General features: G+C 60.1%; 210 protein-coding genes, 1 tRNA gene, 8 pseudogenes and 1 riboswitch (1 of these 220 running past the window's edge). Of the genes and pseudogenes, 84 read left to right on the forward strand and 135 right to left on the reverse strand.

Annotated features, from left to right (window positions below; translation table 11 throughout):
• Window positions 1–662, reverse strand: the beginning of a protein-coding gene (locus P3T40_RS00265) for an FAD-dependent oxidoreductase (RefSeq protein ID WP_429265680.1). It extends 745 nt beyond the left edge of the window; 662 of the gene's 1,407 nt are visible here — the first part of the coding sequence; the start codon lies at window positions 660–662; the stop codon falls past the left edge of the window.
• Between the two features lie 311 nt (window positions 663–973).
• On the opposite strand from P3T40_RS00265, the gene P3T40_RS00270 reads away from it, so the two are divergent.
• Window positions 974–1,750 carry a hypothetical protein gene (locus P3T40_RS00270; RefSeq protein WP_429265681.1) on the forward strand — a complete coding sequence of 259 codons (777 nt, stop codon included), beginning with the start codon at window positions 974–976 and terminating at the stop codon, window positions 1,748–1,750.
• Between the two features lie 38 nt (window positions 1,751–1,788).
• Here P3T40_RS00270 and P3T40_RS00275 read toward each other — a convergent pair whose 3' ends face one another.
• Window positions 1,789–2,559 (reverse strand): IclR family transcriptional regulator domain-containing protein, encoded by a 771-nt coding sequence (locus tag P3T40_RS00275; protein WP_429265682.1) that lies wholly within the window; start codon window positions 2,557–2,559, stop codon window positions 1,789–1,791.
• A gap of 137 nt (window positions 2,560–2,696) precedes the next feature.
• On the opposite strand from P3T40_RS00275, the gene P3T40_RS00280 reads away from it, so the two are divergent.
• The 3 genes from P3T40_RS00280 to P3T40_RS00290 all read left to right on the forward strand — a co-directional run bounded on the left by P3T40_RS00280 (window position 2,697) and on the right by P3T40_RS00290 (window position 6,032).
• Window positions 2,697–3,584, forward strand: a complete 888-nt coding sequence (locus P3T40_RS00280) for a shikimate dehydrogenase family protein (protein ID WP_429265683.1) — start codon at window positions 2,697–2,699, stop codon at window positions 3,582–3,584.
• 204 nt (window positions 3,585–3,788) lie between these two features.
• Window positions 3,789–5,096, forward strand: coding sequence for a shikimate transporter (gene shiA, locus P3T40_RS00285; RefSeq protein WP_429265684.1), 1,308 nt, complete (start codon window positions 3,789–3,791; stop codon window positions 5,094–5,096).
• A 105-nt stretch (window positions 5,097–5,201) separates the two neighbouring features.
• Window positions 5,202–6,032, forward strand: coding sequence for a 3-keto-5-aminohexanoate cleavage protein (locus P3T40_RS00290; protein WP_429265685.1), 831 nt, complete (start codon window positions 5,202–5,204; stop codon window positions 6,030–6,032).
• Window positions 6,033–6,100: 68 nt separating this feature from the next.
• On the opposite strand, the gene P3T40_RS00295 is transcribed toward P3T40_RS00290, so the two are convergent.
• Entirely contained in the window at window positions 6,101–7,276 is a 1,176-nt protein-coding gene (locus P3T40_RS00295) for a porin (RefSeq protein ID WP_429265686.1), read from the reverse strand.
• Window positions 7,277–7,681: 405 nt separating this feature from the next.
• Between P3T40_RS00295 and P3T40_RS00300 the strand changes: the two genes are divergently transcribed.
• Window positions 7,682–8,053, forward strand: coding sequence for a hypothetical protein (locus P3T40_RS00300; RefSeq protein WP_429265687.1), 372 nt, complete (start codon window positions 7,682–7,684; stop codon window positions 8,051–8,053).
• 67 nt (window positions 8,054–8,120) lie between these two features.
• Here P3T40_RS00300 and P3T40_RS00305 read toward each other — a convergent pair whose 3' ends face one another.
• Window positions 8,121–9,140 (reverse strand): aliphatic sulfonate ABC transporter substrate-binding protein, encoded by a 1,020-nt coding sequence (locus P3T40_RS00305; protein WP_429265688.1) that lies wholly within the window; start codon window positions 9,138–9,140, stop codon window positions 8,121–8,123.
• A gap of 237 nt (window positions 9,141–9,377) precedes the next feature.
• Between P3T40_RS00305 and P3T40_RS00310 the strand changes: the two genes are divergently transcribed.
• Window positions 9,378–10,262, forward strand: coding sequence for a LysR substrate-binding domain-containing protein (locus tag P3T40_RS00310; protein WP_429265689.1), 885 nt, complete (start codon window positions 9,378–9,380; stop codon window positions 10,260–10,262).
• 42 nt (window positions 10,263–10,304) lie between these two features.
• On the opposite strand, the gene P3T40_RS00315 is transcribed toward P3T40_RS00310, so the two are convergent.
• On the reverse strand, window positions 10,305–10,565 hold the full coding sequence (locus P3T40_RS00315; protein WP_429265690.1) for a hypothetical protein: 261 nt from the start codon (window positions 10,563–10,565) through the stop codon (window positions 10,305–10,307).
• A gap of 291 nt (window positions 10,566–10,856) precedes the next feature.
• Between P3T40_RS00315 and P3T40_RS00320 the strand changes: the two genes are divergently transcribed.
• Window positions 10,857–11,366 carry a beta-class carbonic anhydrase gene (locus tag P3T40_RS00320; RefSeq protein WP_429265691.1) on the forward strand — a complete coding sequence of 170 codons (510 nt, stop codon included), beginning with the start codon at window positions 10,857–10,859 and terminating at the stop codon, window positions 11,364–11,366.
• A 164-nt stretch (window positions 11,367–11,530) separates the two neighbouring features.
• Here P3T40_RS00320 and P3T40_RS00325 read toward each other — a convergent pair whose 3' ends face one another.
• Window positions 11,531–12,172 (reverse strand): DsbA family oxidoreductase, encoded by a 642-nt coding sequence (locus tag P3T40_RS00325; protein WP_429266109.1) that lies wholly within the window; start codon window positions 12,170–12,172, stop codon window positions 11,531–11,533.
• 228 nt (window positions 12,173–12,400) lie between these two features.
• Window positions 12,401–12,661: a hypothetical protein gene (locus P3T40_RS00330; RefSeq protein WP_429265692.1), complete on the reverse strand. Its 261-nt coding sequence runs from the start codon at window positions 12,659–12,661 to the stop codon at window positions 12,401–12,403.
• 207 nt (window positions 12,662–12,868) lie between these two features.
• Between P3T40_RS00330 and P3T40_RS00335 the strand changes: the two genes are divergently transcribed.
• The gene (locus tag P3T40_RS00335) at window positions 12,869–13,906 is read left to right on the forward strand and encodes a LacI family DNA-binding transcriptional regulator (RefSeq protein ID WP_429265693.1); all 1,038 of its coding nucleotides are present in this window, start codon (window positions 12,869–12,871) and stop codon (window positions 13,904–13,906) included.
• Window positions 13,907–13,956: 50 nt separating this feature from the next.
• Here the strand turns inward: P3T40_RS00335 and P3T40_RS00340 are convergent, their stop codons facing one another.
• A complete protein-coding gene (locus P3T40_RS00340) occupies window positions 13,957–15,360 on the reverse strand; it encodes an amidohydrolase family protein (protein WP_429265694.1) in 1,404 nt (467 codons plus the stop codon).
• 12 nt (window positions 15,361–15,372) lie between these two features.
• The gene (locus P3T40_RS00345) at window positions 15,373–16,728 is read right to left on the reverse strand and encodes an amidohydrolase family protein (RefSeq protein ID WP_429265695.1); all 1,356 of its coding nucleotides are present in this window, start codon (window positions 16,726–16,728) and stop codon (window positions 15,373–15,375) included.
• Window positions 16,729–17,081: 353 nt separating this feature from the next.
• Here P3T40_RS00345 and P3T40_RS00350 point away from each other — a divergent pair, with 353 nt between their 5' ends.
• The 7 genes from P3T40_RS00350 (at window position 17,082) to P3T40_RS00380 (ending at window position 22,930) form a co-directional block, all read left to right on the forward strand.
• Complete coding sequence (locus tag P3T40_RS00350; RefSeq protein WP_429265696.1) at window positions 17,082–17,987, forward strand: dioxygenase; 906 nt, start codon at window positions 17,082–17,084, stop codon at window positions 17,985–17,987.
• 23 nt (window positions 17,988–18,010) lie between these two features.
• Window positions 18,011–18,757: an SDR family NAD(P)-dependent oxidoreductase gene (locus tag P3T40_RS00355; protein WP_429265697.1), complete on the forward strand. Its 747-nt coding sequence runs from the start codon at window positions 18,011–18,013 to the stop codon at window positions 18,755–18,757.
• A 92-nt stretch (window positions 18,758–18,849) separates the two neighbouring features.
• Window positions 18,850–19,728 (forward strand): 3-keto-5-aminohexanoate cleavage protein, encoded by an 879-nt coding sequence (locus P3T40_RS00360; RefSeq protein ID WP_429265698.1) that lies wholly within the window; start codon window positions 18,850–18,852, stop codon window positions 19,726–19,728.
• Window positions 19,729–19,730: 2 nt separating this feature from the next.
• Entirely contained in the window at window positions 19,731–20,276 is a 546-nt protein-coding gene (locus P3T40_RS00365; RefSeq protein WP_429265699.1) for a gamma carbonic anhydrase family protein, read from the forward strand.
• A 1-nt stretch (window position 20,277) separates the two neighbouring features.
• Window positions 20,278–21,255: a quinone oxidoreductase family protein gene (locus P3T40_RS00370; protein WP_429265700.1), complete on the forward strand. Its 978-nt coding sequence runs from the start codon at window positions 20,278–20,280 to the stop codon at window positions 21,253–21,255.
• The gene (locus tag P3T40_RS00375) at window positions 21,252–21,587 is read left to right on the forward strand and encodes a cupin domain-containing protein (RefSeq protein WP_429265701.1); all 336 of its coding nucleotides are present in this window, start codon (window positions 21,252–21,254) and stop codon (window positions 21,585–21,587) included. Before P3T40_RS00370 ends, P3T40_RS00375 begins: the two co-directional genes overlap by 4 nt.
• A 131-nt stretch (window positions 21,588–21,718) precedes the next feature.
• A complete protein-coding gene (locus P3T40_RS00380; RefSeq protein WP_429265702.1) occupies window positions 21,719–22,930 on the forward strand; it encodes an MFS transporter in 1,212 nt (403 codons plus the stop codon).
• Between the two features lie 37 nt (window positions 22,931–22,967).
• Here the strand turns inward: P3T40_RS00380 and P3T40_RS00385 are convergent, their stop codons facing one another.
• From P3T40_RS00385 to P3T40_RS00415, 7 genes are all read right to left on the reverse strand, one after another.
• Complete coding sequence (locus P3T40_RS00385; RefSeq protein WP_429265703.1) at window positions 22,968–24,278, reverse strand: Nramp family divalent metal transporter; 1,311 nt, start codon at window positions 24,276–24,278, stop codon at window positions 22,968–22,970.
• A gap of 61 nt (window positions 24,279–24,339) precedes the next feature.
• On the reverse strand, window positions 24,340–25,536 hold the full coding sequence (locus tag P3T40_RS00390; RefSeq protein ID WP_429266110.1) for a DesA family fatty acid desaturase: 1,197 nt from the start codon (window positions 25,534–25,536) through the stop codon (window positions 24,340–24,342).
• A gap of 286 nt (window positions 25,537–25,822) precedes the next feature.
• Window positions 25,823–25,945, reverse strand: coding sequence for an H-NS family nucleoid-associated regulatory protein (locus tag P3T40_RS00395; protein ID WP_429266111.1), 123 nt, complete (start codon window positions 25,943–25,945; stop codon window positions 25,823–25,825).
• 161 nt (window positions 25,946–26,106) lie between these two features.
• Window positions 26,107–27,558: a catalase gene (locus tag P3T40_RS00400; protein ID WP_429265704.1), complete on the reverse strand. Its 1,452-nt coding sequence runs from the start codon at window positions 27,556–27,558 to the stop codon at window positions 26,107–26,109.
• Between the two features lie 270 nt (window positions 27,559–27,828).
• A complete protein-coding gene (locus P3T40_RS00405; RefSeq protein WP_429265705.1) occupies window positions 27,829–28,467 on the reverse strand; it encodes a c-type cytochrome in 639 nt (212 codons plus the stop codon).
• A gap of 116 nt (window positions 28,468–28,583) precedes the next feature.
• On the reverse strand, window positions 28,584–28,910 hold the full coding sequence (locus tag P3T40_RS00410; RefSeq protein ID WP_429265706.1) for a hypothetical protein: 327 nt from the start codon (window positions 28,908–28,910) through the stop codon (window positions 28,584–28,586).
• A 308-nt stretch (window positions 28,911–29,218) separates the two neighbouring features.
• Window positions 29,219–30,505, reverse strand: a complete 1,287-nt coding sequence (locus P3T40_RS00415) for a sigma-54 interaction domain-containing protein (protein WP_429265707.1) — start codon at window positions 30,503–30,505, stop codon at window positions 29,219–29,221.
• 379 nt (window positions 30,506–30,884) lie between these two features.
• Between P3T40_RS00415 and P3T40_RS00420 the strand changes: the two genes are divergently transcribed.
• Window positions 30,885–31,769 (forward strand): MBL fold metallo-hydrolase, encoded by an 885-nt coding sequence (locus P3T40_RS00420; protein ID WP_429265708.1) that lies wholly within the window; start codon window positions 30,885–30,887, stop codon window positions 31,767–31,769.
• A 62-nt stretch (window positions 31,770–31,831) separates the two neighbouring features.
• Window positions 31,832–33,061: pseudogene (locus P3T40_RS00425) on the forward strand (NAD(P)/FAD-dependent oxidoreductase); the annotation flags it as partial.
• 70 nt (window positions 33,062–33,131) lie between these two features.
• Here the strand turns inward: P3T40_RS00425 and P3T40_RS00430 are convergent.
• The 9 genes from P3T40_RS00430 to P3T40_RS00470 all read right to left on the reverse strand — a co-directional run bounded on the left by P3T40_RS00430 (window position 33,132) and on the right by P3T40_RS00470 (window position 44,737).
• Window positions 33,132–33,578, reverse strand: a complete 447-nt coding sequence (locus P3T40_RS00430; protein ID WP_429265709.1) for a hypothetical protein — start codon at window positions 33,576–33,578, stop codon at window positions 33,132–33,134.
• A 176-nt stretch (window positions 33,579–33,754) separates the two neighbouring features.
• Complete coding sequence (locus P3T40_RS00435; RefSeq protein ID WP_429265710.1) at window positions 33,755–34,849, reverse strand: GlxA family transcriptional regulator; 1,095 nt, start codon at window positions 34,847–34,849, stop codon at window positions 33,755–33,757.
• 179 nt (window positions 34,850–35,028) lie between these two features.
• Entirely contained in the window at window positions 35,029–35,238 is a 210-nt protein-coding gene (locus P3T40_RS00440; RefSeq protein ID WP_429265711.1) for a hypothetical protein, read from the reverse strand.
• A gap of 107 nt (window positions 35,239–35,345) precedes the next feature.
• A complete protein-coding gene (locus tag P3T40_RS00445) occupies window positions 35,346–35,735 on the reverse strand; it encodes a DUF3331 domain-containing protein (protein WP_429265712.1) in 390 nt (129 codons plus the stop codon).
• Window positions 35,736–35,964: 229 nt separating this feature from the next.
• Window positions 35,965–36,093: a hypothetical protein gene (locus tag P3T40_RS00450; RefSeq protein WP_429265713.1), complete on the reverse strand. Its 129-nt coding sequence runs from the start codon at window positions 36,091–36,093 to the stop codon at window positions 35,965–35,967.
• 266 nt (window positions 36,094–36,359) lie between these two features.
• Entirely contained in the window at window positions 36,360–37,040 is a 681-nt protein-coding gene (locus P3T40_RS00455) for a response regulator transcription factor (RefSeq protein WP_429266112.1), read from the reverse strand.
• Between the two features lie 49 nt (window positions 37,041–37,089).
• Window positions 37,090–42,714: a trifunctional serine/threonine-protein kinase/ATP-binding protein/sensor histidine kinase gene (locus P3T40_RS00460; protein ID WP_429265714.1), complete on the reverse strand. Its 5,625-nt coding sequence runs from the start codon at window positions 42,712–42,714 to the stop codon at window positions 37,090–37,092.
• 307 nt (window positions 42,715–43,021) lie between these two features.
• Window positions 43,022–44,137 (reverse strand): alkene reductase, encoded by a 1,116-nt coding sequence (locus P3T40_RS00465; protein ID WP_429265715.1) that lies wholly within the window; start codon window positions 44,135–44,137, stop codon window positions 43,022–43,024.
• A 27-nt stretch (window positions 44,138–44,164) separates the two neighbouring features.
• A complete protein-coding gene (locus P3T40_RS00470) occupies window positions 44,165–44,737 on the reverse strand; it encodes a carboxymuconolactone decarboxylase family protein (protein ID WP_429265716.1) in 573 nt (190 codons plus the stop codon).
• Between the two features lie 318 nt (window positions 44,738–45,055).
• Between P3T40_RS00470 and P3T40_RS00475 the strand changes: the two genes are divergently transcribed.
• Window positions 45,056–45,745 (forward strand): oxidoreductase, encoded by a 690-nt coding sequence (locus P3T40_RS00475; protein WP_429265717.1) that lies wholly within the window; start codon window positions 45,056–45,058, stop codon window positions 45,743–45,745.
• A 20-nt stretch (window positions 45,746–45,765) separates the two neighbouring features.
• Here P3T40_RS00475 and P3T40_RS00480 read toward each other — a convergent pair.
• From P3T40_RS00480 to P3T40_RS00495, 4 genes and pseudogenes are all read right to left on the reverse strand, one after another.
• Window positions 45,766–45,873 (reverse strand): annotated as a pseudogene (locus P3T40_RS00480) (SDR family NAD(P)-dependent oxidoreductase); the annotation flags it as partial.
• A complete protein-coding gene (locus tag P3T40_RS00485; protein ID WP_429265718.1) occupies window positions 45,867–46,070 on the reverse strand; it encodes a hypothetical protein in 204 nt (67 codons plus the stop codon). The gene P3T40_RS00485 and the pseudogene P3T40_RS00480, both read right to left, overlap by 7 nt.
• Window positions 46,071–46,643: 573 nt before the next feature.
• Window positions 46,644–47,381: a BON domain-containing protein gene (locus tag P3T40_RS00490; protein ID WP_429265719.1), complete on the reverse strand. Its 738-nt coding sequence runs from the start codon at window positions 47,379–47,381 to the stop codon at window positions 46,644–46,646.
• 81 nt (window positions 47,382–47,462) lie between these two features.
• Window positions 47,463–47,948, reverse strand: a complete 486-nt coding sequence (locus tag P3T40_RS00495) for an aminoacyl-tRNA deacylase (protein WP_429265720.1) — start codon at window positions 47,946–47,948, stop codon at window positions 47,463–47,465.
• A 204-nt stretch (window positions 47,949–48,152) separates the two neighbouring features.
• On the opposite strand from P3T40_RS00495, the gene fusA reads away from it, so the two are divergent.
• Complete coding sequence (fusA, locus tag P3T40_RS00500; protein ID WP_429265721.1) at window positions 48,153–50,204, forward strand: elongation factor G; 2,052 nt, start codon at window positions 48,153–48,155, stop codon at window positions 50,202–50,204.
• 17 nt (window positions 50,205–50,221) lie between these two features.
• On the opposite strand, the gene P3T40_RS00505 is transcribed toward fusA, so the two are convergent.
• From P3T40_RS00505 to P3T40_RS00525, 5 genes are all read right to left on the reverse strand, one after another.
• Complete coding sequence (locus tag P3T40_RS00505) at window positions 50,222–50,530, reverse strand: hypothetical protein (RefSeq protein ID WP_429265722.1); 309 nt, start codon at window positions 50,528–50,530, stop codon at window positions 50,222–50,224.
• A gap of 184 nt (window positions 50,531–50,714) precedes the next feature.
• Window positions 50,715–51,080 carry a response regulator gene (locus P3T40_RS00510; RefSeq protein ID WP_429265723.1) on the reverse strand — a complete coding sequence of 122 codons (366 nt, stop codon included), beginning with the start codon at window positions 51,078–51,080 and terminating at the stop codon, window positions 50,715–50,717.
• A 106-nt stretch (window positions 51,081–51,186) separates the two neighbouring features.
• Window positions 51,187–51,726 carry a hypothetical protein gene (locus P3T40_RS00515; protein WP_429265724.1) on the reverse strand — a complete coding sequence of 180 codons (540 nt, stop codon included), beginning with the start codon at window positions 51,724–51,726 and terminating at the stop codon, window positions 51,187–51,189.
• Window positions 51,723–52,457 (reverse strand): methyl-accepting chemotaxis protein, encoded by a 735-nt coding sequence (locus P3T40_RS00520; RefSeq protein ID WP_429265725.1) that lies wholly within the window; start codon window positions 52,455–52,457, stop codon window positions 51,723–51,725. Before P3T40_RS00520 ends, P3T40_RS00515 begins: the two co-directional genes overlap by 4 nt.
• Before the next feature lie 18 nt (window positions 52,458–52,475).
• Complete coding sequence (locus P3T40_RS00525; RefSeq protein WP_429265726.1) at window positions 52,476–54,872, reverse strand: Tar ligand binding domain-containing protein; 2,397 nt, start codon at window positions 54,870–54,872, stop codon at window positions 52,476–52,478.
• A gap of 360 nt (window positions 54,873–55,232) precedes the next feature.
• Between P3T40_RS00525 and P3T40_RS00530 the strand changes: the two genes are divergently transcribed.
• A complete protein-coding gene (locus P3T40_RS00530; protein WP_429265727.1) occupies window positions 55,233–57,089 on the forward strand; it encodes a beta-galactosidase in 1,857 nt (618 codons plus the stop codon).
• Between the two features lie 47 nt (window positions 57,090–57,136).
• On the opposite strand, the gene P3T40_RS00535 is transcribed toward P3T40_RS00530, so the two are convergent.
• The 23 genes from P3T40_RS00535 to glnT all read right to left on the reverse strand — a co-directional run bounded on the left by P3T40_RS00535 (window position 57,137) and on the right by glnT (window position 82,929).
• Complete coding sequence (locus P3T40_RS00535; protein ID WP_429265728.1) at window positions 57,137–59,098, reverse strand: enterotoxin; 1,962 nt, start codon at window positions 59,096–59,098, stop codon at window positions 57,137–57,139.
• A gap of 59 nt (window positions 59,099–59,157) precedes the next feature.
• Window positions 59,158–59,997 (reverse strand): tetratricopeptide repeat protein, encoded by an 840-nt coding sequence (locus P3T40_RS00540; RefSeq protein WP_429265729.1) that lies wholly within the window; start codon window positions 59,995–59,997, stop codon window positions 59,158–59,160.
• On the reverse strand, window positions 59,994–60,905 hold the full coding sequence (locus P3T40_RS00545; protein WP_429265730.1) for a Ku protein: 912 nt from the start codon (window positions 60,903–60,905) through the stop codon (window positions 59,994–59,996). The genes P3T40_RS00540 and P3T40_RS00545 overlap by 4 nt, the downstream gene beginning before the upstream one ends.
• Window positions 60,906–61,104: 199 nt before the next feature.
• Window positions 61,105–61,380, reverse strand: coding sequence for a GlsB/YeaQ/YmgE family stress response membrane protein (locus P3T40_RS00550; protein WP_429265731.1), 276 nt, complete (start codon window positions 61,378–61,380; stop codon window positions 61,105–61,107).
• 257 nt (window positions 61,381–61,637) lie between these two features.
• Window positions 61,638–63,554, reverse strand: a complete 1,917-nt coding sequence (locus tag P3T40_RS00555) for an AAA family ATPase (RefSeq protein WP_429265732.1) — start codon at window positions 63,552–63,554, stop codon at window positions 61,638–61,640.
• Between the two features lie 414 nt (window positions 63,555–63,968).
• Complete coding sequence (locus P3T40_RS00560) at window positions 63,969–64,682, reverse strand: GntR family transcriptional regulator (protein WP_429265733.1); 714 nt, start codon at window positions 64,680–64,682, stop codon at window positions 63,969–63,971.
• 17 nt (window positions 64,683–64,699) lie between these two features.
• On the reverse strand, window positions 64,700–65,791 hold the full coding sequence (locus P3T40_RS00565; RefSeq protein WP_429265734.1) for an ABC transporter ATP-binding protein: 1,092 nt from the start codon (window positions 65,789–65,791) through the stop codon (window positions 64,700–64,702).
• 16 nt (window positions 65,792–65,807) lie between these two features.
• Window positions 65,808–66,602, reverse strand: a complete 795-nt coding sequence (locus P3T40_RS00570; protein WP_429265735.1) for an ABC transporter permease — start codon at window positions 66,600–66,602, stop codon at window positions 65,808–65,810.
• Between the two features lies 1 nt (window position 66,603).
• Entirely contained in the window at window positions 66,604–67,479 is an 876-nt protein-coding gene (locus P3T40_RS00575) for an ABC transporter permease (protein ID WP_429265736.1), read from the reverse strand.
• Window positions 67,480–67,529: 50 nt separating this feature from the next.
• Complete coding sequence (locus tag P3T40_RS00580; RefSeq protein WP_429265737.1) at window positions 67,530–68,561, reverse strand: ABC transporter substrate-binding protein; 1,032 nt, start codon at window positions 68,559–68,561, stop codon at window positions 67,530–67,532.
• A gap of 65 nt (window positions 68,562–68,626) precedes the next feature.
• Window positions 68,627–68,941 (reverse strand): NIPSNAP family protein, encoded by a 315-nt coding sequence (locus tag P3T40_RS00585; RefSeq protein WP_429265738.1) that lies wholly within the window; start codon window positions 68,939–68,941, stop codon window positions 68,627–68,629.
• A gap of 58 nt (window positions 68,942–68,999) precedes the next feature.
• On the reverse strand, window positions 69,000–70,472 hold the full coding sequence (locus P3T40_RS00590) for an aldehyde dehydrogenase (RefSeq protein ID WP_429265739.1): 1,473 nt from the start codon (window positions 70,470–70,472) through the stop codon (window positions 69,000–69,002).
• Between the two features lie 66 nt (window positions 70,473–70,538).
• Window positions 70,539–71,582: an LLM class flavin-dependent oxidoreductase gene (locus tag P3T40_RS00595; protein WP_429265740.1), complete on the reverse strand. Its 1,044-nt coding sequence runs from the start codon at window positions 71,580–71,582 to the stop codon at window positions 70,539–70,541.
• 79 nt (window positions 71,583–71,661) lie between these two features.
• The gene (locus P3T40_RS00600) at window positions 71,662–72,618 is read right to left on the reverse strand and encodes a flavin reductase (protein WP_429265741.1); all 957 of its coding nucleotides are present in this window, start codon (window positions 72,616–72,618) and stop codon (window positions 71,662–71,664) included.
• On the reverse strand, window positions 72,611–73,489 hold the full coding sequence (locus P3T40_RS00605; RefSeq protein WP_429265742.1) for an alpha/beta fold hydrolase: 879 nt from the start codon (window positions 73,487–73,489) through the stop codon (window positions 72,611–72,613). The genes P3T40_RS00600 and P3T40_RS00605 overlap by 8 nt, the downstream gene beginning before the upstream one ends.
• Window positions 73,479–74,066, reverse strand: a complete 588-nt coding sequence (locus tag P3T40_RS00610; RefSeq protein ID WP_429265743.1) for an amino acid synthesis family protein — start codon at window positions 74,064–74,066, stop codon at window positions 73,479–73,481. Before P3T40_RS00610 ends, P3T40_RS00605 begins: the two co-directional genes overlap by 11 nt.
• Before the next feature lie 283 nt (window positions 74,067–74,349).
• Entirely contained in the window at window positions 74,350–75,036 is a 687-nt protein-coding gene (locus P3T40_RS00615) for a GntR family transcriptional regulator (protein WP_429265744.1), read from the reverse strand.
• Between the two features lie 179 nt (window positions 75,037–75,215).
• Window positions 75,216–77,039 (reverse strand): bifunctional protein-serine/threonine kinase/phosphatase, encoded by a 1,824-nt coding sequence (locus P3T40_RS00620; RefSeq protein ID WP_429265745.1) that lies wholly within the window; start codon window positions 77,037–77,039, stop codon window positions 75,216–75,218.
• Entirely contained in the window at window positions 77,040–78,476 is a 1,437-nt protein-coding gene (locus P3T40_RS00625; protein WP_429265746.1) for an APC family permease, read from the reverse strand.
• 80 nt (window positions 78,477–78,556) lie between these two features.
• The gene (locus P3T40_RS00630; RefSeq protein WP_429265747.1) at window positions 78,557–79,918 is read right to left on the reverse strand and encodes an FMN-binding glutamate synthase family protein; all 1,362 of its coding nucleotides are present in this window, start codon (window positions 79,916–79,918) and stop codon (window positions 78,557–78,559) included.
• Window positions 79,919–79,943: 25 nt separating this feature from the next.
• A complete protein-coding gene (locus P3T40_RS00635) occupies window positions 79,944–80,633 on the reverse strand; it encodes a protein glxC (RefSeq protein ID WP_074268611.1) in 690 nt (229 codons plus the stop codon).
• On the reverse strand, window positions 80,621–81,529 hold the full coding sequence (locus tag P3T40_RS00640; RefSeq protein WP_429265748.1) for a class II glutamine amidotransferase: 909 nt from the start codon (window positions 81,527–81,529) through the stop codon (window positions 80,621–80,623). The genes P3T40_RS00635 and P3T40_RS00640 overlap by 13 nt, the downstream gene beginning before the upstream one ends.
• Window positions 81,530–81,540: 11 nt before the next feature.
• Window positions 81,541–82,929: a type III glutamate--ammonia ligase gene (gene glnT / locus P3T40_RS00645; protein WP_429265749.1), complete on the reverse strand. Its 1,389-nt coding sequence runs from the start codon at window positions 82,927–82,929 to the stop codon at window positions 81,541–81,543.
• Window positions 82,930–83,154: 225 nt separating this feature from the next.
• Here glnT and P3T40_RS00650 point away from each other — a divergent pair, with 225 nt between their 5' ends.
• Complete coding sequence (locus P3T40_RS00650) at window positions 83,155–83,757, forward strand: helix-turn-helix domain-containing protein (RefSeq protein WP_429265750.1); 603 nt, start codon at window positions 83,155–83,157, stop codon at window positions 83,755–83,757.
• 257 nt (window positions 83,758–84,014) lie between these two features.
• On the opposite strand, the gene P3T40_RS00655 is transcribed toward P3T40_RS00650, so the two are convergent.
• Window positions 84,015–84,980, reverse strand: a complete 966-nt coding sequence (locus P3T40_RS00655) for a LysR family transcriptional regulator (RefSeq protein ID WP_429265751.1) — start codon at window positions 84,978–84,980, stop codon at window positions 84,015–84,017.
• 186 nt (window positions 84,981–85,166) lie between these two features.
• Here P3T40_RS00655 and P3T40_RS00660 point away from each other — a divergent pair, with 186 nt between their 5' ends.
• Complete coding sequence (locus P3T40_RS00660; protein ID WP_429265752.1) at window positions 85,167–86,354, forward strand: NAD(P)/FAD-dependent oxidoreductase; 1,188 nt, start codon at window positions 85,167–85,169, stop codon at window positions 86,352–86,354.
• 43 nt (window positions 86,355–86,397) lie between these two features.
• Here P3T40_RS00660 and P3T40_RS00665 read toward each other — a convergent pair whose 3' ends face one another.
• Window positions 86,398–87,018, reverse strand: a complete 621-nt coding sequence (locus P3T40_RS00665) for a dihydrofolate reductase family protein (RefSeq protein WP_429265753.1) — start codon at window positions 87,016–87,018, stop codon at window positions 86,398–86,400.
• A gap of 153 nt (window positions 87,019–87,171) precedes the next feature.
• Window positions 87,172–88,824, reverse strand: a complete 1,653-nt coding sequence (locus P3T40_RS00670) for an FAD-dependent oxidoreductase (RefSeq protein WP_429265754.1) — start codon at window positions 88,822–88,824, stop codon at window positions 87,172–87,174.
• A 373-nt stretch (window positions 88,825–89,197) separates the two neighbouring features.
• Between P3T40_RS00670 and ald the strand changes: the two genes are divergently transcribed.
• A complete protein-coding gene (ald, locus tag P3T40_RS00675; RefSeq protein ID WP_429265755.1) occupies window positions 89,198–90,316 on the forward strand; it encodes an alanine dehydrogenase in 1,119 nt (372 codons plus the stop codon).
• Between the two features lie 101 nt (window positions 90,317–90,417).
• On the opposite strand, the gene P3T40_RS00680 is transcribed toward ald, so the two are convergent.
• From P3T40_RS00680 to P3T40_RS00700, 5 genes are all read right to left on the reverse strand, one after another.
• Window positions 90,418–90,780 carry a cupin domain-containing protein gene (locus P3T40_RS00680; RefSeq protein ID WP_429265756.1) on the reverse strand — a complete coding sequence of 121 codons (363 nt, stop codon included), beginning with the start codon at window positions 90,778–90,780 and terminating at the stop codon, window positions 90,418–90,420.
• Between the two features lie 112 nt (window positions 90,781–90,892).
• Complete coding sequence (locus tag P3T40_RS00685; protein ID WP_429265757.1) at window positions 90,893–91,384, reverse strand: NUDIX domain-containing protein; 492 nt, start codon at window positions 91,382–91,384, stop codon at window positions 90,893–90,895.
• Between the two features lie 499 nt (window positions 91,385–91,883).
• A complete protein-coding gene (locus P3T40_RS00690; RefSeq protein WP_429265758.1) occupies window positions 91,884–92,192 on the reverse strand; it encodes a hypothetical protein in 309 nt (102 codons plus the stop codon).
• A 99-nt stretch (window positions 92,193–92,291) separates the two neighbouring features.
• Window positions 92,292–93,041: a class I SAM-dependent methyltransferase gene (locus tag P3T40_RS00695; RefSeq protein WP_429265759.1), complete on the reverse strand. Its 750-nt coding sequence runs from the start codon at window positions 93,039–93,041 to the stop codon at window positions 92,292–92,294.
• Window positions 93,042–93,282: 241 nt separating this feature from the next.
• Window positions 93,283–93,576, reverse strand: a complete 294-nt coding sequence (locus P3T40_RS00700) for a hypothetical protein (protein ID WP_429265760.1) — start codon at window positions 93,574–93,576, stop codon at window positions 93,283–93,285.
• Between the two features lie 804 nt (window positions 93,577–94,380).
• On the opposite strand from P3T40_RS00700, the gene P3T40_RS00705 reads away from it, so the two are divergent.
• Window positions 94,381–94,722 carry a DUF4148 domain-containing protein gene (locus P3T40_RS00705; RefSeq protein WP_429265761.1) on the forward strand — a complete coding sequence of 114 codons (342 nt, stop codon included), beginning with the start codon at window positions 94,381–94,383 and terminating at the stop codon, window positions 94,720–94,722.
• Between the two features lie 74 nt (window positions 94,723–94,796).
• Here P3T40_RS00705 and gfa read toward each other — a convergent pair whose 3' ends face one another.
• From gfa to P3T40_RS00730, 5 genes are all read right to left on the reverse strand, one after another.
• On the reverse strand, window positions 94,797–95,372 hold the full coding sequence (gene gfa, locus P3T40_RS00710) for an S-(hydroxymethyl)glutathione synthase (protein WP_429265762.1): 576 nt from the start codon (window positions 95,370–95,372) through the stop codon (window positions 94,797–94,799).
• 352 nt (window positions 95,373–95,724) lie between these two features.
• On the reverse strand, window positions 95,725–97,074 hold the full coding sequence (locus P3T40_RS00715) for an aldehyde dehydrogenase family protein (protein ID WP_429265763.1): 1,350 nt from the start codon (window positions 97,072–97,074) through the stop codon (window positions 95,725–95,727).
• A gap of 98 nt (window positions 97,075–97,172) precedes the next feature.
• Window positions 97,173–98,051 (reverse strand): PhzF family phenazine biosynthesis protein, encoded by an 879-nt coding sequence (locus P3T40_RS00720; protein ID WP_429265764.1) that lies wholly within the window; start codon window positions 98,049–98,051, stop codon window positions 97,173–97,175.
• Window positions 98,052–98,086: 35 nt separating this feature from the next.
• Window positions 98,087–98,803 (reverse strand): transporter substrate-binding domain-containing protein, encoded by a 717-nt coding sequence (locus tag P3T40_RS00725; protein WP_429265765.1) that lies wholly within the window; start codon window positions 98,801–98,803, stop codon window positions 98,087–98,089.
• Between the two features lie 34 nt (window positions 98,804–98,837).
• On the reverse strand, window positions 98,838–100,037 hold the full coding sequence (locus P3T40_RS00730) for a pyridoxal phosphate-dependent aminotransferase (RefSeq protein ID WP_429265766.1): 1,200 nt from the start codon (window positions 100,035–100,037) through the stop codon (window positions 98,838–98,840).
• 156 nt (window positions 100,038–100,193) lie between these two features.
• Between P3T40_RS00730 and P3T40_RS00735 the strand changes: the two genes are divergently transcribed.
• From P3T40_RS00735 to hisN, 4 genes are all read left to right on the forward strand, one after another.
• A complete protein-coding gene (locus P3T40_RS00735; RefSeq protein ID WP_429265767.1) occupies window positions 100,194–101,648 on the forward strand; it encodes a PLP-dependent aminotransferase family protein in 1,455 nt (484 codons plus the stop codon).
• Between the two features lie 459 nt (window positions 101,649–102,107).
• Complete coding sequence (gene treS / locus P3T40_RS00740; protein WP_429265768.1) at window positions 102,108–104,198, forward strand: maltose alpha-D-glucosyltransferase; 2,091 nt, start codon at window positions 102,108–102,110, stop codon at window positions 104,196–104,198.
• A 164-nt stretch (window positions 104,199–104,362) separates the two neighbouring features.
• Complete coding sequence (locus tag P3T40_RS00745; RefSeq protein ID WP_429265769.1) at window positions 104,363–104,746, forward strand: VOC family protein; 384 nt, start codon at window positions 104,363–104,365, stop codon at window positions 104,744–104,746.
• A 16-nt stretch (window positions 104,747–104,762) separates the two neighbouring features.
• On the forward strand, window positions 104,763–105,554 hold the full coding sequence (hisN, locus tag P3T40_RS00750; protein WP_429265770.1) for a histidinol-phosphatase: 792 nt from the start codon (window positions 104,763–104,765) through the stop codon (window positions 105,552–105,554).
• Window positions 105,555–105,662: 108 nt separating this feature from the next.
• Here hisN and hisD read toward each other — a convergent pair whose 3' ends face one another.
• The 7 genes from hisD to P3T40_RS00785 all read right to left on the reverse strand — a co-directional run bounded on the left by hisD (window position 105,663) and on the right by P3T40_RS00785 (window position 115,902).
• Window positions 105,663–106,991 carry a histidinol dehydrogenase gene (hisD, locus tag P3T40_RS00755; RefSeq protein ID WP_429265771.1) on the reverse strand — a complete coding sequence of 443 codons (1,329 nt, stop codon included), beginning with the start codon at window positions 106,989–106,991 and terminating at the stop codon, window positions 105,663–105,665.
• A 349-nt stretch (window positions 106,992–107,340) separates the two neighbouring features.
• On the reverse strand, window positions 107,341–109,128 hold the full coding sequence (locus P3T40_RS00760) for a thiamine pyrophosphate-binding protein (RefSeq protein WP_429265772.1): 1,788 nt from the start codon (window positions 109,126–109,128) through the stop codon (window positions 107,341–107,343).
• Between the two features lie 98 nt (window positions 109,129–109,226).
• Complete coding sequence (locus tag P3T40_RS00765; RefSeq protein WP_429265773.1) at window positions 109,227–110,102, reverse strand: carbohydrate ABC transporter permease; 876 nt, start codon at window positions 110,100–110,102, stop codon at window positions 109,227–109,229.
• A gap of 11 nt (window positions 110,103–110,113) precedes the next feature.
• Complete coding sequence (locus P3T40_RS00770) at window positions 110,114–111,040, reverse strand: carbohydrate ABC transporter permease (protein ID WP_429265774.1); 927 nt, start codon at window positions 111,038–111,040, stop codon at window positions 110,114–110,116.
• 62 nt (window positions 111,041–111,102) lie between these two features.
• Window positions 111,103–112,473, reverse strand: a complete 1,371-nt coding sequence (locus tag P3T40_RS00775; RefSeq protein WP_429265775.1) for an extracellular solute-binding protein — start codon at window positions 112,471–112,473, stop codon at window positions 111,103–111,105.
• A 52-nt stretch (window positions 112,474–112,525) separates the two neighbouring features.
• Window positions 112,526–113,626 carry an ABC transporter ATP-binding protein gene (locus tag P3T40_RS00780; RefSeq protein ID WP_429265776.1) on the reverse strand — a complete coding sequence of 367 codons (1,101 nt, stop codon included), beginning with the start codon at window positions 113,624–113,626 and terminating at the stop codon, window positions 112,526–112,528.
• A 572-nt stretch (window positions 113,627–114,198) separates the two neighbouring features.
• Entirely contained in the window at window positions 114,199–115,902 is a 1,704-nt protein-coding gene (locus tag P3T40_RS00785; RefSeq protein WP_429265777.1) for a GMC family oxidoreductase, read from the reverse strand.
• 411 nt (window positions 115,903–116,313) lie between these two features.
• On the opposite strand from P3T40_RS00785, the gene P3T40_RS00790 reads away from it, so the two are divergent.
• The 7 genes from P3T40_RS00790 (at window position 116,314) to P3T40_RS00820 (ending at window position 125,889) form a co-directional block, all read left to right on the forward strand.
• The gene (locus P3T40_RS00790) at window positions 116,314–117,441 is read left to right on the forward strand and encodes a porin (protein WP_429265778.1); all 1,128 of its coding nucleotides are present in this window, start codon (window positions 116,314–116,316) and stop codon (window positions 117,439–117,441) included.
• A gap of 70 nt (window positions 117,442–117,511) precedes the next feature.
• A complete protein-coding gene (locus tag P3T40_RS00795) occupies window positions 117,512–118,690 on the forward strand; it encodes an MFS transporter (RefSeq protein ID WP_429265779.1) in 1,179 nt (392 codons plus the stop codon).
• A gap of 197 nt (window positions 118,691–118,887) precedes the next feature.
• Window positions 118,888–120,414, forward strand: a complete 1,527-nt coding sequence (locus P3T40_RS00800) for a GMC family oxidoreductase (RefSeq protein WP_429265780.1) — start codon at window positions 118,888–118,890, stop codon at window positions 120,412–120,414.
• Between the two features lie 143 nt (window positions 120,415–120,557).
• Window positions 120,558–122,363, forward strand: a complete 1,806-nt coding sequence (locus tag P3T40_RS00805) for a thiamine pyrophosphate-binding protein (protein WP_429265781.1) — start codon at window positions 120,558–120,560, stop codon at window positions 122,361–122,363.
• A 125-nt stretch (window positions 122,364–122,488) separates the two neighbouring features.
• The gene (locus tag P3T40_RS00810; RefSeq protein WP_429265782.1) at window positions 122,489–123,634 is read left to right on the forward strand and encodes a Gfo/Idh/MocA family protein; all 1,146 of its coding nucleotides are present in this window, start codon (window positions 122,489–122,491) and stop codon (window positions 123,632–123,634) included.
• Between the two features lie 191 nt (window positions 123,635–123,825).
• Complete coding sequence (locus tag P3T40_RS00815; protein WP_429265783.1) at window positions 123,826–124,611, forward strand: XRE family transcriptional regulator; 786 nt, start codon at window positions 123,826–123,828, stop codon at window positions 124,609–124,611.
• A gap of 411 nt (window positions 124,612–125,022) precedes the next feature.
• A complete protein-coding gene (locus P3T40_RS00820; protein ID WP_429265784.1) occupies window positions 125,023–125,889 on the forward strand; it encodes a sugar phosphate isomerase/epimerase family protein in 867 nt (288 codons plus the stop codon).
• Window positions 125,890–125,994: 105 nt separating this feature from the next.
• Here the strand turns inward: P3T40_RS00820 and P3T40_RS00825 are convergent, their stop codons facing one another.
• The 6 genes from P3T40_RS00825 to cyoA form a co-directional block, all read right to left on the reverse strand.
• Window positions 125,995–126,879 carry a sugar phosphate isomerase/epimerase family protein gene (locus P3T40_RS00825; protein WP_429265785.1) on the reverse strand — a complete coding sequence of 295 codons (885 nt, stop codon included), beginning with the start codon at window positions 126,877–126,879 and terminating at the stop codon, window positions 125,995–125,997.
• A gap of 57 nt (window positions 126,880–126,936) precedes the next feature.
• Complete coding sequence (locus P3T40_RS00830; protein ID WP_429265786.1) at window positions 126,937–128,586, reverse strand: GMC family oxidoreductase; 1,650 nt, start codon at window positions 128,584–128,586, stop codon at window positions 126,937–126,939.
• 149 nt (window positions 128,587–128,735) lie between these two features.
• A complete protein-coding gene (gene cyoD, locus P3T40_RS00835) occupies window positions 128,736–129,119 on the reverse strand; it encodes a cytochrome o ubiquinol oxidase subunit IV (RefSeq protein WP_429265787.1) in 384 nt (127 codons plus the stop codon).
• Window positions 129,116–129,733: a cytochrome o ubiquinol oxidase subunit III gene (gene cyoC / locus P3T40_RS00840; RefSeq protein ID WP_429265788.1), complete on the reverse strand. Its 618-nt coding sequence runs from the start codon at window positions 129,731–129,733 to the stop codon at window positions 129,116–129,118. The genes cyoD and cyoC overlap by 4 nt, the downstream gene beginning before the upstream one ends.
• A 2-nt stretch (window positions 129,734–129,735) precedes the next feature.
• Window positions 129,736–131,712 (reverse strand): cytochrome o ubiquinol oxidase subunit I, encoded by a 1,977-nt coding sequence (gene cyoB / locus P3T40_RS00845; RefSeq protein ID WP_429265789.1) that lies wholly within the window; start codon window positions 131,710–131,712, stop codon window positions 129,736–129,738.
• A 5-nt stretch (window positions 131,713–131,717) separates the two neighbouring features.
• Window positions 131,718–132,719, reverse strand: a complete 1,002-nt coding sequence (gene cyoA, locus P3T40_RS00850; RefSeq protein WP_429265790.1) for a ubiquinol oxidase subunit II — start codon at window positions 132,717–132,719, stop codon at window positions 131,718–131,720.
• Between the two features lie 205 nt (window positions 132,720–132,924).
• Here cyoA and P3T40_RS00855 point away from each other — a divergent pair, with 205 nt between their 5' ends.
• On the forward strand, window positions 132,925–134,319 hold the full coding sequence (locus P3T40_RS00855; protein ID WP_429265791.1) for a PLP-dependent aminotransferase family protein: 1,395 nt from the start codon (window positions 132,925–132,927) through the stop codon (window positions 134,317–134,319).
• Window positions 134,320–134,400: 81 nt separating this feature from the next.
• On the opposite strand, the gene P3T40_RS00860 is transcribed toward P3T40_RS00855, so the two are convergent.
• Both P3T40_RS00860 and P3T40_RS00865 read right to left on the reverse strand, forming a co-directional pair.
• Window positions 134,401–134,718, reverse strand: coding sequence for a hypothetical protein (locus P3T40_RS00860; RefSeq protein ID WP_429265792.1), 318 nt, complete (start codon window positions 134,716–134,718; stop codon window positions 134,401–134,403).
• A gap of 648 nt (window positions 134,719–135,366) precedes the next feature.
• Complete coding sequence (locus P3T40_RS00865; protein WP_429265793.1) at window positions 135,367–135,828, reverse strand: DoxX family protein; 462 nt, start codon at window positions 135,826–135,828, stop codon at window positions 135,367–135,369.
• 478 nt (window positions 135,829–136,306) lie between these two features.
• Between P3T40_RS00865 and P3T40_RS00870 the strand changes: the two genes are divergently transcribed.
• Window positions 136,307–136,828 (forward strand): PH domain-containing protein, encoded by a 522-nt coding sequence (locus tag P3T40_RS00870; RefSeq protein ID WP_429265794.1) that lies wholly within the window; start codon window positions 136,307–136,309, stop codon window positions 136,826–136,828.
• A 96-nt stretch (window positions 136,829–136,924) separates the two neighbouring features.
• On the opposite strand, the gene P3T40_RS00875 is transcribed toward P3T40_RS00870, so the two are convergent.
• The 7 genes from P3T40_RS00875 to P3T40_RS00905 form a co-directional block, all read right to left on the reverse strand.
• Window positions 136,925–138,535 carry an AMP-binding protein gene (locus tag P3T40_RS00875; protein ID WP_429265795.1) on the reverse strand — a complete coding sequence of 537 codons (1,611 nt, stop codon included), beginning with the start codon at window positions 138,533–138,535 and terminating at the stop codon, window positions 136,925–136,927.
• A gap of 243 nt (window positions 138,536–138,778) precedes the next feature.
• The gene (locus P3T40_RS00880; protein ID WP_429265796.1) at window positions 138,779–139,615 is read right to left on the reverse strand and encodes a substrate-binding domain-containing protein; all 837 of its coding nucleotides are present in this window, start codon (window positions 139,613–139,615) and stop codon (window positions 138,779–138,781) included.
• Window positions 139,616–139,907: 292 nt separating this feature from the next.
• Entirely contained in the window at window positions 139,908–140,192 is a 285-nt protein-coding gene (locus P3T40_RS00885; protein ID WP_429265797.1) for a hypothetical protein, read from the reverse strand.
• A gap of 143 nt (window positions 140,193–140,335) precedes the next feature.
• Entirely contained in the window at window positions 140,336–140,839 is a 504-nt protein-coding gene (locus P3T40_RS00890) for an anti-sigma factor family protein (RefSeq protein WP_429265798.1), read from the reverse strand.
• A 431-nt stretch (window positions 140,840–141,270) separates the two neighbouring features.
• The gene (gene mntP / locus P3T40_RS00895; protein ID WP_429265799.1) at window positions 141,271–141,840 is read right to left on the reverse strand and encodes a manganese efflux pump MntP; all 570 of its coding nucleotides are present in this window, start codon (window positions 141,838–141,840) and stop codon (window positions 141,271–141,273) included.
• A 10-nt stretch (window positions 141,841–141,850) separates the two neighbouring features.
• A riboswitch (yybP-ykoY riboswitch) is annotated at window positions 141,851–142,017 on the reverse strand.
• Between the two features lie 252 nt (window positions 142,018–142,269).
• Window positions 142,270–143,673, reverse strand: a complete 1,404-nt coding sequence (locus P3T40_RS00900; RefSeq protein WP_429265800.1) for a lyase family protein — start codon at window positions 143,671–143,673, stop codon at window positions 142,270–142,272.
• 28 nt (window positions 143,674–143,701) lie between these two features.
• Window positions 143,702–145,066: an MFS transporter gene (locus P3T40_RS00905; RefSeq protein ID WP_429265801.1), complete on the reverse strand. Its 1,365-nt coding sequence runs from the start codon at window positions 145,064–145,066 to the stop codon at window positions 143,702–143,704.
• 179 nt (window positions 145,067–145,245) lie between these two features.
• On the opposite strand from P3T40_RS00905, the gene P3T40_RS00910 reads away from it, so the two are divergent.
• The 3 genes from P3T40_RS00910 (at window position 145,246) to P3T40_RS00920 (ending at window position 149,065) form a co-directional block, all read left to right on the forward strand.
• On the forward strand, window positions 145,246–146,220 hold the full coding sequence (locus P3T40_RS00910) for a LysR family transcriptional regulator (protein ID WP_429265802.1): 975 nt from the start codon (window positions 145,246–145,248) through the stop codon (window positions 146,218–146,220).
• A 264-nt stretch (window positions 146,221–146,484) separates the two neighbouring features.
• Window positions 146,485–147,282 (forward strand): HpcH/HpaI aldolase family protein, encoded by a 798-nt coding sequence (locus P3T40_RS00915; protein WP_429265803.1) that lies wholly within the window; start codon window positions 146,485–146,487, stop codon window positions 147,280–147,282.
• 1,252 nt (window positions 147,283–148,534) lie between these two features.
• Window positions 148,535–149,065 carry an RNA polymerase sigma factor gene (locus P3T40_RS00920; protein WP_429266113.1) on the forward strand — a complete coding sequence of 177 codons (531 nt, stop codon included), beginning with the start codon at window positions 148,535–148,537 and terminating at the stop codon, window positions 149,063–149,065.
• 47 nt (window positions 149,066–149,112) lie between these two features.
• Here P3T40_RS00920 and P3T40_RS00925 read toward each other — a convergent pair whose 3' ends face one another.
• A complete protein-coding gene (locus P3T40_RS00925) occupies window positions 149,113–149,361 on the reverse strand; it encodes a hypothetical protein (protein ID WP_429265804.1) in 249 nt (82 codons plus the stop codon).
• Window positions 149,362–149,646: 285 nt separating this feature from the next.
• Here P3T40_RS00925 and P3T40_RS00930 point away from each other — a divergent pair, with 285 nt between their 5' ends.
• The 4 genes from P3T40_RS00930 to P3T40_RS00945 all read left to right on the forward strand — a co-directional run bounded on the left by P3T40_RS00930 (window position 149,647) and on the right by P3T40_RS00945 (window position 152,936).
• Window positions 149,647–150,465, forward strand: coding sequence for a class I SAM-dependent methyltransferase (locus P3T40_RS00930; protein WP_429265805.1), 819 nt, complete (start codon window positions 149,647–149,649; stop codon window positions 150,463–150,465).
• A gap of 87 nt (window positions 150,466–150,552) precedes the next feature.
• On the forward strand, window positions 150,553–151,410 hold the full coding sequence (locus P3T40_RS00935) for a carotenoid biosynthesis protein (RefSeq protein ID WP_429265806.1): 858 nt from the start codon (window positions 150,553–150,555) through the stop codon (window positions 151,408–151,410).
• Between the two features lie 40 nt (window positions 151,411–151,450).
• Window positions 151,451–152,167, forward strand: a complete 717-nt coding sequence (locus P3T40_RS00940) for a response regulator transcription factor (protein ID WP_429265807.1) — start codon at window positions 151,451–151,453, stop codon at window positions 152,165–152,167.
• Between the two features lie 19 nt (window positions 152,168–152,186).
• Window positions 152,187–152,936, forward strand: a complete 750-nt coding sequence (locus tag P3T40_RS00945) for an SDR family NAD(P)-dependent oxidoreductase (RefSeq protein ID WP_429265808.1) — start codon at window positions 152,187–152,189, stop codon at window positions 152,934–152,936.
• 118 nt (window positions 152,937–153,054) lie between these two features.
• Here the strand turns inward: P3T40_RS00945 and P3T40_RS00950 are convergent, their stop codons facing one another.
• From P3T40_RS00950 to P3T40_RS00960, 3 genes are all read right to left on the reverse strand, one after another.
• Entirely contained in the window at window positions 153,055–153,846 is a 792-nt protein-coding gene (locus tag P3T40_RS00950) for an SDR family NAD(P)-dependent oxidoreductase (protein WP_429265809.1), read from the reverse strand.
• A gap of 65 nt (window positions 153,847–153,911) precedes the next feature.
• Complete coding sequence (locus P3T40_RS00955; protein ID WP_429265810.1) at window positions 153,912–154,496, reverse strand: TetR/AcrR family transcriptional regulator; 585 nt, start codon at window positions 154,494–154,496, stop codon at window positions 153,912–153,914.
• Between the two features lie 130 nt (window positions 154,497–154,626).
• Window positions 154,627–155,133: a hypothetical protein gene (locus tag P3T40_RS00960; protein WP_429266114.1), complete on the reverse strand. Its 507-nt coding sequence runs from the start codon at window positions 155,131–155,133 to the stop codon at window positions 154,627–154,629.
• 56 nt (window positions 155,134–155,189) lie between these two features.
• Between P3T40_RS00960 and P3T40_RS00965 the strand changes: the two are divergent.
• The 7 genes and pseudogenes from P3T40_RS00965 to P3T40_RS00995 all read left to right on the forward strand — a co-directional run.
• Window positions 155,190–155,285: pseudogene (locus P3T40_RS00965) on the forward strand (glutathione binding-like protein); the annotation flags it as partial.
• Window positions 155,286–155,432 (forward strand): hypothetical protein, encoded by a 147-nt coding sequence (locus P3T40_RS00970; RefSeq protein ID WP_429266129.1) that lies wholly within the window; start codon window positions 155,286–155,288, stop codon window positions 155,430–155,432. It abuts the pseudogene before it with no gap.
• Between the two features lie 159 nt (window positions 155,433–155,591).
• Window positions 155,592–156,947 carry a glutathione-disulfide reductase gene (gene gorA, locus P3T40_RS00975; RefSeq protein ID WP_429265811.1) on the forward strand — a complete coding sequence of 452 codons (1,356 nt, stop codon included), beginning with the start codon at window positions 155,592–155,594 and terminating at the stop codon, window positions 156,945–156,947.
• A 78-nt stretch (window positions 156,948–157,025) separates the two neighbouring features.
• Window positions 157,026–157,463 (forward strand): tautomerase family protein, encoded by a 438-nt coding sequence (locus P3T40_RS00980; protein ID WP_429265812.1) that lies wholly within the window; start codon window positions 157,026–157,028, stop codon window positions 157,461–157,463.
• A 49-nt stretch (window positions 157,464–157,512) separates the two neighbouring features.
• Entirely contained in the window at window positions 157,513–158,199 is a 687-nt protein-coding gene (locus P3T40_RS00985; protein WP_429265813.1) for a hypothetical protein, read from the forward strand.
• Window positions 158,200–158,838: 639 nt separating this feature from the next.
• The gene (locus tag P3T40_RS00990) at window positions 158,839–160,932 is read left to right on the forward strand and encodes a phosphocholine-specific phospholipase C (protein WP_429265814.1); all 2,094 of its coding nucleotides are present in this window, start codon (window positions 158,839–158,841) and stop codon (window positions 160,930–160,932) included.
• A gap of 286 nt (window positions 160,933–161,218) precedes the next feature.
• A complete protein-coding gene (locus P3T40_RS00995) occupies window positions 161,219–161,482 on the forward strand; it encodes a hypothetical protein (protein WP_429265815.1) in 264 nt (87 codons plus the stop codon).
• A gap of 472 nt (window positions 161,483–161,954) precedes the next feature.
• Here the strand turns inward: P3T40_RS00995 and P3T40_RS01000 are convergent, their stop codons facing one another.
• Entirely contained in the window at window positions 161,955–162,875 is a 921-nt protein-coding gene (locus tag P3T40_RS01000) for a LysR family transcriptional regulator (protein ID WP_429265816.1), read from the reverse strand.
• A gap of 146 nt (window positions 162,876–163,021) precedes the next feature.
• Here P3T40_RS01000 and P3T40_RS01005 point away from each other — a divergent pair, with 146 nt between their 5' ends.
• The 8 genes from P3T40_RS01005 (at window position 163,022) to P3T40_RS01040 (ending at window position 171,109) form a co-directional block, all read left to right on the forward strand.
• Window positions 163,022–163,675 (forward strand): hydrolase, encoded by a 654-nt coding sequence (locus P3T40_RS01005; protein WP_429265817.1) that lies wholly within the window; start codon window positions 163,022–163,024, stop codon window positions 163,673–163,675.
• 111 nt (window positions 163,676–163,786) lie between these two features.
• On the forward strand, window positions 163,787–164,077 hold the full coding sequence (locus tag P3T40_RS01010) for a XapX domain-containing protein (protein ID WP_429265818.1): 291 nt from the start codon (window positions 163,787–163,789) through the stop codon (window positions 164,075–164,077).
• Window positions 164,074–165,975 (forward strand): amidohydrolase, encoded by a 1,902-nt coding sequence (locus tag P3T40_RS01015; protein WP_429265819.1) that lies wholly within the window; start codon window positions 164,074–164,076, stop codon window positions 165,973–165,975. Before P3T40_RS01010 ends, P3T40_RS01015 begins: the two co-directional genes overlap by 4 nt.
• Before the next feature lies 1 nt (window position 165,976).
• Window positions 165,977–166,432 (forward strand): DoxX family protein, encoded by a 456-nt coding sequence (locus P3T40_RS01020; RefSeq protein WP_429265820.1) that lies wholly within the window; start codon window positions 165,977–165,979, stop codon window positions 166,430–166,432.
• A 21-nt stretch (window positions 166,433–166,453) separates the two neighbouring features.
• A complete protein-coding gene (locus tag P3T40_RS01025; protein ID WP_429266115.1) occupies window positions 166,454–167,380 on the forward strand; it encodes a glyoxalase in 927 nt (308 codons plus the stop codon).
• 34 nt (window positions 167,381–167,414) lie between these two features.
• Window positions 167,415–168,122: a YoaK family protein gene (locus P3T40_RS01030; protein ID WP_429265821.1), complete on the forward strand. Its 708-nt coding sequence runs from the start codon at window positions 167,415–167,417 to the stop codon at window positions 168,120–168,122.
• Between the two features lie 59 nt (window positions 168,123–168,181).
• Window positions 168,182–169,618, forward strand: a complete 1,437-nt coding sequence (locus P3T40_RS01035; RefSeq protein ID WP_429265822.1) for an alginate export family protein — start codon at window positions 168,182–168,184, stop codon at window positions 169,616–169,618.
• 183 nt (window positions 169,619–169,801) lie between these two features.
• Window positions 169,802–171,109: an MFS transporter gene (locus P3T40_RS01040; RefSeq protein ID WP_429265823.1), complete on the forward strand. Its 1,308-nt coding sequence runs from the start codon at window positions 169,802–169,804 to the stop codon at window positions 171,107–171,109.
• Window positions 171,110–171,171: 62 nt separating this feature from the next.
• Here P3T40_RS01040 and P3T40_RS01045 read toward each other — a convergent pair whose 3' ends face one another.
• Window positions 171,172–172,392 carry a YeeE/YedE family protein gene (locus P3T40_RS01045; RefSeq protein ID WP_429265824.1) on the reverse strand — a complete coding sequence of 407 codons (1,221 nt, stop codon included), beginning with the start codon at window positions 172,390–172,392 and terminating at the stop codon, window positions 171,172–171,174.
• A gap of 394 nt (window positions 172,393–172,786) precedes the next feature.
• Here P3T40_RS01045 and P3T40_RS01050 point away from each other — a divergent pair, with 394 nt between their 5' ends.
• On the forward strand, window positions 172,787–173,125 hold the full coding sequence (locus tag P3T40_RS01050) for a DUF4148 domain-containing protein (protein WP_429265825.1): 339 nt from the start codon (window positions 172,787–172,789) through the stop codon (window positions 173,123–173,125).
• A gap of 463 nt (window positions 173,126–173,588) precedes the next feature.
• Here the strand turns inward: P3T40_RS01050 and P3T40_RS01055 are convergent, their stop codons facing one another.
• Window positions 173,589–173,876, reverse strand: coding sequence for a hypothetical protein (locus P3T40_RS01055; RefSeq protein ID WP_429265826.1), 288 nt, complete (start codon window positions 173,874–173,876; stop codon window positions 173,589–173,591).
• Between the two features lie 307 nt (window positions 173,877–174,183).
• On the opposite strand from P3T40_RS01055, the gene P3T40_RS01060 reads away from it, so the two are divergent.
• Both P3T40_RS01060 and P3T40_RS01065 read left to right on the forward strand, forming a co-directional pair.
• The gene (locus tag P3T40_RS01060) at window positions 174,184–174,615 is read left to right on the forward strand and encodes an ACT domain-containing protein (protein ID WP_429265827.1); all 432 of its coding nucleotides are present in this window, start codon (window positions 174,184–174,186) and stop codon (window positions 174,613–174,615) included.
• Between the two features lie 94 nt (window positions 174,616–174,709).
• Complete coding sequence (locus P3T40_RS01065; RefSeq protein WP_429265828.1) at window positions 174,710–175,471, forward strand: hypothetical protein; 762 nt, start codon at window positions 174,710–174,712, stop codon at window positions 175,469–175,471.
• A 147-nt stretch (window positions 175,472–175,618) separates the two neighbouring features.
• Here P3T40_RS01065 and P3T40_RS01070 read toward each other — a convergent pair whose 3' ends face one another.
• Complete coding sequence (locus P3T40_RS01070; RefSeq protein ID WP_429265829.1) at window positions 175,619–177,823, reverse strand: OsmC domain/YcaO domain-containing protein; 2,205 nt, start codon at window positions 177,821–177,823, stop codon at window positions 175,619–175,621.
• A 302-nt stretch (window positions 177,824–178,125) separates the two neighbouring features.
• Here P3T40_RS01070 and P3T40_RS01075 point away from each other — a divergent pair.
• A pseudogene (locus P3T40_RS01075) lies at window positions 178,126–178,242 on the forward strand (winged helix-turn-helix domain-containing protein); the annotation flags it as partial.
• A gap of 115 nt (window positions 178,243–178,357) precedes the next feature.
• Here P3T40_RS01075 and P3T40_RS01080 read toward each other — a convergent pair.
• The 8 genes from P3T40_RS01080 to fdnG all read right to left on the reverse strand — a co-directional run bounded on the left by P3T40_RS01080 (window position 178,358) and on the right by fdnG (window position 188,703).
• Window positions 178,358–178,618 carry an HU family DNA-binding protein gene (locus P3T40_RS01080; protein WP_429265830.1) on the reverse strand — a complete coding sequence of 87 codons (261 nt, stop codon included), beginning with the start codon at window positions 178,616–178,618 and terminating at the stop codon, window positions 178,358–178,360.
• Window positions 178,619–178,658: 40 nt separating this feature from the next.
• Window positions 178,659–178,751: transfer RNA gene (locus P3T40_RS01085), tRNA-Sec, on the reverse strand.
• Between the two features lie 31 nt (window positions 178,752–178,782).
• Window positions 178,783–180,705 (reverse strand): selenocysteine-specific translation elongation factor, encoded by a 1,923-nt coding sequence (gene selB, locus P3T40_RS01090; RefSeq protein ID WP_429265831.1) that lies wholly within the window; start codon window positions 180,703–180,705, stop codon window positions 178,783–178,785.
• Window positions 180,702–182,312, reverse strand: a complete 1,611-nt coding sequence (gene selA, locus P3T40_RS01095) for an L-seryl-tRNA(Sec) selenium transferase (RefSeq protein WP_429265832.1) — start codon at window positions 182,310–182,312, stop codon at window positions 180,702–180,704. Before selA ends, selB begins: the two co-directional genes overlap by 4 nt.
• 16 nt (window positions 182,313–182,328) lie before the next feature.
• Window positions 182,329–183,261 carry a formate dehydrogenase accessory protein FdhE gene (fdhE, locus tag P3T40_RS01100; protein ID WP_429266116.1) on the reverse strand — a complete coding sequence of 311 codons (933 nt, stop codon included), beginning with the start codon at window positions 183,259–183,261 and terminating at the stop codon, window positions 182,329–182,331.
• Between the two features lie 812 nt (window positions 183,262–184,073).
• Window positions 184,074–184,700, reverse strand: coding sequence for a formate dehydrogenase subunit gamma (locus tag P3T40_RS01105; protein ID WP_429265833.1), 627 nt, complete (start codon window positions 184,698–184,700; stop codon window positions 184,074–184,076).
• Window positions 184,687–185,622, reverse strand: a complete 936-nt coding sequence (gene fdxH, locus P3T40_RS01110; protein ID WP_429265834.1) for a formate dehydrogenase subunit beta — start codon at window positions 185,620–185,622, stop codon at window positions 184,687–184,689. The genes P3T40_RS01105 and fdxH overlap by 14 nt, the downstream gene beginning before the upstream one ends.
• 9 nt (window positions 185,623–185,631) lie before the next feature.
• Window positions 185,632–188,703: a formate dehydrogenase-N subunit alpha gene (fdnG, locus tag P3T40_RS01115; RefSeq protein ID WP_429265835.1), complete on the reverse strand. Its 3,072-nt coding sequence runs from the start codon at window positions 188,701–188,703 to the stop codon at window positions 185,632–185,634.
• A 220-nt stretch (window positions 188,704–188,923) separates the two neighbouring features.
• Here fdnG and P3T40_RS01120 point away from each other — a divergent pair, with 220 nt between their 5' ends.
• Window positions 188,924–190,273 carry a YhjD/YihY/BrkB family envelope integrity protein gene (locus P3T40_RS01120; protein WP_429265836.1) on the forward strand — a complete coding sequence of 450 codons (1,350 nt, stop codon included), beginning with the start codon at window positions 188,924–188,926 and terminating at the stop codon, window positions 190,271–190,273.
• Between the two features lie 385 nt (window positions 190,274–190,658).
• The gene (locus tag P3T40_RS01125; protein WP_429265837.1) at window positions 190,659–191,837 is read left to right on the forward strand and encodes a porin; all 1,179 of its coding nucleotides are present in this window, start codon (window positions 190,659–190,661) and stop codon (window positions 191,835–191,837) included.
• A gap of 153 nt (window positions 191,838–191,990) precedes the next feature.
• Here the strand turns inward: P3T40_RS01125 and ccmI are convergent, their stop codons facing one another.
• From ccmI to P3T40_RS01200, 15 genes and pseudogenes are all read right to left on the reverse strand, one after another.
• Window positions 191,991–192,953: a c-type cytochrome biogenesis protein CcmI gene (gene ccmI / locus P3T40_RS01130; RefSeq protein ID WP_429265838.1), complete on the reverse strand. Its 963-nt coding sequence runs from the start codon at window positions 192,951–192,953 to the stop codon at window positions 191,991–191,993.
• On the reverse strand, window positions 192,950–193,450 hold the full coding sequence (locus tag P3T40_RS01135; protein WP_429265839.1) for a cytochrome c-type biogenesis protein: 501 nt from the start codon (window positions 193,448–193,450) through the stop codon (window positions 192,950–192,952). Before P3T40_RS01135 ends, ccmI begins: the two co-directional genes overlap by 4 nt.
• Window positions 193,443–193,982 (reverse strand): DsbE family thiol:disulfide interchange protein, encoded by a 540-nt coding sequence (locus tag P3T40_RS01140; RefSeq protein ID WP_429265840.1) that lies wholly within the window; start codon window positions 193,980–193,982, stop codon window positions 193,443–193,445. The genes P3T40_RS01135 and P3T40_RS01140 overlap by 8 nt, the downstream gene beginning before the upstream one ends.
• Window positions 193,979–195,979 carry a heme lyase CcmF/NrfE family subunit gene (locus P3T40_RS01145; RefSeq protein WP_429265841.1) on the reverse strand — a complete coding sequence of 667 codons (2,001 nt, stop codon included), beginning with the start codon at window positions 195,977–195,979 and terminating at the stop codon, window positions 193,979–193,981. The genes P3T40_RS01140 and P3T40_RS01145 overlap by 4 nt, the downstream gene beginning before the upstream one ends.
• Entirely contained in the window at window positions 195,976–196,467 is a 492-nt protein-coding gene (gene ccmE / locus P3T40_RS01150) for a cytochrome c maturation protein CcmE (protein ID WP_429265842.1), read from the reverse strand. The genes P3T40_RS01145 and ccmE overlap by 4 nt, the downstream gene beginning before the upstream one ends.
• Window positions 196,457–196,663, reverse strand: coding sequence for a hypothetical protein (locus P3T40_RS01155; protein WP_429265843.1), 207 nt, complete (start codon window positions 196,661–196,663; stop codon window positions 196,457–196,459). Before P3T40_RS01155 ends, ccmE begins: the two co-directional genes overlap by 11 nt.
• Window positions 196,660–197,403, reverse strand: a complete 744-nt coding sequence (gene ccmC / locus P3T40_RS01160) for a heme ABC transporter permease CcmC (protein ID WP_429265844.1) — start codon at window positions 197,401–197,403, stop codon at window positions 196,660–196,662. Before ccmC ends, P3T40_RS01155 begins: the two co-directional genes overlap by 4 nt.
• A gap of 5 nt (window positions 197,404–197,408) precedes the next feature.
• Complete coding sequence (gene ccmB / locus P3T40_RS01165; protein WP_429265845.1) at window positions 197,409–198,077, reverse strand: heme exporter protein CcmB; 669 nt, start codon at window positions 198,075–198,077, stop codon at window positions 197,409–197,411.
• Complete coding sequence (ccmA, locus tag P3T40_RS01170; protein WP_429265846.1) at window positions 198,065–198,733, reverse strand: heme ABC exporter ATP-binding protein CcmA; 669 nt, start codon at window positions 198,731–198,733, stop codon at window positions 198,065–198,067. Before ccmA ends, ccmB begins: the two co-directional genes overlap by 13 nt.
• Before the next feature lie 57 nt (window positions 198,734–198,790).
• Entirely contained in the window at window positions 198,791–199,405 is a 615-nt protein-coding gene (locus P3T40_RS01175; protein WP_429265847.1) for a NapC/NirT family cytochrome c, read from the reverse strand.
• Window positions 199,406–199,415: 10 nt separating this feature from the next.
• Complete coding sequence (locus tag P3T40_RS01180) at window positions 199,416–199,895, reverse strand: nitrate reductase cytochrome c-type subunit (protein ID WP_429265848.1); 480 nt, start codon at window positions 199,893–199,895, stop codon at window positions 199,416–199,418.
• A 9-nt stretch (window positions 199,896–199,904) separates the two neighbouring features.
• Window positions 199,905–202,388: pseudogene (napA, locus tag P3T40_RS01185) on the reverse strand (periplasmic nitrate reductase subunit alpha).
• The gene (locus tag P3T40_RS01190; protein ID WP_429265849.1) at window positions 202,360–202,695 is read right to left on the reverse strand and encodes a chaperone NapD; all 336 of its coding nucleotides are present in this window, start codon (window positions 202,693–202,695) and stop codon (window positions 202,360–202,362) included. Before P3T40_RS01190 ends, napA begins: the two are co-directional and overlap by 29 nt.
• Before the next feature lie 61 nt (window positions 202,696–202,756).
• Window positions 202,757–202,918: a periplasmic nitrate reductase, NapE protein gene (gene napE, locus P3T40_RS01195; protein ID WP_429265850.1), complete on the reverse strand. Its 162-nt coding sequence runs from the start codon at window positions 202,916–202,918 to the stop codon at window positions 202,757–202,759.
• A 290-nt stretch (window positions 202,919–203,208) separates the two neighbouring features.
• Window positions 203,209–204,087 carry a peptidase gene (locus P3T40_RS01200; protein WP_429265851.1) on the reverse strand — a complete coding sequence of 293 codons (879 nt, stop codon included), beginning with the start codon at window positions 204,085–204,087 and terminating at the stop codon, window positions 203,209–203,211.
• Between the two features lie 178 nt (window positions 204,088–204,265).
• Here P3T40_RS01200 and P3T40_RS01205 point away from each other — a divergent pair, with 178 nt between their 5' ends.
• Complete coding sequence (locus P3T40_RS01205) at window positions 204,266–205,021, forward strand: tyrosine-type recombinase/integrase (RefSeq protein WP_429265852.1); 756 nt, start codon at window positions 204,266–204,268, stop codon at window positions 205,019–205,021.
• Window positions 205,022–205,351: 330 nt separating this feature from the next.
• Here the strand turns inward: P3T40_RS01205 and P3T40_RS01210 are convergent, their stop codons facing one another.
• Window positions 205,352–205,939 carry a TetR/AcrR family transcriptional regulator gene (locus P3T40_RS01210; RefSeq protein WP_429265853.1) on the reverse strand — a complete coding sequence of 196 codons (588 nt, stop codon included), beginning with the start codon at window positions 205,937–205,939 and terminating at the stop codon, window positions 205,352–205,354.
• On the opposite strand from P3T40_RS01210, the gene P3T40_RS01215 reads away from it, so the two are divergent.
• A complete protein-coding gene (locus tag P3T40_RS01215; protein ID WP_429265854.1) occupies window positions 205,921–206,799 on the forward strand; it encodes a peroxiredoxin-like family protein in 879 nt (292 codons plus the stop codon). The two genes, P3T40_RS01210 and P3T40_RS01215, sit on opposite strands and share 19 nt — an antisense overlap.
• Before the next feature lie 135 nt (window positions 206,800–206,934).
• On the opposite strand, the gene P3T40_RS01220 is transcribed toward P3T40_RS01215, so the two are convergent.
• The gene (locus P3T40_RS01220; RefSeq protein ID WP_429265855.1) at window positions 206,935–209,025 is read right to left on the reverse strand and encodes an FAD-dependent oxidoreductase; all 2,091 of its coding nucleotides are present in this window, start codon (window positions 209,023–209,025) and stop codon (window positions 206,935–206,937) included.
• A 526-nt stretch (window positions 209,026–209,551) separates the two neighbouring features.
• Between P3T40_RS01220 and P3T40_RS01225 the strand changes: the two genes are divergently transcribed.
• Genes P3T40_RS01225 through P3T40_RS01240 form a run of 4 tightly spaced genes read left to right on the forward strand, consistent with a single transcriptional unit; the run spans window position 209,552 to window position 212,096 of the window.
• Entirely contained in the window at window positions 209,552–209,863 is a 312-nt protein-coding gene (locus tag P3T40_RS01225; protein WP_429265856.1) for a BufA1 family periplasmic bufferin-type metallophore, read from the forward strand.
• A 46-nt stretch (window positions 209,864–209,909) separates the two neighbouring features.
• Window positions 209,910–210,818, forward strand: coding sequence for an MNIO family bufferin maturase (gene bufB, locus P3T40_RS01230; RefSeq protein ID WP_429266117.1), 909 nt, complete (start codon window positions 209,910–209,912; stop codon window positions 210,816–210,818).
• Window positions 210,808–211,587 carry a DNA-binding domain-containing protein gene (locus P3T40_RS01235; protein WP_429265857.1) on the forward strand — a complete coding sequence of 260 codons (780 nt, stop codon included), beginning with the start codon at window positions 210,808–210,810 and terminating at the stop codon, window positions 211,585–211,587. The genes bufB (P3T40_RS01230) and P3T40_RS01235 overlap by 11 nt, the downstream gene beginning before the upstream one ends.
• Window positions 211,588–211,592: 5 nt before the next feature.
• Window positions 211,593–212,096: a DoxX family protein gene (locus P3T40_RS01240; RefSeq protein WP_429265858.1), complete on the forward strand. Its 504-nt coding sequence runs from the start codon at window positions 211,593–211,595 to the stop codon at window positions 212,094–212,096.
• A gap of 261 nt (window positions 212,097–212,357) precedes the next feature.
• Here P3T40_RS01240 and P3T40_RS01245 read toward each other — a convergent pair whose 3' ends face one another.
• The 3 genes from P3T40_RS01245 to P3T40_RS01255 all read right to left on the reverse strand — a co-directional run bounded on the left by P3T40_RS01245 (window position 212,358) and on the right by P3T40_RS01255 (window position 214,200).
• Window positions 212,358–213,263, reverse strand: coding sequence for a patatin-like phospholipase family protein (locus tag P3T40_RS01245; protein WP_429265859.1), 906 nt, complete (start codon window positions 213,261–213,263; stop codon window positions 212,358–212,360).
• Between the two features lie 200 nt (window positions 213,264–213,463).
• Window positions 213,464–213,757 carry a hypothetical protein gene (locus tag P3T40_RS01250; RefSeq protein WP_429265860.1) on the reverse strand — a complete coding sequence of 98 codons (294 nt, stop codon included), beginning with the start codon at window positions 213,755–213,757 and terminating at the stop codon, window positions 213,464–213,466.
• A 197-nt stretch (window positions 213,758–213,954) separates the two neighbouring features.
• Window positions 213,955–214,200 (reverse strand): DUF4148 domain-containing protein, encoded by a 246-nt coding sequence (locus P3T40_RS01255; protein ID WP_429265861.1) that lies wholly within the window; start codon window positions 214,198–214,200, stop codon window positions 213,955–213,957.
• Window positions 214,201–214,409: 209 nt separating this feature from the next.
• Here P3T40_RS01255 and P3T40_RS01260 point away from each other — a divergent pair.
• A pseudogene (locus P3T40_RS01260) lies at window positions 214,410–214,517 on the forward strand (IS110 family transposase); the annotation flags it as partial.
• A 45-nt stretch (window positions 214,518–214,562) separates the two neighbouring features.
• Here the strand turns inward: P3T40_RS01260 and P3T40_RS01265 are convergent.
• The 3 genes from P3T40_RS01265 to P3T40_RS01275 form a co-directional block, all read right to left on the reverse strand.
• Window positions 214,563–215,204 (reverse strand): DUF1109 domain-containing protein, encoded by a 642-nt coding sequence (locus tag P3T40_RS01265; RefSeq protein WP_429265862.1) that lies wholly within the window; start codon window positions 215,202–215,204, stop codon window positions 214,563–214,565.
• A complete protein-coding gene (locus P3T40_RS01270; protein ID WP_429265863.1) occupies window positions 215,201–215,773 on the reverse strand; it encodes a sigma-70 family RNA polymerase sigma factor in 573 nt (190 codons plus the stop codon). The genes P3T40_RS01265 and P3T40_RS01270 overlap by 4 nt, the downstream gene beginning before the upstream one ends.
• A 100-nt stretch (window positions 215,774–215,873) precedes the next feature.
• Complete coding sequence (locus P3T40_RS01275) at window positions 215,874–216,554, reverse strand: peroxiredoxin-like family protein (RefSeq protein WP_429265864.1); 681 nt, start codon at window positions 216,552–216,554, stop codon at window positions 215,874–215,876.
• 802 nt (window positions 216,555–217,356) lie between these two features.
• Between P3T40_RS01275 and P3T40_RS01280 the strand changes: the two genes are divergently transcribed.
• The 3 genes from P3T40_RS01280 to P3T40_RS01290 all read left to right on the forward strand — a co-directional run bounded on the left by P3T40_RS01280 (window position 217,357) and on the right by P3T40_RS01290 (window position 221,650).
• A complete protein-coding gene (locus P3T40_RS01280; RefSeq protein ID WP_429265865.1) occupies window positions 217,357–218,049 on the forward strand; it encodes a DUF1223 domain-containing protein in 693 nt (230 codons plus the stop codon).
• Between the two features lie 77 nt (window positions 218,050–218,126).
• On the forward strand, window positions 218,127–220,229 hold the full coding sequence (locus P3T40_RS01285) for a protein-disulfide reductase DsbD family protein (protein ID WP_429265866.1): 2,103 nt from the start codon (window positions 218,127–218,129) through the stop codon (window positions 220,227–220,229).
• 530 nt (window positions 220,230–220,759) lie between these two features.
• Window positions 220,760–221,650, forward strand: coding sequence for an HD-GYP domain-containing protein (locus P3T40_RS01290; RefSeq protein WP_429265867.1), 891 nt, complete (start codon window positions 220,760–220,762; stop codon window positions 221,648–221,650).
• Window positions 221,651–221,707: 57 nt separating this feature from the next.
• On the opposite strand, the gene P3T40_RS01295 is transcribed toward P3T40_RS01290, so the two are convergent.
• A complete protein-coding gene (locus P3T40_RS01295) occupies window positions 221,708–222,436 on the reverse strand; it encodes a cytochrome c biogenesis CcdA family protein (protein ID WP_429265868.1) in 729 nt (242 codons plus the stop codon).
• The gene (locus P3T40_RS01300; protein WP_429265869.1) at window positions 222,436–222,825 is read right to left on the reverse strand and encodes a thioredoxin family protein; all 390 of its coding nucleotides are present in this window, start codon (window positions 222,823–222,825) and stop codon (window positions 222,436–222,438) included. The genes P3T40_RS01295 and P3T40_RS01300 overlap by 1 nt, the downstream gene beginning before the upstream one ends.
• A gap of 284 nt (window positions 222,826–223,109) precedes the next feature.
• Between P3T40_RS01300 and P3T40_RS01305 the strand changes: the two genes are divergently transcribed.
• Window positions 223,110–223,883 (forward strand): YkgJ family cysteine cluster protein, encoded by a 774-nt coding sequence (locus P3T40_RS01305; protein ID WP_429265870.1) that lies wholly within the window; start codon window positions 223,110–223,112, stop codon window positions 223,881–223,883.
• Between the two features lie 88 nt (window positions 223,884–223,971).
• On the opposite strand, the pseudogene P3T40_RS01310 reads toward P3T40_RS01305, so the two are convergent.
• Both P3T40_RS01310 and P3T40_RS01315 read right to left on the reverse strand, forming a co-directional pair.
• Window positions 223,972–224,088, reverse strand: a pseudogene (locus P3T40_RS01310) (AraC family transcriptional regulator); the annotation flags it as partial.
• Between the two features lie 33 nt (window positions 224,089–224,121).
• Window positions 224,122–224,715 (reverse strand): TetR/AcrR family transcriptional regulator, encoded by a 594-nt coding sequence (locus P3T40_RS01315; RefSeq protein WP_429265871.1) that lies wholly within the window; start codon window positions 224,713–224,715, stop codon window positions 224,122–224,124.
• Between the two features lie 174 nt (window positions 224,716–224,889).
• Here P3T40_RS01315 and P3T40_RS01320 point away from each other — a divergent pair, with 174 nt between their 5' ends.
• From P3T40_RS01320 to P3T40_RS01355, 8 genes and pseudogenes are all read left to right on the forward strand, one after another.
• Complete coding sequence (locus P3T40_RS01320) at window positions 224,890–225,591, forward strand: glutathione S-transferase family protein (protein ID WP_429265872.1); 702 nt, start codon at window positions 224,890–224,892, stop codon at window positions 225,589–225,591.
• Window positions 225,592–225,675: 84 nt separating this feature from the next.
• Complete coding sequence (locus P3T40_RS01325; protein WP_429265873.1) at window positions 225,676–226,482, forward strand: SDR family NAD(P)-dependent oxidoreductase; 807 nt, start codon at window positions 225,676–225,678, stop codon at window positions 226,480–226,482.
• Between the two features lie 16 nt (window positions 226,483–226,498).
• Window positions 226,499–227,044: a sigma-70 family RNA polymerase sigma factor gene (locus P3T40_RS01330; RefSeq protein ID WP_429265874.1), complete on the forward strand. Its 546-nt coding sequence runs from the start codon at window positions 226,499–226,501 to the stop codon at window positions 227,042–227,044.
• The gene (locus P3T40_RS01335; RefSeq protein ID WP_429265875.1) at window positions 227,041–227,682 is read left to right on the forward strand and encodes a DUF1109 domain-containing protein; all 642 of its coding nucleotides are present in this window, start codon (window positions 227,041–227,043) and stop codon (window positions 227,680–227,682) included. Before P3T40_RS01330 ends, P3T40_RS01335 begins: the two co-directional genes overlap by 4 nt.
• Before the next feature lie 383 nt (window positions 227,683–228,065).
• Window positions 228,066–228,368, forward strand: coding sequence for a putative quinol monooxygenase (locus P3T40_RS01340; RefSeq protein WP_429265876.1), 303 nt, complete (start codon window positions 228,066–228,068; stop codon window positions 228,366–228,368).
• Window positions 228,369–228,957: 589 nt separating this feature from the next.
• Entirely contained in the window at window positions 228,958–229,269 is a 312-nt protein-coding gene (locus P3T40_RS01345) for a BufA1 family periplasmic bufferin-type metallophore (protein WP_429265877.1), read from the forward strand.
• Window positions 229,270–229,301: 32 nt separating this feature from the next.
• Window positions 229,302–230,222, forward strand: coding sequence for an MNIO family bufferin maturase (gene bufB, locus P3T40_RS01350; RefSeq protein ID WP_429265878.1), 921 nt, complete (start codon window positions 229,302–229,304; stop codon window positions 230,220–230,222).
• A pseudogene (locus P3T40_RS01355) lies at window positions 230,212–230,640 on the forward strand (DNA-binding domain-containing protein); the annotation flags it as partial. The gene bufB (P3T40_RS01350) and the pseudogene P3T40_RS01355, both read left to right, overlap by 11 nt.
• Window positions 230,641–230,686: the final 46 nt, after the last annotated feature.

A 230,686-nucleotide genomic window follows, 5' to 3' on the forward strand; every position in this document is an offset into this window, starting at 1 on the left:
TCTTCATCCTCGCGCATCGCGACACGCGGCGCTTCCTGGATCAGCGTGACCTTGCTCCCAAGACGCCGGTAAGCCTGCGCCATTTCAAGGCCAATATAGCCACCACCAATGACGATCAGGTGCTCAGGCATTGTCTCCAGTTGCAGCGCTTCTACGTGAGTGAGCGGCTGCGCATCCCTGAGGCCCGGGACATCGGGAATCGCCGCCGTCGTACCGGTGTTAATGAACACGTGCTCGCCTTCTATCACCCTGTCGGCGCCCTCGTTCATCCGCACATGGATCTTGCGCGGCGCGATAAAGTGTCCGGTGCCCAACACGAGTTCCATTCCCGAGGCAATAAACGCCTTGAGGTTGATGTCGACCATGCCGTCGACCACGGAACGCACGTTCCGTGCGACCTCTGCCATATTGGTTGCGGGGCGAGTGGACGCCTCACTATGGGACGACTGATTGCTGCGTACGTGAGCAATCCGCGCGTTCTGGATCAGGGTCTTGGTCGGGATACATGCCACATTGATACATGAGCCGCCAATCATGCCGCGCTCGATCACTGCGACTCGCTTGCCCGCTTGAGCCAACTCCATGGCAAGCGTCTTGCCGCCCTTTCCTCCGCCGAGGAAAACGTATTCATAGTGTTCAACATTCGGTTCAATGTTCGACATGATGAGATCCTCTTCGTTATTTGGTTCCGTATGGGGTACCGTGTCGGCCGGCAAGATGCACGGCAACTCGTATGACTATCCGTGATTCTAGGAAGGTACTGAACGTATGCGGACGCCCGCGTCGCTCATAAAGATGCTCGATCGTCTCAACTTCACGGTAAGACGCCCTGCAAACTGAACCCCAGCTGGGTAGCTGCCGTTAAAAATGATTTGTCAGACACGACGGCTGCCCTCAATATCTGCAGGCAGCCGCGGGAGATTTCCCCCGCGCGTCCTTAAAAGTTGGCATTCCTGGTGTCGCTTCGTTAATCATGGATCTTCTTGTTTTCAAACTCGTCGTTACGCCGCTGTTGCTGCTGGCCGCAAGTCTTGCCGTCCGCCGCTGGGGCGAAGCGATCGGAGGATTTGTGGTGGGGCTACCGCTCACGTCGGGGCCGGTCTCGGTGTTCCTGACACTGGAGCATGGGCCTGCCTTTGCGGCGCAGGCTACGGCGGGGTCGCTGGTCGCGACGGCTGCGCAGGCGGCCCTTTGCGTTGTCTATTGCAGACTGGCGAGCCTGGGATGGACTGTGGGCCTTGCGGGCGCCAGTGCGACGTTTGTCGTCGTAGCGGCCCTTCTGCAATGGAGCGCCTTACCGGAAAACGGCCTGTTTCTGGTCGCCATTCTGGCGGTCATGCTCGCGCTCAACTTCATTCCTAACAAGGCAGCCCGAACCGGCAGGCTCGATCCGCCGTGGTGGGATTTGCCCTTGCGTATGGTGCTGATCGCCGGCCTCGTGGTCAGTGTGACGCTGATCGCGCCTTACGTCGGGCCTAAAACGAGCGGCGTGCTCGCGTCGTTCCCGTTCATGGCGATCATCCTGACGGTTTTCGCTCACCGCATGATGGGCCATGCGGCAGCGCAGCAACTGCTGCGCGGCGTGGTGACGGGACTTTTGGGCTTTGCCGCGTTTTTCTATGTGCTAAGCCTGACGCTAACGCAGTTGAACCTGTTTGCCGCTTACGGTGGCGCGATTCTCTGCACGCTCGCAATACAGGCTGTCTCCTTGTACCGCATGCGCCTGCCGGTCGCCTTGCCTGCAGAGTAAGCCAAGGCGACGGGACCGGCCGCGACCACTGGCTTCAACTAAAGCACGTTGAGCATCGCCAGCGCCGTTTCCTGCAAAGGCTGCAATACGCGGCTTAGGGCGGCTTCGGTCTTTTCCTTCCCCATCGGCATGTTGGTGCTGAGCGCCGCGACGACTTCGCCGTGCCGTTTCTTTAGCGGCACCGCGATGCCTCGCACGCCAATCTGGAGTTGCTGCTCGATGACAGAAAAGCCATCCGCGCGCGCCTGGCGGATCGTTTCCATCAGACGTGTCTTGTTCGTCAACGTGTGCGGCGTAAACGGGAGCAGTTCGGTGCCGTCTAGCCATTCGCGCACGGAATCCATGTCGGATTGATAGGCAAGCAACACGACACCGGGTGAGGCAAGCGCAGCCGGCACACGCGCACCGAGCACGAAGCCCGTCGTCATCACGCGCGAGGTGCCGTTGCGTGCGATGAATACCAGCTCCCATTCGTCGAGTACGCTGACATACACCGACTCGTTGATTGCCGCGCTCAACTGCTGCAAGTACGGCTGAACCCGCTTGGGCAAGCGCGCCGAGTCGAAGTACGACCACCCTACCCGCAATACGCGCGGCGTCAGGCCGAACTGCTTGCCGTCGCCCTGAACGTAGCCAAGATGCTCGAGGGTTAGGAGATAGCGGCGCGCCGCCGTGCGTGTCATGCCGGTTCGCGCTGCCGCCTCGCTGGGCGTCATGCGCGCATGGTCGCTGTCGAACGACTCGAGAATCGCCAGTCCCTTCTCCAGACCGGCGATCCAGTCGCGCTTGTCCAACGGCGGTCTCGTCATAGAGAAAACCCTTATTTTGCGCGTTCAACGCACTGTCATGCGCGATTATCGCGCGAACCCCTCGCTTTGTGCTTGGGACTTCGCATGCATCGCTCATAAGCTCCATTCATCGGAAACGCGGAAACGCTGGAGTGGCGATGCAAATTACCGGACGTACCCGGGTCTTCTACTGTATGGCAGACCCCATCGACCAGGTGCGTGCACCTGAGGTCTTCAACGAAGTATTCGCGAGGCACGAAGTAGACGCGGTGATGGTGCCGATGCGCGTGCATGCTCCGCATCTCGAAGCGACCTTGCAAATGCTGTTCGAATCGCCCACCGTCGGTGGCGTGTCTCTGTCGATTCCGCACAAAACGGCTGGAGCGGCAATCGTCGACCGCTGCTCTCCTGCCGCGAGCGTGGCCGACGCCGTGAACGCCATCCGCAGGAATCCTGCGGGCGGGCTGGAAGGCGAGCTTTTCGATGGTGAAGGTTTCCGGCGCTCGCTTGATCGCGCCGAGATCGCGTATGTGAACCGGCGCGTCCTCGTGCTCGGCGCCGGTGGCGCGGCTTCGGCGCTCGCCACTGCGCTGGCTGCGGCAAGCGTCGCGGAAATCGCCGTGTACGACCCCAACCGCGCGAAAGCCGAACAACTCGCGAAGGTGCTGCGCAGCGAGTTCGGAATACGCGCTGAGTGTCTGGCCGACAACGATCCGCGCGGCTTTGATCTGATCGTGAACGCCTCGCCTCTCGGCCTGAAAGATACGGACCCGCTGCCGGTCGACGTCAGCGCAATAGAGCAACACGCGGCAGTGTGCGACATCCTGATGAAAAACCAGCCTACGCCATTCCTGCGCGCGGCATTGGCGCGCGGCCTCGCCGCCGAGCCTGGCTTCGACATGTTGATCCAGCAAACGCCGCTCTACCTCGATTTTTTTGGCTACCCCGAACTGGCTGCATCGGTTCGGTCTGACGATTCCTATCTGCGAAACATGCTGATCCCCAGCGAAATGTCATCGGCTCGGCCTCTCACGACGTGCCAGTGACACGAGCAGGCGTCAACGCCTGGTGCAATCCCTGAAAATGAGCGCTAATCGCGCATTTGCGTTCGATCACCGATCCGTCTGCCCCATTAAAACATTGCCCACCCAACGACGGCCCCTTATTCTGGAATCACCGTTAGTGCAGCAGCGCCACTGCCGGCCAGCCGCAAACCGAACCGGTAAAACGACACACATTCGAGACATGCCATGACATTCGCAATTCGATCTCCCGAAGTCCCGACCTTTGTCCCATCCGAAAAGAGCCGCGCGCGCAAAGCAGCGCTGGGTAGCTTTGTCGGCGCGGTTGTCGACTGGTACGACTTCCTGCTCTACGGCATCGTCGCCGCCATCATCTTCAATCACGAGTTCTTTCCGCAGATCAGCCCCGCGATGGGTACCCTCGCCGCCTTCGGCACCTTCGGGGTGGGCTTTCTGTTTCGCCCGCTCGGCGGCTTCGTATTCGGGCACTACGGCGACCGGCTCGGGCGCAAGCGCATGCTGGTGCTGACCGTCATGATGATGGGACTGTCCACCGCGCTGATCGGCTTTTTGCCGACCTTCGCGACGATCGGCTGGTGGGCGCCGGCGTTGCTCGTCTTGCTACGAGCGATTCAGGGCTTCGCCGTCGGCGGCGAATGGGGCGGCGCGGCGCTGATGGCCGTCGAAAGCGCACCGGAGAAAAAGAAGGCGTTCTATAGCAGCGGGGTTCAGGTGGGTTACGGCGTCGGGCTGATACTCGCTACCGGCATCGTGTCGATCCTGAGCCAGACGATGGACAACGAGACCTTCAGGACATGGGGCTGGCGCATTCCTTTCGTCTTCAGCGTGGTGCTCGTGCTGATTGGCCTGTGGGTACGTTCGAGCATGGAGGAGTCGAAGGAATTCGTCGAGAAGGTGGAGAAAACCCATCATCGCGCCCGCCTGCCGATTGTCGAAGCCCTGCTTAAACACCCGAAGTCCTTCCTGCTGATCATCGCGCTGCGCCTCGCCGAACTCTTCACGATGTACATCGTCACGGCCTTCGCACTCAGCTATTCGACGTCCAATCTCGGCATGCCGCGCCAGTTCTTCCTCAACATCGGCCTGCTGGTGGGCGTGGTCAGCGTCATCACGATTCCCTGCTTCGCGCTACTCGCCGACCGCTTCGGACGCCGTCGCATCTACATCATCGGCGCGCTCGTCGGCCTGCTGAGTGCCGTGCCGTTCTTCCTCGCCCTCGATGCGCGTTCGACGCTCTGGATCGTCGTGTTCGCGGTGATGCTGGCCAACGTCGCGCACGACATGGTGGTCAGTGTCCAGCAACCTATGTTCACCGAACTGTTCGGCACAGAGTATCGCTATAGCGGCGCCGGCGTAGGCTATCAGGTTGCGAGCGTGGTGGGCGGCGGGTTCACGCCGTTCATCGCCGTCGGCCTGGTTAGCCTCGCCAGTGGCTCGTGGCATCCGGTGGCAGGCTATCTGGCGATCGGCTGCCTGTTGTCTCTGGTCGTCGCCGCCCGGATGAAAAAGCGCTGACAAACAGTCCGGGTGGCCGAGGGGTGTCCGTCTACAGGAAAGGACGCCGCACGAGGCCACCCGCCATGCACAACCGACCCAATCGTACGTCGACGGAGACACAACATGACTTCACCCTGCATCATCACCGTAGCGATCACCGGCTCTGTGCCGCGCAAGAAGGACAATCCTGCCGTGCCCATTTCGATCTCCGAACAGATCGAGAGCACGCAAGAAGCCTTCGAAGCGGGCGCAACGCTCGTTCACCTGCATGTCCGCGACGAAGAGGAGAAGTCGAGTTCCGATCGCGGGCGCTTCGCCGAACTTCAGGAAGGCATTCGCCAGCATTGCCCAGGAATGATCGTGCAGTTTTCGACGGGCGGCCGTGGACGCTCTTTCGAGCAGCGCGGCGCGATGCTCGATCTGCGCCCGGACATGGCGTCGCTCGCCACAGGTTCGGTGAATTTCCCCACCACGGTGTATGAGAACCCACCCGACTTCGTGCGCTCGCTCGCGGCTTCCATGCTTCAGCACAACGTGAAGCCGGAAATCGAAATCTTCGATCTGGCCATGCTGTACAGCACGGTCGACCTGGTCGAGCAAGGTCTGCTCAAGGCACCGGTGCATGTCCAGTTCGTGATGGGCGTCAAGAATGCACTGCCCGCGCGCCGCGAAATTCTGGAGTTCGAAGTGAAGCAGCTCAGCGCACTGCTGCCCGATGCGACCTGGACCGCCGCAGGTATCGGCCGGCATCAACTCGAAGTGAACCACTGGACCCTGCAGATGGGCGGACACTGCCGCACCGGTCTTGAAGACAACGTCCGCTGGGACAAGGACACGCTCGCGACCAGCAACGCGCAACTGGTCTCACGCGTTGCCGCACTTTGCGCCGAGTACGAACGTCCCGTTGCGACCGCCGCACAAGCTCGTGAGTTGTTGGGGTTGAGCCCCGTGTGACTGCATCGGACTGCGGGCGCCTCGCGACGGTGTCGCCCGCATCTAACCCTGCAAGCCTGTCGATCGCCCTAGAATCGGTGTCTAATACCAATCGCAACGAGGGTTTGCGTATCGGTGCCCGAGTTCACAAAGAACGAACCGATGGAAGCAGTGGCCGCCACGGGCTTCCCACTGGTACTCAGCGTCGTGCCGGTGGCTTTCTGCCAACCGGCGAGCAGGTACAACTCGGTCGCTTTCGATAGCGAATAGTCGTAACCGAGGTTCACCTGGTTATAGGTTGCGGACGCATCCCCACTCGACTTCGTAAAGATATAATTCAAGGCCGCGACGCTCGATCGCGTCACTTTGTATTGCGTGTACGCCGTTACCAGGTTGAAATTTTCCGTCCGCGCGAACAAGGAACTGGCGTCAGCCGCATACTGAACGTTGCTGTACGTCACGCCCACCGTCAACGCGTCCTTGGCGTAGTTCAACCCCACCCTTGCGATGCTGATGGATTTGGCCGATGCATAACCCTGGTTGATCACGGAATTGAAGAAGGAGTCCGAACTGCTAGTCCAGGTTCGAACGCCGTTGACTGTCGTATCGCCGCCGCTAGCATAATAGTAGGCGGCCGCTACGGTATAAGGTCCGTGGTTATACAAAGCACCAGCGCCATACATTTGGCCCGAGCCCGTGCTTCCGGCAACGCCGCCAAAACCATACATCAGTTCGTAGGTGAATCCGCCATAACTAGGGCTGGCGTATTTAATCGAGTTGTTGATGCGGACCGTATCATCGTAATTGTCGAGGTCGCCTGGCGTACCGAAGCTCTTGCCGTACACTGCGTCGGCTGTCAGCGGCAAGATGAGATCGACATTGGGATCGTACTGCCGCCCCAGCGTCAACGAGCCCAGTGTCTTATCTGTCAATCCCACGAACGCCTGGCGACCGAATTCCCGTCCCCCCTGGTTCAGGTTCCCCGTCCCGAGATCGAAGCCGTTCTCCAGCAAAAAGATGGCTTTTAGCCCGCCACCGAGGTCCTCGCTGCCGCGAAATCCCCAGCGGTTGCCATGCAGCAGGCCATTCGTGAACCTGATCTGATTGCTCACGGGGCTGCCGTCAGGCGCCGCAACGTTATGAAGATATCCTATGCCACCGTCGACGGACCCATACAGCTCCACGCTGCTTTGTGCCTGCGCGACGCGAGCCCCGAACGTGCTTCCAGCGATAGCAGCGACGACCACCACTAATCTGCGTCTCATCTATTTTTCTCCGTTCAGATTACCAGGGCACTTCCTCTTCCAGTACCTGCTAACGGTGATTCCTCGCGTTGCATCGCGCGCACCACGCAGCACAGCCGCTCACTCCATCTATCAGGTGTACATAAATTGCGAACTGTGCCAGGAGACATGCGTAGTCCTGCGGGCGATATCAACATCCTAGGGCGTCCGATTCGAAGACGCAATGATCGCGACAAGCTCCGCGTTTCCGCTCGTGCAACAGCGAATCCAGTTATCGACCGTGCGGCACAGAACGGCAAAGACGTTCGTATGCATTCTTTACTAAAGCACTCGCACTCTTTACAACGGATTTAGATGGGCGTCGATATCATCGCTCCGCTTGACGCTACTGGACCTCAGCCAGGCGTTATTGTCAGGAGTGAAATCATGTTTGAAATCGGAAAAGAATATTCCCGGGAAGATATCCACAGGGTGACGGGTGGATGCAAGCAGGCCTTCCTGCCCGTGAAGGGTGGCAAGGTAGTCGCCGCGCGATTGCGCCAGGATCTGAATCCCTTCGCCCCGGACGTCATTGTTTGCGACAGCAGCGCCGCGGCACGTGCGGCCGGCCGAACGCTGGCGCGACAGACCGAGCCGGTTCCTGTTTTTGTGCGAACGGCATCCGACCGCTTTCGTTATATGGGCGAGTACGTCACGGATGAATCGCTCACTGCGCCGCTCGACTACGAGAAGTACGTAAAGAACAGTGGTTTTACGCTGGGTCAGATTTCTCGCGTACTCAAGATGAAGCGCCGTTGATTCAACGCGTGTCCCGCGCTGGATTAACGCGTCCAGTTGGTCGCTGCTGCCGGCGCCTGACGGCTACCTATCCACCGGACGCGGTGGTCGAAGTGGCCGTCGCTTCGGCCCGCCTGGTGGTGAAGTTCCAGCGTAACGCCGTGGCCGTGTCCACCGGCGCCGGCAGCAGACCGGCCCGGTAGAAGGTGTCGGCAATCTTCTGCTGCTCACCGAAATTCTGCACCTCCACCGCGCGTACGGCATAGCTGCGGCGTGCATTCGCACGCTCGATGGTCGCCGCGTCCAACCCCCAGATAGGCGCGAGCAACTTGGCCGCATCATCGGGATGGGCGCGGACCCATACGCCCGCCGACGTCAACTGCGCGACCACGAGGTTAATCACATCAGGATGGGCCGCGGCGAAGCTGCTGGACGCAAGGTAATACCGTTGATAGGAGGCGAGGCCTTCGCCATTGGCAAGGATGCGGACGTCCGGCGCTTTGTCGACCGCCGCGACATACGGGTCCCAGGTGACCCACGCATCCACGCTGCCGCGCTCGAATGCGGCACGTCCGTCGGCGGGCGTCAGGTAGCTGATATGCACGTCGGCCGGTGCCAGCCCTGCTTTGCCGAGCGCCGCAAGCAGCAGATAATGGCTGCCCGCAGCTTTGGTCACCGCGATGCGCTGGCCCTTCAGATCCGCAAGCGTATGCAGCGGTCCGTCGCGCTTCACGATGATGGCCTGGGCGCCGGGCGACGGCGCTTCCTGCGCGACATACACAAAACGTGCATGCGCGGCCTGGGCGAACACCGGGACCGTATCGGCAACATCGGCGCTAAAGTCGACCGCGTCGGCGTTGAGTGCTTCGGTTAGCGGCAAGCCACTCGCAAACTCGTTCCAGGTAACGCTCACACCCAGTGGCGCCAGCGCGTGCTCGAGCGAGCCGCGCGCCTTCAGGATCGTGATGAGGGTGGAGGGCTTTTGATAACCGACACGCAGCTTCACGGGCGTCGAGGAACCGGCAGCGGTTTGCGCGTGAGCGCCACTCACGACGAGCAGCGAAGTCAGCGCCACGCGTGCGAGAAAACGGCAGATAGAAAGTGTCACGGCTCGGAATTCCAGTGTGGCAAAGGCGATCAAACTGCGATCGTAGCAATGCCGCATCACGTGGATAAGCGAGCTTTTTAACTATGCTTAGCAGGCAAACGCATAACGAACAGCGCGGACATGGACTGGGTTCATGGAGTCTGTCGTGCGCGCCCTGGTAGACCGAGATAAGAAAAATACGCTAAGGTTCCGGATATATCGGACCAATACGTCCTTAATTGATCTCGGGATACCCCGATGGATAGCCTCAGCGGCATTGCGATGTTCGTGCAGGTGGCGGAGACCCGCAGTTTTACGGAGACGGGGCGATTGCTCGGGGTATCGTCTTCGGCTGTCGGCAAAAGCATTGCGCGCACGGAGGAACGTCTGGGCGTGCGGCTGTTTCATCGCAACACGCGCAGCATCACGCTGACGGCGGAAGGCGCCTTGTTCCTGGAGCGATGCCGGCGCATCCTGGGCGAGGTCGAAGCGGCGGAGGCCGAACTCTCCGATGCCGCCGGCAGTCCGCGTGGCAGGCTGCGAATCAGCACGCCGCAGTTAACCGGGCTGATCATGCCGGCGCTCGACGGCTTCATGGTGCAATACCCCGAAATCGAGTTGGACATCGATTTCTCCGATCGTATGGTGGACATCATCGAAGAAGGCTTCGATGCAGTCATTCGCACGGGCGAGCAGCACGACTCAAGGCTGGTATTGCGCCGTCTTGGTTCCTGCGATCAGGTGCTGGTCGCCTCGACCGGCTATCTAAAGAAGCACGGCGTACCCAAACATCCATCCGAACTCGTCCGGCACGCCTGCCTGCTGCATAAATTCCCCGCCAGCGGCAAACTGGAACCGTGGCCGTTTCGGCTTCCCGCATCGGAAGCGGAGCCTGAGTTGCCGCAGACCTTCGTCAGCAACACCATTGAAGTGCTCGGCTTTCTCGCGCTCCAGGATAAAGGACTGGCGTTCCTGCCAACCTTCCTCGTGCGGGATGCGCTGGCGAGCGGAGCATTGCGGGTCGTGCTGGACGATTTCATCGACCAGACCGTCACCTTCTGGGTCTTGTGGCCGGCAAGCCGTTACGCCTCGCCCAAGCTGCGTGTCTTCATCGACTATGTCAGCGAGAATCTGCAAATCTGATTAACCGTGACAGCCGGCTCGCATCCTTGGCGAGCGCTCGCGTTAATGGCCGACGTAAATCGACTTCAGGCCCACGTCAGCGGCGGGATTGAATTCGGTGTCGGAAAGTGGGCCTGCATGCGTGCCAGCGTGGTCGCTCACCGGGTTCGTATGGTCCTGCGCCGGCGCGGCATTCGGACCCACGTCCTCGTACGCGATCATCTCAACCTGGTTCTCATTGACTTGCACGACCGATTGCGCGAACGCCGCCGTGGGCAAGATGATCATAGCGGCAAGCAGTGTGGAGCGAAAAAGTGTGTTCATGGTGACTCTCCTGCGAGACATTTAGTTTCGATCTGGGTCGGGGCTACGTGACCCATGAAAGCTATGGTAGGCACGGAGAATTAGATAAAAATGAGCGCCGCTCGCGCATGGTTGAGCAAAGAGAACAATTGAATTGCCCCGGGCCATGGTGTCTTCGCGTCGAAACTCGTCCAGAATCAAATGCATCCCGGCGCGGCCCCCTACCGTGGCCAGTTTTCAACGAGTGCCGACAAACCGCGCCTTCGTGCAATCGAAAACATCGATCGTGAAGCGCACAGATGGAGAATCCAAATGAGTCTGATCGATCACGCAATCACGTCAAGTCAAGCAAGCGCAAAACACCACGATCCATCGCTGGCGGACAAGCCAGCCCCGAAGGTTGCGATCATCACGTGCATGGACCCTCGTTTGAATGAACTACTGGAACGCCTCGATATCAAACCCGCCGACGCGGACCTGATTCGGAACGTTGGAACAGTCGTCACAGACGATGTTGTGCGGTCGCTCATGTTCTCGATTCACGTTCTGGGCGTGAAGGAAATCATGATTGTTGGCCACACGGGATGTGGGAGTGAGATGTTTACGGACGAGTCGTTCGAGAAGCATCTGCACGAACGCACTGGCGTGTTGGCAGTGTCCCCGGCGAAGTTCCACTTCTACACCGACGTAAACGAAGCAACGAGGAAGCAGATGTTGAAGCTTCGGTCTCATCCGTGGGTGCCGTCAGAGATCGTCATTCGTGGCTTCGTTCTAAATCTCGCAACAGGGGAACTGAAAGAAGTGACCACGGAGGCAAGTTGATAGGTCGAGCACCCGGGAGCCTGCTAACCTGGCACGAGCGGCGAATGGCAGCGCGCCGCTCGCCCGAAAGCCGAACTTCTGTAGCCGACCCACTACGGCCCAGCGAGACCCGGGCTAGTGATACCGCGCACGCCGCGAACCGCCATTGCGATGCCGAACTCACATTACGCTTCGGCCAGAATCTGTTGAATGGCTTGCTCGAACGCTTCGACGGGTTGTGCGCCAGTCAGCAGGTAGCGGTTATTAAAGATGATCGACGGCACTGAATGGATGCCCATTGCCTGGTATTGCTCTTCTTCTGCACGAACCTCGTTGGCATAGTCACCTCCTTGCAGGACAGCGCGTGCCTCAGCGCCGTCAAGTCCCACAGATTCCGCTGCTTCGACCAGAACGTCACGGTTGCTCGTGGCCTTGCCCTCGCCGTGATAAGCCTGCAGTAGCGCCTGTTTAAGCTGTACCTGCTTGCCTTTGATACCGGCCCAATGCATCAGGCGGTGCGCGTCGAAGGTGTTGTAGATGCGCTTACGCGTGCCAAAGGTGAAACCAACATCCGCGCCGCGCTGCCGGAGCTCGGCCTGCGCCTGCAGTACCTGTTGCGGCGTGCGCCCGTATTTCTTGCCGATGTGTTCGATGAGGTCTTCACCCTCCTCGACCATCTGCGGATTCAGTTCGAAGGGATGCACGACCAATTCGGCGTCGACGGTATCGCCCAGTCGTGACAGCGCAAGTTGCAGCGAGGATAGACCGATAGCACACCAGGGGCACGCTACATCGGAGACAAAATCGATTCTGATCGGTTGTTTCATTGCATTCCTGTTGATGATGATCACCTGTTGCGTCACCGGTTCGACACGAGGGCAACAGCCCTCACAGCTTAGGCGGACCAGATGGCGGATCAAACAACTGCGCCTCAGGCGTTTCGGTCGTGATCGGGGATGGGCTCCATTCTGTACGAGTTTCGGCGTGAAATCATCATGGCCGGCTGCAATTCAATTGTTCCCATGAGTAACGCATACGTCAGCCCTACACTGGGTCTACCGATAGTTGACCAGGTTGATGATGTCATTGAGGAACCAGGGCAGAATCAATTGCGTATTGGGATCGCTGACACCGACGGTGAGCCTCGGTGGCTTTGAGGTGGAGTCTGCGGGCGTCATGCCGTCGGTACTGTGCAGAATGTAGGTATCCGTGTCGGCCGGACTGGGCCGCGCGGTCTGATAGTTCGGGGGCGACGATGCCGAGCTGCACCCGGCGGTGAGCACGACGAGTGCCGCTGCGAAGCAAAAGGGCTTCATGATGGTGTGAACTCCCGCAACGTTACTAACTTCCGTTTCGACCGCCTGAACAATGATTTTCGCGGCTGGAAGACTCAGGATGTTAACCCATTAACTTCCAGATAACTTTCAGGTTCGACTTACCCCACGCGTCACAACATTCGGTCGCCGGCGAATTACGACGCGCTAAAATAGGGTGTTGCCCTTTTTGCACAGACGTGCCCGCCCATGACGATCAAGAGACGCTCGACAATAAGCGAGCTTGCGGAACTAGCCGGTGTTCATGCGTCCACCGTGTCCCGCGTGATGAACCCGGCCACGCGTCACCTGATCGGCGCCGAAGTCGCAGATCGTGTGCTCAAAGCCGCCCAGAAGCTCAATTACTCGCCTAACCGGATTGCGGCCACCTTGCGAACCAGCCGCTCGGGCACCATCGGGGTCATCCTGCCGGACATCACCAACCCGATCTTTCCGCCCATCTGCCGCGGTATTGAGGACGAGCTCGCCAAGCGAGGCATGCTGCCGTTGATCGCCAATGCGGCGGGCACGGCGGAGCGCAAGCGCTTCGTGGTCGATCAGATGGTGGGCCGGCGCGTCGACGGCCTGATTCTCGCCACCGCCGAGCGAAACGACCCGGTGCTCATGCATTGCCTGGAAGAGGGACTGCCGGTCGTCGTCGTCAACCGCAGCGACGATAGCGGCCGCGTGTCGTGCGTGGTTGGCGACAGCCACCTGGCGATGCGACTGGCCGTCGCTCATCTGACGCAGCTTGGGCACAGCCACATCGCCCACGTTGGCGGCCCCATCGAACTGTCTACCGGCTTCCAGCGCAAGCAGGGGTTTCTCGACGCGGTCAAGGAAAACAGCCTGAAACTGAGTGCTTGCCCTGTCGTGCAAAGCGACGCTTATTCACGTCCGGCAGGCAAGGTAGCTTGCAGCGCGCTGCTGGAAAAGCGCAAGAACATCACGGCGATCGTCGCGGGCAACGATCTGATTGCGCTAGGCTGCTACGATGCGCTGCATGAGGCGGGGTTGCGCTGTCCGGACGATGTTTCGGTGATTGGTCACAACGACATGCCCTTGATGGATTCCGTCGCGCCAGCCATGACCACCATACATCTGCCCTTGTACGAGATGGGCGCAAGGGCGGCCGCATTGATCATCGACACCTTGCAGGGCGGCGGCAAGGGGAACGTCAACGTCGTTTTGCGGCCCGAACTGATGATCCGCGCGTCGACCGCGGCTCCCTCGCCGACGCGCATGTAAAGCGCGCCCGTCGCGAGGCGTGATGGCCCGGCAACTTGCCGGGCCCAAGGTCAAAGTGCCGCGGTTTGCGGCAGCGCCAGAGCCTGCAGGATTCGCGCTCCGGCTTTTTCCGCGTCTCGCAGTGCTTGCACCGGTCGCTTCAGAGATTGATAGCGATACTTCTGCACCTGCCCCTTCACCATGACCGTGTCGACGTTCGCCACGCTGCCATGAAAGACGACGGCTTGCACAGGGTCCAGACGCGGCTGGAAGTGCGCATGGTCCCATGCGAGCAACGTCAGATCGGCTTCCTTGCCCGGTGTCACGGAGCCGGTGCGATTCGCGAGCCCCAGCGCACGTGCGCCGTGAATGGTCGCCGAGCGCAAGATGTCGCGCGCATTGAGCGTGAAGCGCTCGGGCATCTGTCCTTCCTGATGCAGGCGTGAGTTAGCAAGCCCCCGTTCCAGTTGCACCGCAAAGCGCATCTGCGAAAACATATCGGCGCTCACGCTGGACACCACATCCGTGCCCAGCACGACATTTCCGCCCGCTGCACGCACCCTGCCGGTAATGGGCAGACCGTGTCCCATCTGCATTTCCACTTCCGGCGTGACGGTAATGCTCACACCCGCATCGACGGCCATTGCGATCTCGTCGTCAGCAAGGCGATTTCCATGCGTGAGATTGATATCCGGCCCGAGCAGGCCCGCCTTGGCGAGCGCACGAATATGCGGCACATACTCTCCGTACACCCCTACCGCTACGTGCATGCTGGACATGATGCCAAGCGAACGCGCCAGTTCGATGTCAGCGCGCGTGACTTCCGGGGTCGCGAAATCAGGACCACGCATCGACAGGCCGAGCGTCACCAGATCATCGTCGGAGGTAAGCCGGTGCTTGCGGATCCGGACCACGTCGTCAAGGTGCGGTGTGGTGCTCTGGTAGTACCACTTGCCGACGTCGTCGCCAGGCGTACCGTGGCCGAACACGGCGCGAATACCGGAGTCCTCAAGACCGTCGATTGCACGGTCGGTGTGATCCGGCGTATTGAGAATATGCGCCCAGTCGAACACTGTCGTTACGCCCGCTTCCATCTGCTCGAGCGCGCCGATGAAGGTGGACAGATAAACGTCGTGAGGCGTGAACTGCTTGCCGGCCGCGCCGAGCGCATGCTGCAGATAATCGTTAAAGGTCCAGTCGCCTGCACAGCCTTTCATCACCGTCTGCCACAGATGAAGGTGGGTGTTGACGAAACCCGGGATCAGCACCTTGTGCTGCCCGTCGATCACCGCGGCGTGCGGCGCCTCGATTGACGGTGCGACCTCGACGATCTTTCCGTCCTTGACGAGTACGTCGCCAATCAGGTCGCCGATCGCCTCATCCATGGAGATGATATGCGCCTGGCGGATAAGAATTGCACGCCCCGGAACAAACGTTCCGGCTGCATCGGTAACGCTCTGGTTACGCGTATTCAAAGTTGCTACTCCTTACTGAACATCCGACGGTTGAATGCCGAGCGCGCCGACAATCCGGCTGCTCGTGCGTTGTAGCGCCTCCATGACGGCTCCCACGTCGTCGTGCATGAGCCGGCCATGGCGCTTGCGCCAATTGCCGGCCACCATCACGGAGTCGATATTTGACTGGTTCGCGTACATGACGACCGCCGACACGGGGTCATGCACAGGTTGCATGTTGAGTGACCGGGTGGAAATCATCACCAGATCCGCCTGCTTGTCCGGCGCAAGCGAGCCGATCGCATCTTCCTGTCCCAGCATGCGCGCGCCTTCAATCGTGATCCACGCGAGCGCGTCGCGGGTGCGCACACGGCTCTTGCCGCCAATCCCGCCCGCATTGCGCGCAGCGATGTTGTCCAGTGCGCGCTGATGCGACAGCGTGATGCGCGCCGCAGTCAGCATGTCGCCGGACAATGCCGATTCGATATCACTTCCCAGCGACGGCCTGACACCGAGGTCACGCAGACGCCCTACGATGGGATGCCCGTGACCGGAGATCATTTCGCTCTCGCCCGTCACAGTAAAGCTCACACCCGCTTCGATGAAGCGCGATAGCTGTTCGTCGGGCAGATCGTTACCGTGGACGATGTTGATCGACTTGCCCAATAACCCCGCTGCCTCCAGTTTCGCCCACCCGTCATGGCTCCTGGCGGGACCGCCTCCCTGGTGCATCGAGGCGATCAGGTCGAATTCACGCGCGAGTGCGAAATCCTCCAGCGCCACCTCAAGGGTCGAATAGTGCGGCCCGAGAATCGCCAGACCCAGGCTCAGCAAACCATCATGCGGCCCTAGTTCGCGCATGAGACGCACAACCTCGCTGCGCGGATGCGGCACCTCCCAAAACGGCCGCTGACCCGGCACGGGGTCCGGTTTGGGCGTGCCATGCATAAACGTTGCGCGAATCCCCGCCTGCCTCAATCCCTCGATTCCCGCGTCGGTATGAAGTGGCGTCGGATTGTTGTGGCACCAATCCGCCAGCGTCGTCGTGCCATTCTCAAGCTGGTTCAGCGCGCCGGCTAACGTCGCGATCCGAATGTCCTCCGGTTCGAATTGAGTGGCAAGCCCCGCATGCACCCAACGGAAGTACTCGGGCAAGGTCCAGTTTGATGCGATCGTGCGCAAGCCAGCCTGCCAGGTATGCAGGTGTGCGTTGACAAGGCCAGGGATGACGATGAAGTCCGTCGCATCCACGATGGTGGCCCCGGGGGACTCGAGTCCCTGCCCCAAGTCCGCGATACGCGTGCCGTCGATCAGGATGTCGCCGCGAAAGTCACCGTGCGTCTCGTCCATGGTGACGACAAGTGCGTTCTTGATCAGTGTGTAAGCCATTTGTACTCTCTTCCCGTCATGCAGATGACAGCGCCGCTTCAACGAACGACCGGCGTGCGGCGCCATGTATTACCCTTTCAAACTGCAGGTGTTTACGCAATCGATTGCATAAATGTACGCCTGCATCCGAATCCCCAAACTAGGTGTTTACCCCATATATCCGTATTCTTGTCATAAAAAGCAAAACACTTTTCAGCTTTCGAATATTCCGGCTATTTTCGACTTAAGAACCGCGGTCGAAGCCCCACCTGCCTTGGGAAAGCCATTGCCGCCGAGGGTGCGGATCGTCGCTTGACAGTGCCAAACGCGCGCCATAGTATGCAATCGATTGCACTACCTGACGAGAAGTGAACATGAACGAAATAGCTTCACAGGGCATCATCGATAACGCCGATGCCGTGACCGGAATCGTGGAAGCGGCAATGCGCAATACGACCAATCCGCGCCTGAAACAGATCCTGCTGGCGCTGGTCAAGCATAGCCACGCGTTTCTCCGCGAGGTGCGTCTTACCGATCAGGAGTTCGAACAGGGACACGCGTTCCTGAAAGAAGTCGGCCTGGCATGCAACGACTTGCATAACGAGGTGGTGCTGCTCGCCGACGTACTCGGAATCTCGACACTGGTCACCCTCCTGAATAACTCCAACCCGCAAGAACGCACCTCGGGCGCGCTGCTCGGACCGTTTTTCCGGGGTGGCGCACCACACTATGAAAACGGCGAGAACATCGCCGCCGAAGGCTCGCCGGGCACGCCGCTATTCGTCAGAGCGAAAGTGCAGAACGCACGCCGCGAACCGATTGCGGGTGCGCAAGTGGACGTGTGGCAGGCATCGCCGATCGGCCTTTACGAAAACCAGGATCCAGAGCAACCGGAAATGAACCTGCGCGGCCAGTTTCGTACGGACGAGCGCGGCGAATTCTATTTCCGCAGCGTACGTCCGTCCGGTTATCCCGTGCCGACGCACGGGCCGGTGGGGCCCCTCCTCGCCGCCCAGCAACGGCATCCTTACCGCCCGGCACACATTCATTTCGTCGTCATCGCAGAGGGTTACGACACGCTCGTGACGCAGGTGTTCGCCGACGATTCCGACCACCTGAATTCCGACGTCGCGTTTGGCGTGACGCGTGACCTGGTCGGCCGCTATGAACTGCGCGAAACGGGGGCACCCGAGCCCGTCGACGGATCGTTTTACACGCTTGATTACGACTTCGTGCTGGCTGAAGGCACACCGACCTATCCGGTCCCCCCGATCAAGTAACCACCGTTATAAAGAGGCTCAAGATGTCCGAATCACTCGCAGGAAAAGTCGTAGTCGTTATTGGCGGTACCGGTGGCATCGGTGTTGCGACGGGCCGGCGCTTTGCCGCCGCGGGCGCATGCGTCGTCGTCGCAGGCCAGACCGTCGAGAGCGCGCAGGAGATCGTTGCGGGATTGCCCGGCACCGGTCACTTCGCAGCCGCGGTGGCCATTGAGGACAGCACTACGCTGAACCAGCTCGCTGCAGACGTAGCCGGCCGCTATGGCCATGCCGATGTGCTCGTCAATGCAGCCGGATTCACCAAGCCGGTCCCGCACGCTGACCTCGACGCACTGACCGACGAACTCATCGACGACATCATGCGCGTCAACTGGCGTGCCCAGTTTGCCGCGGTGCGCGCATTTCGTGCGTTACTCGATAAGTCCGGCGCAGGCCTGATCGTGAATGTGTCGTCGATCTCCGGATCGAACGGCATCGGCAGCAACATCGCCTATTGCGCGGCCAAGGCGGGTCTCGACGTGATGACCATGTCGCTCGCACGCGTGCTCGCGCCGCGGGTGCGCATCCTGAATGTGTCGCCCGGCGTGGTGGACACGGGATTCGTGCCGGGCCGCAGCGCTGACTTCAACGACAAGGTCGCCAACACGACACCGTTACGCCGCATCGGCAGCGCTGACGACATCGCACAGGCAATCGAGGCGTGCGCGACACAGCTGACGTTCAGCACGGGCACCACCATCGTCGTCGACGGCGGACGACGCCTCGGCTAGTCAGGCAAAGCCGGTCCGAATCATAAGTGCCGGCACCGGCTTAAGCCCTGCCGCGTGTGCGTGTGACAACCTGATACAAGAGAGTCCTACTGATGCATTCCCGCAAAACAATCATTACCTGCGCCATCACGGGCAACCTGACGAAGCCGGAGCAACATCCGGGACTTCCGATCACGCCTGCGCAGATTGCGCAATCTGCACTTGAAGCCGCCGCTGCCGGTGCTTCCGTCGCCCATATTCACGTTCGGGATCCTGCCACGGGCCAGCCCTCGATGGAACTGGATCTATACCGCGAAGTCATCCAGCTGATTCGCGCCGCTGACCAGGAACTCATCATCAACCTGACCACAGGTCCCGGTGGACGCTTCGTACCCAGCGAGGACGATCCAAGGATTGCCGGCGCCGGTACGACGCTCCTGCGTCCGGAAAAGCGCGTCGAACATATCGCGGCGCTCAAGCCCGATATCTGCAGCCTTGACCTGAATACGATGAATTCCGGCGCACAGGTGGTGATCAATACGCCACGCAATGTCAGCCGCATGGCTCACATCATCCGCGAGGCAGGCGTCAAACCGGAACTCGAAATCTTCGATACCGGCGACATTCATCTGGCGCTGGATCTTATCAAGGACGGTGTGCTCGACGGCCCCGGCTTGTGGACGCTCGTCACCGGGGTGAAATACGGCTTCTCGGCAACCCCGGAGACACTGTTCTATGCGCGCAACCTGTTGCCGGCCGGCGCCGTGTGGTCGGCCTTCGGGGTTGGCCGCTACGAGTTCCCCATCGTCGGTCAATCGTGGCTGGCAGGCGGTCATGTCCGCGTTGGACTCGAAGACAATATTTACATCTCCCGCGGCGTGCTTGCCGAGAGCAACGCGCAGCTAGTGGCCCGGGCACGGGACATCGTGCTGTCGATGGGCGGGGAAATCGCTTCGGCGCGCGAAGCGCGTGATCTGCTGGAGTTGCCGTGAACATGCTCGAGTCCTTCGCACATCTGCGCATGCGGCCGCGCATCCACTCGAGCGTGTTCGTGGCAGCGGGTGCCGCCGTCATTGGCGATGTCGAGGTCGGCGCACGCTCTTCGATCTGGTTCAACTGCGTGCTGCGCGGCGACGTCCAGCGCATTTCCGTGGGAACCGGCACCAATATCCAGGATGGATCGATCGTCCACTGCTCGACCAACGGTCGCCCGACAGTCATCGGCGATGCCGTGTCCGTAGGGCACGGCGCCATTCTGCACTCCTGCACGATTGAAGACACCGGCTTTGTCGGCTTTGGCGCGCGCGTGCTCGATGGCGCGGTGATCCGCCGCGGCGGCATGCTGGCCGCCGGCGCGGTTTTGACGCCAGGCAAGGTGGTCGGCGCGGGCGAACTGTGGGCCGGCAATCCCGCCAAGCTGCTGCGCGTCATGGACAGCAACGAGGTGAACGCGTTTGGCGCGATCGCCGAGCGCTATGCGGCACTTGCTCTCGCCTACCAGAATGGCGGAACCGAAAACATCATCTACAAGGAAAAGTAACATGCCACAAGCGGTAACCGTTAAAGCAAAGAGCGCGAACATCGACGCTCTGGAATTGAGTTTCGTAGAACAGTCCCGCCCGGCCATCAAAGCCGGCGAGTGCCTCGTCGAGGTCGGCAGCTCCGGCGTCAATCCGAGCGACGTCAAGGCTGTTCTGGGCTTCATGCCGCACGCCGTCTGGCCCCGCACACCGGGCCGCGACTACGCGGGTGTCGTGGTGGACGGACCCGCTGCGCTGATTGGCAAGAAGGTCTGGGGCAGTGGCGGCGAACTGGGCATTCGCAACAATGGCGCTCACGCAAACTATGTGGTCGTACCGGTTGCGAGCGTCCGCGAGAAGCCTGCTGCCCTGTCGATGGACGAAGCGGGCGCAATCGGCGTGCCCTTCGTCACCGCCGCCGAAGGCCTGCGCCGCGCGGGCGGTGCCGCCGAGGGCAAGGTGGTGCTCGTGCTCGGCGCGAACGGCAAGGTCGGCCAGGCTGCGATCCAGCTGGCCACGTTGGCGGGCGCCCAGGTGTTCGGGGTCGAACGCAATGCCCAACCGTACGTCGGACATGCGAACGGCAATGTCACGATGATCGAATCGGCCGACAATCTGGACAACGTCGTACGCGACCTCACCGGCGGCCATGGTGCCGACATTGTCTTCAACACGGTTGGCAGCCCTTACTTCGACAGGGCAAACCGCGCCATGGCACTACGGGGCACCCAGATCTTTATCTCGACGATCGACCGCGCAGTACCGTTCGACATTCTCGAGTTCTACCGTGGCCAACGAACCTACGTCGGAGTCGATACGCTTGCGCTCGACAGCGTCGAAGGTGCCGCCATTCTCGATAGTCTCGCCGGTTCGTTCGAGCGCGGTGCATTGAAGCCATTTCCGATTGTAGAAGACCACGTCTTCCCGCTTGCAAAGGCGGCAGACGCGTATCGTATCGTGTTTAACGGCGCGCAACATCGCGTGCTGCTCAAGCCATGAACGTCACACGTTTCAGCAAGGCACCCCCCTATTTCCCGGACAACCACTTCGGTATGCAGTGCCTGCGTCTGCAAGGACATGAGGCGGGGCCGTCGCAGTCGCTCTGGCTCGGCGTGTCGACGATCGAGCCAGGCGGCCACACGACGCTGTCGGGCTCCGGGGTCGAGAAGCACTACGTCGTCCTCGAAGGCACCGTCAACGTTCAGACCGATACCGGGGAAGTCGCACTGGGCCGGCATGACTCGTGCCGCCTCGAACCGAACGAGCGGCGCGCGCTGCACAACCGCACGCAGCAGCCGGCACTTATCCTGCTGGCGATGCCGTACGCTTAACCGCTAATACGATCCACGCCCGGCACCGTTCGTGTGGCTATTGCATGGCCGCATGAACGGTGCGCGGGTGCTGAATTCACGTCGTATCTGGAAAGATTGATGAGGCTGCACAGGTGGCCTGAGGACAAGCAATGAGTGACGCTGGTAATAAAACGCTAACGGGCGGTTGGGTCTTGTTTGCACTCGCCCTCGGCGCATTTGCCATCGGAACCACCGAGTTCGCGACGATGAGCCTGTTGCCGATGTTCGCGCGCGACCTTGGAATCGACGCGCCTACGGCGGGTCATGTGATCAGCGCATACGCGCTGGGCGTCGTCGTAGGCGCGCCGGTCGTTGCGGTCGTGGCGGCGCGGGTTGCCCGGCGCACGTTATTGACCATCCTGATGGGCATGTTTGCGCTCGCAAATGGAATGAGCGGCCTGGCGCCTACATACCATTGGATGCTGGTCTTCCGCTTTCTCAGCGGGCTTCCTCACGGCGCCTATTTCGGAGCCGCGGCGCTGATGGCAACTTCCGTCGTTCCTGAGAATCGACGAACGGCAGCGGTAGGACGCGTTTTTCTTGGCTTGACGTGCGCGACCATCCTGGGGGTCCCGGTTGCCGACTGGTTAGGGCAGGCTGTTGGATGGCGCTGGAGTTTTGGCCTCGTGGCGTTGTTCGGCGTACTCACGATGGCAATCGTACGGCTATTGGCACCGGCGCAACCAGCCCATGCGAAATCCAGCCCGCTGCGTGAGATCGAAGCACTTGGACGCGCACAGGTGTGGCTGACGCTCGGCATCGGTGCGATCGGATTCGGTGGCATGTTTGCGGTCTATACGTATCTGGCCAATGTTCTCGGCGCGGTGACCGGCGTTTCCGCGCAATCGGCTCCGGTCGTTCTAAGCGTCCTTGGCTTGGGCTTTACGATCGGCAACATCGTCGTGCCGATGCTCGCTGATCGGGCTCTGATGCGCACTACTGGCGCGGTGCTGGTTTGGACCGCGGCTTCTCTGGCACTGTTCCCCTTGATGGCCGCCCATGTCTGGACCATTACCCTTGATGTTTTCCTGATCGGTATCGGCGGCTCACTGGGAGCGCTTCTCCAGACTCGGTTGATGGACGTGGCGGGTGATGCCCAGGGCCTGGCAGCAGCGCTCAACCATTCGGCGTTCAATACTGCCAACGCACTCGGGCCATTTCTCGGTGGCCTCGCCATCGCAGCGGGATACGGATGGACGGCGCCAGGATGGGTGGGGAGTCTTCTCGCAATCGGCGGCCTGGTGCTGTGGCTCGTTTCCGCGGCGCTTGAACGTAGCCGAAATCGCGAAGTTGTCGCGATCCGCGAAAATATTCCGGGTTGAATGGCCCCGCAATCGGGTTTCCGATTGACATCGCCGGTCAGGCACCAGGCAACCCGGGGATTTTTACGCCAAAGGTTTGCAGAATCAGAATCACGTTGAGCACAAGAATGATCGCGGTCCCGAGAATCGCCGCGGCATTCACCAGGCGGTTGTTTGCAAACACCCCCATGATGTCGCGCCGGCGGGTAAAGATCACCAGCGCAATCATCGGCACCGGAAGAGCGAAGCTCAACACGACCTGGCTGTAGACCAGCGCATTCGTGGCATTTACGCCTAACGCGATCACCACAAATGCCGGCGCCATTGTCACGATGCGACGCAGCCACACCGGAATACGAAAGCCGACAAAGCCCTGCATGATCATTTGTCCCGCCATCGTTCCCACAACCGAGCTGGAAACGCCGGATGCAAGCAGCGAAACGAGGAAAACAGCAGCAGCACTGACGCCGAGCAAAGGCGTCAGCGTATGGTAAGCGGTTTCGATTTCGGCAATGTCGGAGTGCCCCTTGTGAAAGGCAGCGGACGCCATCACAACCATCGCCATATTCACGAGACCTGCGAGCGTGAGGGCAATGATCACCTCACGATTGGAGAATCGCAGCAGCTTACGCCGCCCCTCCTCGGTCCGGACAGGCGCGCGATTCTGCGTGAGGCCGGAGTGCAGATAAATGGCATGTGGCATGACCGTGGCGCCGAGAATCCCCGCCGCGACCGTCAAAGCCTGGCTTGAGCGTAGCGTCGGCACGAAGGTTCCGCGAGCCGCCGCAGTCCACGCCACATGAGCCATAAAGAGCTCGACGACGTAGCACAGTGCAATTGCCGCAACGAGCCCTCCGATGATCAACTCGATGGGACGAAACCCCTGTTTTTCCGCCAGTAATATTGCGTAGGTGACCACTCCCGTTACCACCATGCCATCGATCAACGGCAGATGGAACAGGAGCGACAAGCCTATCGCCCCGCCCAGGAATTCCGCGAGATCCGTTGCCATGGCGGCAATTTCGCTGATGCCCCACATCGCATAGACCACTGGAATGGGGAAATACTCACGACAGGTCTCGGCGAGATTCCGGCTGGTGACGATTCCGAGTTTGGCCGAAAGCGCCTGGAACAGCATGGCAATGACGTTGGCAACCAGCACAACCCAGAGGAGAGAATAGCCGTACTGCGCACCTGCCTGAAGGTTCGTGGCAAAGTTGCCGGGGTCCATGTAGGCAATCGATGCCACGACGGCTGGGCCGGCAAATAACAATTTGCTGAGACCACCAACCCTTCGGCCAGCCAGCACTTCATGGATGGCAACTGCCGTCCGATCCGACAGCCTTAACGGGACTTCTCCACTAGGCACGACCCAGTCCTCCTCCGAACGCTAACAAAATGAGCCAATAGGGTTGCTAACCGAATCGCCCTCAGGCGTAGCAGCGCAAGCGCCCGGCGAAATCGTGCAGTGCCTGAATTCCACTCTGCTCCGCGCGATGACACCAATCTTGCATCTGCGCAACGAGTTGCTCACGCGAAGCATTCGATCTCTCCCACATAGCCGATAAATCCTTTCGCAACTCCATGCAGGTACGGAGTTTCTGACTTTCGCCAAGCAGTTCGGGCAAGCGCTCGCGCTGTTTTTCATCGAGGACAGCCTCCTCGCGATGAAACCACGTGCGCGCCGTCCTGAGCATTCGATATCGTTCCTTCGATCCGGACGCTTTCAGTCTCGATAGCTCCTGACGGTAGGTCTGCTGCATCGCATAGCCATACCGGGCCATCACTTCGTAACGATTGGCAAGCACCGCCTGCAAAGTATCAATGTCGAGAACCGATTTCCGGTCCGCAAGTCGAGGAACAGGAGCCACCTTCTTGATGGTCGCAAGTCGAAGCCCGGCTAAAAGGCGGATGTACATCCATCCCATGTCGACTTCGTACCATTTGTTTGAGAGCTTCGCCGAGGTAGCGTAGGTATGGTGATTGTTATGAAGCTCCTCACCTCCAATCAGAATCCCTAGCGGGAAAATGTTCGTACTTGCGTCGGTCGAGTTAAAGTTCCGGTAACCGGCCCAGTGAGCAAGGCCGTTGATGACACCCCCGGCCCAAAACGGAATCCACAACATCTGCACGGCCCAAACGCTCATGCCAACGATTCCGAAAAGCGCTACATCAATCACCATCATGAGGCTGACGCCGAGGATAGGAAAACGCGTGTACACGTTCCGCTCGATCCAGTCGTCAGGAGCCCCATGGCTGAATCGCCGAATGGTCTCTTCGTTCCTCGACTCTGCACGATATAGTTCGGCACCTTCAAGCAGTACCTTCAGGATCCCATGCGTCTGAGGACTGTGAGGGTCCTCTTCGGTCTCGCACTTCGCGTGATGCTTGCGATGAATAGCGATCCATTGGCCGGTCAACATGCCGGTGGTTGTCCATAGCCAAAAGCGGAAAAAATGGCTGGCGACCGGGTGCAATTCGAGGGAGCGGTGAGCTTGATGTCTGTGTAGATAAATCGTCACGCTTATGATCGTGATATGAGTTACTACAAGTGTAAAGACGACCATTTTCAACCACGAAAACGCAAGCAATCCATGCGAGGCAAAGGTAAGCAGGGAATTAAACAAGGGAACGACCTCTATAACGATATCAGGAGCAGCCACCGGGGCTCGCTCTGCAACCACGAAGCCGACTACGCTTCGCATTTCTCAAGGCTCATTCTAGTTGCAATTGATAATCGATCTCAACAAACTGGACATGTTATTTTCCAACCGGACGAATGAACAATATCTATCAACGGTCGTACGCTTACGGCCCGGTTTTGTCGAATAAATCTATTAGCTCAATTTGGAAATTTATTTATTTCTTAAGACAATATAGCGTTTTATTATTTTTCCAGGCGCTCAGGGTCGCCTAGCGCTCGCCGCTCTTGATGAGAAAGGGCGTACGGTCCTCGCCTTGAATCCAGCGGGGGCTACGTCCTCTCCCATTCCACGTCTTCCCCGTCCGGGGATCACGGTACTTGGGCGACAACATTCCTGCATTGCCGGCACTTCTACCTGTAAGCTTGCTCACGAACCCTCCCGGGTATGCAGTCTGCGGAGTACAGTTGGGAACCAGCGTGAGATGCACAGCGGTGCACCCCACGGCTGGATTGCCAGCGTGTCGCCCTCCACTCTCCTGGAAAGGCGGAACGGCTATGCCGACGCTTGTTCCAGCGCGGCGATTGCCTTCGCCACGCCCGCGCCGTACGCCGGGTCCGCCATCGTGCAGTGTTCGATATGCAATTGCTGGACCGGCTTCGATACGCCGTTCAGCGCTCGCGCGGTGTTATCGAACAGGGTCTGCTGCTGCTCTGCCGTCATCTGGCGGAACAATGCGCCTGGCTGCGAGTAATAGTCGTCGTCGACACGATGGTTCCAGTGATCCGCCGAGCCTTCAATCGACAGCGGTGGTTCGCGAAAGTCAGGTTGCTCCTGCCACTCGCCCCGCGTATTCGGTTCATATGGCGTAGCGCCCCCTGCATTGGCATTGACCCGCATCAGACCGTCCCGATGGTAGCTATGCACGTACTTCGCACCGCGCGGCGCATTCACCGGAATCTGATGGTAGTTGACGCTCAAGCGGTAGCGTTGCGCATCCCCATACGAGAACAGCCGGCCCTGGAGCATCTTGTCGGGCGAGAAGCTGATGCCAGGCACCACGTTGGCAGGAGCAAAAGCGGCCTGCTCCACGTCGCTAAAGAAGTTGTCCGCATTGCGGTTCAACTCCACCACACCCACTTCGATGAGCGGATAGTCACGCTTCGGCCACACCTTGGTCAGGTCGAACGGATTGATCGGATAGCTACCCGCTTCCTTCTCCGGCATGATCTGCACGTACATCGTCCAGCGTGGAAACTCCTGACGCTCGATCGCTTCGTACAGGTCGCGATGATGCGTTTCGCGATCATGGCCGACAAGTGCCACTGCCTCCGCGTCCGTCAGGTTTTCGATTCCCTGTTGCGAGCGGAAATGGAACTTCACCCAGAAGCGTTCGTGCGCGGCATTAATGAAACTGAAGGTGTGGCTGCCAAATCCGTGCATATGACGGAACGTTTTCGGAATGCCGCGATCGCTCATGACAATCGTAACTTGATGCAGCGCTTCCGGCAGTTGCGTCCAGAAGTCCCAGTTGCTCTCCGCGCTGCGCAAGCCGGTGCGCGGATCGCGTTTGATTGCATGGTTCAGGTCGGGAAATTTGAGCGGATCGCGCAGGAAAAACACCGGCGTATTGTTGCCGACCATGTCCCAGTTACCTTCTTCAGTGTAAAACTTCAACGCGAAGCCGCGGATGTCCCGTTCGGCGTCCGCCGCGCCGCGTTCACCGGCAACGGTGGAAAAGCGCGCGAACATCTCGGTCTTCTTGCCGACCTCGGAAAAAATCGCGGCGCGCGTGTATTTTGTAATGTCTTGCGTGACGGTGAAGGTGCCGAATGCGCCGGAGCCTTTCGCGTGCATGCGACGTTCAGGAATCACTTCACGGTCGAAGTGGGCCAGTTTCTCCAGAAACCACACGTCTTCAAGCAATGCAGGACCACGTGGACCGGCGGTACGAATGTTCTGGTTATCGACAACGGGCGCGCCAAAAACGGTAGTCAGCTTTTTCATGAAAATCCCTCTATCTGTGCGTGATGTAGACATCCGTCCACTTGCTTGTTCGTAAGACACACACTACGGAGTGCGATACATTTGATCAGCGTGTGACCGGCGGTGTGTCCATGAGAATCAGTATTGGGCAACCACCCGGTTTCCCACAACTGGTACAACGCGCTGAATTCTGCCAAACGCGCAGGATATTCTGCCGTTCCGTTCGGCGTCCCAAGCGCCAGAAGCAATGGGCTGCCGGGATCGTTTCGGAGGGTCCGTCTGCGTCGCCTATCAAGGTCTGGTTACCGAAAGGTAAGCCGCGGCCTCTTCAATCTGCGTGTCGTTCAGCATCGCCGCAACCGCCGTCATCGATCCTGGCGGCGGCGTTTTCCCCTTCGCGCGCGATTGAAATTCGTGCAACCGGGCGACGACAAACGCCGCCGGCTCGCCGGCGATGGTTGGAAAGCGCGCGCCGTTGCCTTTGCCACCCGCCGCGTGACAGCTGAAGCAGGCCGGGACGCCGGGTCCAGCACCCGTCTCAGCGAGTTGCTTTCCGGCGACCACCAGGCTCTGCGACGGTGAAGCGACTCCCGCGGCAAGCGGTGGATTCTGCTGTGAAAAGAACATCGCCAGATTGTCTATATCGCTATCGGAGAGGTCGCGAGCGACCGTCTGCATGACGCCGCTCGCGCGCGTGCCTGCCTTGAACATTGCGAGTGCATGCGCAAGATAGTCGGGATTCATCCCCGCAAGCCGCGGGCCGCCGCTTACCGTTCCTGCGCCCATTGCACCGTGACATGCGACACACGTCGCGATGGACGGTGGATGCGCATCGACGCCAGTATCTTGAACCTTCTCTGTGGATTGCGCGTGACAGATACCCGCGACACCAAAGAGAACCGCAACAGAAATCAAACGTAAGCCGATCATAAATATCTTCCCGATTTTCCGCGAAAAACGGTGCACGAACGCCGCTCATGGCGTCAGCACACATGGACGTATTCCAGATTTCAGACAGGGTATTGATGAGACCACCGGCGGGTCACTCACATCTGTATTGCCGCCGCGATGATGATGGAGACGACGAGGACCCCCAATTCGATGATAGTGAAGCGGGGGTATCTAATGTTCATCATCAACCTCATGCCCCGGGACAGGAACTTCATCAGGTACATATTCTCCACCGTTACCGTCGCCGTGTGGTCCGTCGCATTGATGTACTCCACCTCATTGCGGTCTCCACTGGCTACTTGAAGAGTGCAAATCCGATGCATTCTGAGGTCATTTCGGCGAAACACTCCGCACAGCAGACGGCGGTAATATTCGGCCAAAGGTTCACGTGCTTCCGAACGTCTTCCTTCAACTTGCCGCATTCATCGCAGCGATCCAACACACGGACCTGCAGCGGCCGGTTGTGCCACTTTTCGAGCTTTGCCATGGCTGACACCCCAATGAAATCGCTAACTCCATGGGATCAAGATAAACGGACGACTCCCCGAAAACTATTGTACGAACGGCCACGGCAGTTCTACGTGGACATAGTGCGGTTATACGAATGGATACCTCGACGCACGCAGGAAGCCCGTGTTCGGGTCCTGCCGACGAGGTTGGGGAGTCCGTTACGGGAGGGTCATACGCAGGTGGGAGGCATCCATTCCCAAGCAGAAGCAGTGCCTGCCGACTAACTTAGACCAAGTTCTCTCAGCCGACGGTAGAGCTTCCGTTCGCTCCATCCGAGATGCGATGCGAGTGCTTTGCGCGTGCCGGGAAACGCTTTCACGAAGTTCACCAGTTCGTCGTCCGACACTAGGGACGATGCATGCGTCGGCGAGGACCGCTCGACCACAACTGAACGTTCCGTCGTGCCTTCCGCTATGTTTTCCGGCAAATGCTCGGGGCGAATCACACCGCCATCGGAAAGCAGACATGCGCGTTCGAGCACGTTGCGCAATTCACGAATATTGCCCGGCCATGTATAAGCTTCGAGTTTTGCAAGCGCCTCGCGGCTGGCCATCAGCTTGTGGCCCGGCGCGCGGCCGTCTGAGCCGCCTGCCTTGCCGATGCGCCGGAGAATCGAATCGACGAGAAGCGCAATGTCGCCACGCCGCTCGCGCAATGGCGGCAGCTGGATTGGAAACGCACTGATCCTGTAGTACAGGTCCTGCCGGAAACGTCCATCACCCGTCATTTCGAGCAAAGGCTTGTGCGTGGCCGCAACAAGACGGAAGTCGGAGTGCAAGGTCTCGGTGCCGCCTACACGGCGAAACATGCCTGTCTCGATGAGGCGCAGCAGCTTCACCTGCATCGAAAGCGGCACGTCACCGATTTCATCCAGAAACAGTGTGCCGCCCTGCGCGGTCTCGACAAGCCCAGGCTTTCTCGTCGTGGCACCAGTAAACGCGCCCTTCTCGTAGCCGAAGAACTCGCTCTCGAACAACGACTCCGCAACGCCGGAGCAATCGACGACGACAAACGGACTCTGGGCGCGCGGGCTTCCCTCGTGCAGAGCAGTTGCAAAGAGTTCCTTGCCCGTCCCGGATTCGCCTAGCAGCAGCACCGGCAACTTTGACGGTGCAACGCGCTGTAGCGCGGAGATCGCTTCATTGAAAGCGGCGGATCGGCCGACCAGCCCCTCTGCGCTCGGTTGGGCCGACGCACTGCGAACCGTCACCAGTCGCTCGACGTAAGCAATGACTGCACGCGAGGGACCGAATATCGGACGCAGTTCGACATCGACGTGCTCGGGGCCGCGCGGCGTGTGGTGAATGTGAAGCACGCGATCCGGGCCGCCCTTCTCCAGTGCGCGCTTCATCGGACAGTGCTCCCCGGCCTGGTCACAGGGAACATCGTAGTGATGCGAGATCTGATAGCACTTGTGACCGATATACGGTTCGCCGGCGACACCGAACTGGCGCTGGTACGCGGTATTGGCCGCAAGGATCTTGTATTGCGGGTCGAGCACGATCATGGGCTGAGGGTCGTGCTCAAGGTATGCAACGAGAGCGCCAACGTCTGGCACCGGTTCGTCAGCAGAGTCCGTCGGCAAAGAGTCCAACCCGACGTTGGGGAGGTGCGACTTCATACGCGACCACATCCGAAAGAGGCTTCCACTATAACGTGCCTCTGCCAACGCTGCCACGACACTGCCACGGCACTGCCATGGGACTGCCAATCTGGCGGTGTCAGTAGCGCCACCGCACGAGCCGCCCTCAGTCACCTCCCGCGAGGACAGGAAATATCTTTCGAATCAGGCGGTTGCAAGACGTCGGCGAGTGCAGAGGGAAATGGCATAGGGCTTGCATAAGAGGGCCCATCCCATCCATTTCATCTGCATCAAGGAGCCAACAATGAACACTGCAAGCCCAATGGTTATCGAGGGCTTTTTCGATCCGACGACGTCCACGATCAGCTATTTGCTGCTGGATCCCGACACGCGCGAGTGCGCGTTGATCGACAGCGTGCTGGACTTCGATTCGAAGTCCGGGCGCACCTGTACGGCCAGCGCAGACAAGCTTGTTGCGCGCGTTCGCGAACTGGGCGTGAACGTAAGCTGGCTGCTCGAGACGCACGTGCATGCCGATCACCTTTCGGCCGCGCCTTATCTGAAGGAAAGAGTCGGCGGCCAGATCGCAATCGGCGCTCAGGTGATCCGCGTACAGGAGGTTTTCGGCAAGCTCTTCAACGCCGGGCTCGATTTCAAACGCGACGGCAAGCAATTCGACCGGCTGCTCGCCGATGGTGACGAGTTCGAAATCGGCAGACTGAGGGGTCGCGCGATACATACGCCGGGCCACACGCCCGCATGCATGACCTATGTGGTGAGCGACAGCCGGGACACGGCGGCCTTTGTGGGCGACACGCTGTTCATGCCCGACTACGGTACCGCGCGCTGCGACTTCCCCGGCGGCGACGCCCAGGTGCTCTTTCGCTCGATCAGCAAAGTGCTGAGCCTGCCCCCCGAAACGAAGCTCTATATGTGTCACGACTACCAGCCCGGCGGGCGCGAATTGCAATTCATCAGCACGGTCGCCGAGCAGCGCGAGCGCAACATTCATGTTCGCGATGGCACCAGCGAATCGAGCTTCGTCGCCATGCGCACGGCGCGCGACGCCATGCTCGACATGCCTCAACTGATCCTGCCATCGGTGCAGGTCAACATGCGAGCCGGGCAGTTGCCCCAAGCCGAGGAAAACGGCATCTCGTACATCAAGATTCCGCTGAACGCCGTTTGAGCCGTTGCATCGGGACATCAGGATTAATGGAGAAACACATGGCATTCAGAGTACACACTGCGGCGGCGCGCCACGACATCGTCATCGTCGGCGCCGGTGCCGCAGGCATCGCCGCAGCGTCCAGTCTCCTCGCGCGCAACGAGCGACTCGACATCGCGGTAATCGACCCCGCTGACACGCATTACTACCAACCTGGCTGGACGATGGTAGGCGGGGGCATATTCAGACCGGAGACGACTGCGCGCGCGATGGCGGCCGTCCTGCCGCACAAGGTTCACTGGATCAAGGCAAGCGCCGCCACTTTCGACCCCGACAATCACGCTGTGGTTCTTGCGGACTGCCGTGTCATCCATTATCGGAAACTGATCGTGTGCCCAGGGCTCAAGCTCGATTGGGGGGCGATTGACGGTCTCGCGGAAACGCTCGGGCGCAATGGCGTGACGTCCAACTACCGCTACGATCTCGCACCATATACGTGGCAACTGGTACAGGAAATGAAGCGCGGACGGGCGATTTTCACGCAGCCGCCGATGCCGATCAAATGCGCTGGCGCGCCGCAAAAGGCCATGTACCTGTCTTCGGACTACTGGGAGCGCTCAGGCCTGCTGCAAGACATCCAGGTTCAGATGTTCAACCCGGGCGCCGTCCTGTTTGGCGTTGCCGACTATGTCCCGGCGTTGATGGAGTACGTCGAACGCTACGGCATTGGACTCAATTTCGGTTATAACCTCACCGCGATCGATGGTCCCGGCAAGGTAGCCACATTTCGCCGTGTGCTTCCGGATGGCACGGTCGAGTCGGTCACCCGTGACTTCGAGATGATCCACGTCGTCCCACCGCAAAAGGCGCCCGACTTCATCCGTGTGAGCCCCCTCGCTGATCAGGCTGGCTGGGTCGACGTCGATCAGAACACGTTACGCCACAAGAAGTTCGCCGACGTCTTCGCACTAGGCGACGTGATCAATGCGCCGAATGCAAAGACCGCAGCGGCTCTGCGCAAGCAGGCCCCTGTCGTCGCCCACAACGTGCTCGCGAGTCTCGGAATGGCACGCGGGCAAGCCTCTTACGATGGCTACGGCTCGTGCCCGCTCACGGTCGCACGCGGCAAGATCGTGCTCGCGGAGTTTCTGTATGGGGGCAAAGTTGCACCGTCATTTCCGGCCTGGCTGATCAACGGTAAGCGCCCGTCGCGGCTGGCGTGGCTACTGAAGGAGCGCGTGTTGCCTCCGCTCTATTGGCGCGCGATGCTCAAGGGCCGTGAGTGGTTGGCAAAACCGGAAATACTCGGCTGAGCGCCGCGTACCCCCCCGACCACGGCGCGTAGGAATGAGCCGCACACGACGTCACGGCTCGCTCCCCTTGTCAAAAACTCATGCTGACTTCACTGATAGCTGGCAAGGCATCTTGCGTTGCAATATCGAACTCGCGCGCAATCGAGTGCAGCCGATCGTTCCATTCCCATACGCCAAAGGCGTCATGTACGTTTTGCAGGCAACTCAGCAGTCGCACCGTGCGCGGGTCGTCAACGTCGATGCGTGCCCGGCGGAGTGCCTTTCTAAGCGCCACAACTCCAGCGTCCATCCCCGCGGGAATCTCATTGGCCAATTTGCCGATAAACCGCACCGGCACGCCTTCCATTGCGGTGGTGTAGTCGCGCGGTGCAATGAAGCTGCCAATCGGACACCCGCCGCACGAACCGCGATATGCCCCTCCTCCGCGCGGAAGTAACGCCGAGCGGCGTTGCGAATTCAGGTGCGCGACCGCGAGCTCGAAGATTTCCTGGTGCGACCGAAATATGACGTGTTTCATTTGAAGCTCCTGCCTGGCCGGGTATTCATTGGGGCGTCGATGAAGTTAAGTATTGGTTAGCGTCCGGCGTTGAACAACAGCCGCAGGCCGCTCAATCCTGCCAAGCAGGCAATGGAATCTGCCGCACTGCTCGCAGAGAAAATTCTCGATGGCGCGCCGATCATGGCGCGTTCACATCAGTATTCCTGGACATGTGGTTGAAAGAAGTGATTTTTTAAAGTTTCCAATCCATGGAAACCTGCAGGACGCGACTGGCGATACTGTTTAGGCGAGACCCCCATGGATCTTTGGAAGACGCATCGCATGCGATCGGCACTCCCAAAACCACACTCATACGCAATGGTTTTCAGCGGAATTACGGTGTCCTGCAGCATTACGCGGGCTGCGTCCAGGCGGGCCCCCACGACATATTCGGCAGGCGAAATTCTCGCGTCCCGTACGAATGCGCGGGCGAATGTACGAATGCTCATGTTCGCTACGCGCGCGAGAACCTTGACTGACAGGTCACCGGTAAGATTCGACAGTACGTATTGTTGGACTCGCGCAACCCATGGGCTGCCTTCCCCACATGGCGTAAAACGCGAACCCGATTGGGATTTCCCACCCACGCGTTGCATGAATGCGGAGAGCCGCTCGGCAACTTTCAACGCGACTTCACCGCCTTTGTCCAGTTTCAGCAGGTTAAGGGAGAGATCGACTGCTGCCGTTACGCCGGCCGATGTATAGAGGTTGCCGTCCTCAACAAAAGGCCGGTCGACTTCGACACGTGCGGTCGGGCACAATGCCGCCAGCTCGTCGGCATAGCTCCCGTGAGTCGTGACCATTCGTTGATCCAGCAAGCCGGCGCGCGCCAGAATGAAGGCGCCACTGCAGATCGAGCCGAAGCGTCGCGCCTGCCGGCTTGCGCGTTTAAGCCACGCGTAGAACTCGTCGGTGAATTCCCGACGATCCAGTCCGGGGCCGCCGGCCACAAGCACCAGGTCGTATGCTTCGTGCGTGTTACTGAAATGCCTGTCGGCGGAGATGATCATTCCGTTTGAACATCGTAGCGGCCCATGCTCCTGACCCACGACTTCCACCCGATAGTGCGAGTCCGCCAACAGGAAGCGGTTGGCTTCCGAGAAGACATCGAGCGGCCCGCAAACGTCCCGCGACTGGACACCGGGAAAAGCGACCAAGGCGACGGTTCTCATGTTTATGTTGCTGCTCACATCCCCTAACGACCGCAGGTGCGACAGCGTGGATGGTCTGGTAGCGGTGAGGGTGTTCATGGAAATCTTCCTTGGCGCGTGGACGCGAATGCCGTAACTGATGGTTTTATCGTAGAAGCGCCGCTTCTAGAATAAAAATATCTGTTTGGCATTCTTCCGATATCAATTTGATATAGATTTCATCCGATGAATTGCTTCATCGAGAGTGCCCGGGCCGACTGCGAAAGCGACACCGGGTGCTACTGCAGTTCGAGGGCGTCAAGCCGCACTTGCGCAACCTCGTCCGGGTGTTGCGAGTGGTACGCGTCAAACAGTTGTGAACATAGCTTGGCAAGTGAAGCAAGTCCCAAGGCCTGGTCTGCATGCTCGACCTCGCCCGCACCGAGTACGTCATCGAGGACGGGGGCGAGACGGCGCAGTCGCGAAAACGTGGCGGACTCTAATTTCATGCTGAACCTCCTGCGGTCAGATAGTGGAGCGCACCGCTACGGTGGCCAGCACTCTGGCAATGCTTCACTAACGAGTTCGAATCGATATACACCAACCCCAGAGCGTCTCAGGCGCTTCTGCGGTCCTTGACCAGTTCGCTGGCCAGAATCATCGCGTCGACGTTGAGTGGCCTCACCGGTCCGCGGACTCGGGGACGGTAGACCGGATCGCCGCGGCCGATGCGCTTGCCAGACAGAGCGCAATGCCCGGACGCGCGAGAGACAGACCGCGACCAAACCTGCTCCTGGTAGTTGCAAAGCGTCGGATCGTGCCAGCACAGGGAGAGGAGCGAATTGGACAACTCCTCCACGACCGTCACGGTATAGGTGCGCACGTTAGCGCCGTCCGTCTTGAGTGGACGAAACGCCCTGTCACCGCCATGCTGACGCCCGACCGGGTCCGGAGGATTTCGCATCGGGTCAGGCGGGGAAGAAAGCTGATGGATGGTTGCGAGCATCGACGCCCATGGGTCTTGTCCTCCAGGCGCTGAAGCGGGTCGGGCCGGTCGATCCGATGACGGGTGATCGGCTGCGGTCAGCACGGGATCAATTAACGCATGGTAAGCACTGCTATCTGGCAATGTGTCAGAAGTCGAAATGCGTTCAGCTGTCAACATCGTATTCCTCTCTTTAGCGAAGAGTGAGGCAGCAATCGAACCGAAGATTGAGGTATTGACTGACTTCCGGCTACTGGATGCATATCGTGGAGAGGTCGACGGTACGGCGATAGATGTTCCTGCCAAGCCACGGCACGAACGTGTACTCCGCATAAGCGTTACTGCCGATATATATCCAGTTGTGCAGAACGGCCGGCATGATGATTCCTTGAAGAAATTAAAAACGCGAACGGCTCTGGCGGGAAGCCCGGAGGGCGAGGTTGGCTCGGGGCGGGCAGCGAGCTTTGCGGCGTCGTAACGACGAGCGTTGCCTCGATGAGAGAAGAGTATGTTTTGCCGAAGGGCAAATCTATTGGACGCCGGGATAGGCTGATGCCGCGTTGGCGTAACTCACTTATACAGAGGTATAAGCGGGGCACGCGGACTTCATGGGCGGTGTCGACTGCGCAAAACTGGCGATGGCGTTCAGCGATGGGCGCCGCGGGACAGAGAGGGCTCGATACCCAGCGATTCGGCCTTGCGGACCAGATCCGGCATCGAGCGCGCGCTCATTTTACGCATGACCTGTCCACGGTGAACCTTAACCGTGATTTCCCTGACGTTCATCTCAGAGGCAATCTGTTTGTTCAGCAGACCGGAAAGCACAAAGCCCATCACCTCTTTCTCGCGCGGTGACAGGGACTGGTACGAAGCGCGCAGATCGGCTAACGCGGCTTCTGCCGCGAGCCGCTCGTTGTCGCGCGCCAGCGCCTGAGCCACTGCATCGAGCATGTCCTGGTCTTTGAACGGCTTGGCAAAGAAATCCTGCGCGCCCGTCTTCATTGCCTTCACGACCATCTCGATGTCTCCGTGACCGGTCATGAATACAACGGGAATACGCATGCCGCGATTCACTATTTCCTCGTGAAATGCCATGCCACTCTTCCCGCGAAGTCGCACGTCGAGGATGAGGCAGCTTGGCCCGGCGGCGGGAGGACAGCGGAGAAATTCGTCCGGGGATTCGAACGCTTCGACGCGCAAGCCTATGGAACGCATAAGCGCGCCAAGGGAAAGCCGGATTCCCGTGTCATCATCGACGATGTAGACGACAGAAGCTTCGGTTGCTGCGGGTTCAGCCGTCGTTCGGCGGGTCGTTCCAGTAGGCATCCGGGCACCTCGCGAAGCCGGAACGCAGCCGCGTTCTGCTGGCATGTAATTATTCTACGCCCCTGAACAAAGCAGGAACTACCCCTGCTTCGCCCCGCCCCACAGGCACGGTGAACTGAAAGACGGCACCTTGTGGTTCATTTGTGCAAGCCCACAACCGCCCCCCGTGCGTCTCGACGATTGACCGGCAGATCGACAGGCCCATGCCCAGGCCACTTTCCTTCGTCGTGTAGAACGGGTCGAAGACGCGCGTGATCTCCTCCGGAGGTAGCCCTGGGCCAGAATCCCGCACGGCGATAGACACGCCATTCGATGAATCCGCGGCCGTGCTGATCAGTACCTCGCGGGGACCCGTGCCCGTTGCGCCCATTGCTTCGATGGCATTGACGATCAGGTTGAGCATCACCTGCTGCAGTTGCACGCGATCTCCCAGGACGAGCGGCAAGGCATCCCCGAGTACTGTCAGCACCGAGACTTCGTTCTTCGCCGCTTCGCCCCGCGTCAGTTCGATCACCTCGAGAACCGCCTCGTTGATGTCCACCCTGTCCTTGCGTGGCGGCGCTTTCCTGACCAGATCGCGAATCCCGCTAATGATGCCGCCAGCGCGCGTTGCCTCATAGACGATGCCATCGAGCGCCTGCCTGACCTCATCAAGGTTCGCCGGTCTGGCGCCCAGCCAGCGCGAGGCGGCCGAAGCATAGGTTGATACCGCGGTGATCGGCTGCCTGATCTCATGGGCAATCGAGGCTGTGAGCTGCCCCATTGTCGCAGCCCGGTTCGAGTGCGCGAGCGCCATCTGCACTTCGCGGTAGCGCCGCTCGCTCTCGCGCGCTTCGGCTTCCGCCCGCTTGCGCCGGCTCAAATCGAGCACGAAGCCGACACCTTCACTCTCCCCTGCTTCGAACATCGCCACGCCGATCAGCACCGGCGCGCGGCTGCCGTCCTTCCTGAAGTACTCCTTCTCGAAGGGCTGTAATGTCCCTGTCGTCCTGAGCTCCGCGATTTGCTGGTTGTCGCGGTCGAGCCATTCGGGCGGGGTCAGGTCCGTCCAGCGCATCCGCCCCGACACGAGGTCCTCGCGGTCGTATCCCACGATCCGGAGAAACGCGTCATTGGCCTCGAGAATCCGGCCTTCGAGATGGAAAATAAAGATCCCCACAATGTTGGCGTCGACGAGACGCCGGATCCTCGCTTCGCGTTCGGCCAGTTCGCGGTACAGGCGAGCATTCTCCAGGGTGATCGCGGCCTGCGAGGCCAGCAGTTCAAGCACGGTCACGCGCTCAGGCGTGAACACGTGGGTGACCAGCCTGTTCTCCAGATAAAGTAAGCCGATCAACGTGGAACGGCGCATGAGCGGCAGGCACAACACGGACTTCGGCTGCCAGCGGCTCAGGTATTCGTCTGCTGAAAAGGGATTCGGTTGTGTCGCATCGTCCAGCAGCACCCGCTCCTGGCAGCGCTGGACGTAATTGACGATGGAGCCCGGCAACGCCGGTTCAACCGTGCCTGATCCCGGTGGTGCCGAAACGTGCGGCAGCGGCTCGTCCAGATGCTGCCGCACGTGAATCGTCTGCTGCTCCACGCGTGCTTCGGCCGCGAGAGCCAGGCGAGCGTTGCGGGCGAGCAGCAACTGGCCGGTTTGAGCGCCGGCATTTTCGAGCAGGATGTGCATCAGCGTGTCGATCAGGTCCTCCAGCACGATCTGCCCCGAGATGGCCTGCGAGGCCTTGGTGACCGACAGCAGATCGAGCTGGGCGCCATCGCCCGGCGACTTGGCGGCGCGTGAGCCCGAGACTTCGCGCAAGCGCGGCATGCGCGCGTCGAGTTGCCTGACCTTGCCGTGCGCGCCCCAGCGAGCAAAGCAGCTGCGCGCTTCGTCATGATGGGCGCGGCTGGCGGTCGTCCATCCGCGCGCTATACAGAATCCCGCGGCCAGCTCATGCGCAATGCCTTCGTTATGGACGAAGCCGTGCTGATGAGCCGCTTGAATCGCCTCTTCGTACAGACGCATGGCGTCGAGGTTACCTTCAATTCGGGCGATCTCGGCCAACACCAGGGCGTGCTTGTCGGCAAACGTCGGCGGATAGGTCTCGGCCCATTCGCGCAGTTGTTCGCGGTGCCTGGCGAGGAGGTAGCGCCACGCGGCCTGCTCGTCGGCAGACGCGTTCTCATAGAGCGCGGCTACCGTCAGCGCGGTGACGAAAAAGTAATCGATCCACGGAATCTGGCCGACGATGGTCCACAGCAGCGGTTCGGCCCGTTGGGAAGCGGCGAAGGCCACAGAGTAGTCGCCCGCCAGGAAACACGCCCGCAGTTTGAGGACCCAGTACTCGCAGACCAGCTCGCTCATCCGAGCGTCCGTCAGTTGCGCCTCGAACGCTGCCTCGTCGAACTGCGAGTCGCCGAACATGGACAATTTTTCGGTCCGGCCTTGCATGGTCGCGATGAAGCGTTGATTGCACGCAATGACGTCCGCAAATTCGAGGAATCCGGCCTTGCGCACGAAGTCCTGGGCGATCTCCGACTCGCGCCAGACCGTGTCGAGCGGATCGCCCCGCAGCAGAAGGCTCCTCGCGAAATGGAGCATGCTGTAGCAAGCGAATGTCGGAGCCCCCGTCTCGATTGCGATGCGAACGATTGCCCGATGGGAATCGTTCGCGCTCGAGATTGGCTGCGTCCAGACGGAAGCCAGTCCCATTGCGAAATACACCTTGGCCTGGTAGGCGACAAAGTGATGCTTCTCGACGAGATCGCAGCCGAACCTGGCGAAACGGTAACTGAGGCGGTAGCGGTGAAACACCGGTCCGAGGCTAAAGCCGAAAAGGGCGTACGCATACGAGGACGCGCCGCACGCGCCGTGCCGAAGGCTGATGTTCACCATGCGGCACAACAGCAGGCAAAAGAATTGGAGGTCGGTAAAGTGGGCGGAGTCGACCAGCGCCGATAGTAGACGCATCGCGGCCAGCCGTTCCGGATCGGTCATCAGCGGCAGGTCGATCAGGCTCTCGATCGGGCGTCCCGCCAGGTTGCGCCAGACCGTTTCGTATTCGGCCTCGACCTGTTCCTGCGATGGGTGGGCCGGAAGGTCGATGCCGAACAGGCGCAGGCACGTCAGCGCACTGTCGACGGCCCGCGCGCTTTCCGACTTGACGATATGCAACTGGACCTTCAGGTGGCAGATGGCCGCCTGATCGACTTTCGACACACTGCGCCGCAACAGCGCCTCGATCAGTTGCTCAGCCTGGTCGAAGCGTCCGCTCAGAAATTCACACTCCGCGCGTTCGAGCCGCAGGCTGAACATCAGGTCATAGTGGCTGGCCCAGTCGCTGTCGTCGAGCAAGCCCATGCCTGCCGCCAGATATACGCACGCCGACGCATACGCCGCCGAGGACTTGGCCCGGCGCCCGGCCCGCAGGTCGAGCGCCGCCACCTGCACTTTCTCATCACGCTCGATGAGCAGGGTGGCGCCCCGATTGAACTGATTCGCGACATCGAACACGTGCTCGGCGAGTTCGTCTGCCGGCAGGTTCGCCAGCAGCACGCGGCCGATGTGCAGGTGGACACGGGCACGCTCCGCGTCGGGAATCAGCGCATAAGCGGCCTGCTGGATCCGGTCATGCAGGAACTTGCCGGTGCCGTCGATGCGCACGATCAAACTAGCCCGCACCGCCGCCGCGAGCTGTTGCTCAACCTCGGCCTGGCTCAGGCGTTGCAGCGGTGAGGCCTCTGCCTCGTTGCCTGGGGCCTCCACATCGTGGCCCGCACGCGCGCTGACCAGCGCAAGCTGGCGCAGCTCGAATGTGTTGCCGAGGCATGCGGCCAGGCGCAGCGCTTGCTGCACTTCAACCGGCAGTTGACTCAACTTGCCAACCATCAGCTCGACGACATTGTCGGCAAAGTTCTTCGCCCTGATCTGATCGAGGTCCCAGTGCCAGGCACGGTCTTGCGCATCACGCCGTAGCAGTCCCTCCTGATGCAGCGCATCCAGGAACTGGATAAAGAAGAACGGGTTGCCCTCGGTGCGCTCGCAGACCAGCCGCGTAAGCGGCTCGCAAAGGGCGGCAGATCGCGCATGGAGCGTGTCGGCCACCAACTGGTTCAGATGCACGACCGACAGCGGCGCGAGCTGAAGGTCCATCACCCGCGTGCCACCGTGGCGGATCGTCTCGAGGGCGGTCATTAACGGATGCGCTGCCCTGACTTCGCTGTCGCGATACGCGCCAATCAGTAGCAGATAGCGTGTGTCCGCGTGCGTGATCAGGTCCTCGATAAGCGTCAGGCTGGCCGGATCGATCCACTGCAGATCGTCGAGGAAGAGGACCAGCGGGTGTGTCTCGCTCGTGAACACGCTGACGAACTGGCGGAACGCCATGCGAAACCGGTTTTGCGCCTCGTTCGGCGGCAGCACTGGAACGGGTGGTTGCGGTCCGACGATCAACTCGATCTGCGGTAATAGATCGACAATGAGCTGGCCGTTGCCGCCGATCGCAGCCTGGATCTGTTGCCGCCAGCCGGCGATGCGCACCTCACTTTCCGCCAGCAGTTGCCGCACCAGTTCGCGAAACGCCTGCGCGATGGTGGCATACGGAATATCGCGCTGGTACTGATCGAACTTGCCTGAAATGAGGTAACCGTGCCTCGCGACAATCGGCTTTCGCAAGGCGTCGACCAGCGCCGACTTGCCAATGCCCGAGTGCCCCGAAACGGTTGCCAGCGCCGCTTGGCCAGTTGCCGGCACGCGCTCGAAGACTCCGAGCAGCCGCTCGAGCTCCCCGTCGCGTCCATACAGTTTGTGCGGGACCAGGAAGCGCTCCGGGATATCCTCCGTGCCGAGCGGGAACGGCTCGATCCGGCCCGAGGCCTGCCATTGCGCGAGACACCGGTCGAGATCGGCGCGCAGTCCATACCCGCTTTGGTAGCGGTCTTCCGGTAGTTTGGCCAGCAACTTCATCACGATATCTGACACCGGTTGCGGCACCTCCGACACGATCGCATTGGGCGGCGGCGGCAGACGGGCGATATGGCAATGCGCCCATTCCAGCGGATCGTTCGCCTGGAACGGCAGTTGACCGGTTAGCATGCGATAGAGCAACACGCCCATCGAATAGCAATCGGTCCGGCAATCCACGGGACGATTCATGCGGCCAGTTTGCTCGGGCGACACGTAAGCCCACTCAGCCACCACAACGTCCTCTGCCGAGACGGCATTGTGTTCGTGAGTCGTCGCCAGACTGCAATCGACCAGCAGAACGTGGCCGGAATCTGGCATGACCAGAATATTGGACGGCCGGATATCGCGATGAATGACCTGAGCGCCAGCAAGACCGGCCAACATATTGGCCAGCTGGAGGCCGATCCGCAAGCAAACGCCCGGATCCAGTCGCGGCTCACTATCCAGAATGGTTTCCAGGGACACGCCCGCGAAGTCTTCCAGCACCAGCGCGAGGCCGTCGCGCTCATCGATCAGCGCGAGCGGTTTGGCAATGCCAGCGACATTCAACATTTGAAGGAGCCGGTATTCGCTCTTCATGCGAGCGGATTGGGCTGCGTCGGCGTGTTCAGGAAGGCGCTTCAGCAGCACCGGCGTCCCATCGGTCAAGCGGTGGGCACGGTAGAGGTCGGAGCCCGCTGTCACGCAGATCCGTTCAAGTGTCTGGTAGTTCGCGATGACCATACCCCTCCTCTGTCCCGCTGGCCGCCTGGCCTGACACCCGGATGTTGCATTTCCAACGTTGAATGAAGCCCAGGCATCGTACGAAAATCAGCAAAGTTGTCACTTTGTGATTGCCAACGATCGACGACTACCTAGTTTACTCGGTCACGAATAAGACGCCGGTCTTGCCGCAGTCACCGGTTGCCCAAGCCATATTCCGACGAGGCATCGCTCCTCACAGCGCGCCGGCCAACGTTTCCTCAATACGCAGAAGGGCGACGGAGTCAACAACACCCCCGTCGCGCGGCTAGCGTCTGTACGAATTCAATCAGGCCGCGACATCTTCAGACAGCGATTTGTAGTCTGTATAGCCACGGTCGTCACCACCGTAAAAAGTTTCGCGATCGTACCGATTGAGCGGCGCACCATTACGCAGCCGTTCCGGCAGATCGGGATTGGCGATAAACATCCGGCCGAAGGCAACAAGATCCGCATGGCCATCGACAATAATCTGCTCGGCATTCTCACGCGTGAAGCCACCCGCGGCGATGATCGTGCCTTTGTAGATCCGGCGAATGTCCTTCGAGGAAACGTCGGCATCGCTCGTCTCCTTCTCCACGATGCCCCGAATGCGAGGCTCAATCACATGAAGGTAGGCGAGTTCATACTGATTCAGTCGCTCTGCCACGTAACCGAACGTTGCATGCGGGTTGCTATCGGACATCGTGCCGTATGTACCGCTCGGCGAAAGACGCACGGCCACGCGGCCCGGGCCCCACACGGAGACGACCGCATCGAGCGTATCGAAGAGGAAGCGGGAGCGATTCTCGATCGAACCGCCGTACACGTCATCGCGGTGGTTCGTACCATCGAGCAGAAATTGTTCAAACAGGTAACCATTGGCGGCGTGAAGCTCAACGCCGTCAAATCCAGCCTGCTTCGCAAGCACTGCACCGCGACGGAATTGCTCGACAATGGCCGGAATCTCGTGCGTTTCGAGCGCGCGGGGAACGGGCAGTTCTGCCTCGGTAATCTGGCCGTTCTCGTCGCGAATGGCGGCGTGCTCGAGCGAACGCAATTCGGACGGCGCAACGGGCGTAACGCCGTCGGTATTGGCTGGATGAGCCTGACGTCCCGCATGCCACATTTGCAGGAATATACGAGCACCCTTGGCATGGACGGCGTTGATTACCCGCTTCCACCCTTTGACGTGTTCCTCAGTATAAATTCCGGGTGCGCCGACGTAGGCAATGCCGAGCTGGGATACAGCCGTTGCGTCGGTAATAAGCAGCCCGCCGTCCGTCGCACGTTGCGTGTAGTACTCGACCATGAGATCACCCGGGACGTTGTCCGGCTCGGTGCGCATTCTCGTGAGCGGCGCGAGCACAACGCGGTGTTGCAGTTGAAAATGTCCGACTTTCGTATGGCTGAAAAGCTTGCTCATGATGTCATCCTCAAAAGTTCATGCAGATCAGACCGTTACGCCCGCGTCGACCGGCTTCGTCCATTCGTTGCCCTTCATGAACGGATCGTATTGGGTATGAACGATGTGGTTCGTGTAGTTGCTCATGACCTTTGTTGCTACGCCCAGGATAACTTCGAGCACGTTTTGCCGCGTATATCCGGCAGCGAGGAACGCGTCGACATCGGCGTCCGAAGCGAACCCGCGTTCGCGAACGACGATCGTCGCGAAACGGTGCAGCGCTTCGAGCTTCGCGTCAGGCAAAGGCTTGCCTTCGCGCAGCGCCGCGATGACGCCGGCGTCCATCTTGATCATCTTCGCCAGAGCAGAATGACCGGCCATGCAGTAATGGCAGTTGTTCTCGAAGTTCGAGGTCAGATAGACGACCTGCTGTTCGTGTGGCGTCAGCGTGCTTTTCGAAAAGAGATCCCACAGTGCCGAGTAGCCCGCCAGCAGTTCCGGAGATTCGGCCATGTGGGACTGCAGGTTCGGCACGAAGCCGAAAGTCTTTTTTGCGTCTTCCAAGGCCGGTTTTGAGGCGGCCGGGGCTGTTTCGATGGTGTACGAGTTGAAGGTGCTCATTATCTGCTCCACTGGGTGAATTGATGATGAGCATGGTATGCGTGGCGCCAATGCCGCAGAAGGCAGCCCTGCGGCATAACGTTCATTCCTGGCATGCATAGGTCGAACGCGCTCGGCACCGAGCCAACGGCCACCCTCTATCAGCAGAGTTATATACGTGGTATTCGCGTTGAACGCCTTGCTGGTGGCCCTCTTCCGCCCTAACCTGAATCTGACATTCAGCGGTCCTCCCAGCAGTTTCCTGGACCGGCCGTCTCGCGCAATCCATACATCGAGAAATGCCCGATTTCGGAAAACGAAGGTCCTATTGGAGGAGACATGCACGACAACCTGCTCTCAGTCATCATTACGCGGAAATGGCAACTTGCCGAGAGTTACCATGCCGTTGAACTTCAAACCGAGTCCCGATCGGAGCTTCCGTCGTTTGACCATGGAGCTTGCGTCACAGTTGTTCTCGACAACGCCATCTACAAGGAAAGAACATATCCCCTGTGCTGTTCTACGTCTCGGCCGCGTGCATATGTCATCGCTGTCAGACAAGCTGCTGGCGACTCGGACACAGAAACAGCTGACATTTCGTTGAGTCAAGGAGACGAGGCGTTTATCGCAATGCCACGGAGTCCTGAAGTTTTTTTGGACGGTCGCACACGGTCGATACTTTTTTCTGGAGGCGTTGGCGCTGCATCGATCGCGGGAATCGCGAATCGGCTTGCTTCGGCAGGTCAAATATTCGAGCTGCACAACTTCGCTCGATCACCTGAACGTGCAGTCTTTCGGGAGGAACTTGACGCGCTCAAAAGCGAAGGTAGGGTCTATCACCACTTTGGCCTGGATACTGACCTATTAGAGCAGCAGACTTCTCACGCGCTGAGCCCAGCACATGCGAACACTCAGATCTACTGCAGTGGTCCCCCAGCATTTATGGATCTCATCGAGCGCCAAGCTCGCGACTGGGTGTATCCGGCCAATATCCACAAAATTGTCTTGGGTGACAGAAAAAATTCGTAGCCGCGTCTTTTGCAAGACGCGCCGGGCGAGATCGTGTTGACGGTCACGCCTTTCTCCTCCACCTCAAGCACCAGCGATTTTGCGAAACCATGTATGCCGGCCTTCGCCGCAGCATAGTTGGTCAGACCTGGTGCATCCGGGCAATCGCGTTGAGAATGAAATCCCCGTCGCTTGTGATCCGAGGACATGAGCGTCCTGACGCGCGATTTTCCAGCGATATGAGTTGCCGCTCGAGCAAGGCGTCGAGCTCGGCGCGGTCCAGTTCTATCTGATCCGGCGCGTTTTTGATGAGCATTAAGGTCGCGAATTCATGGGGACTCAGCATATCGTCACCTCGTTTAGTCTCTCTATGCGGGGGTATCAATTACCCTCTCCAGTTTGAATGCCCGGCAACTGTTACTGCCGTCTTCACAAAGCGATCGTTCGAGAAATCGAATCACGGAGACGCCATCATAACCGGCAAATTTTCAAATGCAATATGCCGGATGTTTTTTATATGTGTCCAACCGTTTCGTCTGTTGAATAACTTTGCATCGACTTCATTGGGTGAATTCATATTTGAAGCGTGCATTTATAGGCTGGCATTTTATTCGGGCGATAATACATACTCCGAGATTAAGAAATATTTATTACAGCGCGCGTGAATTTTCTCCACAGGGAAACGGCCTATGTTGCGGATGTGGCAAAGTGATGCAAGTTATGTAAATTTGCCTTGTTGCCGTCATATCTGCGCTGTAAAGTTTGAGTAACGCGGACATATCCCCGCGTTTAGTGTGTTTGTAGCCGTAGGCAAGTCCTGCGGCTTCTTTTTATCTGGACACGCACCCCATGCGCGAATGCTTACACCGCAGGCCTTGACGCAGACACGAACGAAAAGCCCTGCGCCAAGCGGGACAGATCAGGCGCGCACCTGGATATGATTGACGACACCGCCGGTAGCATCCAGACACCAGGCGTCCTGTTCCGCGTGCCGTCTTTCGGCTTCGGTCGCCACCCAGCCTGCTAGCGTAATCCTGCGATCTTCCACATCGATGGTGATCTGCTCAGCGCGCACACGCTGATCGGTTTCGAGGACCAGGTGCATGACCTCTGAGATTTCATCGTCGCCGTCCGCTTCGGCGGGCACCAACTCCAGCAGGTTCACCACGTCGCGGCAGCCGCCGACCCACCATGCAGTCACACTCGCAAGGTGCCGGTGAGACAGGCTGATCACTTGCCCCGTCAAGGTCACCACACCTTCCTCCACCGTCACCTCGACAACACCGCTGCCGTCGTTGCCCGCCTGGTCCATGGTGCCGCGCAGCACTTCGAGCTGCCCCTTGACGCGGGCGCAGATCACGCAGTTGCGAAAATCCACCGCCTGCGCCAGCCGTTCGCAGATACGCGTGCGCAACTCGCCATCCGCAACCGGCGGGTTGGCAGTGACACGCAGCTGGTCGACCACAGGCCTTCCCTCGCTGTGTACCTGGGTCAACTGAAGAAGGTGTTTCTTGGATGCGATATCCGGCGTCTCGCCTGCGACGGTCAGGGCACCGCCGTCGAAACTCATATGAATGGGATGATTGTGGAGCTTCAGGTGTGATTCGCGTTCGAAGGCTGCCATCACCTTCTTCAGAACCATATCGCTGTGTTGCATGATCTGCCTCGCGCAAAGGTTGGGTGGCGCAGCGCCCTTTATGCGGCACTGCGCAAACCTTTTACATCGGGCGGGCGCCGCTCAACTTGGCACACCGTGCATGCGACGGGCGAAGCGTGCCCGCTCGGCTTGCTCCATCAGATCCAGGAATTGATCTGTGCCCATGTGAATCAGCTCTTCATGATCGCCGGCCTCGAAATATACGTCCGGCTGTTGGGCGAGGCTCTCGTCAAGATAGGTTCGCATGCCATAGGCAGTGCACACCGGCGGCAGCGCTCCCAGGTCGCAATCCTTGAACAGTTCCCGCAGATCGACCTCTTTGGCCAGCAATAGGCGGCGCCCGGTCTTCGCCCAAAGCTCGGACAGCCGCACGGCGTAGGTCGATGGCAGCACAGCCGCCACATAGCCGTATTCGTCTTCGAAAAGCACTGTCTTGGCGAGACGATCGCCGGGAATATGCGCAGCCGCCGCGGTTTCGACGCTGGAATGGCTGTGTGGATGACGCACGATTTCGTACCGGGAGCCCTTGCTGCTCAGGCAGTCCTGGAGAGTGGCAGACATTGACATGACGCACCTCCTCGGGAAAGAGACGGGAGATTGTTGTGCAAGACTCCTTAAGGATAGTTCGATTTCGTACGCGTGTGAAAAACATGCTGGCGACAGCGCTATCACTGTGCGGGCGTGACGACGAACGCGACGATTACCCCGTATGGCACACGGGTCCGTTTTCGCCAATAATGGCCCCAGATCCACCACTGGACGAGGGCGACCATGCGATACAGCCCCGATTCAATACGAACCGTCGCCCTGGTTGGACATGCCGGGTGCGGAAAGACAACGCTCGTCGAAGCACTGCTGCACCAGAGCGGCGCGCTCCGTGCACCCGGCAGCGTTGAGCGCGGTACCACGGTCTGTGATTTCGACCCGCTCGAGCGCAAATATCATCACTCGCTGAACTCCGCCGTCGTCCACCTGCACTACCGGGAGACGCGCATTTTTCTGCTGGATACGCCCGGCTATCCGGACTTTTCCGGGCTGTCGATCAGTGCCCTGCCCGCGGTCGAAACCGCCGCTATTGTCATCAACGCGCAGACCGGCATCGAAATGACCACCCGGCGCATGATGGCGTGGGCGGAAGATCGCAAGCTCTGCAGAATGATCATCGTGAACGGTATCGATGGCGAAAAGGTCGACCTTCCGGGGCTTCTGACGCAAATTCAGGAGACCTTCGGCATGCAATGCCTGCCTATCAACCTGCCGGCTCAGAGCGGCCGCCAGGTGGTGGATTGCTTTTTCAACCCTTCCGGCGACGCCGATTTTCGGTCTGTCGCGGCGGCACACGATGCGCTGGTCGATCAGGTGGTCGAGATCGATCCTGCCCTGATGGAGCTTTACCTGGAGCAAGGCGAAGGCATCAGCCCGGAGCAGTTGCACGAACCCTTCGAGCGGGCGCTGCGCGAAGGTCATCTGGTGCCGATCTGCTTCACGTCTGCGGCCAACGGCGTCGGCATCGCGGAATTGCTCGACGTGTTCGTCCGGCTTCTGCCCAATCCCACGGAAGGCAACCCGCCCCTCTTCTACCGCAATGCCGGCGACCACCAGGAAGTCGTGCCCGCCGAACCGGTTCCCGACAAGCATGTGTTGGCCCACGCCTTCAAGATCGTGATGGACCCTTACATCGGCAAGATGGCTGTGTTTCGCATCCATCAGGGCACGATCAGACGCGATAGCCAGCTCTATATCGGTGACGGACGCCAGCCGTTCAGGGTCGCCCATCTGATGATGCTGCAGGGCAAGGAACACGTGGATGTCCCGCAGGCCGGCCCAGGCGATATCTGCGCCACGGCAAAGGTTGACGAGATCGGCTTCGATGCCGTGCTGCATGACGCCCCCGAGGACGGCGATATCCACCTGACCCCGCTTGACTTCCCCACGCCCATCTATGGTTTGGCGATCGAGCCGGCGCGCCCGGGCAACGAACAGCGCCTGTGGGAGATCCTGCAAAAGCTGAGTGCGGAAGACCCGTGCCTGCGCATCGAACACCCGGTCGGCACCAACGAGACGGTGGTGCGGGGCCTCGGCGAGTTGCACCTGCGCATCATGTTGGAGCGATTGTCCGAGCAGTACAAGCTCGAGGTCGTGACGCGGCCACCGAAGATCGCCTACCGGGAAACCATCGGCGCCAAGGCCGAGGGGCATCATCGACACAAGAAGCAAACCGGCGGCGCCGGGCAGTTCGGCGAAGTGATGCTGCGCGTGGAACCACTACCGCGAGGCATGGGTTTCGAGTTCGTCGACGCGGTCAAGGGCGGCGCCATTCCCGGCCAGTTCATGCCCGCGGTGGAAAAGGGCATCCTCCAGGTCGTCGACAGCGGGCCGCTTGCCGGCTTCCCGATGCAGGACGTGCGAGTCACCGTCTTCGACGGCAAGAGCCATTCGGTCGACTCCAAGGAAGTGGCATTCGTCTCCGCCGGGCGCAAGGCCTTCATCGATGCGGTGCTGAAAGCGCGGCCCGTCCTGCTCGAACCCATCGTGGACATCGAGGTGATGACGCCGGAAGCCGCGATGGGTGACATCATCGGCGACCTGTCCGCGAGGCGCGGGCAGGTTCACGGTACACGCACGGCCGCCGGCAACGCCGTGGTCGTCGCGGGGCAGGTGCCATTGTCCGAACTCAACGACTATCAGTCGCGTCTGAACGCCATTGCTGGCGGGCACGGTAATTACAGCATCCAGCTCAGCCACTATGATCCGGCGCCCCCCGCGCAGCAGGAGCGAATGGTGTCGCAGCATAAAAAACAGAGCGACGGCGCGGCGCCATGAGTGGCCGATGAAATCGGTCAAACGGCCGGCAGGTCGTCAATGCACTTTTCGACATGGCCACCAGGAACGTCCGTGTCGATCCCATCGACGCCGCTGGTGTGAACAACCGTCTTGATCTTCGGCCCCAGAAATCGCCTGCCACCGAGGGTAAAAAGGGACCAGACCACATCTCCCCGATGAATCGCATTGACCACTTCGGTCACCTCGACAATTTCGGGTGGGGACGTCCAGTCGTGTGTCTTCGGATCGATGAGCCCCCAGCGCACGTGCGTGATGCGGTCGCTTGCAGGGTTAATGCGTACGCCATCAATCGCATACGTAGCCATTTCACCTCCCTCATGCTCGAAAAGGAATCGGAGCAACGGACCGGACATCCACTTGCACACCGACAGGTTCGCCGCTTAAAGGAGATTATCGATGAGAATCGATTCAACGCGGTGAGACCTTCGGACGGATTCGCTGTCGAGACGACGTTACTTCAATGGTCCAATGTCGTCGCTGACCGCGCCCTCAGCCCGCCAGCTTACGGAACGTCTCGAGCACCACTTCACCCTTGAACGGCTTGACGATCCAACCCTTCACGCCCGCCGCCTTGCCACGCTCCTTCATCGCCGGGCTGCTTTCCGTCGTCAGCATGATCACGTTGACGGTCTGGTTCGCGAGCTCGCCGCGGATCTTCTCGACCATCGTCAGCCCGTCCATGTTCGGCATGTTCACGTCGGTGATGACGAGCCTCGTCCCCGGGCTCGTCCGCAGCTTCGCGAGGCCGTCCTTGCCGTCGACCGCAGTGTCCACGTCGAGGCCGTTTTTTCTCAGGAAGCCCGCCACTTCGTCGCGCACGGTGCTCGAATCGTCCACCACCAGAATCTTCGCCATGATGTTTTCCTCTTAAATTGTTGACAGACAATCTGCCAAAACAAATCCAGCTCGCCACCCTCGACGAGCGCGTCGACGTCGCCGCGTCCTTGCCTTCCGGCCAATTTCAAAAGAGTTCGAGCTCGCCGACGCTCTCGGCGACGTCGGCGACCTCGGCGACGGTCGCTATGAAATCGAGCGGCGCGTCAGCGCAGACGCACACCGTCGCGCCGAGCTGCACGGCGCCGTTGACCGTCACGCGATACGAGGCGAGGAAATCGGGCTTCAACTGACCCAGATACGACACGCAGTGGCTGCTCAGCACGTACGGCGTCGACATCCCGAGGTCCGGGAAGTACTCGACGAGCTGGTGGTTCATCGCGCCACAGCACAGGTTGCAGATTTCGAGCAACCGTTCCTCGAGCGTCGCCTCCCCAGCGCCGAGGTAGTAAGCGCGCGTAGCGTCGTCGTTGTCGAAATGCAGGACCAGCAACAGCCTGAAAGAGATCGATGAAATCGTCAGCACGATGAGCTCGCCGTCTGCCGCGCCATCGTGCGGCTCCCCGTGCGTGATGTCGCACGAATCGCCGGCATTGACCGTCAGGCGCAGGCGCGCGGCCTGGCGGAAGATCCGCTCGATGCTGTCTTTCGCTTGCTCGCTAATCACGTCGCCGCCTGTTCGAGCCTGGATTGAAGCTGGTTCGCGAGCATCGCGACGCCGCCGAGCGACGCGATGATCATCTTGCCGCCCGCCTGAATGTCCTGGAAGGTCGCGGTCGTGACCAGGTCGTTGCGATGCAGGCTGTCCCGATAGCTCTTCGAAAGCTCCTGCGAGCGCGACGCGAGCGTGCGCACCTCGCTCGCGACGACCGAGAAGCCGCGTCCGGCGGCGCCTGCGCGCGCCGCCTCGATGGACGCGTTCAGCGACACGATCAGCACGTGCGCGACGATCGACGACAGCTCCTGATTCTTGCTGTGCATCTCCTGGTTCTGCTCCATCAGCGAGATCATCTGCTCGTGCCAGCGCTCGAAGGTCACGGCAAGCGCCTTGAGGCGAGCCGCCTCGGCGGCGATGGACGCCGCCTGCCGCCCCCATTCCTCCTTGAACTCAAGGACGGCGGCGCGCGCCGTGCGTGCTTCGTCCTCGCTCGCCGAGCGCTGGGCCAAGTCGTCGCGCAGGCCCGCGACGAGCGACTCGAACTCGCGCTTTTCCTGCTCGGCCCGCTCCTGATGCTGAGCGTCGGCTTGCGCGAGCGCGGCGTCGTGGTGCGCCTTGGCTTCCGCGCGCTGCTGCGCGAGCGCCTGTGCGCCGCGGCGCCGCTCGCGCCACACAGCCGCAAGCGCGGCCAGCAGGCCGAGCGCCAATGCGACAATCAAGATTCCATATCGTTCGACCACTACCCTTCTCCAAGTCGCTCAATCGGACAGCGCGTCGACCTGCAACGGCTTCTCTTCTTTCTCCTCCGGCACACCCCTACTGTGCGCCGCGCACCGCTCCGGCAGGGACACCACGATCTGGAACAGACGGTAGTCCGCACCGCGCCGGTCGTCCGTGAAGCGCAGCTCGATGCTGCCGTTCTCGCGCTTCAGGAAATCCCGCACGGCGTCCATGCCGACGCCGCGCCCGGACACTTCCGTGACCCTCTCAGCGGTCGAGAAACCCGGGTGAAAGATGAAGTCGGCGACCAACTCGTCGCTCAGCTGTGCGTCGGCGTCGAGCCAGCCGCGCGCGCTCGCGATGCTCCGAATCCGCCCGAGCGCGAGTCCGCGGCCGTCGTCGCTCAATTTAATTTGCAGCGCCCCCCTGTCGAGGCCAGCTTCGATATTGATGGTGCCGGCCGCCGCCTTGCCCTGCGCGACGCGCGCAACTCCGGTCTCGATGCCGTGATCGACCGAGTTGCGCATCAGGTGCATGAAGACGTTCTTCAGCGTGCCGCTCACCTGCCGGTTCACGCGATAGCCGTCGTCGTCGATGCGCATCATGGGCGGCTCTTTGCCGAGCTCCCGTGCAAGCGACGGCAGCGATTCGAGCACGCCCGACAGCGCCTCCTCGATCGTTTCGGTGCCGAGGATGCGCAAGGTCCGCCGCACCGAATCGCGCATCGTCAGCAGGCTGCGAACGTCGACCGGGTCTGCTGCTTCCAGGATGCGCAGGCTCTCCTGGATATGCCCCCGGTCAACCATCAGATAGTGCTCGGCGCTGCTGCGGCGCCCTGCGTCCTTGCGGCCCAGACTCACATCGTTGATCGTTCTGTAACGCTCGATCGCTTCCTTCACGCGCTCGAGGTCCGCGATCAACACCTCCTGATTCCACTCTTCGCTGACATCGTTGCGGCGCAGCGCGTCGTAGCGCCGTTCGGTCTCGTGCACGATGCTCGTCAGATGCTGCAGGCTGTAGGTTCGCGCGTTGCCCTTGATCGTGTGCACGTTGCGGAACAGCTCGGCGAGCGCCGCGCTATCGGGCTGCGCGTGCTGGCGGATAATCCGCTCGTTCTCGTTGACGAAGCCCGTCGCGCTGTCGACGAAATGATGGAACTTCTCCTCGTTGACCGCGAGAATCTCGCCGATCATCTCGAGCCGACGCTTCTGCTCGCCGGCCTCTGCGGCAAGCTGCCGGAGCTCCGTCACGTCGCGCACGCAGAGCATGAGGCGCATGACCGTGTCGTTTTCGTCGGTGATCGCCGACCAACTCAGGTCGAGCGTCTTCACGCGGCCGTCGGCCATCGTTTTCGCGACCTCGTTCACGAGCAGGTGCTGGTTGAACGTGAAGTTGATCGCATCCTCGCCGATGCAGGCATGAATCGCGGCGTCGACCTGCGAGCGCACGTCGGCGTTCAGATCGGTGTGGTCGAACACAAGTTCCATGACCGGGCGCCCGGCGATGTCCTGCGTCTCGAAGATCGCCTCGAGATAGGCCGAGTACTCGGCGTGCACGAGCGCGCCGTCGACGACGGTCAGCATCCCCTGCTGGATGTTTTGCAGCATCGCCTGGATGTCGGCGGTCTTCTGCTTGAGCAGCGCGGAGCTTTGCTGAATCTTCTCGATCATCTCGTTGAACGCGACGATCGAGCGCCCAATCTCGTCCATGCGCCCCACCGGAACACGGCGCGTGAAATCCTGACTCGACGCGATCTCGCTCATCATCGACTGCATGCGGGTGAGCGGCCGCCCGATCACCGCCGCCAGCACGGCACGGGCAAACAGGCCAATGCCGAGCGCTGCCAGCGCGATCATGGCCGCCGCGACCATCAGCCGATGAAACTGCGCCTGCGCCGCGTCGAAGCGCGCCTGCTGATGATCCACCTGCAACGCTTCGAGCGCGTTCATCGCCTGCGCATAGCGGGCGTTGAGCGGGTCGGCCTCACCTCGGGTCGTGTGGAATTTGTAATAGTCGTTCTGCGAGAGTTGCTGGAATTCCGGCTCAAGCGCCTGCTTGATGAGCGCCGCGCGGGCAGCCTGCACCGCATCGGCGGCGCGCGACTCTTCGGCGTTGCGCGGCTTGGCCAGATACGCCGCCCAGTTGTCATCGCTCGCCTTGAGCACGGCGCGCGCCTTCGGCAGCAGATCGTCGCTCGCGCGCCCCATCGAAAACAGCGTTTCATAGTTGCCGAGCGCAAGCTGCACTTGCAGCATCAGCTCGGAACTCGTCTTTAGATGGGTGATCGCTACCGTATCGGTCGCATAGGTCTGCTTGAGCGCATCGTTGCTCTGCTTGAGACCCAGCACGGCGACGAGCATCGTGGCGATCAACGCGAGCGTGTAGCCCGCAATCGTGAGCGTGAGTCCATTCTGTATCGTTAAGCGTTTGAACATAGCGTCTCGCGCGCGAGTTCGCTTTAGGCGAAACAGCACACGCTCTCCTCCGAAGTGGTCATGTGGTACGCGTATGGACGGTTCTCTGCCGGAATTTTCATGTCCATTGCCACGATATCGGCTTTGTTTCGCGAAGCTTTAGGGTCCGGCCGCAACGATTGCCTACATCCTGAGAAACATCATCTGCATCCCTACGTATCGATCAGGGTATCTACTAACCTCCTATCCGTGGTTGGGGTTTTAAGCGGAAACTGCGGAAATTATTAGTCAACGGAAAAAGGTAGGCCGCCTGATTGATATACTGGTTTTCATCTTTCGCTTTGTTCAACCGCGCCTCAGGCGCCAAAGTGCGAGTGCACCGTGAACCTCGAACGCGGCCACACCTTCTCTTTCAGCCCCAGCGGCAAAGACTTCCTGCTCGACGGCGAGCCGTTCCAGATTCGCAGCGGCGAGATGCACCCGGCCCGCATCCCGCGCGAGTATTGGCAACACCGAATCAGAATGGCCAGGGCGATGGGGATGAACTGTATCGCCCTCTACATCATGTGGAATTACCACGAGACCCGGCGAGGTGTGTTCGATTTCCATAGCGGTAACCGCGACATCGAGGCCTTCATCCGGCTGTGCCAGTCCGAAAGGATGTGGGTGCTGCTGCGTCCCGGGCCTTACGTCTGCGCCGAATGGGATCTGGGAGGCCTCCCTTCCTACCTGTTGAGCGATCCGGACATCCAGTTGAGAACGGACTCCGCCACCGATTCTCGCTACATGGCGGCGGTGGCGCGCTACATCGAGGAACTGGTCCCGCGTATCCGGCCGTTGCTGATCCATCACGGCGGACCGATCTTGATGATCCAGATCGAAAACGAATTCGGTTCGTATGGCAGCAACCCGGCTTACCTTGAAGAACTCAGGCAGCTTTGGCTTAAAGGCGGCGTAACGGGGTCGTTCTACACCGAAGACGGGCTCCCGCAACTCGAACGCAATCGCACCACAGTCACCGGTGGCGCGATTGCGTTGAGCAATGGCGACGCGGCACAAATCGCAACCATCCGCCGGGCATTCCCCGCAGTGCCTGCGATGGCCGGCGAGGTGTACCCAGGGTGGCTTACCCATTGGGGCGAACCGGCTTTCGCGGGTACGAACTACGACCTCTCCCCCACCCTGAGCGCATTCATGCGGTCGAAACGGTCGTTCAATCTGTACGTCATTCACGGCGGTACGAGCTTCGGCTTTTATGCCGGCGCGAACGTGGATGATTCGGGTAACTACCAACCCGATATCACCAGCTACGACTATTCGGCGCCGATCAACGAGCAGGGTACGGCGACGACGAAGTACATGAAGTACCGCGACATCATCGCCAGCTTTCTGCCGGCGCCGTTGCCCGATATACCCGATGCCATCCCCACGCTCGAACTCGCAGGTATCAACGCCTTGATGCCAGCGCTCTACGCGTCGATCTGGGACAACCTCCCCACGGCATTGCCGCGTGAACAGAGCGTCGATCCGCAGTCCTTCGAAAGCTATGGTCAGGCATTTGGGTTCGTGTTGTACCGCAAGCAGTTGCATGAGTACGCGGGCGGTGTGCTGAACATCGGCACTGTGCATGACTATGCGACCGTCTTTGTCGGCGAGCACTATGCGGGCGGCGTGTCGAGGGCGTCGATACCACCGGAGTACGCGCAGCCGCTCCACGTGATGCACGGCGCTCCGCTCGCCCTACCTTCGACGTTGCCCGGGCACGAGTCAAACCCGGGTGACCCGGTATCGTTGGAGATCCTCGTCGAAGGCATGGGGCGGGTCAACTACGGGCCGGCGATCGTGGACCGCAAGGGACTGCTCGAGCCAGTCAGGCTGAATAACGCCGACGGGTCGTTCTCCCTGCTCAAGGGGTGGGATGTCTTCCTGCTGCCGATGGACGACACGTTTATCGCCAATCTGCAGGAAAACTGCGCAAACCCGCTGAAGCCCGGGCTTTTTTTCAAGGCAAGCCTGCTGCTGGATGAAGTCGGCGACACCTGGCTCGACATGAGCAACTGGACCAAGGGTGTCGTCTGGGTCAACGGGCACAATCTCGGGCGCTACTGGAATATCGGTCCTCAACGTCGCTTGTATTGCCCCGCGCCGTGGCTCGTGCAAGGTGAGAACGAGGTGCTTATCTTTGACTTGCACCAGATCCACGCGAAGCCGGTGGAACTGGCGAATACGCTGTCTTAGTGCGAACGCCGCGGGCCGATGCGGGGCGCACGGGCCCCTCCGCTCCACTACTCGGCTTCGGCAATCGGCATCAATTCCAGCGTGAGCACTTCGAACGGAGCGAGCTGAACTTCCTGCGGCAGATCAGCGTCTAGCGCAGCCGGAATATCGGAAGCCCCTTCATGCCAAATGCTACGCATAGCGAACCGTCCCACCGCCGCGGCCGGCAACTCCAGCTGTCGCCGTAGATCCAGCTCGAAGCGGTGCGCGCGGCTGTCCGGATTGCGCAGCGTGATGATCGCCTTGTGCGGGGTCCACGCTGCCCAGCCGTAGACCTCCTGGCGGTCTGGTGCTCCGCCAATCCAATGGCTATCGCGCAGTACGTCGCTGTTTTCGCGCGCCCATCGGGCGCCATCCGCGAGCACATCCCAGTCGTACTCTGTGAGCAGCCCTGGCGTAATGTATAGCTCCTGCAATTGCGTGCCGCTCCCGAAATAGGAACGCACCTCGTTAGCGAAATCACCGCCAGCCGCCGTGTTAAGGCGAGGATTACACTGCGCGTAGAGAATGCCGTGCAGCATCAGCGAACTGAGCGGGAAAAGCGGACTGCACACCACGACGTTGTGATAGGTCTGCGCGTCGCGGTATGTGATCCAGCGTTCGCGAGGAGTGCCGGTTCCCGCCAGATCGTCGTCCTTGCCACCACGCCAGATGGAGTCTGCGTAGCGTAGCCAGAACGGCGATGGATGCGTACCGGTGGTGAGATTGACGAAGGCGTCCGGTTTGGCCACGCGGATGTCCTCGATGAGCTGGATCGCCGCGTCCCAATCGCTATCGAAGAGGCTGCCTGGAAACACCCTGTCGGCGTTGCCCGTCCCGTCGAACTTGAACTGGTTGACGCCGTCCTTATCCAGCAAGGCGATCACGACCTCGTGAAAGCGTCGATAGTAACTCGGCCCTGATAGCGCAAGGCCATTATCGATGACCTCATATCCGGCGGCACGGCCGCGCGTCACACGTTCCTGTTTCGGCGCTCCGTAGCCACCCCACGGGGACAGCCATACGCCGGGCGCGGCGCCGTATCGTGCTGCAGCGTCGCGCAGCCGAACGAAGCCGTGCGGAAAATCCTTGCTGAAATGCCAGTTGCCGCTAAGGTCGTCCCAGCCATCGTCGAACAGAAATGAATCGATCTGCACGCCGCGCGCTCCATGCAACTCGCGGCCGATGGTTTCAATGCGCTCCAGCGCCTGGTCCTGCGTGTACGGCGTAAGGTAGCCGATGTCACCCCAGCTGTTGTAATGCAGAAACGGCCGATACGGGTGAGCCCGCTCCCGCTCCAGATAGGTGGCGAAGTCGCGCCGCAACTGGCCGTCGCGCACTACGCCGGCCACGGCGGAGTGGACCAGTGTCCTGTTCTTTTCCAGCGGCAATGCGCGTTGCAGAGTAAAGCTGACTCTGTCGCCGTCCACATGGCTTTCCGCAAGCGGCAGCTCGAAGCCCAGATAGAAGTTGCCCGCGATAACAGGCGTGCCCTTCAGGCCGCTGCTAGCGTGTGCGCCGGCAGCACGCGTCTCCAGCAGTGATACGACAGTGATATCTTCGTCCTGAAGAAGCGCCGTAACCGCCAGCTGTACACGTAGGTATCGTGAGCCTTCGCGCTGCTCCACGCTCCACTCCACTTTTAGGCGGCCTTGGGCGTCGACGAGGATGGCAGTCGCACGTCGTCCCGCGATTCGTTCGGCGAGGCGCGACGCGCGGGGGTTGGGTGCGAGCACGGTTTCGTTCACCGGCGCCACGACCCTCAGTTCGGCCACGCCCACGGCACTTCCGCCAGCGAGCCCTAGTGCGAACGGCGCGATGATGGGCAGCGTGCGGTCCCGCGCGAAATCGATTAACGAAAGGTCGACGAAACGTTCGTCCTTGACCGTCCAGCGCAACGCGATCGCGTCGTTACCGAATGAGCAGGCATCGCCCCTCGTCTGAAATACGGGCATGCCGGCTTGCGTGGGCAAAGCAAGGTTGGCGCTCATGGCGATTCACCAAAACGGAAATGCAATCGCCGACGGCGGAGACAGAGATTTCACGTCCGTCAGGTGCTGAGTCGACGGTAAGCACTTAGGTGACGTACGAGGCCCTGCTTGTCGCCCCGCTTGCCTCGAAGCAAGCCGAGATTGTGATGCGCATTTGCGTAAGAAGGGTTGAGCTCGAGGCAACGCGCGTAGCTTAGCTCCGCGTCATCGAGGCGTCCGAGGTTTTCCAGAGCCACAGCCCTGTTGAAGTGCAACACCTCGTCTTCAGGGAAATGAGCCAGCGCCTGCTCGAATATGGCGAGTGCATCCTCGCATCTCCGTTCGTCTTCGCATAGGAGCGCGCCCAAATCCACATAGGCCGCGTAAAAAGGCCCCATGGACACCTCAATGGCCATCCGGTACGCGTGCTCTGCGCCCTTAACGTCCGTGTCGGTTAGCTGTTCGGCAAGTGCGTACCATTCATCCGCCTGGTCCGCAGCGTCCTTCTGTTGTGGCCGGGTATCGAGAAATACAACGTCGCCCTTAAGTTCCGCGACTTCGAAATCCAGAAGCAGTTGCCCGGTATTGGCGTCCCATTGCGAGGGTCCCGTCTTGACCGCAATGGTGTTGCCTACTGATGTGACCCGGATGCCCGACAGCGGCAATTCATCCGGCAACTCAGCCTTCAAACGCGAAAGTGCATCAAGAATCTTACGGGATGATATTTTTGCGGACTGCAATTGAAACGCCGTACGAAGCACGACGACGTCCTGAAACGTGAACCGAAGTTCGTTTCGCGGCCCACGCGAAGGCGTGACGAATCCGGCTGATATCAAGCCAGACAGGACCCGCCGGGAGACGCCGAGCAGTGACTGCAGCCTGCGCACGGAGATGTCGTGTTGACTGCGCTTACGCGTCACTTGCGAGCTCGTACCTTGGCTGCGACTGCGGGCGCCTTTTCAGCACCTTGGGCAGGTTTGCGTGCTCGCGGCAAAATCGCCGGAGCTGCTTCTTCCGCATCCTTACTTTTACGTGCAGTCTTCGGCTTCGCACCGCCACGCGCGAGGCTTGCTCGCAACGCATCCATGAGATCTATGACCTGTCCGCTCGGGGCACGCTCTACAGGCTCGCTCGAAACAACCTGCTTGCCTTCAATCTTTCGGTCGATGGCCGCCAGAATCCGCTTCTTTTCCTCGTTCTCATATGCAGTCGCGTCGTAGTTGTCCTGCGCGCCTTGCTCAATAATCTGGAGTGCGAGTTTGAGTTCCGTGTCCGACACAGCGACATGTTCGATGTGCAGGTCGGCAAGAGACCTGACCTCGTCGGCGAAAAGGAGTTGTTGGAAAACCAACCCGTCATCAGTGGGCCTGACGACCACCATGTGCGTTTTTCCCTTCGACGCCCATTTTGCTAACGCACATCGATGGCTCTTGAGCAACGCCTGCTGAAGCAGGCTGTAGGGTTTGCCGCCACGTTTATCTGGGGCAATGAAGTAGGCTTTGTCGTAGTAAATCGGGTCGACGGACTTTTCAGGAATAAATACCACTATCTCTACGACATGGCTCGCGCCTTCCTCAAGAGCCTTCAATTCATCGGACGTGAACACGACGAATTTATCTTTCTCGAACTCGTAACCCTTCTTCATCGATGAACGGTCGATGACCTCACCGGTGGATTCGGCCACGTACTGCTGTTTCATCCGGGAGCCGTCTGGCGCCAGCATGTTGAACCGCACGTCCGCACCGCTCTCGGTCGCGGAATACAGCTTGACGGGGATGGTCACGAGACCGAATGACAATGATAGCGATGCGATTGAGCGGGCGGACATGTGCTTCTCCTCGCAAGCCGGCACTCGCGCGTCGACTGAGCATGGTCACCTCCCGAGAGTCAGGAGATTCCAGTGCGGCCCCTATCCCGGGGCCGCACGGCCTCTAAAGCTTACCACTGCGGAAATTCGCGTGGCGACGCACCCGCGCCAGGCCCAAACCGCACGCTCGATCCCGGTCGGCCCGTTCAAAGGGCCATAACTAGAGCTGACGCGCCCGGCCGCTGCTGAATAGCCGGATGATGAAGAGCAAAATAACCGCGCCGATGAGCGCCGTAATCAGCGAGCCGATAATACCGCCGCCCAAGTGCAGGCCAAGCGCGCCCCCAAGCCAGCCCCCTATAAAGGCGCCAACGATTCCTACAATGATATCTACAACGATGCCGAAACCACCGCCGTCGACGATACGCCCCGCCAAGGCACCAGCAATGCCCCCAATAATTATCCAGAAGATGATGCCATGTGAGACCGGGTCCATACTTACCTCCAAGTGGGCTGAGTCCGCGTTAGCGGCGAGCAAGCATTCCGGTCATGAGACCGCCCGTTCAAAAGGGCACGGCGCGCGAACCGAACGGAGACCATCAGGACCGCCGAACATTTGCCGGGAATGCCTCACCACATAGCAAGTGGCGTGCCTCGCGCATACTCAATAGGTCAACCCATACTGTATGGATGAACAGGCGTGATGTCACCAGTCCGTTCTAACACGCACAGCGGTCACTCCCCGCACCGCAATTACGCCGCAGCAGCTTCCAGCGTCAAGTGCACGGGTTCGGCCGTGGCTGCCGCGTGTTCCTTGATGAGGCGGTAGACGGTTGCACCGGGCACAGTCTCCGATTCGAGCAACTGGTCAGCGATCGCGCGCAGTACCGGTTCGTTGGCACGTAGCAATGCATAGCAGGCGTCGTTCAAGTCGCTGAGCAACACGTTGGCGTGCTCAATGGCGCTCTTCAGTTGCAGGCCGGCATACTGCTGCGGCAGGGCCGCAAGACTGAACAGATTGCCATCGACGTTGAAGCCGAACTTCGACACCATGTCGAGACCGATGCGTGACGCCTCCTGCAGATCCTGCGCGGCACCGCTCGATGCTTCGTCGAAAATCAGCAATTCTGCGTTCCGCCCGCCAAGCAGCACCTGAATCTCGTTGCGCATTTCCGTTTCGCGGTACAGGTGTTTATCCTGAGTCTTCGTGATCAGTGCGACACCTAACGCGCCGCCCCGCGGCAGTATCGTGACTTCCTCGAGCACCCCCGTGCCTAGCAACGCGGCAACGAGTCCGTGCCCGGCTTCGTGAACGGCAATGCGGGTACGTTCTTCTTCCGACAGCGCGCGTTCGGCACCGCTCACATCGCCGATCCGCGCAATCTTGATTGCCTCTACGAAATGTGCCGCGCTCACTTCGTCCGCGCCGGCCTTGCGCGCCACCAGGCCTGCCTGGTTGACGATCATTGATAACGTGGCGGGCGACAGGCGAGTGGTCAGTCGGGCGAGCTGGTTGTAGTCGATTTCGTCGGACTTCGCTGTTAGCTTCGATGCGTAGAATTCCAGAATCTTTGTGCGGTCTTCCAGGTCCGGCAGCCGCACCTGCACCGTGCGATCGAAACGGCCAGGCCGGCGTAATGCTTCGTCGAGATTGTCTGGGTGATTCGTCGCCGCGACGACGATCACGCCTTCATTCGACTGGAAGCCATCCATCTCCGCAAGCAACTGGTTGATGATGCGATTGCTCTCTGCTTCCACCGGGCCGCCACCCGTGTCCGTACGCTTACCAAGACCGTCGGCTTCGTCGATGAAGATCACGGTCGGCGCATTCTTGCGCGCCAGCTCGAACAGGTGCTTGACCTTCTGAATACCCACGCCGTAATACTTTGCACTGAAATAGCTTCCAGTGATTGAAATGAAATTCGCATCGCATTCGCCGGCGAGTGCCTGCGCGAGACGCGTCTTGCCAACGCCCGGGCCTCCCGTCATCAGAATGCCGCATGGAGCGCGCACGCCCATGCCGATAAATTGCATCGGCTCGGTCAAGTAGGCTTGCACATCGGCAAGCGCGGCTTTCGCTTCACCCGCGCCGATCACGTCATCGAAGCGTATCGCGGGAGCCTTCCCGAGCAAGCTGGCCCCACCCCTCATCTCACGGCGCATGAACCAGGCGAGGCCGCCGATCAGAAGAAAGGGTAAAAGCAGGCTCAACGCATCGCGCGTCTTGTCGAACACATCGTTCCAGCGTGCCATACCCGTGTGGATGTCCGCGTCCGGCAACCACACCAGCTGATATGGCGAACTGCTTCCGGCTTTCATTTCGTCAAGCAGCAGCGCATTCGAGAACACGGCATTGTGATCGGTGACGAAGTATTTCTCGCCCTTTGTCGTCGACACCAAGATGGCGTTGGGGCTCACGCCGATCGCGGCGACATTGCCGTCGTGAATGTCACGCAACATCTGCGTCGCGTCCTTTTCCTGACCGGCCCACGCAACTGCGTCGTGGCGCATCTGACTAGCGACGCCCGTCAGGGACGGACCAGTCTGAACCTCGCGCCGATCGTGCCGCCAATGCAAAAACATCGCGGCCCCTGCGAGCGCCGCCGCGATCACACCAAAAGTCACGTATCGGCCGATTCGCGACCTTAGTGAATTTCTTACCGGTTTCATCAATCGATTCTCAAAATGGGGCCGCATGTCATGCGCACAACTAATCTTCAGAGGAAGGCGAGGCGTGTGGAGACACCGCTGAGGCGCGCATTGCCTGCCTTAGCAGCGGGGCATCCATGGGTAATGCGACCGCAGGTGCACGGTCTGGCGCGAAATTTCGCAGAGAAAGTGAGCTGTACGAAATGCGACCCTCATTATCGGCGCCACGCCAACGGTATTATGCCTGCCCTCCCCGTTTGTCAAAAACGCAGAATGACGCGCTTTTGCGCCATTATTCCGCGTATTTACGGATCTTGCAGGGAACGCGGCTTGCTCGCCGACTGCGCGATGCGTGCACATCGCGTGCATGGGGCCGGCACGTAGCACCGTTGAGAGGCATCGATCTACCGGGATCTGCGCGATCTACGCCGGCGCCTAACGCAAGCGCGACGACGCCGACGACGTCTCCCCAAACGTCTGCTGCAACAGTTGCGCCGCAATATCCGCGACCCGGGCCACATGAGCTGTGGCAGCATCGCGCGCTCGCTGCGCGTCGCGCGCACGGATCGCATCGAGAATCCGGTTCATCTCTTGCACGGCCTGCCGACCGCGGTCATCGGAGGCGATCGTCATCGCGCGCAAACGGTTTATCCGCGCATTGAGCGTCTGCACGATTTCCCACGACACTTTCTTGCCGCCGCCATGGAACATCGCCTCATAAAACGTTGCCGTTAGCTCCCGTACCGTCTGATGCGCGTGAGCTTCGAAAGCCTGTTGGATTCGTGCGATGCACTCGGCCAGCAGCGCAATCAGCGCTTCATCCGCACGCTGCGCGCAAGCCATCGCCGCATCGCCTTCCAGCAGCGCGCGAATCTCGTAGATTTCGGCGGCGGTATCGCCATCCATCCTGGCGACGATCGGCCCTTGATTCGGGATCGAATCGACCAGTCCCTCCGTCTCCAGATGCCGCAAAACTTCGCGCACGACGGTCCGGCTAACCCCCAGTTCCTCACACAGCGAACGCTCGACCAGCCGTTCGCCCGGACGAAAGTGCGCCTCCAGAATCGCCGTACGCATTTTCTCAAGCGCGAGTTCGCGCAACGTCGTCGTGCGGCGTTCGACTTTCAGCGAAGGCAGAGCGTCACTCATGGTGTGCATTGCCGTCCTTACGCCTGAGCGAACAGCCGCACATCACGCGCGTCCCAATCGACGAGCGCCTGCGTGCCGATCGACAAGCCGCTGTCATGGCGATTTCCCGCCGGCGCGCGAATCGAAATCTCCTGCTGCCAGGGTGTCGCGACGGCGTAATGCATCGCGTCGCCGAGATACGTGATATCGCGCACGGTGACGGGCAAGCCCGCCGCACTGCTTGCGTTGCGCAGCGCCTGAATGCGCATCTGTTCCGGACGGATCATCAACGTCCCTTCATCGCCTGCCGTGAGCACCGGATTGAAGGTGCCCGAGCTCACCGTATGACCGTTCGGAAACACGCCGTTCATCCGGCCGTCGTTGTTCGCTGTCACACGCACCGGCAGGAAATTCGAATTGCCGATAAAGCTCGCGACGAAACGTGACGCCGGATTCCCATACAACTCCTCGCCGGTGCCGACCTGCTCGATGCGTCCCTTGTTGAACACGGCGATGCGATCAGAGAGCCGCAACGCCTCTTCCTGATCGTGGGTCACGTAGAGAATGGTGACGCCCGTCTCCTGATGAATACGCCGCAATTCGAGCTGGATTTCCTCACGCAGCTTCTTGTCGAGTGCGGAGAGCGGCTCGTCCATCAGCAAGACGGGCGGATCATAGGCGAGCGCGCGTGCAATCGCGACGCGCTGCTGCTGTCCACCCGACAATTGCGCGGGCATCCGGTCGCGGCACTCGGACAGATGCACGAGCGTTAGCATCTGTTCAACCTTGGCCTTCACTTCCGCATCGGGACGGCGGCGCACGCGCAACGGAAAGGCGATGTTTTCGCCCACCGTCAGATGCGGAAACAGCGTGTAGCGCTGGAACACCATGCCAATGTGGCGCTTGTTCGGCGCGACGGAGAGCAGTGGCTTGCCGTCGAGCAACACGCGCCCTTCGCTCGGCTCCTGAAAGCCCGCCACGATATAGAGCGTCGTACTCTTGCCCGATCCCGACGGCCCGAGAAAGGTCATGAACTCGCCCTTGCGGACATCGAGCGACACCTGATCGATAGCGACGACGTCATCGTAGGTCTTACGCAGGCGCTGGATTTGCAGGAATGCGGCAGTCATGGCTCATTCACCTCGGTTATCGTGCGCGGCGCAGTATGGCGCCCGCCAACATCAATAGGGTTGTCAATCCGACCAGCAGCGAAGACGCCGCCGCGACGACAGGCGTCAGGTCCTGCTGAAGCGTTGCCCAGATCCGTACTGGCAGCGTCTGCAAGGTCGGGCTCGACATGAAGATCGACACCACCACTTCGTCCCACGACGCGAGGAACGAGAAGATCGCGGCGGCGTACAGGCCGAGCCGGATCGCGGGGAGCGTGACGCGCAGCTTCACTTCCAGCGGCGACGCGCCACAGATCAGCGCCGCGTCTTCGAGCGCCGTGTCGAAGCTCGACAGCGAGTTGCTGATCGAAATGATGGAGAACGGCAGCGCGATGATCAGATGGCCGATCACGAAGCCCGTCATCGTGCCGTTCAGGCCGATGCGCAGAAAGAATGCATACAGCGCGACGGCCAGCACGACGACGGGCAGCACCATCGGCGTGAGGAAGAACGCTTGGGCGGCGTTGCGTCCGCGAAACTTGCCGCGCACGAGCGCTAGCGAAGCGAGAAAGCCGATCAGCACCGACAGCGCGGTGACGATGACCGCGAGCTTCGCGCTCGTCAGCAGCGAGTCGATCCAGCCCGCGTCCGTGAAAAGCTGGCGATACCACTCCAGCGTCCAACCCGGCGGCGGAAAGATCAGCCACTGCGAATTACCAAACGACAGCGCGACAATGAACACGATCGGCAGCAGCAGAAAGAGCGCGACGGCAGCGCCGACGGCAAGCAACATATAGCGCAGCGCGCCCAGACGATCGAAATCGAGCAGCATGTTATTTCTCCTGCCTGGCCACGCTCGTGAAGCGCAGTTGCAGCGTATAGAGCCCCAGCGTCACGGCGAGCAGCACGAAGGCGGCCGCACCGGCGAGGCCCCAGTTCAGCAGTTGCTGCACGAGCTGCGCGATCAGTTCCGCGAGCATCATGTAAGACGCGCCGCCCAGCAGCGCGGGCGTGACGAAATAGCCGAGCGCCATCACGAACACCATCAACGCCCCCGAGGCGATACCCGGCATCGCGAGCGGCACCAGCACGCGCCAGAACGCCTGCCAGCGGCTCGCGCCGCAGATGGCAGCGGCACGCAAGGTCGATGGATCAATGCTGCGCAGCGTCGCGTGCAGCGGCATCACCAGAAATGGCAACATGATGTACGTCATGCCGATGGTCACGCCGATCAGGTTGTTGACAAGCGTCAGCGGCTCGCTGATCACACCGAGCGCCATCAGCACACGGTTGATCGGCCCGGTCTGTTGCAGCAGCACCATCCATGCAAACGTGCGCGCCAGCAGGTTGGTCCACATCGACAGCAGCAGGATCGCGAACAGCACCGAGCTCAGCTTGCGCGGCGCGATGGCGAGCAGCCATGCGGTCGGGAAGCCGATCGCGAGCGTTACCACCGTCACGACCGTCGCAACCAGAAACGTATTGCCGAATACGCGCAGATAGGTCGTCGAGCCGAGCAGTTGTGCGTAGTTGCTCAGCCCCGGCGTGGGTTCGAGCACGCTGCGCAACAGCAGCGACAGTACGGGCAGCAGAAAGAAGATCATCAGCAGCAACAGCGCGGGCACCAGCAGGCGGATGCTGCGCCAGTCGCGCCGCCGGCGCGTGGCCGTCGCGGGCGGATGTGCGACGGTACTCAGAACATTAGGCATGGTGTCTCCCAACCACTCCGATTGCTATGCGACGCTCGCGTTCAGCGCATTCATTTCGACTGCCACGCGTACCAGCGCTTGGCGATCGCATCGCGATTCTCGGCCCAGTACTTCATGTCGAGATTGATCTGCGAGTTCTTGTACTGATCGGGCAACGTCTTTGCGATAGCGGGTGACATCAGCGCGGCCGACTTCACATTGATCGGCGCATAGCCGGTATCCGTTGCGAACTTCGCCTGCGCCTGCGGACTCGTTGCGGCGGCGAGGTACTTCATTGCTTCGTCCCTGTGCTTTGCGCCTTTCGGAATCACCAGCATGTCGGCGGCCGTCAGGTTCTGGCTCCACGAAATACCGACCGGCACGCCGGTCTGTTCGAGCGCATGCAGGCGGCCATTCCAGAACATGCCGATGGGCGCCTCGCCCGACGCGAGCAGTTGCTGCGATTGCGCGCCACCGCTCCACCAGACGATATCGCTCTTGATGGTGTCGAGCTTCTTGAACGCGCGGTCGAGGTCGAGCGGATAGAGCTTGTTGGGCGGCACGCCATCGGCGAGCAGCGCGATTTCAAGCACGCCCGGCGCCGACCATTTATACATCGCACGCTTGCCGGGGAATTTCTTCGTATCGAACAGATCGGCCCATGTGGTCGGCTGCGCGCCCGTGTACTTCGCCTTGTTGTACCCGAGCACGAACGAGTAGTAGAAGCTGCCCACTGCGTCCGGTGTCGTGAAGCGCGGATCCAGTTCGTCTTTCTTGACAACGGAATAGTCGATCGGCTCGATCAGTCCTGCCTGCTGCGCCGCGTACGCGAAATCGCCTTCGACATCGACCACATCCCAGTCCACGTTGCCGCTGTCGACCATCGCCTTGAGCTTGCCGTAGTCGGTCGGGCCGTCCATCAGCACGTTGACACCGGTTGCCTGCGTGAATGGCTGGGCCCAGTTCTTCTGTTGCGACGACTGCGTGGTGCCGCCCCAGCTCGTGAAAACAATCGGGTCCGCGGCCAGTGCGGGGGCCGCCACGAGCGTCGCCGCGCACAACGCGATCAGCGGCGCGATTGAGAAGGTGGTTCTGCTGCTCATGTCTTTCTCCAATGATTTCGGTTGTATCGTGGCAACGTGTACGGCGGCCAGTTGTGCGCTTTATCTCAGGCAAGCGGTGAAAAACGTGCTGGCTTCATGATCTTGTTTTCCATCTCTTCCATCAGCGCCTGGATCTTCGGCGCGAAGGCTCGCCATGCGGGGTCTTCAGCGAGCGCGGCACGGCGGCGTTCGCGTTCGTCGAGACTCGGATAGGCCCAGATATGCACGATCTGATTCAGCGGCCCGATCTCCGAAACGAAGTAGCCGACCAGTTGACCCAGATACCGCTTCTGCAACTCGATGCCCTCTTCCTCCACGAGTTTCAGATAAGCGGGCACGGCGCCCGTCTTGATGCGGTAGGTGCGGATTTCGTAGAACATGCTGGCTTGTCTCCTTGCGTAAGTGGCGGTGCGTCGATGGCGTCAGCGCGTCGGTGCATCAGCGCATCACGAACGGATCGGCGATCGGTTCGTCCGACGTGCGGATCCACACCGACTTCGTGCGCGTGTATTCGAGCACCGCTTCCAGACCGCCTTCGCGACCGAGACCGGACAGCCCATAGCCGCCGAACGGTACGATCGGCGACACTGCGCGATATGTGTTGACCCACACGATGCCCGCGCGCAGCGCGCGTGTGAGCCGGTGCGCCCGCGTCAGGTCGCGCGTGAACACGCCTGATGCGAGGCCATAACGCGTGTCGTTGGCGAGCGCGATGGCGTCGGCTTCGGTATCGAACGTGACGACGCTAAGCACGGGCCCGAACAGCTCTTCCACCACGCTCGGCACTTTTGCGTCCGCGCAATCGACGATTGTCGGCAAAAAGTAGTTACCCTGACCAACGCCATCCGGTTGCCTGCCACCGGTGACAATGCGTCCGCCCGCTTCGACGCTCGCGCGCAGCACCTTCTCGATGTGTTCCAGTTGCCGGCGGGTGGCGAGCGGTCCCATATCGGTGGTCATGTCCTGCGGGTTGCCGATGCGAATCGCCTTCGCTTTCGTAACGAGCCGCTCGATCAGCGCATCGTGGACCCCGCGCTGCACGACGAGGCGCGAGCCCGCCACACAGCTTTGTCCCGTCGCTGCGAAAATGCCCGCGATGAGCGCGTTGCAGGCGCTGTCGAGATCGGCATCGTCGAACACCAGCACGGGCGACTTGCCGCCGAGTTCCAGCGACGTCGCTGCGAGGTTCTCCGCTGAATTACGCACCACATGACGTGCCGTTTCCGGGCCGCCCGTGAACGCGATTCGCGACACAAGCGGATGGCTCGTCAACGTTCGCCCGCAATCGTTGCCGAAGCCCGTCAGGATGTTCACGACGCCTTTCGGAAAACCGGCTTCGTGTACGAGCCGCGCGAATTCGAGCAACGGCGCAGGACCGTCTTCCGAAGCCTTGAGCACGATCGTGCAACCCGCGGCAAGCGCAGGCCCCACCTTCACCGCCGACAGGAACAGTTGCGAATTCCACGGCACGACGCCCGCGACCACTCCGACCGGCTCGCGCCGCAGCGTGACTTCCATATCGGGTTTGTCCACGGGCAGCCACGCGCCCTGGATCTTGTCCGCGGCGCCTGCGTAATAGCGGTAGTACTCGGCCACATAGCCGATCTGGCTGCGCGTCTCGCGTATGATCTTGCCAGTGTCCTGCGTCTCGAGTTCGGCGAGACGCGGCGCGTGTTGCGCGACGAGATCGGCCAGCTTGTACAGCAGCTTGCCGCGCGCGCTTGCCGTGAGATTCGCCCATGCTGGATCGTTCAACGCGCGGTGCGCCGCGCGCACCGCACGGTCGACGTCGTCGGCGCTGGCGGCCGGCATGCTCGCCCACACGTCGCCCGTCGATGGATCGACGCTGTCGAAATGCTCGCTCGCATCTTCGAAGGCACCGTCGATGTATTGCTGAAACCGCTGGACCATGTCAGCCACTCCGGAGAGTTAACAGCGTTAAAGACAGAGTTAAAGGCAGGGTTAAAGGCGATCGTGTCAGCGCGCGTCGAACGCGGGCATGACCTCGGAAATGAACAACTCCAGCGACTTACGCTTACGCTCGAAGCTCATATGGCTGTCGAGCCAGAAGCTGTACTGGTCGTAGCCGAGTTCCTCATAGCCTTTGAGGCGTGAGATCACCTGCTTCGGCTCGCCGATCACAAGGTTCTTGCGAATCGCTTCGGGCGAGTACTGCGGGAACATCTCGACGTCGGCATCCGTCAGCGGCTCGATGAAGCCTTGCTCGACCGGCCGCTCGTTCTTGAACCATTTGCTGAAGTAGCGATAGAAACGCGCGAGGTCTTCCACCGCCGCGTCCACTTCGGCGGGATTCGCACCGACGAACGTGTGCATCAGCATCATCACCTGCGGACGCGGCACCTCGGGATGCGCGGCACAGGCGCTGTTGAAGCGCTCCATCAGATTCACGACCTCGGCGTCACCCTGGGCGAGCGATGTCACTTGCACATTGCAGCCGTTCGCGACGGCAAACGCATGCGAGTTCGGATCCCGTGCGGCGAGCCACATCGGCGGATTCGGTTGCTGGATGGGACGCGGCACGGGCGTCGTCGACGGCCACGACCAGAACTCGCCCTGATGCGCGTAATCGCCCTTGAAGAGCTTGCGCAACGCCGGCACGAGTTCTCGCATGCGCGCACCCGCGCCCATTGCGTCGAGGCCGGGCAAGAGGCGCTCGTATTCGAACGAATAGGCGCCGCGTGCGATGCCCAGATCGAGCCGCCCGTTGCTCGCGACATCGACCATGCCCGCCTCGCCAGCCAGCGCAATTGGATGCCAGAACGGCGCGATCACCGTGCCGGTGCCCAGACGAATGCGTTCCGTCTTCGCCGCCAGATACGACAGGTTGACGAAAGGGTTCGGTGCGATCGTGAATTCCATGGCGTGATGCTCGCCGATCCACGCTGTTTCGAAACCGCCGCGCTCGGCGATCTGCACCAACTCGGTCATCTGGTCGAACAGTTCGCGATGCGACGTCGTGTTGTCGTAACGCTCCATATGCAGGAACAACGAGAACTTCATGATGATGTCTCTCCCTTGGCAACTGCGGGCTGCGCGTCGTGCGCAGCGGGATTCGTCGGTGGATTGCTCCGTGGTGTCCTCAATGCGCGAGCGCAAGCGTCTGCACCTTGCCGGCTTCCGTGTCGCCGACATAGATGCCAAACGCGTCTTCGCTACGTTCGCGCACATAGCGCTCAAGCATCGAGCGCACCGCGTCGTCGCGCAGTTCGTTCCACGGAATCTGCGCCAACGGGACGATGCGAATCGCGCTGTCCATCCACGCCGCGCCGCTGTCGATCACGCGGCCGCGATAGTAGATTTGTACACTCGAAGACTGCCCGCCGCCCGATTCGAATACGGCAAAAATGAAGTCGAGATGCACTTCGAGGCCGAGTTTCGCCAGCACGCCGCGCAGGCTCGACGCGTCCGTCGCGGGTTCGAGCTTGATGCCCGTGGGCAATTGCAAGCCCGTGGGCGTGTCGAGCAGCACGAGTCCATCGCGATGTTCGAGAATCGCGCCCACTTGCGCACGCGATCCGGCGGCAGCCAGCGCATCCTGGGACAAGCTGAAGTTCACGTACGCGCCCCGGCAATAGCCGAGCGGCGACGAGCTGGTATGAAGAAAGTCGACCACACGCCCGATCAGAATGATGTGATCGCCTGCATCGACTACGTCATGCGTCGTGCAGTCGAAGGTCGCGGCCGCGCCGTCCATCACGGGCGCCCCCGTTGCACGCGTCTGCCAGGCGACCTGGGCGAACTTGTCGGCCGCTTTCGATGCGAACACGCCAGACACGGACTTCTGATCTTCGGCAAGCACGCTCACGGCGAAGTGGCGTGTCTGCGAAAACACCGCATAGCTCGACGCGGTCTTCGCGATGCACACGAGAATCAGCGGCGGATCGAGCGACACCGACGTGAACGAGTTGGCCGTGAAGCCGCGCGGCGAGCCGTCCGGCTGAATCGTCGTAACGATTGTCACGCCGGTCACGAATGCGCCGAGCGCGCGGCGAAATTCGACGATGTCGAAGGCCTGTTCGGTGGTCGGCTCAGTCATGGCATTCTCCGTTGATCGATACATGCGGCGCTTCTTCTGCCGACGCTTCGTCGAGAAACGCGAGCAGCCGTTCGTTTACGCGCTCGGGATCGGTGACGTTCATCATGTGCCGCTCGTTCGCAATGATCGCCGCCCGGCCGAACGGCGTGGCCGCCGCCATCGCGCGCGACATCGCCGGGCTCGAGTTCGGATCGCACTCGCCCGTGAGGAACAAAGCGGGCACGGCAAGGCTGGCAAGACGGCCGACGTGCGCGTCGTCCGAGCAGGCGAACAGCTGGTAGGTCCGTGCATAACCAATGGGATCGACCGACAGCAGCAGCCCGCGCACGGCTTGCGCTGCCTGCGTCAGATGGCCCGGGACCGGATCGCCAAACCAACGTGACAGGGTGGCGTCGACGCCCATATCCAGGGGCGGATTGCCGAGCGTCGCGGCGCGCGTCATGACGGCTTCGCGCTGTGCCGGCGTGCGTTCGTACACGGCGTTTAGCGCGACGACGCTCAGCGTGCGTTGCGGATGGGTCAGCGCGAATTCGAGCGCCACGAGCGCGCCCATCGAGTGTCCGACCACATGCGCGCGTTCGACACCCATTGCGTCGAGCAGCACTTTCAGTTGCGACGCGTATTCGTCGAGCGTCGGCGCGGCGGTCGGCAACGCGCTATCGCCGTGACCGAGCATGTCATATGCGACGACCCGGTAGCTCGCCGTCAACGGTTCGATCTGCGGCGACCAGATGGTCTGGTTCATGCCCACACCGTGAATCAGTACGACCGTGGCGCGCACCTCGTCCGACTGCGGCGTGTAGACGCTGTAGCTCGTGCCCGCGGCCTCGCCACGCGACACGACAGGTCCGGACGCGAGCTCATGCTTCATTTGATTCGAGCTCCTTCAGATCCTGATAGCGATCGCCGATGCGGTGATGCGGACGGCCACCAATCGATGCCCCCAGCGCAATCACCAGCTCATCGGGAGCAGGCGCGTCGAGGATCGAAAACTGCACGGTCAGATAGTGCGAGCGCATGCCTTCGTCGTGCTTGTGCATCAGTGGAATCGAGATCGGGCAGTTCGGGCCGCCACGCACATTCGTGAAGCTCAGATAGCTTTTCGCGCCGACCGCCTTGCGATAGTAGTTGCCGAAACGCAGCGTGTGGATCAGCGCCGAAGCGTGTTCGATCTCGCCCGACGTGCCGACGATTGCCGCTTTTCCGTAGCCTTCGACTGCATCGCCAGAACCGGCTACGCGCAGCACTTCGGCGGTCAGCATTTCGCCCAGTTGCGGCGCGAGCGCATGAATCTCCGGCTTCAGGTCTTCGACGAAGCCGCGCCCGGCCCACGGATTACGCAGCACGGCCGCCGCGGCAAACAGCTTCAGCGGCTTCGCCGCTTCTTTGCCGCCTTCGATGAAAGTCTCTTCGACGTAAGTGACCAGCTTGCGCACTTCCAGCTTCATATCGTTCTCCTGACGAGGGGCCGAGGCCGTGAATGTCGTTCGTTGAGATTATGGTATTCCATGTTATGGTCCGCAACAAGGTGATATATATTATGGAATACCATGATATGGCGCAGACCGACTCAGGCACGATTTCAGCGTGCGCGGTGCCATTAGTGCGTCATTTGTGCGGCGCAGCACCTGACGGCGGAATTTGTCAGAGGAGAGCGAAGAGCCTGGCAAGCAGGCAAAAAAAAAGCCGCCGGGATACCGGCGGCCTTCATGGGAACAGGAGGAATGCAGCTTAGGCGTTGCCGTTGGTCTCGCTTTGCTGCGCGAGCGCGCCGAGCGCCAGTTCGGAGGTGCGCTTGATGTGTGCGGCCGATGCCACCGACGCCGCATCGCCGTCACGTCGTTCGATTGCGTCGAGCAACGTGTTCATCTCGCGATTGGAATCGCCGCCACGCCCCGGCATGGCAATGGTCAGCGCGCGCAGCCGGTTGATGCGGGCATTCAGCGTTTTGACGACGGCCAGAGAGACATGCTTTTGGGCGCCCTCGAACATCGCTTCGTAAAAGCGCTCCGTATATTCGAGCACACGCGGCAGGTCCTGTTTCTCGAACGCCTCTTCGATGACCGCGCGGATCTCGCGCAACTGCCCGACGAGTTCGGGTGTTGACTGCTCGGCGCACGCGCGCGCGGCATTGGCCTCAAGCAGACCACGCAATTCATAGATTTCGCCGACCTGTTCGGGATCGAGCCGCGCGACGATCGGGCCTTGCCGCGCGACGATCTCGACGAGCCCTTCCGTCTCAAGATGTCGCAGCACTTCACGCACGACTGTACGGCTTACCCCGAGTTCGTCGCACAGCGTGCGTTCGACGAGCCGCGCGCCAGGCCGGAAGTACCCCTGCACGATTGCGCCGCGGAGCTTGTCCAGAGTGAGTTCCCGTAGCGTCTTGGCGTTGCGGTCAATTCTGAGGTCTGACATGGGCGGCGAAAGGAGAAATGGATATTGGCATTCCCGTGCGCCTGACAGGTCGGGGCTCGCGGGTTCTGGAATGCCATATTATCGTTCATCTTGCCTTTGTACCCACGGGGCTCAGTTTGCCGAGGCGCGCGGGTCATGCCGAACGCCACACCTCTGCACTGCCGCGCGATCCGCCCCGCTCAATGCCGCATCAAGGACCACAACAGCAGCGCCAGCAACACCACCACGATCACCTGCCAGAACAACACCGGATCGCTCTCGAGCAGGGGCTTGCGCCGAATTGGCGCCAGCGCGTCCCGACCGCTCGAAAAACGTTCGAGATCAGCGCAGACTTCGAGCACGTCCTGATACCTGCGCGCCGGATCGGGCTGTAGCGCTTTCTCGAGCACCAGGTCGAGCCATTGCGGCGCGTCGAGCCGGTACTGATAAAGCGGCACGCGGCCGTTAAAGCCGTAGGGCAGCTTGCCGCCACTGAACAGCCGGTACAGCGTCACGCCATACGCGAACACCTCGGAGCGCGCATCGCCCTGCGCGCCCTTCATCAACTCAGGCGCCATATAAGCGGGCGAGCCAGGAGCGGTGTCGGGGCCCGGCAACTGCATGCCCGGCATATAACCGAAACCGAGATCGAGCAGGCGCGTGCTATCATCCCGCATCACCAGCACGTTCTCGGGTTTGATATCCCGATGGAAGATATTGCGGCGATTTAGCGCGGCGATTGAACGGCCCAGCTGCTGTGCGATCCCAAGCGCACGCGTCAGCGCCATGGGTTGAGGCGCCTCCAGCAGTTTTTCGAGCGTGATGCCTGCGCCGAGCGGCATCACCACATAGAGCCGGGTTTGCCGGTCGGCATCGACCGGCAGCGGCGCGAGCACGCCATCGTCGTCGATCTTGCCTGCCAGCCAGCGCTCGCGCACGATCGACTGGCGCACGTTCTCGTCCTGCCCGACACGCGGCTTGGGAAACTTGAGCGCCAGCGGCGTGTTCGGATCGGCCAGATCGTAGCCGGCGAAAATCCTCGAATAGAAGCCATCGCTCAACACGCTCGTGAGCAGATATCCATCGACCACCTCGCCGGCGTCGGGCACGGCCGGAATCGGCAAGGCGCCCAGCACCCGCTCAAGGTAACCGACATCGAGCAAAGGCAGCGCCCCCACATCCAGCACCGCGCTCGTCACGTCGTCATGCGAGCCTCGCGTCACCGCCAGTGCGCCAAGCCGTCGTGCCGTGTCGAGCGCACCGCTGCGCGCCGCCAGCACCGTCTGCAACTCGCGCATCGGCACGCGGCGATAGAGCCCGTCGGAGCACATCAGCAGTCGGTCGCCTTCGCGCAGCTCAAGGGTTTCGACGCGCGTCACCAGCGTTGGTAGCATGCCGACCGCATGCACCACATAAGAACCGAAGGCGACCGGCACCACGTCATCGTCGCCAAGCTGGGTCAATTGGCCATCACGCAGCAGATAGAGGCGTACATCGCCGGCCGCCACCAGATACGCGGTAGCGCGACGCACGATCAGCGCCGCAAAGGACGCAGCCATCTGCTTCAGTTCGGGATCGACGCGGCCGATCTGATGCAGCCAGCCGTGTACGGCCTCAAGCGCGCGCGCAGCGGCCACGCCGGGCTGCAAAGTGTCGGGGAGCCCGTAGTAGGCATCGATAAAGGTCCGCACCGAGAGTTCGGCCGCCACCCGCCCGCCCTTGCTGCCGCTCACGCCATCGGCCAGAGCGATCACGCTGCCACGCGCAACGCGCGCGGCGAGATCGCCGAGCATCACACCGACGTAGTCCTCGTTGATGTGATGCTGCCCGCGTCCGCGGGCAGGGCAAGAGAAACAACCGATCTCAATCGCGGCGCACTCGCCCCGCTCCGGCCGCAACTGCAGGTCGATTTCCTGGCCGCCCATTCCGCGGCGGCTAGCGGGCCCTCCCTCTGGATCGTCTGGCATCGCGTCCGGGTTCGAGTTCGGTGCGGGCAAACTATCCAGGGGGAAGGGTTCATTCATTTACTTTTTGCCATGGGTCATCACGTCGCTTGTTTCCAGATCGTGCTCGATCTTCTCGAGCACCTGCGGCGAGCGCTTCTTGAGCATCATCAGCCAGATTGCGCCAACCAGCATATACGCAACGAAAAGATACGGGAGGATGTTATACGGATAATCGGGCACCGGATACACGCTGCCGATCACCGCGCCGACCATCGCCAGTGCGCCGAGAACGCCCCACAGCACGTTGATCGATTTGAGCTCGCCCTGCTTCTTCAGATAAACCGGCGCCGCGATTGCGACCAGGAAATATACGACCAGGAAGCCAAAGGTCGCAAACGTACTCGTATAACCGAAGGTGTTGAGCGGCCCCGTGCCGAGCATCGCAATGCACACCACGAAGGTCACGATCGAGGAAAACGCAACGGCCAGGTACGGTGTCTGGTGCGTGCGGTGCACCATGCCCATCGAGCGGTGCACGAACTGATAGCGGCCCATCGAATACAGCAGACGGCTCGCCGAGTTGATGCACGCAAGCACGCACGAGAACGCGCTGACCGAGGCGATCAGATAAAACACCGGGCCGAGCGGTGAAGCGCCGACACTCGTGAGCAACGTGCTGAGCACGGCCGAATCGCCGCCGAGCTTGGCCGCGTCGTCGTGGTAGGCGATCGTCATCGAATAGGCCACAAACATGAAGAAGAGGCCCGACAGAATCACGCACCACACCACCGCACGCGGAATGACGCGCAGTGGGTTCCGGGTTTCCTGGCCGAGCGAGGCCGCACTCTCGAAGCCCACGTACGAGAAGATACCGAGCACCATGCCCTGTGCCATGCCCTTACCGCTTACGCCCTGCAGCCCCAGTTGCGTATGGTCGATGATATGGTCCGGGTGCAGTGCGAGTACATAAATCAGCACACCGCCCACAATCACCACCGAAGCAGCTTCGATCGCCAGCGAAAGGCGCGAGGAGAGCTTCACGTCACGTGCCGAGAAAAACCAGGCGAGGCCAATAAAGATTGTGTAGATCGCCCACGACGGAATGGCGATGTTCCAGGCCGAAAAAGCATTCTGCACGAACACCACGCCTGCGGCACCAACCCCCATCGCAGTACCCACGTAAGCCGCAATCAGGCCCCAGCCGGCAATGCCACCGGCCATCGGCCCAAGCGCGCGCGAGATATAGATAAAGAACGAACCCGCCGACGCGATCCGGCTCGAGAGCGCGATGATGCTCATGCTCACCAACAGCAGCCCCAGCGTCGAAAGACCATAAATCAACCATGTCCCCGCGCCGGCCAGCGCCGCGATTGCGGTCACGTTGATCGACGGCGTGAAGGTCGGAGAAAGGTTCGCGATGGATTGGCCAATGACCTCGGGAAAACCCAAAGTACCAGCACGTAGACCGCTGGATGATACCGGCGCTGCTTGCGTAGTGCTTTGCGGAGTGCTCATGTAGGGCTCCTGATAGATGGGTGAATCAAGGTTGAATGCGCTCAACTTTTCCACAGTCAAAAAAATCGAAACAACTTAATTCATTTGGTCCATCCCGGAATCCACGATGTACCCGCGAGCGGAATGCGCGCCATCGCCGCGGCTTCCACGGTCAGAGCGACGAGATCCTCAGGCTCCAGGTGATGCACGTTCTGCTTGCCGCACGCACGCACGATCGTCGTCAGTTCCATGTTTAGCGTCTTCAGGTAGTTGCGCACCCGGCGCGACCCTTCCTCCGGCTGGACACGCTGTTCAAGCACCGCATCCTGCGTGGTCACGCCGACCGGGCACTTGCCCGTGTGGCAGTGATGGCAGAAACCCGGCGACGTGTTCAACGCCGCGTAATCCGCCGCTGCCGAATGCAGCGCGCCGTTCTGAAAGTACGTGTCGCTGTTGCAGCCGAGCGCCATCAGCATGCCCTGCCCGATCGCCACCGCGTCCGCGCCGAGCGCGAGTGCCTTCGCCACGTCAGCACCGGTGCGGATGCCGCCCGATACGATCAGTTGTACCTGGCCTTTCATATTCAGATCTTCGAGCGCGTCCACTGCCTGACGAACCGCGGCCAGCGTGGGAATGCCGACGTTCTCGATGAAGCAGGTCTGCGTCGCCGCCGTGCCGCCCTGCATCCCGTCGATCACGACCACGTCCGCGCCCGCATGCACCGCGAGCTTGACGTCGTTGAACGTGCGGGTTGCACCGACCTTCACGTAGATCGGCTTTTCCCAATCGGTGATTTCGCGCAGTTCCTGAATCTTGATCGTCAGATCGTCCGGGCCGGTCCAGTCCGGATGACGGCTCGCCGAACGCTGATCGACGCCGGCCGGCAACGTGCGCATGGAAGCGACGCGCGGATTCACCTTTTGCCCGAGCAGCATGCCGCCGCCGCCCGGTTTCGCGCCCTGACCGATCACGATTTCAATCGCGTCGGCACGGCGCACGTCGTCCGGGTTGAAGCCATAACGCGACGGCAGGCACTGATAGACCAGTGTCTTCGACGAGCGGCGTTCCTCCTGCGTCATGCCGCCGTCGCCGGTGGTGGTCGAGGTGCCCATGGCCGTGGCGGCCTGGCCGAGTGCTTCTTTCACGTTCGCGGACAGCGCGCCGAAGCTCATGCCGGCGATCGTGATCGGAATGTCGAGCACCACCGGTTTTTTGGCAAAGCGCGTGCCGAGCACCGTCTGCGTCGAGCATTTCTCGCGATACCCTTCGAGCGGATAGCGCGAAAGGGAGGCACCGAGAAACAGCAGATCGTCGAAATGCGGCACGCGGCGTTTCGCGCCCAGACCGCGAATTTCATAGAGGCCGCGCTGCGCGGCGGCATGGATATAGTCGATCGTCTTGCGGTCATAGCCTTGCGACTCTTCCTGCTGCAAGCGGGCGAAGTGAACGGGTTTGGCTTCCATGGGGACCTTCTTCGAGAGCGTGTGTTCAATATTCCTGGTTCGCGTCGGCGTTCCAGTGGTAGAGCGTGCGAGCAGAAGCGATCCGTTTGAACGACGCGGGGTCATGGTCCATGCCAGCGGCGGCGAGCAGTGCGCGTACGGCGTCGAGATCGGCCTGCGTCATCGGCTCGTATTGCGCGTCCGCGCCGAGCGATTTCACTTCGCCGCGCACGTACAGCACCGCTTCGTAAAGCGAGTCGCCTAGCGCGTCGCCCGCATCGCCGCAGATCACCATGCGCCCGGCCTGAGCCATGAACGCAGAAAAGCTGCCCACCGATCCCCCCACCACGATGTCGCCGCCCTTCAGCGAAATGCCGCAGCGCAGGCCTGCATCGCCGTCGATCACCAGCAGGCCACCATGCGCCGAAGCGCCTGCACCGTTCGAGGCGAAACCCTTCACATGCACCTTGCCGCTCATCATGTTTTCCGCGACGCCGGTACCCGCGCTACCGTCGATCTCGATCGTCGCGTGTTTGTTCATGCCGCCCGCGTAATAGCCGGCGTGACCGGCGATCGTCACTCGCACCGGCGCATCCACACCAACAGCGAGGTTATGCGCACCGTTCGGCGCGACGACCGTCACCGCCTGGCCTTCCAGTTCGCTTGCCGGTTTGTGCAAGAACTGGTTCAACTCACGGACCGTCGTGCGCTCCAGATCGAAAGTCAGGCTTTCCATACATACATCTCCTCGGGTGCAGGTTCGAAGACCCTGGCGTTCTTGATATCGGGCAGATGCGCGAGCGAACGGAACTCGGAAGCGATCGCGACGTAGTCGTCGTTTTCCGCGACCACCGCTGGCTTGCATGCGAACGGATCGCGAATCAGCGCGAGTTCGCTTGAGGTGCCCATCAGGAACGTGTAGAAGCCATCGAGTTCTTCGAAGCCCTTCTGCAGTGCGACCGGCAGCGTGTCGCCTTCGCGCAGCCGCCATTCGAGAAAGCGGCAGGCGGCTTCGGTGTCGTTGTCGGTATCGAAGTGAATGCCTTGCGGTTCGAGCTTGCGGCGCACACCATGCGCGTTCGACAGCGAACCGTTGTGAACCAGACAGAAGTCGTCGCCGGCTGTGAATGGATGGGCGCGGTCGGGCGTCACGGCGGATTCGGTCGCCATGCGCGTGTGGCCCACCAGATGCGTGCCCCTCAGGTTCGCAAAGTCATAACGCCCTGCTACTTGCGATGGTGAGCCGATATCCTTGTAGAGGTCGATCGAGCGGCCGCTCGAGAGCAGATACAGCTTCGGATAGTGTTCGCGCAGCCACGTCTTCACGCCTTCGACATCGCCTTGCACCGTCAACACTGCGTGATTGCCTTTCGAGTCGACTCGCGCGGTGACGTCCATCGCCGCATTCAGCGCTTCCACCAGCGGCTGCCACGCGAAGTCCGAGCCCTCTTTCGTAAAGCCCGCATAGAGGCTCAGCTTGCGCTGGCTCGCATCGACCGGCTTGCCGAACACCGCGAGGCCCGCCGAGTCCGGTCCGCGCTCGGTCATGCCGATCAGCATCGGCACCATCAGAACGCCCAGCCGCTCGCGCAGTGCAGGCGTCTTCACCAGCAAGCCTACAATTCCGCACATTGTGGTACTCCTTAGAAAAATTCGAGGTAGGTCTTAAGTTCCCAGTCGGACACGTGGCGCATGTATTCGAGCCACTCCATCCTTTTGAGCTTGAGGAATTCGTCGGCGACCGGGCCGAGCGCGTCACAGATCACGCGGTCGGACTCCAGTGCGTCGAGCGCCTGTTCGAGGTTTTGCGGCAGCACGCCGATGCCGTGTTCCGAGAGCCGCGCGGGCGACCACTCGTAGAGGTTTTCGTTGGCCGGCTCGCCCGCCGACATGTCACGATCGACGCCGTCGAGTCCCGCCGCAATCACCGCCGCGGTCGCGAGATAAGGATTGCATGAGCCATCGGGCAGCCGCAGTTCAATACGCTCGCCAGGCATGCGCACCATGGTCGAGCGGTTGTTGTCTCCGTAGCTGATATAGGCCGGCGCCCACGTTGCGCCCGTCAACGAGCGGCCAACCACGAGACGCTTGTACGAGTTCACCGTCGGATTGCACAGCGCGGTCAGCGCCGGTGCGTGGGCGAGCAAACCAGCCGTGAACTGGTAGCCGAGCGACGAAAGCCCCATGCCGAGCTTGTCCGCCGGATCGGCGAACAGGTTGCGCTCGCCGTCGCCGATCGACATATGCATATGCATGCCATTGCCCGGGCGGTTCGCGAACGGCTTCGGCATAAACGAGCAGATCATGCCGAGTTCATTGGCGATCTCCGAGGCCGCCATCTTGAAGAACACGTAGTGATCGCACGAGGTCAGGCAATCGGTGTACGTGTAGTTGATTTCGAACTGCCCGTTGGCGTCTTCGTGATCGATCTGATAGACGTCGATGCCTACTGCGCGCATCGATTCGGTGAGCTTTTCCAGGAAGACACGCGTACGCGAGAGACCCTTGTAGTCATAGCATGGCTTGGCGAGCGTATCGCTCGGGTCGCACGGCTCCAGCGTGCCGGACGCCGAACGACGCAGCAGCGAAAACTCCGGCTCAAGACCGGTGAAGAGGGTCCAGTTGCGCTCGGTCATTTTCGCAACCGCCTTCTTCAGCGTCACACGCGAATCGTATTGCCACGCCTGACCACCCACGTGACCGTCGCAGACGATCCGTGCCAGACCCGGCTGCCACGGCACCGGCGTGAGCGTCGCCAGATCGCCGACGGCCATGTAGTCGGGACCGTTCGGCTCAATGCCGACACCCCAGATCGCAAACCCCGCGAAGCCGGCGCCCGCTGTCAACACGCTCTTCAGATGACTGACCGGCACCGATTTCGCCTTGGCCACGCCGTGAATATCGACAAACTGCGCCAGCACGTACTTCACGCCCTGCTGCGTCAGATAAGCTTGCGCCTCTTCCGCCGAGCCGGACCGGGGCACGCATCCGAGTTCGTTGACCGGCAGCTTGGTCGCATCGTTCAGGTTCATCGCCGCTCCTTGCAACAACAGTGTTGGTGGGTTGGAAAAGCCACACGCAACGCGTGTGACCAGGCTATGCAACACGCTTTCGAACGGCGGTTGCCGCACGCTTCAAACCCGTCTTGGATCGGACGGGAACTTTATTGGCGATAAACTAAGATTCCCTTTGAGAAACTCCTTGCACGTGATCCAGGTACTACGATCTGCTACGCTTCCACTTTTCCTGAGGCCTACATGCAAACCGGTGAAGACAACAACACGCCGCTCGAACGCTACCTCGGCATCACCATTCGCGAGCTACGCCAGCGCCACGGCCTGACGATCGCCCAGGTCTCCGAGCAGGCCGGCATCAGCCGCGGCATGCTCTCGAAGATCGAGAACGCACAGACCTCCGCCGGCCTCGACGTGCTCAACCGCATCGCCCAGGCGCTCGGTGTTTCGCTCTCCACGTTGTTCCGCAATTTCGACGTGCCGCAAGGCGGCGCACAGCTCGTCAAAAAGGGAGCCGGCATGGAGGTGGTCCGCAAAGGCACCAAAAGCGGTCACACCTATCACCTGCTCGCTTACGACCAGGGTCCGCGCAAGCTCTTCGAACCCTTCCTGATCACAATGGAGGACGAGGCCGAGCGCTTTCCCGTGTTCCAGCATCCGGGCACCGAATTCATCCATATGCTCAAGGGCGTGATCGAATACCGCCACGGACAGCAAACCTACATCCTGCATCCCGGTGACACCCTCACCTTTCAGGGTGAAATACCCCACGGTCCTGAACGTCTGATCAAGACGCCCATTCAATTCCTGTCGATCTTTGTGTACCCGCAATCGAGCGCTGACTGATCTCGCGCTGCGTCCGGTCACGGCCGGCGCGCAAACCAATGCAACGTTTGTGCCATGTTTATCTGGGTGAATCAAAAATTCCCGTGAATAAACGCCTTGAGCGCAGTGAGGCTTGCTGAACAATCAGACCGAAGCGCTGGCTGGCTCGACTGCGGTGCACATCTTTGTTGCGGCTGGTGCGACCTTGCACAAGAACGAGGTGCGTGGTTAAGCTGCGTCAAAAGCAATGCTTATACAAAGCGGGGCTTTCCCTAGCCTTAGCCCAACGCGTCGTCCGGCAGATCGGGCAGCACACGCGCCAGCGACGGCCGGATTGCGTTGTCGAGTACGCCGCGCGTCAGCGTGACAATGTCGCCGGCGAACTGATCCCATTCGCCCTGCCGGTGCAGCAGAAAGAAATCGCGCCGCCCGAGGCGGCTCGGCGGTAACGGCATCACCGCGATATCGTCAAGGTAGTGACGCGCCTGCCACAAGCACAAGGGCGTCGAAATCGCGAAACCCACGCGCGCCGCCACCAGACTCAGCAGCGGATCGGTGGCGTCGAATTCGTAACGACGCGGACTGTTGATACCCAGGTGCCGCGCGAAACGCTCGATCTGCTGGCCGATCACCGAGCGCGCCGTGTAGCGGATCAGCGGCATTTCCTGGGCGAGCGTGCGCCAGTCGAAAGAGCGGTGGCCGCTCAGATGGCTGCGCGCAACTACCACGACAAACGCTTCGGAAAATAGCGGCACTTCGACGATTCTTGCATCGGTCAGCGTGGTCTGCGTGCAGATCGCGATATCCAGTTCTCGATCGTGCAGTTGCTTGCTCAGACCCGGCGTCAGGCCTGACCACATTGAAATCTGCCGCTCCGAATTCGACACTGCTCGGATCAACTCTGGGCCGACGGTCGCCGCGAACGAATCGACACAGCCCAGCCGCACCGGCATCTTGCCCGTATGCGACGCATCGCCGATGCGGGCGGCGACCATCTTCGCATGCTCGATCAACGGGTCCGCCAGTTCGAGCAGCGCGCGCCCCGCCACGTTTGGCCGCGGCGGGCGGCTCTCGCGGTCGAACAGCGTCAAGCCCTGATCGCGCTCCAGCGCGGCAATCGACTGGCTGATCGCGCTTTGGCTCACGCCGAGCTGCTTCGCAGCGCCCGACATCGATCCGCTGTCGCACACGGCGACGAAAGCCTGCAGCGCGCGCAGATCGATCGGGGTCGGGGTTCGTCTCATGGCTTGCTCCGCTCGCGTCGGTGACTTGCCGGTCATCCTGTGCGGCACCAAAGCATGGTGCCAATGTTCGCAGGGCCGGTGGTCAGGATGAGAAATTGCATTGGCTCCCCATAAGTTTGCCTAATACAAAATTAGCGCGCCCGCCGTTTTCCTAGAATTCGCCTTATCGCCCACTCAGAGGTCTACATGACCCACTACGACTTCATTGTGATCGGCGCTGGCGTCATCGGCGCGTCGGTCGCCCATCATCTCGCTGCACAAGGCGCGCAGAGCGTGCTGGTCATCGAGCGGGGCACGATCGGCGCGGGCACCACCTCCCAGTCGTCCGGCCTGCTGCGCACGCATTATTCGGTACGACAGAATGTGGAACTTGCGCGTTCGTCGTGGTGGGCGTTCAATAACTTCGCCGAATACGTCGGTGACGACGAAGCGTCCTGCGGCCTCGTCAAATGTGGCTATCTGATCTGCTCGCCAGAGGGCGACAAGCTTGAGCCGCTGCGCGCCTCACTCGCCGCGCAGCGGGACATGAGCATCGAAGTGCAGCTACTCGACAAGGATGAGGCACGCGAGCGCCTGCCGATCGCGAGTTTTGACGACGCCGCGCTGATCGGCTTCGAACCGGAAGCGGGCTTTGCCGATGCCTATCTGGTCGCCACCGGCTTTGCCCGTTCGGCGCACCGCCGCGGGGTCAAGATCATGGAAGGCGTCGCGGTGACGGGCCTCATCCGCGAGGGACTCCGGATCATAGGTATCGAGACGAGCGCCGGCCGCTTTGGTTGCGGCTCCCTCATCAGCACGCAGAACATCTGGACACCTGAACTCGCCGGCTGGATCAACGTGCCATTACCGGTGAAGCCGGAGCGTCACACGGTGCTCGCACTTGAATGCGAGGGCGCCGCCTACTCGTTCAAGATGCCTGCGTTCAAGGACCTGGGCTCAACCGGCATGCTCTACTACCGCAGCTATGGCGGCAGCCAGATGCTCGTGTCCGAGGGCGTAGTCGGCGAAACGCTGAGTTCGCCGGAGACGGAACAGGGGGACATCTCGCTCGATTATGTCGCCGAAGTCGGCGCCCAGGTCGCCGAACGCTTCCCCGCTTATGAAGCTGCGGGGCTCGCTTCGTCGTGGACCGGCGTCTACGACGTGACGCCCGACTGGAATCCGGTGTTGGGCAAGGTCGCCGATATCGAGGGACTTGTGGTCGGCTTCGGCTTCTCCGGGCACGGCTTCAAGCTCTCGCCCGGTATCGGCAAGATACTCGCCCAGCATGCGCTCGGTCAGCCGACAGACGTTTCTCTCGCACCCTATGCACTCGACCGGTTCGCCAGCGGCGCGCTACTGGTGGGCAAATACGGTTCCGGCGCGGTCTCCTGATCAAAGGATGCTGAAGTCATGACCATCAACATCATGCGACGCTTCATACCGGCTGGTAGACGGCCGCCACGACGCCAGAACTGAAGGGGGTCGCGTCGATCAGGCGCAGATCAACTGGGCTGCGCAGTCCGGAGAACAGCGGTTGGCCTTGGCCCAGTACAACCGGATGAATGACCATTCGATATTCGTCAATGAGGCCCGAGGCGACGAGGCTTTGGGCGAACCGGGCACCTCCCTGCGCAAGGATGATATTGCCCGGCTGTTCCTTCAGTCGAAGAACTTCCTCCGCGAGATCGCCGCGTGCCACCGCGGGTTCGGCCCAGGACTGCAGGACCGCCGCTGTGGGCGTCACGCCAGGCGTCCGATCCACCTGTGTCCCGTCCTTGATACCGCTCCTCGAAAAGATGACCTTGGGGATGTCGTTCATCGCCGGGGCAAGCGGGGAGTCCGAATACGGCCAGAACGCCGCCATGTCGTAATAGGTACGGCTCCCCATTATGTGCACGCCGGCTTCGTGAAGCGTATTGAGAACCCACTCCGTAGAATCGGCGCCCCGTGTCCGGAATATCCAGTCAAGCTCGCCGTTCGGTCCGCAGACAAAGCCGTCCATGGAGACGGACATCTTCAACACGAGCTTTCTTTTGGTTGGCGTTGCGCTAGCCATAAGTCCTCCTTAGTCTTTCGATGGTTCGTAGAACGAGGATGCCAATGTCGATTTTGGCTTCTTCGCATAGCTACGACGAACGACTGGGGCACAATTCGACATGGTCCAGGGAACAGGCTCAGTGGACCCGCGACGGCTCTGTCGCAGCCAATGCTAACTGGCGTCGTGCTGCAAATATTTGTGGGCGAACGCGATCGCCATGCTGCCTTCGCCGACCGCTGAAGCGACGCGCTTCACTGGGCTCAATCTCACATCCCCACAGGCAAACACGCCAGGAACACTCGATTCGAGGAGGTAGGGATCCCGGCTATGGGACCAGCGTCCCGCCTTGACGACGTCGTCGCCGGTGAGAACATATCCGCGCACATCGCGTGCGATTTCCTCCGGCAACCACTCCGTCTCTGCATCGGCGCCAATGAACACGAACAATGCACCACAGTCGTGTCGACGCACCTCTGCGCTCGCCCCATCGCGTACGTCGATCGCTGTCAGATGGGTATCGCCGTGCGCACCGACTACTTCCGATCGCAGTTGCACTTCTATGTTTGACTTCCCACGAAGCTGCTCGACGAGATAGCGAGACATGCTCTTCTCCAGCGAATCGCCTCGCAGGACAAGCGTAACCATGCGCGCATGATTGGCAAAGTACAACGCTGCCTGGCCGGCCGAGTTTCCACCACCGATCAGATAGACGTCGAGGCCGTGAGTAGCGTTCGCTTCGCTACGTGACGCGCCGTAGTAAATGCCTTTACCGATAAACCGGTCGAAGCCGTCAATCGCGAGGCGGCGCCACGTGACGCCAGTTGCGAGAATGATCGTTCGCGCCCGGATGACGCCACCTCCGTCGAGGTGAACGCTACGGCCGGCGACATCGATTCGAGCGACAGACCGTGTCACCAGAATCTCCGCACCGAGCCGCCTTGCCTGTTGCAGTGCACGGCTCGCCAGTTCGTCGCCCGACACGCCGTTGGGGAACCCGAGGTAATTCTCAATACGCGAGGACGTCCCGGCCTGCCCGCCTGGCGCTTCGCGCTCCAGCACCACAGTACGCAAGCCTTCCGACGCACCGTACACTGCCGCAGCGAGACCGGCCGGCCCGCCACCAATGATCATCGTGTCGTATTCGGTGAGGCGAGGCTGTGTCTGCAGACCCAGCAACTCCGCAAGCTCTCGTGTCGCAGGTCGGCTCAGCACCGTCCCGTCGACCAGCCGCAATGCCGGGCAATCTTGCTCTGGCGGACAGGTTCCAGGCCAGCGCGCCGTCACTTCGGGCGCATCCGGTGTCATCCAGTCGCAGCTGATCTGGTTGCGGGCGAGGAACTGGCGCAACGCGGTACAAGCGGTGTCCCAGCGACTTCCAATCATGGTCACGCGGGCCTTGGGCGGCTCGGCGGAGAGGCCCTGCAGTCCACCAATGCGCTCGCGCGCAAGGGCGCCCATCCTGAACGCAATTTCCGGCGACGCCGCAGCAAGTACGTAGTAGCGCTGCGCGTCCACGCGCATGACACGCGACGGCTCCGCGGCCCGATAGGCACCAGGAAACGGCGAACTCAGCGCGAGCGGCACTTCGCCAAAGATGGTTCCGGGCAGACGCCAGCCCAGCGTGCGCTCGACACCGTCGAACGTCTTGATGACTTCCATCTTGCCGGACACAACGGCGTACAGTGCGCGCTCCCCACCTTCATGGACTGCGAACTCGCCCGCGCACAGATGCAGGTCTGCGCACGTGTGCGCGAGATGTTCCAGTTCGTCGTCAGGGAGTGTTGAAAATAGTGGAATCGCCCGGATGTCGTCGATTGTCAGCATGGCTTCGTCCAAACAGGCAATTGAGGTGAAGTTAGTTATGCGAACGCATACCACAGCTGCGCGATAAACAGCAGGCAGGCCAAGCCAGTATATGACTTTCGGATGCGAATGTTTATTCGCTGGAGCCAGGCGCCAGATTCACACATCACCTTATTCAGGTGTTTCAACCAAAATTCACCATAATTACGTTAACAACCGCTGCTGTACCGTCGATAGTATTTTGGAAATCACTACTCATAGCAGGACATGGCATCTACGCCACGCTCGATTTCCAAACGCATCCCGTTCCGACGCTACCCGTTACGACCTGTGCTGAGCGTCTGACGAATCGGATCATTTCGCGGCAGACCGGCAGTCCCATACAGGAGGCAATATGCACATAGGCGTTCCGAAGGAGATCAAGAACCACGAGTACCGTGTCGGTCTCACGCCGTCATCCGTGCGCGAGATCGTCGCGCATGGACACAGCGTGGACGTCGAGACAGGCGCTGGCGCTGGCATCGGCGCAACGGACGAGGCGTACCGGGCCGCGGGCGCGCAGGTTGCATCCAGCGCTGAAGCGGTGTTTGCCGCTGCCGACATGATCGTCAAGGTGAAAGAGCCCCAGGCGCCCGAGCGTGCGCTGCTGCGCCGAGGACAGATTCTATTCACCTATCTGCACCTCGCGCCGGACCCAGAGCAGTGCGCCGATCTCGTCCGAAGCAACGCGGTCTGCATCGCCTACGAGACCGTCACGCAACGCGGCGGTGGACTGCCTTTGCTCGCGCCCATGTCCGAGGTTGCGGGCCGCATGTCGATTCAGGCGGGCGCTTTCAGCCTGGAACGCGCGCACGGTGGCAAGGGTATCCTGCTTGGCGGCGTGGCGGGCGTGCCCTCCGCGAAGATCGCGATCCTCGGCGCCGGCGTGGTCGGCACCAATGCCGCGCAGATGGCTGTCGGCACCGGTGCGCAGGTGGTCGTAATCGACCGCAATGTCGACGCGCTGCGACGCATGGACAGGCTGCTGGGTGCGCGCGTGATCACCGTGTATTCGAATCAGGACAATATCGAACGATACGTGCTCGATGCCGACCTCGTGATCGGCGGCGTGCTCGTGCCCGGCGCCGCTGCGCCCAAACTCGTCACGCGCAAGATGGTGGATGCGATGAGCCCGGGCTCCGTCATCGTCGATGTCGCGATCGACCAGGGTGGGTGCTGCGAAACGGCGAAGCCTACGACTCACGCGGACCCCACGTACAAAGTTGGCGAAGTCGTACACTACTGTGTCGCAAACATGCCCGGCGGTGTGCCGCGTACGTCCACTTATGCGTTGAATAACGCGACGCTTCCCTTTGTCCTGCAAATCGCCGACCAGGGCTGGCGCAAAGCGCTTACAGATGACGAACATCTCCGCCGTGGCCTGAATGTCGCGTTCGGCAAGGTGACCTGTCCCGAGGTCGCCGAAGCACTGGGCTACACCTGCGAGGACGCAGGCGTTATCGCAGCTGAATAGCAAAAACATGGAGACGAAGCGCGGCGGTTTATCCGGTCGCGCTCTCGAGCCAACTTGGTGCCGTGATTCGCCCCCTGGCAGACTCGGCCCGCCGACTTTCGCTATGCAGCGCCGACCTTTCTACGCGGCCGGGCCGTTACGCCGTCAACGGGGGGGCCGAGAAACTCGATATCCCATTTCTTACCGAGGTCCCGTAATTTATCGGGTTCGGGCTCACCGTTCGCCATGACACCACGAAGTTCGGTGAAAAAAGCCGCCGCATCGAATCCCGGCGTGATCAGAACCAGCATTCGCGACATCTGGTCGGCGATGTTGGTAAACCGGTGCGTGCTGCCCACATGAGCAACCACGGTTTCTCCTGCGCTCACGACCATGCGCTTCCCGTCCACTTCGAACAGGTATCGACCACGCGCGGGCGTGAAGTCATGCTCGCGGTCGGTATCCGGTAACACGATGGCATGCAATCGAAAATCCGCTAGTCAGCCATCACTCGTGCATATCGTAGAACCGAAGAATTAGCTCAAAATGATTTTCTGGCGGTCACATAGGATCGAAGGAGAGCGTTGCTCCGTGTCGCTATCGGTCGCTACTGGCTTTGCGGAGATACGCAGCGACCGCCCCTGTCAGCGCGATGCTCTGCAACTCCTCCGGCGATGCCAGATGCGCGGCGATAATCTCACGATTATCAAGCCGCAACTCGGGCATGCAATCGAGGTGCAGTTCGAAGAAATACACCCGGTCTCTTCGCCCGTCCCAAATGCCGCAGGCGCTGCCCGCGGGGAGTAACGGGTACGAAGAGAGACCAATCTCTTCCTCCATTTCGCGCTGCGCCGCTGCGTCAGGCGTCTCACCTGGGTGGACACTACCGCCGGGAAAATTCCACTCGGTCCGGTACGATGACTTCACAAGCAACAGCGCCTGTCCGACGTAGATTGCTACTAGCGCGCCCTCATGGTTAGGCCGTCGAAGGTGCCACCAGGCGCGAGCGAGCCGGAACCCAACGCGAAGTGCTATGCGCCAGACAGAATCGATCAGCATATCCGGTCGCACTCGCTCAAGGCTTGGCATGAGGTCTCCTTTCCTACGCTCACTCGGGATAGCCATTGTCAACAATTCAGGGGCGTATGTCGACCGGACGTGCGCTTGCGTCGAAGGCGAGCAAGCAACGCCAGGCCCTGGCGGCGGGCCACATCGCCTCGTCACAACCCTAAGTACTCCTCCCCGCCGGTGACGTTGTCATCAGCGCTGCCAGGCCCGCGGCACCCGCTCCAATTACGCAATAACGCGCCTGTTTCGACATCGTTCTATCCATCTCTTCTGATCGTGGGGCGGTATGCCCCGAACTGATCTGCTTCATGGACACGACTATCGGAATGTCAAAATTGCACGTGAAGGATGCCGGAACGGGTGTTTCCCATAGCCAGGTCCTATAGGAAGGTGTGCTGACTGCCGTCAGGTCCGAATCTAATGCGCGCGTAGGAAGAGACAAAAGGCCGCTGCCCGTGAGGGCAGCAGCCTTTGGATGAAGAAATCGACCTTCAGATTTGCCGATTTCGTGAGGTAGCTGTTATTGGCCAGCCGGCGACACTGTGCTCGGGGTCGCCAGCGTGTTGTTGGTCTTGGGTGCGCTGGTGCCGGGCGTCGAGCTATTGCTATTCGGCAGACCCGAGTTCGGCGACCCGGCCATGCCGCTCTCCGAATTGGGGGTACCTGGCGTGCCGTAGCCGCTCGTTGCGCCGTTCATCTGATTCGACGGGCTAGCCGTGCTGCCCGACGTACCGCCGCCGTTTGAGCCTCCGGCCGCCTGTGCATAAGCGCCGCCCGACAGCGTGAGTGCGGCGAAGGCCGCGATTAATGTACTGGTTGCCTTGTTCATGATCCGTCCCTCCTTGATTGAACTGGAATACAGACGCAGACGACCGCCGCCTGCTTGACCATGAATTCAGCAAGCGTCGTGCCGCGTGTTCTTATCTGCTCACGTCCCGCATATCGCGATGATTTCGGTGCTTGTTGCTTTCAGGAACGGGCCACCGTTCCAATCGCCAAACCATTCGACATCGCGGAATCCGGCTGTTCTTATGTCATCCGCCAGGTCTTCGCGGGACATGAAACGCAATCGGCTCTTACTGTTCTGACGAGTGTTGTCCCGGTGAAACATGTAATGCGTCTCAAACTCCACGAACTGGTCCGCCACTGCTGTGCATTCGTGAAAAACATCGACAGGTCCATGCTCGTTCGATTGAACCGAGCGCGCCGAAATCGCTGGCGTCCAAGCTCGCCATGACTGAACGCTTGGGTTGCGGGTCTCGAACATGAATTTTCCTCCGGCTGTAAGAAGCTCGCGCGACGTCCGCAGGGTTGCTATCACCTCATCGTCCGTCAACAAACACTGAAACGCATGCCCGGTCATCGTCACCACATCAAATGGAGGAGAGGTCGGTACGCTGCTGACGTCACCTACGATCCATTGCACCCTGCTGGCACCCGGACGTTGCCGAGCGTGTTTGATCATCATCGGGGAGGGATCGACCGCAAGGACTCTATGACCCGCAGCAGCCAACCGAAGCGCAAAGGTTCCAGTACCGCATCCCAAGTCCAGCACCCGCCGACTCTGGCTACCGATTTGTTTTTCGTAGAAGGCGTAGTCCCAATCTCCGGCATTTAATAGATCGTAGAGGTCCACTAGCCGAGGATCGGCATAGAGTCTGTTTTCAACTTTGGACATGCACTGGCGCTCCTTCGGGAGGGTGTCGCAACCCCGAGCAGTTCTAACGTTCAAACTCGATTTCGAATTTTATCTTGCTGAACTCCCGAAATTAGCGCGCCAGTCAAGCGTCTGTTCGTGGCCGTCAATGCCTTATACGATCAGCATCAACCGCCCAAATTCGCAGGGTCGCAATCAGCAGAAAAAAAAGACCGCTGCCTGTGAGGGCAGCGGTCTTCCTTACGATAGGTGGCGAATGCTGTTATTGGCCAGCCGGTGACGCTGTCGACGGAGTCGCCAGCGTGTTGTGACTCCCGGGAACGTTGGTGAGGGACGTCGAGCTATTGGTCGTGCTATTCGACATGCCCGAGTTCGGCGACCCGGAGCCCATGCCGCTGTCCGAGTTGGTGGCGCCAGGCGTGCCGTAGCCGCTCGTTGCATTGGCGGCCGGCGACACGGTGCTCGGGGTCGCCAACGTGTTGTTCTGTGCATAAGCGCCGCCTGACAGCGTAAGTGCAGCGACGGCCGCGATTAGTGTGCTGGTTGCCTTGTTCATGACCCGTTCCTCCTTAATTAGACTGGAATTTCGATGCAAACGATCCATTCGTATGTCTCCATAGCAACTGATACCAGTTTAGGGAAGCAGTCGCTAACAATTAAGCGCATTGCTTGCAAAGATGAATTTCGATTTTCGGAGTGAGGCCGCGTTGAACGCGGACTTCGGCCCGCATCTCTCGGGCGAACCCGCGAGGTTTCAAGGATCACACGTGGATTTTGATTGGTGGAGGAGCGCCCTGGCAGGGCGTCGCAAGACAGGAGGTACGTCGTTTCCCACAAGCACAAGACGTCCATCGCCTCCTTGCGGAACTGTAAGGCCTGCGCCTCCGTGGCGGTGACGGCGGTCAGCTCAAGACGATGCCCTCTCACGATGAGGTGTTTGCGGCCCGTTGCCTGAATTGCGCGGACGACTCGGGCTCAGCACACGCCCGCTGAATAGCCTGCAAAACCCGGCTCACAGTTAGCCACCCTGCGAAACTGCGATGTAACCGCTCGCGGGGCCTTCTTCTCACCGCCGGCTCCTGTACTCGATGCCGCAACCGAATAGCTCACCTAACTATTTACCCGGCGGCTGCGTTGGTCATACACGCTGTCGTACTCGCGGCTGCCAGGCGTTTTGATGGATTGCGATCGCCCCGCCGTTATGTGAGACTTGATCTCGCCGTCATCATTTGCGGTTTCCATTTCATGCTGTCGTTGGGACGAACGTACTTATCGACACGCACGTTGAAGCACATGCCCTTACGGATCACACGTGGGTTGTGCCCGTGACCTGCATCTCGATACTCAAACGGAGAAAAATATGACGTTACTGCAAACAAGGAAACTGTTGGCTTTGCTCGCATCGGGCACGTTGATGCTGAGCTCCGTCGTTCCCGCACTTGCCCAGTCTAGCGGCGTGTCCGCAACCGACACCACGTCTGCCTCCGCGCCCAGCACAAAGGCAGAGCAAAAAGCACAGCAAAAGGCACAGCAAAAGGCACAGCGAAAAGCAGCCCGCAAGGCGGCGCGGGCGAAGAACACCGCCGAACTGAAGAAATTGGAGAGCAACGGATATCAGCCGTCCGAGAACGATTCGAATTACCCGCAGAATCTGCAGAACGCAGAGAAGAAGGCAAACGCAGGCCAGGCAGCGAGCCAATAAACGGGTTTGAGGGCGCGTGTGGTCCACGCGCTTGACCTCCAGTTCTCTCGCCCTTGCGAAAACGCCAGTTTTTGCTACTTCAGCACACCATTGCGTTTGGCGATATGCGTGGACATCGCGTCCATCAACGGCGGGTTGAGCGCGTCGTACGGTGGGAGCCCGAGCTCAGTGAGCCGCGCACGCACATCGTCCATCTGTTCCGGTCTCGCACCGCCAGCTTCGATTACCGACGAGACGAAAGCCGCAAAACGCGGCTCTTCCCAGCCGCCATCGTCGGAGAGTTCGACGTGAATGAAGTCAAGACCGTAGAACGGATGGTCACGGTTTTCTATCCGGCCATACATGTGCGCTCCGCACGCCTTGCAGGCATGACGCTGGATTGCCGCTTTCTCGTCGACGACCTGGAGTTTCTCGGCATGAGCGGTGACTGCGACCTTGTCGCGCGGGGCCACGCCTATCATTGCGAAAGCTGCGCCAGCCGGTTTCCAGCACTTCGTACAGCCACAAATGTGGTTGTGTGCGACGTTACTTTCTACCCGGACTTCGACTTTGTCGCTCTGGCATTGGCAGTGGAGCGTGCCGCCGGTGAAACCCGGCGTGCCCTTCTTGACACCGCCGTCCACTGACGGGTGTATTTTCAAGGTACTCATTCTGTTTTCCTCCAATGTTTCTGAATGAAAATCGGCGCAATGAAGCTGCACCGAAGACGGCGCACAGTCGTGTCCTAGTAGTTGATCACGGTGCGAATCGCGATTCCCAGGGGTTTTCCTGCCCCGAATGCAACCGCAGCACGTGATTTCATGACAGATCTCTGGACGACTTGAATTTGTATAGACAAGCTTGCACAATTAAAAGACGTGCCGCAAGCAGTTTTGATCGGGAAGTCGTCAATCCTCGGGAAACCACTTATATATTAAGAGTGCTTATCGTCATGCCGGGAGCGTTGCGCAAGTCCGAATTGAGGTGCGGATTCCTCGCTTGAGATGGCATACTGGCTGGTCCTTATCGGGCCGTTGCTGCATGCTCCTGGTTGCCATATGTCGTCTTCCTGATGCACACGACTTTCGGTTGAGTCATTTCCTCGTACGCAAACCGGACACCTTCGCGGCCCAGGCTTCCGTACTTGAATCCCCCGAACGGCATCGCATCGAATCTGTAGTCCGATGAATCGTTGATCATGACCCCGCTCGCTTCCAACTCGTCGACCGCCTTGAGCGCGGCATGCAGATCGTTTGTGAAGATACCGGCATGCAGGCTGTACTCAGGGCTGTTGGCAAGGGAAAGCGCCTCATCCAGTGTCTCGATCCGTTGCAGAACGACAACCGGGCTGAATATCTCCTGCTTCCAGAGGTCACATTCGAAGCTGACGTCCTCGAGTACCGTCGGAGCGTAAAGCGAACCGTCTTGCGTATTCCCGCACAGCAGCTTGGCTCCCTGACTGATCGCGGCATCCACCACGCGTTTCGTTCGGATAGCTGACTGAGCTGTGATCATCGGTCCAACGTCCGTGTCAGGCAACGCGGGATTGCCTGACTTGAGCGCTCGAGTGCGGGCAACAAAGCGCTTCCTGAACTCGCTATAGATGGACGACTGGATCAGGATCCGTTGCGTGCCAATACAGTTCTGGCCCGCTGCCCAGTACGCTCCGGACACGCACGATGCAACGGCGTCCTCGAGGTTGCAGTCACTCAGAACGATGACCGGTGCGTTGCCTCCCAGATCCATCGCGAGCTTTTTGAGGCCTGCGGACCTGGCTATTCTCTCTCCGGTTGCGAATCCACCCGTAAAGGAAACCATTCTGACGTCCCGGGACGAGACGAGTGCTTCGCCGAGCGCTGCGCCACCCGTCGCGACCGACACGACGTTTGGTGGCATTCCGGCCGCCACCAGATATCCGACGAGCTTGATCGCCGAAAGTGGCGTGAGTTCGGATGGTTTTAGAACCACGGCATTGCCGCCAGCAATCGCCGGCCCGAGCTTATGCGCGACCAGGTTTAGTGGATCGTTGTACGGAGTGATGGCAACGATAATGCCGAGAGGTTCCCGAGTGAACCATCCCTGCCGGTTTTCCGATCCTCCATACGCGTCGAACGGCACGACCTCACCTACGTTTCGCCGCGCCTCATCGGCGGATAGCTTGAGCGTGTTCACGCAGCGCAGCACTTCCTTGCTGGCCTGCCGGATCGTCTTGCCTGCTTCCGCGACGATGAGATCGGCAAACGCGTCCTTGTCACACTCCACGAGCGATGCGCAGGTCTCGAGCACGCGGGCCCGTTCGTGACGGGACAGGTTCCGGCAGACGCGCGCGCCATCCTTCGCGGTCGGGAGATGCGTCAATTGTGAATGCGTCATTCATTTCGAAACGCCTGTGGTCGTCTTTTCTTTCGAATGCGGAAAATGGCAGAATCCAGCGCGCAAGCACCCTTAGCGCATCTCGCGCCCGGTCCCGTCTAGAGCGTAAGCGAGCCTTCCACGGATGTGACGCAAGAACCGCCGACGCTTACGGTTCCGTTCGCATCCACACTTATCTTGACTCGTCCATCTCGACCGACGCAGCGTCCCTGAGCCGCCACGTACTCGGTTCGGCCGGGCGGCAACAGGCCGCGCTGCCACTGGAAGGCGGCCACGCTGCCGTTGCCGCTTCCGCAGACAGGATCCTCGTCGACGCCACAGGACGGCGCAAAGGTACGCACTTCTATTGACGCGTCGTCACCATGCTCGCGAGCGCCGAATACGGTCAGGCCCGTGACGCCAAGGCGGCGTTCGAGCTCAGCCAGTCTCGCGAGATCCGGCCGAAGATCCAGTACGGAAGCCGCATCGTTCAGTTGCGCCACGATCCAGACGGGGCCAACGTTCACGATAGCTGGCGCAGTCTTCAGGTCTACTTTGCATCCGAGGATGCGCTCCAGCTCTGCCACGTCCGCCGTGTGCAGGGGCTCCAGCTTCGCAGGCGGTAGCCGGAAGGTGAGCTCGCGGTCTGCGCCTCCCGCCCCAATTGTCAATTCGACGAGCCCGATGCCGCATTGCTGAATCAATCGACCGCTTTGGCGAGGCGCGACGCGCCCGGCTTCCAGGATGGCGTGCGCACTGCCAAGCGTCGGATGTCCGGCGAAAGGAAGCTCGCTACGCGGCGTGAAAATCCTCAAGCGGTAGTCGGCGTCGGCTGTCGTGGGCGGAAGGACAAACGTCGTTTCCGAAAGGTTGGTCCATCTCGCCACAGCCTGCATCGCGTCGGCGCTGAGGTCCTCCGCATCCATTACCACGGCCACTGGATTGCCCAGAAGCGGCCGGAAAGTAAAGACGTCAACGACTTTATAGGATCGCTTCATGTTTCCTCCGTCTGAATCCCGCGAACTCGTGCCGCTCAGGCTGCGCTCACGCTGTCGAGCTCCGTCCGTGCGAGACCGTACTTCGCCATGCGAGCACGGTGATCCGCCGAACCGAGGTACTTCCGAAGCTGCTCATTCACAGCCTGCAGAAGTGCATGATTGCTCTTGTTGAACGAGAAGGCGCCGAGAGGTCCTCCACCTTCCTGACTCGTTTCGAGCCCAACCACTTCCAGTTCCTTATGGACACCCGCCAGGACACGGCTTCCCACCGCCGTGCTCGCGTACGCGTCGATCTTTCCTGCGAGCAGCGCGTCGATCGCTTGCGGTTGGTCCTTGTACGCCACGATCTGGTTGTCGCTCACGCCCGCCGACATTGCGGCGTCGTATTGAATCGTCCCGGCAACGATCCCGAGCCGAGCGTCGTTCCGCGCCGCGACGGCCTGGTAGCTCGCCAGCGCTTTCGGATTGCCATGACGAAGCAAAAAGCCATCGCCCAGCGACCACACCGGCACACTGAATGCAACGCGCTCGGCACGCTCGGCCGTCACAAATATCGGCACGTTCATATCCCAGCGACCTTCCTGCACGCCAGGCAGAAGCTCTTCGAATGAGGTCAAATGATGTTCGATCGAGGATACACCGATCGCTCGAAGCACCACGTCAGCCAGCTCGATATCGGCGCCCGTCGCACAATGATCTTCACCTGTCCAGTAGAACGGGGGTTCCTCGAGATACGCGATTCTTACTCTCATAGCGGTGCTCCACATGTCCAAGGGTTAAGACTCGTTAGGCAATCGCGGCGTCCAGAGCCGACGAGAGCGCGGATAACGCGGATTCCAGGCGCGCAGGCGGCAGATAGCCAAAGCCCAGCCGGAATACACGGCTGCTTTCCCCGAACCATGCTCCGGACGCCAGTTGCAAGTCATGACCTGGCAGCAGATCCCAGAAGCGTGAGACGGCAGCCTCGTCAAATGCCTCGGAGCGCAGGCGCACGCAGCACAGCGCACCGGCGTCGGGGCGGACCCACTCGACGCGTTCGCGCTCGCTCTCGCACCAGTGCGCCAGTTCCCCGAGAGCGCCGGCGAGCAACCGGCGTCGCGACGCGAGTACCCCTTCCCTGTGACGCAGCAGCACGGTGGCGAGCGTCTCGTCGAGCACCGAACCCGAGATCACGGTGTTCATCTTGGCGACGGTCAGACGCGCCCGAAGATCGGCGTCCGCCACCGTCAGCCAGCCTGTCCGCAGGCCCGGCGCGCCGAGCGCCTTCGATACCGACGCGCCGGTGACGATGCGCGCGTCGAGCGCCGCAAAACTGTCGGCCACGGCATCGTCGCCATAGGCGGCTTCCCGATAGGTCTCGTCGACGAAAAGTATCGCTCCCGGAGACCGCCTTTCCATCAAGACAAGTAGCTTCTCGATGTCGGCACGAGACGTCTGAACGCCAGCGGGATTTTGTGGCGAAGCGATGCTCACGAGCTTCGTCTTCGACGACAGACTTGCGTCGATCTGGTCCAGGTCCAGCCGATAGCCATTCTCAAACGACAGCTTGATCTCGCGGACGTCGACGCCGGCTCCGACAAGGCAGTCACGGCTCGGCGGGAAGCAGGGTGTAGCCAGGACAGCCTCGTCGCCGGCCCGGCAGACCTCGAAAGCGAGAAGAAAGAGCCCCAGCGCGGTACCTTGCGTCGTAATGATCTGCTCGGCTGGAACGCCGCAGCCCTCTGCAATGGCTTCGCGCAGTGCTAACGACCCAGCGGAGGTTCCATAGCCGAGTTTGAGATCGCGGATACGGTCGAGACCCGCCAGGTCCAGCAATTCGCCGACCGTCAAGTCTTGCGAAGTGCTCTCCGCCAGATTGAGCGGCCGATTCACGTCGAGCAGTGAAATGATCTCATTGCGAGGAAATCTCCCGCGCCACGCCGGGGAATTCGCTTCGTTGAAGCCAGGCCGTTGTCTTTCGTCGAAATTCTGCTGGAAACCGTTCATGCTTGTTCCTTGCATTTGCTGTTAGTGCATGCATCGTAGCGCTCTCCGGTCGACCATAACAGTCACAATTTTCCGCAGAATGGACCATCACAATTCTCCTTGGCGAGCTGAGGTGTCGCGTCGATAATCAGGGATTACTCCGTTACGAGCGCTTCCATGGACACACCCACTTCGTACCGCTACGAGCAGTTGGCCGAACTCATCGTCGGCATGATCGACAAGGGCGCGCTCGCACCGGGCATGCGGCTACCATCCGTGCGCGCAGTCAGCGAGCAGCACCGCATCAGCATCTCCACGGCGTTACAGGCGTATCGCCTGCTCGAGGATCGCGGCGTCCTCGTCGCACGTCCGCAGTCGGGCTTCTACGTCGCGGCCGCGCGCCGCGGTGCCCTCGCCTTGCCGTCGGCCTCGCGGCCGCGCGCGAAGGCCTCGACCGTGTCGATCAGCGGAGCCGTCGCGGGGCTGCTCGAGCACGCATCGAATTCGGCGCTCGTCCCTCTTGGCTGCGCCGTGCCCGACGCAGCGCTGCTGCAAGCGCAGCGGCTCGACCTCGCGCTCGCGCGCGCTGCGCGTCAACACGGCACGCGCTACAACACCTACTGCGCACCGCACGGCGAGCCGCGCCTGCGCCGCGAGATCGCAAAGCGCGCGATGCGCGTCGGGCATGCGCTCTCGCCCGACGACGTGCTCGTGACGTGCGGCTGCACCGAGGCGCTGACGCTCGCGCTTACGGCTGTCGCCAGGCGCGGCGATACGATCGCGATCGAATCGCCCACCTACTTCGGGTTCCTTCACACCATTGAAATGCTCGGTCTGAAGGCATTCGAGCTGCCGACTCACCCGACGCGCGGCATCGACGTCGGCGCGCTCACACGCTTGCTCGAGACGGAACCCGTGGCGGCATGTTTGCTGTCATCGAGCTTCAATAATCCACTCGGCTCGGCGATGACCGAAGCCGACAAACGTGCCCTCCTCGCGGTGCTCGCGCGGCATGCCGTACCGCTCATCGAAGACGACGTTTACGGCGACATTCACTTCGGTCGCGAGCGGCCGAAGCCGTTCATCGCGCTCGACGGCGGCGCCAATACGATCTACTGCAGTTCGTTTTCGAAATCCCTTGCGCCAGGATACCGGGTCGGGTGGATTGCGGCGGGCGCCTATACGCAACAAGTGATGGAGCGCAAGCTCGCGTTCAGCCTCTGCAGCCCGGTCTTGCCCCAGGTCGCACTCGCAGACTTCCTGGAGAGCGGCGCCTACGATGCTCACCTGCGCCGCATCCGCCGAACCTTCGAAGAAAACCTTGCGCGCATGACTCAGACGATCGAGGCAAGCTTCCCCGCCGACACGAAAGTCAGCCGGCCAGCAGGCGGCTTTGTACTCTGGCTCGAACTGCCAAGACGCTTCGACTCGCGTGCGCTCTTCGACGAGGCGCTCGAGCAAGGCATTTGCTTCGCACCCGGCGACGTTTTTTCCGCGAGCCGGCGCTTTCGCAATTGCCTGCGCTTGAGCGCTGGGCATGCCTGGGACGACCGCATGGAAGACGGGGTCCGCCGCCTGGGCCGGCTCGCACGAGCGCTGCTCGCGCGCCAGGCGGCATTGGTGAATGGATAGGGGCGCGATCAAAAACCCGATTGCCGGCCGTTGGCCGTCCGACTGAGCGAGGGTTAGCCCGCGCCTCGGCGGCAGTGCCAGAACGCCCAACGGATCGTCGCATTCAACCAACATGTGCCCACCCCAGCCGCACACTCGTGCGCTCGTTCCTGTGACATTCACTCGAATCAAACCGTAATAAGCACTCCGCAGTACTTGCAGCACTAAGTGCTTTCGACGCCGACAATGTTGACGCGAAGTGACGCGAAATGAAGCTGACTTTCGCGAACTCGTCGCGCTACCTCTGCGCTCGCACCATCATGCAATGTGACTCAGGTTTTCGTCAAACCAAAACCCTGTTCGCCAACTCAATCGCGTCGCTCTTAGGCATCTTTGCGTACACCCCTTGCGAGAGAGCGCTCTGCAGAGCTTGAGAATTTTTCGTGAGCGTACCCGCAACATTTCCAAAAGAGGTCTGCTGTGAATCTCCCCGCCGCCGAACATGTTGAGTGGCTCGTCAGTCATTCGATGCTTCATCAACTCCGTACCCGCGCCCGCACATACGCCGGACAAGCCAGACTCTGGTTACACCCGTACGCCGAATCTAAACCTCGAGTGGCATGTGCGATGTCGTCCGTGTGGTTCACCGCCTACCCCGGGGCGGTCATCTCGGCAACGGGCGACTCCGTCCTTCGGACCCTCGGTAGTGATGCTCTTTGGCGCGCACTATCCTCAATCGGCATTCAAGCGGTTCACCCCGGTCCCACCAAGCTCGCGGGTGGTCTCAGAGACCGGACTTTCACGCCGTCAATTGACGGCAATTTTGACCGCATCGGCCTCGGTATCGACCCTCGCTTCGGCACCGAAGAAGAGTTCGTCGCAATGAGCAGAATGGCCGCTGCTCACAACGCGGTCGTCATTGACGACGTCGTGCCATCGCACACAGGAAAGGGGGCCGACTTCCGGTTAGCCGAGATGAACTACGGCGACTACCCTGGCCTCTACCACATGATTGAAATCAAGCCGGAAGACTGGAGCATCCTGCCCGACGTCGCCGAGGGACGCGATGCGGTCAACCTGACGCCGAAGGTCGTGGATGTACTCAAGGAAAAGTGCTACATAGTCGGACAGCTTCAACGTGTGATTTTCTTTGAGCCAGGAATCAAAGAGACCGATTGGAGCGCCACGCCTCCCGTCGTCGGGGTGGATGGTGTCACCAGACGCTGGGTCTACCTGCACTACTTCAAGGAGGGACAGCCCTCGCTCAATTGGCTGGACCCGACATTCGCCGCACAGCAGCTAATCATCGGCGATGCCCTCCACTCGCTTGATGTTCTCGGGGCGCGCGGGCTGCGTCTCGACGCAAACGGTTTCCTGGGCATTGAGCGCCGGGCGCATGGCAACGCGTGGTCCGAAAGTCACCCGCTTTCGATTACCGGTAACCAGCTGCTGGGGGGAGCCATACGTAAAGCCGGAGGCTTCAGCTTTCAGGAGTTGAATCTCACCGTCGATGACATCGCTGCAATGTCAAAAGGTGGCGCAGATCTCTCCTATGATTTCATCACACGCCCCGCCTACCAGCATGCGCTATTGACAGGAGACACCGAGTTTCTCCGGCTTATGCTAAGAACAGTCCATCAGCATGGAATCGACCCGGCTTCTCTCATCCATGCGCTCCAGAACCATGACGAACTGACGCTGGAACTCGTGCACTTCTGGACGTTGCATGCAAACACGACATTCGCGTTTCAAGGCCAAACGTGGCCCGGAAACATCCTCCGCGAACATATCCGCGAGACGATGTACGAACGCCTCAGCGGTGAACACGCCCCCTATAACCTGCGCTTCGTCACGAATGGCGTTTCTTGCACGACCGCCAGCATAATCGCCGCCGCCCTTAACATTCGTGAACTCGACTCTTTGACCGAGCACGACAAAGCGAACATTCAACAGATTCATTTGCTACTTGCGATGTACAACGCTCTTCAGCCTGGCGTCTTTGCAATCTCAGGCTGGGACCTTGTGGGTGCATTGCCGTTACCCATCGCAACGGTTGAAGAGCGCATGCTGGATGGCGATACCAGGTGGATACACCGCGGCGCTTACGACCTGACTGGCGAAAACGCAACCGCGGCCTTGTCCGAGGAAGGCATTCCTCGAGCGGTAGCGTTGTATGGCCCCCTACCCGAGCAACTGACCAATCCCGATTCATTTGCCTCGCAACTGAAACATCTCCTCTCGGTGCGCGAAGCATACAAGATTGCCTCAAGCAAACAGATAGCCATACCTGAGGTCACCTCACCAAGCCTGCTCGTCATGGTCCACGAACTTCCTGCGGGCAAAGGCACTCAAGTGACTGCGCTGAACTTCAGCGCAAGCAACGTCGACGAGACGATTTCGCTGGCTGGCGTTGCCCCGGGTCCCGTCGTGGACATGCTAGCGGAGTCGGTTATCGGTGACCTGGACGAGTTCGGATCCTTGCGAATCTCCCTGGACGGCTACCGTGGAGTTTCATTGCGCATCGTGAGCGCATTGCCCTCGGCACACGTTGACGAGGTTGGTGAAAGTTGACGCGAACTAGAGCGCACACTCCTGCGTTCAAGCCGCGAGCGCTTCAGCGTGATCGCGCGAGCGCGTCAGCGTGGTCGCATTTGGCTTCCGCAAGTGCCACAATATGGAAAGCGAAGCCGCCAAGGCCTGCGGGCTGAAGGCGTTGAAAAAAACTGGAGGACAACATGCGATTAGCACACGTGGCTTTGTGGACGCGCGACATCACCGGCGCTGCCGACTTCTGGCAGCGCTATTTCAACGCGGAAGTCGGTCCGCTCTATCGAAGCGCACGTCGCCCCGGCTTTACATCCTGCTTCGTCCGCCTGACACCAGACCAGTTTCAGATTGAACTGATGAGCGCGCCTTGGGTCGAGGAAAAATCGGCTGATGAGTGCCTCGGCTGGGACCATATTGCCATTTCTCTTGGTAAAGCCGAAGCAGTCGACACGCTGGCAGAGCGTTGCAGAACAGATGGAATCCTGTTGTCGGGACCCAGGCTCACAGGTGACGGCTTCTACGAGGCGGTGATAGTGGCACCCGATGGCACGCGAGTCGAAATCACCAGTTGAGAGCGAGCCTCCGATTATGGATTCGATCGAAAGCTACCTTCAGTTTGCCAGCTCAACGCTAGACGAAACTGGCCCTATTGGTCTGCGCTATTTCAGACAGCCAATCGACATCGCGCAGAAGGCTGACGCCAGCCCTGTAACGGTTGCAGACATCGAAATTGAAGCACTGATTCGTGACCGGATTGCGCAAACCTACCCATCGCACGGCATACTTGGAGAAGAGCAGGATCCGGTCAATATATCGGCAGAGCTATGCTGGGTGATTGACCCTATCGACGGCACAAAGAGCTTTATCAGTGGCATGCCTCTCTGGGGCACCCTTATCGCTCTGCTGAAGGACTCGCATCCCGTTCTTGGCATCATTGATGTACCGGCGCTCGGCGAGCGATACGTCGGCACGCCAGGACGCGGAACAGAGCGCAACGGGGAGTCAATCAGGACGAGCCACTGCACTGAGCTTCGCGATTGCAACATGTTCGCAACCTCGCCGGACATGTTCAGTGCCACCGAATTCCAGGTGTTCGAATCATTGAGCCGTCGTGCACGGTTCAGAAGATTCGGCGGAGATTGCTATAGCTACGCCATGCTCGCAGCCGGGAAAATCGACGCGGTCATCGAAGCGGGACTCAAACCGTACGACTACCTTCCCATTGCGCCAATTGTGACCGGTGCTGGAGGCGTTATGACTGATTGGAACGGCAATCCGTTGACATCGTCGAGCGACGGCCGTGTCATCGCCGCCGCAACCCCGGCGCTGCATCGTGCTCTGCTCGAAGAAACGATTAAGCTTCAGCGGACAGAGATTTAGCGCGCGCTGCTCCACCGTGTGCTCCAACAAGCGCGTGCACCGGTCGCATAGCAACCGGTGCACGACTCACTAGCTCGCATTGCTGCGAACCAGGCACCCACTCCTCAATTACTTGGCCGTCGCAACGGGGACCGGGGCAGCCTTGCCATAGGCAACCTCGACGTTGCCAAGGCGACGCAGGCGGATGTTAGCCTGCTCCGCATGACCCGAGAAGCCTTCAAGAATGCACAGGCGCGAGCAATACTCGCCCACGAGCACAGATGCTTCATCGGTCAGGATGCGCTGATACGTGCAGGTCTTCAGGAACTTGCCCACCCACAGGCCGCCGGTGAAGCGAGCCGCCCGTGAGGTCGGCAGCGTATGGTTCGTGCCGATGACCTTGTCTCCATACGCGACGTTCGTGCGAGCGCCGAGGAACAGCGCGCCGTAGTTGCGCAAACGGTCCAGAAAGAAGTCCGGGTCGCGCGTCATCACTTGCACGTGCTCCGATGCGATGCGGTCCGACTCGCGAATCACTTCTTCGTCGTTTTCGCAGATGATGACTTCACCGTAGCCTTCCCATGCCTTGCGCGCGATTTCGGCGGTATCGAGTTGATTAAGCAAGCGCTCGACTTCCGCGAGCGTCTTTTCGCCCAGTTCCTTCGACGTCGTGATGAGCACCGCCGGCGAGGTCGGGCCGTGTTCAGCCTGGCCAAGCAGGTCGGTGGCGACGAGCTCGGCATCCACCGAGTCATCCGCAATAATCAGGGTTTCCGTCGGTCCCGCAACGAGGTCGATACCAACCTGACCGTACAGCTGGCGCTTTGCCTCAGCGACGTAGGCGTTACCCGGACCGACGATGACGTCCACTTGCGGGAATTCGCCAATGCCCAGCGCCATCGCGGTCACGGCTTGCACACCGCCGATGCAGTAAATCTCATCGGCACCCGCGATATGGATTGCGGCGATAACCGGCGCGCTCGGGCGGCCTTCGAAGGGGGGCGACGTCGCGATAACGCGGCTGGCACCGGCTACCTTCGCCGTCACTATGCCCATGTGCGCCGAGGCGACCAGCGGATACTTACCGCTCGGGATATAGCAGCCCACCGTCTCGACAGGAACATTCTTGTGGCCAAGAATGACGCCCGGTAACGTTTCGACTTCGATGTCACGCATCGACGCCAATTGATGGCGCGCAAAGTTGCGAACCTGTTCCTGTGCGAACTTGATATCCACAATTTCTTGCTCTGTCAGCTCGGCAACGCAAGCGTCGATTTGCTCTTGCGTGAGACGAAACTGCGCAGGATTCCACTTGTCGAACTTCGAGGAATATTCGTGCAGCGCTTCGTTCCCGCGCGCGGAGATGTCGGTAATCATCTCTTCGACAACGCGGCGGACCTGCTTGGTGTCAGCTTCGCCAGTGGGTTGCGTAGTGGCCGACTTCAGAAAAAACGACATGGTTGCCCCTTATGATGCAAACTCAGAAGTTGAGTGGATTCTTCAACGATAAATTCTTACGTAGCTGAGACTCTGTATTTAGAGTCCAAAAGCATTTCGTGGGAAAGCGCGTCACTTATGCAGCGCGAAGCCAGTATCAGTCGAGAAAAGCGCCAACTCAATTTCGCGAGAAGCCTCCAGGATGACGCACTGTGACGCTATTTTGGTTTGCACGCTATGCACGTTGCCAGTTGCACAATGAGCGTCTCGCATCTGTAATCGCAAAGCGGCTCGTGCATCGACGAATTCTGAAAATCAGCTATCCTGATGAATGAGCCGAGGACCTCTATTACCCTGCCGCAGAAGTCTGTTACGCAGCGTCGAACTGCAAATCTCCCACTCGGATTGCCGCGTCAGTCTCGTGCCGCGCAATCATCACCTCGACCAAGGCTGGCCCAGTACTATCAAGCGCGCGTCGGAATGCCCCCTCCAACTGGGAGGCATGCTCGACGCGCCACGCATCAAGGCCAAAGCTTCTTGCGATGTCCGCGAATGCAAGGGAGTAAGGGCGTCCGTCCGGCAGGGAGAATTCACCGATGCTCGGCCGCACAGCTGGTGACCCCACTGCACCGGATACAAATTCTGGCCCGCTTTGATTGAAGACTACGAAAACCACAGGAATGCAATGCATGACGCTGACCGCCATTTCCTGCATCGATTGGAGAAAATCGCTATCTTCAACCACACATACGACTTGCCGCGCAGGCATCGCAAGCTTTGCGCCTATGGCAGCAGGAACAGCCCAACCGCCGGCGACCGACGCTCCCGCAGAAAGAAAAGTGCGTGGGACATAGACCGGGAAATGCTCGCGCGCAATGTGCGCAACGGCGCCCGACCCAATGACCGCAATGGCATCGCGATGCAGTACTTTACGAAGCTCGAGGAAGGGGCGCGGCGCGCGAATAAAAGTTTCGTGCGCTCCAGACTTGCTGGCGACTGAACTGCGCCACTGTCCACGCAAGTCGCGCATGAGTTCAATGAATGCCTGTCGGCGAGCGCCTGTGGCTCGCGTCAGCTTTCCGTTCAGCGCGGACTTGAGGTCGACTAGCGCGCTTTTCGCGTCCGCGACGACGCCAACTTCGACGGGATAGCGCTTGCCGATTTCGTCCCGCTCGACATCAATTTGAATCAGCTTTTTCCCGGCCAGCCCAGATACGCTACGGCCACCGCCATTGACGCCGGTTAGGTCCGATAGACGGCTGCCCACCGCAACGACGACGTCTGCCTTGCGCAGGAGCGCGGTTCCGCAGGCACTTCCCATTGACCCTACAGAGCCGGCATTCAGGTCGTGGTCGTGAGGAATCGCTCCAATGCCGTTGCCCGCAACCAGCACAGGCGCCGAAAGCGCCTCGGCCAACGCGTTGAGCTCGGATGTGGCATCGGCAGCCACAACGCCGCCTCCTGCGAGAAGGATAGGACGCTCTGCGCCGGCAAGAACACCAGCGGCCTGCTCAATGACCGCAGCGTCCCCTCGCAGCCTGTTTGGCGCGAGCCGGTTCTGGAGGGATTCAGAGCTCACGTGGTCCGTGTGGTTCTGAATTTCGAGTGGGACTTCGAGATGGACCGGACCTGGCCTCGCCCCCAGCACGCTGTTGAAAGCACTATGTATTGCCTGCGGCAATTCGGAGAAACCGCGCACCTTCCACGACTGCTTCAGGCCGCCGGACGCCAGGTCTGTGTCCCAGCCCGCGCCGGCTTGTGTGGAACTCACCGGGGCCGCGTTCGCATCGTCACTAGCCCGGTCTCCCGTGACGAGAATGACGCCACAGGAGTCAGACAGGCAGTTGGAAAGGGCCGCGGTGGCGCTTAGGATTCCGGTCCTGGAAGGAAGAATAACGGCCATCGCACTACCACACGCACGGAAGTATCCGTCCGCCATGTGCACCGCACTCTGCTCGTTCACGACCCGGATAAAGGGAATTCCAGCCCCTGGCGCATTGAGACCCTCGAGAAGTGCGCTGTTTCCGTAGCCGGGCACACCAGCGACATATCGAACCCCGTACGCGCGCAACTCCTTCGCGATGACCTGTCCGCCTGCTAACTTCACTCGATACTCCCGATATTTTGATGCGCAAAAGACTGCCTCGCGTTGACGCAAGCCTCTCACGTACCAGTATTCGCGGCAAAAAATCCCAACTCAATTTCGCACTTGGCAGATTTGCGACGCACTCCGACGCACTAAGTGCACTTCTTCCCTCAACCGCGTACGGCGCCGCTCAGCGAAAAGCCGCCCCTGAAAAATCGCGACATCACGAAGTAGAGGACGATGACCGGTATGGAGTACAGAATGGAGAAAGCGGCAATCTGTCCATACCGGATCGTTGCGGACCCAATGAAGCTGTAAATCGCGATGGGCGCGGGTTGGCTCGATTGGTCGGCTATCAACACAATTGGAATGAGAAAGTTGCCCCATGCATTCACGAAGCTGAAGATGGCCGCGGACGCAATGCCGGGCATGGCCAGCGGGATGATGACCGAGCGAAGAATGCGGAAGGTACCCGCCTGCTCCATGCTCGCCGCTTCTTCAAGGTCACGCGGAATCGCATCAATGGTGTTCTTGATGAGATAGATGGCGAATGGAAGCGACGTAACGCCCAACAGTACCGCTGTCGGCACAATCGAGAGCAGGTCGTACTTCGCGAACATTTTGTAGACCGGCACGATGAGAATCGTAACAGGCACGCCCGAAAGGAACAGGATGCCTAAGAGAATCGGCCCTTTCCATGGAATGCGATGGCGCGAGAACGAGTACGCCGCCAGGATCCCCGCTCCCGTTGACACCACTGCCGCAATCGCCGAAACAATCACGCTGTTCCAGAGTGCTTGCGCATTCCCTTGCGCCAGAGCGTCGACGAAATTGTCCAGCGTGAGCGTAGGCAACTGAATCTGCCAGCCCGCGTGTTTGTCGAAAGCGCCAACCACGAGCCACAGGACAGGGATGACGAAGTATGCGCCGATGAATAGCAATATGATGTTGGCGAAGAGCTTGCCGGACACCGGCTCGGCGCGGCGCTTGATGCGCCCTGCGGGACGCACGGAGTCTCCCGGCATCTTATGAGCAGACAGTTCCATTTTTTGTTCCTTCATGATGCTAGTTCAACCGGTTCGACGGGAAGGGCCTTCAGCTTGCTCTTTCGAATCTGCCCCGGGCGGTATTGACGGGCGATGAGTACGAAAGCCAAACCTAGCACCGAGGAGAGCAGCACAATCACGTTACCGAGAAGCGCGCTGTAACCGAGCCGATGGAACTTGAAGCCCTGCAAATATGAATAGATAGGCAAGATGTTGGTCTCGTTGTCAGGGCCACCACCCGTCATCAGATAAACGAGCGTGAAATTCGCGAACGTCAGGAGCGTCATCAGAAGCGCCGACATCAGGATTGTCGGCTTGAGCATCGGCAACGTCAGGCGGAACAGCCGCTGCACGGCACTCGCGTCCTCAAGAATCGCCGCCTCGACCATCTCGGTCGGGATGCTGCGCAGAGCGGCAGAAAACATGATCATCGACAGACCGGCGAGCGACCAGACGTTTGCGATAGACACCACCAGCATCGGGTAGGTGTAAAGCAGGTCGTGATTTGCATCGCCTAGAAGGCGCGGGAAGGTGCCGCCGCTCGTCGTGGCCGCATACCAGATGACCGCAATCGTAATAGGTGGCAGGTTCCACGCGAGGATAGCCAGCCCAGACACTAACCTGCCAAGCGCGCCGCTCGCCTTTTGCATCAGCAGGGCCATCGCGAGCCCCAGGATGGTCGAACCAAATGCGCCGGATCCAACGACAAACACCACCGTTTGCCAGAGCGAACTGGAGAAAACGTCGTCGTTCAGAAGCGTCCGGACATTCTGAAGTCCGGTGAACCAATAGTTGACCGCGTGCGGTCCGATTAGCTGCAGGTTGGTAAATCCCAGGTAGATTGCGTAGACAATAGGAAGCGCTAGCAGCGAGAGCAGGAGGATAGCTGCAGGCGCCAGCAGTACAAGGCTCACAGGGCGAAACGTGGTCTGATTCATTATCAAAACTCTCCAGAACATACGCTGGCCGCCCAGGAGCAGCAGCCAGCGAACCGCACCGACTATCGCGCGGCCATCACCTTGTCGTCACCAAGCTGGTTAGACAGTTCGCTCTTCATCATGCGGACGGCGTCGTCCACGCTCATATTCGGCTTCAGCACGAGCGCCTCGGTCGCCGCTTCGAACGCATGCGCCCAGACCGGATAGTCCGGGTCAGCCGGCACGCTCTTCGCCACCGCGAGCAGCTTGCCGAATTGCTCCTGATAAGGCGGCGCGAGTTCGGTGTATTGCTTGTCCGTCCAGTAGCTTTTCTGCGCCGGAACAAAGCCGGTCCAGTTCGCACCATCGATGGCGTGTTGCTTGCCGACAATCAACTCAATGAGTTGCCACGCGAGGTCAGGGTGCGCGGTCTTCTTGTAGATCGAGACGTCCCAACCGCCAAACGCGCTGGCATAACCCACGCCACCGCCCGTCACAGTAGGCAGCGGCGCGAAACCCACGGACTTCGCGGCATCCGGCCAGCACGGCGAGCACATCGACTTGCTCCAGGCGGCCGGGACATAGTTGCCTACCAGGGCAATGCCAATGTGGTGCTTCGGCATCTCAGGTGTGGCGAGCGCCGGCGAGTTTGCGTTCAGAATCAACGAAGACGGTGCGAGAAGCCCTTCAGCCGAAGCCTGGCGGTAGAAGTTCAGGACTTCGCGAATGCCCTTGGTATCGACGGCCCACTTGCCGGACGCATCCTTGATCGTCGGGTCACTCGACGCCATCAAGAGATTGGCTGCTCCCAAAACGAGCGCCGATGTGCCACCAGCGGGTCCCGTAATCGCCCACAACGGCCAAACACCTGGATCGCTCTTCTTGATCTTGCGCGCCGCATCAAGCACGTCTTGCCAGTTCTTGGGCTTCCAGTCAGCCGGAAGGCCGGCCTTCGCAAAGACTTGTCGGTCGTAAAGCAAGCCCGACGTGTTCACGCCCTGGCTGACACCAATGACATCCTTCCCCGCCGTGGATTCCTGCTTGACCGCGTCCGGCACATCCTTCCACCACGCTGCTTTTGCCAGGTACGGGTTGAGCGGCAAGAGATAGCCGCTCGCGGCCCACTGCGCCATCTCCTGAGCCGGCAATTGCGCGACATCCGGAGCGGCGCTCGGGTTGCCATAGGACATGCTGACCTTGGTCACAATGTCGTCAAAGCCGCCGGGAATAGGAACGAGCTGAACCGTGACACCGGGATGGGACTTTTCGAAATCAGTCTTGATGTCACCCCAGAACTTCTTCGTGAGCTCCGGCGTAACCATCACATACTCGGACCCGTAAGCGAGTTTAAGTACGGTATCCGCATGAGCTACGTTGCAAAGCAACGAACCAGCGGTCAGCATCGCTGACGCCACTGCGACCAACTTCTTGCTGCTGCGAGTAAAACAACGCATTGCTGGACTCCTAGTATCTATTGTTGAAATGAACCCATGTCTCCATCCCGCATTAGTGCCGGAGGCTCTTACCGGTATCGGCGTCGAAGTAGTGAAGGTCCGCGGGGTCGAAAACGAGGTCCACCCGCTCGCCGGGTGCTACAGGCGAGAAGCTGGGGAATCGTGCATCGACCAGGGCACCATTAATCGCAACACGCACAAAGTTCTCCGACCCGGTGGTCTCGATTGCCTTGACGACACCGGATGTCCGAACATCGCATCGTGCGGGCGCATCCTTAACCCAATGGAGGTCGTCCGGGCGGATGCCAATCTCGACTTTTGATGGCATCGAGCCATTGAATTCAGAGCGCTGAGCCGGCGGCAGGCGGAACTTCGCGCCAAGAGCGTGACAGTCGGCATCCGACGATGCGAGGCTGATTTCGCTGGGCGCGATGTTCATGCGCGGAGAGCCGATAAACGTTGCGACGTATCGGTCCACGGGACGTCGGTAGAGGCGTTCAGGCGTATCAATCTGGAGGAGCTTGCCCCCGGAGAACACGGCGATACGGTGACCCATGGACATCGCTTCAACCTGGTCATGCGTGACGTAAACCATCGTCGTGCCGAGACGGCGTTGCAAGTCAGATATTTCGCTGCGCATATGGGTGCGCAACGCCGCATCGAGGTTCGAGAGCGGCTCATCAAGCAGGAACAGCCGTGGCTCGCGAATCATCGCGCGGCCGAGCGCAACACGCTGCCGCTGGCCGCCGGAGAGCTCAGCGGGGCTCCGCGCGAGAAGGTTTTCGAGTTTCAACATGGCAGCGACCTCACGGATACGCTTCTCGATTTCCTTAGGCTTCGACTTGCGCACCTCCATCCCAAACGCGAGGTTCTTGTAAATCGACATGTGCGGGTAAAGCGCGTAGCTCTGGAAAACCATCGCGATGTCGCGCCGACCGGGCGGCAGGGCCGTCACATCCTTGTTTCCAATCGAAATACGACCGTCCGTTGGGCTTTCGAGTCCGGCCAGCATCCGCAGGGTCGTTGATTTGCCGCAGCCCGACGGTCCGACGAAAACGAGAAACTCTCCGTCCTCGACATCCAGGTTGAGGTCCGACACGACGTTGGTTTCGCCGAACGTCTTGTAGACGTGCTCAAATTTGATCGATGCCATTGCGCTGGTCCCGCTTAAGAGAGTGGAATGAAGCGAACGTTGCCCTTGTGCACTTGCAACGGGGAGTCTCCTCTAGGCTTATGCACTGGGAATCGGTTCAATGTGAACGCAGTTTCAGCATTCAAAATGTTGGCCTCAATTTCGCAACCGGACCAAACCTGACGCAAACTGACGCAGTGAGTTTTGGCAGTTTCTGCAGCAACGCTCGCACTGGCTTTCATCTCCGCCGCACAAGCCCGTCAGGAACGGGCCACCCCTTTCAAGCCGCTCTCCCCGTACCCCAAAGCTCTATAAATGGAGTGCGAATAGGGCAAACCCGTACACAACGCTTTCGGCCCCTTGTTGCAATGGACCTCGTGAGGGGTGACGGTCCGTTACAGAGGTGCAGTTGGCAGGCTCACAGCGAGCGACGCGGCGATGCGCTGCGAGCGAACGGTGCGAGATCCACGAAAAAAAAGCGCAGGGCCTGGGCCCTGCGCCAAGAGGCTAGTAGGAGCCTCACGCATGGTATAACTGGAGCTTGTCCCGGCAAGCCGCTGCGGGACAACCTCGGGACAACCGCGGGGACAACATCACGCAGCGGTTTTGCTCACCGGCAACCCAATAACCCTGGATGAATTTCTCGCTTTTCTGTCTTCCTCAATCATGCGACTCGCCTTCTCCGCAATCATCACCGTTGGCGAATTAGTGTTACCGGAGGTAATCGTCGGCATAATCGATGCGTCAACAACGCGCAGTCCGTCGACCCCGAAGACGCGCAGGCGCGAGTCGACGACAGCACCTGTCTCGCCCTTCCGTCCCATCTGGCAGGTTCCCACCGGGTGAAAAATGGTAGTCCCAACATTTCCCGCCGCACGAACAAGCTCCTCGTCAGTCTGGAATTGCTTCCCGGGAAGAATCTCCTGCGGTTCGTACTTCTTCAGAACATTGGCAGACACGATACGACGCGTGTATCGGAGCGCATTCACCGCGACCGTCTTGTCATACTCGGTAGACAGATAGTTCGGAGCAATAGCGGGCGGTACCGACGCATCGCGCGATTTGATGTGAATCGTGCCTCGCGAGGTCGGCCGCAACTGGCAAACCGACGCCGTGAACGCGTCAAATGCATGTAATGGTTCACCAAATTTCTCGAGGGAAAGCGGCTGGACGTGATACTGGATATCCGGGCGCGCGGCCGTGCCGTCCGTTCCGGAGTTTGCAAACACGCCCAGTTGCGAGGGTGCCATCGCCATCGGCCCGCTGCGCTTGATGACATACTCCATGCCGATCGCGAGCTTCCCCCACCAGGTCGCGCTAAGTGTATTGAGTGTTTTCGTCCCAGACACCCGGTAAGCCATGCGCAGTTGCAGATGGTCTTGCAGGTTCTCCCCCACCCCCGCGAGATGGCTCACCACATCAATGCCAAACCGCTTCAGCCGCGCTGCGTCCCCCACCCCGGATAATTCCAATAACTTCGGAGAATTGACGGCACCTGCGCTAACGACCACTTCAAGGTTCGCCGTCGCACTCACGTCTTCCCCGTTGAGCTGGAAATGCACACCGCTACAACGCTTGCCGTTGAACGTCAGACGCTGGGTCATTGCTCCGGTCATGACAGTCAGGTTAGGCCTCCTCATCGCAGGACGAAGAAACGCTTTGGATGCGTTCCAGCGGACGCCGCTCTTCTGATTCACGTCAAAGTAGCCAACGCCCGCGTTGTTGCCGCGGTTAAAGTCATGGGTAAAAGGGATACCCGTTTCTTGCGCAGCGCGTGAGAATTCTTCGAGAATCTCCCACCTGAGACGCTGCTTCTCGACCCGCCACGGCCCACCTTTGCCGTGTGCGTCACTGGCACTGCCGTGGTAGTCCTCGCTATCGCGAAAGATTGGCAAGACAGACTCCCAGTTCCACGACGAATCTCCAGTCAGCCTGGCCCAATCGTCGTAGTCCTCTCGCTGCCCTCTCATGTAAATCATGCCGTTGATAGACGAGCAACCCCCGAGGACACGTCCGCGCGGATAAGAGAGCGCGCGACCGTTGAGTCCGGCCTCCGTTTCCGTCTTCATGCACCAATCGGTTCGCGGGTTACCAATGCAGTAGAGATAGCCGACAGGAACGTGTATCCAGTGATAGTCATCAACACCTCCGGCCTCAAGAAGCAACACGGAGACATCAGCGTCTTCGGACAACCGGCTCGCAAGGACACACCCAGCCGTTCCGGCGCCAACGATAATGTAGTCGTAGCTACCTATAGAGCGTCTGGCCCGCTCATCTCCGCGCTTCCCTGCCTGCATCACGTCTCCTGATTGCGTCTGCGAGCCATGGGGCGAGAGCAAACGGATACTCCCTGCTCCCGCTTCCCTGTTCGTTGGCGTCAGACTCGATAACTTCACGAACCTCCTGGCGGTCCGCGCACATTGGGCGGCAGCGGGTCGATTCGCATCTTTGCCAATAGTGCGGGCAAACGCATTCCCTTTCCATTCCGCGGTCCTTCGCACAGCGTCGCGACCAAAAGCCGCCATGTGACGCACTCCCTGCGTCAGCATGCGAAGCGTTTTTTCAACGCTGCGAAATTGAGCCCGGATTTATGGCTGCCAACACTTCATGTCACGCAATGGGCGTCCGGCGTCCGACCGCGTAGCTTTCAGCACCGCCCCCGTATGGCAGTGAACCTAACTACATTTTTTAAATAACAGGAAGCAGACATGAGGAAACTTACCGCGCTAGCAGCCGCACTGGGTTTGGCAACCTGCCTGAACGCTCACGCGCAGAGCACCATCACGCTTTACGGGATTCTGGACGCTGGGATCGGTTACATCCACAACAGCGGTGGCCAGAGTTCTCAATGGAAAATGTCGACCGGCAACGTCGCCGAGAACGAGTGGGGGTTGAAAGGCACGGAGGATCTCGGCGGAAAGATGAGCGCGATTTTCGACGTTGAGAGCGGCTTCGACATCGCTTCCGGCCAAATGCACGAGGGCAACCGCCTTTTCGGCCGTCAGGCGTGGGTGGGGATCAGCACACCGACCTATGGCACCGTCACACTCGGTCGCCAGTACGACGCAATGACGGACGTTGTTCAACCCATCACCGGTGACTCGTTCAGCGGCATCTGGGCAACGCCGGGCGATGTCGACAACTACGATGACAGCGCTCGCTTCGACAATGCTGTCAAGTGGGTAAGCCCCACGTGGAGCGGCGTCTCGCTCGAAGCAATGTATGCCTTCGGTGGTATCGCGGGCGCCACGGGGTCCGGTCAGGTTTATTCCGGCGGCGCCGCGTACAACGGTGGTCAGTTGTCACTCGCAGCCGGCTATCTGCATGTCAACAACGGCAACGCGACCGCTTCGTCGCGTGGCACTACTGCATCGGACTCATTCTTCAATAGCGCGGTCAACTCTGCGTATGAATCGGCGAATTCGATCAGCATTGCGCGCGTCGCTGCGCAGTATGTCATCAGCCAGGTGACCGTTGGAGCGGCCTACAGCTACTCGGAATACGTTCCGGATGGCGCGTCGACTTTCACCCGCTCGGAGAAGTACCAGAACGGTTCCGTGTTCAGCATCTGGCAGGTGACGCCGACCTTCCAGACGATTGTGGGCTACAACTACACCAAGTCGACCGGGGATTCGTCCGCAACTTATCACCAGGTCAATCTCGGGGTCGACTATTACCTGAGCAAGCGCACCGATTTGTACGCTATTGCCGCATACCAGCACGCAAGCGGACAAAACGGAATGGGTGATGCACAAGCGGTCATCGGCTCCTATGACGTGAACTCCGGCGCAAACTACCAGGTTCTGGCCGTCGCGGGTATTCGTCACCGCTTCTGACGTGTGTTGCGACTGCCACATGCGCTGTCCGGGCATGTGGCAATTTCATATTGCCCGGGGACGCTAGTCGATGACAGCCTGCAGTTTCACCAATGCCCGTATATCCGTAACAGTCTGGCAACAACATGCGACCCGGGGCGCGTTCTTCGCGGCCGGCTTCGCAGTTGCGGCATGGGCGCCGCTGGTCCCGTTCGTCAAAAGCAGGCTCGTCATCGACGAGGCGACTTTGGGTTGTCTTCTTCTATGTCTTGGTGTCGGCTCAATCCTCGCGATGGTCAGCTCTGGAAGTATCGTCTCCAGGTTCGGCTGCCGGCGCGTCATCAATGTGTCGATGGTGGTTGCCGCGGTCATGCTCAGTCTGCTTGGCTCTGTGGACGGGCTCTACCTGACCGGTTTGGTGCTCGCAGTGTTTGGCGGCGCAATCGGAACCATGGACGTTGCCATGAACGTTCACGCCATTGCTGTCGAACAAGGCTCGGGACGACGCATGATGTCGGGCTTTCACGCGCTTTACAGCATCGGCGGTCTTGCGGGCGCGGGAAGCGCAGCGGCCGCGCTGTCGGCAGGCGTTACGCCGGGCGCTACGGCTATTGCCACCGCATCTGCGCTCATCATTGCGCTCGTCATTTTCGGTCGGCATTTCCTGAGCGACAAGAATCAGACGCACGGTTCGTCGCTCGTTGTTCCCCGAGGGAGCGTGCTGCTGCTCGGTAGCATGTGCCTCATGCTGCTGTTGGTCGAGGGCGCGATGCTCGATTGGAGTGCTCTGCTACTGTCCGGGTCCAAGGCAATGCCGGCAGCGCAAGCGGGCATCGGCTACGCGGTCTTCGCCGGCACCATGACGGCAATGAGACTCTCAGGCGATTGGACCGCTGCAAAGCTCGGAGCGCGTCGCGTGGTACGCATGGGAAGCGCCCTCGGCGCCGTGGGTGTCGTTTTGGCGGTCTTTGCGCCCGGTCCGTACTTAACCCTATTCGGCTTCGCGCTGATGGGCGTGGGCTGTGCGAATGTGGTCCCGATTCTCTATTCGGCGGCAGGGGCCAACAGGTCGATGCCATCGGAACATGCCATCGCGGCGACCGCGACGCTTGGATATGCAGGCACTTTGACCGGACCCGCAGCCATCGGCTTTATCGCTCATGGAGTTGGCTTGCCCGCAGCCTTCGGGCTTTTGGCGGTCCTGCTCGTAACCGTTTGCCTCGCCGCCAACATTGTCCCCAGGCACGGGCAGGTTGACGCACTCGATTGAGCTCACGACGTACCTTCGCAGGGTAGAAGCGCTCCTGGGCTAAACCACTATGCCCTCCTGCGTCACTTTGCGTCAGTTTCCATGCGGTTGCGAAATTGAGCGGAACTTATTGGGCGCAAATACTTGTGCCATCTGCTCAAGCCGCGACGGTGTGAAGCAATCCACCCAACGCTAACCCCACACACTTCAAAGTCATCATGCAAAGAAATCCCGACGTTATCGTAATCGGCAGCGGAGTCGGCGGTGGGACGGTTGCCCGCCGCCTGGCCGAAAACGGGATTAACGTGCTGGTGCTCGAGCGGGGTGACTGGGTCCCTCGTGAAGCCGACAACTGGAGCGTCGGGTCCGTATTCCACCAGAAGAAGTACACCGCCCACGACAGCTGGCTGGACGGCCAAGGCGAAGCGTTCCGTCCCAACATTTACTACAACGTTGGCGGCTGTACCAAGTTCTACGGCGGTAGCATGATTCGCTTCCGCGAAGAAGACTTCGGCGTGCTCGAGCATGAAGAAGGTGTTTCTCCGGCATGGCCGCTTAGCTACGCTGACATTGAGCCGTACTACTGCGAAGCAGAATCCATCTTTGACGTGCATGGGGACGACAGCGGTGACCCCAGTGCGCCGTGGCGCAGTCAACCTTATCCCGCACCGAAGCTCGCGTCCGAGCCGCTGGTTGCGCGGATGGCCGATACGATGCGTCAACACGGAGCCAGTACTTCCGCGCTTCCCGTAGCCGTCGACTTCGGTCCCGCAGGGCACTGCATCCGTTGCAAAACCTGCGATGGATTTCCCTGCAAGTTGGGCGCCAAAAACGATGCCGAAACAAGCCTGATTAAGCCTGCCCTCGATACCGGTCGTGTGGAGATCATCACGAACTGCTATGTGCAGAGGCTTGTGCTTTCTGCCGATGGCAAGCGGGTTGAGGGGGTGGAGGTAACGCGCAACGGGCAGGTTGAGGTTCTTCGCGCAGGTGTTGTCGTCGTATCGTGCGGGGCAATTAACAGCGCAGCACTGCTGCTGCGTTCGGCCTGCGATACGGCACCCGACGGCGTCGCCAATGCCTCCGGTGTGGTCGGCCGTCACTACATGGCACACAACCAGACAGCATTGATGGGCCTGTCGTTCGAGACGAACGATACCGTCTTCCAGAAGACGCTTGCGCTCAATCAGTACTACTTTGGTGATGGCGAATATCGCTTTCCTCTCGGCCACGCCCAGATGCTCGGAAAACTTCAGGGCGGCATGCTGTCCGCGAATGTGCCGTTCCTGCCCAAAGCTGTCGGGTCGACGATGGCTCGACATAGCATGGACTGGATTGCGTTCTCAGAGGACTTGCCAGACCCCGAGAACCGTATCGTTCTCCGCGACGGAAAGATCCAACTCGCGATCAAGCGGAACAATCTCAAGCCACACCAGCGCCTCGTTGAGAAGTTGACGTCGCTGTTGAAGACGGCGGGCTACCCCATCGTCCTCGTAAAACCACTGATTCGTCATTCGACATCCCACCAGTGCGGCACGGTCAAATTTGGCGTCGACCCAACCACGAGTGCTATCGACCCATACTGCCGTAGTCATCAACACGCGAACCTTTTCGTGATTGACGCTTCATTCATGGTCTCTTCCGCCGCGGTCAACCCGGCGCTGACCATCGTAGCGCAGGCGCTACGCGCTGCTGACCATATGTTGAAAGAAGACTTTCGGAAGACCTCACAACACGCCGCCTGATCCGCTTAATCCGCTTAACCCGTCTCGCTCGGGACTCGCGGGAGCAGGCTAGCCAGGCGTTGTTTGACCGATAAACGGAAACGTAAACCGTGTCGCGGAAACGCGCGCATCTGTATCAAGTTGCCATGCAAAGGAGCGATTCAATGGCTGAAAAAATGGAAATGACCGGCGGTCAAATCGTCGTCGAATATCTCATCCGCGAAAAGGTGCCTTACACATTCGGCATTCCCGGTCACGGCAACACCGCCCTGCTCGACGCGTTTGTGGACCGCCAGAAGGAAATCACCCTCGTCCCGGCGATGCACGAACAAGGCGCGTCGCACATGGCCGACGGCTATTATCGCGCCACCGGCCAAATCGCGGCAGTATGTTCGTCGATCGGCCCGGGTGCCACGAACACGCTCACGGGCGTTGCAACTGCGTTCGCTGACTCGATTCCGCAACTGCTGATTACCGGCGGTGTGCACACGTACATGAGCGGCAAGGGCGTGCTGCAGGAAATCGACCGTCCGCACGGCGACAACTTCCCGCGCATGGCCGAACCCGTCGTCAAGCGCTGGTGGCAGCCGAGCCAGGTCGCGCAGATTCCCGGTGTGATGACACAGGCGTTTAACGTTATGCTCGAAGGCCGTCGTGGTCCCGCGCTCATCAACCTGCCGCAAGATTTGCAGGCTGAGTCGGCCGTCGTTGAGCTGCCGGCGCCGCAGACCCATCGCGCGCACGGCCGCCTTCATGGTGACCCGGTTGATATCAGCAAGGCCGCCAAGCTCCTGCTTTCCGCCGAGCGCCCGGTCATCCTCGCCGGCGGCGGTGTGATTGCAGCCGAAGCGACCGAACTCCTCGTTGCTATTGCCGAATACGTTGGCGCAGCGGTCACAACTTCGTTCATGGGCAAGGGCTCCATCGCTGAAGACCACCCGCTGTACGCCTGGCCCTGCGGTGACCTCGGCTCCATCCCGGGCAACGCGATGACGCGCGAAGCCGATGTCATCCTGTCCATCGGCTGCCGTTTTAGTGACCGCATCACGTCGTCGTACCGCCCAGGTGTTACGTTCGATATTCCGAAGACGAAGCTCATCCAGGTCGACATCGATGGCTTTGAAATCGGCAAGAACTATCCGGCCGAAGTGGGTATCGTTGGCGACGCGAAGGCAATCCTCTCGGCTCTGCTTGACGAAATGCGCGACCTCGCGAAGCCGCGCGACTACCAGAACGCGCCGCAATTCAAGCGCTTACAGTCACTCAAGGCAGAATGGCTCGAGCACCTGCGGCCGCTGCGCGAATGCAACCATTCGCCGATGACAGTCTCGCAAGTCCTGTTTGAAGCTCGCAAGGTGCTGCCGCGCAACACCATTGTCGTTACCGATTCGAGCAACCCGCAGAACCAGGTGTTCAACGAGTTTCCGGTCTACGGCGCGAAGCAGCACATCACGCCGGGTGGCTTCTCGGGCATCGGTTTCGCGCTGCCTGCAGCGATTGGTGCAAAGCTGGGCGCACCGAACCAGCCGGTGGTCGCAGTCTGCGGCGACGGCGCGTTCCTGCAAACGGGTCAAGAGCTGGCGACGGCTGTGATGATGGGCATCCCCGCGGTGTTCCTCATCATCAACAACGGCGGCTGGGGTGCTATCCGCAACCTGCAACTCAACATGTTCGGCGAAGACCGTGAAATCATCACAGGCTTCAAGACGCCGGACGGCTCACCGTGGTCGGCACACATCGCAAACTTCGCGAAGTCGCTGGGCGCAGAGGGCGAACGCGTGGATGACCCGCGTCAAATCGGCGCCGCGTTGCAGCGCGCGATTCAGTCGGGCAAACCGTATGTCGTCGAAGCGATTTGTTCGATTGAGCGTCCGTATAGCAACATGCACCCGACGGGCTGGTGGGACATCACCGTTCCGGCCTACCTCGGCGACCTCCGCAACAAGTACGTTGAGGGCCGCGGCTTCTAAAAGCTCGATTCGGAGCCGATGAGCGAAGGCGCGGGACGGCCCTGGCCGTTCCGCACCTTTCGCTCCTCATTCGGACTGCGCCATTGCGTTGCTAGCTCCGTGAATTCCTACTGCAGGGGACTGAAATGAATCGTCGACTACGACTCGGGATGGTAGGCGGTGGCCAAGGCGGCTACATTGGATGGGTACACCGACTCGCTGCGCGGCTCGACGACTGCTACGAGTTCGTCGCTGGAGCCCTGTCATCGGACGAGAAAAGAGCCCAGGAGAGCGGCCGCGCCCTCTTCCTCGACCCATCGCGCATCTATACGGACTACCAGGAGATGGCAACGGCGGAAGCTCAGCGTCCTGACGGTATCGATGTGGTCGCTATTGTCACCCCGAATCATCTACACGCTCCGGTCGCAAAGGCATTCCTGGAGGCCGGCATCCACGTGATGTGTGACAAGCCACTGGCTCTGTCGTTGGCCGAGGCGATTGAGATGCGCGACCTCGCTCAACGCAAAGACAAGCTTCTCGGCGTGACATACACCTACTCCGGATATCCGATGACGCGCCACGCGAAGGATCTCGTCGCGGCAGGAGAACTGGGGGACGTCCGATTCATCGCCGTGGAGTATGTTCAAGACTGGCTGACGGAGCCGGTTGAGTTGCAGGGGAACAGACAAGCCGAATGGCGAACGGACCCGAGCCGTACGGGTGCAGGGGGTTGCCTCGGTGATATTGGCACTCATGCCTATCATCTGGCGAGCTTCGTGACCGGCATGCTTCCCGACGAGTTGTCAGCTGACGTGGCTTCCATGGTCGCCGGGCGTCGGGTGGACGACCATGTGCAAGCCACGCTCTTTTATCGCTCTGGCGCACGTGGCAACCTTATCGCCAGCCAGATTGCCGCTGGTGAGGGAAACGCACTGCGCCTACGCGTATACGGGACCAAAGGCTCAATCGCCTTCGACCAGGAGCACCCCGACTTCCTCTGGCACACACCGCTCAATGGGAACACGATCCGGCTGACAAAGGGACGTGCCCATAGCCCCGCTGCCGACCATGCCGCACGTTTTCCTGCTGGCCATCCTGAGGGCTTCTTCGAGGCATTCGCCCAGCTTTACCGTGACGCGGCGTTGCAAATCGCGGCCAAGCTCGAAAACGCCTCGATTCCGGCCAACAGCGCGCTCCTCACCGACGTCAACGACGGTGTCGAGGGTATGCGTTTCGTGGAAGCAGCGCTTCGCAGCCATGCCGGCGGCGGATCCCGGGTCGGTATTCGCTGAAGGCCTTCGAATTCCGCCGGGCAGCCTTTTGTTCTCGCCCCGTTTAAATGAGCACCTTGCGGTGCTCACCATGATTGGGTATGTTGGGGTACGAACGCAGCACGCCACCGTGAAGGCGTCTCCACCCACACTACATTGCCACCAAGTTTATGGACCGACCGCAAGACCGCACCAACCTCCAGAAGAACCTCGTGCTACTCGTCGAGTCATGCAGCTCTGTTGCCGGTCTATGCCGTACTCTCGACATCAACCGGCAGCAGTTCAACAAGTACCTCGCTGGACAGCACGCACCTTCGCACAAGGTGCTTCAGAAGATTTCACGGCACTTCATGATGGAGGTCCCTGACCTTTACCGTCAGCCGGCTGACTTCAAACAGTTCTACGAAGGTTTCGAGAGTGAACTGCCGATGGGGCTTCGCTCGTCCTCGCAGTTCGCCACCTTTCTGCCCTTTGCGAAAGCGTCGGTCGAGCCTCTGCGCGATTATTTAGGCGTTTACTACCGCTACCATCACTCGTCAATCTACAAAGGGCGCATCCTTCGGTCGGTCACCTGTCTCTATGAGGCCGAGTCGACAATCCAGCACGTCACTGTTGAACGATTTCCGTTGCTGGACGGCAGCGGCAAGACGGGCTATTCGTTCACGTACTACGGGTTCTGCTTCCTGATTGGGGACCGAATTTTCATGGTTGACTTTGAAGGTCAGCAGCAAAACGAGCTCACCTTTTCGATCCTGACTCCACAGCACCGTCGGCCTATCCGCTTCCTGTACGGCCTGGTGTCGGGCGTGGCCTCATCTTCCTATCGCCAACCGTTTTCAACCAGACTCGCGTTTGGCTTCTGCGATAAGGGAAAAATCAGCAAGAAGCATCTGCGCAATGCGACAGTTCTTTTGCCGAGTGATTCCTCACTGCCACTTGAAGTGCGGGAATACATGGCCGGTGACAATTCGACGATCCTTTGGGGTGGCGAGGGTTAAGACACATTACCGGCAAGGGGTAAGGCATTCATCTCTCTTCTCCCGAAGGCACGAAATTGCAACAAGGTGACGGGTAGTATCCTCCGCTGAAATTCACCAATCAACTTCGCAATCTGTCGCAGACCTACGCAAAACAACTCTGCCTCTCCATGTTGAACCTGTTCACCGAAACGCCACGCTCTGGTTCAACCCATCCGAATGTCCTGCGCCAGTCTGCGTCACTCCCTCACCTCGTTGCGAAGTTGCGGCCGAATTTTTGAAGCCAAATACTCTTGATTAGCAAAGGGGAAGCAGTGAAATCCCATCCGCAGCGGCCATGACGCCAAAGCAGTACCATCCTCGTAGGAACATGAGACGGCTTCTAAGCGCTGTTGACAAGATGGCCCTAACTTCAGGCAAGGCTTGATTCCAATGACCGGTAAAGACACGAATTTGCTCGCAGCATTCTGGACGATTGCAGGTGACACCCACCCCAATGACGCAGAGTGGATTAGCCCCGACAGCCTCGCGATGCGAGCTGAGGCCGCCTCCAAAGCTGGCTGGAAGGGGATTGGGCTAAGCCTGGACGATTGCCGCTTCAGCGTACAAAAGTACGGCGCGCCAGGCGTTCGGCGCATTCTCAAGGACAACGGCCTCGAGTTCTTCGAACTCGAAATCTTGATGGACTGGTACACGACCGACGGCCGTCGCGAAGCATCTGATCGCGCGCGCCGGGAATTTCTGGAATTCGGCGGCGAGCTAGGCATGTGCAATCTGAAGGTAGGAGTGAGCCACCTTGACCTCACTCCTACGAACCACAATCAAATGGCAGATGAGTTCGCCATGCTCTGCGAAGACTTCGGTACGATCGACGCGACGGTTGGGCTCGAATTCATGCCGTTTTGCAAGGTCGCGAGTCTCGCAGACGCGCTGCCAATCGTACAGGGCGCCAATCGGGAAAACGGTGGCCTCATCATTGATATCTGGCACGTAGTCCGCAGCGGCACCACCTATGAAGATGTTGCTGCGGTTCCGGCCAATCTCATCAAAGGCGTTGAGCTCAACGACGCTAACACGAGCGCAACCGGCACGTTGATGAACGACTCTACGTATCACCGCAAGGCGTGTGGTGAGGGCGAGTTCAAGTGCCCATCCTTCATCGACTCCGTGAAAAAAGCTGGATTCCATCAGAAGTATTGGGGCGTGGAGATTCTCTCCGACTTCCTTCGGAAAGCGCCCGTCGAAGTGCGTGCCAAGCACGTCTTCGACACGACCATAGCGCAGTTCAGCCCGACCTGAACTGCGCGGTGGGCGTGATGCACGTTCACACTTGGTGCATCGTGAACGAACCTTGCGCAAATCAATGAAGCCCGTGCGTTGCTGCAACGGGCTTCTTCACCTGCATCAACTGAAGACAAGCGTTTCCAGTTGCCGCTTCAAATCCTTCGCCACAGCATAACTGTTGCCTTGCTGTTGATTCTTGCAGAAGGTCTCACTGCACCACCAACCGTCGAAGCCTGTCGACTTCACAGCGTCGGTCCAATCCCGCAGGTTCAACACGCCGCTTCCCGTTGGCACATCTCGCAAGACCGTCTCCACCGGTACTCCCCCTTGATACGGCAAGGAGTCGCATACGTGCACGCCATAGATGTAATCGCGCTCGACTCTCGAAAGCTCTTCCGGCGTTGCGCCCGATGTGTAGCAATGCCAGAAGTCGACGACGAGCTTCAGGTTTTCGCGACCCACTCGCCGTACGACATCAACCTGCTCCTCAAGGGTGTTGAGAGGAGCCCATGAGAGTGCCTCAAGATAAACCGTCAGGCCGTATTCAAGCGCGCGGTCAGCGATTGCTGTCAGGTTTTTCACGGTCAGCTTCACCTGGTCGTCGTGGCGATGATGAAGAAGCCCCGTGTAAAGGTTCGAATACCCCTTTTCGTTGAAGTCCATGACCGCCTGGACGTCCAACGGCCCCGAGACAATCTGCACTCCTTTGGCCCCGATGGCATACGCCAGCATGAAAAGCTTATCCGCCTCACGAAAGAGCTCCTTCTCGGCGCTACCTTGCCGCTCGATGTCGACAAGAGCGCCAACCCCGTGAACCACCAAACCATCAAGCTCGTTACGCAGGTCATCAACCGAATAGCCTGCGTCGAGATACCTTCGCACTTTGTCTTGCGATATCTCCACCGCTGTGTAACCAGCGCATCGTGCGATATCGAGTTCCATAACCAGCGTCGAATATCTGGCGGCAGTGGTGTTGAACGTGATGCGATTTTTATCGAGGAACACTTACGCCTCCAATAGATACGGTAGCTAGATGAAGCCCACCAATCCAGGCTGCTTCAACTACGCCTGGCTCTCGGTCAGCACCGATGCTGGAATTGAAAGCTGCCTTCCGCGGATGATGTCCGCCGCCTTCTCACCAATCATCGTGCAAGCCGCGTTCGTGTTGCCCGACGGAATGCGGGGCATCACGGACGCATCTGCGATACGGAGATTTTCGATTCCTCGAACTCGTAGCTCGGGGTCGACCACACTGAGAGAGTCACTTCCCATTCGACACGTCCCGACTGGGTGAAGCGCCGCGCGTGCGTTCTTGCGAAGATATTCGCCCAGTTCCTCTCGGCTAGAGAACTTCTGACCGGGAAAGTGCTCGCGCTCGATGTACGGTCGTATCGCGGGTTGACTCATAATCTCCTGACCGATGAGAAACCCTTCCGTCAGCCGGTCAACATCGTGTTGTTCGACCATATAGTTGGGCACAATCCTGGGTGGGTCAGCTGGATTCGCGCTGTGCAGCGACACCTCGCCCCGCGAATGCGGCTGCACATGCTCAAAATTGAGCGTGCACCCGGTCCCGCCCGGAACACTTTCTGTGCCCTCCTCAACGCCCGCGCCCACGATAAAGAAATACTGGAGGTCGGGCGGCAGGTCCGTTTGCGTCCCTCGACAAAAAGCACCTCCCTCAATGAGGTTAGACGCGATGGGACCGCTGCGTGCGACGGCATATTGAAGGGCGGCCCATGCTTTCCAGTGCAGCTTCTTGAACTTGTCATAGCTGTCCGAGCCCGCCTTCATCTGGTAAACAAGCGACATTTCAAGGTGGTCTTGAAGGTTTCTGCCCACGCCAGGAAGGTCAGCATGAACCTTAATGTCATGCCTCTCCAGCAGAGCGGCATGACCGATTCCAGAAAGCATCAGGAGCTTGGGCGTGTTGATGGTCCCCGACGAAACGATGATTTCTTTATCCGCGAAGGCCTGCTTCTTCTCACCGCCAATGGAATATTCAACGCCGACGGCCCGTTGCTTATCCACCAGAATTTTGAGGACCTTCGCCCCGACCAGCACAGTGAGGTTTCCGCGCTTCTCCGCCGGCCGCAGATACGCACTCGCCGAACTTGCGCGCAGACCATCCTTGACAGCGACCTGATATAGCCCGCAGCCATCCTGCGCGCCCCCATTGAAGTCAGGGACATACTGCAATCCGGACTGCTGGCAAGCTTGCAGCCACTTTCGTGTTAGAGGATGGACACTCGCTGGGAAACTGATACCGATGGGACCATCCGTACCGTGGTGTTCGGTTGCGAAATCTGCATTGCTCTCCGCGCGCCGGAAGTATGGGAGAACGTCCCGGAATGCCCAGCCATGAGCACCGGCCGCTTCCCAGCCGTCGTAGTCCTGCGGGTTTCCTCGCACATACACCATGCCATTGACAGAGCTACCGCCACCGAGGACGCTTGCCTGCACCATAGTGTCGTTCTCTTCACGTTCGTAGCCCGTTGCAGGCTCCCAACGGTAGCGCTTAAGCAACCCGCCTTGCGCAGTCTTGTAGTACGTGCCTGGGAATCGGATATACGGGCTTGAGTCCCTGGGACCCTCCTCAAGCAGGATGACCGTCGCCGATGGGTCCTCTGAGAGACGGGACGCGACGATGCAGCCTGAAGTGCCCCCACCTACGACAATATACGTTGCGCTTGTTGAACGAAGCTTGTTCATCTTGTAGTTCGAGGATAGTGTCGGCAGATTTGATCAAGTATTTTTGACCAAAATTCCGCATTCAATTTCGCACTTCCTCTATTACCGACGCAGAGTGACGCGTATGTGCTCCGTGCAGACCTCTGTGGCGACACGGAACACTGGCGCGGTTAGTCCCGCGACATCGCCCGCTCTGTCGACATGTGCGTCGGCATCATGTTCTGATTGGCGTTGTGCATGACCCACAGCGACAACCCAACGATCACGGCAATCAGAAATGCCGTACACACGAAGATGCCGGTATTGGCCCGCTGATCTCGCGCAGCACCGATATGCAGAAAGTAGATCAACTGCACGACCAGTTGCGCCACACACAACACCACGATGGTGGCAAGGCCGAAGCCGCGCGGCACCACATGCGTCATGACAGCGCCGAACGAAGCCAGCGTTAGCAGCAACGACAGCACAATACCAATCACATAGCTCTTGAGACTGCCATGCGACGCCGCATGAATTGTGTCGTGCGCCGGATGATGATGAGAAGTCCTGTTCATACAAACTCGCGCAGATAAACAAATGTAAAAACGCAGATCCAGATCAGGTCCAGGAAGTGCCAGAAAAGACTCAGGCAAGCGAGCCGGCGTCGCGTCACGCCAGTCAGGCCGAACTTGTAGACCTGATGCGTCATCACCGCAATCCATAGCAGGCCGCAGGTGACATGCAGACCGTGTGTGCCGACCAGGAAGAAGTACGATGAGAGGAATGCACTGACATGCGGCCCTGCCCCGTCGTTGATCAGCTTCGCGAACTCGACCACTTCCATGCCGATAAACCCTGCGCCAAACACGAACGTCACGGCAAGCCAGCCGATCACCTGCGATTGACGACGTACTTGCATGCCAAGCATCGCCATGCCGAACGTGAAGCTGCTGATCAGCAACAGCAAGGTTTCGCCGAGCACGTATGGCAGTTCGAACAAGCCGTTGCCAGTCGGACCACCCGCCGTGGCGTTCACCAGCACACCGAAGGTGGCGAACAGCGTGGCAAAAATCAGGCAATCGCTCATCAGATAGATCCAGAACCCCAGCGTGGTTTTGGATCCGTCGTCGTGCGATACATGGTGCCCACCACCGTGACCGTGGGCGTGATGCGTTGCGGTGTTACTCATAATCACGCAGCCTCTTTCAGTTGCGCATAGCGCTCACTTTCAATCCGGGCAACCTCGGCCGCCGGCACGTAATAGTCGACGTCCTGGTCGTAGGTCCGCGCGATGAACGTCGCGATCATTCCGATCAGACCTACCGCCGCAAACAGCCACATATGCCAGACCAGCGAAAAACACAGCAGCAAGCTGAACGCCGCGATGATCACGCCGGCACCCGTATTGCGCGGCATATGGATGTCCTCGTATTTGCGCGGCTGGACATAAGCGCGCCCGGCTTCCTTGTTGTCCCAGTGCTGTTCCAGCGACGTGATCACCGGCACGTGTGCGAAGTTATAGAACGGTGCCGGCGATGCCGTCGACCACTCCAGGCTGCGGCCATTCCATGGATCGCCTGTCAGGTCGCGATTCGCTTCGCGATCGCGGATGCTGACCGCAAACTGGATGATCATCGCCGCAATGCCTGCCGCGATGAACAACGCGCCGATCAGCGCGATCACCAGCCATTTGTGCCATTCAGGCACCGCGTAGTGGTTCATGCGCCGGGTCATGCCTTCGAAGCCGAGGATGTAGAGCGGCGTGAAGGCGAGCCAGTATCCGACCAGCCAGCACCAGAATGAGACCTTGCCCCAGAACTCGTCCAGCGTGAAGCCAAACACCTTTGGGAACCAGAAGCTGATGCCTGCAAAGCAGCCGAACACCACACCGCCAATGATCACGTTGTGGAAGTGCGCGACGAGAAACAGGCTGTTATGCAGTACGAAGTCCGCGCCAGGTACTGCCAGCAACACTCCGGTCATGCCGCCCACCGCAAAGGTGACCATGAAGCCGATCGTCCATAACGTCGACGTGTGATAGCGGATGCGTCCGCGAAACATCGTGAACAGCCAGTTGAACAGCTTCACGCCGGTCGGGATCGAGATGATCGACGTCATGATCCCGAAGAACGCGTTGACGTTCGCACCCGAACCCATCGTAAAGAAGTGATGGAGCCAGACGAAGAACGACAGAATGCCGATCGAGGCCGTGGCATACACCATCGACTTGTAGCCGAACAACGGCTTGCTGGAGAACGTCGAGATGATTTCGGAGAATGCGCCAAAACACGGCAGGATCAGGATATACACCTCAGGGTGGCCCCACACCCAGATGAGGTTGATGTACATCATCGCGTTACCGCCCAGCTCGTTGGTAAAGAAATGCATGCCGAGGTAGCGGTCGGCGGTGAGCAGCGCCAGCGTGCCGGTCAACACCGGAAACACCGCCACGATCAGGATGTTGGTGATAAGCGCGGTCCAGACGAACACCGGCATCTTCATCAGCGTCAAGCCTGGCGCACGCATACGCAGGATCGTCACAATGAAGTTGATGCCAGTGAGCGTCGTCCCTAGCCCCGATATCTGTAGCGACCAGATGTAGTAATCGACGCCGACCGTTGGACTATATCCGAGCTCGGACAACGGCGGATACGCGACCCAGCCCGTCGCTGCAAAGTCGCCAATGAACATCGACATCATCACGAGCACGGCCCCGACCACCGACAACCAGAAGCTCAGCGAATTGACAAACGGGTACGCCACGTCGCGCGCGCCGAGCTGCAGCGGCACCACCACATTCATCAGTCCGAGAATCAAAGGCGTCGCCACGAAGAAGATCATGATCACACCGTGTGCCGTGAAAATCTGATCGTAGTGGTGAGGCGGCAAATAGCCGGCCGCGTCGTTAAACGCAATGGCCTGCTGGGTGCGCATCATGATGGCGTCGGCAAAGCCGCGCAGTAGCATCACGAGCGCAAGCAGGATGTACATCACACCAATGCGCTTGTGATCCACCGAGGTGAGCCACTCGCTCCAAAGGTAAGTCCATTTTCCCGCATACGTCACGGCAGCCAGCAGCGCCATGCCGAGCACGACGACGACGGCCAGCGTGCCCATGATGATGGGCTCGTGGTACGGGACAGCGTCCAGGTTAAGTTTTCCAAACATGATGACTACTCCGCAGCCTGATGAACAGGCGATTGGGCTCCAGTAGATTCAACGGAAAGCGCGGTCTGCGCGGTCCCACACATCGGGTCGCGGGCCGCACCTTGCATGTACTGACCGACGACGCCGTCGAAGAGACCCGGTGTCACGCGCGCATAGACCGTCACCGAGTCTTTCTGGCTAGGCTTCGCCAGCGCTTCGTAAGTGGCCTTGTCCAACGACAGCGGCGAGTGCCTCGCGCGTGCAATCCATGCGTCGAAATCCGCGCGATTAGTGGCGATCGTGTCGAAGTGCATGTCCGAGAAGCCCGCGCCGCTGTACGCGGAGGACCGTCCCGCATACACGCCGGGACTATTGGCGATCAGATTCAACTGGGTGCGCATGCCAGACATCGCATAGATCTGCCCGCCGAGTTGCGGGATAAAAAACGAGTTCATCAGCGATTCAGCGGTGATGTCGAACGAGATGGGCGTGTCGACCGGAATGGCAAGTTGATTGACCGAAGCAACGCAGTAGTCCGGATAGATGAACAGCCACTTCCAGTTCAGTGCGACGACTTCGACGCGGACCGGTTTGACCTGCGATTCGATGGGACGTGATGGATCGAGACTGTGCGTAGTACGCCAGATCACCAGCGCCAGAATGATGACGATCAGACACGGGATCGCCCAGACGACCACTTCAATTGGCGTGGAGTGCGCCCATTTGGGCGCATAGGTCGCGCTGGTGTTCGAGGCCCGATAGCGCCAGGCGAAGTACAGGGTCAACAGAATGACCGGAATCACCACCAGCAGCATCAAACCGAGTGCGAGCAGGATCAGGTTCTTCTCCTGCATGCCGATGTCGCCCTTGGGATTGAACAGCGTCATGCTGCACCCACTAAGCAGTCCCGCCGCGCCGAGCGCAAGGAGACGTCCTGCCGAACTACAAAGCCGTCCGATGATTGAGGATTGAACGAGCGAAGCTGCCCCTGTGGCAGAGATTTTTCTACGCAAAGCTGGATTCCGCATGTCGTGTACCTTGGTTGCCGGTCACACCATCCATGCATGCATCCCGTCCGGCGAATCTTCGGACGCGCCTCTGAATCAGGCAGCGCCCTTCGCCTTCAATGCTTCCCCGACTTGACTGCGAGAGGTACGATGTATGGATTTATGTCCCGATGCGGGCATCCTAAAGTAAGACAATATCCATACAACTGCGACAGAATGACGCTAAATGAAGCCCATACATGATCCATACAAGCGCCCGGATTGGGCCGCTGAGTTTGTTGCGGGCGACGGGCCGCGTTATCTGCAGATCGTCAGTTTTCTTGAGTCCGCGATCGCCGATGGAGCGCTGCGCCCGGGCGATCGGCTGCCGCCGCAACGTCAGTTGGCCGAAGCGTTGGAGATCGATCTGACGACCGTTACACGCGCCTTTACAGAGGCGCGCCGCCGTCAACTCATCGAAGCACGCGGAACGCTGGGGACGTTTGTCTCTGCGCCGAAAGTGGAGCTGACGCAGAGCATCGATCTAAGCATGAACATTCCACCGCCGCCGGCCGACGTGGATATGGCGGCGCTGCTCCGCGAGGGCCTGTCGCAGGTCTTGATGCGTACCGACACGAACCTGCTCATGACGTATCACCTGGGGGGCGGAAGCCACACCGACCGCAACGCCGGCGCGCGCTGGCTCAAACCCATGCTGGGTCGGATCGATCTCGAGCGGATCGTCGTCTGTCCGGGCGCGCAGGCCGCCCTCGCCGCACTGATCCTGGCATCGACCCAGCCCGGCGATTGCATTCTGATGGAACCGCTCGGTTATCCCGGGCTGCCGCTGGCTGCAAGGCAACTCGGACGCCGTGTCGAGACCGTTGCGGTCGACGCCTCCGGAATGCGTCCGGATGCACTCGAAGAGGCCTGCCGAATGCACGACGCGCGCCTCATCTATCTGAACCCTACGCTGCAGAATCCGACCACGCGGACAATGACCGAGAGACGACGTCTCGACATCGCCAGGACCGCCGCAAGGTTGAACGTGAGGATTATCGAAGACGACCCGTACTGGCTGTTTGCGGAGAACGCACCGCCGCCGCTCGCGCGGCTGATGCCCGACCAGGTGTATTACGTGTCAACGCTGTCGAAATGCCTCTCGCCTGGGCTGCGGACGGCTTTCGTGGCGCTGCCCGATTCGCAAAGTCAGCAGGCCTTCCTGTCCGCGCTACGGATATTTTCCTTAACCTCACCATTGACGACGACACTCGTCACGCAATGGATTCACGATGGGCGCGCGGTTCAGTTATTGGCTGGCGTTCAGGCGGAAACGCATGCGCGTCAACGCATGGCCCGGGGCATGTTAGCGGGCGCGATGAGCGCACCGGCCAACGAAGGCATTCATGTCTGGCATACGTTGCCGAGCTATTGGCAGGCCTTGGACCTTGCCGCCGTAGCGCGCGACAATGGTCTGGTGGTGGCGCCCGCAGAGGCCTTCTTTACGGGCGCCAGTCCGCCAAATGCGATCCGAATTTCGCTGGGCGGCTGCGCGAGTCGCGAGCAACTCGAGGTTGCCTTGCGGAAGCTGTCCAATCTGTTGGCGAAAAAACCTTCGATTCACCGTGGGGTCGTTGTCTAGACGCCAAGCGAATCAAGCAGTCCTCCGGCACGGGCAGATCCAGAAGTCCGGCCCCTCGTCGCGTCCGACGAGGGGAACGTTTCAGCGGCCACCATGCCCGCCTCCGCCACCGTATCCTCCCCCTCCTCCATGTCCGCCGCCATGGCCGCCGTGCCATCCACCGTGAGCGCCATACGATCCGCCGTGCCACCCGCCGCGCCAACGGTATCCGTACCAGTGATAGCCGTACCAGCCACCCCACGTGCCGCACTCGCCCAAAATGCTGCAAGTACCGTACCCCGGTCCGTAGAAGTGATAGCCGTAGACCGAGTCGTATGTCGGCGCTTCTTCATATCCTGATGCGACGGCGCAACCACCCAGGCTCGCCGCCACGGCGAGCAACGCAATTAATTTACTCACGAATTTCTCCTGAAGCTGACTGCGATATACGTCGCGCAAGCGGAGAGCAACGGGAGTGGTTGCGACAGCCCGGGACCATTGGAAAAATGCTCGCTGCGGGTGGTCAGTCGGGTGTGTGTTCGGGTTTGCGATTTGATAGACATCGTGTGCTGAATTTCCTTTCATAACTTTTTTGGCGCCGCCGCTGTAGCGCTGGCGACGGGCAAAAGACACTGCTCATGCGGCAGCGGCGAAACAGAACCCTTGGACGTGAGTCCCAGCAACTACGATGGCAAGCAACAGTTAAGTCAGGCTTAAAAAGCAGTTACGCCGTTGTAACCACGGCCGGAGCGGTAAACAGAATCGACGGCATCTACGGAACAAACCGATCGGGCTGTCACACAGCGTTTCAAATGTATGGCTGTTGCAAGCCGAAAGGTCTATGGGGTCGCCACGCCTTTGCTCTATGCGTTAACGGTTGGACGGCGCTGAACTTTCTGTCACGTGAGCGCGACCCGCGACAAAGTGCCGCCGTTCGCTGCCTGACTGCAGACGCGACTAGACGGACCGCTTCGGCGACGACTAGCGGATGGACTGGTTGCGGTGCGAAGACAACGGTTACGCGTTGGCGGGCGAAGAGTCGTACAAGCAGGGCGATGACTCTCGCCATCAATCAATGCGGATCCTGCCAGGTCGACTGCCCGGCGATCCAATCCGCTCCTCGGCGCGTGCGTTGTCAACGCTGATAGGGCCAGCTCCTGTCACGCGTAGCAGCAGGAAACCACCGGCAATGCCGACGTTTTTCCAGAAATGCACCGCCATATCGTGATGCATGGCGGGATCTGCTACGTTCCAGAAATCGTGTCCAAACATAGCCGTTGCCACCGTGTAGACCGCCATGACCAGCGCAAGCGGCTGAGTCTTGAAACCGACGATCACGAACAGACCGCCTATCAAATCGATAGCGGTCGAAAGTGGTGCAGCGATCGACACGAACGGTACGCCCGCTGAGTGCAGATATGCAGCGAAGTCACCATACCCAGCTATTTTCATCGCCCCCCCCCATAGGAATAGGGTCGCCAAGGCAATGCGTGCTAAGAGGATTAATCCAGAATCGATGGAGCGCGTCATGAGAGCGAAATCAGTGAACGAGAAAAACCAGGGTCACGCCGGTCGTCAAGGTGCCGGTTCGGTGCAATCGATTGCAAAATATACGCTTAGAACGCAGACTTAAAACTAAGGGTTTACCACGCACTTAATTTTTTCTTGTAAGCCGAAATACACCATTTCGATCGGCGCGGATAATACGTAATCGACAGCTGTTTTGCTCGGTTCGTGGTCCCCCTTGGCACCGATGCGGTAGGGCTCTGAACCGGCGTAGCTGAATTGCGTCAATGCGCTGCAATCGATTGCATATCTTTTGGCGGATGGGGCCCCAGACTTACAGCTTGGTGCACGCGTCGCGGACCATCTTTGTCGTAAAGGCTATACTGAGCGCACCGTAGGCACCAGATCGCGCTACGACGACTTCAAGGCACTGGCGTGCGGTTCGGCTATGGTCGTTTCGACGGACTAATCGATCCGTGGGTCAGGAAAAGGGATATATGCGATGGCCAATCAGGTAATTTTCAGCGGCGCGCCGTCGCAGGCCTGCAACCTTCCAGCGCTACTGAAGGGGAGCGCGGTCATGGCAATGATTTGCGCTATACATGCCTGCGCGTCGAACTCTTTCCCGCTTCAGTGGCATGTGTTGCTCGCACAAGCGGGTGCGGTCTTGATCGGTGTCGGTTTGCCGTTCGTCAAGACCGCGTTCACCCGAATTGTCGTCGATACCGCACGGATTACCTGGACGCAAGGCATTCTGCATCGCCGCGTATCAATTCTCGAGATTTCCCAGATTCAGTGCATCACGTCGATCCACCCCTGGTGGCAGCGGCTATTCGGCACCGGCTCGATCATTCTGATGACTAACGATCTAGCTCATCCCGTGAGGCGTTTGCCGGGCATCAGAGACGTTGACGAGCTCCGCAAAAGGCTTGCCGAGGCAGTAATTATATGTCAAGAACGGACTATTCCCGCAAACACCTATGATCCGAACACCCTTGGTTACTCCAAGGCACACGGTGTTTGAACAGGCACCATTCGTTCGCAAATGACAGGGCTTGCTCGCTGTCCAATACTAGCCGAGGCTATTCGGGGCAACCCGCGACACTTTTACGTCGCGTTGTCAGACCGTTCCACCTCCAGCGCAAGCTTGTGATCCTCTAGCACGCTGCGTCGCGGTCTCGAGCATCTTCACGAGCGCGTTGCGATCGACCTTACCGTTCACGTTCAATGGTACTTCGTCGATCGGCACGATGCGCGCAGGCACCGCATACGGCGCAAGATATCGCTTGCAGTCAGCGAGTATCTGCCTTTCTTCGACTTGCGCGCGGTGCGTGAATGCGACCAGCCCCTCAGGCGAACCGGTTGCGCTGCGCGGCCAGATCACCACCCACGCTGACTGCGCCTGCCCGCACCGGATCAGCACCTCCTCTATCTCCTGCAACTCAATGCGATTGCCGAGCAGCTTGATCTGGTTGTCGATCCGGCCGCGAAACAGCAGCCCGTCGGCGGTCGACCGGCACACGAGGTCGCCGCTTCGATACCAGCGCGCTGCGGTGCACCCGGCGTAGCGCTTGAGGAAGAAACGCTTCTGGTCTGCCGGGTTGTCACTCAGGTAGCCGCTCGCCAGTTGGCTGCCGCCGATGATGAGTTCGCCGTCGCGCCCTGGTTCGACCGGCTTGAGATCCTCATCGACCACCAGCATCTCTTGTCCGTCCCAACTGCCGCCGAGCGGCACCACGGCGTGCATCGTCGTATTCAGGAACTCCGGTGTGACCTCGAAGCGCAGGCACGAGACCGTCGCCTCCGTCGGTCCGTAGATGTTTGTCAGGGAGGTGTTCGGTGCCGCGCGCAGCCAGGCGCGGGCGAGATCCGTGCGCAGCGCTTCCCCCCCGAAAGCGGACACGCGCAAGCTTGGAAAGGCGTCCTTCTTTAGCTTGCGAAACTGCTGCATCAAGCCACCGATGGACGGGACACTCGCCCAGTGAGTGATTTGCCTGTTCTTGATGAAATCCACCAGATAGAGCACGTCGACGGTTTCCGGCACGCATAGGCAGCCCGTATTGCCCCAGCAGACGAACATGTCGTTGACCGACGGATCGAAGGACAGCTCGAAGTTCTGGCTGTACCGCGCATTGGCGATCGGCGGATCGAAGGCCAGTTGGCTCGCGATGTAGTCCACCGCGCTGGCGTGGCTGATGCAGACGCCCTTCGGCACGCCGGTCGTGCCCGACGTGAACAGGATATAGGCGAAGTCCTCCCTCGAACCGGCGACGCGGACGTACCCCGCGAGTGGCTCGACTTGTGCACTCAGGTCGACTTGGGCCACGTCCTCGTCGAGGTAGATGACGTCCATCGGGTCGTCGAGCATCTGCAACAGCCCGCCAACCCATTTGCGGCAACGTGTGTCCACGAGGATCGTGTGACTTCCCGAGCGCTTGACGATCATCGCATTGCGCTCGGAGGCAAACCTGGCGTTGAGCGGTACGTAAGGCGAGCCCGAGGCGAGGATCCCGAGCAGGCCTGCATAGCCTTGCGCGCTGCGGCTCGCGAAGAGCATCACGGGCGCAGCTGCCCTCTCCTTGTCTGGGCTCGCGAGCAGACGTGCGGCCACGCGGTGCGCCTGTGCGGCCAGTTGTGCATAGGTATAAGTTGTGTCGTCGACATGCAGTGCGGGCGCGTCAGGATGAACAGCAGCGGTATCAAAGAAAAACTGATGGAGCATCGTTTTCATGGCATCTCGTCCGAGGTGGTGGCGTGGAACGCCCGCATCGCATACCTGCTCGGTCCTTTTAGACACCGGCAAAACGGCGCGTTGTAGCCTCCAAACGAGTCCTCGGGGTGAAATATTCCGCCGTGGTCATGCCGTTTGTTCGCTGGCACACACGCGGTCAAAAAAATAAGAGATCGACGGAATATCTAGCCACTGTTTACGTTGCTTGATTTTTGTGGCGGCGCGCCAGGCTCGCAGCTTCGCTCAGTCCGCAGCCTTCGGCGTTAGCGGTTCGAGCCCGGTGCCCTCAATCGCGGGGGCCGCGTCCGGCGACGACAGAAAACGGATCAGTGCCTGTGCGCCCGCTGGATTTTTCGCATTGGCGACGATGCCCCCGGAAAACACCGTGTACCTTTGTACCTCCGCGGGCAAGCTGCCGATCACCGTCACGCCGTCCACCGGCAACAGTTCGACTATCTGCTGAAATCCGAGCTCCGCTTCGCCGTTCGCGATGACACTGGCGACCCGCTCAGCCGGGATCATGTGGCTCTTGCTCTCCACCCGCCCCTCGATACCGAGACGCCGGAACAGTTCGCTGCGGATATAGACTCCATTCGCGTCGTCCGGATAGACGATCGACTTCGCGGCTAGCAGCGTGCGCCGCAATGCGTCGATCGAGCTGATATCCGGCTGCGGTGCCCCCTCGCGAACCGCCATGCCGATTGCCGAGCGTGCGAAATCCACCTTGCTGCCAGACACGACCTTGCCAGCGTTGATCTGATCGTCGAGTGCATAGCCGACCACGATCAGCACGTCGGCCCACTCGCCGCGCGCGAGTCGCACAGGGATCGCATTCGCGGCTGTGCCCACCGCTGGCCCCCAGACGGTGGCCAGCGTATCGCCGGTCGCCTCCTCGAATTGCGGGCCCAGGTAGCGATAGGCTGACGCAAACCCTCCCGAAATCATCACCTTGACTTCATCTGCCGATGCCGCGCCGCTGCCCAGGAATGCGCTCGCGACGCAGAATACGAGTGTGTAAATCCTTAGCTTTAGAACAGTCACGGCCCCGCCCATGTCGATCGGATGATGCAGCCCGGACATGCATCGAGTCCGGACGCCATTCATGATGCTAACCGGCAGCGCGGCAGCGCGTGCAGCACCCCTGCCGCGTCAATTCTAATTGCCTCCATTGGCGTAATGATGCTGGCCGCATACTGAATTCATTAGACCTTTCGGCGCAGCAATTCGGGGACGCTGATAATCCATCCTGGCAAACGGCGTTGACCGCTACCGTACAGACCTTTTCTGTCGCAGGTGAGAATGTAGCGTTACACCATGCCCGCACCGGCGTCGCCGTACCGCAATGCTGGAATAAGAATGGTTGGTCGAACGTTTAGCTTTCGCAGTATTGATTGATCGTCGTGTCCAGCGTCACGACTTTCGACGGTGCCGTCGGTATGATTGGATAGGCCTCGCCGGGCCGGCCGACCAGTGGCCTTGAATTGATGCCGACATCTTCGAGGGCAATATAGACATAGCCCGTAAACCCTCGTGTCGCGAGTCCTCGTGAGGTAATCGTCGCTACGCTGGCCGAAGTAACCGGGGCAGTCTTGTCGACACTCAGTACGATGCCCACTGAATGCGCATTGACCAGCCTGACGCTTTTCACCTTTCCCACGTCGACGCCATGCAAATCCCACCTTCATATGGTTATTGTTCTTCATCGCGCACGCCTCACATGGTTGTCCTGACCTGCTTCGGTTTGCCCGATGATCGGAAATGCGCAGGCCACCAGGCATCATGGGTCAAACCGCCGCTGGCTTACCGGCTTCTGAACGACTGCCCGAGCAAGCTGCATACCTCGATCGCCATGGATCTCAATTGTGGCTCAGAGACGTAGCCAGTCAGTGCGCATCCCATCCCCTGGCTACCCCAGTAGAACGTGATGCGATTGCCGTCACGAAACAGCCAGAACGCCGTCGCGTCCTTTTGAACCGCTGCAATGTAAATCGTGAGCCGGGCGCCGCTCGCGTTCTGATACATGAATTGCGCGGCCGGGCCGGACTCGCCGGGCAGCAGGCGACCACCGATCAGCGAATAGCCATATTCCCGAAGAGAAGGTATCGACAACGGCCGATCGAGGCGACGTGAGAGCCAATTCGCCAGTTGATCCCGCTGTTCGGCTGCGACCTCCACGGGGTGGCGTTGCTCGGGTGCGTACACCGCGAAAGCGATGTCAGCGCGCTCCGCGAACACAGGTCGATCGACGGCCGAATTCGCCGGCACCCAACCGGGCGACGAGCCGATCGCCACGCCTATAGCCATACAGGAGGCTGCCAGGCCTGCGTGCCGCCACCGGGACGTGCGGCGGCGCACAACGATACAACGCGTATCGTCTCGGGGGTCTCCGAACAGTGCTGTCAGTGCAGCCCTTTGCGCGCAGTAATTGGCCACGCGCTCGGCCGCTCCGGCGTCGGTCGTCACGCGGAAGAGCATAGCCGTGCGCCCCGTGGCGGACAGCTCATTGTCGGTAAACGCCGATAGTGGCCGCCAATCTGGGCCGCCCGAGCCTCGCCGCCTTCGCTCACTATCGTATTTCATGGCGTTTGAGACTACTCCGAGTGATGCTTCGCGATGAGAAACATCCAGTGTCAACGCCATTGCTAAACGTACGGCAGGGTCGCTATATTCCAATCAGGCGAAGTTAAAGTTTGCCTGACGGAGGTGGAGACATTTCCGGCACAAAACCGCACTGGCTATCCGAACATATTCAGGTGTTCGGCAAGGATAGTGCAGCCAATACCAGTGAGCACTACACCGCCCGCCATCTCTGCGCGCCTTCCAACGACATGGCCGATAACGCGGCCGAGCAGCACGCCGATGGTCACCATCGTCGCAGTGGCGAGCCCGATTGCTGCTGCGGTGGAATAGATGTTCACGTCAACAAAGGCAAGCCCAGCGCCGACCGCCATCGCGTCAATACTGGTAGCAAGACCGGTCACTGCCAGCAACCAGAAGGAATGGGCGGCTGCCTTCGTTTCGTCAGCTTCCTTGACGGAAAAACTGTTGAAGACCATGCGTGCGCCGAGTATGACCAGCAGCGTGAACGCGATCCAGTGATCCCATGCAGAGACGTATTGCGCCGCCGCCTTTCCAAGGAACCATCCGATCAACGGGGTTAGCGCCTCGATCACACCGAAGATGAGTCCGGTCCTGACAGCTTCGCGCCAGTGAGGGCGACGGAGGGTGGCGCCTTTGCCGATTGCGGCCGCAAAGGCGTCAGTAGACATGGCGAAAGCGAGGAAGAGCGTTGCGACAGGATTCATTAGAGGATGAGCTCGAGGTCGGGCAGAAATCCACGACACACCGCCGCGCCCGACCGGTCGCGTGGTGTGTCGATGGTCTTGCCAACCAAACGGCTACCTGCACCACGGTCTGAGCGACCGAGAATGTTGACGCAGGCGCTTCTGGGTAGAAGCCGGCTACTCCCCAAAGACAGGAGCGAGCATATCACACTCGAAAGGTTAATGTAATAAATTAGCTGGCGCGTCAAACCGTGTTCAGACGGAGCCGATATCCAACGGTTCCTACATCTTTACTTCACCAGTTGTCCTAACTCACTCCATGCGCGCGACGTATGTGAACTGGTTTTGGTGTCAGCCGCGCTGCGACATAAGGGCCGAGACCTTCGTTTGGCCAGTACCTGACTGCCGACGAAGCGCCTCGCCAAGTGCCTCCGCGCGCAGCCCATCTACCTAATCGGAAAGCGGATCAGGGTGTTTGCTGCTTTGGTGCAACAATCCAAGCATACGCTCCCGGCTCATCACACTTTCGGCCTCGACGATCTCGATCAGCGGTCGACCGGACTCGACGGCTTTTGCGACGAGTGCCGCCGTATGTTCGTAGCCGATTTCTCCCTTTAACGCGGGCGCGATCGCGGTCGATCTGAGCAGGTTGCGCTCGCTCACCTCCGGGTCGGCAATCATCGGTCGCACACAGTGTTCATCGAACATCGATACGCTTCGCCGGGCTGCACCCAGAGCTTTGAACAGGCACACGGCGATAAGCGGCATATAGTTGTTCGTCTCCAGCTGCCCGCTGGCAGCAGCAAGCACGACACTCTGATCCGCGCCGGCTACGAAGTACGCAATCTGCGTAAGGCCCATTGCGTGGACCGGATTCACCTTACCCGGCATCATTGAGGAACCCGCCTGCTGGGGTGCCAGCCGGACTTCTCCGATACCGCCGCTCGGGCCAGAACTGAGCAGTACCAGATCGTTCGCCACCTTGGCGAGCGCGAGCATGGTAGTTTTCACGGTGGACGATAATGCGGCGAATTCGTCCATGTTCTGGACCGCGTCGAACAGATCCTGAGCAGGCGTGAGCGGCTGTCCCACCAGTTCAGCCAGCGCCGTGGTCACGGCCTGCCGATAGCCGCGGTACGTTCCGAGTCCCGTGCCGACCGCCGTGGCGCCAAGCGCGATCGTACTCAACGCCGGAATGTGCGCATTGAGCCCCACTGTCATTCGTTGAGCGAGAGAGGCATAGCCGCCCACCGCCTGGCCGAGGCGCATCGGCAACGCATCCTGTAGACAGGTCCGGCCGATGCGCAAGATGCCGTCGAACTGGCGTGCCTTGTCTCGCAGCGAAGCCGCCAATTGACCGACAGCGGCGCTCAACAGTCTGAGTTCCTCGAGCAGCGCCAGCTTGGCTGCGGTAAGCAGCACGTCGCTGGTGGACTGTGCGTAGTTGACGTGATCGAGCGGATGCAGGAGCGCGTATTCGCCAGGTTGATGCCCCATCAGTTGCAGTGCACGATTGGTCAGGACTTCGTTGATGTTCATGTTGATCGACGTGCCGCACGAGCCTTCGAGCGGGTCGACGATCAGCGCGGCGGCGTGCTGTCCATCCGCGAGTTCGACACACGCCGCTACGATGGCGTCGCGCTGCGCGTCGCTCAATTTGCCGTGCTGCGCGTTGACTCGCGCGATCACCATTTTCGTGCGGGCAAGCCATTTGACGAATGCGGGGTAATGCGCCAGCGTTTCGCCGCTATAGGGAAAGTTGGCCTGTCCGCGTAGTGAATGAACGCCGTATAGCGCATCCATCGGGAGTTTGCATTCGCCGAGCGCGTCGACTTCAATGCGTTGATGTGTCATTGTCTTGCGGTTCCTGGAAATTGCTGCGTCAGCTCTCGAGCGATGTGTGACGTGTCTCCGGCGCCCAGATCGCGCATGTCACGCCCCCTACCGCCAGCACGACCACGCAAAGATAGACAGCGGCCTGGCCCCCGTAGATCGCGACGATGCTCGGAAACAGAAAGGTCGTCACCGCGGATCCGATCCGACTTGCGGCAACGGCGAAACCCAGCGCAGTGGCGCGAAGCTCGGTCGTGAACAACTCCTGGGGGTAGAGAAAGCAGAGGTTGTTGGTGCCGCTCAGCACGAGTGCGAATACCGCGAACAGCGCCACCACGGCCGTGCCCGGCAGGTGTGAGCCGAATGACAGACACGCAAGCACGATCGCGGACAGAAAGAAACCCCATAGCAGGAACGCACGCCGGCTGATCCGGTCCACGACGAGCGCGCCCGCAACCGTGCCGACTAGGAGGAAGACGTTATAGATCAAGCCCGCGAGAAACTTGTCCTGGATGTGTAGCGAGGCGAACACCATCGGCGAGAACGTACCGAGCGAAAAGTACGGAATCACGAGACACATGTAGAAGAAGCAGGCAATGAAGAGCCGCATGCGCCATTGGCTCGAGAACACTTTTGTGATTGCCGAGCCGGAGGACGAGCCCGCCTGGGCAGTCTGCGCGGTCTCTGCGGGACGGTTCAAAACGATGTTCGGACCAATGTTGTCGCGGATGATTGCTAGCGCTTCGGTGGTTCGACCCTTGCGTTGCAGCCAAAGCGGCGATTCCGGTATGCGGACGCGAAACAGAAACACAACCGCTGCAGGCACCGCGCTCGAAAGCAGCATCACGCGCCAGATATCGGGACCATGGTCTTTGAGCAGATAGCCGACCACATAGGCGCACGCGTATCCCAGCGCCCACGCGATGGCGAGCCAACTGAGCAGTCGTCCGCGCAGGCGCAGCGGCGAATACTCGACCACCAGTGCCTTGCTGACCACATAGTCGAACCCTAGCGTTATACCGAGCAGCAGGCGCAGGATCAGAAGCTGCGTCGGGCTGGTGACCCAGAACTGCGCGACCGAGATGACAGCGAAAAGCGCCATGTCGTAGTTGAACAGCGCACGGCGGCCGAAACGGTCGACGAACGAGCCCGCGAACAGGCTTCCTGCGAACAGGCCCGCCAGTGACGCCGCACCGAGGACGCCGAGCCACACCGCATTCAGATGCAGCTGTGGCGTAGCGATAGCAAGCGCAATACCGATGATGCCAAGCACGAATCCGTCGCTGAATTGGCCGCCCGTGCCGGCGAACGTCACGCGCAGGTGAAATGGCGTCAATGGCGCGTTCTCGAACGCTACGGTCGTTGGCGTCGCGTCGGCCGCACTCTCGAAGCGCGTCCTCGTCGATATATTCATGGTTGTCGGTCTCCTTTCAAATCGCTTGTGTAAAATAATCTTCGCAATTCTAGGTTCGCGCGGACGGCACGGCGCGCTCTAGCCGCCGAATAAGGAATTCTTATGCTCACGTTTCGAAACACCATTTTCTTGCGGTCGTCGTGCGTGTCTGGGACGGGCGCCACTGCGGCGACATGCAAGTGAGCAGGCAGCACGACCGTCCGGTCGATCTCTATCAGCTTGACGTGTTCCTTACTGTTGCATCGATGGGCAGCATGTCAGCAGCGGCCGGGGCACTGGGCATCAGTCAGTCGGCCGTTTCGCAGACCACCGCGCAACTTGAGCAGTCGCTCGGACTCGTGCTGATCGACCGCGCGCGGCGGCCTCTCTCGTTGACGCCCGCAGGGCTCTATATCAGCCAGAACGCGGAGCCGCTCATCGCGCTTGCCAGGCAGATGAAGGCGCAGGCGACGGATGTGTCGAAGAACGAGGGATCGTATCTGCGCATCGGCATGATCGATTCGGTGGCCAACACCATCGGGCCTTCGCTCATCAGACAGTTGGTGGCCCGCACGCGCGGATTGTCGGTGCAGATTGGCATGGCCACCGTGCAGGAAGAAGCGCTACTCGGACGTGAGCTCGATCTGATGATTTCCACCAATTCTTTCGTCGACCATCCCGCGTTCGAGCATCAGCTTCTCTATGAGGAAAGCTTTGTCGCCATAGTCGGTCGCGATGCGCGCCACGAGGCCACGCCGCCAACGCTGCAGGCACTCGCAGCGGCGGTTCCGTTCATTCGCTTTAGCCGGACTTCCACGCTTGGGATCCGGATAGAAAGAATCCTACGGTCCAACGGCATCGACGCACCGAGGAAGCTCGAGGTCGACCACGCGGATACCATGACCCTGCTGGTGGCGCAGGGTTTGGGGTGGGCCATTACAACGCCGACTTGCCTGCTCCAGACCGGTACACGGTTCGTCGACGCAATCGATATCATTCCTGTCGAAAGAGGCAATTCCACTCGCTCAATCTTCCTCGTAGGACGGCGCGGGGAGTTTCTCACGCTGTCCAGGGACATCGCCATCGCCGTGCGGCAATCGCTACACGAGTTGCTCGATTCACATTCCTGGTTGCGGCCTTATGTGCCTTCGAGCGGGACCGAAGCTGACGAGTAGCGGTTTCCGTTTATGCATTGCGGGCTTTCACGTAGCTCGGAAGGTAAAAGATTCCAGATCAATTTCGCGTTATAGGTCAACATGCCCGGTGTTCAAATCGGGCGGTGGCGGATCGCTCAACGATCAACGATGCCCTTCGGTGCAAAAAACGTCGTCACCGTCGAACAACGGGAGCGATTGCGGAATAAATCGCGGTGCGCACGTGTTGTTTGGTCATCTAGCGTCGCGATGTCTTTCCCACCCACCTTGACACGGAAATTCCTGATGCAGAACAGCCCTTCCAACCCCTCCGCCTACCTTGGACAACTGCTTAAAAAACCTGGTGGAGTGAAAATTGGAGTCGGCGTGACATCGCCTTCTCCAGAACTTGTGCAAATGTTGGCCAACTCGGGATTCGACTACATCCTGATCGACATGGAGCATGGCCCGATCTCAATCGAGACGGCCTACAGAATGATCACGGCGATGATCGGTACGCCTGCGCAGCCGTGGATTCGTGTCTCACACAATGACCCGGCCCAGTTCAAACTCGCCCTGGACGCCGGCGCCAAAAACATTGTCGTACCGATGATCACAAGCCGTGAAGAAGCGCAGAGGGCAGTGTCATACGCAAAGTATCCGCCTCAAGGCGTCCGCGGCTGGGGGCCGTTTCGCACACAATACCAGTGGCAAACCAACATGCTCGACTATGCGAAGCGAGCCAACGCTGAGACCGGCGTGATTGCGCTGATTGAACATCCCGACGCGGTTCGCGACATAGATGCCATTTTGGATGTCGACGGGCTTGCCGGCGCGATCCCCGCACCGTTCGACTTATCGGTCAACATGGGCTTCAACGATGGTCCCAACCACGATAAGGTCCGACACGCCATCGAGTTCGTGATAAGCAGGATAAAAGCAAAAGGCATGGAAGTCACTTCGTTTGCAGTGACCCCCGCACAGGCTGTAGAAGCGATGCGGTTGGGTGTGAACAACCTGTTTCTAGGCTTTGATCCAATGTATATCCAGGCTTCGCTGCAATTATTTCTGTCGACGGTAAGCGACCTGAACATTGCCCGCTGACTGAGAGACTGCCCTTCTGTCGCCGGCCATCTCGTGGGTCCGGCGGTGACCCAGGCGATCGATCGGGGAACGTCCCCTGATCGGTCGCTTCCTTTTTTTAATGACGGCATCCCGGCAAATACGTCGCGAGCGGCGCCCACAGCTTCGCGATCGCTCGCGTAATTTGCGACCACCACTGTCCCTCACACGCAAGAGCCCTGGCCAAGACCGCGCCAATACGCTTTAATGCGCCAGAATTAATGGCAACCATTTTGAAAGTTCGTTTCATTTGTAATTCTTCCGTTTTACGGAATCTAATAAGTAATCCGACACAACCTCCGAATTAAAATTGCGCCCCGGGAATTTTCTCGACGCGGCCGCTGTTTACCTAGGAAATTCGAAATGCATGGTCGGCTACTCGAATCGCAAACGATGCAGATAGGGTCGAGGCAAACAGAGCATGAAGTGAAAACATCGCGACAGCCTCGTCGCAGTCTGCCTAACCGATAGATTCAGTCATTCATTTCATAACGATATGCCTCTACTTTCTAAGATTCCTGGATTCTTCGCCAGAAGCACCGATGTGGATATGACGGCTACTCGGGCCGGTCGATCAAGCCTGACCGCATCGATCGTTTGGGCATTTGTCGAACTACCGTTCGAATTGTCTTCTTCACAGACCTCAACCTCGACCGCCTTGATTCTGATGGAGACGCTCCTATCGGCATGGGTCGCCTTGCTAACGCTCCAGGGCGTGGCGTGGGCAAGGTTGGTATTTCTCTTCCTCTGCGGCACAACCATCATGGTCATAGTGTCTGGCCTCGCAACGGAGACCAGGTTCTACCCAGTCTGGTCCACGCTATCGTTGATCGAATTGATCACGAAGATTGGCTCGTTCGTACTGGTTGGTCGCAGCGGATCCAGATCAACGTGATCTAGCCCTTTACCCCGTTCCGTGTAAAGGGACCGCAACGCAGCCCTCCTAGATTGGCGTTTGTTAGATCCGTGCAGTAGACGTGTCGACCCGCGGCAATCCCAATCCACCCAATGTGCGATCGATCATCGTGTTCACCATCACTGCTGTTCGCTCGCTGCCTGGACCCCTGTCCGGCAGGAGCCTGGATCATTGCAAGCGTATCCCGCTTCTTTCGACCGTAGCGGAGGTATCAGACGATCAACATCATGCAGAAGGCCTCATATGGACAGATTGGTCCTACCGCATTGCATCGCCGTCAATTGACGGTAGCCAACAGACGGGCGAGAAATCATGCAGATGACCGCCGCAGACGACTTACCTCAGTTGCTGCCACGTTTGCGACCGAAGCTCTGGGCATTCGCACTGCGCTTGTGCAGCGATCGCCATGACGCCGAGGACCTGCTGCAACGCACCTGCCTGCGAGCCCTGGAGCGCCCGCACCAGCTTCGCCCGAATACTACGCCATTGAGTTGGATGTTTTCCATCATGCACACTACCTGGATCAATGAGTTGCGAGCTCGCAAGATCCGTGGTCGATGCCGCGTCGAATGGAATGACGTGATTCTCGATACGGTCGCAGACCCACTCACACCCACGCCCGAACAAAATATGATGACTGGGCAGATCATCGAAGCAGTCGAGCGGCTACCCGAAGCGCAACGGATTGTCATGATTCTGATCGTCTTCGAGGGTCTGAGCTACAGCGATGCTGCAGAGGAGCTAGGTGTCCCCATCGGGACTGTCATGAGTCGGCTATCGCGCGCACGTCAAACCTTGGCGAGCGCTTGTATTCACTTGCGAAGCCTTCGAACGGTGGTCGGGAAATGAGCCTTCGGGAACAACAGATCAATGCCGGGAGGGTATGAGCATGCGCTCTATTCATCAACCGCTGCGGCAAGCAATTCTTCGCCAGTCCTATTATTTGGAAAGTCTCGACTGGTGTCACCAACCTCGTCGGGGTCGCTGCTGGCACCATTTGAGGGCGGATAAATCAGAGCGATCCATTCGGGCACAAGGTAACCGTGTGGGACTACATGGTGAAAGTCAATACCGACCCAGATCACAACCAGGTTCACCAGGGCAAAGCTCTCGAGGCAAATGAAAACTACGAATGGATTGAACATGGTGAGTTACCACAGCGGTGGAAGACGGCAAGAGCATCTGCTGCCGTCGGGTTAGGAGTGTGTCTACACCACAGAACAACTGCGTCCTCTCATCTATTCCAATGAAGCGCCGCGCGGTCGTGACTTTGTACCGGTACGTCGACCACCACGTCACACAAAATAATTGTCCCCACACACTGGAATAAAAGAGACCGGCCAGTGTTTTCGAACAGGAAACAGGGTAGTCATAGATCATGAACGTAGCGACGTTGCTTGCAACCTCTTACCAGTCAGGAGCGAATGAACATGTCTAGCAGTGAATACGCTTTGAGTCACCACTCGGATGGCGAAATCAAGCGCTTAATATTTGAGTCTGAGATGCTTCGACCGATCACGGGTCGGATGTTGTCCGCAGTGAACGTCCGTCCGGGCATGCGTGTACTGGACATAGGTTGCGGCGTTGGCGGTATGAGTCGGCTGGCCGCGGATCTGGTGGGAGAGAACGGATTCGTGCTCGGGATAGATCGAAAAGAAAACGCCATCGAAGTAGCTTCCTTCCTTGCTGGCGTAAGCAAGCTGTCCAACGTCGAATTTCGTTGTTGCCCGCTGGAGGACTTTGAGGATGACGAAGGTTTCGATATGGTGGTGGGGCGATGTGTGTTTCTTTTTCAAAATGATGCGGTATCGTTTTTGAGGCGCGCAGCTCAATTTGTCCGTCCAGGCGGTTACATAGCTTTTCATGAATTTGACAACCGCCGGCAACACCTCTCCGAACCCAAAGTGGATTTATGGGACTCGGTCGTGCGAGAGATCCTTTCCCGATTCAGGGAGGAGTGTCCGCAATATGACATCGCTCGAAGGTTTGTGCCTACATTTTCCCTGGCAGGCCTGCCCGTTCCACAACTACGCTACGAAGTTCCGGTTAGCGGCGGATCGGCGCCGTTGCTTTGCACGTGGGCATCCGAAATGTTGCGTAGCCTGTCATCTGATCCCCGAAGAACGCGGTTAGAAGGAGGCGTGATAGTCGATCTGGACTCTCTCAACGTCGAACTCCAACGTGCGATATCCGACGAACGTGCACAGGTCGAGTTTCTCGGCCAGGCGTGTGCCTGGACTCAGCTATAAGAAGTCTCCGGCATGGAATAAAGCCACGGCCATGAGCGTTCTGCTTACATTGCCCGACGAATCCAAACCCGTGGAATTCGGATCTTTATGAAATCGCAAGCGCCTAACAGTTCAAAAGCCTTGTCATCGGGACGCAGTACCGGTACATCGATCGCAGCATCGTTAGCGGTACTGCTGTTCGCCGTGATCACGTTTCGGCATGTTGCCGAGTGGCTTCGGTTCCTCACCGGTTGGCAGATCCCCTCAATCGGAAATGTTGGCTATACCCTGACATTCAGCGGATTCGCAGTGCTACATGGCTGCGCGTCGCTGGGCAAACGCCGCACGCTTGTGTTCTTTGCGCTTTCGGCTGTCGTTTCATGGATACTCGAGGAAATCGGCGTTTCGACAGGCTGGATATACGGCCATTATCACTACAGCAACTTGCTGGGACCCAAACTTGGGCTAGTCCCAGCGATCATCCCTCTTGCATGGTTCATGATGATCTATTCGTCGTGGGCTGTCGCCTCGACCTTGCTGGGGTCATCTACTCGAGACGCTTCTGAAGGCGTCCTGAGCCGCTCGCTCGTCGCGTCCATGGTGATGACTTCGTGGGACACCGTGATGGATCCGGGGATGAGTCGCGCAGGAAACTGGGTGTGGGAAGCAGGTGGAGCCTATTTCGGTGTCCCCTTTCATAACTACGCGGGTTGGCTTGCTACGACATTCGTCGTGTACTCGCTCTTCGGCATTGCCTCCCGATACATTCGCCCCGAGCGGGTAAGCATTGGAGATGCGTCCTTCTTTCACGCATTGCCAGTGATGTGCTACGCCATGGTCGCGATGGATCACCTCTTCGTGCAAAGCGTGCCCGAACTTCGCGTGGTCGATGTCTTCACGATGGGATTTGCCACCGTTTTAGCCTGTATCGGGATCGGCCGGGAACGCTCCACGAAGCTGAATTGAGCGAACCACTGGGCACTCCCACGCAAGCTGAGTCGGACTTTTGGGTCAGCAAATCACTTGTATATCAATGGCATGCGAGAAAATGTTAAAAGTCCTGAATATTCATGATGAACCCGCTCTCGGAGAGGAAATCACCAGCGGCCTTAGGTCATCCGGGTACAGTGTCGATACAACGCGCCTGGGGCTTGCGGGCGTAACCCGCGCGATGTCGCATGACTACGATGTCCTTGTCCTTGGCGAAACACTGCCCGATATTGGGGGCCCAGCCGTCGTTTCGGCTTTGCGCGGCGTAGGCGTGCAAACGCCCGTGATCATGGTGAGCGGTACAGCCGATATCGAACAGCGGATACAAGGTTTGCGCGCAGGCGCAGATGACTATCTGGCGATGCCATTTTCGCGTGAAGAGATGCTGGCTCGCGTGGCGGCACTACTTCGAAAAATGGCGCACGCGCCCTACAGCGGCGCCATCTTGCGCACCAACGCATTCGAGCTCGACCTTATCAAGCGCATTCTCACTCATCGGCAGCGCAAGCAGCGCCTGCTGCCCACAGAATGCCGTCTGCTCGAATTCATGATCCGACATTCCGGACGCACCGTTACTCGATCCGAGATTTTTGAAGCTGTATGGATGCACCACCTGGACCCGGAAACCAACCGGATCGCGGTGCACGTTGGACGGCTACGCAAAAAGCTCGCGACGCTCGGCCTGCCTCCGATGATTCTCACGGTCCGAGGATCAGGGTATCGATTTGAGTGACATTTCTGGAGAAGCAGTCATGCATAACTTATCCGGTCAGATTGCCCTCGTCACCGGTGCTTCGCGCGGGTTGGGGCGGGCCGCGGCGTTTCGTCTCGCCGAACAAGGGGCGCACGTCATCGTGCATTACGGCGCGAACCAGGAGGCCGCCGAGGCGGTGGTCGCCCAGATCCGACGTGACGGCGGGCAGGCTGATGCGATCGGGGTCGACCTTGCCGCAGTTGACGGAGCGCACCGCCTGGTCGAAGCGGTTCGCGCACTCAGAATCAACCATCTTAATGTTGTCGTAGCGAGCGCAGGCATCGCCGAGCCGGCGCTCCTCGGTGACCAGACAGTGGAGGCTTTCGACCGTCACTTTGCGATTAACGTCCGTGCTCCTTTCTTTCTCGTGCAGCAACTCCTGCCACTCCTTGGCGAAGCCAGCAGCATCATATTCGTCTCATCCGTCGCCGCACGCTCCGCGGTGGATGGCTTATCGGTCTACTCCGCCACAAAGGGTGCAGTCAACGTGCTGGTGCGTAATCTTGCGAAGGAACTGGGCCAACGTGGCATTCGCGTCAACGCCGTTTCACCCGGTGCGATCGATACTGACATGGGGCAGGTCCTGCTATCGACAAATGACGGTCGCGAAATGATCAAGGGACTCCAGGCTTTGAAGCGGATCGGGCAACCTGACGATGTGGCCGACGCGGTGCTTTTTCTCGCCTCCAATCACTCGCGGTGGGTTACGGGCGAGTCCATCGATACGAGCGGCGGCGCTCGCCTCTAAGCTTCGAGATCAGGCTAGCGTCCGGCGCGCAACGAGCGGCACTGATCGCTTCGCCGTGGGCGACGCTGCTGCCGGCGGCGCTGCGGGCCTTCAATGCGACCTCAACGCCGACCCGAGATCAGCTGTTGTTACGGCCGGCCATGACGCCGCCGTCGACATCCCACACTGCGCCGGTAACCCAGGATGCCTTTTCCGAGAGCAGGAAAACGATAACCTCGGCCACGTCGGTTGGCGTACCTACACGTCCGATCGGGTGAAAGCTGTTGAAACCCTCAAGTGTGCTATGCACGTCAGCCTTCGGGATAAATCCTTCGTAGATCGGTGTCTGCACGACCGCTGGAGAAACCGCATTCACGCGGATTTTTTTGGATGCCAGTTCCATGGCCAGATGCTGGGTCAGCGAGTGCAGACCGGCCTTGGCCATCGAATAGGCCGACGACGGTGTGGCTTCGATCGCCTGTTTAGCCCACATCGAACCGATATTCACGATCGACCCAGGACGGTTCGCAGCGACCATGTTCGCGACGACCTTTTGCGTAATAAAGAAAAACGCTTTGTTGAGTTTCTGATACTGCTCGTAGTCGGCTTCGGTATGTTCCAGGAATGACTTCGGGAAGAATACGCCGGCAGCATTGACCAACATGTCGATATCCTTGTGGTCACGATCCAGCTCAGCCAGCAGTACCTTAACCCCCTCTTCGCTCGTCAAATCGGCGGTCAATGCGAAGACCCGGTTGCCGCTGCCGCCGGCCGCCAATGATGCACGGGCTTCTTCAGCCTTTACCGCGCGGTGGCCTACTACAACCACACTCCCACCTTCCTGCAGCACCATGTGTGCCGTCCTCAGACCCATGCCGCTAGTCCCACCGACCACCAGCAACTTGCGGCCTTCAAATAATTGCTTGTTCATCAACTCACTCCTATTGGACAGAAACCCTACCAACCAATTGGTAGGTAATCAGGACAAAAAAACAACTAAGCCCACATGTAAGAAAACAAAGCATCGACCATCTTCCGAGGACCACGCTCGGACCTCAAGCCTCGCCCCACCAGCATCGCCCCTTCAAGCACGGCCAGCAGCGCCTGCGCGACGTCGGCTGCCGGACGGTTCGCCTTCAGCGAGCCATCGCGAACACCTTTCTCAACCACCGAGGTGAGCCATTCCGCATTGATCTGGAAGAAACGGCGCACCTCAGATCTGATCTCTTCGGGCAACGACTCCGACTCGGCGCCCAACATCCCACACGCACAAAGCCGCCCGTCTTGCTCATAGGTATTGAAAAACAATTCCGCGTATGCCCTTAGCTGGTCTGGAGCCTTCGTTACCGTGCCCTCGATGCGCAGCAACGCCTCGCGAAACCGATGTGTGTAACGCTGCACCACCACGGCTCCCAACTCCACCTTGGTTGCAAAATGATGATGCACGCTAGGTTTGCGGATACCAACCGACTGCGCAATGTCCTCGTAGGAAAAGCCGTTGTAGCCGACCTGCTGTATCAGCCCCTCTGCCGCATCGACGATGCGTGTGGCTGAATCAGTGAGCTCGGTAAAGTGCTTCATGGGCTGAACGTCGTTACAGTGACAGTGACAGTGACGGGATTGACACAGGCTTCAGTCAATGCGAACTACCAGTCGCAATGAACACAAACCTATCGATTGGTAGGCATTGTGCGACATGAGAATGCAGCTGTCAATCCCGGAGACGATCCGGACGGTAGAGTCGGAACCTCAGGCCATCGATCCCAACCCGCGCCGAAACCTCGGGATGGGCAAGGATCGCTTTCGGTTCCGAGCCGAACAGAACGCCGTGCCCGAACGGCTGGTAAAAGAGCGGCTTGACGCCCATGCGGTCGCGGACCAGCAGAAGTTCCTGCTTGCGAGTATCCCAGATGGCAAACGCATAGATGCCGACCAGCTGGTCGACAAAGTCTTCACCCCACTTAAGATAGCTTCGCAACACGACTTCGGTGTCGCTCCGGGTTTCGAAATGGTGACCGCGCCTGGTCAGGTCCTCACGGAGTCCGACGAAGTTATACACCTCACCGCTATAGGCCAGGCAAGCGAGAGCCTTGCCTTGCGATGTCGCTTGCATTGGCTGTGCGCCGCCTTGCAGGTCTATCACTGAGAGGCGGCGATGTCCCAGTGCTACATGCCGATCGATCCAGACACCTTGGGCATCGGGGCCGCGCAACGCCATCGTTTCGGTGATCTGATCAATGACGGATTCCGATCGTTGAGATTCCGCTCGCACCGTTGCGCGGTACGCTGAAGAAGCAGACGTTCCTTACCGGCGATGCACCGAGCTATGCCGACTATTGCGTGTTCGGCATGTTCATGTGGAGTCGCTGCGTGAGCGACATCGCGATCGTGGAGCCGGACGATCCGATCCACGCATGGCGCGAGCGGTTGCTCGACCTGTTCGACGGTTTCGCGCGGAAAGCGCCCGTGCACCACTTGGTGTCTGGCGGGAACATGCATGACCAGCCACACGCCTGAAGATTTCCCGATCCGTACCTTCGACAAGACAAGACAAGCTCCCCTACGTAGACATCGACGGGCAACGGCCATGTCAGCAACGCAGCGTCCTCGACAATTCTGAAAGCTGAGCGTGTCTGCATCTTGCAACAGGAAATTTAATTAATTAGGAAACCTACAGTGTCCGACTATGATTTTGATCTCTTTACCATCGGTGCCGGTTCAGGAGGGATTCGGGCAAGTCGGCGAGCGGCCGCTTTCGGGGCGCGTGTTGCGGTAGCGGAACAACGCTTTCTGGGAGGCACCTGTGTAAATATCGGATGTATTCCAAAGAAACTGCTTTCTTACGCGGCGCACTTCAAAAAAGATCTTGAAGACTCCCGCAGCTACGGCTGGTCGTTTGACCAGCCTGTGTTCGACTGGCGTACCTTGCTGGACGCGAAGAACAGGGAGATTGAACGTTTAAACGCCGTTTACCGCAATTTGCTCAATCAGTACGGCGTCGAATTGATCTGGGGCAGAGCAACGGTTACCGGGCCGCACACCGTTGACGTGGACGGCCGCACATTCACGTCGAAGTATATTCTGGTCGCGACGGGAAGCCATCCAACTGTACCGGACATTGAAGGCGCGGAATACTGCATTACCTCTGACGATGCCTTCTATCTCGACACGCTGCCGGGGCGCGTCGTCGTCGTCGGGGGCGGCTATATTGCGGTTGAGTTTGCATCCATATTCAACGGTCTGGGTATCGACACGACCTTGGTGTACCGCGGCGATCGCCTGCTCAAGAATTTCGACGCAGACCTCGGTCATTTCCTCGCGGAACAGATGAGAACGCAAGGCATCCGCATTCGCTTCAACACGGAAATCCGCAAGATCGAGCGTGACGGTACGACATTGAGTTGTGTGACCGGTGACGACGAAAAACTGCCCTGTGACACAGTCCTCCATGCAACCGGCCGGGTACCGAATACTGCCGGTCTAGGCTTGGAGTCGGTTGGCGTAACGCTTGCGCCGAACTCGGCGATTGTCGTTGACGATGCCTTCCGAACTGCTCAACCATCAATATATGCGGTCGGAGACGTCATTCATCGAATGCAACTGACGCCTGTTGCGCTGGCTGAAGGCATGCTGGTCGCGGATCGCCTTTTCAACGGCAGCACTGAACGCATGGATTACAGCGGTGTTCCAACTGCGATTTTTAGTCACCCGAATGTCGCTACCGTTGGGCTGAGCGAGGAACAGGCAACCGAAAGTGGCTACAAGATCGACCTGTACCGTAGCATTTTCACCCCTCTCAAGCATACCGTTTCGTCGTCTGGCGACAAGGTGTTACTTAAGCTGATCGTTGACCGCGAAAGCGATCGCATCCTCGGTGTTCATATGGTAGGTGACGACGCCGGCGAGATCCTTCAGGGGTTCGCCGTAGCGATCAGGTGCAAGGCGACGAAGGCGCAGCTCGATGCCACCGTGGGTATCCATCCCACCATAGCCGAAGAATTTGTCACGATGCGCGCCAAGGTTGGTGCTTGAATTGTTTTCGGATTGCGCCAGACCGATAAGCATCGGGCGAGAGCGCGTACAGGAATTTTTTAATCTTAGGAGTATGAAATGCCAACTTACATCATTTCAGCAGGTAGCGACTTCTTTTCCGAGCGCACCAAACAATCCATCGCGGAGAAAATCACCCGAGATTATGCTGAGATTACGGGCGGACCGACCTTCCTGGCGCAAGTGATTTTTAACGCCATACCCAAAGGAAGCCACTTCGTAGGTGGCAAGCTGCTCAATGCCGATCAAATCTTCGTGCACGGATATACGCGCGCGGGGAAAACGCCCGATCAGAAGGCCAAGATGCTCGATAGCATCGTCGACACCATCGCGGAGGCCGCCTCAGTGGCGAAGCGGTCCGTTTGGGCGTATCTCAGCGAGCTGCCACACACGCACCTGGTCGAGTACGGGCACGTCGCGCCCCAACCGGGGCAAGACGGAGAATGGCTGAATACGTTGCCAGTGGAAGATGCCGCGTTTATCCGAAGCATCGCCTAAACCTGTTCATCCGCTTCGCCCGCCGTAGCTGAAATTGAGAGGACCTCACATGTTTTCTTTCCGCTTCTTCGCTACCGCCACCGTTGTCCTGCTCGCAATCGCACCAGCCTTCGCCGAGGCGGCGCCGTCCCGGGTCCGCGGCACCATCACCGCTATCAATGACGGCAGTATCACCGTCAAGGAGAAGGACGGCCGCACCTTCACGCTAAAGACCGGACAGTACACGACGTATGCCGACGTCATTCCATCCAGCCTCGACGAGATCAAAGTCAACGACTTCGTCGGCTCCGCTGTCAAAGGGTCGCCGAGCTCAATGGTCGCGGTCGAGCTCGCCATAATCCCCGACAGCATGCGCGCCGGGCGAATTGGTTATTACGGATGGGATCCGCTGCCCGACCCAACCGCCATGCAACCGACCGGCACTTACGCGACCGGCATGACGAACGGCCGGGTGTCGAAGCTCTCGCCGGCAGCGCCTAAGCTCACCAACACCAACATGACCAACGGCATCGTCTCCGCCGAGAAGGGCGGCACGGCTGGTCGCACGCTCACGGTCACCTATGACGGCGGTAGCAAAAGCCTTCATATCACCGTGCCGCCGAACGCGCCGATTGTGCGCTACGTGCTGGCCGACCGGTCAACGGCCTTCATAGGGTCTACGGTCTTCATCAAAACCAACCCCGGCGACCGAGCGGGACTCGTCACCGTAGGCAAGGGCGTCACGCCCCCGATGTGAGGGCAGCCACAACCGCGGTCTCCTTCGTGCCGTCGTCGATGCGTCGCGCGCTTGCTGGGAAAAACCGTCATGGACTCACTTTCTGAAAATTTTGTGGAATAAATTGGGCCGTCGTTCGTTTCTTCCATCGGCTTTGATTTTCCCCACTGTCTTCCGCTTCGGCGTCGTCGGACCTGCTTGCGCTCTCCACCCGCTGCGGGCGACGACTGCATCCTGCGAGTTTGGTAGTGAAAAGACCGCTCTCATCGAATCGTCATCAAGCGGTCGCTCGTGTCTGAATCCGGCATAGGTTCTAGTCTTACCGCGTCGAAAACCTACGGCGTTCGTCAGGCGTTCGGCAACATGGACGCGCGTCGAGCCGGGGCACGCGCACCGTCGTAAATCTCGGCAGCTTCTGCAGCAACGTCGTGACGTCTTCCACATCGAGCACTCAGCGCCAAGGTCAGGCCGCCACATATCGCCTCATTTCTAAACCGACTGCCACATTTCGGTCATGTTCAAGGCTCATTCTTTCGGATGCCTTATCGGTTGTGAGTCAACAGTTGTCTCCCTGTAGCGCGTGCCGTGAAGCCAGGAGTCCTTATCTTCTGGCTGCGCTGGACGCCGTCTCCCTCAATCAACGGCAGATAAACAACGAACATGACATCAAACAGTCGACGTGATTTCCTGCGAGCCGCCGCACAAGCGGCCGGCGCGGCTACCGCCCTGGGTGCCGTGCCTATCGGTATCCGCAGTGCACTGGCGATACCTGCGCACAATGCGACCGGCACTATCGAAGACGTACAGCACATCGTTGTCTTCATGCAGGAAAATCGCTCTTTCGATAACTACTTCGGGTCACTGCGCGGCGTGCGCGGCTTCGGTGACACGCGCCCCATTCCACTCACAACCGGTAAGTCCGTATTTTTCCAGCCCGCCAACAACGCCGACGGCTATGTCTTGCCTTTCCGCCCGAATCTTCCGAACCTCGGCCTGCAGTTCGTGCAGGATCTGGACCACAGTTGGCCCGGCACGCATGCGGCATGGAACAACGGCCGCTATGACCAGTGGGTGCCGGTCAAGGGCACGACGACGATGTTCCATCTGACGCGCGAGGACATCCCGTTTCACTATCAGCTGGCCGACGCATTTACGATTTGCGATGCCTATCATTGCGCGGCCATGACGCCGACCGACCCGAACCGCTACTACATGTGGACGGGCTGGGTAGGCAACGACGGAACCGGTGGCGGCCCTGTAATCGATAACGCCGAGGCCGGTTACTCGTGGGGTACATTCCCAGAAAAGCTGCAGGCCGCCGGCATATCGTGGAAGGTCTACCAGGACATGGGTTCCGGTTTGAATCCGTCGACCGGCTGGGGCGACGACCAGAATCCCTTTATCGGCAATTTCGGAGATACCTCGCTTCTGTTCTTCAAGCAGTATCAGAACGCGCAGCCCGGCAGTCCGTTGTTCGAAGGGGCACGCACGGGTACGCAGGTCGAGGTGAGCGGGACCTACTTCGACATACTCAGAAACGATGTGCAAAACAATACGCTGCCTCAGGTTTCGTACATCGTGGCCCCGGAAGCGTTTTCGGAACACGGCAACTGGCCGCCGAACTACGGCGCATGGTATGTCGACCAGGTCCTTCAGGCACTCACGTCCAACCCGGAAGTATGGAGCAAGACGGTGCTGCTTTTGACCTACGACGAGAACGACGGCCTCTTCGATCACATGCCGCCGCCGTATGCGTCATCCACGCCCGCAACTGGCCTTTCCACGGTCTCCACGGCGAACGAGTTCTTCGCGGGTTCGGGCGACAATCAACCCGGTCCCTACGGTCTTGGGCCGCGCGTACCGATGATCGCCATCTCGCCATGGTCAAAGGGTGGCTACGTGTGCTCCGAAGTCTTCGACCACACATCGATCATCCGGTTTATCCAGAAACGTTTCGGGCAAGGCAACAGCCTGGAGGAACCGAACATCACGGCATGGCGCCGCACGGTATGTGGAGACCTGACATCGATTTTCAACTTCAGGAACCCTAACGACGGTTTTCCGCAACTGCCGGCCACGACGTTTCCGGCAGACAAGAACCGTCACCCGGATGTCGTACCTGTCGTGCCGAGCACCCAGTCACTGCCGAAACAGGAATCCGGTGTACGGCCGGCACGCGCACTACCATACGAGTTTTTCGTTCGCGGCGGCGTGAACGGGCAACGCAACGCGTTCCGTTTGCACATGACGAACACGGGGCGCGCGGGTGTCAACCTTCTGGTCTATTCAGGCAATGCGACGGATCTGCCGCGCAGTTATACGATTGAAGCAGGTAGGGACCTTTCAGACGATTTGATGCTCGCTCCGGGGGGCATCTACGATTTCTCCGTGTTCGGACCCAATGGCTTTCTGCGCCGCTTTGTGGGCAAAGCAAACTCTACGGGGAATCAAGGAACAGCGTTTCAGATTGCCGATGGCTACGATGTCGCAAACGGCAATCTGCAGCTGCGTCTGACGAACCCAGGTAAAGAGCGATCCGTTTTCAAGCTTGACAGTGCCTACAACTCGCCGATGACCGGCGAACTCAGCGTGCGCGGTGGTGATGTCAGCGTTCTGATGATTGATCTTCGAAATTCGTTCGGGTGGTACGACCTGACAGTGACAGTCAACGCCGACACAAATGCCCTGTGGCGCATTGCCGGTCACGTGGAAACCGGACGTGACAGCGCATCAGATCCAGCGCTCGGAGGCTGACGTTGAGTCGTTGATGATCGGGGCCCCATCCTACGGGCCATGACGCCGCCACATGCAGCAATGAGCGGGCCGGTATGGCCGCTCGTTGTTCTATCCTCCACTCCGCGTTCCCCCCAGACAGGCATGCCAGAATTAGACGAGAATCCGAAACAGTCATGTCGGCCAACCCATGCTGATCTTTTCAAAGCGAGTCTATAGACTGGTTCCATCGACGTTGCAGACACACCACCTCACCACTGTCGCGATGTCATCCTGAACCGAAGTCGATACTTTTTTGGAGTTCATCATGAAGAGCAAGATCGTTGCCGCGCTGTTGGTTGCTGTCTCCGCTACGCTCGCTGCCCCTGCTTTCGCAAGCGGCTATGGTCCGGCACCGTTTTATCATCCGGCCGTCGGCGCACCTGCTTCCCAGCGTGGCGAAAGCGCGCAAACCGTCGCGGCCGAACGCGCTGCGGCTGATGGCAACAGCGCCTACGGCGGCGCGAATGACCAGGCGTCGGAATCCGGCCACCATTTCGCCAAGCTCGCCTCGCTGTTCCACCGCAATTAAGCTCATTTGACCTGCTGCACCGAGTTTGTTCAAGGCAATCAGAAAACCACGCCATGCAGGCTTGATATGCCTGCATGGCGCTGGTTCCCGGCCCGCATATCCTCCGGGGTTACTGCGTCAGCGAGTTCCGGCGTGACCTCATTGAGGCTCGGCGACGAACACAGCGCGCCCAGAGCCACCAGCTACGTCATCACGAAGTGCATGTCGCGCATGCGATGCAAAATAGGCGCTCACCGTCTACCTCAATTCAGTTCCGTTGCAGGTTATCCAGTTCGCGGGACAATTCCGGCAACGCCAGTTCCCGGGCAAGCGGAAGCGTCAGCCACATTTCCACCTCGGACAAAAGAAAACTAGTCGACGCATTGACGAACCGCGCTGTGATAACGGGTGTTATCGCCACGAGCGCGACGGCCGCTTCTCAGAAACTACGTTGTCCATATCATGGTGCCCCGCTCCGCCGGTGACCGTGGTGTCACGCGTCGATCACCGCCCACGGCGCGGCCGCCAGGCATTCGGCCAAATAGTCCAGCAACGCCGTCACGCGTGCCGGCCGCAGAACACCCGGTGGCGTCACGAGGTTCACGTTAATTTCCGCTATACGCCATTCAGGCAGCACCTCTTCCAGTTCGCCGCGTTTCAGAGCATCCCAGACGATGAACTCGGGCTGCAGTGCGAGGCCTCGCCCGGCGAGAAGCGCGGGACCAATCACGTCCGCGTTGTTGCTCCTGATCCTGCCGCTTACTGGCACCGCGCACTCTTCCCCTGACGCGTGACGGAAGCGCCACAGTTCCGGGGTTGGCAGGTTGGTGTAGATCAGGCAGGCATGCCGTTCCAGTTCTCGCGGATGACCAGGGCGCCCGTGCTTGTCGAGATAAGCGGGCGACGCGACCAGCGGCCGGCGCACCGCGCACAACCGGCGCGCGCGTAGTGAGGAATCCTCCAGTTCTGCGATGCGAATGGCCACGTCGAGCCCGCTGGCCACCACATCCACCAGATGATCGCTGAGCGACAGGTCAACGCCGACGTCCGGGTAGCGGTCGAGGAATGCGGGGACCAGCGGAGCCAGATATTTGAGCCCGAACGACATGGGCGCGGTAACGCGCACCATGCCGTGCGGCGTGAGCGCCTGGGCGGAAGCCTCGGCTTCTACGGCTTCGCCATCGTTCAGGATGCGGATCGCGCGCTCGCGCGCCATCTCGCCCGTGGGCGTGAGCGAAAGCCGGCGCGAAGTCCGGTAAAGCAGCGCCGTGCCCAGCCGCTGTTCCAGCCGGCCAATGGCTTTCGATACGGTCGGTTGCGACATACCGAGTGCTTCCGCGGCTTTCGCAAACGAACCTGCGTCGGCGACGCGGGCAAAAATTGCCCACGCTTCAAGGTCAGGGAGAGTGTTCATGAAAGATTTGGAATGGGTTCGATTCCATTCATTCTATTTCTTGATTGGCGACGCTCCAATAGTATCAGCGTGCTGCCGCGACTCGACGCAACGAGTCGCGGGCCGCGAGACGCCGCGTGTCCACTCCTTCCAATCGAGAGACGATGATGCCCCAAGCTCAAGCCAAACCCGGAAAGTTGCTGTTGTCCCCTTCCGACCACACGCTGATCCTCATCGACCACCAGTCGCAGATGGCCTTCGCCACGAAGTCGATCGACCCGGTCGTGCTGCGCAACAACGTCGCGCTGGTGGCGAAGGCGGCGAAGGAGTTCTCCGTTTCGACGATTGTCACAACCGTTGCCGCGAAGACGTTCTCCGGTCCGATCTTCGACGAGATCCGTTCGGTGTTTCCCGACGAGGAGTTCATCGACCGCACTTCGATGAACACCTGGGAAGACTCGCGCATCACCGACCGCGTGAACGCCATCGGCAAGTCGCGCATTGTGATTGGGGGCCTGTGGACGACCGTGTGCGTTGTCGGTCCGGCGCTGTCCGCGCTCGACCAGGGTTTCGAAGTGTATGTGATCGCTGACGCGTGCGGCGACGTCACCGACGAAGCGCACGAGCGCGCGATGGAGCGGGTAATCCAGGCGGGCGCGCGTCCGATGACCTCGCTGCAATATCTGCTCGAGTTGCAACGCGACTGGGCGCGCGGCGAGACCTACAACCAGACCGTTGCCACCGCGATCGAGCATGGCGGCGGCTATGGGCTCGGCCTGATCTACGCGAAGACGATGTTCGGCGGCAGCGAGGCCCACTGATCCGCGGACGCGCCGCACAAGCCATATGAACCGTGGCAGGTGGCCCGGTGCAACGCTCGGGCCACTGTCCGGTTCCCGACCCGAACCCGACGAAGCGAAGACAGCACACCCATGAAGCTCTATCTGCTCTCTCTGGGAGCCGGCGTCCTCGTCGGTGTCATCTATAGCCTGATCAACGTGCGCTCGCCGGCACCACCGCTCATCGCACTGCTCGGTTTGCTCGGCATGCTGGGCGGTGAGCAGGTGATACCGGTTGCGAAGCGTCTCCTGTCAGGAACCACACTTTCGGCCGCATGGCGCGACGCCCATTGCACAAGCCACGTCTTCGGCATGTTGCCGGGCCGTCAGGCTTCAGAACAGGCGCGACGCGAGACGACCGACCCAGAGGAACACCGCTCATGACAACCTCTCACCCCGTTCCGGATCTCGTACTGCGCAACGGCCGCTTCACGACGCTCGACCGCGCGAAGCCAATAGCGTCGGCCGTTGCCATTCGGGAAGGCAAGTTCGTTGCCGTCGGCGACGATGCCGAAGTTGTGCCGCTTGCCGGTGCGACGACTCGCGTGATCGATTTGAAGGGCCGACTGGTTCTGCCTGGTCTCATCGACAACCACACGCACGTCGTACGTGGCGGCTTGAACTTCAATATGGAGCTGCGCTGGGACGGCGTGCGCTCACTCGCCGACGCGATGAACATGCTCAGGCGCCAGGTCGAGCTCACGCCACCGCCGCAGTGGGTGCGTGTGGTGGGTGGCTTCACCGAGCAACAGTTCGTCGAGAGGCGGCTGCCCACCATCGACGAGTTGAACGCCGTCGCGCCGGATACGCCAGTCTTCATCCTTCACCTTTACGACCGGGCCCTGCTCAATGCGGCCGCGCTGCGCGTCGTCGGCTATACGAAGGACACGCCCGAGCCGCCGGGCGGCCAGATCATGCGCGATGGCCAGGGCAACCCGACCGGGTTGTTGCTCGCGAAGCCCAACGCGTCGATTCTCTACGCGACGCTTGCGAGAGGGCCGAAGCTGCCGTTCGAGTATCAACTGAACTCGACGCGTCACTTCATGCGCGAGCTGAACCGGCTCGGCATCACGGGCGTCATCGACGCAGGCGGCGGCTTTCAGAACTACCCGGACGACTACGAGGTCGTCCAGAAGCTGGCCGCCGAAGGACAGATGACTATCCGTCTCGCCTACAACCTGTTCACGCAGAAGCCGAAGGCGGAGAAGCAGGACTTCCTCGACTGGACCAGGACCTCGAAATACAAACAGGGCGACGATTACTTCCGGCACAACGGTGCGGGAGAAATGCTCGTCTACTCCGCCGCCGACTTCGAGGACTTCCGTGAGCCGCGCCCGGACATGCCGCCGCAGATGGAGGGCGAACTCGAGGAAGTGGTGCGCGTGCTGGCCGAAAACCGCTGGCCGTGGCGCCTGCATGCCACCTACGACGAGACGATCAGCCGGGCGCTCGATGTCTTCGAGAAGGTTAACCGCGATATACCGCTAGCGGGCATCAACTGGTTTTTCGATCACGCGGAGACGATCTCGGAACACTCGATGGACCGCATCGCCGCGCTTGGCGGCGGCGTTGCTGTGCAGCACCGCATGGCCTATCAAGGCGAGTACTTCGTCGAGCGCTACGGGGCGGCAGCGGCCGAGGCTACGCCGCCGGTCGCGAAGCTGCTCGACAAGGGAGTGAAGACCTCAGCCGGCACCGACGCGACACGAGTCGCATCGTACAACCCCTGGGTCTCGCTTGCGTGGCTAGTGACCGGCATGACGGTAGCCGGTCTGCGTCTCTATCCGCGGCGCAACTGCCTCGACCGCGAAACGGCGCTGCGCATGTGGACCGAGAAGGTCACCTGGTTCTCCAACGAGGAAGGCAAGAAAGGCCAGATTGCGGTCGGCCAGTTCGCCGATCTGATCGTGCCCGACCGCGACTTCTTCGCCTGCGCAGAGGACGAGATCGCGCAGACGACATCGGAACTGACGATCGTCGGCGGACGCGTAGTGTACGGCGCGGGCGAATTCGGCCCGCTCGACGACAGCGCACCGCCGCCCGCGATGCCCGACTGGTCGCCGGTGCGCCGGTTCGGCGGCTTCGCGGCGTGGAAGGACGCTGCGGGCTCGCGCGGGGAAGGCGAATCCACGTTGCAACAGGTCGCCGCCGCCGCGTGCGGGTGCTCCACCGCCTGCTCGGTACACGGCCACAGTCACGCGCGCGCATGGTCGGGCAATGCGCCGGCCTCCGACCTGAGCGCATTCTGGGGCGCGCTCGGCTGCGCGTGCTGGGCGGTCTGATGTGAGCACCCTCAAGGCAGGCAATCCCGGGTGGGTGAGCGCGATCCTCGGATGGCGCTGGCTCCTGCCAATGGCGCGCGCGGCGCTGGTGTCCGCGTACGTCCTCGGCGGCGTGACCAAGCTCGTGCATTTTCCCGCGGCCGTCGCCGAGCAGGAGCATTTCGGGCTTCGTCCGGGATGGCTCTGGGCGGCGCTTGCGATCCTCGTCGAGCTAGGCGGGTCGGTCTGCGTGATCGCGAACCGGCTGGTCTGGCTGGGCGCGGGCGGGCTGGCCTGCCTGACGGCCATCGCCATGCTCGTCGCCAACGACTTCTGGAACGCGGCGGGCAACGTGCGCTTTTCAGCGACCAACAGCTTTTTCGAACACCTCGGGCTGATCGCTGCCCTCGTCATGGCCGCGCGGCTCTCCGATCTGGATGGCCGGCGCGTGCATGCCCGCTCTCACCAAAAACACTAGAGGAACTCCAACACCATGCCAATGATCCGTTCCCTGATCGCGACCGCCCTGCTTTCGGCCAGCGTCGCGATGTCGTTTCCCGCCACCGCGACGACTCCGCTGAAGAGCGCCGAACATGCTGTACTGCATCCGGCGAGCCCGATCCTTGCCGTCGGACCGCAATACGATACAACGCACGTCTATGTCGCGCCCGAGGACTTCGACCGCTTCACAGACAGCCTCGTCGCAACCTTCGGCGGCCACAAGTCGCAGCAAGGCGTGTTTCAGGTGACGCCCACGCCGAGCCAGACCATGTCGCAGCTTGTCTTCACGCCGGTCGGCACGCTTTCGGTATTCGGCTTCAAGACGCCTGTTCCCTGGCCGTTCGGCGACGAGCGTACGGGCTATCTCGTCACCGACATGGACGCTGCGGTCAAATCCGCGAAGGCCCACGGCGCCGACGTGAAGGTCGCGACGTTCCCTGACCCCATCGGCCGCGACGCGATCATCGAATGGCCGGGCGGCGTGCACATGCAACTGTATTGGCACACCCAGGCACCGAACTACGATCCGCTGCAGACCGTGCCGGAGAACCGCGTCTACGTGTCGCCGGAGCGCGCCGATTCGCTGATCCACAACTTCGTCGCGTTCTCGCATGGCAAGGTCGTGTCCGATGAGCGCAATGCGCCGGGCGTCGAAATCGGCCGGACGGGCGACACGTACCGGCGCGTGCGCATCGAGTCAGGCTTCGGCAAGATGACCGTGCTGGTGACGGACGGCCATCTGCCGTGGCCGTTCGGCCGGGAGATGACCGGCTACGAAGTGACGGACCTCGCCGACACGCTGAAAAAGGCCGAAGCCGCGGGCGCGAAGGTACTGGTCCAGCCGTTCTCGGCCGACCAGCGCGAGGCGGCGCTCGTGCAATTCCCGGGCGGCTATATCGCCGAGATTCATTCGGTGGCCCATTGATTAACGGCATGCCGTCGACCACCGGATCCAGGCGATGAAATACGCGGACAGCGCGCTCGCGGCCGTTGCCGGCTATGTGGATACGCTGAGCTTCGTGGCACTCTTCGGGCTCTTCACGGCGCACGTAACCGGCAATTTCGTGCTGATCGGCGCCGCGGCGGCCGGCTTCGGCCAAGGCGTTGTGATGAAGCTGATGGCGTTTCCGGCGTTCATCGTCGGCGTCGTGCTGAGCAGCGTGATCGTGAAGGCGACGCAATCCGGGGGATCGAGTCGCGGTGCTGTTTTGCTGTATGGCGTCCAGGCCGTGCTGCTGCTGGCGTTCTGTCTGGCTGGAGTCGGCGTGACGCCGGTGGTCAGCGCGAGCAGCGTGCCGGTTGTCGTATGCGGGATGATCGGCGCCGCGGCGATGGGCGTGCAGAACGCCCACGGACGTTTGATCGCGCGCGCGGGCGTGCCGAATACCGTCATGACCGGCAACGTCACCCAGGCCGTGCTCGACGCACTCGAACTCGTGTCGTCCCAGGTGACGGGGGAAGCGAAGTCGGCGGCTCGCGCGCGCCTTGGCAAGACGCTGCTTGCGGTAGCGTGCTTCGGCGCAGGCGCGATCGCAGGGGCGCTCGCTTACCGGTTTGTCTTGTTCTGGGCGCTGCTACTGCCGTTTGCGGTGCTGGTCTGGCTGGCCGCCGTTGGTCATGACGAGCCTGGCTTGACGGACCGCGCAGCAGCCACAAAGCCGCGCTGATGATTGGGGAAACGCGCGTGCTCGAAAGCAGGAGAATGATTCGGACTGCGACAAGACAAATGGGGCGCAGGCATCGCTGTGCGCTGTACGTCACGGCTGCGGGAGCGGCTCTCGCCCTGAGCGCCGGGGCGCGTGCGGACACCGGCACATCGGCGTCGATGGGTACGGCCGCGCCAGTGTGCTCGGCCAAGCGACCGCAAGTGATGTTCAACCGGTGGCAGGAAGACTGGTCGGTGCTGGCGAATCCGTGCGTGCCCGCAAAGCCGTTGGACGACCTCAAATATATGCCGCTCGGCGGCGATCCGGATTCGTGGCTCTCTCTTGGCGCGAACCTGCGCGAGCGCATGGAGTTCAACGATGCGCCGCTTTTCGGCATCGGCCCGGGACGCGCCAACACCTATGTGATCCAGCGCGCGGAGGTGAGCGCCGACGCCCACCTCGCGCCACACTGGCAGTTTTTTGTGCAGCTCGAAGACGCGCGCGCATTCGGTAAGGATGCCGTATCACCTGTTGACAAGAATCCACTCGACCTGGAGCAGGCGTTCGTCGCCTGGGTCAGTCCGCTGGATGGTGGAACCGTGAAGCTTCGCATCGGTCGCCAGGAGATGGCGTTCGACTTGCAGCGGTTCATTTCCGTTCGCGACGGCCCAAACGTACGGCAAGCCTACGATGGCGTCTGGGCTGACTATGAGCATGACAAGTGGCGCTTCATCGGCTACGCCACGCAACCGGTGCAGTACCGCGACGTCTCGGCGTTCGACGATGTGTCGAACCGGCACCTCACGTTCAGCGGCGTGCGCTTCGAGCGTCAGGATGCCGGGCCGGGCGATCTCTCCGGATACTACTCGCGGTACAACCGGAGCAATGCGCGGTTCCTCGATGCAACCGGCGATGAGCATCGGGATGTGTTCGACCTGCGATACACCGGAAAAACCGGGCACGCCGACTGGGACGTCGAATCGATGTTCCAGAGCGGTCATGTGGGCACGAAGCCGATCTTCGCATGGGCGGTTGGCTCACTTGCAGGCTACACGCTGGCCGCGCCGTGGACACCGCGCTTCGGCATCCAGATCGACGCGGCATCTGGTGACCGGCATACCAACGACGGCCGGGTGGAAACGTTTAATCCGCTCTTTCCGAATGGTTACTACTTCACGCTGGCGAGTTATACCGGCTACGCCAACATCATCCACATCAAGCCATCGATCACGCTGAAACCGTCGAGCCGGCTCGCGCTGCTGGCCGCAATCGGGTTCCAGTGGCGAGAGACGACAGGCGACGCCGTGTACCAGCAAGGCAGCGTCGTCGTGCCGGGTACCGCGGGGCACGGTACCCGGTGGACGGGCGCGTACGCGCAGCTACGAGCAGAATGGACGATCGCAGACAACCTGATCGGCTCCGTGGAAGCCGTCCATTTCCAGGTCGGCAATTCCGTCCGGAGCGTGGGCGGCAGCAATGCCGATTACATGGGTGTAGAACTCAAATATGGCTGGTAATCAGCGGGCTGCCGGACGGTTTAGGAATCGATGAACGCCAGCAGATCCGCATTGAGCGTATCGGCTTGCGTGGTGAGCATGCCCACGGGAACCTGAAACAGCAGGCACACCCGCTTGCGATGAAAAAAATCGCTTCGTGGTATGTTCCATCGCTTTACAGGCGTACCGGTCAGGGTATAAAAAATGCACACGTCCCCCGCCGCGGCACGCGACCAGCTGGTCGCAGACGATCAATCTCGCCGCGGACTTGCAAAAGTTGTCTTCGCGACGTCGCTCGTCAGCGGACTTGAACTATTCGATTTCACCGTGCTCGGTTTCTTCGCGGCGATGATCGGAGATCAGTTTTTTCCTTCGAAGAATCCGATGACGTCATTACTGCTTGCGGTCGGTACGTTCGGCGTCGGGTTTTTCATGCGTCCTCTTGGCGCGGCGCTGATCGGAGCGTACGCGGATCGCGGTGGACGACGCGCGGCGTTCAACGCAACCATCTGGCTCACCTCGCTGGGGACGGCTGCCATCGCCCTTTGGCCGCCCTTTGCGACGATCGGTGTTGCCGCCCCGGTCATTCTGGTCGCGGGCCGCTTGCTGCAAGGGTTCGCTGCAGGTGGCGACGTCGGCGTCGCCACGACCTTGACGATGGAATTGGCGCCCGCTTCGCGCCGCGGCTACATGGTGGGCTGGCAGCTATGCGGCCAGGGTGGCGCGGCGTTGCTGGGCGCCTCGCTGGGCATGCTGCTCACGCACACCATGCCGCCGGCTGCGCTGGCTGCCTGGGGATGGCGGATACCGTTCCTGATCGGACTGCTGATTGTGCCCGCCGGCATGTACTTCCGCCGACGCCTGCAAACGCCCGCTGTTGTGCATCGCGCCCGCGATCAGGCGCAAGGCACGCTCGCCGAACTGTGCCGCGAGCACGGCAGGACGACCGCACTTGCGACCCTGATGATGCTGTGGCGAACCGTGCCCGTTTACGCAATCGTCTACTACATGCCCAGCTATCTCACGCGCATTTTGCATCTGCCGGCGATCGTCGGATTCAGTTCATCCGCGCTGTCGGCGCTGTTGCTGGTCGTAATTTCGCCGCTCTCAGGACTGCTTACCGACCGGCTGCCGCGCCGCAGGCCACTGGTGCTCGCAACATCGGGCCTGACCGCCCTGCTCGTCTACCCGGTTTTCTCGCTGATGACCCACATGCACGGCGCCTGGCCAATCCTGCTGGGCGTAGGGTTGATTACCGCCTTGATCGCGCTGGGCGCGAGCGCCAATACGCTGCTGGTACTGGAGGCGCTTCCGCCGCGGGTGCGCGCGAGCGGCGTCGCCATTTCCTATGCGCTGGGCGTAGCGCTCTTTGGAGGCACCGCTCAGTTCGTCGTCACAGGATTGGTCAAATGGACGGCCGACCCGATGTCCGCGGTCTGGTACATCGCGCCGTCATGCGCGGTGAGCTTTTGCGCGGCGGCTCTGTTCAAGGAAAGGCGCGAAGAAGACTGAATCCGGCCTTCAGCCGTCGATGTCCGCAGAGTCGCCAATGCGTGAAGCGGAAGCCGGTCCGATCAACAACCCGTCTGTTTCACGCGCTCGACCGCGAGCCCGAACGCCGGTCGCAGCTTCGTACCGACGACGTTACCGAAAAATGCGGAGACGAGCCACAGCCAGCCGTGCAGGCTGCCCGACACGATGCCGCTGAAGTACGCGCCGATATTGCAGCCGTACGCGAGGCGTGCGCCGTAGCCGAGAAGCAGTCCGCCGACGACTGCCGCGACCAGCGAGCGCAGCGGCAGGCGCCACACCGGCGCGTAGCGGCCGGCAAGCGAAGCGGCAATCATCGCGCCGATCACGATGCCGATATCCATCACCGACTTCACGTCGTGGCTGATCGGAGCGGCGAGCGCTGCCGCGTTCGGGCCGGCGCTCCACACAGGCCAGCTCGCGACGTCGATACCCATCGCGGAAGACGCCTTGGCGCCCCACAGCGCGAACGCCGACGTGATGCCCCAGGGATGGCCCGACAGCGCAAGCGTCACGAAGTTGAGGACCGCGAGCACGGCGCCGCCGACGAGCAGCGGCCACGGTCCACGCAGCCACGACGACGTGTTCGGTGCGAGATCGCTCACGAGATGGCCGTGGCGGCGCTTTTCGATCAGCACGGTCACCGCGGCGATCGCCGCGAACACCACGAGGTTCAGCGCGATCGCCGGCCCCGCGCCGAGCGTCTTCACGAGCGAGATTGGCTGGAGATGCGGCAGCGCAGCCCAGAACGGCATGTGCGCGGTACCGACCACTGAGCCGACGATGAACGCAATCAGCGTGACCACCATACGCGTGCTGCCGCCGCCGACCGTGTACAGCGTGCCGGAGGCGCAGCCGCCGCCGAGCTGCATGCCAATGCCGAAAATGAACGCGCCAACCACGACCGACGTACCGACGGGCGACACTTCGCCGACCACTGGATGACCGAACAACGTGCCGGCCGAAAGCGCCGGGAAGAACAGCAGCACGCCGATCGCGAGCATGAGCATCTGCGCGCGCAGGCCTGCGCCGCGGCCGTCGGCGATGAACACGCGCCATGCGGACGTGAAGCCGAACGCGGCGTGATAGAGCGTGACGCCGAGCAGCGCGCCGAGGACGTACAGCGCGGCCTGCTTCGCGCTGACGGTTTGCGCGAGATAGATCGCCCCGACTATGACGAACGCGAGCGCGACGGCGAGCGGCTTCGGATTGATGTTGACGAGCCGGCGAGGCGCGCCACCGAACGACGTGGATAGATCGGACATGATGAGCGGGACGGGCGCGCTCGTCGCACAAGGGCGGCACGCCGGTGAAAACAGGCGGTCGCTGCACGGGCGAAAGGCCGCGAAAAATCGTTTAGGGAAGGGCTGCAAGTATATCGAAATGTCGCGTTGCGACTGCTGCCGGCCGACGGCCGCGCCTCTCGATGGCGTGGCCGGCGCACGTCGTGCCGGGAGCCCGTAAAGCCCGTCGTACGGGGCTTGGCGAGCACGGACGCCGGCTAAAACCGGTCGCTTAATAACCAGTTCGTATATCGATATTTCGAATTTGAATTGAGAGGAGCCGATTCGGCTAACAAAATATTCATCTGTTTCATTGCAGTTCGATACTTCGCGCAGCCCAACATTGCATCTTCACAACACCGCGCAAGGAACTAACATGAAACCCTTCTGGAGCAAATCCGCAGTAGCGTTTTGCGTGCTGCTGGCAAGCGGCGCGGCGTCGGCAGCCAGCAAGCTGACGCCGGCCGAGTGCAACGACTATCCTTTCCAGCCGTTGAGCAAACCGGTCACGCATGCCCAGGTGATACAAGAACTCAGCGAACTGGAATCGGTCGGCTACGATCCGTCGGCTGGAGACGAAAGCTACTATCCATCGGACATCCAGTTGGCGGAAGCGCGCCTCAGGTTGAAATACCGTGCCGATTGTCTCGGAGAGAACGTGAAGGTGCCCACGACACGGATCGAATCGAGTAGTGACCTCGTAGCGCCGATGTGATTTTCAGGCAAGGTCCATTTACGAACGGCCCGGCTATGTCCGATTTGGCGACTTGCCTGAAGATGACCCGGTCGTTAGGCGGGAGAGCTATCTTTCGAGCGGTGATATATCGCGCAATCGATAAAGGTGTGCGCTCGATTTTCGCCGTACCGGAACGCCTCGTCTTCATGCAAAAATTCAGCCTGCTCTGGAAAACTTGCAATCGCCGGAGATAAATTGTCGGGCGGGAAAATGGACCAGGAAACCTGGTATCGGCGCCCCATGCCGTGAAACGACAGGCTCTTGCACACGGTGACGCAGACCTCGACAGCGTATTCGCGATACGGCGCGCACGATTCGTAGGACATAGCTCCTCCCGTTCGAGAAGCAAGCAAAGGTGAGGTTGAACGGCGCAACCATCATGCCAAGCCTATGCGCAATCGCCGCATAGAAAAAGGCCCATCGGGAACGATGGGCCAGCCTTTCATCCGGCATTAGTCTCGGCGCGCAGGCCGTTGGTTGACGTCGGCAGTTCCTCGTCCGTGGTTGTATTGCCGGCGCACTTTTTATCGATCCACATAATTGCCCATCGGTGCGCAAACTGGACCGCTTCATCCTCGCCGTCGAACCATGCCAGATCGCGTCCAACATGCATTTCAGAGTCTCCTTCACTATCAGGCGATGCTCTAGTTAGTCGCGCGCGGGCAAAGAATTTTCCAAGGGAAAAATCCGGCGTCGCATCGATGTTCCAGCCGCCATATTCGTACTGCATGATTACCTCCAATACTCAGACTAATCGAGATTCGAAAAGAAAAAGCATGGATTCGTCACGTCTTGATCGCTATAGCCTCCTTGGGCAGTTTCGTCCTAGTGGGTAGAGTTGCGGGCGTACAGCATGTCGCTTCCGCTCCGCCGATTTCGTTATAGTCGTTCCGACGGCGGACGCCAATGGTTTGCTGGTGAGGGTGTTCGCCTTGATGCCTGCCCATGGTTTCGTGCACGTGCTGCCCTCCCGCCGAGCGGTGCGCGCCACACGGGGCTGACGGGAGCGCCGTCGGGCGGGAAAGGTCATAGCCATAGTGGAGGCGGTGCGCAGGAGATTACATGAACCCAGTTCCGATCTTTCAGCTTTATTAAAAACACTGGAGCCGGTGCTTAACCCGGGCATCTTTGCGTTTGCTTCGGTTAAGGACGGTCGTGTCATTGACCCAGCGGTCATCGTTGCGTCAATCCGAGAGCCGGAGGGCTTGTCGGTCATTACGAGTGAGGCGGACGCGGAAATCGCCGGTTTGAATGTGTTGTTCAAATGTGCCTGGATTACGTTGACCGTGAATTCAGCCCTCAATGCGGTGGGGTTGACCGCAGCATTCGCCACGGCACTAAGCCAGTCCGGCATCAGTTGTAACGTGGTGGCGGGCGCGTACCACGATCATATTTTTGTTCCTCTCGAATCGGCGCAGGGTGCGATGCGGGTACTTCATCAGTTGCAAACTAATGGAGGCATCGCGTAACAACGAGCAAATAATACGTTGCCTCATGAAAGCGCTACGGACAACGTTATAGTCAAGGGTGCAACACTCGTGACCCAGGACGGAGAACAGACGGATGAGCCACCTCATCATCGCCCTGATTGTGTTTGTGTGCGTATTCGGCAGCGCGCTGCTTGGGCTGTACTTGCGCACCGTGTTGCCGGAACACCACCTTAGCGAAGAATCAATCGGCGTCGTAAAACTGGCGACCGGCCTCATCGCTACAATGGCCGCGTTGGTGCTTGGCCTGCTGATCTCGTCAGCGAAAACCCAATTGGATACGGCAAACGCGGATATCGTCCGCAATGCCGCAAGCATGGTTAGCCTCGATCGCGAACTCTCCGAATATGGGCCGGAAACGCAGGAGATACGTGCGTTGCTTAAACGTGACTACACCACCACGTTGCAGATACTGGCGTCCGGTGACCCCTCGCAGTTTGCAGAACTCAGCAGCTCAGAGGGGGCCAACCGGGTCGAAGACCTGCAGCGTAAGCTGAAAGCCCTTTCGCCGCGCACTGAGGAACAGCATCAGAGCCAGGCGCATGCAATCCAGATTATCAATGACCTGTCCGCGGCGCGCTGGCTGGAACTGCTAGGGGCGAAGGGTGCAATCCCCTCGCCCCTGCTGGTCGTTCTGGTGTCGTGGCTGGCCATGATCTTCGGCACGTTTGGCCTCTTTACCCACCGCAATGGGACGATCATTGCAGTCCTCGTGATGGGCGCGTTGTCGACTTCTGAGGCGATTTTTCTGATCCTGGAAATGAATACGCCACTTAGTGGCGTGATTAGAATCTCGCTGCAACCAATGCGTGACGCGGTCGTTCTTCTTGGTCGGTAGATGCAATTGACGTCGCAGACTTAGCGGTCGGACGATCCCTCACAGCGCTGGCGCCACTCCCGCCGATGTTCGCTGTATGGCTTGGGGTGGTTGCCCAAATGCGCGAAGAAAAAACGGCATCATCGCATCCAGCCATGACTCGTAACCCTAACTGGCCGTAGCCGCCACATTGGCCCGCGCCTTATGCAATTTTTTGTAGCTGTCGATCAGGCGGCGGTGCCTATCGAGACCCTCCAGTTTCATACTCGTTGGCGTGAGCCCGAAGAAGCGCACGCTGCCGTCCACTGCCCCCATTACCGCGTCCATCCGAGCGTTGCCAAACATCCGACGGAAGTTGACCGCGTAGTCGTCCAGTTCCAGGTCGTCATCGAGCAGCACCTCCAGCACCACATTCAAGGCCTGGTAAAACAATCCGCGCTCGACCGTGTTGTCGTTGTACTGCAGGAAGGCTCCTACCAGCTCTTGCGCCGCCTCAAATTGCTGCAAGGCGAGATGAATCAGCAGCTTCAACTCGAGAACTGTTAGCTGCCCCCAGTCCGTATTCTCGTCAAATTCGATGCCGATCAAAGTGGCGATATCGGAGTGCTCGTCCAGCTCACTGTTCTCCAACCGCTCAAGCAGTGCTGCCAGGCCGGCATCGTCCAGTCGATGCACGTTCAAAATATCGGCGCGGAACAACAGCGCCTTGTTTGTGTTATCCCAGATCAAATCCTCTACCGGGTAGATTTCCGAATAATCGGGCACCAGAATCCGGCAGGCTACGGCACCCAACTGGTCATACACCGCCATGTACGCCTCTTTGCCCATGTCTTCGAGAATGCCGAACAAGGTTGCGGCTTCCTCGGCATTGGAGTTTTCACCCTGGCCAGAAAAATCCCACTCAACAAACTCGAAATTCGCTTTGGCGCTGAAAAAGCGCCACGACACCACACCGCTGGAATCAATGAAGTGCTCAACGAAGTTATTTGGTTCAGTCACGGCGTTACTGACAAAAGTGGGCTGAGGTAAATCGTTCAGGCCTTCAAAACTACGCCCCTGCAGCAATTCCGTCAGACTCCGTTCCAGCGCCACCTCGAAGCTTGGATGCGCGCCGAACGAGGCAAAGACACCGCCTGTGCGCGGGTTCATCAAGGTGACGCACATTACCGGGTAGGTCCCACCCAGCGACGCATCCTTTACCAGCACCGGAAAGCCCTGCTCTTCCAATCCCTGAATCCCGGCCAGAATGCCAGGGTATTTCGCCAGCACTTCGTGCGGCACATCAGGCAATGCGATTTCACCTTCCAGTATTTCGCGCTTTACCGCCCGTTCGAAAATTTCGGACAGACATTGCACCTGCGCTTCGGCGAGCGTATTGCCGGCACTCATGCCATTACTGACGTACAGGTTTTCGATCAGGTTGGACGGAAAATACACCACTTCGCCGTCCGACTGCCGCACAAACGGCAACGAACAGATACCGCGCTGCACATTGCCGGAGTTGGTGTCGTACAGATGCGAGCCACGCAACTCGCCGTCGGGGTTGTAAATCTCGAGGCAGTACGCATCCAGAATCTCAGCCGGCAGCGCATCCTTACGGCCGGGCTTGAACCAGCGCTCGTTCGGGTAATGGACAAAATCCGCGTTGGCGATGTCTTCGCCCCAAAACGCACCACCATAGAAATGGTTGCAATTCAGGCGCTCGATAAATTCGCCCAACGCGGACGCCAACGCGCTTTCTTTGGTCGCTCCCTTGCCATTGGTAAAACACATCGGCGAGTGCGCATCGCGGATATGCAGCGACCACACATTGGGAACGATATTGCGCCACGAAGCGATTTCAATCTTCATGCCCAAGCTCGCCAGAATGCCCGACATATTGGCGATGGTTTGCTCCAACGGCAGATCCTTGCCCGCAATATAGGTGCTGGAGTCAGAAGCCGGTTTCAACGTCAGCAAGGACTGAGCATCGGCATCCAGGTTCTCTACCTCTTCAATTACAAACTCGGGTCCGGCTTGCACCACTTTTTTGACCGTACAACGGTCGATGGAACGCAAAATACCCTGGCGGTCTTTGTCGGAGATGTCCGCCGGCAACTCAACCTGAATCTTGAAAATCTGTTGATACCGGTTTTCCGGATCAACAATATTATTCTGCGACAGCCGGATATTTTCGGTGGGAATATTGCGAGTTACGCAGTACAACTTCACAAAGTAAGCTGCACACAAGGCCGATGAGGCCAGAAAATAATCGAACGGACCCGGCGCCGAGCCATCGCCTTTATAACGGATAGGCTGGTCGGCCACTACCGTGAAGTCATCGAACTTGGCTTCAAGACGTAGCTTATCGAGAAAGTTGACTTTAATTTCCATGGGGAAATTCCAAAAATGGTGCTCAAAACAAAATATAAAGCACTGTAAAAAAACGGCGTTTTAATAGCCAATCAACCAGCGAATGATGTTTCCTAGCGGGAATTCTACCCCACTCCAATTAGCAACTACCTGCCGCAAACCTAACGCCAGGCCGCGCGCGGGTCCCGTTGCGCCCACCGGCACCGTCGGGTCGCGCCCTTCCCCGGCGCGATGAGCCCTGAACCGCCATCAGAGCTTCTCCAACCGCAACGACGACTTTTAAGGTACAACCGCCACTCGCTTTACTGAGTCGGCCGGCGGCCGATCCGGGTACCAACCTCATCGATGTACACGTGGGGCGTCTGCGCAAGAAGGTCGACGTACCTGGCGAGCGTCCGCTGATCCGCACCATTCGTGGTTCCGGCTATCTGTTCGGTTGACACGCAGGCGCGCCCACCGGTACCCCCTCTCCTCTGATCGAGCGCCTGCGCGAGGACGCGCACGATGGGGCCTCCGGCAGACAGCAGCGCTCAGATAGGCGGACAGCGTCGGCTCTCACGCGCCGTTGACCGCATCCTTGAACGCCTTGCCGGTAGCGAACTTAACAGTCTTCTCGGGGGGGATCTGGATTTCAGCGCCGGTTGCCGGGATCCGGCCCAACCGCGCGGCTCGGGCCCCGGTCGGAAACGAGCCGAAGCCGATCAGCTGAACGGTGTCGCCCTTCTTCACCGCGCCGGTAATCGTGGCGATCAACGCATCAACCGTCTCGGCGGTGACAGCCTTGCTGTTGCCGATTGTTGGGGCGATGGCATCCACAAGACATGGAGAACTGTGAGAACGCTTGCGAGCGTTCCGGCGGAAGGCAGCAGGAGTCGAACCTACCAGAGAGTGTCTGACACCCCCTACTGGGTTTGAAGCCCAGCCGCACCACCAGATGCGAATGCCTTCCTTCGTAAGAAGCGGAGCCGGCGAGGATGCCGTCAAAGCGCCTCGAGCAAACGGCTGTCAGCGCGTACGAGGCGAAGGTCGCGCTGAAACCGAGTATACCCAACGCGGTCGAAGAACTCCAAAATCTGGATCGCACGTTTGCGCCCCAGGCCGCTCGCGTCGCGGAACGCAGATGCCCCTAGCGCGCCATCGTGTTGTCGCGCAAGCGCGGCCACGAGTCCCGCCAGTTCGCGCACCACGTCAGGGCGATAGAAAAGATCCCGCACCACCTGATAGACCTCGCCTCGCCGCGCGAGCTTGCGCAAGAGTTGCCGTACGTTCTCTTCCGGTTCTTGCGTGGCACTTGCCAGATCGCGCACCCACGGGGGATCAAAACGGCCTTGCGCGATCAAGGGCAACAACTTCGCGGCCAGCACCTCTTCGCTCGCATCGAGCGACACCGTATGCTCCGGAAGATGCAGCCACGCGCCACTCCTCACCACCACACCCTCGCCGATCAACGCATCGACCAGCGCACGCCACAATGCCTCCGATAACAGCGGCGCTGCGATACGCCGCAAGCGTGCGGCATCGGGGCCCTGCTCGTCCGGCATCCGCGCGTGAAACTGCTGCAACGCGCTCACGATCTGCGCGCGCATCTGTTCCCAATGATCGTGTAGAACGATGACCGCATCGTCAGCAGCCTTGCCGTGCAATGCGATAGTCAGCGCCGTCTCCGGCAAACTCAACAGCGACGCAGGCAGTGCCGTCAGATGCATCAGCGTCGAGCGCAGCATGCCGCGTGGCGCCTGTTCAAGCAGCGGCTCCATAGTGCGCTCGTCGAGCCACGTCCGCAGCGCATCGAGCCACGCGCGCCGCTCGGGCGTGCGACGCTTGCGCGCCGGACCGAACGGATCGAGCACGCGGCCACCGGCGACGGTGCGTGTCGCCTGTGCGTTACGTACGATGAAACGATCGCCCGGCAATGCGCAGACCGGCGCATCGAACACGAGTTGCACGCGCGCCGCCTCGCCCGCAGACAGTCTATCGCCCTCCAGCAATGCCACATGCGCGACCCGATGCGTGGTACCGATATGCACATGCACCGGCGCCCAGTGCTGGAGCGTGAGCCCAGCATCGGCCAATAGCGTGAGCTCGACATCGAGCCGCTCCGACGATTCAGCCAGCTCCGCATCGACGATCCAGTCGCCACGTGCGATCGCGTCCTTGTCGATGCCTGCAAGATTGAGTGCGCAGCGCTGTCCAGCATGTCCCGTCTCCGCGGCGCGATTCTGAGCGTGAATGCTGCGCACGCGCACCGGCGTCGCAGCCGGGGCCAGCATCAATGTTTCGCCCGTCGTCACACGTCCGGCAAACACGGTGCCGGTTACGATCGTGCCTTGTCCGGCCAGCGTAAAGACGCGATCGATCGCGAGACGAAACAGCCCGTCGTCGCGGCGCGCATGCCATCGCAGCGCCGCTTCGTGCAGATAGGTATCCAGTCGTTTGACACCCGGATCGTCGGGCTGCGTCGCGTTGGTTTCGAACAGCGGCGCGTCGGCTAGTGGAGTCAATGCGAGCCACGCCTGAATTTCCCCGCGCACTTGCGCAAGCCGCGCCGCGTCGACGCGGTCGGTCTTGGTCAACGCCACGGCGCCGTGGGTCACGCCAAGCAGTTGCAGGATCGCCAGGTGTTCATGCGTTTGCGGCATCACGCCATCGTCGGCGGCGATCACCAGCAAGGCGAAGTCGATCCCACACGCGCCCGCGGCCATCGTGTGCACCAGTTTTTCGTGGCCGGGTACGTCGATCACGCCCAGCACATCGCCGTTTTCTAGCGGGGTGTACGCGTAGCCTAGTTCGATCGAAATGCCGCGCGCTTTTTCTTCCTTGAGCCTGTCCGTATCGACACCCGTCAACGCACGCACGAGGGTCGTCTTGCCATGATCGATATGGCCGGCGGTGCCGACGATCATGCGTGCACCTTTTCACATTGCGCGAGGAAAGCGGCTTCATCCGTTGCTTCGAGACAGCGCAGATCGAGTCGCAGCGCATCGTCAGCGATGCGACCAATAACCGGGCGCGGCAATTCACGCAACGCTTTCTCGAGCTTCATCAAGGCCCGGCCATTGCGCTTGCCCGTTGCGTGACGCACGACGAGTCCATAGCTCGGCAGTTGTTCAACGGGCAACGCGCCGCTGCCGATCTGGCTGAGCATCGGTTCGGCGCTCACCGTGAAGTTCTCCCCTAGCGCGCGCTGCAAGATAGGCAAAACACGTTCGGCAAAGACCCGCATTTCGGCGGCTGGACGCGTCAGCAGACGCAGCGTCGTCAAGCGTTCGCGCAGAAATTCGGGAGCCTGATAAAGACGCAAGACGGGCTCGAGCGCCGCGAGGGTGAGCTTGCCGACCCGCAGCGCGCGTTTCAGCGGATGCTTCTTGATCTTGCGGATCAATTCCGCGCGCCCGACGATCAGCCCGGCTTGCGGACCGCCCAACAACTTGTCGCCGCTAAAGGTCACGAGGTCAGCGCCGGCGACCACGGTCTCGCGCACGGTCGGCTCTCGCGGCAGACCCCACTGCGCGAGATCGACGAGCGTGCCGCTGCCCAGATCCACCCCGACCGGCAAGCCGTGCTGTTGTGCGAGGGGCGCCAGTTCATCGAGCTCGACGCTCTTGGTGAAGCCGCTGATTGCATAGTTGCTGCAATGGACTTTCATCAGCATCGCGGTACGCGGGCCGATCGCCTCCTCGTAGTCCTTCAGATGCGTTCGATTAGTAGTGCCGATCTCACGCAACCTCGCGCCCGCACGGGACATAATGTCAGGAATGCGAAACGCACCGCCAATCTCGACCAGTTCGCCGCGCGACACGATCACTTCCTTTTTCGAAGCCAGTGCCGACAGCGCCAGCAGCACAGCCGCCGCGTTGTTATTCACCACGGTGGCCGCTTCGGCGCCGGTCAACTCGCAGATGAGGTCGTCGATCAGATCGTCGCGGTCGCCGCGGCTGCCGGACGCGAGATCGAACTCCAGGTTTGCAGGACGCGTCAATGCCTCGACGACGGCGCTCACAGCTTCGTCCGGCAACAATGCACGGCCAAGGTTGGTGTGCAGCACGGTGCCGGTGAGATTGAACACGGTACGCAGATGGCTTTGTGTACGCTGCGCCAGCAGAAGGGCCGCTTGCCCGGCGATATGGGATTCGTCGCAGACAGCGGCTGACGGAATGCCCGCACGCGACGCAGCGCCCGCCTGAGAAACGGTGGGCGTCTCGGCGTGGGCCGTGATACGGGCATGGAGGCCGATCGTGAGGTGCGTCTCGCCTGGCCCGGCAGTTTGCGACCCTGTCTTCGCAGCGGTATGCGCTTGCGTCGTCACAGCGCGGTGAGATTCGCCCAGCACTGCCGCGGCGGTTTGCAGTTCGCAGCGCAGCGTGTCGAGGGCGGCACGGACGGCGGCGAGGACCTGGGTGCGACCATATTCGGCCAGCAACGGCTGCACGGCCAGTGATGACATCACCCGTTCGACGGCTGGCACGCGCGCCAGCAGCGCGTTCAACTGATTCCCCTGCACTTCGCTCACGCGGCGTTTCTCCTGCTTATGCGTCCGATGGCACTTCGGGCCACAGTAGCGGATTGGGACCGCTGCGCTGATAGCCTGCTTCGTTCATTAACAGATCGAGTGTGAGGCTCGCGAGGTCATCGGCGAGCGGTTCGAACTCGAAATCTTTCTCCTGATAGCCGATCTTGCGATACGTATGGCATTCATCGCAGGACTCGGCCTTGAGCGCTACGCTGCCGCCGTCGATGCCATGATAGGCGATCCCTTTGGTCGAATCGCAATTCGAGCACTTGACGCGGACGAGATGCCATTCATTGGCGCACAGACCGCACTGCAGATAGCGATACCCTTCATACTGGCCGCCGATGCGCACGACGCTGGCGACGGGCAGGCTACCGCACACGGGACAGACGCCGGGCGTGTCGAGATAGGGAATATCGCGCGAATCGAGCCGGCTCGCAAGATCGGTCCAGACGACCTGGAGAGCCGCCATGATAAACGGCGCGGTGGCGGGATTGACTTCGCTGTAGCGGTGGGCCAGGACTGCGTCGGCCTGAGTCTCCAGTTCTTGCGGGGTTTTTAGGCGCAGGGCGTCGAGGACGTTGCCAAGGGCGGGGGTGACGGCGCCGGCGGCTTCGACTTTGTCTACCAGACGGTAGAGGATGTCGCGCCAGGCCGGATCTCGGTCCGGGGAGAGTGCCGGTACAAGCGGCATGGAGTTTTGTTGGGCGGTTTCTATTGCCTCTGGCGGTGGTTTTTTTGCTTCGAAGCTTGCTGCCAGGTGATGCTGGGCGTCGGCTACTGTTGACATTAGTCTGATGTAGCCACTTATCGCGTTGCCGTCTGCCAGGTGTTTTAGTCGCGCTGCGCGGGCCGCAAAGACCGTTGCCCGTTCGGGCAGGCGGATGCGCGGGATCGCTGATTGGTCCAAGGATTCTATCTGCGATGGGTCCAGGATTTTTTGGGTCATCATGGGGCCTTTTTTGGTCTGTGCTGCGCACGCTGGGGTTTTTTGCGGTTTGTTGCCTTGCAGGCGGCTTGTTGGGTTGTGTTTCTACGGCGTTGGCCTTTCCTTGCATTGCTATCGGTCTGGTCAGGTTTGCTTTTGGCTGTCTGCCTACGGCGTTGGCCTTTCCTTGCTTTGTTATCGCTCTATTAGCTTCGCCCCTGTGCGGGGCGGCACCTACTTTCTTTGCCGCCGCAAAGAAAGTAGGCAAAGAAAACGGGCTGCAACCGCCAGCCCTTAGTGAGCCATCTCGGTCTTCGACCGGGAACGGCCCAAGACGAGACCTGCCCTCGCACCACATCTCCGTTCGTGACAAAGCACTCATCCGTTCCAGCGTCGCGCTTCGCGCCCCGCCGTTGGGCATAACACCGCGTTCAAATGCTGACGTTACTCCAACTTCCTCGGTTTCCCTAGCAAACCCATCCGCGACGCACGGAGTGCGGAGTGGGGCGGATGAGTGCTTTGTCACTAACGTGATTAATGCGAGGGCACGTCTTGTTTTCGGACCACTCCGGATTAATTTGAGTGGTGGACACTTATAAGCTGGCGGTTTGAAGCCCGCTTTCTTTGCTTACTTTCTTTGCGGCGGCAAAGAAAGTAAGTGCCGCCCCGCACAGGGGCGAAGCTAATAGACCAATATAAAATCAAGGAAAGGCCAACGCCGTAGGCAAACAACCAAAGAAAACGCCAATCAAACCGGTAAGAAATCAAGGAAAGCCCAACGCCATAAAAAAGACCACCAAAAAAGAGCCGCCGGCAAGGCAAAAATCAAACCATTATTTAACACTCTCCCGAAACCACTTAGGATGATGCTTCCTGGCCCACCCCAGCGTAACAGTCCCCCGCACCATAGCCCCAACAGACCCTTTAATCCAGATCGCGGCATAAATATGCACAACAATTCCAACAATCAAAACAAACGCAGCAGTAGCATGCACAACCGCCGCTAGGCGAATCACCCCGATGGGAAAATAAACAGAAAAATACCGCCGCCAAATAACCACCCCACTGCAAAGCAATAAAATCAAACACAGCACCATAGTAAAGAACAACAACTTCTGCCCAGCGTTATACCTCCCAATCTCAGGCAAATTCTCCTCGCGATTAGCGAGTACATCATCAATCTGACGCAGCCACTGCACATCATCCCGATCCAGATAATTGTGATGCCAGAACCGCACCGCAAGAATAAAGAACGATACAAACATCACCACACCCACAAACGGATGCAAAATCCGTGTCCACTGTCCGCCGCCAAACAACGCCGTCAGCCAGAACATCGAGGGATGAAACAGCGCCAGCCCAGACAACGCCAACAGCACAAACGTAATCGCCGTGATCCAGTGATTCGTCCGCCCATTCGGCGTGTAGCGCACAATCAGATTCGGGTCATTTGAGTTCATCGCTCTGCTCCTCGCGTTCGCCCCTGATGCGTCGCGCTTCATCCCGCGCCGCCAGTTCGTCCTCTTCCGTCACCTCGTTCGGTCCGATCCGCGTGTAATGGAAGAACCCCGATAGCGCTGCCAGTGCAATGCCCGCCACCGCCAGCGGTTTCGCAATCCCCTTCCACAAGCGCACCATCGGGCTGATGCGCGGGTTGTCCGGCAAGCCGTGGTACAACGACGGTTGATCCGCGTGATGCAATACATACATCACATGCGTGCCGCTCACGCCCGGCGGGTCGTACAGCCCCGCGTGCTCAAAGCCGCGCTCCTTCAGGTCCTCGATGCGCTCCGCCGCGTGCTGCTTCATGTCCTCCTTGGTGCCGAAGACGATCGCGCCCGTCGGGCACGTCTTCACGCAGGCCGGCTCCTGCCCTACCGCAACCCGGTCGGAACATAGCGTGCATTTGTACGCTCGCTTGTCCGTCTTTGAAATGCGCGGCACGTTGAACGGGCAGCCCGTCACGCAATAACCGCAGCCGATGCAGTTTTCCTCATGGAAATCCACGATACCGTTCGTGTACTGCACGATCGCGCCCGGCGATGGACACGCCTTCAGGCAGCCCGGGTCCTCGCAATGCATGCAGCCATCCTTGCGGATCAGCCATTCGAGGTTGCCATTCGGGTTTTCGTACTCGGAGAAGCGCATCACCGTCCACGAATGCTCAGTGAGATCCAACGGGTTGTCGTACACGCCGTGGTTGATCCCCACCTCGTCGCGCAGATCGTTCCACTCCATGCACGCCGTCTGGCACGCCTTGCAGCCGATGCATTTGCTGACGTCGATCAGCTTCGCCACAGTGCCGGTCACAGGCTCGCGCACAGCCGGTGGCTGCACCGTCGTGGCCGAGAGGCGCTTGATATCCAATGATTGCAGTGCCATCGAGCCTCCCTAGGCCTTCTCGACCTTCACCAGGAACGACTTGAATTCCGGTGTCTGCGAATTCCCGTCGCCCACGACCGGCGTCAGCGTATTGCTCAGGTAACCCGGTTTCGTCTGCCCTTTGAAGCCCCAATGCAGCGGAATGCCGACCGTCTGCACCTTCTTGCCGTCGATCATCAACGGCTTGATGCGTTTGGTCACCACCGCCACTGCGATCAGGTAGCCGCGGTTGGACGAGACCTTCACGCGGTCGCCCGCCACCACCCCCACTTCCTTCGCGAGGTCCTCGCCAATCTCGACGAACTGCTGCGGCTGAATAATTGAATTCAGCCGTGCATGCTTGGTCCAGAAGTGGAAGTGCTCAGTAATACGATACGTGGTCGCGGTATGCGGGAACTCCGGCGCCTTGCCGAAGGCCGCCCGGTCGTCCGGAAACACACGTGCGGCCGGGTTGCTGGTCGCTTGCGCGTTCTGCGGATGCAGCGGGTTATAGCCAAGCGGAGTCTCGAACGGCTCGTAATGCTCGGGGAACGGCCCTTCGTTCATCTCGTCGCGGGCGAAGAAACGCGCCACGCCTTCCGGGTTCATGATGAATGGCCCCATGCCGTTTTCAGGCGGCTCGTCCACCTTAAAATCGGGAATGTCCGCCCCGGTCCAGGCCGACCCGTTCCAGCAAATCAGCTTGCGGGTGGGATCGAACGGCTTGCCGCTCAGATCGCACGACGCGCGGTTGTAGAGAATCCGCCGGTTGACGGGCCACGCCCATGCCCAGTTGAGCGTCTGGCCGATACCCGTCGGGTCGTCGTTGTCGCGCCGCCCCATCTGGTTGCCTTCCTCGGTCCATGCGCCGCAGAAGATCCAGCAGCCGCTCGAGGTCGAGCCATCGTCCTTCAGTTGGGCAAAGCTGGCGAGCTGCTGGCCCTTCTTCACCAGCACCCTGGTCGGGTCCTTCGCGTCGGTCAGGTCGGTTACGGCCTTGCCGCTGTATTCCATCGCCAGTTCTTCCGGCGTCGGGCTCTCCGGGTTCGCGTACGGCCAGTCCAGCTTGACGATCGGATCGGGGAATTTGCCGCCGTGCTCCTGGTACGCCTTGCGCATACGCAGGAAAATCCCGGACATGATCTCCAGGTCGCTCTTTGCTTCGCCCGGGCCCTCCACGCCCTTCCAGTGCCACTGCAACACGCGGCTCGAACTCACCAGCGAACCGCGTTCCTCCGCGAACAAGGTGGTGGGCAGCCGGAACACTTCGGTCTGGATCTTCGAGGCGTCGACGTCGTTATAGTCGCCGTGGTTCTTCCAGAACTCGGCGGTTTCGATGGCGAGCGGGTCCATCACCACGAGCCACTTCAGCTTGCTCAGCGCCGAGCTGGTCTTCGCCTTGTTCGGCGAGGACGCGAGCACGTTGAAGCCCTGCGCGATATAGCCGTTCATCTTGCCCTGATCCATCAACTCGATCGCCTGCAGCAGGTCGTATAACTTGTCGAGCTTGGGCAGATAGTCGTAGCCCCAGTTGTTGTCGGCGGTGGCGGCGTCGCCCCACCACGACTTCATGAAGCTCACGAAGAACGCGCCGTAGTTCTTCCAGTAACTGAGCTGGTTGGGCCGCAACTGCTGCGTCGCGCGCTCCTTGATGTATGCACCATAGTCCTGCTCGGCTTCCATCGGCAACGTCATGTAGCCCGGCAGCATGTTCGACATCAGCCCGAGATCCGTCAGTCCCTGGATATTCGAGTGGCCACGCAGTGCGTTCATGCCACCGCCGGCAATGCCGATATTGCCGAGCAGCAGTTGCACCATCGCGCCGGTGCGGATCATCTGCGCGCCGATCGAGTGATGGGTCCAGCCGAGCGCGTACAGGATCGTTCCGGCGCGGCCAGGCACCGCGGTGGTGGAAAGCATTTCGCACACCTTCAGGAATTTGTCCCTGGGCGTGCCGCAAACCTTCTCGACCATCTCGGGCGTATAGCGCGAGTAATGCTGTTTCAGCAGGTTATAGACGCAGCGCGGGTCCTGCAGCGTCATGTCGATCTTTGCAAAGCCGTCGTCACCGCGTTCGTAGTCCCACGAGTCTTTGTCCGGATAGGCGTGCTTCTGCGCGTCGTAGCCGGAATAGATGCCGTCGTTGAAGGCGAAATCCTGACGCACGATAAATGGGAAGTCCGTGTAGTTCTTCACGTACTCGTGCTGGATCTTGTCATTCGTCAGCAGATAGTGGATCACCCCGCCGAGGAAAACGATGTCAGTGCCGGTACGAATCGGCGCGTAGTAATCGGCCACCGATGCGGTGCGCGTAAAGCGCGGATCGACCACGATCAGCCGCGCCTTGTTATGAGCCTTCGCTTCAGCGACCCATTTGAAACCGCACGGGTGCGCCTCGGCGGCATTGCCACCCATCACCAGAATCACGTCCGCGTTCTTGATGTCGACCCAATGGTTCGTCATCGCTCCACGGCCAAACGTCGGGGCAAGACCTGCCACCGTCGGACCGTGTCAGACACGCGCCTGGTTGTCGAATGCGAGCATCCCCATACTGCGCACGGCCTTGTGCGTCAGATACCCCACCTCGTTGCTGGCGGCTGATGCAGCGAGCATGCCGGTGGTCAGCCAGCGGTTGACCTTCTTGCCGTCTTCCGTGGTTTCCACGAAGTTGGCGTCACGGTCCGCCTTCATCAGTTTCGCGATGCGGTCGAGCGCGTCATCCCACGAAATGCGTTGCCACTGGTTAGAACCGGCGGCGCGATACTCGGGATACTTCAGACGGCTCGGGCTATGAATGAAGTCGATCAGACTCGCGCCCTTCGGACAGAGTGTGCCGCGGTTGACCGGGTGATCGGGATCACCTTCAATATGGATGATGCTGGGCGTGGCGTTCTTCGCGCCGTCACCCAAGCCATACATGAGGATCCCGCAACCCACCGAGCAATACGGACAGGTGTTCCGGGTTTCAGTGGTGCGCGCCAGCTTGTACTGTCGGACCTCGGCGAGCACGGTGTCCGGCGAGAAGCCCATCAGGGCCAGGCTCGATCCGGCTAGCGTAGACGCCGTCACCTTCAGGAACTGACGCCGGGACATTTGCAGCATGATTGTCCTCGGCACGGATGTTGTGGGGGTACTTAAAAGTATAAGACGTTTCCCTTTAATGGATTCGTTGCGCCAGCACCTAGTCGGCACGGGACATACCCTGAAGCGGGAACGTCCTTGTTATAGTGATGGGCATGGTGCTTGCTGTACTTCCGTGCGGCCTGTGCCGCAGCGGCGTACAGGCGCAGAACCCCGCGCCACGATCCCGTCAAAAGACCTCATGGAAATCGACACGCTATCCGCCGACAATCTGCAACGCGCCGCCCGCCACCAGGCGTCATGGGCGATGGGCGCTTTCAGGCAATTCGCGGAAGACCGCTGCGCGGCCATGGCTGCAAGCATCGCGTTTTATGCGGCGTTCTCGCTCGCACCCACGCTCGTCATGGTGATCGCCGTGGCCGGCTGGTTCTTCGGCGCCCAGGCGGTACGCGGCGAGTTGTTCGCGCATATACACGGCTTGCTTGGCGACGAAGCCGCCGCTGGGGTGCAGACCATCGTTTTGAACGCCCGTCATGCCGGCAGTGCCGGCGGCATCGCGGCCATTATTTCGTTCGCCTTATTGGCGATCGGCGCCTCGGCCACCTTCTCGTCGCTCAATACCGCGCTCAACATCGTCTGGCCGCTCACTGGCCCGCGCTCGTCAAGCGTGATTGCGCTGGTACGGGTGCGGCTGATTTCGTTTGGCCTCGTGCTCGGCGTGGCGTTCCTGCTGATCGTGTCGCTGGTGCTAGACACCGCCATCACCTTTATCGGCAAGTGGATCTGGGGCGACTCGCCGTATGTGGTGATCGGCAATCTATTGCAGTTGCTGGTCGCGCTGCTGGTGCTGGCGTTCGCCTTCGCCGCCCTGCTGAAATTCCTGCCCGATGCCGTGGTCCGCTGGCGCGATGCACTGGTGGGCGGAGTGGTCGCGGCGGTGCTGTTCTCGGCGGGCAAGAAACTCTTCGCTCTCTATCTGGCCCACGCGGGCATGGCGAATTCGTTTGGGGCTGCTGGTTCGCTGGCGGTGCTGCTGATGTGGCTGTACTTCTCGGCGGTAGTGTTGCTGCTCGGCGCGGAGTTCTCGGCCGCTCGCGGACGATTGCACGACCCGCGCGGCGCATGGGGGCAACTCGAAGATGCGCCGCCAGGCAGCCGCGCAAAGATGGCGTCGGTGTTCGCCGCTTCGACGATGCCTGCTTATGGGGCGCACAGTGCCGAGGCCGGTGCAAAACTGGCCGAAGCCATGGCGACCTCGACGCACGCAAGAAGCACGGGGACTGCGGCGGACATCCTGGCTAAACAATCCAACCCGGCAACGTCTGACACGGCAGCACCGTCGAGCGGCGTGCGCACGGCGGCCAGCATTGGCCGCAAAGTGATTCGGGCAGAGGACCATGTCACGCGCGCCGCCGCCTCCACGCTGCTGGAGGCCGGCCGCAAAGCCGTGGCCGCGGACCGCTATGTCAAGCGTCATCCGTGGGGATCGATGTTGCTGGCCGCCGGCGCCGCATTAGTGGTGACGGCGGTGGCCGGCCGCCTGCGCGGCGACGACGTCTCCACCCCACCCGCCGCTGATGACGCCCGTTGATGCCAGATTCGCGTCGACTACCAGGGAGAACACCCACACTCGGGCACAACTGTCCAGCACATAGAGCAACGCCGCGTTGATGTCACTGGTATGTAGGCACTTCATTTCGCGCCACCATCGTAAACAACAAAATTACATTGAACTTTCAAAAAGCTGCGCAAATGACGAATGCTGGCGCTTCCGCTATCAATGAAACAACAATAATGCGGTTTTCGGCATTCAGTGTTGTCACATCAGCAATAATCCGCTCTGACCTTGATACATAAGCGTTTTCGGCCAGTGTCACGTTTACGAGACACTCTTTTTTTTTCAGTATTACCCTTCAGACGGCCTGCGCTATTCTCCTTTCCGCAACAACGAAACCAATCATCGCGTGGAGAAATGGATGAAAAAAATCGCTCTGTCTAGCCTCTCGCTGGCGCTCATGGCCGCCGCAGGCGCAGCTCATGCTCAAAGCAGCGTTACCCTGTATGGCGTGATCGACGACTCGATCATGTACGTGCATAACGCCGACTCGAAGGGCGATAACCTTTGGCAGATGCAACAAGGCAATCTGTCGGGTAGCCGTTGGGGCATGAAGGGCACGGAAGACCTGGGCGGTGGCCTGAAGGCGATCTTCCAGTTGGAAGGTGGCTTCGATCCGAATAGCGGCAAGCTGGGTCAAGGCGGCGCTGAATTCGGCCGTCAGGCATTCGTTGGTTTGAGCTCGGATCAAGGCGGTACCGTCACATTGGGCCGTCAGTACGACCCGCTGGTTGACATGGTCCAGCCGCTGACTGGCGACAACTACGCCGAATTCTTCACGACTCCGGGCGACGTTGATAACAATGACAACAGCTCGCGCACGAACAACGCAGTCAAGTACGTGTCGCCGGTCTGGAGCGGATTCCAGTTCGAAGGCATGTATGCATTCGGCGGCGTAGCTGGCGCAACGGGTTCGGGTCAATCGTGGGCGGCAGCAGCAACGTACGGCATCGGTGCGTTCAATGTCGCTGCGGGTTACTTCCGCCTGGACAACGCGTCGACGCCGGCAGGCCGCGGCCAAACCCCGACGACACCGGCAGGCTGGGGCTCCGGCGCAACGTCGGGCGCCACGTTCGACTCGATCATCAACAGCGGCTACGCATCGGCGAAGTCGATCGGTATCGCCTCGGTTGCAGCGCAATACGTGACGGGCCCGTTCACGGCCAACATCCGTTACAGCAATGCACAGTACAAGCCTGACGCTTACTCGGGCTTCGGTTCGACTGAGCGCTACAACGTTGGCGCCGCGTTCCTCGGCTATCAGGTTACGCCGGCTGCACAGCTGGGTCTGGGTTATGAATACACGCACGGCGCTGGCGACACGTCGGCAAACTACAACCAGGTCTCGTTGGGCGCGGACTACAACCTGTCCAAGCGTACGGACGTGTATCTGATGGGCGTATATCAGCACGCAAGCGGCACGCAGCGCGTCAACGCAACGACGACGCAATCGGCAGTCGCCAGCGCAGCCGACTACGGCTTCTCGTCGGACGGCAGCTCGCAGGAAATCGCTGCACTCGGTATCCGTCACAAGTTCTAATTGACTTGACGGACAGCTGAAGCAGGACGCTGTCAAAAGCCAGCCACAGGCACTAGCCGGTGGCTGGCTTTTTTATTGGTGGTGGGGATTTCTTCGGTGTTAGCGGACTTCGTGCTCGGCTCCCGTGCCTTCGTTCGCCACGCCGCCTGTAGCTCAGCCCGTCACTGCGCCACGTCGACGAATAGCAGACTCGCGTCCGCCGGGGCTCGCGCCGTCCATCAGCGTGCGCACCTCATCAATGTTCTTCTGCGCCCGTGCCGCAATCCCAGAGTTGGCGCCCGCGGCCTGCTCCAACCGTTCCCAGAACTGGATGGCATGTGTGTAATCACGCCTGTCGAGCGCTGCCGATCCAGCCAAAGCCAAGGCCTTCAGATTCGCGGGATCGAGCGCCAATGCAGCCTCGATGCTTTGCCGCGACTCGCCGTTCAGATCGCCGCCATTTGCGCTCGCCTGCGCATCCGCGTAATCCGCCAGCAATTGCGCATCTCGCGGATTCAGGCTCAACGCTCGCTGGTAAGCCATGACGGCGTCGTCCGCACGGCCCAGCGTCGCGTAGGAGCGTGCCAGCATGGTCCAGTCTTGCACGTCGCCAGGTTGCCGTTGCAGTCTGGCCGCAAGCCGCCCCACCATCATCTCGAGTGACTCCTGGATGGCAGCATGATTATCCGCGGCCACGGCGTAGCTGCCTCCTTGCACCGCGACTGCAAGGGGCTCGCCGAGCTCGATGTATAACGCCAGCGCCGCCGTCGGCAGCAGTGCCAGCAGCACGGCGGCAGTGCCCATGCGATGCGCCACGCGAGCAAATCCGGCGGCACCGTTCACAGGCCCGGCCGGCACGTCAGTGCCAGTGCCAGTGCCAATGTCATCCGCATCCTCCGCGAGGCGCCGCTCAAGCTCGCGTTGGGCTTCACTGCGGTGTTGCGCGGACAGATGTCCCGCTTTGAACTCGCGCTCGACTTCACCCAGCTCTGCGCGATAAATTGCCACCGCGAGCGCGGTGCCGTTGCGCCCGGCAGATGCGTGATCGTCGAGCGTCGTGCGACGCAGCAACGGCACGATGACGCTCGCCAGCGCCCCGATCACCATCAATGCTGCAATCAGGGACAACGTCATCATCGCCGGGGGCCCTCCTCGTGGGATGCGAGCCAGGCATCCATACGGCGCCGCTCGTCTTCGTTAAGCCCGCGCACCGGCAAACCGCGGCGGCGCAGGATCGTGCCCAGGAGAACGCCGGCGCCCGCCGCCAGTACCGCAAACGGCCCAAACCACAGCGGCCAGGTGACGGGCTTCAGCGGCGGCCGGTACAGCACGAAATCGCCGTAACGGCGCACCATGTACGCCTGCACCTGCTCATCAGTGGCCCCTTGCCGGACCTGCTCGCCGATCTTGTCGCGCAGATCGGCGGCCAATTCCGCGTTCGAATCCGCCAGGCTCTGGTTCTGGCACACGAGGCAGCGGAAACTCCCCGCGAGATGGCGCACGCGGGCTTCGTCATGGAGATCGCGGTCGGATGGCGCGGTGGCGCCTGCGCTCGCGCCCGTGCCACTCAACGCAACAAGACACAGCAGCGCCACCGTCCAGCGCACCGGCAATCTGTCTGGATGGCTAACCATTGAGTCCCTCATGCTGCAAGCGCTTGACGAGCGGCACAATCACGCCATCAAGCGAGTCGCGGGTCAGCGGCCCCGCCTGGCGGTAACGCACGATCCCCGCCCGGTCGATCACGAAGGTCTCGGGCACGCCATACACGCCATAGTCGATACCCGTCTGCCCGCTGCGATCGACAATCGAGGCCTGATACGGATTGCCCGCCATGGCGAGCCACTGCAACGCGGGCTCGCGCTCATCCTTGTAGTCCATGCCGTAAACCGGCGCGATCCCGAGCGCGGCCAGGTCGAGCAGCAGCGGGTGTTCGTCCCGGCACGACTCGCACCAGGACGCCCACACGTTCAGGATCCACACCCGGCCGCGTAGCGCTTGCGACGAAAGCCGTTCGTTCGAAGCCTGCAGGGTGGGCAAATCGAAGAACGGCGCAGGCTGGCCGATCAACACAGACGGCAGACGGCGCGGATCGTGCGTGAGACCGGCAGCTAGCACGACTACCAGCACGGCAAAGGCCATCAGCGGAAGCAGAAGGCGTTTCATCGGCCGTCCTCGCTGACAGGGTGGCGCTGCGTATCGGAGGTTTCGCTCGCGCGCAGCGTGCGCCGCGCCGGCATCAAACGGTAACGCCGGTCGCCGGCGGCGAGCAGGCCACCCATTGCCATCAACATGCACCCGCCCCAGATCCAGCGCACGAACGGCTTGATCTGGATGCGCATGCTCCAGGCGCCGGCACCGATCGGCTCGCCCATCGCCACGTATAGATCGCGCAGCACGCCGTGGTCGATCGCCGCCTCGGTCATCGGCATCTTCTGCACGAGAAAAAGGCGCTTCTCCGGATACAGCGTCGTCGTGCGCCGGCCATCCCGGCTCACCGTGACCATCGCGCGAGTGGCGCGATAGTTCGGCCCTTCCACCTCGCGCACGCCTTCAAAACGGAACTGGTAGCCGCCGACTTCCACGGTCTCGCCTGCTCGCATCGGCACATCACGCTCGACCTGGTAACCTTTGACCAGCGTTACGCCAACGATAAACACGCCGACACCCGCATGCGCGAACCACATCCCGCAGGTCGCGCGCGGCACGCGTCCGAGCCGAACCAGCAGACCATCCTGCTCGCCGCCGATCCGTTCACGCATGCTCACCGCGACGGTCGTAAAACTCCACATCGCGAGCAGCAGGCCGAGACAGACGAGCGGCCGCCAGCTACCCAGCACGAGCGGCAGCACCAGCGCCGTGACGACGCTGATCAACGCGGCCCAGCGCAGCCGCGCAGCCAGGTCCGGCAGGCGCGCCGCCTTCCAGCGCGCGAGCGGTCCAATGCCCATCAAAAAGATCGCTGGCGTCATCAGCGGCACGAACACGCTGTCGAAATAGGGAGGCCCCACCGAAAGCTTGTCGAGCCCTAGTGCGTCGAGCACCATCGGGTAGAGTGTGCCCAGCAGCACCGAGGCCGCAGCCACCATCAGCAGCACGTTATTCGACAGCAGCAAGGCCTCGCGCGACACCGGCTCGAAGGCGGCCCCGAGGCCAATCTGCGGCGCACGCCAGGCAAACAGCAGCAACGCACCACCCACCACGAGCGCGAGAAACGCGAGGATGAACACGCCGCGGGTCGGATCGGCGGCGAACGCATGGACCGAGGTCACGACGCCGGAGCGCACGAGGAATGTGCCCAGCAGACTCAACGAGAACGCACAGATTGCCAGCAAGGCAGTCCAACTGCGGAAACTGCCGCGCTTCTCGGTGACCGCGAGCGAATGGATCAGGGCAGTACCGGCAAGCCAAGGCATAAACGAGGCGTTTTCGACTGGATCCCAGAACCACCAGCCGCCCCACCCCAGTTCGTAGTACGCCCAGCCGCTGCCGAGCATGATGCCCAGCGTCAGGAAGATCCAGGCGGCAGTGGTCCACGGGCGTGACCAGCGTGCCCACGCCGTGTCGAGCCGGCCCGACAGCAACGCCGCTATCGCAAACGCAAAGGCCACGGAAAAGCCGACGTAACCCATGTACAGCATCGGCGGATGAATCACCATGCCGGGATCCTGCAACAGCGGATTGAGATCGCGGCCCTCCATCGCCTCAGGAATCAGGCGGCTAAACGGATTTGACGTGAACAGCATGAACAGCAGAAAACCACTCGAAATCCAGCTCATCACGCCCAGCACCCGGGCGACCATCGCCACCGGCAATTGACTGCTGAAACAGCTGACGGCGACCATCCACAGAGTCAGTAGCAGGACCCACAGCAGCAGCGAGCCTTCATGGCCGCCCCAGACTGCTGTGAGCCGGTAGATGGCGGGCAGCGCGGAATGCGAGTTCTCCACCACATAGACGACGGAGAAATCGTTGTTCAGGAACGACCACGCAAGGCAACTGAACGCGATCGCCACGAAGCCGCATTGCGCGCGTGCAGCAGGCCATGCAAGCCGCATCCAGCCTTCGATGCCGCGGTGCGCGCCAAGCATCGGCAGCACGCCGGTCGTGAGCGCGAGCAGCAACGCGAGAATCAGCGCGAACTGTCCGATTTCAGGGATCAAGGCGGGCTTCCTCCATCGGTTGCGCCGATGGCCGCGTGCAGTGTCGCGCGTGCCGGACGCTCGTTGTCTCGCGCATGAAGTAGCGCGTCGCCGACTTCCGGTGCCTGGTACTTCTCATCATGTTTGGCGAGCACCTGGTCGGCGTGGAACTGGCCGTCCTCGCCCAGCGTCCCTTGCGCGACGACGCCACTGCCTTCGCGGAACAGGTCCGGCAGCACGCCGCGATAGATCACCGAAATCTCCTTGGCGGTATCCGTCACCACGAAATGCACGGTCAAGCCGTCGCCATCGCGTCTCAGCGAACCACGCTCGACGAGGCCGCCCAGGCGAAAATGGCGCGTCACCGGCATCGCCTGCGCCGCGATCTGGCTCGGGCTGACGAAGAACACCACATTGGCACGGAACGCGTTCAGCACGAGTGCACAGGCCAGCGCCACGGCACCTACGCCACCGGCGACCCAGGCGAGGCGCCGGTTCCTAGCTTTCATCAGACGAGCCTGGTGTGACCTGAGACGTGGTATCCAGCGCGTCCAATACGCACCGCTCGCCAAGCGCGCCCTGCTCGCGGCGCAGCGAGCGCACCCACCGCGCTTCGAGCGCGAGCAGCATGAAGGTGCTGGCGAGCGCCGCGCTGAGATATGGGCTGTGCGCCAGCATCGCTGCCACATTCGATAGCCCGCTCATGCCACACGCTCCTCGAATCTCGCTTCCCAAGGCGCGGCACGTTCCCGCGCCCGGATAATGACTCGCACGCGCACCAACGTAATGGCGATGGCATACGCCCAGAAGCCAAACGTCATCACGACGATGCCCCACAACATCGACGCCGTCATCGCCACGCCGCTGCCAAAGCCCAGCGAAGGCCCCTGATGCAGCGTGTACCACCATTGCACGGAAAAATAGATCACCGGAATGTTGACCACGCCGATCAGGCCCAACACCGCACAGGCACGATCCGCCCGGCGCGGCTCTTCGATGGCTGCGTGCAGCGACAGAAAGCCGATGTACAGAAACAGCAGGATCAACTCGGAAGTCAGGCGGGCGTCCCAGACCCACCAGGCGCCCCATGTGGGCTTGCCCCACAAGGCGCCCGAGAGCAGCGCGATGAAGGTGAAGAGTGCGCCGGTCGGCGCAAGCGCCTGCGCCATCATCGCGGCGAGCCGCGCGTTGAGCACGAGGCCGAGGGCGCAGTAAGCGGCCATGACGAGGTAGATGAACATCGACATCCACGCGGCAGGCACATGCACGAACATGATCCGGTAGACGTCGCCCTGAAGCGAATCGATGGGTGCGACCACGAGCCCGATCGCGAGACCCGCGAGCATCAGGACCACCGACGCCACCGCGCACCCGGGCACAAGGCGCGCGGCGAGCCGGTCGAAAGTGCGGGGAGACGCGTATCGGAACCAGTTCATGCGCGGCATAGGGATTACTCCATGGCGATTCGCAACGCCGTGGCGCTGGCCCACGGACATAGCCAGGAGCCGACGCACAACGCGGCGCCAAGCAGCGAGAAGTTCGCTTCGGACCATGCAGCCGTGGCCGCGGGATCGGCGGCGCCGACGCCGAAAATCAGCACCGGCACATAGAGCGGCAGGATCAGCAGCGCGAGCATCACGCCGCCGCCGCGCACGCCGAGCGTCAGCGCCGCGCCCATCGAGCCGATCAGGCCAAGCAGAGGTGTGCCGAGCAGCAGCGAGCCCATCAACGGCAGCGTGTCGCGCCAGCCGAGGTCATACTGCAGCGCGACGAGCGGCACGAGCAGCACCAGCGCAAGGCCGCTCGTCAGCCAGTGCGCAACGATCTTGCCCAACACGATGGCGGGCAGCGGCTGCGGCGAGAGCAGCATCTGTTCGAGCGCGCCGCTCGCGAAGTCGTGACTGAACAGGCGCTCCGCCGACAGCATCGCCGCAAACAGCGCGGTGACCCAGACGACGCCGGACGCGATCGTCTGCAGCAATCTGGGATCCGGGCCGACGGCGAGCGGAAACAGGCTCGACGCCATGACGAAAAACAGCAGGCTGCCGAACGTAACCGCGCGCCTGCGCCAGGAGAGCGCCAGTTCCCGGCGGATGATCCCCCAAGTCAATCCAGCCATGCGCAGCTCCGTTCAAGGTGCAGATGCCGGGTGAGAACGGAGGGCGTGTTCAGCAGACGGTGGGTGGTCGTCACCACAATACCGCCCTCATTCATATGGATACCCAGGCATTCATCGAACCAGTCCAATGCGCCGTCATCGAGCGCGTCTGCCGGTTCATCGAGCAACCACAGCGGCTTGCGTTCGAGGATCAACCGTGTGAGCGCGACGCGCCGGCGCTGTCCTTGCGATAGAAGGCCTACGTGCGTGTGCCGTAACGGCAGCAAACCGGCACGTGCCATCACCTCCTGCTCGGGCGGACGCGTAGCCTCGCCCCCATGACCGCACACTTGTGCAGCCCGCGCGTCCGCCCCGAGCAAGCTCGCGAAACGAAGATTTTCGAGTACCGTGAGATCGTCGCTCACGCCATTGGTGTGTCCCACAAAGGCGAGATCGTGCCGAAACCTTTCCGGATGGACGCGCACATTCGCGCCGTGCCAGCAAACCTGTCCCACTGCCGGCGGCAACAAGCCGGCCAGCACGCGCAGCAAGGTGGTCTTGCCGCTGCCGTTCGCGCCGTGGATCTGCAGCGCCCAACCCGCTTCGACGCGCAAGTCGATGCCGCACACAATCATCTGGCCGCCACGCCCCAAGCCAAGCTGTTCAGCTGAAAGCATCGCTCACCGCCATGCTGGTTGCAGTATTGGACGAAACCACCCGGACTCGCGCCATGCTCATGGCTTTGCCGCCTGCTTCGCATCCGCGTCGGCCTGCGCCTGGGTCATGTTTGGCAATTGATGCGCGATCCCCTTATGGCAGTCGATACAGGTCTTCTCGCCGGTCGCGAGAAAACGTTGATGGGCCTCCTGCGCGCGCGGACTTTGCCGCGTGAAATCCATGTACTCGAACTGGTGGCAATTGCGGCACTCCAGCGAATCGTTGGCCTTGAAGCGCGCCCATTCATGCTCGGCCAGCTCGAGCCGCTTGTCCTGGAACTTCTCGCGCGTGTTGACAACCCCAAACACCTTCGCCCACACCTCCTTGGACGCCTGCATCTTGCGGGCGATCTTGTCGGTCCAGTCATGCGGCACGTGACAATCCGAGCACCTGGCGTGAAAGCCGCTGCGATTGCTGTAGTGAATCGTGGTTTTCAGTTCGGCGAAGGTGTTGTCGCGCATCTCATGACACCCTGTGCAGAACGCTTCGGTGCTAGTCATTTCCAATGCGGTATTGAACGCGCCCCAGAACACCACGCCGGCAACGAACCCGCCCAGCGTCAGGAAGCCCAGGCTGTAATAGGTACTCGGCCGGTTGATGGTCCGCCAGTAGCGCAGGATCAGGTCGCGCATATCGGGGTCCCTATTTCTTCTTCGGTTGCGGCGCGGGCGGCAAACTGACGTCCGCCAGATCGGTGAACGTGTTGCCGACCAGCGGCTTGATATCGGCCTGCGGCACGTGACATTGCGTGCAGAAATAGCGGCGTGGCGAGAGGTGGCCAAGGGTTTCGCCCGCGCGATCCGTGTAATGCGAAATCGCGATCGGCACGGCCCCGCTCTCTTCGGCGCGGCTACGCGCGTGGCACGCCAGACAGCGATTCGCATTCCTGTCGAGCTGATAGCCGTCAATCTTGTGCGGGATGGTCGGCGGCTGCTGTGCATAGGCGCGGCTGCGGATCACATCCCTGTTCTCGGTTGGCGCGATCAGCGGCGGCTTGGCCTCTTCGTAGAGCGGTGTCGGCCCGCGCAACGTATCGTGGAACGGTTCAGCCGGAATGGTCGGTTGAGCGCTCGCAGTGAGCGTCAGCATCGAAACGAAGGCGAGGACAATCCAGGCCCGCATGACAGGCTCCTATACTTTGACGATCTTGACCGCGCATTTCTTGTAGTCGGTCTGCAGCGAGATCGGGTCGGTCGCGTCGAGCGTCACCTTGTTGATCAACTGGCTCGAATCGAACCACGGCACGAAAACGAGCCCACGCGGTGGCTTGTCGCGGCCGCGCGTTTCGACCCGCGTCAGGATGTAACCGCGTCGCGACATCACCTTGACCTCGACCCCGCGTCGCAAGCCCATCGCTTTCGCGTCGTCCGGGTGCATGAAACACACCGCGTTGGGAAACGCGCGATACAGCTCGGGCACGCGCCGCGTCATCGAACCGGAGTGCCAGTGTTCGAGCACGCGGCCCGTCGCGAGCCAGAACGGATATTCCTGATCCGGCGCTTCCGCAGGCGGCTCGTAAGGCAGCGCGTAGATCACCGCGCGGCCGTCGGGATTGCCGTAGAACTGCCAGCCGCTGCCGGCTTTCACATACGGATCGGAGCCTTCCCGGTAGCGCCAGCGCGTCTCCTTGCCATTGACCACCGGCCAGCGTATGCCGCGCGCCTTGTGATAGGCGTCGAACGGCGCGAGATCATGGCCATGGCCGCGGCCGAAGCTCGCGTACTCCTCGAACAGGCCCTTCTGGATGTAGAAACCAAAGGCCTTCGCTTCGTCGTTGCGGTAGCTGGCATCGGTGTCCTTCAACGGGAATTTGTCGACCTGTCCGTTCCGGTACAGCACGTCGTAGAGTGTCTTGCCTCGGTACTCCGGCTTCTGCGCGAGCAGATCATCGGGCCACACCTCCTCGACCTTGAAGCGCTTTGAGAATTCGACCAGTTGCCAGAGGTCGGAATGCGCCTCGCCGGGCGCCACGACCAGTTGATGCCAGAACTGGGTACGCCGTTCGGCATTGCCGTAGGCACCCTCTTTCTCGACCCACATCGCCGAAGGCAGGATCAGGTCCGCAGCCACCGCAGTGACAGTGGGATACACATCGGACACCACCACGAAGGTGGCCGGATTGCGATAGCCCGGCAGCGCTTCCTGAGTGATGTTGGCGGCGGCCTGCATGTTGTTATTCACCTGCACCCAGTAGGCGTTGAGCTTGCCGTCGTGCAGCATGCGGTTCTGCAGGACTGCGTGATAACCGGGCTTGTCCGGAATCGTGCCGGCCGGCAGCTTCCAGATATGCTCGGCCTCTTCACGATGCTTCGGGTTGGTGACCACCATGTCGGCTGGCAGCCGATGCGAAAAAGTCCCCACTTCGCGCGCCGTGCCGCATGCGGACGGCTGCCCCGTCAGCGAAAACGGACTGTTGCCGGGCGTGGCGATCTTGCCGGTCAACAGGTGCAGGTTGTAGACCATGTTGTTGGCCCACGTGCCGCGCGTGTGCTGGTTAAAGCCCATGGTCCAGAACGACACCACCTTGATTTTCGGATCGGCGTAGAGCTGCGCGAGCTGATCGAGCTTGTTTTGCGGCACGCCCGAGAGCTTCGTCACATAGGCGGCGTCGTACTTCGAGACGAACTTCGCAAATTCGTCATATGTGATCGGGTGCGAGCCGTTCGGGTCCCCCGCATTTTTCGCGGCCTTCTGCAGCGGATGATCGGGCCGCAGGCCGTAGCCGATATCGGCGTTGCCTTGTTTGAAGACCGTATGCCTGTCGACGAAATCGCGGTTAACCTTGCCGTTTTTGATGATGTAGTTGGCGATGTAGTTGAGAATCGCCAGATCCGACTGCGGCGTGAAAATGATCGTCTCGTCGGCCAGATCGAAGCTGCGATGCTCGAAGGTAGACAGCGTCACCACGCGCGTCGTGGGCACGCTCAGCCGCCGGTCAGTCACCCGGGTCCAGAGGATGGGGTGCATTTCCGCCATATTCGAGCCCCATAGCACGAAGGCGTCGGTTTGTTCGATGTCGTCGTAGCAGCCCATCGGCTCGTCCATGCCGAACGTGCGCATGAATCCCGTCACGGCCGAGGCCATGCAATGGCGCGCGTTGGGGTCGAGGTTGTTGCTGCGAAAGCCCGCTTTCATCAACTTGACGGCGGCGTAGCCCTCCCATACGGTCCACTGCCCTGAGCCGAACATGCCGACGCACGTCGGCCCCTTCTCTTTGAGGACCCGCTTGAACTGCTAGGCCATCACGTCGAAAGCGCGATCCCACGACACCGGCGCGAATTCGCCGTTCTTGTCGTACTTCCCGTCTTTCATGCGCAACAGCGGCGTGGTCAGTCGATCCTGACCGTACATGATCTTCGACAGGAAATAGCCCTTGACGCAGTTCAGCCCGCGGTTGACCTCCGCCTGCGGGTCGCCCTGGGTCGCCACCACCTTGCCATCCTTCACCCCCACGCTCACGCCGCAGCCGGTGCCGCAGAACCGGCACGGCGCCTTCGACCAGGTCAGGTCGTCCGACGCGCCCAGGGCATCCATCCCCGGCAGCACGATCCCTGCAGCCGAGGCCGCCGTGGCCGCTGCGGTCTGCTTAATAAACGCGCGACGGGTCAGCTTCATTGGCGAACTCCACGGTGCACGATGCGACATCTTCGTGATGCTGATAGACGAGTGCGGCGGAATAGACACCGGGCAACGCGTGGATTGCGTTCAGATGCGCGGCCACTTCGGACATCAGGCGGCCTTCGAGCGTCACCACCAGCTTTCCCTGCTCGGTTACCGCGTGGATTTCCGCGCCCGGAATCATGCCGATTGCGTCTTTAATACTTTTAAGCGACTTGTGCTGCGCGTGGACGACAATGCCGGCCACATGCAACTCACCTGATGTGAGGTTTGCAAATAACGTCGCTTCATTTATAACAGGCATAACCTGCCCTCCGGTGAATATCCGGTTTTATCGAATCACAACGAATTGCTCAAGCGCCAGGTTAATGGGGCGGACCGCCAATCAGCATCTGATAAAACCAGACGACAAACCCGTAAGCCGCTATGAATATGACCGTCAACACCGGCACCATCACCACGGTCAGAAACAGAAAACTGCGTAGCTCTTCGGACTTACGTACCGCATCGCGCCCTTCGTCGCTCATACGGGAACTCCATGATCACGCCATGGCAATCGGCAAGTGTGCGGGGAAACAGGCTTTTATTTTTGGATGATATCCGGGCTTTCGTCAAGCACGATTTAATTCATTGCCAGATACAAAACACTAAACCGGTTAATTTCAACCCAATAAATGTCGAGTCGATAATTAACCGATTGAAATTCAATTCGGGGATTGAGCAGGAAACAAAAATAAGCCCGCTCAGGCGAAAGGGGCGATCTCGTGAGGAGAGTCCTGCCAGGGCGCCGCTCGCAGCGCCGCCCCTTGTACCGCACCTAGCGCTGTGGCTTGTTCTTCTCGGCTTGCGCCAGGGTCTGGGCGGGTTTTACGGTAGCCGCTTCATCGCTCGCCACCGGCGCACGGCGCAATACCAGCGCGCGCTCGCGACGGTGCATCGGCACATTCGCCGATTCCTGCCAGTCGGGGTCTGGAATCTCGCTGAACACCTGACGCAGGCGTTCGCCCCACGTCCGGTGGATCATTTCGAAGTACGCGTTGTCATGATCGACCGAAACGAAACGCGTCACCCGCAGCGCGTCCTGTTCGTAGACCAGCAGGTCGAGCGGCAGGCCGACCGACAGATTCGAGCGCAGCGTCGAGTCCATCGAAATCAGCGCGCACTTGGCGGCTTCGTCGAGCGGGGTGGTCGGGGTCAGCACGCGGTCGATGATCGGCTTGCCGTATTTCGACTCGCCGATCTGGAAATACGGGTTCACCGCCGACGATTCGATGAAATTGCCCGCCGCGTAAATCATGAACAGATACGGCCGGCCGCCGTGCGACTTGCCGGGAACGGCGATCTGCCCGCCCAGAATGAAGCTGCAATTGAAGTCGACGCCGAATTCCTGCAGTGCCTGGGCTTCACGGTGATGCACATCACGCACCGCCTGGCCCACCACTCGCGCCGCGTCCGCCATGGTGGGCGCGCTCCACAGGGTGGGCCGCTCGGGATCCGTCGGCTCGCTCAGCTCCTGCAGGACCGCCTGGGTGAGCGACAGATTACCGGCGCCGAGCAGCACCAGCACGCGCTCGCCGGGCAATTCGAACACCGTCATCTTGCGCGCGGTGCTGATGTGATCGACGCCGGCATTGGTGCGGGTATCAGACAGGAACACCAGCCCCTCGTCCACGCACATCGCCACACAATATGTCATAAGCTGTTTCTCCGCGGCTCATCCGGTCTCACCGGAGAGAGTGAATCTTTAAAAATCAACAACCTAGTGTCTCATCGCGTCCTACCGCGTCCATGGTAAGCGCGCCGCTTTTGGGTAGCTACACGGGTAGCTAGAAGAACTATAATCAAAGTGTTCTTTCTGCTCCAGTCGCTCACACATGCCGCGCCTGCATCACGCCTTGGATGACGTACAGATCCGTCACTGGATCGCCCAGAGAAAACCCGTCGCCAAGGCAGACGGTGACGGGCTCTCGTTCACGCTTTCCCAGAATGGTACTGCATCCTGGGTGCTTCGCTACCGCAGAGGCACCCGTCGGCGCGAGCTAACGCTCGGCAACTACCCCGATCTCACACTCGCTGGCGCGCGAAAGCTCGCGCGGGCACATCGTGTTGCCATCGACAATGGTGCTGACCCAGCCGCGGACAAGAAGACCGAAAAGGCAAGGACCGCAGCGTCGCGAACGGTCAACCAGCTCTGCGACGAGTACGTCGAGAAAGCTCTACTGCCACCGCTCGCTCAGGCAACGATCAGTGAGCACTTGTGGAATATCAATACGTTCGTCCGGCCTAAACTCGGCTCGCTTGAGGTAAACAAGGTCAAACCTTCCGACATCGTGTTTATGCTCGAAACGGCCGGGCGTACCTGGCAGATCACGAAGAAGATACTGACCACGACGAAGCAGGTTTTCAGCGGTGGCGTCGGCAAGCGCCTGATTGAATACAATCCGGCGGCCGGCATCGACTTGAAAGCTGTCATCGGACCGAAACCACAAGCTCGCAAGCGTGTGATGCTAAGCGAGAAGGAACTGGGCGCGCGAATCTGTGGACACTGTCCACAGATTCGCAATGGTTACTGCGCACACGTCACGCTGCGCGTAGAAAAAAGTACGGCGATTGGGCGATATCCACATTGAACGACACACACTGCTTCATGCACTGAAAAATGCGTTTGCAGATGACCGATTGGCAGTGCGGCGCTTCACACCGCATGACACACTTAGTATCGCGAAATGTCATATGCGCAATATGGGGGTGTCGCGCGAAATTAGCGAACTCGCGCTCAATCATAAAATGCGCGGACTGGATGCAATATACGACGTGCGAGATTCATTTCCGAACGCCGCAAGGCACTGGAAATCTGGGCTCATTTCGTCGCAAATTGCTGCGAGGCAACGGGTGTGCTAGAGGTCGGAAAAACACCTGCGGCGGCGAAGACAGCAGACGAGAAGAACTTGCGCGTACGGCTAAAGTCCCAATGCCGTCAGGAATGCATCGATCTGCCGCTCGAAACGAGGCCGGTCGTAGTCCACCAGCGCCATACGCCAGATGCCCTGCAGATAGGTGACGACAACTGATGCGGTAACGTGCGGATCCAGCGTTGCAGGCAATCGACCCTCGTCTCGATCCTGGCTCAGCCGCTCGACGAGACGAGCGTGAAAGCTTCCCAGGCCATCCTCGACAAGCTTGCGCAGGTCGGGCTCCGACAGCACCTCTTCGGAGGCCATCGCCGCCATCATGCAGAGCCGCGACGGCGTGGACGGATTGTCCAGGCAGTCGAGCACCATACCGAACAGCGCGTGAATCCCCCGGCTAGCCGTCGACGCGCTCATCAGGGCCTGCCCGCGCTTGCGCCCCTCCGTCTCTTCATAGCGCCTCACGCAGGCCAGATAAAGCCGCTTCTTGCTCTTGAGGGTGTTGTAAAAGGAGCCTTCGCCGATGTCCATGATCTTCAGCAGATCGCGCAGCGACGTGCCGGCATAGCCGCTCTTCCAGAACAGCCACGTCGCCCTCTCCAGAGCCCGATCGTAGTCGAATGCAATTGCTCGTGCCATGGCGCCATCATAGCTTATTTGTAGCAGTAGCTAAAAATTGCATTGACAGCCTGGACGGGCGTGAGCGATATTTGTATCGACCGCTACAAACAAGCTTGCGGCGAAACATCGAGGCGCGTCGAACATCAAGGGGGACGCGCCTGGCTCAACCCTGTGCCCGGCGATGTCAGCCGGTCATTCACCGTGTCAACGAATACAAGGAGCATGTCATGTCGGTCAAACAGGCCTCGGCGGAATACAAGGCAATGGTTCAGGAAAAGCTCGGAGATAAGTTCAATATTATTGCCGGCGACATGGAACGAGTTCGCGCGTCGGGCGCGATCGATGGCGCGTTGAAGAACGGACAACCCGCGCCGGACTTCACGCTACCTGACGCGTTCGGCAATCAAGTCTCGCTCAAGACCCTGCTGGCCAAGGGGCCGGTGGTGATCAGTTTCTATCGCGGCGAATGGTGTCCGTTCTGCAATCTCGAACTACGCGGCCTGCAAGAAGCATTGCCGAAGATCGAAGCGCTTGGCGCAACCCTGATCGCGATCTCTCCGGAGAAGCCGGATCACGGCATCGTGGCAACCGAGAAGAGCAAGCTGACCTTTCCTGTGCTCAGCGATTTCGGCAACGCGGTGGCACGGCAGTTCGGCATCGTGTTCCGGGTCGGGGATGAATTACAGGCGTTTTCGAAGAACGTCTTCAAAAACGATATCGCGCTGCGTAACGGGGAGGATTCGTACGAACTTCCGGTTCCGGCAACGTATGTGATCGATGCGGCGGGCGTCATTCGCTTCACGCATGTCGACGTGGATTACATGACAGGTCGAGCGGAACCCGACGAGGTGGTCGGCACGCTGGCAACCTTGAAATAAGCTCGATCGAACCTGAAAACGGATCCTGTCAATGAGATGGGACCCGTACACTGTTCGATGACACGATCTATAGATGACGTCGACAGGAAAACGAGGCAGCTTTACACACGTTGCCTCTTGGTACGGCTTGCCCTGTCAATCGATCATCTTGTCTCGCCTATCGCCTGTAATGAGCCGCGTGCTGCGCCGGTAGGTGAGATACGCCCAGAGCCAATCGAGAATGACGATGGCCCGGTTCCGTCCGCCGACCAGAAAGGCGATATGAGTTGCGCCCCAAAACCACCACGCGGGCTCCCCCCATACGCGAAGCTTGCCGATCTCGGCAACGGCCGCCTGACGCCCGATCGTGGCAAGACTGCCAAAATGCCGGTAGCGAAACGGCGGCGGCGGGCGCCGCCCCGTCAGACTGGCCGCGATCACGCCAGCCACATACCGGCCCTGCTGTTTGGCCGCCGGCGCGAGACCAGGAACCACTGCGCCGCGCCATCCCAGACAGGACGCGGTATCGCCGATCGCATAGATCCGTTGCAGGTCCGGCACGGACAGATCGGCGGCCACGGCAAGCCGTCCCGACGGATCAGTGGTCTGATTCAACCATTGAGCAGCGGGCGATGCTGCAACGCCCGCCGCCCATAGAACGGTGCGGGCGGCGATGCGCTGCCCGCCAATGTCGACACCCTCGCTGTCCACTCCCAGCACCCGGGTATCGAGCCGGACCTCGACCCCAAGCGCTTGCAGTGAGCGTTCTGCGGCGCTGGATAGCGTAGCGGTGAAAGTGGGCAGGATCCGCGGACCCGACTGCAACAGGATCACGCGAGCAACGGCCGGATCGATCATGCGGTATTCTTCGGCCATCCCGTGCCGGGCCAGTTCGGCGATGGCTCCAGCCAGTTCGATGCCGGTGGGACCGCCGCCGACGATCACGAAAGTCAGCCACGCGGCACGCTCGGTCTCGCTCGCCGCGCTTTCGGCTTCCTCGAACGCCCGCAAGAGGCGGCTGCGCACGGCGGTCGCATCTTCGATACTCTTGAGTCCTGGTGCAAAAGGCGCCCAGCTGTCCTTGCCAAAATAGCTGTGGCGGGCGCCCGTCGCCAGCACCAGATAGTCGAATTTCACGCGTACCACGCCGACCTGTACCTCGCGCGCGGCCGCATCTACCCCCGTCACCTGCCCTAGCCTGACCTGAATGTTGCGCTGACGCCGGAACAGGCTCCGGATCGGCGTGGCGATCTCGGCGGGCGACAGCGCGGCCGTAGCCACCTGGTAAAGTAGCGGCTGAAATAGATGATGGTTACGCTGGTCGATTAATGTGACCCGACAGCGCGCATCGCGCAACCCTTGCGCGGCCGCGACGCCACCAAAACCGCCCCCGACCACAACGACATGGGGCAGGTTATCCAGGACAGGATCGTCTTCCTGCGACTCGCTGTCCGTCCACCGGTCAAACAGCCAATCGAGGGAGAATACGCCGCCGCCCGCGACCACGAGCACCAAAAGCAGAAGCAGCACGGCCAGCCGGTCGTCCGTCGACATGGCGATACCTGCCACTGGAACCATCACCGCGACGAACAGCGCGGCAAACCGCGTCGCACAGCCAAACAACAGCGCCAACGCGAGCGCCGTCGCACACCACGCTGGATGGACAAGAGATGTCGCAGCGGCTCCCAACATCCCTTCCTGCAACCACGAACCAACTGGTAATACGAAGCTAACGAGTGAAGCGGCAAGCCCCGCACGTATGACAAACTGCAGAAGCGGGCCCAGATTGCGTTCGAGCCAGACGTAAAGCGCACGCGTGAGCCTAATTGGGCGAAATGGGATCCATGACAAACCCCGCCCCAGAAGATTGTCCAGCGAAACACCTCCCGCCCCGCTCACGACCAGCCACGCAAGAAGCGCGAGTTTGGCTCCCTGTGCGCCCACCGCCAGCGCACCATGACTGTCTGCGATTGTCTCGACGAGCAGCACCAGCGCAACAGGACGAGTCAGCAGCCCTATCGTAAGCAGCAACGGCACCACACTGTGCAGCGCCGCATCAAGCCCGGATGGAACGCGCAGGGCTCCGGAAAACAGACCGCCATGAGGGCCTTCTGCCATCGTCATGATCTGGTGCACGAAGACGACCTGGCCAAACCAGATCCTGGCAAGCAACAGCAACCAGGGCATACAGAGCACGCGCAGAGCGAGGCCGAAACCGTAGGCGCGTTTAAGGGTGTTTCGCAACATAGGGATAGATAGTCCGCACGTCCATGAACGGTCGGGCACTCCACTACGGACAACGAACAGATCGCCGGACGGGTGCACGGGGTAATGTGATGGCCCAGGACAGCGAGTCAGTCGTAGCGCCTGCCCGTGTCAGGCTCCGCGCCAGACGGTCGACAGCCCTCTGAAACCCTACCATCCACATTCGATAGATAGTTCGTCCCCGGCAGGCAGACGGTTACGGTGGATGACGAATTTTTCTTTGACACTCAGATGCCATCCCGCACGAGAAATCGTGTGTGTGCAATCGCCCTGTTCGTTAGCAATACGCAATAAAAATGTCAAACTCAGGACATCATTTCTCCGCCCCGAACACAGCTGTTGCCTATTCCACCTCCACGCTCCGTCAAATGATCAAACGGCAGATGTCATCGCTTCACAGGTTGAAAGCAAAAAAAAGCGATTTCCCTGTAACCAGACACGGACAGCCCGCGAATTAGATGACGTATCCATCACGGGTACCTTCTATCCCAACTACTGGAGAGACTCAATGTCCACAAAGATCACGGTCAGTTCCACCCTGCTCGCCGGCGTTGTCGCGAGCCTGCTCGCTTCGGCCGCTCATGCAGCACCGCTCACAAAAGCGGAAGAAAGCGCTGCCGTCGCCGCACACAAGGAGAAGTGCTACGGAGTTGCCCTTAAGGGGCAGAATGACTGCGCCGCCGGTCCCGGCACCACGTGTCAGGGTACGTCTGCGATGGATTTCCAGGGTAACTCGTGGAAGTTCGTTCAGGGCGGCACCTGCACGAGTATCGAAGTGCCGGGTGGCGGCCACGGCTCGCTCACCCCGCTGAAGTCCTGATTCGGCGAACGACAAGAGGAACGGGGCGGCCATGGGCAATTCCACGATGACAACGGCAGTTGGCGAACCAGACCGTCCCCTTCACGCGACAGCTGGCGCCCAAGGGCTCACCGGGACAAGTTTCAAGCATGAGCACCTGTCTGCGATCCTCGCGGACAGACTGAGCGACAGATTCTTCGAGGTTCATGCAGAAAACTATATGGGCGCTGGCGGCCCGCCACATCGGACGCTTACGGCCATCCGTGAGAACTACCCGCTCTCCATTCACGGCGTTTGTATGTCGATTGGGGGCACGGGAGCGCTGGATGTGAATCATCTGGCGCGCTTTCGCGATCTGGTGGCTCGCTACGAGCCCACGCTGGTATCCGAGCACCTGGCGTGGTCCTCGCACGGCGGAAAATTCTTCAATGACCTTCTGCCTTTGCCGTACACGAAAGAGACTCTTGGGAAGGTATGCGAACACATCGACCAGGTCCAGGAAGCGATCAAGCGCCCCATTCTCCTTGAAAACCCGTCGACCTATGTCGCTTTTGCGTCCTCGACAATGAGCGAAACCGACTTCATCCGGGCGGTCGCTCAACGTACCGGATGCGGTCTGCTGCTAGACGTTAATAACGTTTTCGTTTCGGCAACCAATCACGACTTTTCCGCCGCAGCCTACCTTGCCGGATTCCCCCTTGAACAGGTGGGTGAGATACATCTGGCCGGACATAGTGAGCAACGTGACGACGAGAACGAACTGCTGCTCATCGACAGCCACGACCGTACCGTCGCCGATCCCGTCTGGAATCTTTATAGGGATGTCGTATCGCGTATTGGCCCGAGGCCAACGTTGATCGAATGGGATAGCAACCTTCCCGACTGGCCCGTGTTGCGAGCGCAGGCACTGACAGCTCGGCAAATCATGGCAGAACACGGGATGTCACTCTCGGAGGAGGTCAGCCATGCGATCTGAAAATCATCCGTGCGGGTACGCCACAGCGTTTGCGCCGGGTTTGACGGACCCAGCGATTGTGGCGCCGGAAGACGTGATCGCCGCCTCAGGGAAGGGTGTCATCAAGCGGTATAACGTCTATCGCAATAACGTCACGGTCAGCCTGATCGACGCGCTGGCAGCCATCTACCCTGCTATCCAGCGCATCACTGGCGTCGACTTCTTCAGGGCGATGGCCCGCTTCCATGTCCGCGCGACGCCCCCCGCTTCTCCGCTACTGTTCGAGTACGGGCGGGATTTTCCTGCGTTCATCGAATCCTACGAATATGCCCGTGACATGCCGTGGCTTGCGGATACGGCGCGCATCGAGCGAGCGTGGCTGGATGCCTATCACGCTGCTGATCTGCCCGTGCTTGCGGCCGAAGCATTGGGAAGTATTGATCCGGCCTCGCTGGCTGGGGTGCGTTTCAAGCCGCACCCCGCCGCGCGAATCGTACGATCACCCTATCCGGCCGTCGCAATCTTTGCGATGAACCGGACTGATGGCCCTGTTTCTCCGCTTCGTTCAAGCGAACCGGAGGATGCACTCGTGACGCGACCGGAGCAGGAAGTGATGGTATCGCGCCTGCCGACCGGTGGTGCGACCTTCCTCATCGGTCTTCTCGAGGGCGCATCACTGGGCGAAGCGGTCGCGGCCGCGTTTCAGGAAGCCCCTTCCTTCGATCTCCAGGCCAATCTGGCAGGGATGATCTCAGCCGGCGTGTTTACTGTCATTCAACGTGGAGATTAATCGGGATGTCGAACCAACAGGACGTAAAACTGCCGATTCCGGACGTAGTCATATCCGCGATTTGCACGGCGAAGCGGCTGATCCAGCAGCTTGCGCAACCGTGGCTCGTTCAACTCGTGCTGCGGTTTGCTCTGGCCGTGCCGTTCTGGAAATCTGGCATTCTCAAATGGCACGGATTCCTTCAACTTAACGATACAGCGATCGACCTGTTCACACAGGAGTTTCAGTTGCATCTCCCGGGTGGTCCGTATCCGTTTCCCGCCCCAGCTGTTTTTGCGTTTCTGTCGGGCTGCGGTGAGGTGACATTCCCAGTGCTGCTCGTGCTTGGGTTCGGAACCCGGTTCGCCGCAGTTGGGCTGATACTGATGACGTGCATCATCGAACTGACTGTACCGGACGGCTGGCCGATCCATCTGACCTGGGTGGCGATGGCGCTGGGAATTGCAGCCTGGGGCCCGGGCCTGATATCGATTGACTATCTGCTTGGCGACAGGTCGTTCAGGTCGTGACCCGGTGAATACATCAGTCGAATGTAGAACGACGCGCGACAGGATGATGTGCACGCGGAAACGCTGCGTATATAGGGCGACGCGTTGATGAAGTGGCTCTTCAGATCGTCATCCGGAAAATAGCGGCTCATCGTTGCGAACAAGGCCGATCCCCTGCAGGTCGCGTATGAAAGGTCTTTGCTCTTCCGCCCCTCCCCGCTAGCGCGGTCGCCCGGTACAACGCGGACAGCTTTTTGACTAACCAGCTCTTCGCGACAAACTTTATCGAGTCGCCGCACCCGGTGCCGCGTGCGTGTGTTCGCGTAGCTCACGTGGAACGAAGGCGCGCTCAAGACCGCCATCGTTCAACCATGCACGTGTGTTCCCAGCTGCGCGCTCGATCAGGCGGTCGCACTGCGTGTAGTCGTAAGGTGATACATCGAGCGGACACAATGGCGGCACGACAAAGATCTCTGCGCGGGATGAATAGGATTCCAGATCGTGTACAAGCTGCCGCGCAATGACAAGCGTCAGTGCGTGCATGGCCTGCGCGATTGCATTGCCCGGGGGCTTGTGCAGCGCGCAGGCAAACCCGGCCGGAAGCACGATGACGCGTGTCGCACCGAGTGCGATGGCCACGGAGATCGGCGTATTGTTGGCCACGCCGCCATCGACCAGATCCAACCCGCCAATGCGCACCGGCGGGAAAACACCGGGAATCGCAGCGCTCGCGAGAACGGCATCCACCAGCGGGCCGGATGAAAGGATAATTTCTTTGCCGCTCTGCATGTCCGTCGCAACGATGTGAAGCGGTAAGGCCGCATGCTCCACCCGAGCAAACGACAAATTCCTGTCCAGCAGCATGCGCAGCGGTGTGGCGTCGACAAGGTGGGAGCGGCGACTCAGCATCATCTCGAGCAACCCAAGCATGGTAAGCGGCATGATGTCCCGCCGCCTGATCCGACACCACAGTAATTCGAGCATGGCGACGCCATCGCCGTCGGGCCGCCCAGCAAAATACGCTGCATTGATCGCACCAGCGGATGCGCCAATCACGCAACCCGGACGCACACCATGATCGAGCAACTCGCGCAGCATGCCAACTTCGATCGCGCCGAGGCTGCCGCCGCCAGCGAACACAAAAGCAGTCAAGCTGGGCGGAGCGGACAAATTCGGATAAGTGGACACGTCTGCCTCTGCTGCCGGGTAATACCGGATCCAATCTCCATGACTCACCGAGCGAATTCGCACCAAATGACGGGTGGCCCGATCAGGACTACGTCGCCCGGATCGAGCCTGCCGCCTGACATCCGGTTACCGGAGCTGCTCCTTGCAGGAACGTCGAAATCGCAGTCCGGGCAGCATCGGCAACGATGCTCCGGACAGTATCAGTGCCCCTTGAACAAATCTAGCAACTGGTTTTGCATTTGCATCATTTCGTGCTCGTGCTTCATCTCCATTTGAGACATTGCTTCCTGATGGTCCATCTCCATCTGCATCATTTTCTGTTGAATGTTGATGGCCTGAGTCCGTTGTTCGGGCGTCAGTTTGTCCATCATCATTTGATAGTCCTGCGGCATCAGATAGGTGCCGCTGCGCCCAATTCCCTGCGCATGCGCAGATCCCGCGGCCATGGAAAGCGGGACCATTGCACACAAGATGATTTTTCGAATCGTTTTCATTGGATCTCCAGTTTCATGTTTTCGTGACTAAAACTTAGTATAACTACATAAAATACCTGATTTCTTCCGGCCGGATCCTGGCTTTTTCGTACCACAGGCCGTATGTACCTCACGTCATGATCTTTCGTGCCCGCATTACTACCGCGAACGGATTGAACCTCGACGATCAGTTCGCCTTGCTATTCCCTACCCTCCGTTTAGTGCCGGATGAAATTCGGTGTGCCGCCAGGCCCATAGGGATCGGGATTACCGAAACGCGGGATGGTACCGTTCATGCGAGCTCGAGCCAGTTCCTCACGCACCTGCTCGCGAGTCTTCGGACCTTGATTCGATCCTGCCGCAACTGAGTTTGCGTCGGAGGGCTGCACAGATTGCGCGCTCGCCAGCGCCGACATGCCAAGAGTTGCCACGCCCATGATCATCAGCAACTTGTTCACTTTCATCATTACTCTCCCAAAGGGGGATAGATCGACCTGCCCAAATGCCAGCCAATCTGGCGCTCCAGGTAGTCCGGAGTTCCTGGCGTCGGTCGCTCAAGCACAGGCTTCAGCCTGCGCTTCATAAGGTATTTCGCCTATTTACCCGGATTGGTTACAGGACACACAAAAATAAGGTTGGGGATCAGTTACGCGGCGTCATGTGCAGGTATAGACGCGAATCACTCGTGCGCGATCGGGTGAAGACCCGCAACCCGATGCATGGCTTCCTGCTGGAGTTCGGCATTAACTTCGCAGTTGGTCAGGCCGTCATCGCGCACCTCTGAGCAGCGCTGGCTGAACACGGTTCGACCTTCCACCGGTCCAACTCACCAGTTCAGCAGCCGAGGCCCCAGCGCTGTGCCAGCAAGCGTGGGGATCAGCATACCGAGGAGATACCAGACGGCCCAGAATGGCACGCCCATCTCGGGGCAGTGGAAACAGTAAGCAACCGTTGCAGTCGCTCCCGCCAGCAGGCCGCCTGCGGCGCCGGCCAGCCTGGGACGCGTGGGTGCCAGACCTCTCATCGCCCAGAACACCGTGATGAACACTGGCACTGAAAGCAACGCGATATTACGCGGGCATACGCGCCACGTATTGCCCATTACCAGGGGCAAGCGCGCGTCGGATGGTGTCAACCACAACAGGACGAGCGTCGCAATCCAGACGGCGAGCACGGGCGCAGCGAGTCCGGCCCATGCGCGGCCGACGGGCACCCCCGGCCGGGACAACCGCGCTGTCACCAGCAACGCAGCAAGTGCAAGGCACAGCGGCAGGGCCAGCCTGATCCAGAACAGCGGCGTCTTCATCGCCGCGCCGATATCGGGGCGAACGCCATAAACGATTGCCATGAGCACCGTGGAACCGACACCGCCGCATAACATCGCCCAGCTGAATCGCTTTGCCGACACATTATGATCGATAGCGGGCACCCCCGCGGCCAGCAGTGAAACAAGATCCTCTGTCTTCATGATGCGCCTTGAACCTTTAGTGCCAATGCTTTCAAACCGCGGTGCACGCCAACCTTGACCGCCGACTCCGACAGGCCCGTGAGCTTTGCGGTTTCAGTCACCGACAGCCCCTCCAGCTTCACGTGCAGAATCGGAAGGCGCTGGCGATCGGGTAACTGTTCGAGCAGCCTGCTCAGATCACGCCGGGCCTCCGCCGGTTCGACGTCGGATGTGGCGAATATCTCGAGCTCGTCGTCCAACGGCATGTGCAACGCTTCCCGGCGCGAGCGTGCGCGAAAAAAGTCCGCCAGTTTGTAGCGGGCGATTGCATGCACCCAAGCCGTCAACGGCTGGTCTGGACGGAAGGTATGGCGTCCATTATGCACTGCCAGCAAAATCTCCTGGACCAGGTCCTCGATATCGTCTTGCAGATTGAAAAGACGCTTTCTCAGGAACCCGCGCAGATGCCCGGTCAGGTCGCCGAGAAATTTATGATAAGCCGCCGCGTCCCCATCCAGACCACGCACGAACAGAGCCTTCAGTCGCTCTTCGACGGGACGCACGGGTCCATCTTCGCTAGTTCGGTTCATTGCGGGTTCTGGTTACGGTTGGCGCGAAATAAACTCCGTGAAAAACATTTACACGGATAGCAGAGAAATGCATCCCTCCTGGAGGCGTGGTGAAAAAATCTCATGCCCGGCCTCCGGCGGCAAGTCTGTCAAGAACCGGGAGCAGCTCGGCGGGGTCGGGACGTTTCGTGCAGTCCGGACTCACTTCGGCATAAGCGATGATGCCGTTCTTGTCGATTACGAACCGCGCCGGCATCGGCAGCGTCCACGAGGGGTCGTCGTTGAATGACGACAGGTCGGTCCCGAACATAGTCAGGTACAGCTCGACAAGGTAGTCCGGCAACGCGACGCGCAGTCCATAGGCTGCCGAAAGTTCACCACGTGGGTCTCCGAGTATCGGGAAGCTGAGACGGTTCTCGCGGATCGTTCTGCGGCTATTGACCCCGTTTTGCGGCGAAATCGCCATCAGGCTCGCGCCACGGGCGACGATGTCGGGGAGTGCCGCCTGCAGTGCCTGAAGATCCAGATTGCAGTATGGGCTCCACACGCCGCGATAGAACGTCAGCACCAACGGGCCGTCGGCAATCAGCTTGCGCGAACTGATCGGCCGGTGGTCTGGGTCCTTCAGGACAAAACACGGCGCAACGTCGCCGACCTTTTTTGCTCGCTCAGCAACGCCAGATTCGATCAGTTCGTCGGTCGCCCGCTGGAGCGTATTGACGACCGAACGATGCACATTGTAAGGAGGTAGCCCGGACTCGAATGTCACCTTGAAGGCATCGAGACGTTTCTGCAATGACATGACAGGGTTCTCCGGTTCGACACAGCACTCTCCAGCAGGAAGTTCGTTGATCGGTAAAACGGACACTTACCTTCCGTCCTTTTAGTCGTGGATCGGCGCCAAAGATGACACAAGATATAACCTGAATTATTCGGCCTTCCCGCTGACGGCTTCAAATTTCAAACCGTTGAGCCAAATGGTCCTTTGTCGCAAAGTCCTACCGGAAGGAGATAAGGCTACATTTCCAGTGACATCCGAATCATTGGGGCGTCAGGCTGCCGTCCGCACGCCCTCTGTATCGACTGCGAAAAGCGATGACGCTATGGGCGGAAAACTCGACTATCTGATCAGCGTGGAACACGTCAAGGTGTTCAAGCCGCATCCTGACATTACGCGCCAGCCGCGAGAGATCCAACACCACCGTCATTGCCGCACTTGAGCGACCAAACGCATCGATTATTTATAGAACGTGTAACCCGATCGAGGCCCGTGTCGAACTAGCAGAGGGACTACGTCAGCAAGCGCTGTGAGACAGGGTGACGCGTCCTGCCCATACTTTCATTTCAACGACACAGCTGGAGAAGTGGATGAAACTAGTACGCAACACTGCAGTGTGCGCGTTTTCCGCGCTCGTCCTTGCGACGGGTGCCGTTCACGCGGAAGGTATTGGTCGTAGACACGCGCCCAGTGGAAAAGGTGTCGCCCCTAACGCAGTTACTGAGTGAGCTTGATCAGGAGGTTCCTCGGCTTTTTCTCTTTGGGCTGTCATGTCGCCTGCCCCGCCGCGACCAATGCATGAACGATTCTCACCAGGAGCCAACTCATGCTCTCCCGTCTGCTTGCTTCCATTTCACTGCTTGTGGCCCTCCCGGTCGCCGCGGCAATGCCCCAACCGGTGGTTGTCGAACTGTTTACGTCCGAAGGCTGTTCATCCTGTCCGCCGGCTGACGCCTACCTGTCGGAGTTAAGTCAGCAGCGAAGCGACATTCTCCCTTTGGCTTTTCACGTTACCTATTGGAACAGCCTCGGATGGAAGGACCCTTTTTCCCTCGATGTCGCCACCCAACGTCAGGCTGAATACGGTCGACGCTTCGGCGACGGCTCCTACACGCCTGAAATGGTCGTCGACGGAACAACTGCCTTCGTCGGTTCAGACCGTTCATCCGCCGAGGTCGCGATTCGGAAAGCGAAGGACGCGGATGCAACGGCCGCGCCGTTGTCCGCGGTGCGCCACGGCAACGCCATTACTGTTTCAGTCGGTGCGGGCTCCGGAAGTGCGCAGGTGATTCTGGTTGGCTACGACGCGCAGCACGTGACCGCCGTCGGGCGTGGCGAAAACGGAGGGCGAACGCTGAAGGAGTCCAACATCGTTCGCTCGTTCCAGCAGATTGGTCAATGGACCGGCAAACCGGCTGTGTTCGACCCGCAGATACCTGCGGGTGAGAAGACCGCAGTATTGCTCGAGGCACCGGACGGACACATTGTCGGCGCTGCCCGCGTGACAGATGAGCCTTAGCGTGCTCCCCCTCCGTCCCGGAGGGACGCCTTGTGAAAGCCCGATGTTCTTACCATCTTTTCGATGAGGAGCAAGCGATGCCCCGATTCACTCGCATTGGCGCCTTCTTCGTCCTCGTCGCAACGCTTGTTCTTGCTCCATCGTTTTCGGCTCGCGCGGCGTCCTCGAGCTGGACTGGCGATCAGCGCGCCCGTGTACGCATCATCACAGCAACCAACGGCGTACCAGGCAGCACGCTGCAGATAGGTGTCGAGTTCCAGTATCCAAAGGGGTGGCATGGTTACTGGCGCACACCTGGCGATGCCGGCATTGCGCCGATTTTCGACTGGTCTCGGTCCCGGAATGTCGCATCGGCATCCGTGTCCTGGCCAGCGCCGTCCCGCCTCGTTATTTCGGGTCTGCAAAACAGTGTCTATACGGGCGATTTCATTCTGCCGGTGAGCCTGAAGCTAGACCATCCGCACGAGGCGACCCGCATCGCGCTGACGCTCGACTATGCGAGTTGCGCGAATGTTTGCGTGCCCGAACATGCGGAGGTGATGCTCACATTACCGCCGGGCACGAACGGACCATCAAGCGAGGCCGCAGATATCGCCGCGGCGGCGCAAAGGGTGCCGCAGACGCCCACAGAGGCCGGAATCGGCGTGGTGCATAGCACGCTGGAGCAAACCTCCGTCGGCCGGCGCCTGAAGGTCGATCTGCGTAGCGAGGGCACCCCGTTTCGGTCGCCCGACCTGTTCGTCGAAGGAGCCGAGGCCGGTCTGCCCGCCGCGCCGCAGCTACACCTTTCAAACCACGGGCACCAGGCTGCACTGGAAGTCGAACTGCCACCCGCCGGTGCAGCGAAAGACCCGCTGCGCCTGACCGTGGTGGACGGATCCAGAGCGGCCGAGTTCATGGTCGCACCAGTCAGCTCCACTGTAGACGACGATCACGGCATCGCCGTCATTCTGGCCTTGGCACTCCTTGGCGGCCTGATTCTGAACTTCATGCCATGCGTGTTGCCCGTTCTCTCAATCAAGGTTTTCTCGGTGGTGAAAGCGGCGGGCACCGAACGCAAAATGGCAAGGCGGGTGGCACTCGCGACGGCGCTGGGGATCGTCACGTCGTTTGGATTGCTTGCAGCCGTATTGTCAGTCCTCAAACTCGCGGGGGCGTCACTTGGCTGGGGCATACAGTTCCAGCAGCCATGGTTCCTCGCAGGCATGGCCGTTGTGACGACCTTGTTTGCGGCAAGCTTCTTTGACTGGCTCCCGATCGGTCTTCCGCCAATCCTTTCCGGAGGTGCAAGCGGTGCAACGAATCGGGGGCCGCTTGTCGAGGCGTTCGTCGGCGGCATGCTTTCCACGCTTCTTGCGACACCGTGCTCGGCTCCGCTCGTCGGTACTGTGGTCGGCTTTGCGTTGGCACGTCGCCCGCTTGAGATTACGGCGGTGCTTCTCGCACTTGGGGTAGGAATGGCACTCCCGTTCCTGACGTTGGCGCTCGCGCCTTCCCTCGCGACGCGGCTTCCGCGCCCCGGCCAGTGGATGATCCAGTTGCGCAAAATCATGGGCCTACTGCTGCTCACGACTTCGGTCTGGCTGATCGTGTCGTTGTGGAATATCGCGGGTATGGCCGTCGCGTCACTCGTCAGTATCGTGCTTATTGCCATGCTCGCCGTGCGGGCCGTCGTTACCAGATTGGGAAGCCTGCGGGCCAACCGATGGTCAGGCGCGACGACTGCGCTCCTTGCGTGCAGTGCCATTGCAATTGCCTCGCTTACCCCTTCCGGCGCAGGAAACCGAAGCGCTCCACCGTCCGAATGGCAAGCGTTCGATCCGAATGCAATCAGCACGCTGGTCGCCAGCGGCAAGACCGTGCTCGTGGACGTAACGGCAAGTTGGTGTCTCACCTGCAAGGTCAATGAACTGTCCGTTTTGGACACGGCTGCCGTGCGCACACGGCTCAGACAGGACAATATCGTGCGCATGCGAGCCGACTGGAGCCGGTATAACCCCGGGGTGCTCACCTACATTCAAGGTTTCGGTCGTTTCGGCATTCCGCTCGACGTCGTATATGGACCCCATGTTCCCCAAGGGCAATTGCTACCGGAGGTCTTGCAAACTTCGACGCTCTTCCATGCGCTCGACAATGCCAAATCTCCGCAAACGGCGAAGAGCAACTCATCCCCCGGTTGACATGGCACTATTTCTTCAGCAGCTTTTCAAAAGTGCGACCGCCTGAAGGCAAGGGCTCGTTGAGATAAGCGCGTAAGCCGTCGCATTTTTCGATTGGGTACCTATCCTCAGGAAAGTCTCCTCCATGTCCTTTGCACATGGTTTGCCCGCTCATACAGAAGCGGGCTTTTTTTTGCCTGCTGCGTTTTTGTGGAAGGAATGATTTGCCCGATGTGAGACGCGTTGAACGCAGGCCTGCATTGCCGTCCGATCCACCAGCTCCGTTCTGCGGCCTGTTCGAAATCGGACGACGCGATCAAGACCACTCATCCCGTCAGATAAACAAAAGTCAGTACGTCGGTCTGGAAGCGCCTCGCCGTCGCAAATAAATAACTTCTTTCGTGTAACCCGAAGCACTTTTTGGACGAATTTAAGGGGCGAGGTCAAACCTGCACAACACGTCGACCGCGTGAAACAAAACGGATAATCGGTCGCTTGTCGCGCCTTCCCGTTTGCCCGAAATTTCCCTGAGAGATACTTCCATTGCGGCCATGACTCCCAAAAAAATACTCAGCCTCGCTTCACGTTTCTTTGGCCAGACGGAGCCGGCACATCGTGCGGATCGACCGCTGCTTGATAGTCTGCTCGCCCTTGCGTGGGTGGTAGAGGCCCGCGACCCATACACCGGCGGCCATCTGTGGCGAGTCTCACGTTACGCGAGTCTGCTGGCACGACAGATTGGTCTTTCGGATCGCGATGCGGCAAACGTCTCGGTGGGTGGATTCGTGCATGATCTGGGCAAAATTGCCATCCCCGATTCGGTCTTGCTCAAAACGGAGCGTTTGACCGATGCGGAGTATGCCGTCATCAAAACGCACCCTGAAGTCGGCAAACGACTCCTTGCGAAGCACCCTTTCGGCGAACGCATTGCGGATGCGGTTTACGCCCATCACGAGCGGCCCGACGGCAACGGTTATCCGTTAGGCATCACTGGCAACGAGATCACGCCCATGGCTGCGATCATCGGCATCTGCGACGCCTTTGACGCTATGACCAGCACACGCCCGTATCGCAAGGCGATGCCGATTGACGATGCCTTTGCTGTAGTACGCGACAATCTCGGCACCCAGTTCAATCGCGAATATGGCGAAATGTTTCTGAAACTGGGCGGAAGCGCCAACCTCTACCACATCGCAGGCCATAGCGATGAAGGGATACCGCTCCAGCATTGCCAGACATGCGGCCCTACCATTGTCGTCAGATCGGATACACCCGAAGATGCCGAAGTATATTGCCCCGCATGCACGACGGGTTACCGGTTCAAAGGTTTGTTCTCTGCGCTAGTGCCTAGCGGAAACAAGGCGAATGCAGTCGATCTCGCCCCCTCACCGGATCTGGCGCTGATTGCACGCGTGACGGATCAGCTACCCAGCCTGTCATGACACCTGCAAGCGCGAACGGGGTCTGCTTCCTTCTGCCTTACCGTACAACCGACCCGCTCATATCGATGTTGTCAGCGCAGTTAGCCAGGTTGGGCTGACGGACAGGAGAAGGGTTTCCAACTGACGGTCGACGCCAGTGATGACGATCGTCCCCATGACAACGAAAAGGGCACCGAGCGTCCAGCGGGCCGTCTTACCCCACGCGGCGAGCGTGCCTCGCATCTTCAAGAGTGAAACTCTCGAGATCGTTCCGAGTAAAACGAGCGGCAGTGCCGCACCCAGACCGAACAGCGCCATCAGGATAGCGATATGGCCGAGGTCCTGACCTTGTGCCGCTAGCGACGTTGCCGCACCCAGCGTTGGCCCGACACAGGGGGTCCAGACGAACCCCAGCAACAGTCCGACCATCATCTGCCCGAGCAGTCCGTTTCCTTTCACATCGTCAAGCGCCTGCTGGCCCTTCGCACCGACGACGGAACTAAGCCGGGAAAATGCCCTTTGAAGGGTGCCCGATAACATGACAAGGCCGAAAAACACCATCAGGCTCGCAGCCCCACGTCGAAGGACCTCAGGGTCCAGTTCCGCTGACGCCCCCAAGGTGGCGAGAAATATGCCGACGCCCGCAAATGAAATGGCCAGGCCGCCTGCCAGCGCGATGACGCCGAGTCGATGTTTAGCCAACGCTGACGTCGCGAGTATCGGGAGTAGCGGAAGGACGCAGGGAGACAACACCGATGCCGACCCGGCGACGAGACTTAAGCCATATGTTGCAGCGGTGAATTGCATCACAAAGCCTGTTCAAACACAGCCCGGATTGCCGCCTCCTGGGTCTGCCCCGTCGAACGCGCCACTTCGTGGCCGTTCTTGAAGACAACGAACGTCGACTGCTGGGTTACCTTGAGTTCTCTTTTCAGTTTCGTTTCCGCATCGTAGTCCGCTATGAAAATGGTCACCTGCTTCAGCTTGGGGTCGGCGGACAGACGGTCGACGATCGGCTTTTGAACCCGGCACGTCGGACACCAGCTTGCATGCAGATATACGACCGCAGGCTGGCCCGATGAGACCGTCTGATCGAACCTTGCCTGGGTAAATGGCACCTCACCCGCAAATGCCGTGGCTACCGCAGCCAGCAACGCTGCACCCACGATGTGTTTAACGAATCGCATCTGGTTCATGATTGGACCCTTTTGGCGGTTAGAAGCGAGGGAAACAGTCGATACCTCAATCCTAGTTCGGATATTCGGCAATATCGGTTACAGCGCGGCTCAAATCTGCCGCGCCCCTGTTCGCAGTTCTCGCTTGGTCACGTATGCGTCCGGTGAAGCGGCGGTCCATTTCGCATTCGCGATGTAACCAAAGCGGGCGTCAGATCGAACTAGCAAATTATCGATTGCAGCCGAAGTTGGGCGGGCTTTCGTTTCCCTTTGTATGTTCCACTTTCTGAACCCTGAGGTCGACTATGACCAGTGATTTAAACTTCGCATGCACGATGTGTGGCAATTGTTGTCACAATCTTCGTCTACCCCTCAGCGTTAACGAAGCCATAAGCTGGTTAGAACGGGGGGGAGTCGTCGAGGTGTTTTGCGAAGCGATGCCGTGGCCCGTCGAGCCGTCAACGGACGATGGTCAAGTGCAACACCGGCGAATCCGGTCTTTTGCCGCCGAAAGCGGTGAACTTGCAATCCGCGTGATGGTGACAGTCGTTGCCGCCTTCGATGGCGCCTGCCCGCACCTGCAACCCGATATGCGATGTGGCGGATACGAGGCAAGGCCCAACGTGTGCAGAATCTATCCGGCTGAAATCAATCCCTTCATTGAACTTATGCCAACACATAAGGCCTGCCCGCCCGAAGCCTGGACGATCGACAGGCCGCCACTCATCAAAGGCGGTCAAATCATGGACTCGATGATGGTAGACCTGATCCAGAACTCGCGCGAGGCATCGATACATGATGTGCCTGTGAAAGAACGTCTCTGTGGCAATGCTGGCTTTCAGACTGCATCGTTGGCCAACGAGGGGTTCGTAACGTACACGCTCCCACCTCGTGCCATGCTTGATGAGTTATATAGAGCGCTGAATCCGACCTCGTCAGCTACGGGAGCGGCATCGTGGCGTATCCTGTCAAATCGGCGCACTACCGTCGACACCCTCAGTTCAGTGGGTGCCCGTTCGGAAATGCACACGGCTCTATTGCCGAACGAGGGCTACATCCCGCTCTTCGAAGCGAACTAGCGCTCGTCCCATTGGACTCCGGAGGTAGCAAGCTCATTCCCGTCCATATGTGCAGCGTTAAGTGCCGCAAATTCGATCCATTGCGCCGCTACCTTGAACCGCCTGCGCGCCGGAGTCTCGTGGGATCGGCGCCGTACATCGCCGTGAACGCCGATGAGAAGCTGCTGCGGCTAGAAAAACCGACCCGTCTGGCAATTTCCTCAGTGGTGGCTGAAGTCTTGGGGCACCCGTCTGGGGCTCAAGTACTGTTGGGCTCGAGAAGCGCCAACGCTGGTCGTACAACTCCCTCCAGCAACGCGCGCTCCGGTCTTGTCCGGGCAAGCACCCGTATGCCGAGATGTACCCCCAGCAGTAACCGGGCAAGGTCATCAGCAGGCTGTGCAGTTGATATCTCGCCGGCCTGCTGGCCAGCGTGCACACAACGCCGAAAAAACGCTTCGACTTCTACCAATACCTTAGCGATCATCGCCTGAAACTCGGCGTCATGTGGTGCAACCTCAAGTGCCGAATTCACCAGCAGGCATCCCTTACGGTCCCTGTCGCGGATCGACCGCTCCACAATCTCCCCGAAGAATGCCTTGATGGCATCCAGGGGCGGCAGGTTCCGCTCAAACCTTGATACCCGGTCGCCGAAGCTCGTTTCGACATAACGCGCCAGCGCCCGTTGAAACAGTGACCGTTTGTCCCCGAACGCGTTGTACAGGCTCGCTCCCGTAATGCCCATGCCCAGCGCCAGTTCCCGGACGGAAGTGGCCTCATAGCCATAGATCCAAAACCGTTGTGCGGCCGCATCAAGAACCGCATTTTCATCGAATTCCCGTGGTCGGGCCATGTTTTAACTCCAGTCATCGCGCAACGTCCGGCCAGTCGACATTGCAACGTCACACACGTTGCGATATTCTAGATCACTTGATCTAGAATGGCTTGGGGCGATAGCAAACCTCCCCTGACAACTTACGGTATCCATCACGCACCAGGCCTTCCGAACCGAGGGCGCAGGAACACCATGATCGACTTATATTTTCACCCTACACCCAACCCTGCAAAGGTTGCCCTGATGCTTGAGGAAACCGGCCTCGAATATGAACTGCGGCCGGTTGACACCAAGAAGGGTGAACAACACCTCGAAACCTTCCTTAAGGTCAACCCGAACGGCAAGGTTCCCGCCATCGTCGACAGGGATGGACCGGACGGGCGGGAGGCCCGGGTGTTCGATTCCAGCGCTATTCTGCTTTATCTGGCGGAGAAGACCGGAAAGTATCTCGGTGCTACAACTGATCGCCCGGAACTGCTTTCCTGGCTCTTCTTCATCAGTTCAGGTGTTGGACCGTTCTCCGGTCAGTCGGTGCATTTCCAGCACGCGGCTCCGGAGAAGCTGCCATATGCGATCAACCGGTTCCGCCGCGAAGCAGAACGGCACTATCGGGTACTCGACGACCACCTGGCGGGCCGCAGGTACCTCGTCGGAGAAACCTATACGATCGCCGATATGTCTGCGTGGGGCTGGATAGCACGGGCCGCTTTCGTCCTTCCCGGCTCCGATGACCCGTTGAGGCCGTTTGCCAATCTCAAGCGCTGGTTCGCGGAAATTGACGCCCGCCCTGCCGCGGTTCGCGCGAGAACAGTTGGAACCGGACATGCGTTCAAGCAGGAGATGGATGAAGAGGCGCGGCGCGCCCTGTTTCCGTCTAACTACGCAGTGCCTTAACGCTGGGAATCGCAGGAAAACCCACCCCGTACGATAAGACGACCAGAAGCGCCAGAGAAGCGGATCACGCAAGGAATACGAGGAATGGAAATCAGGAACAGGCGGGTGTTGATTACAGGCGGTTCCAGTGGCATTGGTCTGGCGCTCGCCCAGGTTCTGGGCTCGAAGGGCGCGCATGTGGCAATCAGCGGCCGGCAAAGCGACCGGCTCAATACGGCGATCGCGAGTCTGAGCGCGGCAGGCGTTGCAGCGCGAGCCATCACGGCTGACGTTGCAACGCAATCAGGTCGCGATGCAACTGTTGCAGGGGCGCTCGAAGCGCTCGGCGGCGTCGACATACTGGTGAACAACGCAGGCGGTGTGAGGGCCGGCAGGCTCGAGAACACGGCAGACGCCGAAATCCTGGCAATGATCGAAGTCGATCTCGTCGCCCCCATTCTTCTTACGCGGGCACTTCTGCCAAGCCTGCGTGAGAGCGGCGACAGCGCCGTCGTGAACGTGGCGTCAGGAATTGCCTTGATAGGCATGCCGTTTTATACGACCTACGCGGCGGTCAAGGCAGGACTCGCGCACTTTGGTGAGGCCTTGCGACGCGAACTCGCGGGAGAAGGAATCCACGTCATGACGGCGTACCCTGGGGCAACGGAGACACCCATGATGCGGACTTCACGAGCCGGAGCCGAACTGGGCTTCGTACGCGAACCCGCATTAGCGGTTGCGGATGCGATCTGCGCGGGGCTTCAAGAAAACGCCTTCGAGGTCATTCGTGGCGGTGAAGCGCGCGAACAGATGATCACGCTGAACCGCAACGACCCTGCTGCGCTTGACCGACGCTTTGCCGGCATGAAAGCTGCGCTCGAGGATGCGGTCAGGGACCACTCTGCCCTTTGAACAGGGAGTCAGAACCTTGTACTCCGCAGAGCAGCGTCTGAAAACGTTGTTTGTCAAAGGTCTGGCGGGCAACGCATCCGAGTATCGCTCATTCCTGTACGAACTGACGCGTCACCTGCGGGGCTATCTTCGCAAGCGGATTCCACAACTTCACGACGACGTCGAGGACCTCGTTCAGGAAATCCTGCTGGCCGTGCATAATGCACGTCATACCTACCGTCCAGATGAGCCGCTGACCGCGTGGGTCCATGCGATTGCGCGTTATAAGCTGATGGATTTCTTCAGAACACGTACGCGACGGGAGTCGTTGCACGACCCACTTGACGAGCACGACGACATCTTCACCGAGTCGGACGACGAAGCAGCCGATGCCCGTCGCGATATCGGCAAACTACTGGTGCACCTGCCGGACAAGCAACGGGTCTCGATCATGCATGTCAAGCTGCAGGGACTGTCCATTGCAGAGGCCGCCCAGTTGACGGGATTATCGGAGTCGGCCGTCAAGGTCAGCATCCACAGGGGACTCAAGGCTCTGGCCACACACGTCCGGAGAATTGCATGAGAACGGAAGACCTTGTCGGATTGCTCTCTACCGGGATCACTCCCGTAAAAAGCGGCAGTGCGGCCCGTCGATTCGGTGCCTCACTGCCAGTCGCCGCCATCGGCGCGACCCTGCTCATGGCGACAGTTTTTGGCATTCGCCCCGATCTGGGCATCGTCGTCAAAACTGTGATCTTCTGGGAGAAGCTCGCGTTCCCGCTGTGCCTTGCAATCGGTGCGCTGATTGCAACCGTCCGGCTGGCGCGCCCCGGCGCCAGGGTTGGAGCCGGATGGCCCGTCATAACGACACCGGTGGCAATCGTCTGGATTGCCGCAATTCTGATCGTCTTTACCGCGGCACCACAAGACCGGCTGCCCGTGATACTTGGGCACTCATGGCGGTCATGTCCGTTCAACATTCTTCTGCTCGCTGTTCCCGGCTTCATCGCTATATTCTGGGCTGTCAAAGGGCTGGCGCCTACTCGCCTACGATTCGCCGGTGGCGCTTCCGGGCTGCTCGCAAGCTCGATTGGCACGGTCGCGTACTGCTTTCATTGTCCTGAGATGAGTCCAGCGTTCTGGAGCATCTGGTATGTGGCTGGCATGCTGCTTCCGGCCGCGCTCGGGGCGGTGCTTGGCCCCAAACTCCTTCGCTGGTGAACGTTGCATTGATAGTGAGGCCCGCAGCGTCGCACCTACTCGCACATTGCCTTTACCACTTCTCATTGTTTGACATGCATTGAGGTCACACCTTCAGTGCCACTGCACTTCCAGCACCACGCGCGAAATCAACAAATTGCTCGGAAGTCTTTGTACCGTCAGGCTCCAAACGCCCAAACGCCCAAACGGCCCGGCCCCGGAATTATTAACGCCTGACGCATGGCCGAGAATATTTTCCCATCCATGTAACCCGCAGCAGCCGTCCACCGAACTAACACGCACACTGCCTCGTATGCAAGGGCATTGACCGGTACAACCTTATGCAGACGTATCGGATTCCATCGCTGTATTGACGGCGCGAACGATTGATCGGGAGCATAGCTATGACAAATGTTGCGTTATTCGTAGAAATAAAAGCCAAGCCGGGCAAAGAGGACGTAGTGGCAGCCTTTCTCGCCAGTGCGCAGGCCCTGGTGCTACAGGAGCCGGCAACAACGGCATGGTTCGCCGTGCGGTTCGATACCTATACTTTTGGGATATTCGATGCCTTCGGGGACGAGGCCGGTCGGGACGCGCATCTTAACGGTCGTGTTGCCGAGGCGTTGCTAGGACGCGTAGACGAACTGCTGACCGATCCTCCGTCGATACGGCGAGCCGACGTGCTGGCCGACAAGCTGCCAGGATGAGTCTTGGAAATTCTCATGTGTTAAGGGTTTGAGAGTCGAAGCGAAAGATGTATGCCAGCGACCTGTCCGGATGCTGGCATACCGGTGTCTGTTAGATCTGTTACGGACATAAACATACAGAGAGTTCGAACGCACCGTTCCGAAGAATGGTCGGCTAACGCGCTGCCCTGTCCGTTTGACGGCGACTCCGTCGCCCAAGAAACTCTCGGGCGACTGAACTGCTTACCGCACCGCTGATGCGATCCTTCAAGTTCGCGCGCCCACCTAGCGAGCATTTTAATTTGCTTCTAGCGTCTTTTTATGAATTTAGTATTGCGTAGTAAAAATCGTTCAAAGCCATTATTTTTTGGCAGTACGTAACTGCGGGTCCATGAGAAATTCGCTCACTTTTGTGCAGCGATGTTGCCTATTTCTATAGTGCACGTCCGCCATGTCCTGGCCAGCTCGTTGAGCAAGCAGCCTGATTTCGTCGCGCAACAGGTTGAAAGCAAAAAAAGAAGACTTCCCTGTAACCAGACATCTGTAGCTCACGAATTAGCTAACGTATCCATCACGGGTACCGCCCAATCTAAACTTCTGGAGAAATGCAATGTCCGCAAAAGTCACTGTCAGTTCCACTCTGATCGCCGGCGTAGTTGCAAGCCTGCTCGCTTCGGTCGCCCACGCAGCACCGCTCACGAATGCGGAGGCAAGCGCCGCTATCGCTGCTCACAAGGAGAAGTGCTACGGCGTTGCCCTGAAGGGGCAGAACGATTGCGCCGCCGGCCCTGGCACCACGTGCCAGGGTACGTCCGCGATGGACTTTCAAGGTAACTCGTGGAAGTTTGTTCAGGGCGGCACCTGCACGAGTATCGAAGTGCCGGGTGGCGGCCACGGCTCGCTCACCCCGCTGAAGTCCTGATCCGGTAAACGACAAGAGGAACGGGAGCGGCCATGAACGATTCCACCAGTACAGCGGCGGTTTGCGAGACTGGCTGCTCCCATGGCATGACGCGTGGCGCTCAAGGAGCAGCCGGAACCAGTTTCAAGCATGAACACCTTGGCGCGATTCTCGCAGACGGACTGAAGGATGGATTCTTCGAGGTTCATGCTGAGAACTATATGGGCGCCGGCGGCCCACCGCATCGGGCACTAGCGGCCATCCGCGAAGCCTATCGACTCTCCGTTCACGGCGTGTGCATGTCGATCGGTGCACCCACCGCGCTGGACCTCGCGCATCTTGCGCGCTTTCGCGAACTGGTAATGCGTTACGAACCCATGCTGGTGTCCGAGCACCTGGCGTGGTCGTCACATGGCGGCACATTCTTCAACGACCTCCTGCCTTTGCCGTACACGCAAGCAACTCTTGCGCATGTTTGCGAACACATCGACCAGGTCCAGGATGTGATCAAACGCCCCATCCTTCTAGAGAACCCGTCGACCTATGTCGCCTTCGCGTCCTCGACGATGAGTGAAACCGAATTCATTCGCGCGGTCGTGCAACGAACCGGCTGCGGCCTGTTGCTGGACGTCAATAACGTGTTTGTATCGGCAACCAATCACGGCTTTTCCGCCGAGGCGTATCTTGACGGATTCCCGCTTGAACACGTGGGTGAAATACATCTCGCCGGACATAGCGAGCAACGCGACGACGAAGACGAACCGCTGCTCATTGATAGCCACGACTGTGCCATTTCCGATTCTGTCTGGAGTCTCTATCGGGATCTCGTTGCGCGGATCGGCCCGCGGCCGACCTTGGTGGAATGGGACAGCAACCTTCCCGCCTGGTCCGTGTTGCGAGCTCAAGCGCAATCAGCGCAGCAAATCATGCGAGAAGGGGTACTACTCGCGGTGGAGGCCAGCCGTGCTGTCTGAAAATCCTTCATGCGGATACGCCACCACGTTTGCGCCAGGCTTGACGGACCCATCGATCAAGGCGCCTGAAGACGTGGTCGCCGCGCCGGGAAAGCGCGTCGTCAAGCGATACAACGTCTATCGCAACAACGTCACTGTCAGTCTCATCGATGCACTGGCGGCGGTCTACCCTGCGATTCAGCGCATCACCGGCTTCGGCCTCTTCAGGGCGATGGCGCGCTTTCATGTCCGCGCAACGCCTTCCACTTCGCCGCTGCTGTTCGAGTACGGGCGCGACTTTCCTGCCTTCATCGAAACCTACGAATATGCCCGCGAGATGCCTTGGCTTGCGGATACGGCGCGCATCGAGCGGGCGTGGCTGGACGCGTATCACGCCGCCGATCTGCCCGTTCTCGCTGCCGAGGCGTTAGCCGAAATCGAAGCACCCTCCTTCGATATCCAGGCCAACCTGGCAGGGATGCTTT

Source organism: Paraburkholderia sp. EB58, assembly GCF_050436665.1.
Taxonomy (GTDB): Bacteria; Pseudomonadota; Gammaproteobacteria; order Burkholderiales; family Burkholderiaceae; genus Paraburkholderia.

Excerpts from the sequence above, each read along its gene's own strand:
- P3T40_RS00690 (WP_429265758.1), bottom strand. The coding sequence starts at position 92,192 with ATGAACAAGGCAACCAGTACATTAATCGCGGCCTTCGCCGCACTCACG.
- P3T40_RS00595 (WP_429265740.1), bottom strand. The coding sequence starts at position 71,582 with ATGAAGTTCTCGTTGTTCCTGCATATGGAGCGTTACGACAACACGACG.
- P3T40_RS00545 (WP_429265730.1), bottom strand. The coding sequence starts at position 60,905 with ATGTCCGCCCGCTCAATCGCATCGCTATCATTGTCATTCGGTCTCGTG.
- cyoC (WP_429265788.1), bottom strand. The coding sequence starts at position 129,733 with ATGAGTAACACCGCAACGCATCACGCCCACGGTCACGGTGGTGGGCAC.
- P3T40_RS01045 (WP_429265824.1), bottom strand. The coding sequence starts at position 172,392 with ATGTCCGATCTATCCACGTCGTTCGGTGGCGCGCCTCGCCGGCTCGTC.
- P3T40_RS00610 (WP_429265743.1), bottom strand. The coding sequence starts at position 74,066 with ATGAAGCTGGAAGTGCGCAAGCTGGTCACTTACGTCGAAGAGACTTTC.
- P3T40_RS00575 (WP_429265736.1), bottom strand. The coding sequence starts at position 67,479 with ATGCCTAATGTTCTGAGTACCGTCGCACATCCGCCCGCGACGGCCACG.
- P3T40_RS00565 (WP_429265734.1), bottom strand. The coding sequence starts at position 65,791 with ATGACTGCCGCATTCCTGCAAATCCAGCGCCTGCGTAAGACCTACGAT.
- hisN (WP_429265770.1), top strand. The coding sequence starts at position 104,763 with ATGGATTCGATCGAAAGCTACCTTCAGTTTGCCAGCTCAACGCTAGAC.
- P3T40_RS00905 (WP_429265801.1), bottom strand. The coding sequence starts at position 145,066 with ATGAATATATCGACGAGGACGCGCTTCGAGAGTGCGGCCGACGCGACG.
- P3T40_RS01220 (WP_429265855.1), bottom strand. The coding sequence starts at position 209,025 with ATGTTGCGAAACACCCTTAAACGCGCCTACGGTTTCGGCCTCGCTCTG.
- P3T40_RS01205 (WP_429265852.1), top strand. The coding sequence starts at position 204,266 with ATGCCGCGCCTGCATCACGCCTTGGATGACGTACAGATCCGTCACTGG.
- P3T40_RS00985 (WP_429265813.1), top strand. The coding sequence starts at position 157,513 with ATGTTTTCTTTCCGCTTCTTCGCTACCGCCACCGTTGTCCTGCTCGCA.
- P3T40_RS00355 (WP_429265697.1), top strand. The coding sequence starts at position 18,011 with ATGTCCGAATCACTCGCAGGAAAAGTCGTAGTCGTTATTGGCGGTACC.
- P3T40_RS00605 (WP_429265742.1), bottom strand. The coding sequence starts at position 73,489 with ATGAAGCATGAGCTCGCGTCCGGACCTGTCGTGTCGCGTGGCGAGGCC.
- shiA (WP_429265684.1), top strand. The coding sequence starts at position 3,789 with ATGACATTCGCAATTCGATCTCCCGAAGTCCCGACCTTTGTCCCATCC.
- P3T40_RS01000 (WP_429265816.1), bottom strand. The coding sequence starts at position 162,875 with ATGAACACTCTCCCTGACCTTGAAGCGTGGGCAATTTTTGCCCGCGTC.
- P3T40_RS01030 (WP_429265821.1), top strand. The coding sequence starts at position 167,415 with ATGAAATACGCGGACAGCGCGCTCGCGGCCGTTGCCGGCTATGTGGAT.
- P3T40_RS01315 (WP_429265871.1), bottom strand. The coding sequence starts at position 224,715 with ATGGCCCGACCACGGGAATTCGATGAAAATGCGGTTCTTGATGCGGCC.
- P3T40_RS00275 (WP_429265682.1), bottom strand. The coding sequence starts at position 2,559 with ATGACGAGACCGCCGTTGGACAAGCGCGACTGGATCGCCGGTCTGGAG.
- P3T40_RS00980 (WP_429265812.1), top strand. The coding sequence starts at position 157,026 with ATGCCAACTTACATCATTTCAGCAGGTAGCGACTTCTTTTCCGAGCGC.
- P3T40_RS00435 (WP_429265710.1), bottom strand. The coding sequence starts at position 34,849 with ATGAACACCCTCACCGCTACCAGACCATCCACGCTGTCGCACCTGCGG.
- P3T40_RS01290 (WP_429265867.1), top strand. The coding sequence starts at position 220,760 with ATGACTCCCAAAAAAATACTCAGCCTCGCTTCACGTTTCTTTGGCCAG.
- P3T40_RS00920 (WP_429266113.1), top strand. The coding sequence starts at position 148,535 with ATGACCGCCGCAGACGACTTACCTCAGTTGCTGCCACGTTTGCGACCG.
- P3T40_RS00930 (WP_429265805.1), top strand. The coding sequence starts at position 149,647 with ATGTCTAGCAGTGAATACGCTTTGAGTCACCACTCGGATGGCGAAATC.
- ccmC (WP_429265844.1), bottom strand. The coding sequence starts at position 197,403 with ATGCCGCGCATGAACTGGTTCCGATACGCGTCTCCCCGCACTTTCGAC.
- P3T40_RS00325 (WP_429266109.1), bottom strand. The coding sequence starts at position 12,172 with ATGAAACAACCGATCAGAATCGATTTTGTCTCCGATGTAGCGTGCCCC.
- P3T40_RS00375 (WP_429265701.1), top strand. The coding sequence starts at position 21,252 with ATGAACGTCACACGTTTCAGCAAGGCACCCCCCTATTTCCCGGACAAC.
- P3T40_RS00800 (WP_429265780.1), top strand. The coding sequence starts at position 118,888 with ATGCAAAGAAATCCCGACGTTATCGTAATCGGCAGCGGAGTCGGCGGT.
- cyoA (WP_429265790.1), bottom strand. The coding sequence starts at position 132,719 with ATGCGGAATCCAGCTTTGCGTAGAAAAATCTCTGCCACAGGGGCAGCT.
- mntP (WP_429265799.1), bottom strand. The coding sequence starts at position 141,840 with ATGAATCCTGTCGCAACGCTCTTCCTCGCTTTCGCCATGTCTACTGAC.
- bufB (WP_429266117.1), top strand. The coding sequence starts at position 209,910 with ATGACAACGGCAGTTGGCGAACCAGACCGTCCCCTTCACGCGACAGCT.
- P3T40_RS00700 (WP_429265760.1), bottom strand. The coding sequence starts at position 93,576 with ATGAACAAGGCAACCAGCACACTAATCGCGGCCGTCGCTGCACTTACG.
- P3T40_RS01125 (WP_429265837.1), top strand. The coding sequence starts at position 190,659 with ATGAAAAAAATCGCTCTGTCTAGCCTCTCGCTGGCGCTCATGGCCGCC.
- P3T40_RS00735 (WP_429265767.1), top strand. The coding sequence starts at position 100,194 with ATGGACACACCCACTTCGTACCGCTACGAGCAGTTGGCCGAACTCATC.
- P3T40_RS00865 (WP_429265793.1), bottom strand. The coding sequence starts at position 135,828 with ATGACGCGCTCCATCGATTCTGGATTAATCCTCTTAGCACGCATTGCC.
- P3T40_RS00625 (WP_429265746.1), bottom strand. The coding sequence starts at position 78,476 with ATGAGCACTCCGCAAAGCACTACGCAAGCAGCGCCGGTATCATCCAGC.
- P3T40_RS01175 (WP_429265847.1), bottom strand. The coding sequence starts at position 199,405 with ATGCGCGACCTGATCCTGCGCTACTGGCGGACCATCAACCGGCCGAGT.
- P3T40_RS00525 (WP_429265726.1), bottom strand. The coding sequence starts at position 54,872 with ATGTTCAAACGCTTAACGATACAGAATGGACTCACGCTCACGATTGCG.
- P3T40_RS01255 (WP_429265861.1), bottom strand. The coding sequence starts at position 214,200 with ATGAAAGTGAACAAGTTGCTGATGATCATGGGCGTGGCAACTCTTGGC.
- P3T40_RS00345 (WP_429265695.1), bottom strand. The coding sequence starts at position 16,728 with ATGGCTTACACACTGATCAAGAACGCACTTGTCGTCACCATGGACGAG.
- cyoD (WP_429265787.1), bottom strand. The coding sequence starts at position 129,119 with ATGAACAGGACTTCTCATCATCATCCGGCGCACGACACAATTCATGCG.
- P3T40_RS00600 (WP_429265741.1), bottom strand. The coding sequence starts at position 72,618 with ATGACTGAGCCGACCACCGAACAGGCCTTCGACATCGTCGAATTTCGC.
- P3T40_RS01155 (WP_429265843.1), bottom strand. The coding sequence starts at position 196,663 with ATGAGCGGGCTATCGAATGTGGCAGCGATGCTGGCGCACAGCCCATAT.
- P3T40_RS01345 (WP_429265877.1), top strand. The coding sequence starts at position 228,958 with ATGTCCGCAAAAGTCACTGTCAGTTCCACTCTGATCGCCGGCGTAGTT.
- P3T40_RS00465 (WP_429265715.1), bottom strand. The coding sequence starts at position 44,137 with ATGAGCAAGCTTTTCAGCCATACGAAAGTCGGACATTTTCAACTGCAA.
- P3T40_RS00445 (WP_429265712.1), bottom strand. The coding sequence starts at position 35,735 with ATGCTCGCAACCATCCATCAGCTTTCTTCCCCGCCTGACCCGATGCGA.
- P3T40_RS00290 (WP_429265685.1), top strand. The coding sequence starts at position 5,202 with ATGACTTCACCCTGCATCATCACCGTAGCGATCACCGGCTCTGTGCCG.
- P3T40_RS01140 (WP_429265840.1), bottom strand. The coding sequence starts at position 193,982 with ATGAAACGCCTTCTGCTTCCGCTGATGGCCTTTGCCGTGCTGGTAGTC.
- P3T40_RS01200 (WP_429265851.1), bottom strand. The coding sequence starts at position 204,087 with ATGACATATTGTGTGGCGATGTGCGTGGACGAGGGGCTGGTGTTCCTG.
- P3T40_RS00335 (WP_429265693.1), top strand. The coding sequence starts at position 12,869 with ATGACGATCAAGAGACGCTCGACAATAAGCGAGCTTGCGGAACTAGCC.
- P3T40_RS01235 (WP_429265857.1), top strand. The coding sequence starts at position 210,808 with ATGCGATCTGAAAATCATCCGTGCGGGTACGCCACAGCGTTTGCGCCG.
- P3T40_RS00745 (WP_429265769.1), top strand. The coding sequence starts at position 104,363 with ATGCGATTAGCACACGTGGCTTTGTGGACGCGCGACATCACCGGCGCT.
- P3T40_RS00780 (WP_429265776.1), bottom strand. The coding sequence starts at position 113,626 with ATGGCATCGATCAAATTTGAGCACGTCTACAAGACGTTCGGCGAAACC.
- P3T40_RS00635 (WP_074268611.1), bottom strand. The coding sequence starts at position 80,633 with ATGGAAAGCCTGACTTTCGATCTGGAGCGCACGACGGTCCGTGAGTTG.
- P3T40_RS00665 (WP_429265753.1), bottom strand. The coding sequence starts at position 87,018 with ATGGCTAGCGCAACGCCAACCAAAAGAAAGCTCGTGTTGAAGATGTCC.
- P3T40_RS00590 (WP_429265739.1), bottom strand. The coding sequence starts at position 70,472 with ATGGTCCAGCGGTTTCAGCAATACATCGACGGTGCCTTCGAAGATGCG.
- P3T40_RS00450 (WP_429265713.1), bottom strand. The coding sequence starts at position 36,093 with ATGCCGGCCGTTCTGCACAACTGGATATATATCGGCAGTAACGCTTAT.
- P3T40_RS01035 (WP_429265822.1), top strand. The coding sequence starts at position 168,182 with ATGGGGCGCAGGCATCGCTGTGCGCTGTACGTCACGGCTGCGGGAGCG.
- P3T40_RS00475 (WP_429265717.1), top strand. The coding sequence starts at position 45,056 with ATGCACGACAACCTGCTCTCAGTCATCATTACGCGGAAATGGCAACTT.
- P3T40_RS00455 (WP_429266112.1), bottom strand. The coding sequence starts at position 37,040 with ATGCCTACTGGAACGACCCGCCGAACGACGGCTGAACCCGCAGCAACC.
- P3T40_RS00560 (WP_429265733.1), bottom strand. The coding sequence starts at position 64,682 with ATGAGTGACGCTCTGCCTTCGCTGAAAGTCGAACGCCGCACGACGACG.
- P3T40_RS01190 (WP_429265849.1), bottom strand. The coding sequence starts at position 202,695 with ATGCCTGTTATAAATGAAGCGACGTTATTTGCAAACCTCACATCAGGT.
- P3T40_RS00310 (WP_429265689.1), top strand. The coding sequence starts at position 9,378 with ATGGATAGCCTCAGCGGCATTGCGATGTTCGTGCAGGTGGCGGAGACC.
- P3T40_RS01015 (WP_429265819.1), top strand. The coding sequence starts at position 164,074 with ATGACAACCTCTCACCCCGTTCCGGATCTCGTACTGCGCAACGGCCGC.
- P3T40_RS00410 (WP_429265706.1), bottom strand. The coding sequence starts at position 28,910 with ATGCGGCAAGTTGAAGGAAGACGTTCGGAAGCACGTGAACCTTTGGCC.
- P3T40_RS00730 (WP_429265766.1), bottom strand. The coding sequence starts at position 100,037 with ATGAACGGTTTCCAGCAGAATTTCGACGAAAGACAACGGCCTGGCTTC.
- P3T40_RS00705 (WP_429265761.1), top strand. The coding sequence starts at position 94,381 with ATGACGTTACTGCAAACAAGGAAACTGTTGGCTTTGCTCGCATCGGGC.
- P3T40_RS00395 (WP_429266111.1), bottom strand. The coding sequence starts at position 25,945 with ATGTTGTCGCCCAAGTACCGTGATCCCCGGACGGGGAAGACGTGGAAT.
- P3T40_RS00505 (WP_429265722.1), bottom strand. The coding sequence starts at position 50,530 with ATGGCTACGTATGCGATTGATGGCGTACGCATTAACCCTGCAAGCGAC.
- P3T40_RS01215 (WP_429265854.1), top strand. The coding sequence starts at position 205,921 with ATGCAATTGCTCGTGCCATGGCGCCATCATAGCTTATTTGTAGCAGTA.
- P3T40_RS00880 (WP_429265796.1), bottom strand. The coding sequence starts at position 139,615 with ATGTCCGGGCTGCATCATCCGATCGACATGGGCGGGGCCGTGACTGTT.
- P3T40_RS00900 (WP_429265800.1), bottom strand. The coding sequence starts at position 143,673 with ATGACACATCAACGCATTGAAGTCGACGCGCTCGGCGAATGCAAACTC.
- P3T40_RS00955 (WP_429265810.1), bottom strand. The coding sequence starts at position 154,496 with ATGAAGCACTTTACCGAGCTCACTGATTCAGCCACACGCATCGTCGAT.
- P3T40_RS00770 (WP_429265774.1), bottom strand. The coding sequence starts at position 111,040 with ATGAATCAGACCACGTTTCGCCCTGTGAGCCTTGTACTGCTGGCGCCT.
- P3T40_RS00830 (WP_429265786.1), bottom strand. The coding sequence starts at position 128,586 with ATGAACAAGCTTCGTTCAACAAGCGCAACGTATATTGTCGTAGGTGGG.
- P3T40_RS00715 (WP_429265763.1), bottom strand. The coding sequence starts at position 97,074 with ATGACGCATTCACAATTGACGCATCTCCCGACCGCGAAGGATGGCGCG.
- P3T40_RS00470 (WP_429265716.1), bottom strand. The coding sequence starts at position 44,737 with ATGAGCACCTTCAACTCGTACACCATCGAAACAGCCCCGGCCGCCTCA.
- ccmI (WP_429265838.1), bottom strand. The coding sequence starts at position 192,953 with ATGATGACGTTGTCCCTGATTGCAGCATTGATGGTGATCGGGGCGCTG.
- P3T40_RS00805 (WP_429265781.1), top strand. The coding sequence starts at position 120,558 with ATGGCTGAAAAAATGGAAATGACCGGCGGTCAAATCGTCGTCGAATAT.
- P3T40_RS00720 (WP_429265764.1), bottom strand. The coding sequence starts at position 98,051 with ATGAAGCGATCCTATAAAGTCGTTGACGTCTTTACTTTCCGGCCGCTT.
- P3T40_RS00415 (WP_429265707.1), bottom strand. The coding sequence starts at position 30,505 with ATGATCGTGCTCGACCCGCAATACAAGATCCTTGCGGCCAATACCGCG.
- P3T40_RS01025 (WP_429266115.1), top strand. The coding sequence starts at position 166,454 with ATGATCCGTTCCCTGATCGCGACCGCCCTGCTTTCGGCCAGCGTCGCG.
- P3T40_RS01120 (WP_429265836.1), top strand. The coding sequence starts at position 188,924 with ATGGAAATCGACACGCTATCCGCCGACAATCTGCAACGCGCCGCCCGC.
- napE (WP_429265850.1), bottom strand. The coding sequence starts at position 202,918 with ATGAGCGACGAAGGGCGCGATGCGGTACGTAAGTCCGAAGAGCTACGC.
- P3T40_RS01320 (WP_429265872.1), top strand. The coding sequence starts at position 224,890 with ATGATCGACTTATATTTTCACCCTACACCCAACCCTGCAAAGGTTGCC.
- P3T40_RS00440 (WP_429265711.1), bottom strand. The coding sequence starts at position 35,238 with ATGAAATTAGAGTCCGCCACGTTTTCGCGACTGCGCCGTCTCGCCCCC.
- fdxH (WP_429265834.1), bottom strand. The coding sequence starts at position 185,622 with ATGGCACTGCAATCATTGGATATCAAGCGCCTCTCGGCCACGACGGTG.
- P3T40_RS01325 (WP_429265873.1), top strand. The coding sequence starts at position 225,676 with ATGGAAATCAGGAACAGGCGGGTGTTGATTACAGGCGGTTCCAGTGGC.
- selB (WP_429265831.1), bottom strand. The coding sequence starts at position 180,705 with ATGATCGTCGGCACCGCCGGCCATATCGATCATGGCAAGACGACCCTC.
- P3T40_RS00380 (WP_429265702.1), top strand. The coding sequence starts at position 21,719 with ATGAGTGACGCTGGTAATAAAACGCTAACGGGCGGTTGGGTCTTGTTT.
- P3T40_RS00790 (WP_429265778.1), top strand. The coding sequence starts at position 116,314 with ATGAGGAAACTTACCGCGCTAGCAGCCGCACTGGGTTTGGCAACCTGC.
- bufB (WP_429265878.1), top strand. The coding sequence starts at position 229,302 with ATGAACGATTCCACCAGTACAGCGGCGGTTTGCGAGACTGGCTGCTCC.
- P3T40_RS00370 (WP_429265700.1), top strand. The coding sequence starts at position 20,278 with ATGCCACAAGCGGTAACCGTTAAAGCAAAGAGCGCGAACATCGACGCT.
- P3T40_RS00620 (WP_429265745.1), bottom strand. The coding sequence starts at position 77,039 with ATGAATGAACCCTTCCCCCTGGATAGTTTGCCCGCACCGAACTCGAAC.
- P3T40_RS00890 (WP_429265798.1), bottom strand. The coding sequence starts at position 140,839 with ATGGCTATAGGCGTGGCGATCGGCTCGTCGCCCGGTTGGGTGCCGGCG.
- P3T40_RS00490 (WP_429265719.1), bottom strand. The coding sequence starts at position 47,381 with ATGCAACACAGCGATATGGTTCTGAAGAAGGTGATGGCAGCCTTCGAA.
- P3T40_RS00365 (WP_429265699.1), top strand. The coding sequence starts at position 19,731 with ATGCTCGAGTCCTTCGCACATCTGCGCATGCGGCCGCGCATCCACTCG.
- gfa (WP_429265762.1), bottom strand. The coding sequence starts at position 95,372 with ATGAGTACCTTGAAAATACACCCGTCAGTGGACGGCGGTGTCAAGAAG.
- P3T40_RS00555 (WP_429265732.1), bottom strand. The coding sequence starts at position 63,554 with ATGAAACCGGTAAGAAATTCACTAAGGTCGCGAATCGGCCGATACGTG.
- P3T40_RS01275 (WP_429265864.1), bottom strand. The coding sequence starts at position 216,554 with ATGTCATTGCAGAAACGTCTCGATGCCTTCAAGGTGACATTCGAGTCC.
- P3T40_RS00615 (WP_429265744.1), bottom strand. The coding sequence starts at position 75,036 with ATGTCAGACCTCAGAATTGACCGCAACGCCAAGACGCTACGGGAACTC.
- P3T40_RS01250 (WP_429265860.1), bottom strand. The coding sequence starts at position 213,757 with ATGAAAACGATTCGAAAAATCATCTTGTGTGCAATGGTCCCGCTTTCC.
- P3T40_RS01105 (WP_429265833.1), bottom strand. The coding sequence starts at position 184,700 with ATGAACTCAAATGACCCGAATCTGATTGTGCGCTACACGCCGAATGGG.
- P3T40_RS00775 (WP_429265775.1), bottom strand. The coding sequence starts at position 112,473 with ATGCGTTGTTTTACTCGCAGCAGCAAGAAGTTGGTCGCAGTGGCGTCA.
- P3T40_RS00535 (WP_429265728.1), bottom strand. The coding sequence starts at position 59,098 with ATGAGCGCCAACCTTGCTTTGCCCACGCAAGCCGGCATGCCCGTATTT.
- P3T40_RS00870 (WP_429265794.1), top strand. The coding sequence starts at position 136,307 with ATGGCCAATCAGGTAATTTTCAGCGGCGCGCCGTCGCAGGCCTGCAAC.
- P3T40_RS00650 (WP_429265750.1), top strand. The coding sequence starts at position 83,155 with ATGCAAACCGGTGAAGACAACAACACGCCGCTCGAACGCTACCTCGGC.
- P3T40_RS00960 (WP_429266114.1), bottom strand. The coding sequence starts at position 155,133 with ATGGCGTTGCGCGGCCCCGATGCCCAAGGTGTCTGGATCGATCGGCAT.
- P3T40_RS01040 (WP_429265823.1), top strand. The coding sequence starts at position 169,802 with ATGCACACGTCCCCCGCCGCGGCACGCGACCAGCTGGTCGCAGACGAT.
- P3T40_RS00950 (WP_429265809.1), bottom strand. The coding sequence starts at position 153,846 with ATGAACAAGCAATTATTTGAAGGCCGCAAGTTGCTGGTGGTCGGTGGG.
- P3T40_RS01055 (WP_429265826.1), bottom strand. The coding sequence starts at position 173,876 with ATGCAGTACGAATATGGCGGCTGGAACATCGATGCGACGCCGGATTTT.
- P3T40_RS00785 (WP_429265777.1), bottom strand. The coding sequence starts at position 115,902 with ATGCAGGCAGGGAAGCGCGGAGATGAGCGGGCCAGACGCTCTATAGGT.
- P3T40_RS00670 (WP_429265754.1), bottom strand. The coding sequence starts at position 88,824 with ATGCTGACAATCGACGACATCCGGGCGATTCCACTATTTTCAACACTC.
- P3T40_RS01270 (WP_429265863.1), bottom strand. The coding sequence starts at position 215,773 with ATGAACCGAACTAGCGAAGATGGACCCGTGCGTCCCGTCGAAGAGCGA.
- P3T40_RS00300 (WP_429265687.1), top strand. The coding sequence starts at position 7,682 with ATGTTTGAAATCGGAAAAGAATATTCCCGGGAAGATATCCACAGGGTG.
- P3T40_RS00875 (WP_429265795.1), bottom strand. The coding sequence starts at position 138,535 with ATGAAAACGATGCTCCATCAGTTTTTCTTTGATACCGCTGCTGTTCAT.
- P3T40_RS00420 (WP_429265708.1), top strand. The coding sequence starts at position 30,885 with ATGAACACTGCAAGCCCAATGGTTATCGAGGGCTTTTTCGATCCGACG.
- hisD (WP_429265771.1), bottom strand. The coding sequence starts at position 106,991 with ATGTCGTTTTTTCTGAAGTCGGCCACTACGCAACCCACTGGCGAAGCT.
- P3T40_RS00350 (WP_429265696.1), top strand. The coding sequence starts at position 17,082 with ATGAACGAAATAGCTTCACAGGGCATCATCGATAACGCCGATGCCGTG.
- P3T40_RS01335 (WP_429265875.1), top strand. The coding sequence starts at position 227,041 with ATGAGAACGGAAGACCTTGTCGGATTGCTCTCTACCGGGATCACTCCC.
- cyoB (WP_429265789.1), bottom strand. The coding sequence starts at position 131,712 with ATGTTTGGAAAACTTAACCTGGACGCTGTCCCGTACCACGAGCCCATC.
- P3T40_RS01340 (WP_429265876.1), top strand. The coding sequence starts at position 228,066 with ATGACAAATGTTGCGTTATTCGTAGAAATAAAAGCCAAGCCGGGCAAA.
- P3T40_RS00570 (WP_429265735.1), bottom strand. The coding sequence starts at position 66,602 with ATGCTGCTCGATTTCGATCGTCTGGGCGCGCTGCGCTATATGTTGCTT.
- P3T40_RS00925 (WP_429265804.1), bottom strand. The coding sequence starts at position 149,361 with ATGTTCAATCCATTCGTAGTTTTCATTTGCCTCGAGAGCTTTGCCCTG.
- P3T40_RS00485 (WP_429265718.1), bottom strand. The coding sequence starts at position 46,070 with ATGCTGAGTCCCCATGAATTCGCGACCTTAATGCTCATCAAAAACGCG.
- P3T40_RS00820 (WP_429265784.1), top strand. The coding sequence starts at position 125,023 with ATGACCGGTAAAGACACGAATTTGCTCGCAGCATTCTGGACGATTGCA.
- P3T40_RS00495 (WP_429265720.1), bottom strand. The coding sequence starts at position 47,948 with ATGTCAATGTCTGCCACTCTCCAGGACTGCCTGAGCAGCAAGGGCTCC.
- P3T40_RS01305 (WP_429265870.1), top strand. The coding sequence starts at position 223,110 with ATGACCAGTGATTTAAACTTCGCATGCACGATGTGTGGCAATTGTTGT.
- P3T40_RS00580 (WP_429265737.1), bottom strand. The coding sequence starts at position 68,561 with ATGAGCAGCAGAACCACCTTCTCAATCGCGCCGCTGATCGCGTTGTGC.
- P3T40_RS00315 (WP_429265690.1), bottom strand. The coding sequence starts at position 10,565 with ATGAACACACTTTTTCGCTCCACACTGCTTGCCGCTATGATCATCTTG.
- P3T40_RS01005 (WP_429265817.1), top strand. The coding sequence starts at position 163,022 with ATGCCCCAAGCTCAAGCCAAACCCGGAAAGTTGCTGTTGTCCCCTTCC.
- P3T40_RS00510 (WP_429265723.1), bottom strand. The coding sequence starts at position 51,080 with ATGGCGAAGATTCTGGTGGTGGACGATTCGAGCACCGTGCGCGACGAA.
- P3T40_RS01135 (WP_429265839.1), bottom strand. The coding sequence starts at position 193,450 with ATGGTTAGCCATCCAGACAGATTGCCGGTGCGCTGGACGGTGGCGCTG.
- P3T40_RS00280 (WP_429265683.1), top strand. The coding sequence starts at position 2,697 with ATGCAAATTACCGGACGTACCCGGGTCTTCTACTGTATGGCAGACCCC.
- ccmA (WP_429265846.1), bottom strand. The coding sequence starts at position 198,733 with ATGCTTTCAGCTGAACAGCTTGGCTTGGGGCGTGGCGGCCAGATGATT.
- P3T40_RS00795 (WP_429265779.1), top strand. The coding sequence starts at position 117,512 with ATGACAGCCTGCAGTTTCACCAATGCCCGTATATCCGTAACAGTCTGG.
- P3T40_RS00695 (WP_429265759.1), bottom strand. The coding sequence starts at position 93,041 with ATGTCCAAAGTTGAAAACAGACTCTATGCCGATCCTCGGCTAGTGGAC.
- P3T40_RS01180 (WP_429265848.1), bottom strand. The coding sequence starts at position 199,895 with ATGCGGGCCTGGATTGTCCTCGCCTTCGTTTCGATGCTGACGCTCACT.
- P3T40_RS00550 (WP_429265731.1), bottom strand. The coding sequence starts at position 61,380 with ATGGACCCGGTCTCACATGGCATCATCTTCTGGATAATTATTGGGGGC.
- P3T40_RS00990 (WP_429265814.1), top strand. The coding sequence starts at position 158,839 with ATGACATCAAACAGTCGACGTGATTTCCTGCGAGCCGCCGCACAAGCG.
- P3T40_RS00640 (WP_429265748.1), bottom strand. The coding sequence starts at position 81,529 with ATGTGCGGAATTGTAGGCTTGCTGGTGAAGACGCCTGCACTGCGCGAG.
- P3T40_RS00430 (WP_429265709.1), bottom strand. The coding sequence starts at position 33,578 with ATGAAACACGTCATATTTCGGTCGCACCAGGAAATCTTCGAGCTCGCG.
- P3T40_RS00585 (WP_429265738.1), bottom strand. The coding sequence starts at position 68,941 with ATGTTCTACGAAATCCGCACCTACCGCATCAAGACGGGCGCCGTGCCC.
- P3T40_RS00995 (WP_429265815.1), top strand. The coding sequence starts at position 161,219 with ATGAAGAGCAAGATCGTTGCCGCGCTGTTGGTTGCTGTCTCCGCTACG.
- P3T40_RS00270 (WP_429265681.1), top strand. The coding sequence starts at position 974 with ATGGATCTTCTTGTTTTCAAACTCGTCGTTACGCCGCTGTTGCTGCTG.
- P3T40_RS00935 (WP_429265806.1), top strand. The coding sequence starts at position 150,553 with ATGAAATCGCAAGCGCCTAACAGTTCAAAAGCCTTGTCATCGGGACGC.
- fusA (WP_429265721.1), top strand. The coding sequence starts at position 48,153 with ATGCGATACAGCCCCGATTCAATACGAACCGTCGCCCTGGTTGGACAT.
- glnT (WP_429265749.1), bottom strand. The coding sequence starts at position 82,929 with ATGAACCTGAACGATGCGACCAAGCTGCCGGTCAACGAACTCGGATGC.
- P3T40_RS00725 (WP_429265765.1), bottom strand. The coding sequence starts at position 98,803 with ATGAGAGTAAGAATCGCGTATCTCGAGGAACCCCCGTTCTACTGGACA.
- P3T40_RS00660 (WP_429265752.1), top strand. The coding sequence starts at position 85,167 with ATGACCCACTACGACTTCATTGTGATCGGCGCTGGCGTCATCGGCGCG.
- P3T40_RS01300 (WP_429265869.1), bottom strand. The coding sequence starts at position 222,825 with ATGAACCAGATGCGATTCGTTAAACACATCGTGGGTGCAGCGTTGCTG.
- P3T40_RS00765 (WP_429265773.1), bottom strand. The coding sequence starts at position 110,102 with ATGGAACTGTCTGCTCATAAGATGCCGGGAGACTCCGTGCGTCCCGCA.
- P3T40_RS01070 (WP_429265829.1), bottom strand. The coding sequence starts at position 177,823 with ATGGAAATTAAAGTCAACTTTCTCGATAAGCTACGTCTTGAAGCCAAG.
- P3T40_RS01265 (WP_429265862.1), bottom strand. The coding sequence starts at position 215,204 with ATGAAGACAGAGGATCTTGTTTCACTGCTGGCCGCGGGGGTGCCCGCT.
- P3T40_RS01295 (WP_429265868.1), bottom strand. The coding sequence starts at position 222,436 with ATGCAATTCACCGCTGCAACATATGGCTTAAGTCTCGTCGCCGGGTCG.
- ccmE (WP_429265842.1), bottom strand. The coding sequence starts at position 196,467 with ATGAAAGCTAGGAACCGGCGCCTCGCCTGGGTCGCCGGTGGCGTAGGT.
- P3T40_RS00360 (WP_429265698.1), top strand. The coding sequence starts at position 18,850 with ATGCATTCCCGCAAAACAATCATTACCTGCGCCATCACGGGCAACCTG.
- P3T40_RS00460 (WP_429265714.1), bottom strand. The coding sequence starts at position 42,714 with ATGGTCATCGCGAACTACCAGACACTTGAACGGATCTGCGTGACAGCG.
- P3T40_RS01010 (WP_429265818.1), top strand. The coding sequence starts at position 163,787 with ATGAAGCTCTATCTGCTCTCTCTGGGAGCCGGCGTCCTCGTCGGTGTC.
- P3T40_RS00405 (WP_429265705.1), bottom strand. The coding sequence starts at position 28,467 with ATGATCGGCTTACGTTTGATTTCTGTTGCGGTTCTCTTTGGTGTCGCG.
- P3T40_RS00810 (WP_429265782.1), top strand. The coding sequence starts at position 122,489 with ATGAATCGTCGACTACGACTCGGGATGGTAGGCGGTGGCCAAGGCGGC.
- P3T40_RS00915 (WP_429265803.1), top strand. The coding sequence starts at position 146,485 with ATGCAGAACAGCCCTTCCAACCCCTCCGCCTACCTTGGACAACTGCTT.
- P3T40_RS01240 (WP_429265858.1), top strand. The coding sequence starts at position 211,593 with ATGTCGAACCAACAGGACGTAAAACTGCCGATTCCGGACGTAGTCATA.
- P3T40_RS01050 (WP_429265825.1), top strand. The coding sequence starts at position 172,787 with ATGAAACCCTTCTGGAGCAAATCCGCAGTAGCGTTTTGCGTGCTGCTG.
- P3T40_RS00320 (WP_429265691.1), top strand. The coding sequence starts at position 10,857 with ATGAGTCTGATCGATCACGCAATCACGTCAAGTCAAGCAAGCGCAAAA.
- P3T40_RS00295 (WP_429265686.1), bottom strand. The coding sequence starts at position 7,276 with ATGAGACGCAGATTAGTGGTGGTCGTCGCTGCTATCGCTGGAAGCACG.
- P3T40_RS00630 (WP_429265747.1), bottom strand. The coding sequence starts at position 79,918 with ATGGAAGCCAAACCCGTTCACTTCGCCCGCTTGCAGCAGGAAGAGTCG.
- P3T40_RS01065 (WP_429265828.1), top strand. The coding sequence starts at position 174,710 with ATGAGCCACCTCATCATCGCCCTGATTGTGTTTGTGTGCGTATTCGGC.
- P3T40_RS00330 (WP_429265692.1), bottom strand. The coding sequence starts at position 12,661 with ATGAAGCCCTTTTGCTTCGCAGCGGCACTCGTCGTGCTCACCGCCGGG.
- P3T40_RS00655 (WP_429265751.1), bottom strand. The coding sequence starts at position 84,980 with ATGAGACGAACCCCGACCCCGATCGATCTGCGCGCGCTGCAGGCTTTC.
- P3T40_RS01285 (WP_429265866.1), top strand. The coding sequence starts at position 218,127 with ATGCCCCGATTCACTCGCATTGGCGCCTTCTTCGTCCTCGTCGCAACG.
- P3T40_RS00855 (WP_429265791.1), top strand. The coding sequence starts at position 132,925 with ATGAAGCCCATACATGATCCATACAAGCGCCCGGATTGGGCCGCTGAG.
- P3T40_RS00945 (WP_429265808.1), top strand. The coding sequence starts at position 152,187 with ATGCATAACTTATCCGGTCAGATTGCCCTCGTCACCGGTGCTTCGCGC.
- P3T40_RS01225 (WP_429265856.1), top strand. The coding sequence starts at position 209,552 with ATGTCCACAAAGATCACGGTCAGTTCCACCCTGCTCGCCGGCGTTGTC.
- P3T40_RS00400 (WP_429265704.1), bottom strand. The coding sequence starts at position 27,558 with ATGAAAAAGCTGACTACCGTTTTTGGCGCGCCCGTTGTCGATAACCAG.
- ccmB (WP_429265845.1), bottom strand. The coding sequence starts at position 198,077 with ATGGCTGGATTGACTTGGGGGATCATCCGCCGGGAACTGGCGCTCTCC.
- P3T40_RS01280 (WP_429265865.1), top strand. The coding sequence starts at position 217,357 with ATGCTCTCCCGTCTGCTTGCTTCCATTTCACTGCTTGTGGCCCTCCCG.
- fdhE (WP_429266116.1), bottom strand. The coding sequence starts at position 183,261 with ATGACCCAAAAAATCCTGGACCCATCGCAGATAGAATCCTTGGACCAA.
- P3T40_RS00685 (WP_429265757.1), bottom strand. The coding sequence starts at position 91,384 with ATGCCAAGCCTTGAGCGAGTGCGACCGGATATGCTGATCGATTCTGTC.
- P3T40_RS01210 (WP_429265853.1), bottom strand. The coding sequence starts at position 205,939 with ATGGCACGAGCAATTGCATTCGACTACGATCGGGCTCTGGAGAGGGCG.
- ald (WP_429265755.1), top strand. The coding sequence starts at position 89,198 with ATGCACATAGGCGTTCCGAAGGAGATCAAGAACCACGAGTACCGTGTC.